Annotated in this window: 204 protein-coding genes and 2 tRNA genes (2 of these 206 cut by a window edge); 102 read left to right on the plus strand and 104 right to left on the minus strand. The window is 48.5% G+C overall.

Annotated features, from left to right (window positions below):
- The 4 genes in view from BM318_RS04330 to BM318_RS04345 are tightly spaced (at most 12 nt apart) and all read right to left on the minus strand, a layout consistent with a single transcriptional unit that may run on beyond the window.
- Positions 1–252 carry the 5' portion of a hypothetical protein gene (locus tag BM318_RS04330; protein ID WP_092980955.1) on the minus strand. Its footprint begins 54 nt before the window's first position, so 252 of the gene's 306 nt are visible here — the first part of the coding sequence; its start codon is at positions 250–252; its stop codon lies off the left edge, out of view.
- 2 nt (positions 253–254) lie between these two features.
- Entirely contained in the window at positions 255–1,229 is a 975-nt protein-coding gene (locus tag BM318_RS04335) for a deoxyhypusine synthase family protein (RefSeq protein WP_092980956.1), read from the minus strand.
- Positions 1,226–2,083 (minus strand): agmatinase, encoded by an 858-nt coding sequence (gene speB / locus BM318_RS04340; RefSeq protein ID WP_092980957.1) that lies wholly within the window; start codon positions 2,081–2,083, stop codon positions 1,226–1,228. Before speB ends, BM318_RS04335 begins: the two co-directional genes overlap by 4 nt.
- A 12-nt stretch (positions 2,084–2,095) precedes the next feature.
- The gene (locus BM318_RS04345; protein ID WP_092980959.1) at positions 2,096–3,490 is read right to left on the minus strand and encodes a type III PLP-dependent enzyme domain-containing protein; all 1,395 of its coding nucleotides are present in this window, start codon (positions 3,488–3,490) and stop codon (positions 2,096–2,098) included.
- 356 nt (positions 3,491–3,846) lie between these two features.
- Between BM318_RS04345 and BM318_RS04350 the strand changes: the two genes are divergently transcribed.
- A complete protein-coding gene (locus tag BM318_RS04350) occupies positions 3,847–4,581 on the plus strand; it encodes a hypothetical protein (protein WP_245759733.1) in 735 nt (244 codons plus the stop codon).
- Positions 4,582–4,817: 236 nt separating this feature from the next.
- Here BM318_RS04350 and moaC read toward each other — a convergent pair whose 3' ends face one another.
- Both moaC and BM318_RS04360 read right to left on the minus strand, forming a co-directional pair.
- On the minus strand, positions 4,818–5,246 hold the full coding sequence (moaC, locus tag BM318_RS04355; protein WP_092980960.1) for a cyclic pyranopterin monophosphate synthase MoaC: 429 nt from the start codon (positions 5,244–5,246) through the stop codon (positions 4,818–4,820).
- 36 nt (positions 5,247–5,282) lie between these two features.
- Positions 5,283–5,726, minus strand: a complete 444-nt coding sequence (locus BM318_RS04360) for a molybdenum cofactor biosynthesis protein MoaE (protein WP_092980961.1) — start codon at positions 5,724–5,726, stop codon at positions 5,283–5,285.
- A gap of 144 nt (positions 5,727–5,870) precedes the next feature.
- Here BM318_RS04360 and BM318_RS04365 point away from each other — a divergent pair.
- A tRNA-Arg gene (locus tag BM318_RS04365) sits at positions 5,871–5,942 on the plus strand.
- 203 nt (positions 5,943–6,145) lie between these two features.
- Here the strand turns inward: BM318_RS04365 and BM318_RS04370 are convergent.
- The gene (locus BM318_RS04370; RefSeq protein ID WP_245759734.1) at positions 6,146–6,517 is read right to left on the minus strand and encodes a DUF4242 domain-containing protein; all 372 of its coding nucleotides are present in this window, start codon (positions 6,515–6,517) and stop codon (positions 6,146–6,148) included.
- 91 nt (positions 6,518–6,608) lie between these two features.
- Entirely contained in the window at positions 6,609–7,706 is a 1,098-nt protein-coding gene (locus tag BM318_RS04375) for a nickel-binding protein (RefSeq protein ID WP_177218255.1), read from the minus strand.
- Between the two features lie 217 nt (positions 7,707–7,923).
- Here BM318_RS04375 and BM318_RS04380 point away from each other — a divergent pair, with 217 nt between their 5' ends.
- Positions 7,924–9,453 (plus strand): prolyl oligopeptidase family serine peptidase, encoded by a 1,530-nt coding sequence (locus tag BM318_RS04380; protein ID WP_092980964.1) that lies wholly within the window; start codon positions 7,924–7,926, stop codon positions 9,451–9,453.
- A 6-nt stretch (positions 9,454–9,459) separates the two neighbouring features.
- Here the strand turns inward: BM318_RS04380 and BM318_RS04385 are convergent, their stop codons facing one another.
- Genes BM318_RS04385 through BM318_RS04395 form a run of 3 tightly spaced genes read right to left on the minus strand, consistent with a single transcriptional unit; the run spans position 9,460 to position 18,444 of the window.
- The gene (locus BM318_RS04385; protein WP_092980965.1) at positions 9,460–10,206 is read right to left on the minus strand and encodes a 4'-phosphopantetheinyl transferase family protein; all 747 of its coding nucleotides are present in this window, start codon (positions 10,204–10,206) and stop codon (positions 9,460–9,462) included.
- Positions 10,194–17,180 carry a non-ribosomal peptide synthetase gene (locus tag BM318_RS04390; RefSeq protein WP_092980966.1) on the minus strand — a complete coding sequence of 2,329 codons (6,987 nt, stop codon included), beginning with the start codon at positions 17,178–17,180 and terminating at the stop codon, positions 10,194–10,196. The genes BM318_RS04385 and BM318_RS04390 overlap by 13 nt, the downstream gene beginning before the upstream one ends.
- A gap of 16 nt (positions 17,181–17,196) precedes the next feature.
- Complete coding sequence (locus tag BM318_RS04395) at positions 17,197–18,444, minus strand: HupE/UreJ family protein (RefSeq protein ID WP_092980968.1); 1,248 nt, start codon at positions 18,442–18,444, stop codon at positions 17,197–17,199.
- Between the two features lie 197 nt (positions 18,445–18,641).
- On the opposite strand from BM318_RS04395, the gene BM318_RS04400 reads away from it, so the two are divergent.
- The 8 genes from BM318_RS04400 to BM318_RS04435 all read left to right on the plus strand — a co-directional run bounded on the left by BM318_RS04400 (position 18,642) and on the right by BM318_RS04435 (position 29,864).
- The gene (locus BM318_RS04400; protein ID WP_177218256.1) at positions 18,642–18,887 is read left to right on the plus strand and encodes an acyl carrier protein; all 246 of its coding nucleotides are present in this window, start codon (positions 18,642–18,644) and stop codon (positions 18,885–18,887) included.
- Positions 18,888–18,895: 8 nt separating this feature from the next.
- Positions 18,896–23,026, plus strand: coding sequence for a non-ribosomal peptide synthetase (locus tag BM318_RS04405; protein WP_092980971.1), 4,131 nt, complete (start codon positions 18,896–18,898; stop codon positions 23,024–23,026).
- On the plus strand, positions 23,019–23,489 hold the full coding sequence (locus BM318_RS04410; RefSeq protein ID WP_092980973.1) for a hypothetical protein: 471 nt from the start codon (positions 23,019–23,021) through the stop codon (positions 23,487–23,489). The genes BM318_RS04405 and BM318_RS04410 overlap by 8 nt, the downstream gene beginning before the upstream one ends.
- 120 nt (positions 23,490–23,609) lie before the next feature.
- Positions 23,610–25,844, plus strand: a complete 2,235-nt coding sequence (locus BM318_RS04415; protein ID WP_092980975.1) for a TonB-dependent receptor — start codon at positions 23,610–23,612, stop codon at positions 25,842–25,844.
- A gap of 180 nt (positions 25,845–26,024) precedes the next feature.
- Positions 26,025–26,507, plus strand: a complete 483-nt coding sequence (locus tag BM318_RS04420; RefSeq protein ID WP_092980976.1) for an RNA polymerase sigma factor — start codon at positions 26,025–26,027, stop codon at positions 26,505–26,507.
- The gene (locus BM318_RS04425) at positions 26,485–27,105 is read left to right on the plus strand and encodes a hypothetical protein (protein ID WP_092980978.1); all 621 of its coding nucleotides are present in this window, start codon (positions 26,485–26,487) and stop codon (positions 27,103–27,105) included. The genes BM318_RS04420 and BM318_RS04425 overlap by 23 nt, the downstream gene beginning before the upstream one ends.
- Positions 27,102–27,338 (plus strand): hypothetical protein, encoded by a 237-nt coding sequence (locus BM318_RS04430; RefSeq protein WP_092980979.1) that lies wholly within the window; start codon positions 27,102–27,104, stop codon positions 27,336–27,338. Before BM318_RS04425 ends, BM318_RS04430 begins: the two co-directional genes overlap by 4 nt.
- Before the next feature lie 162 nt (positions 27,339–27,500).
- Positions 27,501–29,864 carry a TonB-dependent receptor gene (locus BM318_RS04435; protein WP_092980981.1) on the plus strand — a complete coding sequence of 788 codons (2,364 nt, stop codon included), beginning with the start codon at positions 27,501–27,503 and terminating at the stop codon, positions 29,862–29,864.
- A gap of 41 nt (positions 29,865–29,905) precedes the next feature.
- On the opposite strand, the gene BM318_RS04440 is transcribed toward BM318_RS04435, so the two are convergent.
- The 7 genes from BM318_RS04440 to BM318_RS04470 all read right to left on the minus strand — a co-directional run bounded on the left by BM318_RS04440 (position 29,906) and on the right by BM318_RS04470 (position 36,904).
- The gene (locus BM318_RS04440; RefSeq protein WP_218154985.1) at positions 29,906–30,769 is read right to left on the minus strand and encodes a TolB family protein; all 864 of its coding nucleotides are present in this window, start codon (positions 30,767–30,769) and stop codon (positions 29,906–29,908) included.
- A gap of 91 nt (positions 30,770–30,860) precedes the next feature.
- The gene (locus BM318_RS04445; protein WP_092980985.1) at positions 30,861–31,601 is read right to left on the minus strand and encodes a DUF6090 family protein; all 741 of its coding nucleotides are present in this window, start codon (positions 31,599–31,601) and stop codon (positions 30,861–30,863) included.
- Positions 31,602–32,228 carry a RidA family protein gene (locus BM318_RS04450; RefSeq protein WP_092980987.1) on the minus strand — a complete coding sequence of 209 codons (627 nt, stop codon included), beginning with the start codon at positions 32,226–32,228 and terminating at the stop codon, positions 31,602–31,604.
- 37 nt (positions 32,229–32,265) lie between these two features.
- Complete coding sequence (locus BM318_RS04455; RefSeq protein ID WP_092980989.1) at positions 32,266–32,466, minus strand: helix-turn-helix transcriptional regulator; 201 nt, start codon at positions 32,464–32,466, stop codon at positions 32,266–32,268.
- Between the two features lie 12 nt (positions 32,467–32,478).
- Positions 32,479–32,877 carry a hypothetical protein gene (locus BM318_RS04460; protein ID WP_245759735.1) on the minus strand — a complete coding sequence of 133 codons (399 nt, stop codon included), beginning with the start codon at positions 32,875–32,877 and terminating at the stop codon, positions 32,479–32,481.
- Positions 32,878–33,004: 127 nt separating this feature from the next.
- The gene (locus BM318_RS04465) at positions 33,005–33,667 is read right to left on the minus strand and encodes a hypothetical protein (protein ID WP_143099920.1); all 663 of its coding nucleotides are present in this window, start codon (positions 33,665–33,667) and stop codon (positions 33,005–33,007) included.
- 75 nt (positions 33,668–33,742) lie between these two features.
- Complete coding sequence (locus BM318_RS04470; protein WP_092980992.1) at positions 33,743–36,904, minus strand: WD40/YVTN/BNR-like repeat-containing protein; 3,162 nt, start codon at positions 36,902–36,904, stop codon at positions 33,743–33,745.
- A 97-nt stretch (positions 36,905–37,001) separates the two neighbouring features.
- Here BM318_RS04470 and BM318_RS04475 point away from each other — a divergent pair, with 97 nt between their 5' ends.
- Positions 37,002–37,493 carry a GNAT family N-acetyltransferase gene (locus BM318_RS04475; protein ID WP_092980993.1) on the plus strand — a complete coding sequence of 164 codons (492 nt, stop codon included), beginning with the start codon at positions 37,002–37,004 and terminating at the stop codon, positions 37,491–37,493.
- A gap of 17 nt (positions 37,494–37,510) precedes the next feature.
- Here BM318_RS04475 and BM318_RS04480 read toward each other — a convergent pair whose 3' ends face one another.
- Entirely contained in the window at positions 37,511–39,154 is a 1,644-nt protein-coding gene (locus tag BM318_RS04480) for a zinc-binding metallopeptidase family protein (RefSeq protein ID WP_218154987.1), read from the minus strand.
- 28 nt (positions 39,155–39,182) lie between these two features.
- Positions 39,183–41,567 (minus strand): penicillin acylase family protein, encoded by a 2,385-nt coding sequence (locus BM318_RS04485; RefSeq protein ID WP_092980995.1) that lies wholly within the window; start codon positions 41,565–41,567, stop codon positions 39,183–39,185.
- A 150-nt stretch (positions 41,568–41,717) separates the two neighbouring features.
- Here BM318_RS04485 and BM318_RS04490 point away from each other — a divergent pair, with 150 nt between their 5' ends.
- Entirely contained in the window at positions 41,718–43,865 is a 2,148-nt protein-coding gene (locus BM318_RS04490) for a S9 family peptidase (protein WP_092980997.1), read from the plus strand.
- Positions 43,866–43,938: 73 nt separating this feature from the next.
- Here the strand turns inward: BM318_RS04490 and BM318_RS04495 are convergent, their stop codons facing one another.
- Positions 43,939–44,457: a hypothetical protein gene (locus tag BM318_RS04495; protein ID WP_092982067.1), complete on the minus strand. Its 519-nt coding sequence runs from the start codon at positions 44,455–44,457 to the stop codon at positions 43,939–43,941.
- Positions 44,458–44,741: 284 nt separating this feature from the next.
- Positions 44,742–45,251, minus strand: coding sequence for an RrF2 family transcriptional regulator (locus tag BM318_RS04500; RefSeq protein WP_092980999.1), 510 nt, complete (start codon positions 45,249–45,251; stop codon positions 44,742–44,744).
- A 50-nt stretch (positions 45,252–45,301) separates the two neighbouring features.
- Here BM318_RS04500 and BM318_RS04505 point away from each other — a divergent pair, with 50 nt between their 5' ends.
- The 8 genes from BM318_RS04505 (at position 45,302) to BM318_RS04540 (ending at position 52,336) form a co-directional block, all read left to right on the plus strand.
- Positions 45,302–45,808, plus strand: coding sequence for a c-type cytochrome (locus BM318_RS04505; protein ID WP_092981001.1), 507 nt, complete (start codon positions 45,302–45,304; stop codon positions 45,806–45,808).
- A gap of 25 nt (positions 45,809–45,833) precedes the next feature.
- A complete protein-coding gene (locus BM318_RS04510; RefSeq protein ID WP_092981002.1) occupies positions 45,834–46,406 on the plus strand; it encodes a fasciclin domain-containing protein in 573 nt (190 codons plus the stop codon).
- Between the two features lie 88 nt (positions 46,407–46,494).
- Entirely contained in the window at positions 46,495–48,414 is a 1,920-nt protein-coding gene (nosZ, locus tag BM318_RS04515) for a Sec-dependent nitrous-oxide reductase (protein ID WP_394333332.1), read from the plus strand.
- Positions 48,415–48,507: 93 nt separating this feature from the next.
- Entirely contained in the window at positions 48,508–49,149 is a 642-nt protein-coding gene (locus tag BM318_RS04520) for a hypothetical protein (RefSeq protein WP_092981006.1), read from the plus strand.
- An 8-nt stretch (positions 49,150–49,157) separates the two neighbouring features.
- A complete protein-coding gene (locus BM318_RS04525; RefSeq protein WP_092981008.1) occupies positions 49,158–49,601 on the plus strand; it encodes a nitrous oxide reductase accessory protein NosL in 444 nt (147 codons plus the stop codon).
- A gap of 41 nt (positions 49,602–49,642) precedes the next feature.
- A complete protein-coding gene (locus tag BM318_RS04530; RefSeq protein WP_245759736.1) occupies positions 49,643–50,854 on the plus strand; it encodes a nitrous oxide reductase family maturation protein NosD in 1,212 nt (403 codons plus the stop codon).
- Positions 50,851–51,561, plus strand: a complete 711-nt coding sequence (locus BM318_RS04535) for an ABC transporter ATP-binding protein (protein ID WP_092981009.1) — start codon at positions 50,851–50,853, stop codon at positions 51,559–51,561. Before BM318_RS04530 ends, BM318_RS04535 begins: the two co-directional genes overlap by 4 nt.
- Positions 51,554–52,336: an ABC transporter permease gene (locus BM318_RS04540; RefSeq protein ID WP_092981011.1), complete on the plus strand. Its 783-nt coding sequence runs from the start codon at positions 51,554–51,556 to the stop codon at positions 52,334–52,336. The genes BM318_RS04535 and BM318_RS04540 overlap by 8 nt, the downstream gene beginning before the upstream one ends.
- Positions 52,337–52,356: 20 nt before the next feature.
- Here BM318_RS04540 and BM318_RS04545 read toward each other — a convergent pair whose 3' ends face one another.
- Positions 52,357–53,247, minus strand: coding sequence for an FkbM family methyltransferase (locus BM318_RS04545; protein WP_092981012.1), 891 nt, complete (start codon positions 53,245–53,247; stop codon positions 52,357–52,359).
- A 126-nt stretch (positions 53,248–53,373) separates the two neighbouring features.
- On the opposite strand from BM318_RS04545, the gene BM318_RS04550 reads away from it, so the two are divergent.
- The 3 genes from BM318_RS04550 (at position 53,374) to BM318_RS14375 (ending at position 55,641) form a co-directional block, all read left to right on the plus strand.
- Positions 53,374–54,837: an FAD-binding domain-containing protein gene (locus BM318_RS04550; protein ID WP_092981013.1), complete on the plus strand. Its 1,464-nt coding sequence runs from the start codon at positions 53,374–53,376 to the stop codon at positions 54,835–54,837.
- Positions 54,838–54,919: 82 nt separating this feature from the next.
- Positions 54,920–55,483, plus strand: a complete 564-nt coding sequence (locus tag BM318_RS04555; protein WP_092981014.1) for a hypothetical protein — start codon at positions 54,920–54,922, stop codon at positions 55,481–55,483.
- The gene (locus tag BM318_RS14375; RefSeq protein WP_177218257.1) at positions 55,480–55,641 is read left to right on the plus strand and encodes a hypothetical protein; all 162 of its coding nucleotides are present in this window, start codon (positions 55,480–55,482) and stop codon (positions 55,639–55,641) included. The genes BM318_RS04555 and BM318_RS14375 overlap by 4 nt, the downstream gene beginning before the upstream one ends.
- A 154-nt stretch (positions 55,642–55,795) precedes the next feature.
- Here BM318_RS14375 and BM318_RS04560 read toward each other — a convergent pair whose 3' ends face one another.
- The 5 genes from BM318_RS04560 to rseP all read right to left on the minus strand — a co-directional run bounded on the left by BM318_RS04560 (position 55,796) and on the right by rseP (position 59,673).
- Positions 55,796–56,638, minus strand: a complete 843-nt coding sequence (locus tag BM318_RS04560) for a bacteriorhodopsin (protein ID WP_092981016.1) — start codon at positions 56,636–56,638, stop codon at positions 55,796–55,798.
- Positions 56,639–56,708: 70 nt separating this feature from the next.
- A complete protein-coding gene (locus tag BM318_RS14380; protein WP_177218258.1) occupies positions 56,709–56,876 on the minus strand; it encodes a hypothetical protein in 168 nt (55 codons plus the stop codon).
- A 205-nt stretch (positions 56,877–57,081) separates the two neighbouring features.
- Positions 57,082–57,155: transfer RNA gene (locus BM318_RS04565), tRNA-Asn, on the minus strand.
- Between the two features lie 153 nt (positions 57,156–57,308).
- Entirely contained in the window at positions 57,309–58,199 is an 891-nt protein-coding gene (locus BM318_RS04570; RefSeq protein ID WP_092981017.1) for a DUF4382 domain-containing protein, read from the minus strand.
- Between the two features lie 130 nt (positions 58,200–58,329).
- Positions 58,330–59,673, minus strand: coding sequence for an RIP metalloprotease RseP (gene rseP / locus BM318_RS04575; protein ID WP_092981019.1), 1,344 nt, complete (start codon positions 59,671–59,673; stop codon positions 58,330–58,332).
- A gap of 162 nt (positions 59,674–59,835) precedes the next feature.
- Here rseP and BM318_RS04580 point away from each other — a divergent pair, with 162 nt between their 5' ends.
- From BM318_RS04580 to BM318_RS04595, 5 genes are all read left to right on the plus strand, one after another.
- Entirely contained in the window at positions 59,836–60,516 is a 681-nt protein-coding gene (locus BM318_RS04580) for an SCO family protein (protein WP_092981021.1), read from the plus strand.
- A 76-nt stretch (positions 60,517–60,592) separates the two neighbouring features.
- Positions 60,593–60,820 carry a FeoA family protein gene (locus BM318_RS04585; RefSeq protein ID WP_092981023.1) on the plus strand — a complete coding sequence of 76 codons (228 nt, stop codon included), beginning with the start codon at positions 60,593–60,595 and terminating at the stop codon, positions 60,818–60,820.
- Positions 60,820–63,054, plus strand: a complete 2,235-nt coding sequence (feoB, locus tag BM318_RS04590) for a ferrous iron transport protein B (protein WP_092981024.1) — start codon at positions 60,820–60,822, stop codon at positions 63,052–63,054. Before BM318_RS04585 ends, feoB begins: the two co-directional genes overlap by 1 nt.
- Positions 63,054–63,194 (plus strand): FeoB-associated Cys-rich membrane protein, encoded by a 141-nt coding sequence (locus BM318_RS14300; protein ID WP_143099921.1) that lies wholly within the window; start codon positions 63,054–63,056, stop codon positions 63,192–63,194. The genes feoB and BM318_RS14300 overlap by 1 nt, the downstream gene beginning before the upstream one ends.
- A gap of 30 nt (positions 63,195–63,224) precedes the next feature.
- Positions 63,225–63,638: a TonB-dependent receptor plug domain-containing protein gene (locus BM318_RS04595; protein ID WP_177218259.1), complete on the plus strand. Its 414-nt coding sequence runs from the start codon at positions 63,225–63,227 to the stop codon at positions 63,636–63,638.
- Positions 63,639–63,642: 4 nt separating this feature from the next.
- Here BM318_RS04595 and BM318_RS04600 read toward each other — a convergent pair whose 3' ends face one another.
- On the minus strand, positions 63,643–64,068 hold the full coding sequence (locus BM318_RS04600; RefSeq protein WP_092981027.1) for a DUF2141 domain-containing protein: 426 nt from the start codon (positions 64,066–64,068) through the stop codon (positions 63,643–63,645).
- Positions 64,069–64,132: 64 nt separating this feature from the next.
- Positions 64,133–64,558, minus strand: coding sequence for a hypothetical protein (locus tag BM318_RS04605; RefSeq protein ID WP_092981028.1), 426 nt, complete (start codon positions 64,556–64,558; stop codon positions 64,133–64,135).
- Positions 64,559–64,660: 102 nt separating this feature from the next.
- Between BM318_RS04605 and BM318_RS04610 the strand changes: the two genes are divergently transcribed.
- Positions 64,661–65,182 (plus strand): DinB family protein, encoded by a 522-nt coding sequence (locus tag BM318_RS04610; protein WP_092981029.1) that lies wholly within the window; start codon positions 64,661–64,663, stop codon positions 65,180–65,182.
- An 87-nt stretch (positions 65,183–65,269) separates the two neighbouring features.
- On the opposite strand, the gene BM318_RS04615 is transcribed toward BM318_RS04610, so the two are convergent.
- From BM318_RS04615 to BM318_RS04630, 4 genes are read right to left on the minus strand one after another with little or no spacing between them, the layout of a single operon-like run.
- A complete protein-coding gene (locus BM318_RS04615) occupies positions 65,270–66,091 on the minus strand; it encodes a ZIP family metal transporter (RefSeq protein ID WP_092981031.1) in 822 nt (273 codons plus the stop codon).
- Positions 66,091–66,750 (minus strand): metal-dependent transcriptional regulator, encoded by a 660-nt coding sequence (locus BM318_RS04620; protein WP_092981033.1) that lies wholly within the window; start codon positions 66,748–66,750, stop codon positions 66,091–66,093. The genes BM318_RS04615 and BM318_RS04620 overlap by 1 nt, the downstream gene beginning before the upstream one ends.
- A gap of 19 nt (positions 66,751–66,769) precedes the next feature.
- Positions 66,770–67,246, minus strand: a complete 477-nt coding sequence (locus BM318_RS04625; RefSeq protein WP_092981035.1) for a thioredoxin family protein — start codon at positions 67,244–67,246, stop codon at positions 66,770–66,772.
- A gap of 45 nt (positions 67,247–67,291) precedes the next feature.
- A complete protein-coding gene (locus tag BM318_RS04630; protein ID WP_092981037.1) occupies positions 67,292–69,643 on the minus strand; it encodes a TonB-dependent receptor in 2,352 nt (783 codons plus the stop codon).
- Positions 69,644–69,772: 129 nt separating this feature from the next.
- Between BM318_RS04630 and BM318_RS04635 the strand changes: the two genes are divergently transcribed.
- Positions 69,773–70,936, plus strand: coding sequence for a lycopene cyclase family protein (locus BM318_RS04635; protein ID WP_092981039.1), 1,164 nt, complete (start codon positions 69,773–69,775; stop codon positions 70,934–70,936).
- 1 nt (position 70,937) lies between these two features.
- Here BM318_RS04635 and BM318_RS04640 read toward each other — a convergent pair whose 3' ends face one another.
- Complete coding sequence (locus BM318_RS04640; RefSeq protein WP_092981041.1) at positions 70,938–71,915, minus strand: polyprenyl synthetase family protein; 978 nt, start codon at positions 71,913–71,915, stop codon at positions 70,938–70,940.
- A 114-nt stretch (positions 71,916–72,029) separates the two neighbouring features.
- Here BM318_RS04640 and BM318_RS04645 point away from each other — a divergent pair, with 114 nt between their 5' ends.
- The 13 genes from BM318_RS04645 to BM318_RS04700 all read left to right on the plus strand — a co-directional run bounded on the left by BM318_RS04645 (position 72,030) and on the right by BM318_RS04700 (position 85,891).
- On the plus strand, positions 72,030–72,560 hold the full coding sequence (locus BM318_RS04645; protein ID WP_092981043.1) for an RNA polymerase sigma factor: 531 nt from the start codon (positions 72,030–72,032) through the stop codon (positions 72,558–72,560).
- 31 nt (positions 72,561–72,591) lie between these two features.
- Complete coding sequence (locus tag BM318_RS04650; protein WP_092981045.1) at positions 72,592–73,026, plus strand: hypothetical protein; 435 nt, start codon at positions 72,592–72,594, stop codon at positions 73,024–73,026.
- Positions 73,013–73,159: a hypothetical protein gene (locus tag BM318_RS14385; protein WP_177218260.1), complete on the plus strand. Its 147-nt coding sequence runs from the start codon at positions 73,013–73,015 to the stop codon at positions 73,157–73,159. Before BM318_RS04650 ends, BM318_RS14385 begins: the two co-directional genes overlap by 14 nt.
- Before the next feature lie 76 nt (positions 73,160–73,235).
- The gene (locus BM318_RS04655; protein ID WP_092981047.1) at positions 73,236–73,859 is read left to right on the plus strand and encodes a TetR/AcrR family transcriptional regulator; all 624 of its coding nucleotides are present in this window, start codon (positions 73,236–73,238) and stop codon (positions 73,857–73,859) included.
- Positions 73,860–73,862: 3 nt separating this feature from the next.
- Positions 73,863–75,200: a TolC family protein gene (locus BM318_RS04660; RefSeq protein WP_092981049.1), complete on the plus strand. Its 1,338-nt coding sequence runs from the start codon at positions 73,863–73,865 to the stop codon at positions 75,198–75,200.
- A 19-nt stretch (positions 75,201–75,219) separates the two neighbouring features.
- The gene (locus tag BM318_RS04665; RefSeq protein WP_092981050.1) at positions 75,220–76,431 is read left to right on the plus strand and encodes an efflux RND transporter periplasmic adaptor subunit; all 1,212 of its coding nucleotides are present in this window, start codon (positions 75,220–75,222) and stop codon (positions 76,429–76,431) included.
- Positions 76,432–76,434: 3 nt separating this feature from the next.
- Positions 76,435–79,938 (plus strand): efflux RND transporter permease subunit, encoded by a 3,504-nt coding sequence (locus BM318_RS04670; RefSeq protein ID WP_092981052.1) that lies wholly within the window; start codon positions 76,435–76,437, stop codon positions 79,936–79,938.
- 109 nt (positions 79,939–80,047) lie between these two features.
- The gene (gene aspS / locus BM318_RS04675; protein ID WP_092981053.1) at positions 80,048–81,799 is read left to right on the plus strand and encodes an aspartate--tRNA ligase; all 1,752 of its coding nucleotides are present in this window, start codon (positions 80,048–80,050) and stop codon (positions 81,797–81,799) included.
- A 221-nt stretch (positions 81,800–82,020) separates the two neighbouring features.
- On the plus strand, positions 82,021–82,746 hold the full coding sequence (locus BM318_RS04680) for a hypothetical protein (protein ID WP_092981054.1): 726 nt from the start codon (positions 82,021–82,023) through the stop codon (positions 82,744–82,746).
- Positions 82,747–82,856: 110 nt separating this feature from the next.
- A complete protein-coding gene (locus BM318_RS04685; RefSeq protein ID WP_245759737.1) occupies positions 82,857–83,435 on the plus strand; it encodes a MarR family winged helix-turn-helix transcriptional regulator in 579 nt (192 codons plus the stop codon).
- 98 nt (positions 83,436–83,533) lie between these two features.
- Positions 83,534–85,318 carry a chloride channel protein gene (locus BM318_RS04690; RefSeq protein WP_092981057.1) on the plus strand — a complete coding sequence of 595 codons (1,785 nt, stop codon included), beginning with the start codon at positions 83,534–83,536 and terminating at the stop codon, positions 85,316–85,318.
- A gap of 19 nt (positions 85,319–85,337) precedes the next feature.
- Positions 85,338–85,610, plus strand: a complete 273-nt coding sequence (locus BM318_RS04695) for a hypothetical protein (RefSeq protein WP_092981059.1) — start codon at positions 85,338–85,340, stop codon at positions 85,608–85,610.
- 86 nt (positions 85,611–85,696) lie between these two features.
- Positions 85,697–85,891, plus strand: coding sequence for a cold-shock protein (locus tag BM318_RS04700; protein WP_092981060.1), 195 nt, complete (start codon positions 85,697–85,699; stop codon positions 85,889–85,891).
- A 77-nt stretch (positions 85,892–85,968) separates the two neighbouring features.
- On the opposite strand, the gene BM318_RS04705 is transcribed toward BM318_RS04700, so the two are convergent.
- Positions 85,969–86,418 carry a nucleoside deaminase gene (locus BM318_RS04705; protein ID WP_092982069.1) on the minus strand — a complete coding sequence of 150 codons (450 nt, stop codon included), beginning with the start codon at positions 86,416–86,418 and terminating at the stop codon, positions 85,969–85,971.
- Positions 86,419–86,480: 62 nt separating this feature from the next.
- Between BM318_RS04705 and BM318_RS04710 the strand changes: the two genes are divergently transcribed.
- Both BM318_RS04710 and BM318_RS04715 read left to right on the plus strand, forming a co-directional pair.
- Positions 86,481–88,247: a 1-deoxy-D-xylulose-5-phosphate synthase gene (locus tag BM318_RS04710; protein ID WP_092981061.1), complete on the plus strand. Its 1,767-nt coding sequence runs from the start codon at positions 86,481–86,483 to the stop codon at positions 88,245–88,247.
- Positions 88,247–89,368 (plus strand): DUF3078 domain-containing protein, encoded by a 1,122-nt coding sequence (locus BM318_RS04715; protein ID WP_092981062.1) that lies wholly within the window; start codon positions 88,247–88,249, stop codon positions 89,366–89,368. The genes BM318_RS04710 and BM318_RS04715 overlap by 1 nt, the downstream gene beginning before the upstream one ends.
- A gap of 38 nt (positions 89,369–89,406) precedes the next feature.
- Here BM318_RS04715 and dgt read toward each other — a convergent pair whose 3' ends face one another.
- The gene (gene dgt / locus BM318_RS04720; protein WP_092982070.1) at positions 89,407–90,756 is read right to left on the minus strand and encodes a dGTP triphosphohydrolase; all 1,350 of its coding nucleotides are present in this window, start codon (positions 90,754–90,756) and stop codon (positions 89,407–89,409) included.
- Positions 90,757–90,952: 196 nt separating this feature from the next.
- Between dgt and BM318_RS04725 the strand changes: the two genes are divergently transcribed.
- The 3 genes from BM318_RS04725 to BM318_RS04735 all read left to right on the plus strand — a co-directional run bounded on the left by BM318_RS04725 (position 90,953) and on the right by BM318_RS04735 (position 98,265).
- The gene (locus BM318_RS04725; RefSeq protein ID WP_092981064.1) at positions 90,953–93,763 is read left to right on the plus strand and encodes a TonB-dependent receptor; all 2,811 of its coding nucleotides are present in this window, start codon (positions 90,953–90,955) and stop codon (positions 93,761–93,763) included.
- A 53-nt stretch (positions 93,764–93,816) separates the two neighbouring features.
- Entirely contained in the window at positions 93,817–95,835 is a 2,019-nt protein-coding gene (locus BM318_RS04730) for a hypothetical protein (protein WP_092982071.1), read from the plus strand.
- Positions 95,836–96,003: 168 nt separating this feature from the next.
- Entirely contained in the window at positions 96,004–98,265 is a 2,262-nt protein-coding gene (locus BM318_RS04735; RefSeq protein WP_092981065.1) for an inorganic phosphate transporter, read from the plus strand.
- A 62-nt stretch (positions 98,266–98,327) separates the two neighbouring features.
- Here the strand turns inward: BM318_RS04735 and BM318_RS04740 are convergent, their stop codons facing one another.
- Positions 98,328–98,678, minus strand: coding sequence for a toxin-antitoxin system YwqK family antitoxin (locus BM318_RS04740; protein WP_092981067.1), 351 nt, complete (start codon positions 98,676–98,678; stop codon positions 98,328–98,330).
- A gap of 255 nt (positions 98,679–98,933) precedes the next feature.
- Here BM318_RS04740 and BM318_RS04745 point away from each other — a divergent pair, with 255 nt between their 5' ends.
- Both BM318_RS04745 and BM318_RS04750 read left to right on the plus strand, forming a co-directional pair.
- Positions 98,934–99,674 carry a DUF6503 family protein gene (locus tag BM318_RS04745; RefSeq protein WP_245759738.1) on the plus strand — a complete coding sequence of 247 codons (741 nt, stop codon included), beginning with the start codon at positions 98,934–98,936 and terminating at the stop codon, positions 99,672–99,674.
- Positions 99,675–99,785: 111 nt separating this feature from the next.
- Positions 99,786–100,208, plus strand: coding sequence for a hypothetical protein (locus BM318_RS04750; protein WP_092981069.1), 423 nt, complete (start codon positions 99,786–99,788; stop codon positions 100,206–100,208).
- Here the strand turns inward: BM318_RS04750 and nadD are convergent.
- From nadD to BM318_RS04780, 6 genes are all read right to left on the minus strand, one after another.
- On the minus strand, positions 100,205–100,789 hold the full coding sequence (gene nadD / locus BM318_RS04755) for a nicotinate (nicotinamide) nucleotide adenylyltransferase (RefSeq protein ID WP_092981070.1): 585 nt from the start codon (positions 100,787–100,789) through the stop codon (positions 100,205–100,207). The two genes, BM318_RS04750 and nadD, sit on opposite strands and share 4 nt — an antisense overlap.
- Entirely contained in the window at positions 100,789–101,367 is a 579-nt protein-coding gene (gmk, locus tag BM318_RS04760) for a guanylate kinase (RefSeq protein ID WP_092981071.1), read from the minus strand. Before gmk ends, nadD begins: the two co-directional genes overlap by 1 nt.
- A complete protein-coding gene (locus tag BM318_RS04765; protein ID WP_092981073.1) occupies positions 101,367–102,224 on the minus strand; it encodes a YicC/YloC family endoribonuclease in 858 nt (285 codons plus the stop codon). The genes gmk and BM318_RS04765 overlap by 1 nt, the downstream gene beginning before the upstream one ends.
- 31 nt (positions 102,225–102,255) lie before the next feature.
- Positions 102,256–102,990 carry a 3-keto-disaccharide hydrolase gene (locus BM318_RS04770; protein WP_092982073.1) on the minus strand — a complete coding sequence of 245 codons (735 nt, stop codon included), beginning with the start codon at positions 102,988–102,990 and terminating at the stop codon, positions 102,256–102,258.
- Between the two features lie 125 nt (positions 102,991–103,115).
- Positions 103,116–103,874: a 3-keto-disaccharide hydrolase gene (locus BM318_RS04775; protein WP_092981075.1), complete on the minus strand. Its 759-nt coding sequence runs from the start codon at positions 103,872–103,874 to the stop codon at positions 103,116–103,118.
- Positions 103,867–104,925 carry a sugar phosphate isomerase/epimerase family protein gene (locus tag BM318_RS04780; protein WP_092981077.1) on the minus strand — a complete coding sequence of 353 codons (1,059 nt, stop codon included), beginning with the start codon at positions 104,923–104,925 and terminating at the stop codon, positions 103,867–103,869. The genes BM318_RS04775 and BM318_RS04780 overlap by 8 nt, the downstream gene beginning before the upstream one ends.
- A 143-nt stretch (positions 104,926–105,068) precedes the next feature.
- On the opposite strand from BM318_RS04780, the gene BM318_RS04785 reads away from it, so the two are divergent.
- Entirely contained in the window at positions 105,069–105,536 is a 468-nt protein-coding gene (locus BM318_RS04785) for an ASCH domain-containing protein (protein ID WP_092981079.1), read from the plus strand.
- Positions 105,537–105,607: 71 nt separating this feature from the next.
- On the opposite strand, the gene BM318_RS04790 is transcribed toward BM318_RS04785, so the two are convergent.
- The 5 genes from BM318_RS04790 to BM318_RS04810 all read right to left on the minus strand — a co-directional run bounded on the left by BM318_RS04790 (position 105,608) and on the right by BM318_RS04810 (position 110,776).
- Positions 105,608–106,744, minus strand: coding sequence for a Gfo/Idh/MocA family protein (locus BM318_RS04790; protein WP_092981081.1), 1,137 nt, complete (start codon positions 106,742–106,744; stop codon positions 105,608–105,610).
- Between the two features lie 26 nt (positions 106,745–106,770).
- Positions 106,771–108,009 (minus strand): MFS transporter, encoded by a 1,239-nt coding sequence (locus BM318_RS04795; protein ID WP_092981082.1) that lies wholly within the window; start codon positions 108,007–108,009, stop codon positions 106,771–106,773.
- Positions 108,010–108,086: 77 nt separating this feature from the next.
- Positions 108,087–109,316 (minus strand): MFS transporter, encoded by a 1,230-nt coding sequence (locus BM318_RS04800; protein WP_092981084.1) that lies wholly within the window; start codon positions 109,314–109,316, stop codon positions 108,087–108,089.
- A gap of 5 nt (positions 109,317–109,321) precedes the next feature.
- Entirely contained in the window at positions 109,322–109,765 is a 444-nt protein-coding gene (locus BM318_RS04805; protein WP_092981085.1) for a DinB family protein, read from the minus strand.
- Positions 109,766–109,777: 12 nt separating this feature from the next.
- Entirely contained in the window at positions 109,778–110,776 is a 999-nt protein-coding gene (locus BM318_RS04810) for a sugar phosphate isomerase/epimerase family protein (protein WP_092981087.1), read from the minus strand.
- Positions 110,777–110,981: 205 nt separating this feature from the next.
- On the opposite strand from BM318_RS04810, the gene BM318_RS04815 reads away from it, so the two are divergent.
- The 4 genes from BM318_RS04815 (at position 110,982) to BM318_RS14515 (ending at position 113,822) form a co-directional block, all read left to right on the plus strand.
- Positions 110,982–112,691, plus strand: a complete 1,710-nt coding sequence (locus BM318_RS04815; protein ID WP_092981089.1) for a GMC oxidoreductase — start codon at positions 110,982–110,984, stop codon at positions 112,689–112,691.
- On the plus strand, positions 112,691–113,341 hold the full coding sequence (locus tag BM318_RS04820; RefSeq protein ID WP_177218261.1) for a gluconate 2-dehydrogenase subunit 3 family protein: 651 nt from the start codon (positions 112,691–112,693) through the stop codon (positions 113,339–113,341). Before BM318_RS04815 ends, BM318_RS04820 begins: the two co-directional genes overlap by 1 nt.
- Before the next feature lie 175 nt (positions 113,342–113,516).
- Positions 113,517–113,663 (plus strand): hypothetical protein, encoded by a 147-nt coding sequence (locus tag BM318_RS14390; RefSeq protein WP_177218262.1) that lies wholly within the window; start codon positions 113,517–113,519, stop codon positions 113,661–113,663.
- 24 nt (positions 113,664–113,687) lie between these two features.
- Positions 113,688–113,822, plus strand: a complete 135-nt coding sequence (locus BM318_RS14515) for a hypothetical protein (RefSeq protein ID WP_262501543.1) — start codon at positions 113,688–113,690, stop codon at positions 113,820–113,822.
- Positions 113,823–113,904: 82 nt separating this feature from the next.
- Here BM318_RS14515 and BM318_RS04825 read toward each other — a convergent pair whose 3' ends face one another.
- The 4 genes from BM318_RS04825 to BM318_RS14520 all read right to left on the minus strand — a co-directional run bounded on the left by BM318_RS04825 (position 113,905) and on the right by BM318_RS14520 (position 118,675).
- Positions 113,905–116,394, minus strand: a complete 2,490-nt coding sequence (locus BM318_RS04825; protein ID WP_092981093.1) for a ribonucleoside-diphosphate reductase subunit alpha — start codon at positions 116,392–116,394, stop codon at positions 113,905–113,907.
- A 119-nt stretch (positions 116,395–116,513) separates the two neighbouring features.
- Positions 116,514–117,500 carry a ribonucleotide-diphosphate reductase subunit beta gene (locus tag BM318_RS04830; RefSeq protein ID WP_092981095.1) on the minus strand — a complete coding sequence of 329 codons (987 nt, stop codon included), beginning with the start codon at positions 117,498–117,500 and terminating at the stop codon, positions 116,514–116,516.
- A gap of 474 nt (positions 117,501–117,974) precedes the next feature.
- Positions 117,975–118,550, minus strand: coding sequence for a hypothetical protein (locus BM318_RS04835; RefSeq protein WP_092981097.1), 576 nt, complete (start codon positions 118,548–118,550; stop codon positions 117,975–117,977).
- Positions 118,547–118,675 carry a hypothetical protein gene (locus BM318_RS14520; protein WP_262501544.1) on the minus strand — a complete coding sequence of 43 codons (129 nt, stop codon included), beginning with the start codon at positions 118,673–118,675 and terminating at the stop codon, positions 118,547–118,549. Before BM318_RS14520 ends, BM318_RS04835 begins: the two co-directional genes overlap by 4 nt.
- Positions 118,676–119,018: 343 nt before the next feature.
- Here BM318_RS14520 and BM318_RS04845 point away from each other — a divergent pair, with 343 nt between their 5' ends.
- Entirely contained in the window at positions 119,019–119,756 is a 738-nt protein-coding gene (locus BM318_RS04845) for a LytR/AlgR family response regulator transcription factor (protein ID WP_092981099.1), read from the plus strand.
- A gap of 12 nt (positions 119,757–119,768) precedes the next feature.
- Positions 119,769–121,703: a tetratricopeptide repeat-containing sensor histidine kinase gene (locus tag BM318_RS04850; protein WP_245759739.1), complete on the plus strand. Its 1,935-nt coding sequence runs from the start codon at positions 119,769–119,771 to the stop codon at positions 121,701–121,703.
- On the opposite strand, the gene BM318_RS04855 is transcribed toward BM318_RS04850, so the two are convergent.
- Positions 121,693–122,262: a DUF3109 family protein gene (locus tag BM318_RS04855; RefSeq protein WP_092981102.1), complete on the minus strand. Its 570-nt coding sequence runs from the start codon at positions 122,260–122,262 to the stop codon at positions 121,693–121,695. The genes BM318_RS04850 and BM318_RS04855 overlap by 11 nt on opposite strands.
- Before the next feature lie 131 nt (positions 122,263–122,393).
- Between BM318_RS04855 and BM318_RS04860 the strand changes: the two genes are divergently transcribed.
- Positions 122,394–122,600, plus strand: a complete 207-nt coding sequence (locus tag BM318_RS04860) for a hypothetical protein (RefSeq protein ID WP_092981104.1) — start codon at positions 122,394–122,396, stop codon at positions 122,598–122,600.
- Positions 122,601–122,616: 16 nt separating this feature from the next.
- Here the strand turns inward: BM318_RS04860 and BM318_RS04865 are convergent, their stop codons facing one another.
- From BM318_RS04865 to BM318_RS04880, 4 genes are all read right to left on the minus strand, one after another.
- Positions 122,617–124,236 (minus strand): S41 family peptidase, encoded by a 1,620-nt coding sequence (locus BM318_RS04865; RefSeq protein ID WP_092981106.1) that lies wholly within the window; start codon positions 124,234–124,236, stop codon positions 122,617–122,619.
- Positions 124,233–124,685, minus strand: coding sequence for a deoxycytidylate deaminase (locus BM318_RS04870; RefSeq protein ID WP_092981108.1), 453 nt, complete (start codon positions 124,683–124,685; stop codon positions 124,233–124,235). The genes BM318_RS04865 and BM318_RS04870 overlap by 4 nt, the downstream gene beginning before the upstream one ends.
- Positions 124,686–124,778: 93 nt before the next feature.
- A complete protein-coding gene (locus tag BM318_RS04875) occupies positions 124,779–125,366 on the minus strand; it encodes a HupE/UreJ family protein (protein WP_092982074.1) in 588 nt (195 codons plus the stop codon).
- 15 nt (positions 125,367–125,381) lie between these two features.
- Positions 125,382–126,104 (minus strand): TerB family tellurite resistance protein, encoded by a 723-nt coding sequence (locus BM318_RS04880; protein ID WP_092981110.1) that lies wholly within the window; start codon positions 126,102–126,104, stop codon positions 125,382–125,384.
- A 135-nt stretch (positions 126,105–126,239) separates the two neighbouring features.
- On the opposite strand from BM318_RS04880, the gene BM318_RS04885 reads away from it, so the two are divergent.
- The 4 genes from BM318_RS04885 to BM318_RS04900 all read left to right on the plus strand — a co-directional run bounded on the left by BM318_RS04885 (position 126,240) and on the right by BM318_RS04900 (position 129,594).
- The gene (locus BM318_RS04885) at positions 126,240–126,650 is read left to right on the plus strand and encodes a BrxA/BrxB family bacilliredoxin (protein ID WP_092981112.1); all 411 of its coding nucleotides are present in this window, start codon (positions 126,240–126,242) and stop codon (positions 126,648–126,650) included.
- Positions 126,651–126,711: 61 nt separating this feature from the next.
- Positions 126,712–127,449 carry a lysophospholipid acyltransferase family protein gene (locus BM318_RS04890; RefSeq protein WP_092981114.1) on the plus strand — a complete coding sequence of 246 codons (738 nt, stop codon included), beginning with the start codon at positions 126,712–126,714 and terminating at the stop codon, positions 127,447–127,449.
- The gene (locus BM318_RS04895) at positions 127,446–128,105 is read left to right on the plus strand and encodes an HD domain-containing protein (RefSeq protein WP_092981115.1); all 660 of its coding nucleotides are present in this window, start codon (positions 127,446–127,448) and stop codon (positions 128,103–128,105) included. The genes BM318_RS04890 and BM318_RS04895 overlap by 4 nt, the downstream gene beginning before the upstream one ends.
- A gap of 79 nt (positions 128,106–128,184) precedes the next feature.
- Positions 128,185–129,594 (plus strand): Gfo/Idh/MocA family protein, encoded by a 1,410-nt coding sequence (locus BM318_RS04900; RefSeq protein WP_092981117.1) that lies wholly within the window; start codon positions 128,185–128,187, stop codon positions 129,592–129,594.
- Here BM318_RS04900 and BM318_RS04905 read toward each other — a convergent pair.
- The 8 genes from BM318_RS04905 to brnQ all read right to left on the minus strand — a co-directional run bounded on the left by BM318_RS04905 (position 129,567) and on the right by brnQ (position 138,302).
- A complete protein-coding gene (locus tag BM318_RS04905; protein ID WP_092981119.1) occupies positions 129,567–130,895 on the minus strand; it encodes an RNA polymerase sigma factor in 1,329 nt (442 codons plus the stop codon). The two genes, BM318_RS04900 and BM318_RS04905, sit on opposite strands and share 28 nt — an antisense overlap.
- Positions 130,895–131,248 (minus strand): YciI family protein, encoded by a 354-nt coding sequence (locus tag BM318_RS04910; protein WP_092981121.1) that lies wholly within the window; start codon positions 131,246–131,248, stop codon positions 130,895–130,897. Before BM318_RS04910 ends, BM318_RS04905 begins: the two co-directional genes overlap by 1 nt.
- A 74-nt stretch (positions 131,249–131,322) precedes the next feature.
- Entirely contained in the window at positions 131,323–132,393 is a 1,071-nt protein-coding gene (locus BM318_RS04915) for a PA0069 family radical SAM protein (protein WP_092981123.1), read from the minus strand.
- A 46-nt stretch (positions 132,394–132,439) separates the two neighbouring features.
- A complete protein-coding gene (locus BM318_RS04920) occupies positions 132,440–133,870 on the minus strand; it encodes a hypothetical protein (protein WP_245759740.1) in 1,431 nt (476 codons plus the stop codon).
- Between the two features lie 163 nt (positions 133,871–134,033).
- A complete protein-coding gene (locus BM318_RS04925; protein WP_092982076.1) occupies positions 134,034–134,816 on the minus strand; it encodes an enoyl-CoA hydratase/isomerase family protein in 783 nt (260 codons plus the stop codon).
- Positions 134,817–134,923: 107 nt separating this feature from the next.
- Positions 134,924–136,348: a sensor histidine kinase gene (locus BM318_RS04930; protein ID WP_092981125.1), complete on the minus strand. Its 1,425-nt coding sequence runs from the start codon at positions 136,346–136,348 to the stop codon at positions 134,924–134,926.
- 104 nt (positions 136,349–136,452) lie between these two features.
- Positions 136,453–136,992 carry a CopD family protein gene (locus tag BM318_RS04935; RefSeq protein WP_092981126.1) on the minus strand — a complete coding sequence of 180 codons (540 nt, stop codon included), beginning with the start codon at positions 136,990–136,992 and terminating at the stop codon, positions 136,453–136,455.
- An 11-nt stretch (positions 136,993–137,003) separates the two neighbouring features.
- Entirely contained in the window at positions 137,004–138,302 is a 1,299-nt protein-coding gene (gene brnQ / locus BM318_RS04940) for a branched-chain amino acid transport system II carrier protein (protein WP_092982077.1), read from the minus strand.
- 202 nt (positions 138,303–138,504) lie between these two features.
- On the opposite strand from brnQ, the gene BM318_RS04945 reads away from it, so the two are divergent.
- Positions 138,505–138,729: a hypothetical protein gene (locus BM318_RS04945; RefSeq protein ID WP_092981128.1), complete on the plus strand. Its 225-nt coding sequence runs from the start codon at positions 138,505–138,507 to the stop codon at positions 138,727–138,729.
- Here BM318_RS04945 and thiL read toward each other — a convergent pair.
- Positions 138,698–139,765: a thiamine-phosphate kinase gene (thiL, locus tag BM318_RS04950; protein WP_092981129.1), complete on the minus strand. Its 1,068-nt coding sequence runs from the start codon at positions 139,763–139,765 to the stop codon at positions 138,698–138,700. The genes BM318_RS04945 and thiL overlap by 32 nt on opposite strands.
- A gap of 56 nt (positions 139,766–139,821) precedes the next feature.
- On the opposite strand from thiL, the gene BM318_RS04955 reads away from it, so the two are divergent.
- The 12 genes from BM318_RS04955 to BM318_RS05010 all read left to right on the plus strand — a co-directional run bounded on the left by BM318_RS04955 (position 139,822) and on the right by BM318_RS05010 (position 151,019).
- Entirely contained in the window at positions 139,822–141,108 is a 1,287-nt protein-coding gene (locus BM318_RS04955) for a choice-of-anchor B family protein (protein ID WP_092981131.1), read from the plus strand.
- 23 nt (positions 141,109–141,131) lie between these two features.
- A complete protein-coding gene (locus tag BM318_RS04960) occupies positions 141,132–142,505 on the plus strand; it encodes a hypothetical protein (RefSeq protein ID WP_092981134.1) in 1,374 nt (457 codons plus the stop codon).
- A gap of 122 nt (positions 142,506–142,627) precedes the next feature.
- Positions 142,628–142,957: a HesB/IscA family protein gene (locus BM318_RS04965; RefSeq protein WP_092981136.1), complete on the plus strand. Its 330-nt coding sequence runs from the start codon at positions 142,628–142,630 to the stop codon at positions 142,955–142,957.
- Between the two features lie 11 nt (positions 142,958–142,968).
- Complete coding sequence (sufB, locus tag BM318_RS04970) at positions 142,969–144,414, plus strand: Fe-S cluster assembly protein SufB (RefSeq protein ID WP_092981138.1); 1,446 nt, start codon at positions 142,969–142,971, stop codon at positions 144,412–144,414.
- Positions 144,415–144,449: 35 nt separating this feature from the next.
- The gene (locus tag BM318_RS04975) at positions 144,450–145,328 is read left to right on the plus strand and encodes an N-acyl homoserine lactonase family protein (protein ID WP_092981140.1); all 879 of its coding nucleotides are present in this window, start codon (positions 144,450–144,452) and stop codon (positions 145,326–145,328) included.
- 6 nt (positions 145,329–145,334) lie between these two features.
- Positions 145,335–146,087: a Fe-S cluster assembly ATPase SufC gene (sufC, locus tag BM318_RS04980; protein ID WP_092981142.1), complete on the plus strand. Its 753-nt coding sequence runs from the start codon at positions 145,335–145,337 to the stop codon at positions 146,085–146,087.
- A 5-nt stretch (positions 146,088–146,092) separates the two neighbouring features.
- A complete protein-coding gene (sufD, locus tag BM318_RS04985) occupies positions 146,093–147,409 on the plus strand; it encodes a Fe-S cluster assembly protein SufD (protein ID WP_092981144.1) in 1,317 nt (438 codons plus the stop codon).
- A 3-nt stretch (positions 147,410–147,412) separates the two neighbouring features.
- Positions 147,413–148,639, plus strand: coding sequence for an aminotransferase class V-fold PLP-dependent enzyme (locus BM318_RS04990; RefSeq protein WP_092981146.1), 1,227 nt, complete (start codon positions 147,413–147,415; stop codon positions 148,637–148,639).
- Positions 148,640–148,688: 49 nt separating this feature from the next.
- Positions 148,689–149,129, plus strand: coding sequence for a SufE family protein (locus BM318_RS04995; RefSeq protein ID WP_092981148.1), 441 nt, complete (start codon positions 148,689–148,691; stop codon positions 149,127–149,129).
- 34 nt (positions 149,130–149,163) lie between these two features.
- Entirely contained in the window at positions 149,164–149,493 is a 330-nt protein-coding gene (locus BM318_RS05000; protein WP_092981150.1) for a DUF59 domain-containing protein, read from the plus strand.
- 3 nt (positions 149,494–149,496) lie between these two features.
- Positions 149,497–150,012, plus strand: a complete 516-nt coding sequence (locus BM318_RS05005) for a DUF2480 family protein (protein WP_092981151.1) — start codon at positions 149,497–149,499, stop codon at positions 150,010–150,012.
- Positions 150,013–150,092: 80 nt separating this feature from the next.
- Entirely contained in the window at positions 150,093–151,019 is a 927-nt protein-coding gene (locus tag BM318_RS05010; RefSeq protein ID WP_092981153.1) for a DUF3078 domain-containing protein, read from the plus strand.
- A 270-nt stretch (positions 151,020–151,289) separates the two neighbouring features.
- Here BM318_RS05010 and hflX read toward each other — a convergent pair whose 3' ends face one another.
- Positions 151,290–152,513, minus strand: coding sequence for a GTPase HflX (hflX, locus tag BM318_RS05015; protein WP_092981154.1), 1,224 nt, complete (start codon positions 152,511–152,513; stop codon positions 151,290–151,292).
- A gap of 122 nt (positions 152,514–152,635) precedes the next feature.
- Between hflX and BM318_RS05020 the strand changes: the two genes are divergently transcribed.
- A complete protein-coding gene (locus tag BM318_RS05020) occupies positions 152,636–153,574 on the plus strand; it encodes an endonuclease/exonuclease/phosphatase family protein (protein WP_092981155.1) in 939 nt (312 codons plus the stop codon).
- A gap of 9 nt (positions 153,575–153,583) precedes the next feature.
- On the opposite strand, the gene BM318_RS05025 is transcribed toward BM318_RS05020, so the two are convergent.
- From BM318_RS05025 to hemA, 13 genes are all read right to left on the minus strand, one after another.
- The gene (locus BM318_RS05025) at positions 153,584–154,354 is read right to left on the minus strand and encodes a CPBP family intramembrane glutamic endopeptidase (protein ID WP_092981156.1); all 771 of its coding nucleotides are present in this window, start codon (positions 154,352–154,354) and stop codon (positions 153,584–153,586) included.
- 82 nt (positions 154,355–154,436) lie between these two features.
- Positions 154,437–154,916, minus strand: coding sequence for a hypothetical protein (locus BM318_RS05030; RefSeq protein ID WP_092981158.1), 480 nt, complete (start codon positions 154,914–154,916; stop codon positions 154,437–154,439).
- 89 nt (positions 154,917–155,005) lie between these two features.
- Positions 155,006–155,722, minus strand: a complete 717-nt coding sequence (locus BM318_RS05035; protein ID WP_092981160.1) for a 3'-5' exonuclease — start codon at positions 155,720–155,722, stop codon at positions 155,006–155,008.
- Positions 155,723–155,906: 184 nt separating this feature from the next.
- Entirely contained in the window at positions 155,907–156,434 is a 528-nt protein-coding gene (locus tag BM318_RS05040) for a methylated-DNA--[protein]-cysteine S-methyltransferase (RefSeq protein ID WP_092981161.1), read from the minus strand.
- Positions 156,431–157,531 (minus strand): CNNM domain-containing protein, encoded by a 1,101-nt coding sequence (locus tag BM318_RS05045; RefSeq protein WP_092981162.1) that lies wholly within the window; start codon positions 157,529–157,531, stop codon positions 156,431–156,433. Before BM318_RS05045 ends, BM318_RS05040 begins: the two co-directional genes overlap by 4 nt.
- A gap of 55 nt (positions 157,532–157,586) precedes the next feature.
- Complete coding sequence (locus BM318_RS05050) at positions 157,587–158,951, minus strand: serine hydrolase domain-containing protein (RefSeq protein ID WP_092981163.1); 1,365 nt, start codon at positions 158,949–158,951, stop codon at positions 157,587–157,589.
- Positions 158,929–159,918: a porphobilinogen synthase gene (hemB, locus tag BM318_RS05055; RefSeq protein ID WP_092981165.1), complete on the minus strand. Its 990-nt coding sequence runs from the start codon at positions 159,916–159,918 to the stop codon at positions 158,929–158,931. The genes BM318_RS05050 and hemB overlap by 23 nt, the downstream gene beginning before the upstream one ends.
- 17 nt (positions 159,919–159,935) lie before the next feature.
- The gene (locus BM318_RS05060) at positions 159,936–160,730 is read right to left on the minus strand and encodes a PhzF family phenazine biosynthesis protein (RefSeq protein WP_092981167.1); all 795 of its coding nucleotides are present in this window, start codon (positions 160,728–160,730) and stop codon (positions 159,936–159,938) included.
- A 78-nt stretch (positions 160,731–160,808) separates the two neighbouring features.
- A complete protein-coding gene (gene hemF, locus BM318_RS05065) occupies positions 160,809–161,711 on the minus strand; it encodes an oxygen-dependent coproporphyrinogen oxidase (protein ID WP_092982078.1) in 903 nt (300 codons plus the stop codon).
- A 17-nt stretch (positions 161,712–161,728) separates the two neighbouring features.
- Positions 161,729–162,760 (minus strand): uroporphyrinogen decarboxylase, encoded by a 1,032-nt coding sequence (gene hemE / locus BM318_RS05070; RefSeq protein ID WP_092981169.1) that lies wholly within the window; start codon positions 162,758–162,760, stop codon positions 161,729–161,731.
- Positions 162,757–163,446, minus strand: coding sequence for a uroporphyrinogen-III synthase (locus BM318_RS05075; RefSeq protein WP_092981171.1), 690 nt, complete (start codon positions 163,444–163,446; stop codon positions 162,757–162,759). Before BM318_RS05075 ends, hemE begins: the two co-directional genes overlap by 4 nt.
- Entirely contained in the window at positions 163,443–164,414 is a 972-nt protein-coding gene (gene hemC, locus BM318_RS05080; protein WP_092981172.1) for a hydroxymethylbilane synthase, read from the minus strand. The genes BM318_RS05075 and hemC overlap by 4 nt, the downstream gene beginning before the upstream one ends.
- Entirely contained in the window at positions 164,411–165,691 is a 1,281-nt protein-coding gene (gene hemA / locus BM318_RS05085) for a glutamyl-tRNA reductase (protein WP_092981175.1), read from the minus strand. Before hemA ends, hemC begins: the two co-directional genes overlap by 4 nt.
- A gap of 193 nt (positions 165,692–165,884) precedes the next feature.
- On the opposite strand from hemA, the gene BM318_RS05090 reads away from it, so the two are divergent.
- The gene (locus tag BM318_RS05090; protein WP_092981178.1) at positions 165,885–166,793 is read left to right on the plus strand and encodes a helix-turn-helix transcriptional regulator; all 909 of its coding nucleotides are present in this window, start codon (positions 165,885–165,887) and stop codon (positions 166,791–166,793) included.
- A 3-nt stretch (positions 166,794–166,796) separates the two neighbouring features.
- On the opposite strand, the gene BM318_RS05095 is transcribed toward BM318_RS05090, so the two are convergent.
- Both BM318_RS05095 and BM318_RS05100 read right to left on the minus strand, forming a co-directional pair.
- Positions 166,797–167,642 carry an N-acetylmuramoyl-L-alanine amidase-like domain-containing protein gene (locus tag BM318_RS05095; RefSeq protein WP_092981181.1) on the minus strand — a complete coding sequence of 282 codons (846 nt, stop codon included), beginning with the start codon at positions 167,640–167,642 and terminating at the stop codon, positions 166,797–166,799.
- Positions 167,643–167,711: 69 nt separating this feature from the next.
- Positions 167,712–168,767: a mechanosensitive ion channel family protein gene (locus tag BM318_RS05100; RefSeq protein WP_092981183.1), complete on the minus strand. Its 1,056-nt coding sequence runs from the start codon at positions 168,765–168,767 to the stop codon at positions 167,712–167,714.
- A 195-nt stretch (positions 168,768–168,962) separates the two neighbouring features.
- On the opposite strand from BM318_RS05100, the gene hemH reads away from it, so the two are divergent.
- Positions 168,963–169,994, plus strand: coding sequence for a ferrochelatase (gene hemH, locus BM318_RS05105; protein ID WP_092981184.1), 1,032 nt, complete (start codon positions 168,963–168,965; stop codon positions 169,992–169,994).
- 25 nt (positions 169,995–170,019) lie between these two features.
- On the plus strand, positions 170,020–171,408 hold the full coding sequence (locus BM318_RS05110) for an MATE family efflux transporter (protein ID WP_092981186.1): 1,389 nt from the start codon (positions 170,020–170,022) through the stop codon (positions 171,406–171,408).
- Here BM318_RS05110 and BM318_RS05115 read toward each other — a convergent pair.
- From BM318_RS05115 to BM318_RS05125, 3 genes are read right to left on the minus strand one after another with little or no spacing between them, the layout of a single operon-like run.
- Positions 171,389–172,615 (minus strand): FAD-dependent oxidoreductase, encoded by a 1,227-nt coding sequence (locus BM318_RS05115; protein WP_092981187.1) that lies wholly within the window; start codon positions 172,613–172,615, stop codon positions 171,389–171,391. The two genes, BM318_RS05110 and BM318_RS05115, sit on opposite strands and share 20 nt — an antisense overlap.
- Before the next feature lie 3 nt (positions 172,616–172,618).
- Positions 172,619–173,365: a hypothetical protein gene (locus BM318_RS05120; protein WP_092981189.1), complete on the minus strand. Its 747-nt coding sequence runs from the start codon at positions 173,363–173,365 to the stop codon at positions 172,619–172,621.
- 48 nt (positions 173,366–173,413) lie between these two features.
- Positions 173,414–173,986 carry a hypothetical protein gene (locus BM318_RS05125; RefSeq protein WP_092981190.1) on the minus strand — a complete coding sequence of 191 codons (573 nt, stop codon included), beginning with the start codon at positions 173,984–173,986 and terminating at the stop codon, positions 173,414–173,416.
- A gap of 152 nt (positions 173,987–174,138) precedes the next feature.
- Here BM318_RS05125 and BM318_RS05130 point away from each other — a divergent pair, with 152 nt between their 5' ends.
- Positions 174,139–175,857, plus strand: coding sequence for a serine hydrolase domain-containing protein (locus BM318_RS05130; RefSeq protein ID WP_092981192.1), 1,719 nt, complete (start codon positions 174,139–174,141; stop codon positions 175,855–175,857).
- A 4-nt stretch (positions 175,858–175,861) separates the two neighbouring features.
- Here the strand turns inward: BM318_RS05130 and BM318_RS05135 are convergent, their stop codons facing one another.
- Both BM318_RS05135 and BM318_RS05140 read right to left on the minus strand, forming a co-directional pair.
- Positions 175,862–177,130, minus strand: coding sequence for a glycosyltransferase (locus BM318_RS05135; protein ID WP_092981193.1), 1,269 nt, complete (start codon positions 177,128–177,130; stop codon positions 175,862–175,864).
- Between the two features lie 50 nt (positions 177,131–177,180).
- Positions 177,181–178,008 carry a carboxypeptidase-like regulatory domain-containing protein gene (locus BM318_RS05140; protein ID WP_092981195.1) on the minus strand — a complete coding sequence of 276 codons (828 nt, stop codon included), beginning with the start codon at positions 178,006–178,008 and terminating at the stop codon, positions 177,181–177,183.
- 227 nt (positions 178,009–178,235) lie between these two features.
- Between BM318_RS05140 and BM318_RS05145 the strand changes: the two genes are divergently transcribed.
- Together BM318_RS05145 and BM318_RS05150 are read left to right on the plus strand one after the other, a co-directional pair.
- Positions 178,236–178,514: an addiction module antidote protein gene (locus BM318_RS05145; RefSeq protein ID WP_092981197.1), complete on the plus strand. Its 279-nt coding sequence runs from the start codon at positions 178,236–178,238 to the stop codon at positions 178,512–178,514.
- Between the two features lie 165 nt (positions 178,515–178,679).
- Positions 178,680–179,267, plus strand: a complete 588-nt coding sequence (locus BM318_RS05150) for a hypothetical protein (protein WP_245759741.1) — start codon at positions 178,680–178,682, stop codon at positions 179,265–179,267.
- Positions 179,268–179,307: 40 nt separating this feature from the next.
- Here BM318_RS05150 and BM318_RS05155 read toward each other — a convergent pair whose 3' ends face one another.
- Positions 179,308–180,345, minus strand: coding sequence for an acyl-ACP desaturase (locus BM318_RS05155; protein ID WP_245759742.1), 1,038 nt, complete (start codon positions 180,343–180,345; stop codon positions 179,308–179,310).
- A 155-nt stretch (positions 180,346–180,500) separates the two neighbouring features.
- Between BM318_RS05155 and BM318_RS05160 the strand changes: the two genes are divergently transcribed.
- The 3 genes from BM318_RS05160 to BM318_RS05170 all read left to right on the plus strand — a co-directional run bounded on the left by BM318_RS05160 (position 180,501) and on the right by BM318_RS05170 (position 184,242).
- Complete coding sequence (locus BM318_RS05160; protein WP_092981200.1) at positions 180,501–181,421, plus strand: M23 family metallopeptidase; 921 nt, start codon at positions 180,501–180,503, stop codon at positions 181,419–181,421.
- 69 nt (positions 181,422–181,490) lie between these two features.
- Positions 181,491–182,987: a hypothetical protein gene (locus BM318_RS05165; protein ID WP_143099922.1), complete on the plus strand. Its 1,497-nt coding sequence runs from the start codon at positions 181,491–181,493 to the stop codon at positions 182,985–182,987.
- Between the two features lie 28 nt (positions 182,988–183,015).
- Positions 183,016–184,242 (plus strand): hypothetical protein, encoded by a 1,227-nt coding sequence (locus BM318_RS05170; protein ID WP_092981204.1) that lies wholly within the window; start codon positions 183,016–183,018, stop codon positions 184,240–184,242.
- A gap of 11 nt (positions 184,243–184,253) precedes the next feature.
- On the opposite strand, the gene BM318_RS05175 is transcribed toward BM318_RS05170, so the two are convergent.
- On the minus strand, positions 184,254–187,433 hold the full coding sequence (locus tag BM318_RS05175; RefSeq protein WP_092981206.1) for a WD40/YVTN/BNR-like repeat-containing protein: 3,180 nt from the start codon (positions 187,431–187,433) through the stop codon (positions 184,254–184,256).
- Positions 187,434–187,534: 101 nt separating this feature from the next.
- On the minus strand, positions 187,535–187,723 hold the full coding sequence (locus tag BM318_RS05180) for a hypothetical protein (protein ID WP_092981207.1): 189 nt from the start codon (positions 187,721–187,723) through the stop codon (positions 187,535–187,537).
- Between the two features lie 549 nt (positions 187,724–188,272).
- Here BM318_RS05180 and BM318_RS05185 point away from each other — a divergent pair.
- From BM318_RS05185 to BM318_RS05210, 6 genes are read left to right on the plus strand one after another with little or no spacing between them, the layout of a single operon-like run.
- Positions 188,273–190,978, plus strand: a complete 2,706-nt coding sequence (locus BM318_RS05185; protein WP_092981209.1) for a DISARM anti-phage system protein DrmE domain-containing protein — start codon at positions 188,273–188,275, stop codon at positions 190,976–190,978.
- Positions 190,979–190,981: 3 nt separating this feature from the next.
- A complete protein-coding gene (locus tag BM318_RS05190; protein WP_092981210.1) occupies positions 190,982–192,748 on the plus strand; it encodes a nuclease-related domain-containing DEAD/DEAH box helicase in 1,767 nt (588 codons plus the stop codon).
- Between the two features lie 6 nt (positions 192,749–192,754).
- Positions 192,755–196,711: a helicase-related protein gene (locus tag BM318_RS14465; protein ID WP_218154988.1), complete on the plus strand. Its 3,957-nt coding sequence runs from the start codon at positions 192,755–192,757 to the stop codon at positions 196,709–196,711.
- Positions 196,711–198,792: a DUF1998 domain-containing protein gene (gene drmB / locus BM318_RS05200; RefSeq protein ID WP_092981212.1), complete on the plus strand. Its 2,082-nt coding sequence runs from the start codon at positions 196,711–196,713 to the stop codon at positions 198,790–198,792. The genes BM318_RS14465 and drmB overlap by 1 nt, the downstream gene beginning before the upstream one ends.
- Positions 198,793–198,839: 47 nt before the next feature.
- Positions 198,840–200,150, plus strand: a complete 1,311-nt coding sequence (locus tag BM318_RS05205) for an MvaI/BcnI family restriction endonuclease (protein ID WP_143099923.1) — start codon at positions 198,840–198,842, stop codon at positions 200,148–200,150.
- A gap of 5 nt (positions 200,151–200,155) precedes the next feature.
- Positions 200,156–200,593 carry a very short patch repair endonuclease gene (locus BM318_RS05210; RefSeq protein ID WP_092981214.1) on the plus strand — a complete coding sequence of 146 codons (438 nt, stop codon included), beginning with the start codon at positions 200,156–200,158 and terminating at the stop codon, positions 200,591–200,593.
- On the opposite strand, the gene dcm is transcribed toward BM318_RS05210, so the two are convergent.
- The 3 genes from dcm to BM318_RS05225 form a co-directional block, all read right to left on the minus strand.
- A complete protein-coding gene (gene dcm / locus BM318_RS05215; protein ID WP_317040340.1) occupies positions 200,570–201,889 on the minus strand; it encodes a DNA (cytosine-5-)-methyltransferase in 1,320 nt (439 codons plus the stop codon). The two genes, BM318_RS05210 and dcm, sit on opposite strands and share 24 nt — an antisense overlap.
- A 248-nt stretch (positions 201,890–202,137) precedes the next feature.
- Entirely contained in the window at positions 202,138–203,118 is a 981-nt protein-coding gene (locus BM318_RS05220; RefSeq protein WP_218154989.1) for an HIT domain-containing protein, read from the minus strand.
- A gap of 83 nt (positions 203,119–203,201) precedes the next feature.
- Entirely contained in the window at positions 203,202–205,229 is a 2,028-nt protein-coding gene (locus BM318_RS05225; RefSeq protein ID WP_092981215.1) for a helix-turn-helix domain-containing protein, read from the minus strand.
- A gap of 229 nt (positions 205,230–205,458) precedes the next feature.
- On the opposite strand from BM318_RS05225, the gene BM318_RS05230 reads away from it, so the two are divergent.
- Both BM318_RS05230 and BM318_RS05235 read left to right on the plus strand, forming a co-directional pair.
- A complete protein-coding gene (locus BM318_RS05230) occupies positions 205,459–206,031 on the plus strand; it encodes an ankyrin repeat domain-containing protein (RefSeq protein ID WP_092981217.1) in 573 nt (190 codons plus the stop codon).
- 40 nt (positions 206,032–206,071) lie between these two features.
- Positions 206,072–207,187 (plus strand): acyltransferase family protein, encoded by a 1,116-nt coding sequence (locus tag BM318_RS05235; RefSeq protein WP_092981219.1) that lies wholly within the window; start codon positions 206,072–206,074, stop codon positions 207,185–207,187.
- Between the two features lie 33 nt (positions 207,188–207,220).
- Here the strand turns inward: BM318_RS05235 and BM318_RS05240 are convergent, their stop codons facing one another.
- From BM318_RS05240 to BM318_RS05265, 6 genes are all read right to left on the minus strand, one after another.
- A complete protein-coding gene (locus BM318_RS05240) occupies positions 207,221–208,558 on the minus strand; it encodes a Gfo/Idh/MocA family protein (RefSeq protein ID WP_092981221.1) in 1,338 nt (445 codons plus the stop codon).
- A gap of 80 nt (positions 208,559–208,638) precedes the next feature.
- Entirely contained in the window at positions 208,639–209,475 is an 837-nt protein-coding gene (locus BM318_RS05245; protein ID WP_092981223.1) for a 3-keto-disaccharide hydrolase, read from the minus strand.
- A 70-nt stretch (positions 209,476–209,545) separates the two neighbouring features.
- The gene (locus BM318_RS05250; RefSeq protein ID WP_092981225.1) at positions 209,546–210,277 is read right to left on the minus strand and encodes an ion transporter; all 732 of its coding nucleotides are present in this window, start codon (positions 210,275–210,277) and stop codon (positions 209,546–209,548) included.
- A gap of 7 nt (positions 210,278–210,284) precedes the next feature.
- A complete protein-coding gene (locus BM318_RS05255) occupies positions 210,285–211,346 on the minus strand; it encodes a DmpA family aminopeptidase (RefSeq protein ID WP_245759744.1) in 1,062 nt (353 codons plus the stop codon).
- Between the two features lie 96 nt (positions 211,347–211,442).
- Positions 211,443–214,109 carry a DUF4114 domain-containing protein gene (locus BM318_RS05260; protein WP_092981227.1) on the minus strand — a complete coding sequence of 889 codons (2,667 nt, stop codon included), beginning with the start codon at positions 214,107–214,109 and terminating at the stop codon, positions 211,443–211,445.
- A 111-nt stretch (positions 214,110–214,220) separates the two neighbouring features.
- Positions 214,221–215,240, minus strand: coding sequence for an Ig-like domain-containing protein (locus tag BM318_RS05265; RefSeq protein WP_092981228.1), 1,020 nt, complete (start codon positions 215,238–215,240; stop codon positions 214,221–214,223).
- A gap of 172 nt (positions 215,241–215,412) precedes the next feature.
- On the opposite strand from BM318_RS05265, the gene BM318_RS05270 reads away from it, so the two are divergent.
- The gene (locus tag BM318_RS05270) at positions 215,413–218,496 is read left to right on the plus strand and encodes a WD40/YVTN/BNR-like repeat-containing protein (protein ID WP_394333333.1); all 3,084 of its coding nucleotides are present in this window, start codon (positions 215,413–215,415) and stop codon (positions 218,494–218,496) included.
- A 132-nt stretch (positions 218,497–218,628) separates the two neighbouring features.
- Here BM318_RS05270 and BM318_RS05275 read toward each other — a convergent pair whose 3' ends face one another.
- The gene (locus BM318_RS05275; RefSeq protein WP_092982083.1) at positions 218,629–219,921 is read right to left on the minus strand and encodes an aminopeptidase P family protein; all 1,293 of its coding nucleotides are present in this window, start codon (positions 219,919–219,921) and stop codon (positions 218,629–218,631) included.
- A 132-nt stretch (positions 219,922–220,053) separates the two neighbouring features.
- Entirely contained in the window at positions 220,054–220,353 is a 300-nt protein-coding gene (locus BM318_RS05280) for a hypothetical protein (RefSeq protein WP_092981231.1), read from the minus strand.
- A 91-nt stretch (positions 220,354–220,444) separates the two neighbouring features.
- On the opposite strand from BM318_RS05280, the gene BM318_RS05285 reads away from it, so the two are divergent.
- Positions 220,445–223,318, plus strand: a complete 2,874-nt coding sequence (locus BM318_RS05285; protein ID WP_092981232.1) for a VPS10 domain-containing protein — start codon at positions 220,445–220,447, stop codon at positions 223,316–223,318.
- Between the two features lie 55 nt (positions 223,319–223,373).
- Entirely contained in the window at positions 223,374–223,763 is a 390-nt protein-coding gene (locus BM318_RS05290) for a DUF2721 domain-containing protein (protein WP_092981235.1), read from the plus strand.
- Between the two features lie 47 nt (positions 223,764–223,810).
- On the opposite strand, the gene BM318_RS05295 is transcribed toward BM318_RS05290, so the two are convergent.
- Entirely contained in the window at positions 223,811–224,776 is a 966-nt protein-coding gene (locus BM318_RS05295; protein WP_092981237.1) for a succinylglutamate desuccinylase/aspartoacylase family protein, read from the minus strand.
- Between the two features lie 21 nt (positions 224,777–224,797).
- Positions 224,798–225,694, minus strand: coding sequence for a RimK family alpha-L-glutamate ligase (locus tag BM318_RS05300; RefSeq protein WP_245759745.1), 897 nt, complete (start codon positions 225,692–225,694; stop codon positions 224,798–224,800).
- Positions 225,695–225,801: 107 nt separating this feature from the next.
- Here BM318_RS05300 and BM318_RS05305 point away from each other — a divergent pair, with 107 nt between their 5' ends.
- The 5 genes from BM318_RS05305 to BM318_RS05325 form a co-directional block, all read left to right on the plus strand.
- Positions 225,802–226,467, plus strand: coding sequence for a succinate dehydrogenase cytochrome b subunit (locus tag BM318_RS05305; protein ID WP_092981239.1), 666 nt, complete (start codon positions 225,802–225,804; stop codon positions 226,465–226,467).
- A gap of 1 nt (position 226,468) precedes the next feature.
- Positions 226,469–228,472, plus strand: coding sequence for a fumarate reductase/succinate dehydrogenase flavoprotein subunit (locus BM318_RS05310; protein ID WP_092981242.1), 2,004 nt, complete (start codon positions 226,469–226,471; stop codon positions 228,470–228,472).
- Between the two features lie 4 nt (positions 228,473–228,476).
- Positions 228,477–229,223 (plus strand): succinate dehydrogenase/fumarate reductase iron-sulfur subunit, encoded by a 747-nt coding sequence (locus BM318_RS05315; protein ID WP_092981244.1) that lies wholly within the window; start codon positions 228,477–228,479, stop codon positions 229,221–229,223.
- A gap of 215 nt (positions 229,224–229,438) precedes the next feature.
- Positions 229,439–229,984 (plus strand): type 1 glutamine amidotransferase domain-containing protein, encoded by a 546-nt coding sequence (locus BM318_RS05320; RefSeq protein WP_092981246.1) that lies wholly within the window; start codon positions 229,439–229,441, stop codon positions 229,982–229,984.
- A 126-nt stretch (positions 229,985–230,110) separates the two neighbouring features.
- On the plus strand, positions 230,111–230,686 hold the 5' end (the start) of the coding sequence (locus tag BM318_RS05325; protein ID WP_092981248.1) for a methionine aminotransferase. It continues 579 nt past the right edge of the window; the window shows 576 of its 1,155 coding nt (coding positions 1–576); it begins with the start codon at positions 230,111–230,113; its stop codon lies off the right edge, out of view.

Below are 230,686 nucleotides of genomic sequence, written 5' to 3' on the forward strand. Positions count from 1 at the left end.
ATCATCGTCGTAGTCTTCGTAGTCTTCTTCGTCGTAATTGGCCATGGTATGTTCCAGTTTGGCGCTGATCTTGACGAGGTATTTGGTATCCTCAGTCAGGACCTCAACAGCCTCTATCCGTTCCCCCTGCGCGTTGCGAAAGGAAATGATATCGGCATCGTCGTACCCATCCGGATATTCCTCTACCAGAAGACGGAGCACCTCCGGAGTGAGCTTTTTAAAGTCTACTATGACGCGTTTGAGTTGGTCCATAATTACATATCCAAAAGATAGGCAAAAATTAGGGGTGCTACAATGGTTGCATCACTTTCGATGATGAACTTTGGTGTATTGATCCCCAATTTGCCCCAGGTGATTTTTTCGTTAGGTACCGCCCCGGAATAAGAGCCGTAACTGGTGGTACTATCGCTGATCTGGCAGAAATAACTCCAAAAGGGTGTATCGGTTCGCTCGAGATCCTGGTAGAGCATGGGCACCACGCAGATCGGGAAATCCCCGGCTATCCCTCCGCCGATTTGGAAAAATCCAATGCCCTTGGCCGAATTCTCAGTATACCAGTCGGCCAGGAAAGTCATGTATTCGATGCCCGATTTAACGGTCGAGGCCTTTAATTCTCCCTTCAGCACGTAGGATGCAAAAATGTTACCCATGGTACTGTCTTCCCAACCCGGGCAGACCAGGGGAAGGTTGCGCTCCGCAGCCGCATACATCCAGGAATCCTTCAGGTCAATTTCATAATACTCCTCCAGGACCCCGGAAAGCAGCATTTGATACATGTATTCATGGGGAAAATAGCGTTCGCCTTTTTCTTCGGCGGCTTTCCATAGCTCAAAAATATGCTCCTGTAAACGGCGGAAAGCCTCCTCCTCGGGGATACAGGTATCAGTAACCCGGTTCAGGCCCTTTTCCAGCAACTCCCACTCATGTTCCGGCGTAAGGTCCCGGTAGTTCGGGATGCGCTTGTAATGGCTGTGGGCAACCAGGTTCATGATATCTTCCTCCAGGTTGGCCCCGGTACAGGAAATAATATGCACCTTATCCTTACGGATTACCTCGGCAAAAATACGGCCCAACTCCGCGGTACTCATGGCCCCTGCCAGGGAAACCAACATCCTGGCCCCACCGGCCAATTGTTCCTCATATCCCTTTGCGGCGTCCACCAATGCCGCGGCATTGAAATGCAGGTAGTACTTTTCTATAAACTGGGAAATCTGTCCTTTTGTGTTCATTCTTGGGAGAATTTATAACTCAACATTTTATAATACAGTTTGGCCGCCAGAAAGTCAGCAGCCGGATGCGCCTCGTTCGGGCATAATTCCACCAGGTCAAATCCGACGACATTGCGCTCAGCAAAAACCTGTTTTAAAAACTCCAGGGTTTCGTACCACATAAGCCCACCGGGTTCAGGAGTTCCGGTCGCCGGCATGATCGAAGGGTCCAATCCGTCCAGGTCAAAAGTAATGAAGACGTTTTCGGTCATCAGCTCCACCACCTTATCCATCCAGAATTCATCCTCCAGGATTTCGTGGGCAAAAAAGGTCTTCTCGCGATCCATAAAGGACTCCTCCAGAACATCCATGCTGCGGATGCCCACCTGGATCAGGTTTGTGGTTTGGGACGCCTCATGCATGGCACAAGCGTGGTTACAGGCACTTCCCTGATAGGTCGCGCGCAAGTCGGCATGGGCGTCGATTTGTAAAACGGTAAGGTCCTCATATACTTCGTTAAACGCCCGGATTGAGCCAATTGACAAGGAATGCTCCCCTCCGAAAAGGGTGACAAACTTCCCGCGTTTGAGGTATTCCTTGGTTTGCTTGCGCACTACTTCCACCAGGGCTTCCGGACTGCCGTCCTCGGTAATTGCCGGTGCCAGGTAAACGCCTTGCTTGTAGACCTCGGATTCAGTTTCAATGTCATACAGCTCCATATTTTCGGAAGCGTGGAGGAAAGCCTCCGGACCCTTGTCGGCCCCTTTCTTCCAGGTACTGGTTCCGTCATAGGGAACCGGGATCAAAACGATTTTTGCCGTATCGGCCTGAGCGTATTGCTCAGCGATTCCAGCATAGGTTGCATTATTTTTCATTGCGGATTTTATTTATCGGTAACCCAATATTTCCAGATGTTCTTCAGGGCGTTGTTGCTCCCGGAAGACGCTAACTTCCAGACGGCCATCTTCGGTGCGCTGGATAAGCAGGTGTTTTGGCGTGGGGATGAGACAGTGCTGCAGGCCCCCGTATCCGCCGATATTCTCTTGATACGCCCCGGTATGGAAGAAGCCTATGTAAAGGGGTTTGTCCTTTTTAAAGGTAGGCAGGTAAATCGCGTTCATGTCCTGCTGGCTGTTGTAATAATCATCGCTATCGCAGGTAAGCCCGCCCAGCAGAACCCGCTCATAGCGGTCTTCCCAGCGGTTAACCGGCAGCATGATAAAGCGCTTATTGATCGCCCAGGTATCCGGCAGGGTGGTGATGAATGAACTGTCGATCATATTCCACTTTTCCCGATCGTTCTGTTGCTTTTGGTAGAGGACCTTGTAAATGGCTCCGCCGCTTTCCCCTACGGTAAAACTTCCGAATTCCGTAAAGATGTTCGGGACCGGTACGTTGGCCTCTTCACAGGCTAGTTTTATCTGATTTACGATTTCATCGACCATATAGGCGTAATCGTACTCGAAGGCCAGGGAATTTTTCACCGGGAAGCCCCCGCCTATGTTAAGGCTATCGAGGCTAGGGCAAATCTTCTTCAGGCTTACGTAGACCTTCAGACACTTGTTGAGTTCGTTCCAATAGTAGGCGTTGTCCCGAATCCCGGTATTGATAAAGAAGTGGAGCATTTTCAGCGAAACCCCTTTTTGATCCTGGATCTGATCTTTGTAAAAGGAAACGATATTCTTGTAACCTATCCCCAGGCGGGAGGTGTAAAATTCAAACTTGGGCTCCTCTTCTGAGGCAATCCGAATCCCAACCTGCATGGGCTTGTTTACCGCAGCAGTCAGCAATTCCAACTCCTCGTAGTTATCGATAATCGGAATACATCCTTTGTGCCCATTATTGATCAGCCGGGCAATGTTGGAGATGTAGGCATCCCGTTTAAAGCCGTTGCAAATGACATGGGTATGGTCATTGATTTTGCCTTCGCGCTTTAAATGCTCTACGATCTCAATGTCAAAAGCCGAAGACGTCTCAATGTGGATATCGTTCTTGAGGGCTTCGGTAAGCACAAAGTTAAAATGCGAACTCTTGGTGCAGTAACAATAGAAATAGTTACCTCCATAGTTATGGTTCTCGATAGCATCCGCAAACCAGCCTTTGGCCCGTTGGATATTTTCTGAAATCTTCGGGAGGTAATTGAATTTGAGCGGGCTCCCGTACTGGCGGACGAGGTCCATCAGGGGGATGCCGTGAAACTCCAGGCCGTCATTGCCCAGTTCGAACTCCTGGGTTGGAAAGTAATAGGTCTGATCGATCAGATCTCGGTAGGAAACGTTCATAAGGCGTGTGCTGAATGGTTTGAGTCTTCAGCGTTGCCCGGAGCGTTCGCAAAATGTTGTTCGGAAGCTAGCTTTAAATACCGGTCACTTACTCCGTAAGCTGTCGGGAAGTATGACTTCCTGATTCTTTCCGACCCGGCGGTAAAAACAATGTTCATGTGTTCAGCTAGCGCAGGCAAACCGCTTTGCCAACGCGAGTGCAAATGAAATTAAAATTTTTGATAATTAGCGATTTGATGTAAAAAATATTTGAATCATTGAAAATACTTATAAAACCCTGAATTACAAAGTTTTACGAGCTTATTAAAAATCAGAAATATATCGTAATTTAGTAAATACACGATCAAATCCATGTTATGATATTATCAGGAATACTTAAAGTAGGTTTCAAGAGGATTGTAATTGCCTTTTGCGGGGCACTCGCACCGTTTTTTGTTTTGGCGCAACCGGAACCCGGCGTATATCATGCCGAGGAAATCCTCGATAGTGGAACCCGGAATTATCGCCTGATGATCTCGGACAATTATGTGATCCATTCGGTCTTTGAATCCAGCCCTGCCCATTTTTTGGAAACCAAGGGCGGATACTTCCAGGTGGAAGGCGACAGCCTTTTCCTCGACCTGGAGTTCAACTCAAACCTAGAGGCCGATCAAATCCGGGAGCAGCGGTTCCATTTTAGTTATACCGGGGGGAACCTCATATTGAATGGTAACGAAGGCCGGCTGTATCGGCGCATGGCAAAAGTAGAACAGGCCCTGGATGGCGCCTGGTTATTTGCAACAAGAGGCCCTGACGAGGGACAGGACCGCCGTGGGGATGAGAACCCCCGCAAAACCCTGAAGTTCCTGATCGATGGGTACTTTCAGTGGACCGCCTACAATGTGGAGGATATGCGATTCATGGGCTGCGGCGGTGGACGGTATGCCGCCGATCAGGGTGCCTATATCGAAATGATCGAGTATTTCTCCCGGGACGATTCCCGGGTGGGGGCCGAACTTAGTTTTACCTTCGACCGGCAGGGCAACGACTGGCACCATACGGGTAACAACAGCCGTGGGGAACCCATGTATGAGATCTGGGCGATACGTTAAACCGTTTATCTACACTTAATCGCAATCCGTCCCGTTCCTGTAGTTTTTCAGCACATTTCGGGAACTGGCATTTCTTTAATATTCTAGTTTTGGGGTGTAAATGTTACGAATCCCAAATCTTGTATTATGAAAAATTCACTGTTTGTATCGTTCTACCTCAAGACACTTATCTCTGCAATGGTCTTGATTCTCTCTACAGTAACTACAGTTGTGCCTATGAGTATGATCGGAGTTCTCTAATTCCGGTGAATATCGCTTTTACCCCCGCGTTTTTCGAGTAGGCGGATGTTGCGAATCTCAATGCCCTTGTCGATAGGTTTGAGCATGTCGTACAGGTTCAGCGCTACAACGCTGGCCCCGTGCATGGCTTCTACCTCTACCCCGGTTTTGTAGATGGTTTCCACACGCACCTCAACGCGAATTTGTGCATCACTGAGTTCATAGTTGACGCTGGCCGCTTCGATGGGCAGGGGGTGACAATCCGGCAATAGGTCCGGGGTCTTTTTGATCCCCAATAAACCTGCGGCCCGGCTCATTTCAAAGACATCCCCCTTTGGAACGCGATTTTCGCGAATGGCCTGAGCGGTTTCAGCACTCCCAAAGACAACTGTTGCTTCTGCAATCGCAATGCGGTGGGTATTGCTCTTATGTGTGATATCTACCATTATCGTTACGGGTTTGCCGGGCTAAATTTTTGGAAACTAGCGATTCACTTTCCAGGCGTAATCGCCTTCGGAGAATAATTCCTTTCCGAAAACGGGCAGTTCTGCCTTGATGCGTTCCACCAGATAGCGGATTCCATCGAAGGCCTCCTGTCTGTGGGGTGCAGATACGAAGACAAATAAGCAAATTCCCCCTACAGGCACCTCCCCCATACTGTGGTACACGTGCATACAGGTCAACGGGAATTTTTCGAAGGTCGCCTCCCGGATCTCGTGCATCTTTGCATTGGCCATTTCCTCATAGGCCTCGTAGGCAATCCCGGTTACCGTTTTACCTTCAATCTCATCGGCCCGTACCTGTCCGAGGAAAATATCATGGGCCCCGATTTGCGTTTTATGCTGGTGTTTGGCGATGGCCTCAGCGATAAACTCCGGCGCAATGGCCCCGGGTTTAAATATGTTCTTGAATTTGGTCTCCTTCATAATCTTTTATCTTCTCCTGCATGCGCAATTACTACGCTCTTACGTGTGCCACACTCTCCTCTTGCGCCGAGCTTAGCTTTACCTTCGAAGGTAAGCCAATTTTAGAAAACTATTCATAAATTCGCGGGCTGCAAAGCAGCATCCGGCCCCATAGTTCAATGGATAGAATAGAAGTTTCCTAAACTTTAGATCCAGGTTCGATTCCTGGTGGGGCTACTGACAAGCACAAAATACCCCGGCGAGAGCCGGGGTATTTTCGTTTTAGGGGGTGGCGTCGAAAGCTCGCTTTCGTAAGGCAGCCAACGAAACGAAAATCCAGGCTTGCGAATGCAAGCCTGGGTATTTTGTATTTCCAGCACGAGCTACCCCAGGAACACCGAGCACATGCGAGGTATCTCCTGGTGTATAGATACTAACTTTCAATCCTCTGCAGTAGCAGGACTGATCACCGTAGACAATTCACGAATATTATTGATGGGAAAACCTCCCTTTGCGGCGTGCTCTTTGAGCAATTCTTCGTTTTCCGCCTTGTATACGCATATTACTTTGTCATCGGTCACATAGCTATGTAACCATTCAATCCCAGACCCCATCTCAAATAAGACTTCATTGGATTTCTTTGAGATTCCCTGTAATTCCTCAGCAGACAGGTCGCCGGCATTCGGGATAACGCGCTCAATAACATAGGTCTTCAATTCGGCCTGGTCGGCTGTGTTGGTATTTGTTTGGGCCAGGGTAGTATGACCTGCAAGTACAACGAGTAAAAAGCTTAAGAGATAGTGCATTTTCATGACGATAAGTTTTAAAAGTTTATACCTCCAAAACTAGATCGTGGACTGATGAACAACTATCAGGGATAAATCAAAAAATAACAGAGAGGGTTCAGCTGGCCTGATAGGACTTTTGGTAGGTCAGGGGTAAAAGCTCAAATCGCTCCTGAAAGCACTTGGTAAAATACGAAGGGCTCCCAAACCCACTATCGAAGGAAACCTGGGTGATATTGCGATCGGTTCGCAACAGGGATAAGGATTGCTGTAATCGAAACTCTTTGAGTAATTCATTGGGTGAAAGGTCAAAAAGGGAAACACATTTGCGATAGAGCTTGGATTTACTCATACTTGCACGGCCTTCAAAATCCTTGATGCTGAATTTAGGGTTTGCAAAATTATCCTGGAGGATAGTCATTAAAAGCAGCATACTATTCTCTTCTACAGGAGGATGGGAAAGAAAGCTAGTGGAATCATTTAAATCGCTTTGGCCATCGTCCTTGTATAATTCCCTTATGATAGAAGCCATAACAATCTGATTCGGGCCGGCAGTCAGACAGAGGTAATCCGCCAGTTTAATTACGTCCCCAAAGATGCTCTTGTCCTTGTCCACCGGCATCCCCGCATTGATGCCTATACGCATCTCGATTAATTCTCCGGCGATGTGCAGCTGTTTCTGTACCGCCGCGGCACAGGCTATTGCCTGGGTAACCGATACAAATGAAGCGATAAAGCGCTCCCCGACTAATTCCACCTCCCTGCCCTGATTGGCCTTGATCTGCTCACGCATGATCTCGTGATACAGGGATAGCAATTTATGTGCTTTGTTAGCGCCTATTTTCTGCTTAAGTAAGTTAGAATCTTCGGCCTTTGCGACCAGAATAATCCGGAAGGAAGGATCATTGAAGATCTTCAGGTCGGGATCATCAGCATCATAGTACCCTTCCGGGTCTGTGACTCGGCCTAAAAAGGCTTCAACTACATTGCTATTAACCTGAACAATTTCATGGGGAATCAACCCATGGGCCCGATCGTGCATCTCCTTTACCGCCTCCTCATTCGGAGCATCTATCAAACAGAAGGCACTTCCTCTTTCTTCATCGACCCAATAAGTCATGCATCTGCATCCGTATTCGTCCTGAATTAACAAGTCCTCACGGTGGGCTTGAGCCGCATGTTTGGCTTCGATTCCCGGTACGATATGTCGATCCATATAGATTGGCATGCCCCTAATTACGTGATCCTACTGTGTTGAAAATATGACATATAGACCATAATTTATCAAAATTGGATCAGTTTTAAATGTTTCTACAACCTTCGATAGCAACATTCCCGAAGTTTTCTGATGATTGAAAAACGTTGATATTTACCTGATCTGTAACATCCGTTGTTTTTCAGGCTCTTTAAGAGGTGAATTACTATTAGAACTTATGCGTGTATTAATTACCTTACTGCTTTTTGCCGGGGGCACCTGTCTTATTTCGGCCCAAACCTCTTTAGCCGAGATCGACCTGGATTACGGAAATTACACGGTTGGCTTCCAGCACTATACCCTTTCCGACAATACCCGCACATACAACAGGATCTACGATTATTCTAATGAAAAGATAGCCAGACCTATACCGATAAGTCTGTGGTATCCCGCAGAGGCAAATTCAAGCACAATAACGCCATTGAAAGTTCTGGATTACCTTGAAATCCTGAAGGAGGAAGAGGAATGGGAACACCTACCCAATGAACAAATCCTCAATTGGTTCTATTATGCCAACACGCCTCAAAATCAGAAACACCTACCCGAGGTCAGTCAAGCCCACCCAAATGCACCCAAGCTGAATGGTAAATTTCCTGTAGTAGTTTACGCCCCGAGTTTTCAAGCCTCGTCCATCGAAAACTTCGGACTCTGTGAATATCTGGCCAGTCATGGATACGTTGTGATCTCCAGTCCCAGCCGGGGTACGGAAACCCGTTGGTTTATCGATAATTACCCGATGGAAATGGAAACTCAGGCCCGGGACGTCGAATTCCTGATTCGCGAAGCAAAAAAACAGTCCATAGTCGATCCTGATCTCGTCGCTTTGATGGGCTTCAGTTTCGGAGGCTTGTCTAACATTGTAGTGCAGAACAGGAACGACGCTGTAAAAGCAGTGGTGAGCCTGGATGGGACTGAGCGTTATCAGTATGAACTCTTGATGAAATCCCCTTTTACATACCCGGACAAACTCGATGTTCCTTATCTCCACATGGCGCAGAAAGTAATCCCAAAGCAGGTTCTGGAAGCCGATAATATTCCTGAGGCATTAAACACTACGTTTCAGCTTTACGATAGTATCTCCCTTACTCAGGCTTACAAAGTTCGGTTTCATAACCTTACCCATAGCCATTTCAGCACCCTTGGGGTTTTGTTCTCAAATCGGGACCCCAGGCAGGATAAGAGCGATCCGAAGATCATGGAATCCTATAAATTGATGGCAGCTTTCACCCTCAATTTTCTGAATACCCACCTACAACTTAATTCTACCAGCCCAAATGATCAAAGTAATGATCTCGGTGAATTCAGTGATTCTTCAGAGCTTTTGACGGTTGAAAGGAAAACAGGAGGAAAGGATTCTTTTAACTATAAGGACTTCAACGATCTGGCTTCAACCCAAAACTATGAAAACCTGATTCCCCTATACGATTCCCTTAAAGCAGCCCATCCTGAATTGGCACTACCTGAAGGGGTGTTGAATACCCTGGGATTACAATTGGTTTTTAACCCGGAAAAAGGTAGCGCCGGAATTAGTGTTTTTCTATTAGCACTACATCTCTATCCTAACTCGGCCAACCTCTACGACAGCATGGCCGAAGGCTATTTGTTCCTCGGCGAAGAACAAAACGCTAAGGATTCATTTAAGAAATCCCTGGAGCTCAATCCGGAAAACCAAAATGCCATAAAACGATTACAGGAACTCAGAAAGTAAGCAGTATTACTCCAAATTGTAGCACTTTAAATCCTTCCCTGGATGCTCTGTAGCCAGTGAAAAAAGGCCAAATTCCGGGACTTCATACGTTGCAATATGCGTTTCCCGCATCCATTCAGGTGCCACGTCAGGTAGGTGCTCGAGGGTGGGTACCTGCTCCAAAACATTGATTCCCCTTAAGTCTATCGGAGTGGATAGTCCGAACCCCGCTTTTTTGATCAGGGCTTCTTTGCGGGTCCATAACTGGTAGAAACGCGCTGCTGAATCGGATCCTCCCGCCGAGATATAATCCATTTCGGAAGCGCTGTAAACCCGACTTCCAACTTCCTGCACATCGATTTCCGGATTATGCCATTCCACATCAATGCCCAGCTCCTGGTTGCGATCAAAGGCAAGGGCTATCCGATCCCGGCTATGGGATAAACTAAAATTCAATCTGGCCCCTACAGGTAAGTAGGGCTTCCCAAAGTCCCCCCTGGAAAACTCCTGAGAACTGAGTTCATCACCGCCAAAAGCTTTAAGGACCTGGCGAAGGACCGCATGGGCAGCGACATAAGTCTGTCGATCTTTGTCAAACATAAAACGCCCGCCACGCTCGCGTTCCTCCTGAGTTATTAAGGCCTCAAGATGTGGGTATTGCTGTATAATCTCAGAATTAAATACCAGACAACTTCCTTCCAACCCGCTGGCCTGAAGTTTCTCCAAACCGGCCAGGGATAAGCTGTTTACTTCGGGGGTGATTACTGCGAACATGCCGATTCGATGTGTTGGCCCAACAAGGCCACATGGGGCTCCTCAAAAATACTGAAGTGGTTGCCGCTATTGTACACCACCTCGGGTTCCTGCCCAAGCCAGTGCGTCCACCGTTCGATCTTTTCTTCGATCAGATCGGGATGCTCCTCCCGGATCAGGATCAGGGTTGCTTTATTGCGCACGATCTTCCACTGGTATTTCAGAAAAAGGTTGTGCAGGTTTTCCCGAATCTTACGCAATTGCAGGGTTTCGCGCTGGTTGAAGATTTTTAACACCAAGGGTTCCAGGTGCCTTCGGTAGCGATAGATGACTGAAGATTTTATTGTAATCAGGGGGAATCGCTTTAATCGCTTTAAATACTCAACGGAACGTCGGTTGTCGGTGTAGCTGGCTGCAAGGGATGGTGCCAGAGCTGTACTGTCTATGATAATCAGGTTGGGACTTCGGTCCTTTTTCTTTAACTGCTGGGCCATTTCAATAGCAAGGGCACTGTAGCAATAATAGACCAGGTTTACCTCCTCCCCGTCATAAACCTCATTGATTTCCCGGAGATAATCGCTGGCCATCTCCTCAAGGCTCTCATGCTGATCAGTTTCGCCATTAACCCCTTTGGGCTGGAGCAGATAAATAGGTCGGTCCGGGTCCAGATACTTGCTGAGCTCGCGGTAAAACAAGATATGACCTTCGCCCCCGTGAACACAGAACAAAGGAGCTTTCGTCCCAACGGTCCTCAGAGGAACCAGGGAGGTGGGCTCGGCTACCCCTGTGTCTTCTTGATGCACCAGATTGCTCGCCAGGTCTTCAATGGTCGGATGGAATAAAATAGTCGTTGGAGGCAACTTAATGCCGATTTCCTTTTCGATTCGCGCAAAAAGGTGAATCACATCGAGGGAGGTTCCCCCTGCATTGAAGAAATCCTCGCGCACACCGATTTTTTCAGTCCCCAATAACTCGTCCCAAATCTGCTGGAGCGCAGTCTCTTCAGGATTGGAAGGCTGCTTACCAGGACTGCGTTCGTTATATCCGCCGTTATCGCTGCCCACCGCGGTCTTACTTGCCGAGGGAAGTTCAAAATCCACAGGGGAAAGTACTTCGCTAAGGCCGGAAGCAGTTTGCGGAAGTTCCGAAATGAACTCACGAATTAGCACCATGAGGTTTTCACCGAGCCAATTGGGAATCGGAGAATCCTCGGGCTCATGACTGATTAGCGAAATCTGAATTTCCCGCCCGGGAACCACGATCAGATTTAACGGGTAATTCGTGGTAGCTCCGCTTTTGAACTGATCAATCGAAATAGTATTGGAGGCGGGCGTATCCCAGGGATGACTCTCAAAAATCAGCAGGGATTCTACCGCCTGGGACCAGGATTTATTTTCAAAGTACTTTTCAAAGTAGGAATTCGGTGTCTGTTCGTATTCCAGAGCCGCCATATCGCGCTGCTGAATTTCACCAAGCCAGGTCTTGAAGGGTGTATCCTCTGCAATGGAAATTCTTACCGGTAAGACATTGGTAAACATCCCCACGGCTTGCTCCATACCGGGTAATCCATTGGCCCGACCGGAAACCGTGGCCCCGAAACAAGAATCCGAATTGCCGGTAAGGCTCGCCTCGAGGATTGCCCACAAAGCGCGGAAAACCGTATTGGGACTTACCTGTAGTACTTTGGCATGTTCCAGAAATCCTTGGGTTTCCGCTACGGATAATCTGAATTCCCTCTGCTGCGGCGGGCCCAATCGATATCGCGCCGGGTAAACAGCCCGCTCCTTACTAAAATTCCTGAAGTAATCTGTCCAAAACGTATCGCGAGCAATCGCATCGATCGATTCCGAGTGTTTATAGATGGTCTGCAAGGCCGGGATTCCCGGCAGCACTATTGGCTTACCGACCAATAGCTGGTCATAGGAAAGGACGAGCTCAGTTAGTAAATTAGTACTGGACCAGCCATCGAGCAGTATATGGTGAACCGGCCATACGATCCAATGTTCTTCGGGAGCTGTCTGCACGATATGGAGCTGGGTTAGGGGAACTTCCTGAAGGTCAAAAGATCCTGCGATTTCTTCCCATAACTTTTCAAAGTAGCCCTCGAATGAGGTGTTTGTAGGCACTTCATTGCGGGTGATCTTCACAGCGGCCGATTCGTGAATTACCCATGCGGGTTGGCTGAGGCCTTCGAACCGGACACTACTGCGCAATACTTCATGGCGTTGGACCAGACTTTGTAAGGCCTGCGCGAATACATCGGCATTCAGCTTTCCGGTTATCCGGAATCGCATCGGTAGAAGTCCCTCGTCCTCCTTACTCGTCCTGCGGTGGATGAGCAAGGCATGCTGGATTTCAGTAAGGGGGAGGATATTAGAAATACCGGTTGCTGATGAGCCTTTGACTTGTTGTTGGATTTGAACCAGGTCGTTCTGATCTAAGCCAGTCATGGGGAAATCCGAAGGGGTAAAATGCCGCTCCGATACCAGCGAACAGTGTTCTGTTATAGCCTGCAATTCCTGCTCATAGTCCCGGAGTAAGTTGCGAACATCATCCGCGGTGAGCACTGCAGGGTTATAGGAGAGCTTATACACCAGTACGTTACCTTCCATCCAGGAGTTCATCTCGAGATTGTGCTGGCGTTCACTCTGCGGATGCCGTAGATTCTCTACAAATCCTTCAAATACAATTCCATTGGTGTTCTTTCCGGCTTGGACTTCGCCGGTATAATTAAAAACCAGTTGTGGGTGAAACGCCAGTAATTCCTCCTCCATGGTGGATTCCATCCCATACCGGAGCAATCCATATCCCAGGCCTTGATTCGGTATTTTTCGGAGTTGTTCCTTTACATAAGGGAGGCAGTTTTCGGGACTTTGATCCGAATCGGGAAGCTTCAGGGTGATCGGAAAAAAAGAGGTCAACCATCCTACAATGCTGCTGAAATCGGAATGAAACGCTTCCTGTGGCCTACCTGTTCGTTCCAACCAAAGCGATAACCCATTCCGGTGGGTTACTTTTTGGGTGGCCCGCAAGAGGGCCGTTAGTAAGACTTCATCGGTTTTGGTCCCATAGGCGCGATTTACCTCCGACCAGGTATTTTCTGTATCGAATAGAACTATCCGCCCTTCTACTTGTGAAGCTTGTTCCTCAGAATAGGCAGGAGTCTTTTGATCTCCGGGCCAAACAGCCGGATGTCTTTGTTGGCGTTTCCAAAAATCCAAATTTCCCGAAGGCAATGCGCTTGAGAAATGCTCCTTTAATTCCTGCATCCAGGAATAGGGAGTATCTGTTGCTTTGTTTACTGGGGTTCCTTCCTCATGGCTAAGGGCAAGCTCGAAATCTTCCTGCAGTATTTGCCACGAAACCACATCCAAAAGCAAATGATGGGCCACGAGGAATATCCTCGGATTCCCTTGGGGTGGCATAAAATAGAAGGCCTTGAACAGTGGGCCATCCGTTAAATCAAAACCTGCTTGTTCGCGGAGCAGGACCTCCTGAATAAAACGCTGTTGTTCCGATTGCACCGTAGTCTCCATTGCTGCAACTATCACGGAATCTTTTGGGATTTCCCTGGATTGAATGGTCCAGGATGCCTCCGATTTATGAAATCCGCTGGACAGTCCCGGATGCCGTTCCATCAGATAGCGGATCGCCGTATTGAGTTTCCCCGGATCAATATTCCCCAAGCCGTGAACTTCGACCCCCATATTCCAAAAATGAGGGGCTTTTTGATGGGTTTCAAAAAACCACTGTTGGATAGGCAGGAGTTCCCAATTGGCATCGGATTTCTCCTCTATCGAAGTGGCTTCGGCTTTTTCCAGAAACAACGATAATTCCCGGATTGTGGGATAGTTAAAAACCTGGGCGGGGTGTATGGTGAACCCCTGCTTGCGTATGGCTGCAATTAATTGGATACTCTTAATAGAATCCCCCCCAAGGTCAAAATAGTTATCGTCCAAGCCCACGTGAGCAACACCTAAAAGGCGTTTCCAGATGTCCCGAAGTACAGCGGCAGTTCCGTCTACCGGCTCTTCGGATTTTTCAGCTTGAGGGCCGGTATGATCTCGTAAGAGCTGCAGCAAGGCATTCCGGTCGCTTTTGCCATTGGGAAGCGTTGGGATACGCTCCACTTGGACCAATTGGTTCGGGATCATATACCCCGGAAGCGATCCGGCGAGGATTCGTTTAATCTCCCCGAATGAGATGGTTGCCTTAACCGTGTAGGCCGCTCGTAATTTGTTCTCGGATTTATCCCATAAGACATGCGCCTGGTCTATTGCGTCAACAGCCCTCAAACGTTCTTCAATCTCCCCGAGTTCCACCCGAAATCCCCGGATTTTTACTTGTTCATCGGCCCTCCCGAGGTAGTAATAGTTGCCGTCAGCGCCCAATTTGGCAAGGTCCCCGGTTTTATACAACCGAACGGTATATTCTGGATGCAAAGCCACCTCCCGGAATGGATCACTACTGCTTTTCGGCGGCTTCAGATAGCCTGGCGTAAGTCCGGGACCACCGATATAAATCTCCCCGACAGCCCCCTGTGGAACCAGGTTCTGATTTTTGTCCAGGAGAAATATGCGGGCCCCGGCAACCGGTTTCCCAATAGGAACCTGTGTATCAGCAGGACTAACGTTATGAGCGATACACCAAACGGTGGCTTCTGTAGGACCGTATTCGTTATACAAGCCTGTATTGTTGAGCTCCGTAAAATGTTTTTGCACTAATTCCGCAGGGCAGGCTTCCCCGGCAACCACTACTCCCTGCAGCTGGTCAAAAGTGTTGGGGGGACATACTTCCAACAGGACTTTATAAAGCGAGGGCAGCATCAAGGTGTGGCTAATGGAAGCCTCTTGCAGAATCTTACCCAGTTGCAGGGGATCCTGTTCTATGCGCTTGGGAGCGAGAACCAGGGTTCCGCCTGTAGTAAGGGTCCAAAAGATTCCGGCCTTGGAACTGTCAAAGGATATGGAGGAAAGCAATAGGAAAGCCGACGGATTCTCCGGATAAAAATCCAATCGGCCTGCCGTCGAGTCCAGAATATTTCCATGGGTTACCGGCACGCCCTTCGGCTGACCCGTACTCCCGGAGGTGTAGATCATATAGGCATAATCCTCCCGCCCAACAGAAACCAAAGAAGGTGGTGTATTGGTGGCTTGCAGGTCTTCAATAATCAAGGGTTCAATGCCTAAAGCCGCCAGTTTTGGAGCCAAATCGGACTGGGTCACGATCTTTTTGATTTGTGCATCGCCGACCATAAACTGCAGGCGTTCATCGGGATATCCGGGGTCCAGGGGCAAATAAGCGTGGCCCGACAGGAGGATGCCGAGCATCCCGGCAATCATATTGCAGGAATTCTCCATGCAAAGACCAACAATCCCCTGATGCTTTTCGATCTGTAGATGAAAGGCCACTTTTCCCGCCTCCAGAATCAACTCCCTGTACGTCATTTTCTCGTCCCCGAATTGAACGGCGACCTTGTCGGGATGATGCTTGGCGATTTCGAGAATTACCTCGTGAATCCCCTGATAATCGGCAAATGGTAATTTTTGACCTGCGGGCTCCTCAAGAACAGCTTGTATTTCTTTCGGGCTAAGCAGCGGGATTGACCCAATAATAATTTCGGGCGTATCCACCACCTGACTAAGGATCATTACCAGGTGTTTCTGAATGGCATCGATGGCCTCCGGACTGAACTTTGCGGTACTGTATTCGATCAGGGAGCTGATTACGCCCTGGTCTTCCTCGAATCCAAATGTGATATCGAATTTGGAATAGTCCAGGGTATAGTCTTCTGAACAGGTCAGCTCCAAGTCTTCCCCAAAAGGGGGTTCTTCCGGTTTCTCGAAGTACAGGAACATGGAATTGAAAAACGGGTTGTCCTGATAGGCTCGGGTTGGATTGACTTCCTTCACGAGTACTTCGAGGGGGACGTCTTTATGTCCAAGAACCCGGAACCAATCCGCATTCAGGTCCATGATGTACTCCCGGAAGGTTAGGTCTGGCTGAACAGTACTTCGCAAGACCAGGGAATTCAGGAAAAATCCCATTACGCGGTCCAATTCCTTGCTGTTACGCGTTGAGATAGGTGTTCCCACCGCAATGTCTTCCTCCATGGCATATCGGGAAAGCAACAGGTTGTGCACACCTAGAAATAATACAAATGGAGTAATCTTTAAGTCTTTGGCCAGCTGCAGCGCGCGGGTGGAAAGCTCTTGTGATAGGGCAAATTTCTGGTGCTTCCCCGCAAATTGCGTTTCACTCAGGCTGGCTTCGGCATCGCCGAGTTGCAAGCTCGGGATATCCCCGGCCAGAAACTTTTTCCAAAAAGGGATTTGATCCTGGTACTGCTCCCCTTTACCAGCTTGTGCGGCATAGGCAGTAAAACTTGTTGTTCCTGAAGAGGTGGCAGGGGTTTGGCCTGCCCGAAATTCCTTGTAATATGCTGCCAGGTCTTCCTTGAAAATTCGAATGGACCACTCATCGATGATGATATGATGAAAGGCCAGTAACAATTCATAAACCGCGTCCTCAAGGCGCACCAGGGTACAGGAAAATAAGGGTGGCTTATCCAGCGCAAAGCGGTGATTCCCCCGCTCCCGGAACAGCGATTCCCGGCGTTTATCCCGTTCTGACGCATCAAATCCCCGAAGGTCTACACGGGTAAGTGGAAGGTCAACATCCTTGTGCAACACCAATTCCGGAACCCCATCTTTGCCTGGATAACTAGTTCGCAACACATCTTGTTTTTCCAGGATTAGTTCCAGGCTCTTTTCCAGGGCTCCAACATCGAGATTCCCTTTAAACTTCAGAAGGGTTACATAGTTGTAGAACGAAGACCCGGGATACAGGTTTTGGAGGATCCAAAGCCGTTTCTGATCTCGTGTAGGCACAGGTATAGCGGGTGCAATCGCGGCTGGCTTTTCCTTTTTAGCTGTTGCCTGTTGCTGCCGGGATTTCCACCGCTGTAATGCGGAATTTTGCGAGTTCCCTTCCATTCTGTGGCTGATTAACCTAGACCGGTTCTTTTATGCCGAGCCAACGCAGCAGGTCTCCCCCTGCGCGAATGATTTTATCATCGAGGGTTAAGTTAATGTCAAAAGCGCGTTCCACAAGCCAGTAAAGCGAAATTACGATCAGGAAGATAGAAGTATAGACCAGGAAACCGGAATACTTCCCGGATTTCCTGATGAAGTAAAGTATCGGAAAAATCAGGGCAATGATTACAATCTGACCCAATTCCACTCCGATGTTGAAACCGAGTAAGGATAGGGTGAGAAATTCCCCGCGGAAGCCCAGGTCGCCCAATACACTCGCAAATCCAAATCCATGGAACAATCCAAATCCAAAGGCGATAATCCAATCCCGTGATTTGAAAATTGGAGTAATGTTATGCAGCGCAGCCAAACCGATGGAAAACGCAATCACAGATTCTACAAATCGAGGTGGGAGCACCACGATTTCAAGGGCAGCTACACTCAGGGTTATGGTATGTGCTATGGTAAAAAAGGTGACTACCTTAAGTATATACCAGAATGCAGGTTTAAAAGCTTTTACCGGTTCCCATTCCCAGCGCAACCAACCGGTCGGGTTCTCCTTCCGCCTGCGTCGTACTACTGAGGGAAGAATTAAAGCCAGGAGAAACAGGATATGATCCAGGCCAATCCAAATGTGCCAAACCCCCTGTTTGATCATCATCCAAAAGCCATTCCATACACTCGAATCGGCCAGGTCCAGGGTTTGGACATCTCCAGTCTCAGAAAAAGCCAGGGAAAGGTAGGATTCGTTATTGATCAGTCCTGCGCGCCAGTTATATTCGATACCTAACATATTAACGTGACTCGGATCCTTATCTAGAAACACAGAATAGGAAACGTCGATCTTATCGGGATATCCCGCAGAATCGGCCAGCTTAAAATGCAGGTTTACAAACGATCCGATTTGCACGCGCCAAAAGCTGATTTCCCCTGTAAATACGATAGTATAGGGCTTTCCATTGGCACTAAAGGAAGCGTTGGCCAGGATGTAATTCTGTAAGGCTTCCTGATAGGGTCGGACATCGGCTTCTTCCGGGTATTCCGGGAGGTCGTAACCCAGATATTCAATCAGGTCATCGACATGCATTTCAAAACGTCCTTCTATCCCGTCGGTTTCATACATCCTTAAATAGATGAAACTCTTATCCAGGGTATGGGCCTGAGCGCCAAATCCAATCAGGGCGAAAAAGAAAAATGCGAGTAATCGGTTGGGTTTAAGAAACATGTGGTGGCGTACAATTTTTCCTAAATATCCTTAATTTTTTGCGAGTTCATTGGGGTTAAGGCCCTGATTTTCGACCAAATGGGAAAAAATCTGGTTATACCGGCCGGTTGGCTTTTTTACAGGCGTAAGAGTCGCCTTACCTTTATTTCCTGCTAAAAGAGCACCTTTTCCTCAAACCAACCAAGCCCCTATTTTTTGTGAAAAAAGACGAGATCACAACAATACTTATTAAGTATATCAAAAAAGAGTTTACCAGGGATTCCGAAGTAGAAATTGTGGCGGAAACCGACCTTTTCGCAAGTGGAATTCTGGATTCGCTGGGCTTGATGAAGCTAATCCGGTTTATAGAAGCAACCTTTGATAATCCCGTTCCTCTTATTGATATACTGCCGGAAAACTTTAGCAGCGTCCGCAATATCTCGCTATACCTGACCAACGCCTAGCCGAGTTCATGACCAACCCCACACCGACATATTACCCGCTAACCCCGAGTCAGAAACAAATCTGGACCGGGCAGTTGCTCTTTCCCGACTCCCCGCTATACCATGTTCCATATTTGTTCAAGTTCAATGGCGCTATAAATCCAGAGGTCTTACAAAATGCCTTTCAGGAACTGGTTAACTGTACGGATATCCTGCGCATTGTTATTGGCGAAGGGAATGAGGGGCTGGAACAACAGGTACTCCCCACCTATACCTTTGCTCTGGAACGCATTGAAATGGGGAGTGCGGATTTCGAAAAATCGGTCGAAAAATGGGCGCTGGATCGCAGTAACCTTCCCCTTGCGACAAACAAACCGCTTTTTGATGCAGCCATACTGGAAAACCGGGAGTCCGGTTTTGTCCTTTACCTGAACCTGCACCATGTAATCACCGATGCCATTACTGCTTCCCTGCTCTTTGAGCGATTAAGTGGAATTTACGACAACCTAATACAGGGTAAACCAGCCCTCACCGAGCTGGAACTCCCGCAATACAGGGACTGCATCACCCCATTGGTTGCACAAGGGGAATCTCACGCTCAGGATGCAACCATCAGGTATTGGCAGGATAAACAAACGCGTCTACCCGTATTTCCGCAACTCGGAAGTCCTGGAAAACCAGGCCTTGATACCAAAACTACCCGAGTAGCAATTCCTCTTGGAAGCGAGCGATTTAAAAAGATAACTGAACTCCTGGGTCAAAAAGGGTTTGCCACCTTTACCCGGCAGATGTCCCTGACGAATTTTTTTACCAGTGTCCTAACTGCTTACCTGTATCGCGTTAGCGGACAACGAGCGTTTACCATTGGAACCCCGGTGCACAACCGGTATACGCATCAGGAAAAAAAGACCCCGGGTTTGTTTATTGGGGTCTACCCGCTTATCAATAAGATAGATCCAGAGCGCTCCTTTCGGGAGTTGGCTGCAAGTAACTATCAGGAACTGGCCGAGACGCTGGGACATTGTGGCTCGGGGATTGCCTCTACGGCAATAAGTCGGAACATTAATTGTATCGTCAACTACCTCCCAGCGACCTTTACAAATTTCGGCGGGATGCCCGTTGAGACAAAATGGATTCATCCCGGATATAGTGATCCCATGCACTACATCCGCCTCCACCTTACGGAATTCGCTGCAGATGAACCCCTGGAACTTTCAGCTGATCTGAGCTCGGATGTATTTACTGCTGAGCAGATAAACAGCTTTCCTCAGAATTTCCTGGATATCCTGGACGCTTTGGTTGCCCAGCCCGACGAGACCCTCGGTAAAATCTCCCGGGTTAACCCGGAGATGGAGGCCTTGTTTCTCGAAAATTTTGATAAAACAGCGCTGGCACCCGAACCTAAAACCTTCCTGGAACTCTTTCAGGAGCAGGTTCAAAACCAGCCGGAAAATACAGCGTTTACCCTTAATGATTCGGCAGTTTCCTATGCGGAATATCAGCAAAAGGCCAACACATGGGCTGCTGCCCTCAAAGCTTCAGGCTGCCAGCGCGGAGACACGGTAGCCCTTCAATTGGGGCGAACTGAAGACTATATGTTTGCGTTGCTTGCCATCATGCAGCTTGGAGGGATATTTATCCCAATGCCAAGCGACTTACCCGCGGAGCGACGGGATTATATCCTGGTCGATTCGGGATGTAGTTTTATTTTATCCCGAAGCACCTTCACTACTCCGGAGGGAATTCAGGTATTAACCCCTGAGGACTTGAATCGAGCAGAACCTAATGAAACACCGGAATTCAATTCCCTGGGAACCGCAGATCGTGCGTATATCATTTACACCTCCGGTAGTACCGGAAATCCAAAAGGGGTAGCCATACAACACGGGGCCCTCGGAAATTACCTGCAGTGGGCACGGGACCGTTACGCAATCGATGCCCAAACCGTAATGCCGCTGTTTACCTCCTTAGGGTTCGATTTAACGCTGACCTCTACCCTGCTGCCTTTGGTTGCCGGAGGACGGGTTTCCCTGGTCCCTGAACCCGCAATAGGTCCGGACTTGGCGGCCTTGCGAATCTGGTCCATGGAGGACATTACCGCCATCAAACTCACGCCTTCCCACCTCAGACTTGCCGGGGATCGGAATCCTGAATTGCCCAATTTAAAGACGCTGATCGTAGGAGGAGAAAACTTTCAGACTGCCCTGGCCGAACAAGCTACCGCTAATTTTGGGCATGGAGTGGCCATTTATAATGAATACGGGCCAACGGAGGCCACCATTGGGTGTATTGTTCACCGCTATGCGCCTACCCAATCGGCTTCAGTCCCCATCGGGAGCACTATTGCCGGGATGGGTGCTTTTATTTTGGATGAGCATATGCAATTAACTCCTCCAGGGGTCCCCGGTGAAATATACCTCAGCGGGGCAGGCCTCTCCACTGGCTATATCAACCGTGCCGAATTAAATCAGGAGCGCTTTGTTTTCCACCCGGAATCGGGCCAACGCCTCTACCGCACTGGTGATGTAGGCATATGGAATACCGATGGCGTCATGGAATACCACGGCCGGAACGACGAACAGGTTAAGGTTAACGGGCACCGGGTAGAGCTCCAGGAAATAGAGGCCGTCCTCGCCCAGTTCCCTTCGCTTGAAGGCGCCGCAGTGAGTCTGGACACCATAAATAAACCCTTGCAGGAATCGGAGGCGAATTGCCGCGAATGTGGTTTACCCAGCGAATATCCCTCAGCAGATTTTGACGAAAATAATGTTTGTCACCTATGCCGGTCCTTTGCCGATTATCAAAATGAGGTGGCGAGTTATTTCAAAACCGAAGACGATTTATACCAGCAAATTCGCTCGGGCACCAATTCAGACAATAAATATGATTGTCTTTCCCTACTCAGCGGTGGAAAGGACAGTACCTATGTGCTCGCCAAACTCATAGACATGGGCTTTAAGGTCCTGGCCTTTACCCTGGACAACGGGTATATCTCGGAACAGGCCAAAGCCAATATCGACAAAATTGTAACTGCCCTGGGGGTAGACCATGTGTACGGGAGCACCGAACACATGAACGAGATTTTTGTCGATAGCCTGGAGCGACACGCCAATGTTTGCAATGGCTGTTTTAAAACCATTTATACCCTGAGCACCCAGATAGCGCTGGAACATGAAATTCCCTTTATCGTAACGGGACTGTCCCGCGGGCAGTTTTTCGAAACCCGATTGGCCGAAGAAACCTTCATGGATTTCCGGGATTCAGGGAAAAGTATCGACGATATTATCCTGGAGGCACGCAAGCTCTATCACCAGGAGGACGATGCGATTAAACAACTTTTGGAAACGGAGATCTTCAACGACGCCAATAACTTTGAAAAGGTTCAGTTTATCGACTTCTATCGCTATACGGATGTCTCGCTGTCCGAGTTACTTCGTTTCCTTAAAGAAAAGATTGGCTGGGAGCGGCCTACCGATACCGGGCGTTCTACGAATTGCCTTATTAACCAGCTCGGGATCTATGTCCACAAGAAAAAGAAAGGATATAGCAACTATGCCTTCCCCTATAGCTGGGATGTACGACTGGGCCACAAAACGCGGGAGGAAAGCCTGGATGAGATCAATGAAGCCCTGGACGAGGAAGAGATTCGCAAAATGATGGGGGAAATCGGGTATTTCGAAGACCTGGAACCCACCGATCAGCTGGTTGCCTATGTCGCCGGGGATAACCTCCCCAATAGCCAGGAGCTTCGAGCCTACCTTGCTGGTAAATTACCCGCGTATATGATTCCAACTACTTTCAAAAAAGTAGAGGCGTTGCCCCTTACCCCTAATGGAAAAGTGGATAAAAAGGCATTACAGGAGCTCAACCCCTTACAACTGGGTGCTGCAACCAAATACGTAGCCCCCCGAAACGATCTTGAAGAATTGCTTGCCGAACATTGGGGGGAAGTACTACAGCTCGAAAAAGTTGGGATCCATGACAATTTTATTGATCTGGGCGGACATTCCCTTGCGGCGATCCGGATAACCGGTCGTATTAACCGCGAACTTACCCTGGAACTGCCGCTGAGCAAAATATTCGAGCACCCCACCGTGGCCGAATACGGGGTGTATCTCGAAAACAAACTGGAAGAATTGATGGCCCTGGACGATGATTAGGAACGGGAAACATATCAGTGGCTATTCCAGCATCCCTCGCTATTCCAGCGAAAAGAGATTGCTCGCGGTCTTGCTGGCTGCACTTTACCTGCTGCAGCCCATGCAAGGGACCCTGAACGCCTGCTTCCAAAATGTCGTTCAAATCATGGATTCACCAGAGTACATCATGGGACATTATTCTACGGATGCGAACGAGCAAAAAACCCATCGCTCCACAGAACACATTCTGATCAGCAAAAACGATAATAACCTCGCGGCCAAACTCTGGCAAAGCCTCTCCGACACGGATACCGAGGGCCCTTATATGCTTCCGGAACCCAATAAGCAGCAAAAGCACACACCCCTGCACAGGGAATTCTTACTGGCGCGCTGGGTAGCAGAAAAACTTGACTTTTCTAAGACTAGCATAGAAATGCCCCTGGTGATCCTGCCAGTACCTATAGAGCCGCCACAGGCCTCCTGAACTCCTCCCCATTTCTTTCGTACTTCATCCTTAAAAACTTTGGGATTTAAACAAAACCCCTCCAAGCATTACATCCTTTATCAGGAGACCGTAGTGAGGAGGGCTTAAAAAGCTATCGCAATGTTACGATTATTGAATTTTCTAATCCTGTTCCTCCTGGCCACGCCCCTGTGTGCGCATGAGTTGAACGGAACCATAGTAGACGCCAATAAACAGCCTTTGGAAGGAATTGGGGTTTACAACAAAACCAACGGGAGTTATACCTACTCCAACATGTCCGGATATTTTGAGCTGGACGGAATTTCAGTAGGAGATGAAATTTTCTTCTATGGCCTGGGATATGCCAACCAGGAAATGACCATCGCCGAATCCGACCTGGACACCACCATTGAGGTGGTTATGCAGGAAGCAGCCCTTTCCCTGGACCAGGTGGTCCTGGTCTCTAAAGTAGACGCCCTTACCCGACTGGTAGATATCGATATTCAGACCAACCCCATAAAGTCTTCCCAGGAGGTGCTGCGGAAGGTTCCCGGCCTGATTATTGGCCAGCACGCGGGAGGCGGAAAAGCAGAGCAAATCTTCCTGCGCGGATTTGACATTGACCACGGAACTGATGTTGCCATTAACCTGGATGGAATGCCGGTGAACATGGTTTCTCATGCCCATGGACAGGGATATTCCGATATGCACTTCATTATTCCGGAAACGGTGGAGAACATCGATTTTGGGAAGGGACCGTATTACGCCTCAAAAGGAAACTTTACAACGGCCGGTTACATCGGATTAAACACCAAGAAAGTCCTGGACAATAACTTGGTTACCGTAGAAGCGGGACAATTCAACACGCTCCGCGCCCTGGGGATGGTTAAACTGGTTAGCGGAGAGCAATCCAATGCCTACCTGGCCTCGGAAATGTTGGTTACGGATGGATTCTTTGATGCCTCACAGAATTTCAACCGCTACAACCTGATGGGTCGGTACCATTACAACAATAAGGAAGACGAGGAACTTACCCTGTCTATCTCACATTTCCAGAGTAAGTGGGACGCCTCCGGGCAGATTCCACAGCGTGCAGTAGACCAGGGGCTGATTGGCCGCTTTGGCGCTATTGACAGCACCGAAGGGGGAAATACTTCCCGCTCTAACATCTGGGCGAACCACCGCATTCAACTCGATGAGCATAACCGGGTAACCACCAACGCCTTCCTGAGTACCTATGGCTTTGAGCTCTTTTCGAATTTTACCTTCCTCCTGAATAACCCGGTAGATGGGGATCAAATTCGGCAGCACGAACAACGTACGCTGCTGGGTATGGAATCCGTGTACAATCATAGCTTCCACCTGGACGATCACAACGACCAGTTGCAATACGACCTTGGGGTTGGATTCCGTTATGACGATGTCAATGATGTGGAATTATCCCGGACCGCAAACCGAACGGAAACCCTGGAACGTTTGGCGGACGGTGACATCGACGAACTCAACTTTTTCGCCTATACCAATTGGACCTATAAGAAAGGCGACTGGACCTTTATCCCTGGTTTGCGCATGGATTATTTCCGATTTGACTATCGGGACCGACTCCCGGAGAATTACACCAGTCTGAGCGAATCCAAAATGTTCCTGGGTCCAAAGTTTAATATGATTTACGCGGCGAATCCGGATACGCAAATCTTCCTGAAATCCGGGTATGGCTTCCACTCCAACGACACCCGGGTGGTGGTTGCCAATAACGGCCGGCAAATCCTTCCCGGTGCCCTGGGGGCAGACCTGGGAATAATCAGCAAACCCTTTCGCAGAACCGTTTTTAACCTGACGCTCTGGACGCTCTTCCTCGAACAGGAATTCGTTTATGTTGGAGACGAAGCCATTGTGGAGCCCAGCGGGAAAACCCGGAGGATGGGTGTTGAGGCAGGTGTTCGCCAGCAGATAACTGACCAACTATTCTTTAACACGGATATAACCTATACCTATGCCCGAAGTACCGAAGAACCGGATGGAGCGGATTTTATTCCACTTGCCCCGGACCTCACCTGGACAGGTGGATTGAATTATACCAACAATGGTCCTATCTCCGGAAGTATCAATGCCCGGTATATCGCAGATCGCCCGGCCAATGAAGACAACTCCATTGTGGCCGAAGGATATTTTGTCACAGATCTCAATGTACAGTACACCGTCGGTGCCTGGAGTTTTGGGATTATTGTAGAAAACCTCTTCGATACCGAGTGGAACGAAACCCAGTTTGCAACCTTGAGCCGTTTACCGGGAGAGCCTGCAGCAGGGATAGAGGAAATTCACTTTACCCCGGGAAGCCCATTCTTTGCCCGCGGTCGAATCAGTGTGCGGTTTTAATGAGCTAAAAACCGGTAAGCCGGTAACAACAGCTCTACCAATGGCTTAAGCAAGCCGCTGAATCATGCTTATAAACGTTAGGAGTCGTCCCCGGATAGCTCCTGACGTTTTATTTTTTAGCACCTTGTAACAAATCGGCTGAGTGGTGCAACCTACCCCGTGTTATTTACCAGCAGAGCAATGGCCAACCAAGACGAGTTCATAGCCAAAATCCAGGAGCATAAGGGAATGATCAATAAGATCCTCTACCTCTATGCCGATAGTTTGGAAGAACGCAAAGACCTGAGGCAGGAGATACTGGCAGCAGCGTGGAAGTCGTATCCGAAATTTGAAAATCGGGCAAAGTTCTCGACCTGGCTCTATCGCATTGGCCTCAATGTTTCGTTCATGCGCCTTCGTAAAAAAGAGCGAACCAAAAGCTGGGACACAGAACACACCGAATTGTCTACCCCACAATCCGGATCATTGGAAGGCAAGGAATTACTGGCCTATATCATGGGCCTCTTGCAGCCCATCGAAAAATCCATTGTGATGTTGCTCATAGAAGGATATGACCAGCAGGAAATTTCAGAGGTGCTGGGTATTTCTCCTGGGAATACGCGAGTCAAAATTCACCGATTACGCAAAAAACTTGAAGATTATGGAGTTAAAGAAATTGCTTGAAAGCCAGAATTGGTCCGACTCTCAACTGAGCTACGATGACGCCGAACTCATCACTGCCATTCGTGAAAAAACCAAGGCCCCTGTTAAACGCGTTCTCGCCAATGGCAAGCGGTCCTTGTGGTTAAACGGGCTATTCTTTTTGGCTTTTGGCCTGATATACCTGCTTTTGCCCAACGAACTTACCCTGCTGGCCTGTTTGCTGATCTGCGGGTGTTATCTCTTTGTATTTCTATCCGTGCTTTTAGCCTTGCAGGCCAATCCTGAGCCCAGATTAGAAAACAATATTAAGCAAGTGCTAGAGGAAACCCTCGCTTTTGATGAAACCGTGAACCGATTCCAGTGCCGGAATTTCTCGGTTATCCTCACCGTGGCCTATTTAGGTGGAAGCTTCCTGGGACTTGGGGTGCAAGGATGGAATTTCGCCAAATTAATCGAAAAATGGCCCGTGTTGATCATCTTTGGGATTGGTACTGTTGCGGTATACCTGTTTTCCAGGACGCGATTATTTACCAAAGCCAACCGATACTTTACTCCTCATTACCACAACTCGAAAAAGTTCGTTAAGGAACAACTAGAAATATTAAATGCAATCTCATGAAGAAGAAAAACAGTAGAAAAACCTTAATAGGAGTAAGTTTCGGAATTCTTTTGGCCTGGGTGCTCCTAATATCCTGGGCGTTGTACAAGGAAATGGAAACCGACATGATTGTGCTGTTCGTCGTAATGATGCTGTCCACCTCTTTTACGACATTAGCCTCCTCCTATGCTACCGGAAATAAAGCCTGTAGTAGTTCCTATTTTGGCAATATTTTTAAGAAAAAACGGCTGTGACCCCTTCGCAATATCAGAAACGGCTCTCGCAAGAATCTTGAGAGCTCTTGCAGGAAACGTAATAGTCCTTTAGTAACAATACTCCGATTTTTGAATTGTTTAACTTTTTAACCTTTTTGTTAAACAATATCTTTGATTACTAATTGCTACGATCTTCTTGCTATGAAATCACTGTTCGGCTTCTTCTTACCTACTCTGCTGATTATTCTTTGTTCGCATACTGTAAATGCCCAGGTAAACACCGAAATATTCGGGGTAGTCACTGATCCCTCAGGAGAACCTATTATTGGCGCCTCTGTTTATCTTGAAGGAACGGATAAGGGATCCCAGACCGACTTCGATGGGAAGTATACCATTACAGGTATTAGTCCGGGATCATATAACCTGATTGCCAGTTATCTGGGCTACGAAACGCAGACCAAATACAATATTCTCGTTCGCTCGGTGGGTACGCCGGACTTTAATTTTGTCCTGGTGGAATCGGCGCAGCAACTCGATGAAGTGGTCGTTTCGAATGCAAATGTGATAAGCCGTCCCAAGGAGACTCCATTGTCTACCCAATCCCTTTCCGCCGTGGAGATAGCCACCTATCCGGGGAGCAACAACGACGTGGTTCAAGTAGCTCAGACCTTACCAGGAGTGTCACCATCGATTGGTGGATTTCGGAATGATCTGATTATTCGTGGGGGAGCGCCGAACGAAACCGTGTACTACCTGGACGGCATGGAAATTCCCAATATCAATCATTTTGCCACCCAGGGAAGCGCTGGAGGACCAGTAGGGCTAATCAATGTATCTTTTATAGACAACGTAACCCTCTCCACCTCGGCATTTGGTGCGCAATATGACAACCCGCTTTCTGGCGTTTTGCAATTCAGCCAGCGCACCGGAAATAGTCGCGATTTTACCGGAAACTTCCGGGTTAGTGCCAGCGAAGCGGCCCTTACCCTGGAGGGTCCTTTACTCAGAAAAGGAAAGGAAGAATCCGCTACCACTTATTTGGTATCGGTTCGCAGGAGTTACCTGCAATTTTTGTTCGAAGTAATCGGTTTGCCCTTCCGGCCGAACTATTGGGACTACCAATACAAGGTGAACCACACCCTGGATGCCTACAATGACATAAGCCTGATCGGTGTGGGATCTATTGATGATTTTTCTGTGGAAGCGCCTGAAGAATTTGACCCGGAGCAGCAAGCGGCTCTGGAACAAGCTCCCTTTATAGCTCAGCGCACGAATGCCATAGGGATTACCTGGAAGAACCGGTTCAAAAATGGGAACGGGTTTATGGAAACCACCTTGAGCAACAATACCCTGATTAACGATTTTACCCGCTACGAAGATCCTGAAAATGAAGTGGGGATTGTTTTCCGCAACGATGCCCGGGAATCGGAAACAAAACTTCGATATGCCATGACCAACTTTTTTGACGGTTGGAAGTTATCCTCCGGTTTCAATTTCCAATATTCCGACTATGAGAATACTACTATTGACCAAAACCGGCAACTGGCATTTGATACCCAAATCGACTTTTTCAAATACGGGCTCTTTTCAAATATTACTAAGTCATTTATAGACAACAAGCTCGATCTTTCTTTCGGTTTTAGATTGGACGATGACACCTTTACCACGGAAGATAATCTTCTTTCAACGTTCTCCCCCCGATTCTCACTTTCCTATGAATTTCAGAAAGATTGGCGCATAAATGCATCGGTGGGTCGCTATTTCAAACTACCCCCCTATACCATTTTGGGCTTCCGTGATAACGCAGGCGGTTTACTCAATGAAAACAGTCAGTATACCCGTAGCGACCATTTCGTACTGGGATTGCAACACTATTTCGGTCCCTCTTCAACCATTTCCCTCGAAGGCTTTTATAAACGATATGCTGATTATCCTGTTTCCGTGGCCGACCAGGTCTCCCTGGCCAATAAGGGGGCAGATTTTGAAATTTTGGGAAGTGAAGAAATTGAAACTGTCGGCAGGGGTCGCAGTTACGGGGCAGAATTGCAGTTTCAACAGAAGCTCACCAACAACTTTTACGGTATCCTGGCCTACACCTGGTTCTTCAGTGAATTCACAGGGTTTGATACAGAGGAGTTCCTTCCCTCCGTTTGGGACAGCCGCCATTTAATATCTTTCACAGGCGGCTATAAATTCAATCGCAATTGGGAGTTTAGTGCTAGATACCGGTTCGCAGGGCCAACCCCATTTGTCCCGACAGATTTGGAGGCAACACTGGATAGTTATCCGGAAGTTATCCTGGACTATACCCGGTTGGGGGAAGAAAACCTGGACATATTCAGCCAGCTCGATATCCGGATCGACAAGAAGTGGAATTTTGAGAAGCTTGCCCTCAATATATTTTTCGAAGCCCAGAATATCCTTGCCCAAAACATCCCCCAACCAACCGAATATGGCTTAAATCGCGATACCAACGGAAACATCGTCAACCCGCGTAGTCTGGTTCCGATTACCGCAGAGAACAATCAGGTAATCCCAAGTATAGGAATAGTGCTGGATTTTTAAACCAGCCGTAAAACTCCAAAGTGGGTAATTAGTCTGGCCCCTTAGTTTACCGAATAACTCACAAAAGCTACCTGACGACTATCCGGACTCCAGGACGGTACGTTAATGGAACCTTGCCCTCCAAAAAATACAGGAGTCAAATCACGGATTTCCCGAGTCTCCAAATCCATTAAACGGAGTTTTACCTGTTTACCAAATGGATGTGCCTGACCCTGATCCTCCACATATGAAATGTAGACAATCCACTTCCCATCCGGGGATACATGTGGGAACCAATTAGAATACTGATCAAAGGTCATTTGCTCGGGATTAGAGCCATTGGCCTGCATCCTCCAGATTTGCATTTTACCCGTTCGAAAAGAATTGAAGTATACGTATTTTCCATCTGGAGAATACTCAGGACCATCATCCAGACCTTCGGTAGTCGTGAGACGTATCTCTTTTCCACCATTACTATCAATAGCGTAAATATCAAAGTTGTCCCCACGCTTACCGGTATAAATGACTGCAGAGCCATCGGGTTTCCATCCGTGTAAGAAAGAATTAGATTCTTGTGTTATCCGTTGCGGGGTCCCCCCGGTTATAGGCATCTTAAATATTACCGATTGACCGCGCCCCTCTTGTGATGCAGAGTCCTTTACATAATGGCTTATTCCCAGCCATTTCAAATCTGGTGAAATAACGTGATCATTATTATTCCGATCGGCAAAACCGGAATCCAGTACATCTAGTTTATTACTCGTTAGATCGAGTGTGTACAGTTTGCCCTTACTATTGATAATTAAATAATTGTCCGGGTGCCAATTGGGAGCCTCAAAATGTTTGTCAAATGTTGCAATGGTGTCGATATGTCCATCATTGATATGGACCGTCTGAATAAAACTTGTAGTATCCTGTAAAATCATAAAGCCAGGAGAAATATTTCCATAAAGCATTTGTCCAAAAAATAGTTCGGAAAATAAAAGCGCTATCAGCGCCGCAAGTCGAAATATAGGCCTACTCCTCATACTGCTGACAAAGTTCGATGATAGCTTCGATCCGGGTAGCTGCTTCCTCGTAGAATTCCATCAGGAAGCGGTTCACGGTAACCCGCCCAACAAGTTTATTTTCAAAAGAAATTTCACGTAGCAGGGCCTCGTTGGTACCAGGAAAACTGGAATTTCCATAGCGGGCACCCCGCATAGCCGTAAAGTTTCGGCCTATGCTGTTCTCTTCCAAATATTGGAAATACTTTTCTCCCCCATCGACGTAAAAATCGCACCAATCCACCAGATTGGCATAGAAACTCTCCCACTCAATGAGCTTTAGTTTGAGCTCCTCATTGGATAGCGTGGCGAGCTGCCCTGAATTCTTGATGCTGCTCAAGGTGTAGAGGCTGGGATCCCAAACGACCATGCGTTGGGTAAAAGAAATCAGACTGTCTGCATTGATGTCCCCATCCGTATACCCCGGTCCGGTATGCTGCAGTAAGAGCTCCCCGGCTGCTTTAATATCCCTGACGTTTTCGATACTGGCACCTAAATCTGTCAGGTTCTTTTCAAACTCGAGTTTTAAGCTTCGGATGGTGGCCTTTTCATCGTCCCGGGCCTTTCGCTCCTCGTTCCAATTATTGATTTGCAAGGCAATCAGGATCCCGATGACCACGAGTAGAATTTCGCCCAGGGCGTAGAGCAGGTATTTTGAAAATTTGTTCTCCTGCAAAAGGTTCTGGCGGATCCGTCTGAAAAATCGAAGCATCTATTCTACCTCTACTACCAATTCTACTTCTACCGCAATTCCACGGGGCAAGGAGCCCATACCCACAGCGGCCCGGGCGTGCTTACCGCGTTCTCCAAGGACTTCGACCAGGAGATCTGAAAAGCCATTGACCACTTCGGGCTGATTGCCAAAATCCGGGCTGCAATTTACCATCCCCAGCACTTTGACAACCCGTTTTATTCGGGAAAGCTCCCCCAATTCGGCTTTGAGCACGGCCAGTTGATTCAACGCTACAATTCGGGCAGCTTCATAGCCCTCTTCTACCGTTAAGTCCTCACCGACCTTCCCGGTAATGTAGGTGCCATCTGCCTTTCGCGGGCCTTTACCCGCCAGGAATATCAGGTTACCGGTGCGCACGGCATTGACATAGTTGGCTACAGGTGCAGAAATTACAGGAAGTTCCAATCCCAGGGAATCGAGTATGGCTTCCGGAGTTCGGGTATTTGTGGTTTGGGTGGCAGGGAGGGCATCCGAATGTGCTGCCTTGCCTACCTCAGCTTTGGAATCGGCATCGGCTGTGGCCTCTCCGCAAGAGTTCAGGGAAATACAAATCAGGAGGGCGGCAAAAACAACGCCAATGGACGTAAGGTGTTTTTTGGGTGTCATCGGTTGGTAATTTGTACATAAGATACGGTTTACTCACCTACCCTTCCTCGTGATATTCAAATATTTCCTCGATTCTCTTTTCAAAAACCCCTGCCAGGCGGAAGGCCGTGGGCAAACTGGGATCAAATTTACCTTTCTCGATAGCATTGATCGTTTGCCGGCTTACCCCGATGGCATCGGCCAGTTCCCCTTGCGTCAATTTTCGTTCGGCCCGTAAAACACGGATATTATTTTTCATATCCTTTTAGGATTAGCGGTATCGGCGGGTGTTCATAAAAATTGCCAGCATATAGCAAATGCCCATAAACATGACCAGGAAGCTTATCTCCGCATCCCAGGGAATAACATCAGTTACGTCTAACATTGAATAGGCCAAGCCGATCACCAGGGTTAAACCTAATGTTATTGCCATAGATTCGAGCTGAATTTTTCGTTCCAACTCATCGAGGATTTCCAAGAAATTGCGATGTGCTAAAATCATTCCTATCCCGAGTAGGATATTAATGCCCAATGCAAAAACGGTAAGCCCCTTAGTCCCATTCCAGATAAATTCGCTGCCAAATACCACTAAAGCCGTACTTATGGTCCAAACAAAGGTCCAAAGCGCCAGTAGGCGTACGCGTCGTAAACGTTCTGATTTTCGTTCCATAGTTACACTATTCATTGTAAATATTATTTGTCTTTTTGTAAAGTTTACTTGACAAATATAAAACAAAAAATAGAAATGTCAAGTCTTATTTACATTTTATAGGAACTAACAGTGAAGTACAGGCCTATTAAGACCTTGGCATGCTTTCGCCTTCCTTATGGTAAAGGTCGGCCAGCTCGGTCATCAGGTAATCCACGATCCGCTGATCGGAGGCTCCTTTCTGGAAGAGGGCAAAGGAAGCGCGCAATTGTTCGTCCAGGAAAAATTCAAGATCATCTGAGCCATTTATCTGAAACGACTTCCAGGATCGCAATCCTTCCAGCATTTGCCGGTGGGCTTCGTAGCGCCTTTTGGCCAAAAGGAATTCATCCTTTACCCGTTGGTCGTTTTGATTATCTGCTTTGTGGGATTCCACATACCAATGTTGGTAGGCGGCCACAATCTCGCGATCGGCATCCAGGGCCTCCGCGATCAACCGGAAATAAGCGCGGCTGACCAGGCGCGGATACGTTTGCATAAATTCCGGACTTACCTGAGTTGCGCTGATTTGTGATAACCCGGGTAAGGCGTAGTAGGCTTCCTGAAATTCCAGAGTCGTCTCGGAATCGGGAATAGCCCGGGAAGGCGTAGTTCCCCCCAAAGAAAGTTTGGGGGTGTTTTCATCCGTAACATCGGAAAGACGTTGGTTCCAGGCAGCCTGGTAGGGATCTTCTTCCGTTTGCAGGGTAGCACAAGCCTGCAGGCTTAAAAAAAGCAACAGCAAACAACATCCGAAAGCTGGGAATTTCATTTTCAAAGGGGGCATCGTGTTCTGCTCCGAAAAAAGGAAATTTGAACCACTTTACAAAATGCCCCGGACTAAGCGTTACATATTCCCGGGCAAATACAAAACACCGATCCCCGCCTCCTGGAGTTTGCGATTGAATTCCGGAATGTCTTCATGAATTATAGCTCGCGCTGCCGCCTTGTGTTTTGCCCATTCCTGGTTCAATTCAGCGATTCGTGCCCGTGTCCCGTCGTTAACCGCAGGTATGGTCGCATCACTATGGTTGATGGCGGTGATGTACTGGGCTGTAAATCCATTGACATAATTCTCCACATCGTCATAGGCTTTGGCCAAACGCTGTACCATAATCCCATCCCAATCCGCCATTTTCTGCGCAAGGACCTCAGCCTGGGTTGCCAGGTCCTCCTGTTGATTCTGCTTTAAGTGCTGGGTGAGTTTATCGAGTCGTCCGCTTACCTCTTTCAGGGCATTGGTCATCACCGTCATTTCCCGATAATTCTCTTCGGCGGCTTCCATGAAATTCGCGTAGTCTTCGTATTGAGCCGCAGTAGTAGGCAGCATCGGGTTAAAATTGAGCGTGGCCTCGGCTTCTACCTTGTTGTTCCCTGAAATCAGTGCAAGGGAATAGGTACCCGGTATGGCCCGGTGACCTGAAAAGCTACCCTCGATGTACACCTCCGGAGCACCCGGGAGTGGCTCATGCCTCAGGTCCCAAACCAAGCGGTTGAGGCCCGGATTCGCGGGAAGTACTCGTGGCGGTGGCGGAGCTCCCTCGTACTTGGGGGCTACAATTTCATAGGCCGCTTTGTAGGTGCGTACCAGCTTTCCGGAAGCGTCCCGGATTTCAAGTCGCAGTTTGGCCGGATCGGTCCCTTCGGGAATTTCATAATAAATCGGTAAGCCACTGGCCGGGTTCACCCCCATATCCGGATGGGTCCCGTCAGAACCATTTCCATTGAGAGCGCTCCCCCAGTTGGGCATGACCATAGGCTCCGGATGATACAGGGTAAGGGAATTGGCCTTCCCCTTGTACTGCCGCAACAAGCCCAGATCATCAAAAATCCAGAACGAGCGCCCTTGGGTAGCGATGATGATATCCGAAAAACGAAGTTGCAGATCCGTAATGGGGACTACCGGGAGGTTGCCCTTTAAGGCTTCCCATGTATTCCCCGCATTGAAAGATACATACAGCCCAAGCTCGGTCCCTGCAACCAATAAATCCTTGCGAACGGGATCCTCCCGAACTACCCGGGTATACGCCCCCATAGGAATACCCGTATTGATGCGCGTCCAGCTTTGCCCATAATTGGTGCTTTTATACAACATGGGCTCAAAATCATTGAACTTATAGCGCGTAGCCGCGATATAAACGGTCGCAGGATCATGAGGGCTTACCTCAATAGCGTTGACCAGGGACTCGGGCATTCCCTTTGGCGTAATGTCGTTCCAACTGGCGCCGTTGTTCCGGGTAATGTGAACGAGTCCGTCATCACTACCGGTGTATAGGGTTCCGGCCTCATGCTGGGATTCGGCCACGTAGGCAAGGGTACCGTAATTTTCCGCCCCAACGGCCTCGTTGGTGTAAGGTGCACCCCCATTTCCCTGCTTCTCGTCTATGTTGCGGGTGAGGTCCGGACTAACAACTTCCCAGGATTTTCCTTCGTCCCGGGTTCGCAACAAATACTGAGCCCCGTGGTAATAGGTATTGGGTTCGTGCATTGACTTAATGATCGGCGCATTCCAGTTAAAGAGGTACTTCATTTCCCGGGCCGGCAGTCCGAGATACATCCTGGGTTCGATCATTACATTGGTTGCACCTCCCGCGTTTACATTCACAACATTGACGGTTCCCAGGTAGCTTCCCCCCATCACTTTTTGGGGGTCCTTGGGATCAAAAGCAAGAAACGCGCTTTCCCCGCCTGCCGAAGGCGACCAGTGCTGTCGGCCAATACCCCGGGAGCCAATGCCTATACTGGCGATCTTCACCGAACTGTTGTCCTGCTGTCCCCCGTATAGGTTGTATGGGAAGAGGCTATCCACGGCCACGCGGTAAAACTGGGCGGTGGGCATCTTGTCCTGATACGACCAGTGTTGGCCTCCGTCAAAGGTAATCTCTGCGCCTCCATCATCGGAGATCACCATATTCTTTGGGTTATCCGGGTTTATCCAGAGATCGTGATAGTCTCCATGGTGGGTGTCGATTTCCTCCCAGCTTTTTCCCCCGTCTATGGAGCGGTAGGTGGAAGCACTCATCACATAAATTGTGTTTTCATCTACAGGATCGGGTGTGATTTCAATGTAGTACCAGGCCCGCTGGATCAATCGGTGATCCCCGCTTACACGGGTCCAGCTTCCTCCTGCATTCCGGGAAACGAATAACCCGCCAAGCTCTTTGTATGTATCGCTTTCGATGAGGGCATAGACCAATTGCGAATTTGCCGGGCTTACCGCGATGGCCATCTTACCCTTTTCCTTGGGAAGCCCGTTATGGATCAGGGTCCAGGTACTTCCACCATCTGTAGACTTGTAGAGCCCGCTACCTTCTCCCCCACTGACTACCTGCCAGGGAAGTCGCTGGTGCTCCCACATGGCCGCGTACAGGGTAGTAGGGTTATGCACATCCATGGAGAGGTCGCTACACCCGGTCAGGTCGTTGACAAAAAGTACTTGTTCCCAGGTCTCTCCGCCGTCTTCCGAGCGGTAAATGCCACGTTCGCGGGAAGGACCGTGCAAGGCCCCTTGGGCTGCCACCCAGATCTTGTCCGGATTCCGAGGATGAATAATGATCCGGGAAATATGTCGGGTCATTTCCAGGCCCATATGCTTCCAGGTCTTGCCCGCATCAGTAGATTTATAGACCCCATCGCCATAGGAGGTCATAACCCCGCGGGGGGCATGTTCCCCCATACCGACAAAGACAATATCCGGATGACTCTCCGAAACACTGACCGTTCCCACGGAGCCCGTCTTAAAATACCCATCGGAAATATTTTTCCAGTACTGCCCGGCATCGGTGGTTTTCCATAATCCGCCCCCGGTTGTCCCCATGTAGTAGGTAAGCGGATCGCCGACTACCCCGGTGGATCCTGTAGAACGTCCCCCTCGAAAAGGGCCGATATTCCGGAATTTGGCTGGCTTTAAATAATTGTCCAGTTCCTGAGCCAGGGTGGGCAAACTGAAAAGTGTGAGCAGGGATAATAACAGGGTGTGACGAAACCCCGAGTGTAGTCTTCGAAACATAGGTTGGTACTTTCCTCTAAAAGTAAGGAATTAAGGGGATTTTAGGCCGTAAATCTGCGCTGCCGTATCTTTAGCCGACTTCTTTCAAAGCAAGGTAATGATTGCAATTCGCGAAGCTTCCGCTCAGGATTTTACGACCGTAGCCACCCTGGCACATACGATCTGGCGCGAGCATTATACGCCGATTATTGGCGTGGACCAGGTGGCCTATATGCTCAATCGTTACCAGTCCGAAGCTGCCATTGCGGAACAAACAGCCCGGGGCATGCAGTACTTCCTAATGACCTGGGACGCCCAGGCGGTAGGTTATCTGGCCTTTGAAAAACGAGACGAAGAATTGTTCTTGAGTAAAATCTATGTGCTTAGGGACTACCGGGGGAAAGGCATTGGCCGCGCAGGGATGGATTTCCTGGTGGAACAGGCCCGTAAAATGGGATGTACCCGGATAAGCCTGACGGTGAACAAATACAACAGCAATTCCATCAAGGCCTATGAAGCCTATGGATTCCGGAATACCGGAGCCCTGGTTACAGACATTGGCGAAGGTTTCGTCATGGACGATTTCCGTATGGAACTCCCCCTGCAATAGTCGGTTCCCCGGCAGGCTTATTCCTCTCCCTTGGAGCCAGTTGAACCGGCAGCGGTATCCGCCTTCATCTTAAGGGTAGGATATTCCACCCCTAACTGTTCCAAATAGGTCTCATATCTGGTCTCGTCGTAGTAATACTTCTCGAGTTCCGGCCGGAAGGTTTCCATGATGGCCGTATTCCGCTCTATGGGTGGCGGATCGTTCTCCGTGATCATGGGACGATATTCCGTTTCCTTTTGTTGGACATCGGTAAAGTAGGCCTTGGCCTCGTCGACCAATTCCGGTTTCATCAAAAAGTCGAGCATGGTCATAGCCACTACCTTGGCTCCGGCCGTAGCGCCTTTATGGGCGATTGGTGTGGCCATAGTGATGGCATTTGACCAGTGATGACCTTGCAAGCCCGGGATATTGGATGGAAAACGCAGGGTAACGGTAGGTACCGTCCAACTAACATCTCCAATATCGTCAGACCCGCCGCTAACGGGATTGACCACGGGCAGGCCCAACGGAGCCAGTTCAGTAGCCAGGCCTGTGGTGTCCCTTGAATTCACTTCTTTTTGAACGGCTACGGCAAGTTGCTGGTCCTCCTCCGACCAGGTGGGCAAGCCCACGACCTGGATGTTGTCGTACATTTTCTCGGCGATTACCTTGTTGAAGTGACGCGGCCAGGCGGCACCCACTACCTTGGAGGTCAATTCGGTATCGGTCATCAGGGCCGCCCCTTGGGCGATGTTATTGGCATCCGCATACATATCCATAATCCCTTCGTAGGTTACGTCCCTGAGGTAAAACCAGATCGAAGCCTTGGACGGAACCACATTGGGCTGGTCGCCGGCATCCGTAAATATGGAATGGGAACGCTTCAGCGGGTGCAGGTGTTCTCGTTTGTAGTTCCACCCGATGTTCATGAGCTCGGCGGCATCCAGCGCACTGCGTCCGCGCCAGGGCGATCCGGCAGAATGCGCGGCCTCCCCGTCAAAGGAGTATTCCACGGAAATTAAACCTGTCCCGCGGGCCTGTCCATAACTCACTGCCATATTACTGCTTACGTGGGTAAAGATGCACATATCGATGCCTTCAAAATAGCCATCGCGTACATACCAGGCTTTGGCGGCAACCAGCTCCTCGGCAATCCCGGGCCAGATTTTCAGGGTGCCTCCGATATTGGCATCCTTCATCGATTGCTGTACGGCCAGGGCTGCCGTGATGTTTAAAGGGAGTCCGGAATTATGCCCTTCTCCATGTCCGGGGGCCCCTTCGACCATGGGTTTGTGATAGGCTACTCCAGGGTATTGGGAGGCTTTGGGAATGCAGTCTACATCGCTACCCAGAGCAATGACCGGTCCGGGTCCATTAGACCAGCTTGCCATCCAGGCTGTAGGAATCCCGGAAATTCCATATTCAATTTCGAAACCGGCTTCTTCGAGGATACCCGTCAGGTATTTTGAGGATTCCACTTCGTGAAAACCCAGTTCGGCAAAGCTGAAGATTTTATCGACCATGACCTGGGTATTCTTGTGGCGGTTCTGGACTTCTGTCGCCACCGTCTCCTTTTGTTTGCGGATAGCGGAATTGGAATATTTCTTTTGAGCAGTTAGTGACAGGCCGCTCCCAAGGAAAAGCAGGAGCAGGATGCTGGCGATAATGGTTGGATTTTTCAAGGTGTATCGGGTTGATTTAGCTCATAATTTACAAATTCCCGGGAATTAGCAGCTCCTTTTCATAGGCGTATTTCAAGACGGAATCCCGGGAATAAGGCATCGGGAAATACTGGTCCTCGGCCCAGGGCTCAAAGAGGTTGTCGTAAAAGGGGCTTTCGGGATCTCCGGATTGTCCCGGGCTGTTCGTGCCCAGGGTCCGATCCCAGTCGCCCACCGGGACCAGCATCCGAAACGACGCCCCGCTGGTTTGCTGGTAATTATTTCCTGTTGACCCCGGCGTATATCCATTTCCTCCCCTTGGTAGTGGTCCCAGGTCGGTTTTGGTTCTTTCCTCCTGGGAAATCAAACTACTCAGGGGATGTTCCATGAACGTGTGTTTCAGATTTTCCTGACCGTATTGCCAGGAGCCCATATCCGCGCCAAGGCGCTGGGATAAGTCGGCCACCGACCGCTGGAAGCAATCAACGAGGAAAGCGTCTCGGGCAGCAACACTCCCAAATCGCGAACCCGGTTCCCGGATCCATTGTAAAATCCGCTCCAGTTGTATGCTGGAAAGGTAAGGTTTGGCTTTTTCAGGCATGAATGCTTCCCAGGCCGATCTTCTAAGGGTGTTTTCAAAATTGACATAAATGGCTGCAGCCACGGAATTTGGTTCAAGGCGATAATCCCAGGTTTTCAAGACGTCCCGGGCAGCTACCGCCTGGCCTGCTACCTCCAGATCCATTAAATAAGGGGTCAATTCGCGAGCAGGCAAAGAAGTTACATCTACTTGCAAGGCCATCATTTCTTCCATAGAAAATGGACCTTCCCCTTCAAGGACTTCTTCGATACGGTCGCCCCGGAACGGATCACTCCATTCAAAGCCTATGGCATCCCAATGCGTATAGTCTTCCGGAGTCACGTTTTGGTTTGCTGTGGCAATATATCCCGACGCCGGATTCTCGATATGGGGTTTTTGGGGTATGGGCAAATACCCTTCCCATTCAAACCGCCCGTCTCCGGGTACAGGTACCAACCCGGAATAATTCCGGCGGATTGGGGCAATTCCTACCGCTTGCCAGCCGATAACCCCTGAAGTATCTGCCCAGATCATGTTTTCCCCCGGAATATGGCTGTAGGAGCAAGCATCCCTGAATTCCTCCCAGGTTCTCGCCTGATCCATTCTCAGGGAAGCCAGATAGGGCGAACCCCCGGGTTCCATCCAGGCACATCGCACTGCGTAAGCAAGGTTACGCACGGAATCCTGATAAACTACGGGGCCATGCCGGCTGTATTTCAGGGAAACCGGTACCGGGTCCTTCCCCTTAACCGGAATCTCCTCTTCAATAACCTCCATAGCGACCCACTGACCTTGATAAAAATATTCATCCGGAGCCTCCGGATTGGTCTTATAAACCATAAGATCTTCTCCATCGGTACTGTACACAGTAAGTCCCCAGGCGCCGTGTTGGTTATGTCCAATAGATATTCCGGGGATTTCCGGCTCCCCACCCCCAATGACATCCCAGCCCGGTGCAACCAGATGCGCCATGTATCGTAAAGAGGGTACGGCTATCCTCCGGTGCGGGTCATTGGCCATAAAAGGAAGGCCATTAGCCATGCGGGAAGCCTCGACTACCCAGTTATTGCTTCCCAGGGAAAGGCTGTCGGCCAGGGAGGGGCCGTTATAAACCGCCAGGTCAGCTTCCTCAAATTTTACGGATTGCCGGTAGGCATTATAAAGCTCGAGGATATCGGCTTCCAGAGCATCCGAATCAATTTTCCCGTGCAGGGTAAGGTCGGGGCTTTTGGGATGAAACCAGAGCACCTCCCGGACAGCTTCTTCGCCGATCGCAGCCACTGCCCGGCCTATGGCCAGTTCATCTTCGATGTTGCCGAGCAGGCCCTGATGGCGGGAAATCACGACTTCCGGAGTCCAGAGTTCGGGCAGGATACCCAGAACACCGAACTCGAAAGGCAGCAAGTCCGGATGCTCACGAACTTCCTGTATGTATGCATTGACCCCATCCGTATAGGCCGTAATAATTTCATAGCCATTTTCGTGGTAGTAATCGAACTCTTCCCGAAGGTCTCCCCGGTATTTGAAAAGGCGGGTTCCTATATCCCGCTTCAATTCCTTTTCCCCCAAAATTTCGGCTACCGTACCCGTAGCTTGCCGCCTCCAGATCTCGAATTGAAAAAGCCGGTCACGGGCGGCGAGATAACCCTGTGCAAAAAACAGGTCGTGTTCGCTCTGAGCGTAAATATGGTTTAACCCAAAGGAATCCCGTACCACTTCGACGGAACTTTCCAGGCCGGAGACAGCCTTTTCCATAGGTTCAGGGGATTGTTTGCATTGGACAAAAGCCAAGAGGACAAAGGCATGGGCCCCTGCTATGAATAATCGACGGGAGTACTTCCTGGGTGGGTTCATGATTATGGAAATTTAGAAGGAGTGGGAATTTACTTTTAAGGGATTCCCCGTTAAAAGATAGGGAATAGAATTATTCAGTACCTTGGACAGGCTTATTAAAAAACAGGGGGAAATCGTCTCCGCCTGCTAACTGAAATCAAACTACGAACAATGAAAAAACTGCTACTTCCTTCTCTGGTACTAAGCTTTTTGATGGTTTCCTCCTGCAAGCAGGAACCAAAACTTCCCGAGGCTCCGGTAGCCCGAAAAGAAGCTAAGAACATGGAGATTCACGGGGATACCCGAACCGATGACTACTTCTGGATGCGCCTTTCGGATGAACAAAAAACGGCTGAGACCCCGGATGCCCAAACACAGGAAGTCCTGGATTATCTGGAAGCCGAAAACGACTATCTGGCCGAAGTAATGGCGCCGACCAAAGCGTTACAGGATACGATCTATGAGGAAATCGTAGCGCGCTATGCCCAGGACGATCAATCGGTACCCTACACGGTAAATGGCTACAGTTATTACGTTCGCTACGAAGAGGGCGGACAGTACCCGCTTTACTGCCGGAAATCCCTGGAGGAAGGCGCTGAAGAGGAAATCCTTCTAAATGGTCCGGCCATGGCCGAGGGCAAAGCCTATTTTGCCATCGGAGATTGGTCTGTGAGCGAGGATAATCGCCTCTTGGCCTATACCGTAGATACCGTTTCCCGCCGGCAGTATACCGCCTACGTTAAAAATCTGGAGACCGGGGAACTACTCCCAGACCGGATCGACAATATTGGAGGCGTAACCTGGGCCAACGACAATGAAACGTTCTTCTACGCCAAAAAGGATCCCCAGACCTTAAGGACCTTTCAAATTTACAAGCACGAGTTGGGCGAGTCAGCAACCTCAGATGATCTGATTTTTCAGGAGGACGACAATACGTATTCCATCTATGCCTTTAAGAGTAGCTCCCGCGATTACCTGTTTATCGCTTCCTACCACGCCCAGCAAACGGAGTTCCGCTATCTCAGTGCCGACACCCCGGATGGGGATTGGCAAATTTTCCAGCCACGCGTCAAGGATCATTTTTACTCCGTAGACCACATTGGGGATCAATTCATGATCCGAACCAATCACGAGGCGGAAAATTACAAACTCGTTTCCTGTAGTGAAGGTGCCACTACCATGGAAAACTGGGAGGAGGTCATTCCCTACAACCCCGAAGTGTTCTTTGAGCAAATGGTGCATTTTAAAGACTATTCCGTCCTGGAAGAACGCATCGAAGGGCTTTCACAGTTTCACGTGCTGGACCGTTCAGGAGATTCGGAATACTATATCGAATTCGACGATCCTACCTATCGGATTGGATTTAGTGCCAACCCGGAATCCGATACCGATACCTTCCGTTTCAGCTATTCTTCATTTACCACCCCGGGGCGGATCTACGATTACAACCTGAGTACCAAAGAGCGTACTTTGATGAAGGAAGATCCCGTTATGGACCCCTCCTTTGATCCGGAAAATTACGTTTCCGAGCGGATGATGGCTACAGCGGAGGATGGAACGGAGGTTCCCATTTCCCTGGTGTACCGAAAAGGTTTGGAACTGGGTGCAAGTACCCCCTTGTTGCTTTACGCCTACGGATCCTATGGTTCAACAATGGATGCCTCGTTCAGCAACAGCCGCCTGAGCCTGCTGGATCGCGGTTTTGTCTATGCCCTGGCCCATGTACGCGGCGGACAGGAAATGGGGAGGCAATGGTATGAGCAGGGTCGCCTGCTCAACAAGAAAAACACCTTTACGGATTTTATCGACTGCGCCAAACACCTGGTTGCCGAAGGCTATACATCCCCGGATCATTTATATGCCATGGGCGGAAGTGCTGGAGGCCTGCTGATGGGCGCCATTATAAATATGGAGCCGGAACTCTGGAATGGCGTTATTGCCGCAGTTCCCTGGGTAGACGTGGTCACGACCATGCTCGACGAGTCTATCCCCCTAACTACTTTTGAATTTGACGAATGGGGAAATCCCAAGAATAAAGAATACTACGATTACATGCTTTCCTATTCGCCCTACGACAATGTGGAGGCCAAGGAGTATCCGAATATGTTGGTGACCACAGGATTCTGGGATAGCCAGGTACAGTATTGGGAGCCGGCTAAATGGGTGGCAAAGCTTCGGGACCGCAAAACCGACGACAACCTCCTGCTTCTGGAAACCAATATGGACACCGGCCACGGTGGTGCTTCAGGTAGGTTTGAACGTTTTCGAAGAGTAGCCCTGATGTACGCTTTCCTCTTAAAACTGGAGGAAGGAAGCTAAATAACCTAAAGAGCAACAAAAAAAGCCGGCCGCTCAAACGCGCCGGCTTTTTTTATATGCGTTGATTAATCCGCTAGACCAGAACCAAGACTACTGCCAGGGTGAAACCGGCCGCAGCAAAATACAATCCCTTCTTATAAACAGGGGCGCTAAAGCGGAACATAAAGAATGCGGAGAACGAGAAAAACAACAGGGAAATAGCAAAGAAAATCGCCAGCCAGAACAGGGGATTTCCCGAGTGCATCAAGTGGAGTTTATTCATTTTATCGAGCAACCAGGGATACTTCATTTTGGTATAATCGGCCACCCCGGTTTCGCTGTTGTAGCTCCCTTGCTCAAAATAAAGCGTAGCGCCTTCCTGCCGATCTACCTTAAAGTTGCGGATGCGTAATTCCCGCCCCAGGGCTTCTCCTTCCAGTCCTTTCTCCAACTCAACAGTGACCTGTTCCTCCACCTTCATCATGTCGGTATTCCGAAAGGTTAGCACTATTCCGCTAATGGCATAAACCGCCATAATTCCAGCCAGGAAAAACCCGAGATATCGGTGGAAAATTCGGAAGGTTTCACTAAAGTGCTGTTTTCTGGAGGACATGAAAAATATTTTTAGGTTACTACTTAATTTACTGGACAGGGAATTCACTTGTATCCAAGGATTACCCTGTAGGCCGACAAATATAAGCGCTCCTATTTATTTAGACTATTTCTAAACAAAAATAATTTTCTAAACTATTTACCCTGTTAGCTTCCAGCCCAGGGCGAGCCAAAAATCCCTACGGCCAACTCGGCCCAAATCAGGAAAAGTACGATGAGGATGGCCAGGATCAGCAGGGTTCTTTTATTGAGTAACTTTTTAATGAGGATGCCTGTACTAGGAATTCAGAAATTCAATTCTTCTTCGCTGTCCAGATAACCCTGAATATCCCGTATTTTGGTAGATTCAAGGGTTTTTCGAAACTGACTCTTTTGAATTCCTAACAGATCATGCAGCGGACATGGATTATTGAGATCACAGCGCTCATAACCCAGTACACAAGACTCAATATCACCTACTCCGTCTACCGCCGAAACAACTTCAAATAGCGAATGCGTTCTATTATCTTCTTTTAAAAATAAACCCCCGTTACGACCACGAGTAGATGATATTATTCCCCGTCTTGTCAATTCTTGGACAACCTTGGCCAAATACTGTTCAGGGGCCTGAATATGATGCGAAAGATCACGCACTAATACCTTTTTGGATTCGCTAGAGTAGGAGGCAAGATATATCACTGCCTTTAAAGCGTACTTCGCTGAGTTCGAAATCATGAGTTGATCGTAATCTGCATTTAATAAAAAGGCTCTATAAAGATTAAAAGACTTTTTTATCCTTTTTATGATAAATGTCATGATTTTCAAATGTTTGTGAAGGTATTTTTGGAGTCACAAATACTATAATCATGATCAGAAATCAATTGCTTTTTTGCCTCATCTTAGGATGTCTTACCTGCATTAGCTGTGGTGACAAGAAGGAAAAAGATACCCAAGACTTTAAAATAGAACGTAAAGCTACGGAGTCTGCAAAAATTGACACAGCTAAAGAAGAACAAAAACCTTCAGAGCGCATTGATCTCAACACTTTAGGGGTTGGGCCTATTAAATCCGTTTCACTTGATCCGGAAATTGATTCCGACCTCGCCGCAGCGGGTGAAAAGTTATACGGACAACTGTGTATTGCATGTCACAAAGTAGGTAAGCGATTTATTGGTCCCGCACCAAACGGAATCCTGAAGCGTCGATCTCCCGAATGGGTAATGAATATGATTTTAGCTCCTGAAATAATGGTAAAGGAAGACCCCTTGGCCAAAGAGTTGCTACAGGAATTTAATGGATCACCCATGTCCAATCAAGGGCTAACCGAAGACCAGGCACGGGCCATCCTCGAATATTTTCGAACCCTGGAATAGTACGATTAACTAAACCCATCATATTATGAAAACAAGAAATACAGCGGCGCTGATATTGGCACTATCAGGATTCCTGCTTTTATTAAGTTGTAAGTCGGATGCCAAACAAACCGCTTCAGAATCAACAACTGCTACCGGAATTAGCAAGGAAGAGGGACAAGCCTTTGTAGAGGACGATATCTCCGCACCCAACATCCTCAATATCGCCATCCAATCCGAAGATCACACTACACTGGTAGCTGCCGTTCAGGCTGCTGACCTGGAGAATTCATTGGTAAATGCGGGTCCTTTAATGGTGTTTGCACCGACCAATGCCGCCTTTGATGAGCTACCGGCGGGCAGTGTCGAAGATCTATTGAAACCCGAAAACAAGGAGGCCCTTGCAAACATCTTAAAGTACCACGTAACCCCTGGGAACTATGATCGGGAATTCCTAAAGAAGTTTAAGAAGCTAGGCCAAGCCAATGATCAAAACGTCTTGATAGAAGTGCGAGAAGACGAAGTCTATGTAGGAGGGGCCAAAATAGTAGCAAGCATTCCTGCAAGTAATGGAATCATCCACGTGGTCGATAAAGTCATGCTCCCGTCAGAAGAGTAGTAAAAAATCATAGGTCAAAAAGAAATAAATAAACAATTACACGATGAAAACAATACATTTTAACCAAATACGAATAAGCCTGGTTGGGATGGCCTTGATGTTCCTGGGATGTAATCCTCAGGGTAGTGGCGGGTCAGATGGAGCCTTATCCTCCTCTGCTGCTGAAAAGGTTTATATCGCCCCGGGAGAACAGGATGAGTACTATGCTTTTTTATCCGGAGGATATAGTGGGAACTTAACCGTTTACGGTCTCCCATCGGGACGAATGTTTAAAGAAATTCCCGTCTTTTCCCAATTTCCAACTTCTGGATATGGGTATTCAGAAGAGACACAACCCATGTTGAATACCTCTCATGGTTTCGTCCCCTGGGATGATTTACACCACCCTGACATCTCACAGACTAATGGAGAATTAGATGGTCGATGGATTTTTGCCAACGGAAATAACACGCCAAGGATCGCACGAATAAGTCTGAGCACTTTCGAAACTGAAGAAATTATTGAAATCCCCAATAGTGCAGGAAACCATAGCTCGGCGTTTATTACCGAAAATACCGAGTACGTAGTGGCGGGAACCCGCTTTTCTGTCCCTGTTCCTCAGAGAGACATGCCAATTAATGAGTATAAGGGTAACTTTAAAGGTGCCCTGACATTCATAAGTGTGGACCCTGAAGAAGGGCATATGGAAATAGCCTTCCAGGTGATCATGCCAGGATTCAATTATGATCTGGCCCGACCTGGACGCGGCGAATCCCATGGATGGTTCTTCTTTTCTACTTACAATACAGAAGAAGCCAATACGCTCATGGAAGTAAATTCTTCACAGAACGACAAAGACTTCATCGCTGCGATAAACTGGAAAAAAGTTGAGGAATATGTTGCTCAAGGCGGCGGGGAATCTGTTGCCGTGAATTACGCTCACAACCTGTATGATGAAAGTACGCATTCAGCAACTTCCACCATGATCAAGAAAGTAGTTACCGTGGATCCAACCCAAATACCCGGAGCGGTGTATTTGTTACCTACTCCGAAATCGCCCCATGGATGCGATGTTGATCCGTCTGGTAAATACATTATCGGTGCAGGGAAATTATCTGCCGATGTTACTGTGCATTCATTCACTAAAATGACCGAAGCTATTACCAATGAGGACTTTGATGGAGAGGCCTATGGTATTCCTATTCTGAACTTCGATAACGTACTGGCTGGGGTAGTCAAAAGTGGCGGACTGGGGCCCTTGCACACGGAATTTGATAGTCAGGGAAATGCGTATACCACCTTCTTTATCTCCTCAGAGGTCGTTAAGTGGGAATTGGGGAGCTGGGAAGTCGTTGACCGCAAACCTACCTTTTATTCTGTAGGGCATTTGATGATTCCAGGAGGAAATTCACGTAAGCCTTACGGGAAGTATTTGGTTGCGATGAATAAAATTACCAAAGATCGTTATTTACCCACTGGCCCGGAAATGGAACATTCCGCACAGATTTACGATATATCGGGAGAGAAAATGGAATTGCTTTACGATTTCCCAACCCATGGCGAACCACACTATGCCGCGGGATGTTCTGCTGATTTATTACGGGATAAGTCTAAAAAGATATACCGCCTTGACGAAAACAACCATCCATTCGCCATTACATCACCAGCTGAGGCTCGCGTAGAGCGTGACGGTAAGGAGGTTCACATATATATGTCTACGATCCGAAGCCATTTTACCCCCGACAATATTGAGGGAATTAAGGTAGGTGATCGGGTTTATTTCCATGTCACCAATCATGAACAGGACTTCGATGTTCCACACGGAATTGCCATGATCGGGGCAAACACCTCTGAAATCCTGGTAATGCCCGGCCAAACCAAAACCATTGTTTGGGAGGCTAAACAAGTAGGTGTATGGCCATTTTATTGTACCGATTTTTGTTCAGCGCTCCACCAGGAAATGCAGGGTTATATCCGCGTTTCTCCGGCAAATTCTAACGTAGAATTATCCTGGTCTCTAGGGGATTAAAATTCGCCAATCTTTTGTTTTGGGAAACAGGCCGACTGCAAGGCTTGGCCTGTTTCCTTATCAACAACATTTGTTTTCCAAATTCTAAAATTCATGAAAAAGGCTGGTTATCTGATGATGCTAGGTTCGACCCTCTTGCTCGGACTCTACTTCTTGCCCTTATGGAATATCATGCTGGGAGCTCCGCAATATCCCGAACCCCTTGGAATGAATATTCATATTGATGGCATTCGTGGGGTCAATGAGTTCGACATACAAAACATCGATGGCTTGAACCACTATATCGGTATGCGGACGCTTCCGAAAGACGAGGACATGTGGGAGTTTAGCGTCTTTCCAATAATTGTTGGTTTTATGAGCATTCTAGGGATCCTATTTGGATTACTGGGGGCTTATGGTAAACTCACTTTTCATTGGTTCTTTATCTGGTTCGTATTAATGTCTGTTCTGGGAGTTTTGGGTATCTATGATTTCAATGCCTGGATGATCGATTACGGAACCAACCTTGACCCCAAGGCAATCATGAAATTGACAAACCCGGACGGTACCCCGATCAATTATAAACCGCCTCTTTTCGGACATGTTAAAATGTTGAATTTCGATGTAACCTCATTTCCAGCTAAGGGTGCCTGGTTAATGTTTTTGGGGATGTCACTAAACCTTATAGCAGGATTTCTGGGATATCGTTCCGCCAGCAAATCTCCTGTAACAACTCAATTGAACCTGGCCAAATAATTTATACTATGCGACTTCATGGTTTCTATACTTTACTGGCGGGTTTGGGTACCCTACTTCTTTTTTCTTGTAACGCTGGCCCGGAACCCATCAATTACGCCACTGATGCTTGTAAGTTTTGTCGTATGGTCATTATAGACAAGCAACACGGTGCGGAAATTGTGACTGCAAAAGGAAGAATCTACAAGTTCGACGCTGTGGAGTGCATGCTTAATTTCAGTGCAGACATCAAGGATACCACAGGGATAGAATTTCTAGTGAACGAATACATCGTTCCTGGAGTGCTTCGAGATGCGCCTTTGGCTACCTATTTAATAAGCGAGGGTATACCGAGTCCAATGGGCGAAAATCTCACTGCCTTTACTTCTCGTGCCGATGCGGAAAATGCTCGCAGGAAATTTGGAGGACAACTGTATACATGGACAGAAATCCAAGCACATTTTAAACGGTGATCAGAAGACTTCATACTAGACCGTTTCAACTATGCGCCTTAATGGCAATGGTAATGATGGCCCAAAATGTAACTGGGAAAACACTTACCATATGTCAGAATTGCGCTATTAACACCATCGAAGAAGGAATAGCGCTTGCCCAAAGCGGTGACACCTTGCGTGTTGAAAGGGGCACCTATAGGGAATACAATCTATTCGTCGACAAACCCCTAACTATAGTCGGTATTGACACTCCGGTGATCGACGGTCAGAAGAGAGGGGAAATATTCAGAATAACAGCAGATAACGTAAGCATTATTGGCTTAAAAATCATCAATGTTGGTGTTAGCTATACCTCAGATCATGCAGCCATTCGGATCGTAAAAAGCGAAGGTTTTAATGTCTCCAATAATGAATTGGAGCAATTATTCTTTGGGATTTTCCTTGAAAAATCTAGCCGCGGAAGAATAGCCAACAACAGGATATCAGGTGTGGCCAAAGACGAATACAATTCCGGGAACGGCATTCACATTTGGTACTCGAAAAATGTGGATGTACAGGATAATACCGTCGAGGGCGTTAGAGATGGTATCTATCTTGAATTTTCAGATTCCGTGCATATTCGTTCTAATAAAAGCAGAAAAAACTTGAGATATGGACTGCATTTTATGTTTTCCAATCACAATTTTTACGGGGACAACACCTTTGAAAACAATGGTGCCGGAGTTGCAGTAATGTTCTCAAAATTTATAGAAATGCGAGGAAACCATTTCTCGAAAAACTGGGGACCGGCTTCGTACGGCATGCTACTTAAAGAAATCACAGACGCTACTATTAGTGACAACATTTTTGAAGAGAACACCGTGGGAATCAATATTGAAGGCTCAAATCGTATTGTTTACGAAAGGAATCAATTCATTCAAAATGGTTGGGCCATTAAAGTACTCGGCGCTTGCTACTCCAATACCTTCCGCAGCAATAATTTTTTGTACAATTCCTTTGACCTTTCCTACAATAGTCGCATGAACGATAACCTGTTCGAGGGTAATTACTGGAGCAATTACTCTGGCTATGATCTGGACAAAGACGGGATTGGAGACATTCCTCATCGGCCGGTTAAACTCTTTTCGTACGTAGTAAACAGAACCCCGGAGACCTTAATCCTTCTCCGGAGCCTGTTCATGGATATCATTGATTTCTCAGAGCGCGTATCTCCAGTTTTTACGCCGGATAATCTTGCCGATACTAAACCCCTAATGCGTAAAGTAGAATGATCAGAGTTTCAGGTTTGGAAAAGAAATTTGGCAGGCAAACAGTCCTTAACGGGATTGAATTGGATATTGCCGAAGGAGGAATTTACGCCATACTTGGCCCAAATGGATCTGGAAAGACAACGCTGATAAAGTGCATCCTGGGCCTAACCCACCCCAATGAGGGTGAAATATTCATTCACGACAAAGCAGTAAGGGGTAAGTGGAAATATCGCAATGCAATAAACTACCTGCCGCAGATTGCGAACTTTCCTGAAAATCTGCGGGTAAAGGAGTTATTCTCGATGATCAAAGATATACGCCAGAGCCCCGGTCGGGATGAAAGACTTATCGAAATATTCAACCTGGAGCCCTATTTAAATAAAAAGTTGAGTACGCTATCAGGCGGTACGGTACAAAAGGTCAATCTGGTACTTACGTTTATGTTCGACAGTCCTATTGTGATCCTGGACGAACCGACTTCTGGCCTTGATCCCCTCGCAATGCTCAAATTAAAGGAACTGATTCGACAGGAAAGAGCCGCTGGTAAAACACTGATTATTACTACACATATCATGCAATTCGTCGAAGAAGTTTCAGATCGGATCGTTTACTTGCTCGAAGGGAAAATCTATTACTCAGGTTCAGTCCAAGGATTATTGGAAAAAACCCAGCAACAGGACCTGGAGCATGCTATCGCTCACATAACAAAGCAAGAGCTTTATGCTTAAGATACTCAAATACAGTTTTTACGATTTACTCCGAAGTAGGTGGGCGTACGCGTACTTTCTCTTCTATCTTATTTTGGGATTTGTCTTGCTATTTCTCAACGGCGATCTGTCCAAGGCCGTAATTACCCTAATGAATTTAATTATTATCCTCGTTCCCCTGATCTCGACGATTTTTGGGGTCATGTATTTTTATAGTTCCAGAGAATTTACAGAACTACTTTTAGCACAACCCGTAAGGCGAGATGCAATATTCTTAGGGCAGTACCTGGGAATTACAGGGACACTCGCATCAGGTCTGTTATTGGGGTTGGGTATTCCTTTTGTTGCTTACGGGCTTTTTCAAAGCAATGAAATTTATGACTTTATAACGTTAATCGTTTCAGGATTAGCCCTCACATTTATTTTCACAGGTCTGGCTTTCAATATTGCAGTGCGAAACGAAAACCGGATTAGAGGTTTCGGCTATGCCGTGCTACTGTGGCTGTTCATGGCCGTAGTATACGACGGGCTTTTTTTATTGACCCTGATTATTTTTGAGGAGTATCCCCTGGATCATTTTTCGTTATCCGCAACTGTTTTTAATCCCATCGATCTCTCCAGAATTTTGATCCTTCTTAAGCTTGACATTTCGGCTTTGCTGGGCTATACCGGAGCTGTTTTTAAGAACTTTCTCGGAACAAAAAGCGGTATTTTTATTTCATGCCTCGCACTTCTTTCGTGGATTGTTATCCCGCTCTGGACTTTTATGCGTAAATCCCGGAAGAAGGATTTCTAATCCCTTGGATAAGAATAGGGTTAAATGAGAAATTCTGTGACTATAGCAACTTTTTCCGCAGGTATCATAAACACATTACGCACCCCGTTATCGGTCTCGCGGACCAGGGTTTCTATCGGGCTTAGCCCTTTATCCTGATGTGCGTATAATTGATACCCCAGGGGTTTGATAAGCGCTTCAATTTCCGTCTCATTCCGGTTGAATAGCAGTTCGCAGATAATTATCGGACGTTCGGTGCGAATGCGCTCCATGCCCCCGCGAAGTACCATGGGTTCTGCCCCTTCGACGTCTATTTTAACCAGATCCATAGGAGCCTTACCCTCCTGAAAACTGTCGAGCGTTTTGGCTTCAACCCGAATACGTTGAGCATTCAACCCTTCCTTGGTCCCGAGGTTATGCTCTCCGGATAGGTTGGGCAGCCCTGGAAATTTGGGATTGAACACTTCCTGAAAATCAAGGGTGCCGGACTGGTCGGACAAGGCAATGGCATGCACTACCACCTGTTCCTGCAATCCGTTCAGGGCGATATTCTCTTTTAAATAACCCAAAGGTCCCGGGGAAGGTTCAAAGACTTCCACCTGTATATCCGGATTGGCTGCTCCAGCCAAAATCGTATAATAGCCGATATTTCCTCCGATATCCCAGAAGCCCCTGACCTTGCGAATCAAGGGTTCGAAGATGTCGGAATACTCAAAATTTTCAGGGCCCTCCCAGTAAAGTTGCCTGCTGATGTAACTGGTCTGGTTCGTAACGAGTTTAAAACGTACATCCGATCCGAACTTCAACCGGATCTGATGCGAAGGATGTAGCTTTAACCCCTCCGGCCACAGCTTGCCAAAACCCTTGCCCACCGAACGTAAAAGGCTATTGATCGATCTGGTGTATATAAACTTGCGAAACAAGCGCAGCATGGGATATTGGTTTATGTGGAATGTAAATGTATTGAATTCGCGCAGATGGCTCTCGCCTCTTGCTGTTTTGGCGAAACTGCTTCGTATCTTTGAAATTCCACAACCTTTCCGCAAAGCCTATATTCCTTGGCGGGAATCACCATTTTCTGGTTTAAGAGAGACCTGCGTTTGCAGGACAATGAAGCCCTGAGCGCAGCTATTGCCTATGGGAAGCCTTTGCTCCTTGTATACCTGATGGAACCTTCCATCTGGGCCGACCCACATTACGACGAACGCCATCTCCGATTTGTAAAGGAAAGCCTTCGGGATTTACAAGAGGAATTGGGGCCTTACGATCTGCACTTATCGGCAGTGCAAATAGAGGCCCTTCCCTTTTTTGAATCCATCTTTCAGGAATTTCAGGTGGAAAAGGTTTTCAGTACCCGGGAAACGGGTTTGGAAATAACCTTTGCGCGTGACATCGAAATCGCAGATTTCCTGAAGCAATCAGGAGTAGTTTGGGAAGAGTTTCAGGCCAATGGGGTCCTGCGCGGAAAGCAAGACCGAAGCGACTGGCGCAAAAGTTGGTATGCCTACATGAACGCCCCAATAGCAGATCCCAACCTACAGAACGCCACCAGCCTTCCTCTTGAGAAATTACCGGAAATCATCCAGTCGGATATTCTCGATTTAGACACCCCGGAAACCGAATTCCAGCGCGGCGGAACCCAAGAGGGGAGGAAATGGATGGAATCCTTCTTTGATCATCGAATCGCCAATTATGCAGCCTATATTTCAAAGCCGGAATTATCCCGTTCAGGCTGCAGCCGGCTTTCCCCCTATTTTGCCTGGGGAAACCTCTCGATACGGGAAGTCTTCCAACGGGCTAAGGAATTCAAAAAGAGTTCCCGTTACAAACGGGAAGCCAATGCCTTTATGTCCCGATTGCGCTGGCAAAGCCATTTTATCCAGAAATTTGAAATGGAGCCACGAATGGAGTTCGAGGCCATTAACCGGGCGTTCCTCTCGCTGGAACAACCGCTGAATCCAGTCTATATCAAGGCCTGGCAGGAAGGCAAAACCGGTTACCCCCTTGTCGATGCTTCTGTCCGCTGTGTGGTACAAACCGGGTATATCAACTTCCGGATGCGTGCTATGATCACGTCATTCCTCACACACCACCTCTTCCAGCATTTCAAGACCATAGGCCCTTGGCTCGCCCGGCAATTCCTGGATTTTGAGCCGGGCATCCATTACGGGCAGCTACAAATGCAAGCCGGATTTACCGGGACCAATACCGTACGCGTGTACAACCCTACCCGGAATGCCCAAGCCCATGACCCCGATGCCGACTTCATCAAAAAATATGTCCCCGAGCTCCGGAATTTACCTTCACACCTGGCGATTACCCCATGGGAAATTACGCCCCTGGAGGAAGGCTATTACGAATTTCAATACGGACACGACTATCCAAAGCGCATTGTTCTGACCGAAAACACCAGAAAAGAAGCCTTGCAAAAACTCTACGGGACACGAAAGCAAACCCTGGCCAAGGCAGAAAAGCAACGCATCCTAAAGAAACATACGTTGCCTGGTCCGAGGAATGCATAATCTCATATTTACTAGTTAAGGAGCTTGCACAGGCCATTTCTAGCGTAATAAAAAGGGAAGTTCTATTTGCTTATTTTTAAGCATGACCAATCGCCTCAAACAACTTCTCTTTATCGGAGTATTTATTGAACTCCTCCTCTTCGCTATTCTCCTTTTATCCAGCGATACTTTGCCCGACGCTTTTCGCCTTACCGCTCGCTATACCGGGCGAATTTCTTTTGGCTTATACGTAGTCATGTTTTATCACTTCATTAATGAAAAATTCAGTGGCCAGGCCTTAGAGAAAACCTATACATGGGGAATGCTTTTTTGTGTGCTGCACCTCATCCACTTTGGGTTTTTGTCCGCCTCGGTATACAGCAACGAACTCCCGATAATTCCTCATAAACTAATTGGAGGTGCTGTGGCCTATTTAGCAATTGTGAGCTATCCCTTTTACATGAAAAGGATAAAGAGGCTCGGCATTCACCTCGCTTACTTTTACTACGTCGGAATTGTAATGGGCGTGACCTTTTTGGCCAGGATACGAGGGGAATTCGAGGGAGCCCCTGAATCGCCTTTTCACTATTTCGGAATCGCGACTCTAGCGGTACTTTTTATATATAGCTTTAAAGTGTTCCTTAATAAGAATAATCCGGAAAAATGAAGGTAACGAACGAACAACTTATCGTAGGAGCATTAGTTATCCTGGGCATATTTCTTATCTCATTCCTGGTAACCCGTTATACCAAATATGGAGGGGGAAGCAATTACGGCATGGGCGATCCGAAAGAAGATGACGATGATGACATCTGGCTTCCTTAGGCGTAATAATTGAACCACATGACGTAATATGTTGAAAAAAGGGAACTCCTTTTAGGCCCAAGCCCTAGATAGATATTAAAAAAAGCCAGCGCAATGCTGACTTTTTTACACCTCGGTTTCAGGTTTTATCTAAAACGCTTTCTAGCGCTAATGACTAAATAAGTTTTTTGTAATCATATCCTTCATTGCGGCTCAAAATCATGGCCACATTCCCCAGAAGTACGCCGTAAATGACTTTGGAGGATACATCGGCAATGGTATAGGTGATTTGTCGGGCAACTACACCAGTTTCATTGAAGAATCCTCCTTCCAGGCCTAATAAATGCGGCATCAGATAGGCTCCCGGGTACAGAAACCAGGAAACGAGAAACAAGGTCCAGATAGATCCGAGAACTTTCTGAGCTTCTTTAGGTATGCCTTCTTTTCCTTCCTGAATCACTTTACGCATTAGCCAGAGAATATGAAAGAAGAAAACCGTAGAAATCGCTCCCCAAACAAAAAAGGCAGTAGGATTGGAAACCTCGTAAAACTGACCCACATAACCTGTCAGGATCATCAGCGTACCAGAGAACCAGAATTGATTCCGTACCGATTTGAAGTTCGATTTGGTAAGGGATACAACAAAAAGTATCTGGAACAGGAGCATCGGGACATCGATCAACCAGTTCAGGTAGCGATACCCATTGTTGAACAGATCCCCTTTCGTATTCAAGAAATAGCGTCCCGCTTCTGCGTTAAATTGAAATGATGATGTCCAATTGCCCGCTTGTGCAAATAGCAACAAAAATGCGGAGACCATGACTACACCTGAAAGGATGTTAGACATCCTGTATTTGGGCGATACAGTTCGGAGGGTAAGGACAAAATAGAGTAAGCCTGCCAGCATTACTGCATATCCGAGAGTCAATACATGAGATACCATTTGATAGGCCATCTCCGAGTATCCCTCAGTCAACCCAATGAAATTCTCAAAGTTGGCGTTAATCGTTTCGTTCATTGCTGTTTTTTTCTTTTTAAACTAAATCAGACAAGCCAATTTCCTTATCGCATTTGAATAAAACTATACCTCAATTGACAAGTCGGATATTTATCCCTATAGCTATTCCTATAAGTACAAATCCGATCAGCATTAATCCAGGGGAATCATCCAACTCGCCGTAAACAATAGCCAGGACACCCAGAACAGCCAATAATATGGGCAGAACAGCCTTTAGTATGTCCTTTAATTTTTCCATGAGTAGCTTTTTCCTTCTCAAGGTACAAAAAAACAAAAGGTAAAACAGGCAACAACTTGAATAACAGGTAATTGACACAGGGATGAAAAGGTTAGCCGGCCGAACGTCCGACCAAAAGTCAAGTGGCCTGATTTAGCGAAGGGGCCAGCTGGCGCGTTGGCTATAGGTCATAAAAAAAGGCCGGTTAAAAACCGGCCTGTGAATGCTCCCCCTCTTGGGCTCGAACCAAGGACCCTCTGATTAACAGTCAGATGCTCTAACCAACTGAGCTAAGGAGGAAGGTGCTTTTGACAGCCATTTGGCAATCAAAGCGGGTGCAAATATAATTTATTTTTAAATATCCGCAATTGAGAAATGATCATAAAATTAAAAATCGGAACCCCTGTGTTTGCAGGAGCTCCGATCTTATCAGGCAGAATTTCGGTTCCGGAATTATTCAGGCATCAGGACAAAATCCCGGGTAACTTCGCTGCCCTGATCAATTTGTAGTTTAATGGTTTCTGATGCTGAGAATCCATCGGCGGAAGCTTGAATGGTATAGGCCCCTGCTTCGATTCCCATTATTTTATAGCCTCCGGAGTCGTCCGTGAAGGTTGTCGTATAAACTGTATCGGCGGCCATAAGGCTTACTTGGGCTCCTGCAATCGGTGCAGCTTCTTCCATATCATTGGTTACCATACCGCTTACGGATCCGGCATATCCCAGGTTTACCACCCGAATGACTGGCTTAAAAATGAAGCCGTTAATACCTTCCATACGCTGCGTATTGCCGCGAAGCACGAAGGATTTGCTTATGTCCATGTCAAAAAGGACTTCATTGGTTTCTTCCCCGGTAACCTCCAGCGATGGTTTTACGAAGATCTTGACCCCGCTTTGACTTCCACTTGGCACCTTAACATCAAAGGTTCTGCCGTCAGTTAGCGTGAGGGAGGCATCAGTCACATACACCCGGAATAAATCATAAGTTCCAGCCGGAACGGCACTTACTCCCATAGATCGGGTCATGCCATTCGTCAGTTCAGAAATATTGATAACCTCTGAACCTTCAAAAAGTACCTGATACGGGCTCCCTTGATTCTCTTCTGTCGTGGATGAACCTTCAGATTCCGAAGATTCCGCGTCCTCGGTTTTTAAACGAGCTTCAATTTTGGTCACCGTAAACTCAGCCGACTCAATCCAGTTGGTGGGATAAGGGGCATCGGTAAAAAGCACATGAATGCTGCCTTCTTTTACATATTGAAGGTCATTACCGTAATCGGAACAAGAGAAGGGGAGCGCTGCAGCCAACAATAGGCCCAGCAGCACGGATTTGGTCCGTTTCATAGGTCTTAGATTAAGTTCGTTGCGCTTGCACTTGGGGATGCAAACCAGACCTAAAGAAAAGCCAAAGTGCTGAAAACCTGAAATTTATTCGATAAACTACCGAATCGAGAACCGGTAGGAAAACCTCAATTTACCTAAAAAGCCACTTGTAAATATCGTTCCCATTGGCGAATAGCACCAGGGCAATCAAGAGGAAGAAGCCTACCATTTGGGCATATTCCATAAACTTATCGCTGGGTTTACGCCCGGTGATCATCTCATAGAGCAGGAACATGACATGGCCACCGTCTAAGGCCGGAATAGGCAGTAAGTTAAGTACGGCGAGCATGATGGATAGGAAGGCCGTAATGCTCCAGAATCCTTGCCAACTCCAGAAATCCGGGAAAATATCGAAGATTGCCTTGAATCCGCCGACACCCTTATAAGCGCCTGTACTGGGGGTAAAGATCTTCTTCAGCTGCAACCAATATCCGGAAAGCTGGTTGGTAAACTTGTTCATCCCAACACCAAAGCTCTCCCAGAACCCGTATTCCCGGATAACGGTGTCGAAATAGCCAAGCTCTGCAAACCGGTTGTAACTTCCTCCGGGATAAATGCCCAATTTACCTTCGGCATCGATCTCGAGGGGAATGTCCAGGGACTGCCCATCGCGCTGTACAGTTACCGGCACCTTCTTATTCTTAAGCGTATCCAGAATAGGGGCTACCTGGTCAAAAAAGCGGACCGGTGTGCCTCCTATTGCCTGAATTACATCGCCTTTGAGAATATCGGCCCCCTTATTCAGGGAACTGTCAGAGACTTCGCGAACGATAAATGGGAAACGAAGCTCAAAAAGGCTAATGTCTTCCCCCGTACTCAGTTGGCCCAAAAAGTCCTCGGGTAGCGTAACGGTACGCTGCTGCCCGTCGCGCTCCACGGTGATTTGTTCGGCCGTGATCAGGTTTCGACGAAGCTCCTGAAAACTGTCATATGTTTGCCCGTCAATGGCTACCAGGTTATCCCCGGTTTGAATCCCGAGGTCCAATAAGACCGGATTAGTGACTTCATAACCATCCTTTATGCTTTTGGTTGAGATGTAGGCATCCCCAAAGGCATAGGAGGCAAAAATGTAAATAACCAGCGCTACCAGGAAATTCACGGTTACCCCTCCGAGCATTATTATCAAACGTTGCCAGGCCGGCTTGGACCGAAACTCCCAGGGCTGGGGCGGACCCGACATCTGATCCGTGTCCATGCTTTCGTCGATCATCCCTGCAATTTTCACATAACCGCCCAAAGGCAGCCAGCCAATACCATATACCGTATCCCCGATTTTCTTTTTGAAAAGGGAGAAGTTGATATCAAAAAAGAGGTAGAATTTTTCTACACGGGTCTTGAAGGCCTTAGCAGGAATAAAGTGCCCCAATTCGTGCAACACAATTAACAGGGAAAGACTCAGCAGGAACTGAAGGGCTTGGATAAGAATGGGCGACATAAATGGCTCCGGTTTTTAAAACGCACAAAATTACACTTTTACCCCCGGCTATAAAAGCAGTTTTGCAGAATGCTCCGACTTTATGAAAGATTTAGCAGGAGGAATCGTGAGCGTATTTGAGCCGATGCTTTCCCTTGCTTACCTTTGCAAAAAGTGCGATTTATGCGGGCCTTTTTCTCCCGATTCAAATTACTCGGTATTGTGCTGTTGGTGCTCTCGGCCATCATCATAACGTTATTTTACAATGCCCTGAAACCCGAGAAACGCCTTCCGGTTTACCAGCCTGCAGATTTTGACCCTTCCCTAGTAGATCCGGCGGTTAGCCACGTCCGGAACTACCACACCGTAGCCGATTTTTCCCTGATCAACCAAAATGGGGATACCATTACCCAGGCCAATTACGACGATAAAATTTATATCGCCGATTTCTTCTTTACCACCTGCCCGAGTATATGCCCGATCATGACCGAAAACATGGTTTATCTACAGGAGGAATTGGCTGGGGATAAAGATATTTTACTGTTGTCCCATTCGGTTACCCCGGAAATTGATTCCGTTGCACAGCTCAGGCGATATGCCGACGATAAAGGGGTTTTGGACGAAAAGTGGAATTTGGTTACCGGCGATAAAAAGCAGATTTACCGGTTGGCACGTAAATCTTACATGGCGGTGAAGACCGATGGAGATGGTGGACCCTTTGACATGATCCACACCGAAAACTTTATTCTGGTCGATCGCAAAAAGCGCATTCGTGGTACCTATGACGGCACCAAACGCGAAGAGATGGATCGCTTGCTGGAGGATATTGAAATCCTCAAAGCTGCCGAAGACGATTCTCAGTAACAACTAAATGCGGTTCCCCTCGTCTTTTTCCCTTATTTTTGACACTGCTTATAATGAATCTAAATAAGGATTAAGGGTGACCATAGCCGATCTCAAACGTGGCGATAAAGGAATTATTCAGGAATTCGATACCGATATCCTTCCTATAAAATTGTTGGAACTGGGGTGTTTACCCGGGAACGAAGTAGAACTTTTGCAGGTTGCGCCGCTACGAGACCCCTTATACATCAATGTCAGTGGAACCCATATCGCCATTCGAAGGGAAATGGCCGAGAAAATTGAATTGGAACTCCTTTCGAGCTAATGGTTAAGGATATTAAAGTTGCATTGATCGGGAATCCCAATACGGGTAAAACCTCTGTGTTTAACAGGCTTACCGGCCTGAACCAAAAGGTTGGGAATTATCCCGGGATTACTGTCGAAAAGAAACAGGGCATCTGTAAATTATCCCGAGGTGTTAAAGCGCACATAACAGACCTGCCCGGCACCTACAGCCTCAATACTACCTCCCTCGACGAGAGTGTCGCCGTAGAATTACTCCTGAATCGCAATGCTCCAGACCATCCGGATCTGGCCATCGTGGTTACAGACGTCGAAAACCTCAAGCGCAACCTGCTGCTCTACACTCAGATCCGCGATTTGAAGATCCCGGCCCTTTTGGTCATTAATATGGCCGACCGAATGTCCCGTAAAGGGATTAGCCTGGATGTGGAAGCGCTGGAAAAGAAATTGAATACCCGTATTGCATTGGTAAGTACCCGGAAAAATACCGGGATCGATGCCTTGAAAAAGCTGATCGAGAACTACCGCGCGATTCCCGCTTCCCCCTGCGTGGATATTTCGAAAATTGATCCTCCTTATTTTGATCGGCTGGCCAAAGCGTTTCCCAAAGAAGATCAGTACAAACTGTGGGTGGTCATTACCCAGGATGTGAATTTTACCCGGTTGCAAAAAGAGTTGCCGGAAATCGATCCCAGTTTTCGCATCAAGTCCAAAAACGACCTGAAACGCCTGCAGCACAAGGAAACCATCCTGCGCTACCAGTTCATCAATGCAGTGCTGAAAGACACCTACACAGTAGATTGGCTGGCGGCAAAAGGGCTGCGGGGAACCCTGGACCGAATTCTGACGCATAAGGTATACGGCTATCTGATCTTTTTGCTTATCCTGCTGGCCATTTTCCAGGCCATTTATGATTGGAGTGAAGTACCCATGGATTTTATCGATGCGCATTTTGCCCTGGCCAGTGAATGGATCAAGGACAGTTTCCCCCCGGGTATGTTTACGGACCTACTGGCCGAAGGGGTAATTGCCGGTATCGGGGGCATCGTCATCTTTATTCCGCAAATCGCTTTCCTTTTCTTCTTCATTGCCCTGCTTGAGGAATCGGGATATATGAGCCGGGTGGTCTTTCTGATGGATCGCCTGATGCGACCTTTCGGACTCAGTGGAAAAAGTGTAGTTCCGTTAATGTCGGGAACCGCCTGCGCCATCCCGGCGGTCATGGCAACACGGAATATCGAAAGTTGGAAAGAGCGGCTGATCACTATTCTGGTAACCCCTTTTATGACCTGCTCAGCCCGGCTTCCGGTATATCTGATAATAATTTCCCTGGTCATTCCTCAGGGAAGATTTATGGGACTGGGGTATCAGGCGCTAACCCTAATGTCGTTGTACCTAATCGGCGTTTTGGCAGCACTGATTTCCGCAGCGATTCTAAATCGAATCCTCAAGATTCCCACACGTAATTTCTTTGTGGTGGAGATGCCTACCTATAAACTGCCCCTTTGGAAAAATGTCGTATTTACCGTCATCGAGAAGACTAAGAGCTTCGTATTTGGTGCTGGTAAAATTATCCTGGCCATATCCATCGTCCTTTGGTTTTTAGGATCCCATGGGTTCTCAGAGGAATTTTTGAATGCCGATTCCATCGTTACCGAGCGCATTGCCGAGGAGGGTCTTTCGGAAAATAGCAAGGCCTTTATCGCGGACAAGATTCAGGAATATCAAAGCACCCTGCGTGTAGGTTTGCGTAAGTCCGAAGGTACCGTAGCGCTTACCGATGTTCAGGATAGTCTGGATCTGCTTCAACGGGAATTAGAAGTACGGGCCATCAATCAGGAAATAGCCAGCTTCCGCCTGGAACACTCCCTTATTGGTCAAATGGGAAGAGGTATCGAACCCCTGGTCCGACCGCTGGGCTATGACTGGAAGCTCGGAATTGCCCTGATAACCTCCTTTGCCGCGCGGGAAGTTTTTGTAGGAACCCTGGCTACCATCTATAGTGTTGGGAGCGATGAGGAAGAAACGATTAAAAATCGCATGGCGGCGGAAAGACGAGCCGACGATACGCCACTCTTTAATCTGGCTTCGGGTATTTCCCTCTTACTTTTTTACGCCTTCGCCATGCAATGTATGAGTACACTGGCCATCGTTAAAAGGGAGACCAATAGCTGGCGTTGGCCCATGCTGCAATTAGTATTTATGACGGGAATCGCGTATCTTTTTGCTTTGGGCGCCTATCAAATATTGTCCTGATGATCGATTACTGGCAAGAAATTTTAGCATTTGGAATTCTCAGCGGGGCCGTGTATTTCCTGGTTCGGAAATTCATCGCTAAACCCCTGGCAAGTAGTTCCAAATCGGGCTGCGCTGACGACGACTGTGGGTGCCATTAAATATCTTTGAACTCACTTAATTCGATGACGATGAAAAAACTCCTTTTTTTGCTTCTCGGGGTAGTACTCACCCTGCCGGCCGTAGGTTGTGGCAGTTCCAGCAGTGCCAACGGGGGAAACGCCAACCTCCAGGAGACCATGGACGACCGCAATAGTGCTGTAATTCCTTTGATTACGCGAATCCGAAGGCTTCCCGGGATGACGGTCGAAAATGGAGTTCCCGTCTTTATCAAGACCCAGAATACGGCGCAGGCTGGTCAGTCCAACGAACCGCTATATGTCCTGGATGGACAAGTTATTGGAAACAGCTATCGTCGGATTCGCGATGTGGTGAACGCAGTAGATGTAAAGTCCATCAAAACGCTTTCCGGGGCGGAAGCATCATTTTATGGGAGTCAGGGTGCTAATGGCGTAATCCTGATTACTACAAAGCAAGGGGGATAGTCGGTTAGTTCATTTGAATGACCACGCTGGCATCCGTTTGCAGGCGGATTCGGCAATCTTCAAAACTGGGAGGACCAAACGCTTTCATCCGGGAATTGGAAAAGCCCAGGGGTTCTTTGGGGATTCCAACCCAATTCGTATCGAGTTCCTCATTGTCATTCTCATCGTGAAAAACGGCTACTGCATAATCTCCTGGGGGTAATCCTTCCAGAACCAATTCATTACTGCCCGATTTTGCCTTTACGCTATCCCGACGATATACTCCCTGAACCTTAAGAAAATTTTCTTCCTCGGTATATACTGCAACCTGCAGGGTGCCCTGGGAGGAAGCTACCCCGTCTACCCGGATAGATAATCGATGTTGGGAAGACCCTAAAAAAGGAAGTAGAAAAACGATACTTAGAACGAGCCAGTTCAGATTTCGATTCATCGTATGGTTGCCGTGTTTAGAATAAAACAAATTTACGGTTTTGGGCAATACCCTGTGCCCGGATTTATTCATTAGATTGGAGGCTGATTTTCTGCTGTAGTTCTTCATAGAATGCCCGGGTTTCCAGAGAATCCCGAAAATTCAAAAAGAGCTGAAGCGAATCCCCCCAGCTCAGGTGAATTTTGCCCTGGTTCCAATCGTCGACCAGCACATAGGATTTTACGTCGGGCCTCAGGGAATCGCGATAGACCCCCTTTTCCCAATCTCCTGCCGAAAATCCGTGACTGCGGTGCAGGTAGGGGACTTTCTCCTGCCAGCCTAATTCATACACCTCCGTTAGGGGCACATCGAGATAGTAAAAGCCGCTTAGGACTTGCAGTTTACCATCTTCTACTTTTTTCCAATTCCGGGAATGGGCGGCGAAGGCCAGAATACACAGCGCAACACTGAGTAGCAGTATAAAATTCCAGAAGGCATGTCTTTTCTTCATCTCCGATATGAACAACGCAGCAAGAGCCTAAAAAATTATCCTTAACTTGTTAGGCCTCACGAGGAAAATAACAAAGAACGTACCAATTAAAAACAATCGAAGATGAAAAAACTACTTGTAGCCATCCTGAGTCTGGCCGCTTTTAGCGCTAGCGCCCAGGACGACGTGGTTATTCCCGGGATCTCGGGAATGCTGGGTCAGGCACAGGGCAACATTGTAGCCCTGGCCGGAGCTTTTGACGAAGAACAAATGAATTGGAGACCAGCCGAGGGCATTCGCTCCGTAGGAGAAACAATCCTGCACACGGCAGCAGCCAATTATTACATCGCCATGAAATTGGGATATCCACCACCAGAGGGCGTAGACATTATGACCATGGAACAGATTACTGGTAAGGACGCCATTATTGAAACCTTCCAGAAATCCGCCGACTTTGTCCAGGAAAAATTAAAAGGTGTAGATCCGGCATCCTTCGGGGAGGAAGTAGACCTCGGATTTGCACAAATGAATCAACTTTCCTCCTGGTTGATTATTCTGGAACATACCGGGGAACACAAAGGACAACTGATTGCTTATGCCCGTTCTAATGGGGTAGCGCCACCCTGGAGTCAGCCCGCAGAATAATGTGGTATCAACTTCAGTACAAAATAGAAAACCGGCCTTAGTGCCGGTTTTTTTATTCTCCAAGTGGAAGTTCACTGGCTGTATTGCCTACCCCAGACCCACATCCAGGGTCATCATGATAATAAATCCGCCAATAAAACCCATGGTAGCGATATCGGTGTATTTGTCTTGTTGGGTTTCCGGGATCACTTCTTCCACTACAACGAAGATCATGGCCCCTGCCGCAAAGGCGAGGGCATAAGGTAGAATCGGCTGAAAGGTCAGGACCGCCCATGCACCGAGTACCCCGGCGATGGGTTCCACAATAGCAGAAGCCTGTCCATACATAAAACTTTTACGCCGGCTCAGGCCATAGCGCCTCAAGGGTACGGCGACGGCAAATCCCTCTGGAAAGTTTTGCAGCCCGATTCCCAGGGCAAGGGCTACCGCCCCGCCGATTGATGCCCCATCAAAGCCCGCTGCTACCCCTCCGAAGAGTACGCCCACTGCAAGTCCCTCCGGGATATTGTGCAGGGTAATGGCCAGGGTGAGCAAGGTGGTACGGCGCCATCCGGTTTCAATTCCTTCGGCCTCACTCTTATCAAAATTCAAATGCAGGTGGGGCAAAACCTTGTCCAACCCAAAAATGAATAGGGCTCCAAGCAGAAAGCCTACTGCGGCGGGAATAACTTTTTCGAATCCCTCACCCGGGCTCATTTCAATTCCCGGGGCTAACAAGCTCCAGAAGCTGGCGGCAACCATAACACCGCCGGTAAAGCCCAGCATACCGTCCATCAGTGCCCGGCTCGTCCCCTTGACAAAGAAAACCAGACCAGCTCCAAGGGCTGTTAACCCCCAGGTAAATAAGGTGGCATACAGTGCTGCCAATACCGGGTCAATTTGTTGAAAGTAATCGATTATAGCTTCCATCAGTTTTCAATTGGTTTTACATAGAGGTTGGAGGCGATACGCTGCGATACGGAAAAGTTGCGGGTACCGATACGGATCTTCAGGGACTGATCAAATTCCTCCCGCTCCAGTACGGTTATGGAATCTCCGAGCGCAATGCCGTGTTTATCCAGAAACTTCAGGTAGGCTGCCGAGGAATCCACTACCCCAACACACTGCCCGCTCTTACCCGGACCCAGGTTCGCAAGCAATTTCTTGTCCCGGGTTTTGAAGGCGCCGTCTTTATCTGGTATAGGGTCGCCGTGAGGATCGTAATCGGGATAATCCAACAGCGCATCCAGGCGGTCTACCAGCATGTCGCTCTTTATATGCTCCAGTTGCTCTGCAACCTCATGGACCTCGTCCCAGTTAAAATCGAGTTTTTCGACCAGGAAGGTCTCCCACAATCTGTGCTTGCGGATTATCTGAAGCGCCTTGAGCTGCCCCTGCTCGGTAAGTCGAACCCCCTGATACTTTTTATAATTCACCAATTCCTTACCCGCCAGGCGCTTGATCATATCAGTGACTGAGGAAGGTTTGGTCTCCATATGGGTTGCAAGCGTTGTAGTGCTCACCGACCCAGCCCCGGCTTCGCTCAGGTGGTAAATCCCCTTGATATAGTTTTCCTCCGAATGGGTCATGGTCTTCAAAATTACATTTTTAGGGGGTTTTCAGGATATTTTTCATTTGCTCCGGCGAGAGGTATTCGAAATGCCTTGAAGTGATCATAAACTGCTCATCGAGGAGTACAATAGCTGGCAGGGAGAACGGGTAATTCTCCCGGGAAGCGAGCAACAAGGGAATCTCATGGGTTGAATTCCGTTTCTTGCCCAACTGCTTGTTGCTATAGCTAACGCCATCGAAAACAATCGTATCCCTGCTTTCAGCGTTCATCCTAACCGCATAATATTGCTCGGTGAGGGTCTCGACTACCTCAGGATCCCGAAAAGCGGCACGGTCCATCTTTTTACAATAGACGCACCAATCCGCATAAAAGCTGATCATGACTTTCCTGGGTTTGACCGCCAGGGAATCTTCTAATTGCTCAAAGGACAACCAGGTAATCCCTGGTTCTTGGGCACCTACAGGTATGGCGAACAGGATCAAAAAAATACCGATAATGCAGCCCTTCCTCATCGGGTAACCTGTACTTTTTTTAAAGTGCTTAGTAAGCATTTCTTCCTAGTGTAATTTGCCAAACTTAATACCCAGAAAAACTGTTCTGGGTGCATCGGGTCCATATATATAGTCCGAGTCGCGGGTCGGACCAATATCAAAGTCGTCCTGATAACTATTAAACAGATTAGTCACCCCTCCGGTGACGGTAACCATGAAGGAATCGCTGAAATCAAAATGCGTTTCCAATTTAATATTTACATCAAAAAAAGGATCTACTTCATTGAGTTGCAGGAAGCCCGTATCACTGATCACCAGTGGGACAGTCATCTCGCCGGTATAGGTCCCGGTTATGTCGAGGTTAAATTTCTTACTCGGAATCCAGGCCGTATTGACGTAGCCATAAAAATCAGGGACCCGGAGGAACTCATCGATCACGATGTCGGTCTCCCCTGGAGTACCATCGCTTTCAAATAGTATCTGAGGTTCGTCATATTTAGTGCGTTGTAGTGTTCCCCCTAACTGAAATCTCCATTTCGGGTCGGGTGAAACCCCGAACTCAAAGTTCGATCCAAATACTTTTGCTCCTTCCCCATTGCGAACCTCTTCCAGGATAGAGCCATTTTCGAGTACGGCACCAGTACTGACCAGGGTAAATGGATCTCTCAGGGTAGTGTAAAATCCTTCCACCAGAAAGTCCATTTGCAGCAGGTTGACATTTTTTGAAAAATTCAGGGAACCCGTGAAGGCATTGGAATATTCAGTATCCAGATCGTCCGATAGGATTACGAATTGCGGTTCTCCACCCACACTGGAAATATGCAGGTCTTCATTGAAGGCCTGAGGCGCCCGGAATCCACGCGCGTACCCTCCCCGAAGTCGGATATCATCCGTTACCTGGTAAGAAAGGGTTAGCCTGGGGGAAAGCGCCGTTTGACTCAAGTCCACTTCCCTGGAAATTCCCCCGATGGAATAATCCCCGTCTACGCTAACATTGTCGAGTCGGGTCCCGAGTAAGGCAGAAAATGCATCGGTGGGTTTCCATTCGTATTGAAAATACCCCCCGATCGAATTTACGCGTTGGTCTATCAAGCGTTCGTATCCGGGAATCTCATCTTCAGTAGTATTGAAATTGAATTCTGCCCCTGCGGTGAGTACGTCCTCATTTTCAAATCTTTTGGTATACTGCAGCCCATTGACCCAAGCCAGGTCCTTGGTTGTCCCAAAGGCATTATTGGCCAGGAGGCTGTCCTGAGGCGTTCGCGCTCCCCCTAATCCTCCATAATAACTATCGCGGTTTGTGTAGGAAGCCGATGTATACAATTGGAATTTGCGGGTATTGTCCCTGCTGTCCACTTCGTATTCAGCACCCCCTATGAACGTGTCGTGATCCAACTCCTCGGCGATATCGGTAAACTGGGGGGACAAATTTAAACGATCCCCTCCGCGGCGATATTCCCGAATCGCGTTGAGGTTAAGCGATACGCGACTGAGGTCATTGGGCCTGTAAAACGCTTTGGCCCCAACCGTTGTATTCCTCAATTCAACGATCTCCGTAAATCCATCGCCATTCGCGTCGTAGTCTTCCCTGTTGCGGTAGGTCCCATAAAGGGTAATGCCGCTTTTGAGATCATCGGATACGTTGGCTGCATTAAAGGTGATAAACCGGTCCAGTGCTTCCCCGTCGATCAGGGCCAGGTTACTCCCTATTTCCCAGGTATTCAAAACAGGGTCTTTGGTTATGACGTTCACGGTACCGGCAATGGCATTGGATCCATATAGGGCGGAACCGCCACTGCGCACCACTTCTACGCGTTCAATGATATTGGTGGGGATTTGTTCCAGACCGTAAACCCCGAGCAGGGAGGTGAAAATTGGTCGGCTATTGAGGAGAATCTGTGTATAGCCACCGTCAAGTCCATTGAGGCGAACCTGGGTAAATCCGCAGTTTTGACAATTCGTTTCTACCCGTACTCCGGGGGCAAAATTCAGCCCTTCGGCCAACGATAACGATTGGGTGGCCGTTAGCAGCCTTGGTTTTATTGAAGAGACCACCACCGGGGCGCTTCTTCTTTCCACGCGGTTCCGGGTAGCACTAATTACCACTTCATCTAGTCCCAGGGCATCTTCAATTAGCTCAAAATTTACCTCCAGCGGCTTCCCTTCCAGAATCAGGTTTCGCTTTTCATTCCGATACCCCTGGGCGCTTGCAATAAGCAGGGCTTCTCCATTGGGAAGAACCAGTTCAAAGCGACCATTTTCATCGGCACTGGTGGCTACAGATGTCCCCTGCAGGAAGACTGTGGCAAAGGCCAGCGGTTCCCCATCAGCGGTTACCTGCCCGTTAAGCGATGTGGTACCGGTTTGCGCTGTCAGTATCGAAGTCCAGCATAGCAAAAAGAAACACAATTGTTTCATTAGGCGAACAGCATTTTTAGATTATTGCTATTTTATTTTTAGACAAATCTAAATATTTATTCCCTAACTCTAAAATCGGGGGCCTTTTATCCGTTCTGGAATTTGTACTTTTAGACCATCCGACCTACTATGGATTCCTACGATATTGTTATTATCGGCGCTGGTGCCTCCGGATTGCAACTCGCCGTTGCCCTGGGGGAAGACCCCTACTTCCAAAACCACACCATCGCCCTTCTGGAAAAAAACGGTAATAAGTCAAACGACCGAACCTGGTGTTTTTGGGAAAAAGGAGCAGGGGCATTCGACAACTTCACCTATCGCCAATGGGATACGATCCGCCTGGCCGGACCGGGCCTCGATCGTAGTGAGTCGCTGGGGGATTACCGCTATAAAATGATTCGTGCCATCGATTTCTACCGGGCCATGGACACCCGGTTGGAACATTGCACAAACATCCACAGGATTGAGTGCGCTGTAGAAAAAGTCGAGGAATTCGATGCCGAAGTGCGAATAACTACCGATGGTCGAATCCTGCAGGCCAAAAAAGTCTTTACCAGCGTGTTCTTTGATCCTGATTCCGCTGCGATTCTACCCTACGCCGGAGAAGGGCATCGCCACCCACTATTACTTCAGCATTTTCTGGGTTGGGTAATCCGAACTGAGGATGCTGTTTTCGATCCCACCGTACCCACTTTTATGGATTTTGACCTGCCCCAGCTCGGCAATACCCGATTCATGTATGTCCTCCCATTCTCCGAAAACGAAGCCCTGGTTGAGTATACGCTCTTTTCGGCGGAATTACTCAAAAGGGACGCCTACGAGGCGGGGCTCAAGGATTATCTAAAAGAAAAAATGGGGATCGCGGATTACGAAATCCTCGAAGAGGAAACCGGTTGTATACCTATGACGGTATCGGATTTCTCAGCACACAATTCCCCGCGCATTTATCATATCGGGGTTGCCGGGGGATGGGCGAAACCGAGTACCGGTTACACCTTTTACAGGATTTCCCAATGGGTTCCCAGAATTGTAGAGGCCCTCAAGGCTAACAAGCCCCTGCCCACTCCACCAAAAAATCGATTCTGGTATTACGACCGTCTGCTGCTCGATGTGCTGCATCGCGACAACCATATGGGTGCCGAACTCTTTACCGGAATGTTTAAAAAGCTATCGGCAGAACTCATTATGAAATTCCTGGGGGAAGAATCTAACCTGGGGGAAGAATGGCGGGTGATAAATTCCTGCCCCTATGGCCCGTTCATACGAGCCCTCCTCAAGAGTATGGTAAACTGAGTTAGAATTCCCTTTTCAGGAGCCAATTCCCGAATTCACGCAATGCTTCAGCCGCAGGACTGTCCTTTCCGAGGTATTCCAACTGACGAAATGCCTCCTCGGTATAACCGACTATCTGCGCGCGGGTTTGGGTATCGGCCCCGGTTTGCTTAAATAGTTTCTTTACGCGGACAACCTTGGATTCCGGGTTTTTGGGACGGATGGAATACAAGTCGCGAAGCTCCTGCTGCACAGTAGAACTCCCCAACTCCATCGCCTTCAGATACAGAAAGGTCTTTTTGTTCTCAATGATATCCCCTCCTACCTGCTTTCCAAAGGATTTAGGGTCCCCAAAAGCATCCAGGTAATCGTCCTGCAACTGGAAGGCCATCCCCAAATAGATTCCAAAGGCGTAAAGCGCCTGCTGCTCCTCCACAGGTGCCTTTGCGGCCATAGCTCCCAATTGAAGGGCGCACCCTAAAAGCACGGCAGTCTTGTATTCGATCATTTTGAGATAATCGGGGATAGTAGTCCCTTCCTGATTCTCAAAATCCATATCGTACTGCTGTCCTTCACAAACCTGACGGGCCGTTCGGGAAAACAACGCCATCATGGGTTTGAATAGTTCCGGTTCATATGCCTCCAGACACTGATAGGCATAGATCAGCATGGCGTCACCGGAAAGGATTCCGGTATTGAGATCCCATTTTTGATGTACCGTAGGTTTGCTCCTTCTCAAAGGCGCCTGGTCCATAATGTCGTCGTGGATCAGGGAAAAGTTATGGAAGATTTCCACGGCACGGGCGGCGGGTAATGCCTGCTCTAACGGAGCGCCATATAGATCTGCACTCATCAGGGCAAGAATGGGTCTCATGCGCTTTCCACCTAGATTCATGATGTATTCAATGGGCTCGTACAGGCCGTTGGGCTGACCCAGGGCCGGGCTGGCAGCGAGATCTTTTTCAAAAACCTCGCGATAGCGGGCAATCGCTTCTGTCATGGCTCAAAAGTACATCAAAGAGCAGCCTTTCACCAAGACCCGGATGGCGCTATTCAAAAAAAAATGCAATAGAATTTGAGATCTTCGTCTATAGTAGTGTACGACCAACAACCAATGTCCGCCAAAGAAGACAATTATTCAAACCTCAGCAGGTTTTTCCAGGAGGAATACCAGGCCCTTAATGGGTTTGTGCGTTCCCGCATTGGAAATACCACGGAGGAACAGGCAGAAGATGTTGTTCAGGACGTGGCCTTGAGGTTATTCTCCAGATCAGACGATTTGGGTCGTATAAATAATATTGCCGGCTATGTATATCACGCCATTCGCAACCGGATCGTAGACATACGCCGCGGAAAGGACCCGGATGCCAATCCTGAGGAAGAATTTTGGGAACGACTGGCAGATTTAGCCCAACAGGTGCACCCGGAGTATACGGAAGAGTATCCGGATAAATTGATTCGGGAAATGCGAAAGGCTATTGGCGCGTTACGACCGGAATACCGGGATATTATTCTCGCGATAGACTTTGAGGGCTATACCTACAGGGAAATAGCCGCAGAATGGGGGGTTTCCCCGGGGACTTTAATGTCCCGAAGACATAGAGCGCTGCACATTTTAAATCGAAAACTAAGTCGGCAGCATTAAAAAACAAATACAAATTTAAAACTGAATAATCATGGCATACGAAAGACATGTTGAACGAAAGGTGGAAGGGGTAGTTCGATCCGTTTTCAAAGGGATTTTTATAGGTATTCTCATCGTTGCAGTACTATTCCTGGTGGCCTATCTCTTTATGCTTCTCTGGAATTGGCTCATGCCGGACCTCTTTGGACTGGGCACCCTGACCTATTGGAAGGCCTTTGGACTGCTGATCCTCGCCAAAATAGTCTTTGGCTTTGGCGGTGGAGGACACGATAAGAAAGGTGGAAAACACCGAAGCCGGAAAAAGCAATGGAAAGAAAGAGGGGCTCGGTTTTCCCGTTGGAATTGCGATGAAGCGGGTAAAGACAGTTGGGAACACTACGACCGATTCTGGTCGGAAGAAGGCGAAAAAGCCTTTGAGGCCTATGTTGAAAAGATAAAAGCGCAGGAATCCAATGAAGACAATTGAGGAAAGAATTGATCAAATGGGGGCGCTTACCCGGCTCATTCGATGGACGCCCAAAGGCCTGATCCCGGGGAAACCCGGGGAGGTTTCCCATGAAGATGGTAAGGCCCCGACCGGCCAAATTAAAGGGGGGTAATCGGAAAGTTAAAAAAAGATTAAACTTTGGAAACTTTTTTTGTTCTTAAAGTTTCCACCCCTACATTTGGCCCCCTATGAAAGAAGAAATACGCGATACGGCTACCCGGCTTTTCCTGGAACTAGGCTTTAAAAGCGTAACCATGGACGACCTCGCCGATGCCATGGGAATCTCCAAAAAAACAATCTACACGCATTTCGATAACAAGACAGAACTTATCGAGGCGTGCACCGTGGGCCTTTTCTATAAAATATCACAGGGTATCGACCTGATCTGTGAAAGAAGTAATAACCCGATCGAGGAACTCTATGAGATTAAGCGTTTTGTAATGCTTCACCTCAATAACGAAAAAGCCTCCCCCGATTTTCAGCTAAAAAAATATTATCCCCAGATATATACGAAACTCCACCAGTTGCAATACGACCTAATGAAAGATTGTGTGCTGACCAACCTGAACCGGGGTATAGAGATGGGTATTTTCAGGCCCAACCTCGATGCGGGCTTTGTCTCACGGATTTATTTCAGCGGGGTAACCAGTATCAAGGATGAGAACCTGTTTCCAAGGACCAAGTTTCCAGCCGCAAAACTCATGGACAGTTACCTGGAATACCATCTTAGGGGGATTGTAACCCCTGAGGGAAGGAAGATCCTGAATAACATCATCGAGTCAAACAAAGAATTACAATCAAATTACGAATAACTCATGCGAATAAAACTCACCCTTTTGTTGCTGATCGGCGTAGTTGCCCCGGGCCTGGCTCAGGAAACCCCTACCCGCTTTAGCCTGGAGGAAGCCGTGGCCTTTGCCTTGGAAAACAATTACAGCGCAATCAATGCCAACCGCGATCTGGTCGATGCACAAAAGCAGAAATGGGAAACCATTGCCAGCGGTTTGCCTCAGATCACCGGTGACATCAGCTACCAGGATCAGATTAAACAGCCCGTTTCCCTGGTTCCCGGAGAATTTTTTCCCGATGGTGAGCCTGGAACCTTTGTGCCTGTAATTTTCGGGCCACCGCGAACCACCAGTGCAACGGCTACCTTGAGACAGCAAATTTTTGACGGTACCTACATCGTAGGGATCCAGGCTACACAGGCCTTCCTCCGATACAGTCAAAACAACAAGGAAAAGACCGAGCAGGAAGTGCGAAAGGCGGTTACCGAAGCTTATGGCAATGTGCTGCTGGCTCGTGAAAGTGTCGCTATCCTGGAGCGCAACATCGCTGCAGTTGATAAAAACCTTTACGAGACGGAGAAGTTGCTCGAAAACGGTTTGGCAGAGGAGGAAAGTGCTGAACAGTTGCGCATCACTTCCGCAACATTGTACAATAACCTCAGCAGCAGCCAGCGCATGACAAAGATTACGCTGCAGATGCTCAATGTCCTGATGGGGCTGCCCCTGGACCATCCCACCGAACTCACACAGGATCTGGATGTATTGGTACAGGAACAAACCCGGCCTGAACTTCTGGATGCGGAATTCACAATGGAAAACAACGTAGACTTCAAGCTCATTCAAAACCTGAACGAACAGCGGTATTACGAACTCAAACTGGCTAAAAGCCGGGCATTGCCTACGCTAAACGCCTTCATTAATTATGGGCGCACCGGATTCAGCGATCCGTTCAGCTATTTTGACGATGAAACCCAGAGTTTCGAATCCTCGATTCTCGGATTTGACCTGTCCATTCCGATTTTCAGTTCCCTCCGCCGCAGTGCCGGAACCCAACGCGCGAAAATCGCCCTGGAAAAAGCAAAAACCCAATTGCAGGAAACCGAACAACAGATCGAATTGCAGCTCGCCCGTTCGCGAAGTGATTACACATTGGCCATAGAGACCTATCAAACCTTGAAAAGCAACCTCGCCCTGGCCGAACGCATCGAGAACAAAAACCAGGTAAAATATTCGGAAGGAATTGCAACGAGTTTCGAACTCCGACAGGCGCAGACACAATTGTACACCGCGCAACAAGAATTCCTCCAGGCTATGGTCAATGTAATTAACAAAAAGACCGAGCTCGAAAACATAATAAACCCCTAATACCATCAATCACCATCCTATGAAAACATTAAAAAGCTTCGGATTACTCACTTTGCTGCTCGTTATGGCCTGCGGTGATGGTGCCAACGTTTCCGTACAGGATCTGATCGCCGAGGGCGATTTGGAGGCGATCAAAGAACGAAGAAAGCAGCTCGGCGAACAAGAGCGGGAGCTCAACAATTCCCTGAAATTGCTGGATTCTACGATTGCGGTAAAAGAAAACAATGCCAGCCGACCCCTGGTGACCACTCAGGAGGTTCAAACCCAATTATTCCGTCACTACCTGGAACTTCAGGGAGGGGTGCAAACCCGACAGAACATCCTGCTTTTCCCGGAGATGGCAGGAACCCTGGAACGCGTACTGGTCAAGGAAGGCCAGGCGGTTCGCAAAGGGCAGGTTTTGGCCCGAATCGACGATGGTGGCATGGCCAGTGGCCTGGCCCAGCTCCGCACGCAAACCGAACTGGCCAAGACTACTTTTGAACGACAAAAGCGGCTATGGGATCAAAATATCGGTTCGGAGATTCAGTACCTCCAGGCCAAAACACAATACGAATCACTGCAAAGCCAGGTAGCTCAAGCCGAATCCCAGTTGGCCAAGTCCATCATCCGGGCACCCTTCAGCGGTATCGTAGACGAAGTGCTGCAGGACCAGGGAAGTACGGTTAATCCGGCGGCCGGCGTTGCTGTTTTCCGGTTGGTTAACCTCTCCGATATGTATGTAGAGGTCGATGTTCCGGAAACGCATTTGCAAACGGTCCGCCCCGGTAAAGAGGTAATTATTTACCTGCCGGTCCTTGGAGACAGCATCATGAGCCAGGTGCGGCAGACCGGGAATTTCATCAAGCCCGGAAACCGATCTTTCAGCGTTGAAATTCCGGTTCCCAACGAAGATGGTGCAGTGAAACCCAACCTCACCGCCATTGCCAAAATCAACGATTATACCCAGGAAAATGCCATCCTGATTCCACAAAGCGTTGTTTCCGAAAATGCAGCAGGGGAGCAGTATGTGTACACCACTATTTCCGATGGATCAACCCTTGCAGAAGGATCCGAGGATATCGTGGTTGCCAAAAAAACGATCATTGCCCTGGGCAGGACTACGGGCGATAATGTAGAAGTGCTTTCCGGCCTGAATCCAGGAGATAAAATTGTAGTGGAAGGTGCCCGAAGCGTGCGCGACAACCAGGAGGTTAAAGTTCTCGCCAGTAACGGTACAGCTAAAAAATAGAGCATGGAAAGAGCCAAGAAAAACGCCAACAAGGAGTTCAGACTGTCCTCATGGGCCATAGATAACCCATCGGTAATCTATGTGATGATCGGCATCTTCCTGTTCATCGGGATCTCCTCTTACTTCTCGATGCCGCGGGAGGAATTCCCCGAGGCTGTTGAAACCAAGATCTATATCAGTACGGTTTATCCGGGGAACACCGCCGAGGACATGGAGCGGCTCATCACCGATCCGATGGAAGAGCGCCTCAAGAACGTCAGCAATGCCGTTGAGATGACCTCAACTTCCCAGGAGGATTACGCCATGATCGTTGTTGAATTCGACGAGAATATCACGGTTGAAGCCGCCAAACAGAAAGTCAAAGACGAGGTCGATGCCGAAAAGGCCGGGGAAGATTGGCCCGTATTCAACGGGGCCAAGGTCGAACCCAATGTTTTTGACCTGAACCTGGCCGAGTCCTTTCCGATCCTGAACGTCAACCTCAAAGGAGACTATCCGGTTGAAAAACTCAAGGAGTTTGCGGAATATCTGCAGGATGAAATCGAAAACCTTGAGGAAATCAAGCAAGTGGATATCCGCGGGGCCCAGGAAAAAGAAGTCGAGGTAGCCGTCGATATCAATAAAATGATGGCCGCCAAAGTAAACTTTGACAATGTAATCCAGGCTATTGCCAATGGCAACATGACCATGTCGGCGGGGAACCTGATTACCAGTGGCCAGCGGCGTACCATCCGTATTACCGGGGAAATTGAAAATCCGTCAGAGCTCAACGATTTTGTAGTCAAATCCGAAAATGGGACGGTCTACTTAAAAGATATCGCTCAGGTTACCTTTACTGAAGAAGACAAAACCACCTATGCCCGGGAAATGGGTCAGAGCGTGGTGATGCTGGATATCAAAAAGCGCTCGGGTAAAAACGAAGTTCAGGCAACTAGCAAAATCCGGGAAATCGTCGCTGAAGCGCAGGAGAGTTACCTGCCGGAGGACCTGGAAGTAACTTTCGCCAATGACAGTAGCAGCAGTACCCTCAATCAGGTCGACGACCTCGTGAACAACATCATCTTCGGGATAATCCTCGTGGTAACGGTATTGATGTTCTTCCTCGGGTTCCGCAATGCGCTCTTTGTCGGATTTGCGATTCCCATGTCTATGTTCATGTCCTTTATGATTCTGTCTTCCCTGGGATACACCCTGAATACCATGATCCTATTCGGGCTCATTATGGGGCTGGGGATGCTGGTAGATAACGGGGTTGTGGTCGTGGAAAACGTTTATCGACTCATGGAGCAAGAGGGAATGTCCCGGAAAGAAGCTGCCAAAAAAGGTATTGGGGAAATAGCCATCCCTATTATCATCTCCACCGCCACTACGGTAGCTGCTTTTGTCCCTCTGGGGCTTTGGCCGGGAATTATGGGAGAGTTCATGATTTACTTCCCGATTACCCTCTCTGTAGTATTGGGTTCTTCTTTGTTTGTTGCCATCTTCATGAACTCCATGCTGGTATCCCAGTTTATGGAGATCGGGGAGAAAACGCTAACTCGCAAACAACTCATCCGTATTTCGGCGATCCTCGGAGGCTTCGGCCTCTTTATCGTGGTTGTCGGCGGACCTGTACGCGGTTTGGGCACCCTGATGATTGTGGTTGCCGCCATGTTCTGGGCCTATAAGTATTTCCTCAAGCCCTGGGCTACCCGTTTCCAGAAGAACAGCCTGGTACGCCTGGAAAACTGGTATGAAAAACGTCTGAAGGCAGCCCTGCGCGGTCGCAATGTATACTGGTACTTCGGAGGCACCATGCTCCTACTGGTAGCCGCCTTTATGGCATTCGGGGTTTCCGTAGACAGCCAGCGGACCAAGCTCGAGTTCTTCCCGGATAATACGCCCAAGGAAATCTACGTCTATATCGAATACCCGCAAGGAACCGATATCGATAAAACAAACGCCCTGACGCGGGATATCGAAGAGCGGGTATATGCCCTGATCGACGACGAGCGCTACCAGGACTCAGCAGGGGAAAATCTGCTGGTCGACACCGGGGTAAGCCAGGTGGGGAAAGGAGCCGAAAACCCGTTTACCGAGGCGGGTCAGGTTGCCGATATGCCGCACCGCGGAAAGATTACCCTTTCCATGGAAGAATTCAAATACCGAGATGGCCTGGATACCGAGCAGCTTCGACTGCGGATCCAGAATGCCCTGGCAGAAGTGTATCCCGGGGTAACCATTTCTGTTGAGAAAGATGCCGTTGGGCCTCCTGCCGGTTATCCGGTCAATATCGAATTGATAGGCCAGAATTACGATACCCTTATCAATGTGGCCGAACGCATGCGGAACTTCATCAATACCAAGAACATCGAAGGTATGGAAGGCCTCAAGGTGGATGTGAACAAGAGCAGCCCGGGGATGCAGGTTATCGTCGATCGCCAGAAAGCCGGTGAGCTTGGGGTTTCCGTAGGACAGGTGGGCCAGCAATTACGCCGCTCCCTCTTCGGGGATAAGGCCGGGGTTTTCAAAAAAGACGGGGAGGATTATGACATCAATGTCCGTTTCAATGAAGACCTGCGCTACAACACCAGTGCCTTGTTCAACCAGAATATTATTTTCCGGGACCAGGCAACCGGGCAGATCAAGGAAATCCCGATCTCTGCCGTCGCCAGCCGCAAGAACACCTCTTCCTTTAATGCGATCAAGCATATCAATGGACAGCGTGTGGTAACGGTGTATTCCGGGCTTAAACCTGGAGGGAATGCCAATATCATCGTAGACCAGATCAAGAAGGAAATGGAAAGTTTCGAAGACCTGCCTGCCGGAGTTAAGATTGACTATACCGGGGAATTGGAGGAGCAGGCCAAACAACAGGCCTTCCTCATGGGCGCTTTCTTTTCCGGATTGGGACTGATCATGCTGATCCTCGTATTTCAATTCGGGGGTATCTCCAAACCAGCGATCATTATGATGGCCATTTTCCTGAGTTTTATCGGGGTATTTGGCGGCCTTGTTGCCACGGGCTGGCCCTTTGTGATCATGATGACCATGATGGGAATTATTGCCCTGGCCGGAATTGTGGTCAATAACGGGGTGGTCCTGCTAGACTATACCCAAATCCTGATCGACAGGCGCAAGGTAGCCCTCAATATCCCCGACGACGAATTGTTGTCGCTGGAAGATGTTACCAAATCGATTATCAATGGTGGAAAGGCCAGGTTGCGACCTGTAATCCTAACTGCGATCACAACCGTACTTGGTTTGATCCCGCTGGCCACTGGTCTCAATATTAACTTCATTACACTATTCGGCCGATTCGACCCTCAGGTCTACGTCGGAGGGGACAATGTGATTTTCTGGGGGCCTCTGGCCTGGACAGTGATCTTCGGACTTATCGTGGCCACCTTCCTTACCCTGATAATTGTTCCGGTGCTGTTTAACATTACGTACCGCATTAAGCTGGCCATCCGCAAGCGCAGGCCTCAGAGCCAGGAGGAAGCGGTACGCCTCAAACAAGCGGCTTAAGTGGCGTTCGAGATCAATTGATTTTACCGAAATAAAGCCTGGGGGAAGTTTAAACATAAGTTTTAAGCTTCCCCCTTTCTAATGTACCTTTGCCGCAGATTTTACAGCTATGTATCGATCGCACACTTGTGGAGCATTACGAGAGAGCCATATCGGCCAGGAAGTAACCCTGGCAGGTTGGGTACAGAAAACCCGGGATAAAGGATTCGTGGTTTGGGTAGACCTCCGGGACCGCTATGGGATAACCCAGCTGGTCTTTGACCAGGATCGCACTTCCGCCGAACTTTTGGAGCAAGCCCGGGAATTGGGTCGGGAATTTGTGGTTCAGGCCAAAGGCGAAGTAATTGAGCGTGCTTCCCAAAACCCCAACCTACCCACAGGTGCTATTGAACTCCTGGTTCGCGAACTCAAGGTGCTCAACCCTGCGGCCACCCCTCCTTTTACCATTGAGGAGGAGACCGATGGCGGGGAAGAATTGCGCATGAAGTACCGCTATTTGGATATTCGCCGTAACCCGGTAAAAGAAAAATTATTATTCCGGGCAAAAGTTGCCCTGGAGGTTCGCAACTACCTGAGCCAGCAAGGTTTCGTAGAAGTTGAAACGCCCTATCTGATCAAGTCTACGCCGGAAGGTGCCCGCGACTTCGTGGTGCCCAGCCGCATGAATGCCGGGCAGTTTTATGCGCTGCCCCAATCCCCCCAGACATTTAAGCAGCTGCTTATGGTAGGAGGAATGGACAAGTATTTTCAAATCGTAAAATGCTTCCGCGACGAAGACCTGCGCGCCGACCGCCAGCCCGAATTTACCCAGATCGATTGCGAAATGGCCTTTGTGGAACAGGAAGATGTGCTGCAGGCTTTTGAAGGCCTGACCCGTCACCTGATCAAAACTATCCACGGCACCGATCCGGGAGAGTTTCCCAGGATGACTTATGATGAAGCCGTAAAACGCTTTGGGTCCGATAAGCCGGATATCCGTTTTGGAATGGAATTCGGGGAACTCAACGACATCGCGCAGCACAAAGAATTCAATGTCTTTAACAACGCTGAGCTGGTAGTTGGAATTGCTGTCCCTGGAGCAGCATCCTATACCCGAAAGGAAATTGATGCCCTGGTAGATTGGGTAAAGCGACCCCAGGTAGGTGCTGGAGGCATGGTCTATGTAAAATGCAATGAGGACGGGACCTTCAAATCCTCTGTGGATAAGTTCTACGACGCCGATGATTTGGCGAATTGGGCCGAACGCACCGGGGCAAAAGCCGGAGATCTCATCTGTATCCTGTCTGGCCCTACCAACCCAACCCGCAACCAGCTCAATATGCTGCGCATGGAATTAGCCGGACGCCTGGGCCTGAGAAAATCTGACGAATTCGCCCCGCTGTGGGTGGTAGATTTCCCCTTATTGGAATTCGACGAAGAATCCGGTCGCTACCACGCCATGCACCACCCGTTTACCGCCCCGAAACCCGGACAGCTCGAATTGCTGGATTCGGACCCGGGTGCAGTACGCGCCAACGCCTATGATTTGGTGCTTAATGGGAATGAAATCGGGGGAGGCTCCATCCGTATTCACGATAAAGACATGCAAGCCACCATGTTCCGCCATCTTGGATTTACCAAGGAAGAAGCCCGGGAACAATTCGGCTTTTTAATGGATGCTTTCCAATATGGTGCCCCACCTCATGGCGGTATTGCCTTTGGACTGGATCGTCTGGTCGCCATCCTCGGTGGGCAGGAATCCATCAGGGATTACATCGCGTTCCCAAAGAACAACAGTGGCCGTGACGTGATGATCGATGCCCCTGCCCGTCTGGATCAGGATCAACTTAAAGAACTTAACTTAAAGGTTAATCTCGGTTAAAGTTCCTAACCTTACTTTACTCAATCTACTTTCAGGTGCGGTGTTGCTCTGGTAAGTAACAAGAATCCACTTCTTTAAAGCTAAATAGCGCTGAGCAGACAATTTTCCATAAAAATTTGTTTTAGTTAGGATTCCTTACTATAATTGCATTATTATTTGACTATCATCTAGAATATTTTAACCCTATTAATTAGGATTCCTAACTTTATGAAATTTAAATCATGAAAAACTTACATCAAATTTTCCTGGCCCTGGCCCTTTCATTTCTGCAAACTTCCTGTGCCCAGGATAATCCTTACAACAACGAGGATTTTGTCATTGAAACCGTAAAAGTAGTTCACCGCACAGATCTTGAGGTATTGGTTTGGGAAATCAATGTCCGGGGGAATGCTGGAGAAACCGTTCCCTCGCCCGCAGGTCAATTGGATGGCGCTCCTGTTCTGGGCTATGTCTTCCCAACAAGTCTGAGTCCGACAGATGTAGGATTCGGAGCAACAGAAGGTATCGTTGCCCTGGCCCTGACCTCACATCCCGATTTTGACGATACCCCACTCTGGGATGAAAACAGTGATCAGAACTATGGGAACGATGGTATAATTTGGCATCCTCATTGGGTGGTTCTCACAGAAGACAAACGAGTGGCCGGGGGACTTTCGGTAAAGCAGTTTAAAAAAGCAGACCAATCGGTTGTGCTTCCACCCACAAATCCAGGAATGCCCATGTATATGGATTCCCCGGGCTATCCCGTTGCAAGCAAGCGGCATACTATCCAGGTAGTCGTACCCAAATACCGGATGAACAACAAAACCGCCTTTAATTACGACGGCGTTACCGCCTATATGCAGGTTAATACCTCAAACGATCAACTTCCCATGATTGGCGTTTACGCAGTTTTTAGTGTTGCAAGCGGGGATCTTTCGCTTCCCTACGCTGTGAATGAGAAATAAGAAAGTTAAAGATGGGCTACCCGATCCCGGCACATTTAATTAGGATTGCTAACTTAGTCCCGTTCAATGAACGGGACTTTGTTATGAAAAGCAGCGCCTTTAATCCCAACATGCAAGAAGAAGATCTGGCCAGTAAAATCACCTTTGGCCTGGAGCGGATTTCCGAGGTATTCAAAACCTTACTATGGGCAAAAGCCAAAGTCGTTGGGCTGAGTCCCATTCAAATACAGATCGGTTTATTCGTAGCCTATCATCGGGCAGAACTTTGCAATGTGAGCCATTTGGCCAAGGAGTTCAATGTCACCAAGCCTACAATCAGCGATGCTGTCAAGATCTTGAATAAAAAAGGCCTTATTGATAAAGATTATTCTGCCTCAGACCAGAGGAGCTACACGCTCCAATTGACAGATTCCGGCAGAAAATTGGTTCGGGAAGTCGGAGATTTTGCCGATCCATTAAGGGATTTAATTGGCCACAAAGATGAGGCGGAGTTAAGCCGTTTCTTCACGACCCTGAGTGAACTGATCTATAGTCTGAATCGCACAGGCGTATTGACCGTCCAGCGGACTTGTTTCGGATGTAAATTCTATGACAAAGAAAGTGAAGAAGATTATTGCAAACTGCTGCAAAAAAAATTGAGCAATTCGGATATTCGCCTGGATTGCCCGGAATTTGAAAACAGGAACTAATATTCCAGCCAAGCTGCATTGCATTTACATTCTGGTATCCTATTCAAAATTCGCCCGAACGACAATTTTACTTAGCTTTAAGCTAGTTAACCGATCTCATGGCCAAGCCAACCTCCAAAGCCCTAACCAGGTTTCTAAAATGGCGCTATAAACATATCAGCCACAAGACGTTCATTCAATTAATGAGCGCTGTGATCGGGTTGCTTGCCGGGCTTGCCTCGGTTACCCTGAAGAATTCCACTTATTTTATTCAATCCCTGCTCGATCGCGGCGTGCTTTTCCTGAGCAAGGAACTCTATTTTATCCTCCCGGTAGTCGGGCTTACCCTGGTGTACCTCTATGTAAAATATGTGCACAAGGAGAAGCTGGAACACGCGGTTTCTTCCATCCTGTTTTCCCTATCACGTAAAAAAGGAATCATCGCTTCAAAACGCATCCTCACCCCTCTGGTTACCGCCCCGCTTACCGTCGGATTCGGGGGTTCCGTGGGGCTTTTAGGACCTGCCGTTGCCAGTGGTGCCGCAATCAGTTCCAACGTCAGCCGCCTGCTGCATATCGGGGCGCGTGACCGCAACCTGCTCATAGCCTGTGCCTCGGCCGGAGCCATCGCCTCCATATTCCAGGCACCTATTGCTGCCATTATTTTTGCGGTGGAGGTCTTCAGCCTGGACCTGACGATGCTCTCCATGCTTCCCTTGCTCCTGGCCTCCATTTCCGGGGTCCTGACTTCTTACTTTTTCCTTGGGGATGAAACCCTTTTCAATTTTGCCCTGAAGGATACCTTTCAGGTAAAAGATAGTTTGTATTACATCCTCCTGGGGGTGGGAACTGCCTTTGCCTCCGTGTATTTTACGCGGATGTACTTTGGGATCCTCAAACTCTTTAAACCACTCAAAAGTCCCAAATACAGGCTCCTGGTAGGCGGGCTGGCCATCGGCGGAATGCTATACCTGATACCTCCCTTATACGGGGAAGGTTTTGGTTTTATCAATCACTTGCTCGAGGGAGATCACCGGCAGGCGTTGGGCGTTACCCCTTTTGACGCCTACGTCGACAATATCTGGGTAGTCATTGCCTTGCTCTCAGGCATCACGCTTTTCAAGGCCATTGCGATGACGACAACCTTCGCCGCGGGGGGTGCAGGTGGGATTTTTATCCCCACCATGGTCATGGGTAGTGCCCTGGGCAATGTCTTTGCCAAAGTGTTGAATAACCTGGGCCTGGGTATTGAAGTCAGTGAATCGAACTTTACCCTGATCGGGATGGCGGGACTGATCTCCGGGGTTATCCATGCCCCGCTCACCGCTATATTCCTGATTGCAGAGATTACCGGGGGTTATGAGTTGTTTGTGCCCTTGATGATTACGGCGGCCATTTCCTTCCTGATTACTCGGAATACCATGGCCCATACTATATATACCCGAGAACTCGCCCGAATCGGAGCCCTGATCACCCACAATAAAGATCAGGCGGTACTCACCATGATGGATCTGGACGAGGTAATCGAAACCAATTTCAAAGCGGTTACCCCGGAGATGACCTTAGGGGACATGTTGCATCAGAGTGTGGCCAAATCGAGCCGAAACCTATTTCCAGTGATCGACAAGGAAGACCGGCTATTGGGCATTGTGTTGCTGGACGACATACGCGAATTCATGTTCGACATCAATATCTATGACAAAATCCGGGTTGAATCCTTTATGATCCGCCCTCCGGAACAGATATTCTACGGTAGGGATTCGATAAAATCGGTCATGAAAAAATTTCAGGACAGCGGAGCCTGGAACCTCCCTGTAGTCAGGGACGGCCGGTATCACGGCTTTGTTTCTAAATCCAAACTCCTTACGGCCTACCGTCGGAAGTTGATTACCTTTACCCGCTGATTCTAGTTACCTCTCCATAATGAACGCCTCAAAAAAGAAACTTCGCTGGCTGGTCCTATTCCTGGTTATTGGATCCCTGGCTTCTATAGCATATGGCTATCAATTGCTCGATACCGAAAAAGAGCTGGCCCACCGCTTTATCGGTGTCGGGGTAATCGGGCTGTTCCTGGTAGCTATGCCCGTATTCCTATTCTCGGAAAGCAGGGGGAAACAGATGAAAGACTATATGCTTACCGACGAAAATCTGAAGAAGATGCGGGAAAAAGAACGCGATTCTGCTGATAATCAATAATTTTTACCGATTTGTTAGCGTTATTCCAAGAGGGGGGAAGAAATTCCCTACCTTCGCAACTCTTATTTATTTATAATTTTTTTTAAATGACTGGTACAGTTAAATTTTTCAATGAGTCCAAAGGTTATGGATTCATTACCAACGATGACACCGGAAGGGACATCTTCGTTCATGCAACCGCACTCGACGGGTTGCAACTCAATCAAGGAGACAAAGTAGAATATCAGGAAACTGAAGGACGTAAAGGAATGGTTGCGGCCGACGTGCACGTAATCGGTTAAGATATATTTTATTTTGAGTACAGGCGCCGGGTAAATCCCGGCGTTTTCTGTTTATAGCGGCAGCTACTGTTTGCCTGCTAATTCAAGTTCCGTTTGCGTATAAAGAAACGCTTGAGCATCTCCGAGGCCTCTGCCTCCATAACACCAGCGGTGAGCGCTGTCTTCGGATGCAACCTCCCCCCCATAGCAGAGAACCCACGTTGCGGATCCGATGCGGCATAGACAATTCGGGAAAGCTGACTCCAGTACAAGGCTCCGGCGCACATCTGGCAGGGCTCCAGGGTTACGTACAAGGTGCAATCCGTTAAATACTTGCCTCCCAAATAATTTGATGCGGCCGTAATGGCCTGCATTTCTGCATGTGCCGTAACATCCCGAAGCTGCTCGGTAAGGTTGTGGGCCCGGGCAATTATCCGGTCGCGGACCACTACTACCGCCCCTACCGGAACTTCATCTTTTTCGTATGCCGCCTCAGCTTCCTGCAGAGCGCGCTGCATAAAATAACGATCGTCGAGAACCAAATCCATCAGGACAAACATACAATATTCCCTTACCTTTACCGCTGGAATCCGCTTGTCGCCCTGTGCAGATGAAACTTTTAGATCGCATCGAAAATCCCTCGGACCTTCGGAAACTTCCCGCTGAATCGCTCGTGGATCTTTCCCGGGAACTTCGTGAATTCATTATCGATGTGGTGGCAGCCAAGGAGGGGCACCTAGGGGCCAGCCTGGGTGTTGTTGAACTTACCCTGGCCCTGCACTATGTCTTCAATACCCCGGAAGATCGCCTGATCTGGGATGTAGGGCATCAGGCCTATGGCCACAAAATCCTTACCGGCAGACGCAAAGATTTTCATACCAATCGCCAACTGGGTGGAATCAGTGGCTTTCCCAAACGCTCGGAGAGTCCTTACGATGCTTTTGGGACCGGGCACGCTTCCACCTCGATTTCGGCCATTTTAGGAATGGCCCTGGCCGCCCGTTTACAGGGAAAAACAGCACGCCAGCACATTGCCGTGATCGGCGATGCCTCCATTGCCGGAGGAATGGCTTTTGAAGCCCTCAACCACCTTGGGGTGAGTGACACCAATGTCCTGATCATCCTCAATGATAATACCATTGGAATTGATCCCAGCGTAGGAGCCCTGAAAGAATACCTCAGCGGTTCTAAAGATATTGGCAACGGGCAGGGCAATCTGTTCGAAGACCTCAATCTATACTACGAGGGACCTCAGGATGGTCACGATTTACCGGGACTCATCAATACCCTTCAAAAACTCAGCGAACGCAAAGGCCCCAAACTCCTGCATATAACTACGACCAAAGGAAAAGGACTTAGACAAGCCGAAGAGAATCAGGTCGTTTACCATGCCCCTGGAAAGTTCGATAAGCACACAGGCGAATTACTTCCCAAACATGCCGAACCCGGTATGGGCCCAAAATATCAGGATGTGTTCGGGCATACCTTAGTGACGCTGGCAGCATTAAATCCCGACATTGTTGGGATAACCCCGGCCATGCCTACAGGCAGTTCCCTCAAGTACCTGATGGAGGCTTTCCCGGATCGCGCTTTTGACGTGGGGATTGCCGAGCAACATGCAGTGACCCTTGCTGCCGGGCTAGCTGCTGAGGGCCTGATTCCTTACTGCGCCATCTATTCCACTTTTCTGCAACGCGCTTACGACCAGCTTATCCACGACGTGGCCCTGCAGGAATTACGGGTGGTGTTCTGCCTGGATCGGGCAGGACTGGTTGGACGCGATGGTCCAACCCACCATGGGATTTTTGACATCGCCTACCTCCGATGTATCCCCAACATGACCTTGATGGCCCCGATGGACAATCGGGAATTGCGGAATATGCTCTATAGTGTACAGGCCGAAGATTTTGGAACAGTGGCCATCCGCTACCCGCGGGGCGCCAGTCAAAATCCGGATTGGGAACAACCCTTTGAGGCAATCCCGAAAGGACGGGGACGTAAGCTCAAAGCGGGCAACCGCATTGCCGTATTGAGCCTTGGCCCCTGGGGCCAGGACATCGCCAAAATCCTTCCGGATACTAAAGATCCGGATGCCTTTGGGCACTACGACATGCGCTTCGTCAAACCCCTGGATGCAGATTTACTCCGGGAAATTGCTGCCGATTACGAGCAAATCGTTACCCTGGAGGATGGTTGCAAGGCTGGTGGTTTCGGATCCGCCGTTCTGGAATTTCTCAATAGCATCGGCTATAAAGGAAATACTACGATCTTGGGCCTTGAGGACTCCTTCCCACCTCACGGGGCTACCTCGGAATTACGACACTTACAAAACCTCACACCCGATAATATTCAAACGACCTTAAACCAACTAATTTGATGCACAAAACCGGAATCTGGCCGGCTAACAAGCTCCTTTACGCGCTCCTGGGCGTACTACTGCTTAGCCTGAGCAATGTCCGCGCTCAGGATAGTCTGCGAATAGATATAGACAGTCTTCCAATTTCAGAAACAACCATTATCCGGTCTACCCAATATCCGGTCAAGATTATTCCAAGGGGGGTAACGCTGCGTGTGCCGAAGATCAGTTTTAATGAAACCAAACCCTTGCTCAAGCGAATCAAACGCTTCCGAATCCCTTCTTTCTGGGAACGGGAAAACGAACTGGACATCCAGATGAGCGAGGTAGCTTTCGTAAACTGGAACGCGGGGGGTGATAACGCCATCTCGGCCATCGGCAAGCTATACTTTGCCCGGAATTATAAGTTTCGCTACTTCCAATGGGACAACGATCTGGAACTGCGCTTTGGATGGAATGCCCAGGAGGGCAGGCAATGGCGTAAAACCGATGACGCCATCCGGTTCAGCAGTACCATCGGGTACCGCAGGGACACTATTAGCAACTGGTTCTATTCTGTAAAAATGAAGTTTAATACCCAGTTTGCCGATGGTTTCAAATACCCCGACCGCAGCGAACCTATTTCACGTTTTATGGCTCCCGGTTACCTATTCCTGGGTGCGGGTACCTCCTATATCCCGGAAGGGAAAAAATTCAACCTCTACCTTTCCCCTTTTACCTTCAAGGGCACCTTTGTGCTGGATCAGGAACTCGCCAACCGCGGGGCATTCGGGGTCCGCAGGGCCGAAACAGATGCCATGGGGAATATCATAAGTCCAGGGGAAAATCTCTTTGCGGAACTCGGGTTCCTCCTGACCCATAAATGGAACCTGGAGGTAGCCAAAAATATAGCCCTTGAACATAATATTACCCTATATGCAGATTATCTGCGGGTTATCGGAAATGTGGATGTAGACTGGGTACTCAAGTGGAATTTTCAGGTCAATGAATACATCAATGCGACCTTGCTCACCCACCTGATCTACGACGACGATATCCTGTTTGACCGGGTGATTGCCGACGATGGAACCGTCATAAACCCGGGGGCACCCCGCACGCAATTCCGGCAGCAGCTCGGTATCGGGATCAATTACAAGTTTTAAGTCAACAGGCTGGCAAAACACCCGGAATTCAAGGCTCCTTAGAGCTGTTTCCCTAAAATTTTGTTGTGTAAATGCACGGCCGCTCCATCGGACAGGGAGGCAGTAAAACTACAGGCTTGCATGAGGGCCTCATAAAGGGATTCCGGGACTGCCGTATCCATGGGTTCCGGGAGGATTTGCAGGATCAGCCGATCGTAGGCGGTGTTTTTTCCTTCGAGGCGGCGGGTAAGGGCGCCCGTTACTACATCGAGAATATCCGAGAGAATGCGATAGCCCGAAATTTCCTTTTCGACGACTTCTGGCGCCTGGTAGATTCGCTCCACACTTAAGTCCAGAATATCGCGGAGTTGCGCTTTGTAGGCACTGCGGTCCAGGAGGGAATCTGAAAATTTTCCTGCGAGGATGGCTTCTTCCTCTTCCATAAAAATGCGCACTGCATCCTGCACCAGGGAATTGATGGCAATGGCCCTCAGGTAACCCAGGCGATCCCGTTTACCCCCTATGCTGCGATATTTCTCCGAATTGATTTTACCGGAGACTAACTTAATCAGGAATTCCAGGGCGTAATCCTCCGAGATGAGCCCAAGGTTTATACCATCCTCAAAATCGATTATGGAGTAACAGATATCATCGGCAGCTTCCACCAGATAGGTAAGCGGATGACGATGCCAGGCCCGGGCTGCGCCCGAAAAATTACGCTCCAATAACCCCAGTTCCGTGGCCACCGACTCAAAATCACCAGCTTCCGACTGGAAAAATCCAAACTTTTTTGAAGCGATGTGTTTATCGGGTTTATGAGGGAGGGACTGCTTGGGATATTTCATAAAAGCACCCAGGGTAGCATAACTCAGGCGCAGGCCTCCGGGCACCCCTTCGCGGGAAGCGGTAAGTAAGTGATAGCCGTGGGCATTCCCCTCAAAACGTACCAGGTCCTCATATTCCGGAGGTGTTAGTTGCCCTTCGAAACGTCTCCCGGGACCGTGGTCAAAGAAGGAACCGATAGCTTTTTCCCCACTATGTCCGAATGGTGGGTTCCCAATATCGTGGGCCAAAGCAGCCGCAGCCACTATTGCCCCGAAATCATTAAAGGTATACCCATGCGTCTGGGCCAAAGCCGGATATTTTTTAAGGAGTTCTGTCCCGGCCAGCCTCCCCAGGCTGCGCCCAACAACACTGACTTCCAGGCTATGGGTTAAGCGCGTATGGACAAAATCGGTTTTCGATAGCGGAATTACCTGAGTTTTATCCTGCAAGCTCCGGAAATAATGGGAAAAGATGATGCGGTCGTAATCCACTTCAAAACCCAGGCGGGTCGGATCCTGTTCAACCCTGAGTCGCTTGTTCTTATCGCCCTGCCGTCTTAGCGACAGCAGCTGCTCCCATTCCATCATTTTCACTCGAATTTGCCGCAAGATAGCCCTTTTGTAAGGCTTGACCTACCGGATGCTGCCTGCAGTTAACATTGTCTTAATCCCGTAACATTTTTCTAACACAAAGGCAAAGAAGGTTTAAAAGACAGCTAACCCGAACCTTACAACACCTTGCGTTCTTTGCGCCGGTACTAAGTATAGCTAAACTAATTCAATGAGAACCCTAATTTTTGGCTTTATAGCCTTGACGTGTTTATCCCTAAGTGGGCAGAGCACAGGAAGCATTGCGGGGACAATTACAGATCGTGAATATAATGACGATCCCCTGCCCTTTGCAAACATCCTTATTAAAGGAACGACTACAGGAACTACTTCCGATTTTGATGGCCTTTATGAGATTGACGGTCTTGATCCCGGATCATATACTGTTGTCTTTAGTTATTTGGGCTACGAAACTGTTGAAATTCCCGAGGTAGTCGTAGAAGCGGGTAAGGTTACCCAAATTAATGTCCCTATGAGCGCCAGCGAAGGCGTTGCCCTCGACGAGGTTGTGGTTACAACGGTAGCCCGTAAGGACTCAGAAGTTGCCCTGTTGCTCGATCAGAAATCGGCGGTACTAATCCGCGAAAGTATTGGAGCCCAGCAGTTGGGGCGTATTGGTGTTTCCGATGTTGCGACTGCAACAACCAAAATTTCGGGAGTATCCGCCAGTGAAGCTTCTGGTGACATTTACATCCGCGGTTTAGGAGATCGTTACCTGTCGACAACGCTGAATGGTTTACCCGTTCCTTCCGATGATGTAGAGCGAAAGAATATCGATTTGGGACTTTTCCCCACGCGGGTTATCCAGAACGTAAGTGTTGGAAAAACCTATTCTGTTCAAAATACTGCCGATCAGTCGTCCGGTACAGTGAATATCGCTACCCGGGAACTCGTGGGTTCTACAGAACTCGCTGTAGGTGTTCAGGGAGGGGTCAATACTAACGTAGCCGCTGGTGGTGTTTATGACGATTTCCGCACTTCCCCGGCCAGCGCTAATGCGCCTGGTGGCTTTTACGACAATAATGGACGCACCGTACAGCAGTTGGTAACCCAACAGGGTTGGAATACCCGGACTGAAGAAAATCCAATGGATTACCGGGTCAACCTGGTAGCTGGTAAAAAGTTCGCAGATCGCCTTTCCGTATTGTTTACCGGTTCCCAGAGTCGCTCCTACGACTACGGACAGGGTATCTTTTATCAATACCGTTCCAACTTTGTAGACGATACAATTACCGATGCCACCAACTGGAGAAAACGAGAAGTTACCTCCGGGTTACTGGACCTTGTATACTTCGCCAACGAAAACAACAAGATTAAGTCTTCCACCATTTTCCTGAACACCTTCACCGAAGAAATATATGAAGGGGGTCGCAATGGAGAAGGATTCATTTTTGAAGAAACCGACCTTGACGAAGGATTGGCGCAGTTTGTACGCGACCAAAACATTAAGCAGACTCAAATCCTTATCACCCAATTACTGGGATCACATAAGATTACACAGAAAAACACCATTCAATGGGCGCTCGGTTACAACCGGGTGAATGCCGACGAACCTAACCGTATCCGGAATGAGGTAAACTTTGACCCCCAAAACCCTTCTTTCGTACAATTGGGTAGAACTGGTGGTTTTCAGCAGCGAAAGTCCAGCCAGCTTATTGAGGACAACGAATACAATGGATACATCAAAGATATTATTGATATCATCCAGGAGGAAGACAAGTCGTTTCGCGTTGAACTCGGGCTGAATTACCGAAATAAAGAGCGGGACTTCGAGTCTATCTTTGTAGGGGTCGAAGAGCGCACGACGAACGCGATTAATCCACCTTCCATCGACAATCTCGGCTCCATCTTTCAGCAGTCGAATTTTGATTCGGGTGTGTTGGAGTTCAACCTGCTTCAACCCGACTTGTATACGGGTGAATTGGAATCCAAAGCGGCCTTCGCAGACATAAATCTGCGTATCAAAAAGTGGAATTTCAATGCAGGAATGCGCTTCCAGCAAGACAACATCGACGTTGGCTTCGACGTTGGAAACTTCCCAGGAAGGGTTGGTGAGACGAACAAGGAGTACAGCAACCTCTACCCCAGCGCGAACATCCGCTATGCCTTAGACGATAAAAACACGCTTCGCCTTGCGGTGAGCAGTACCATTACCCTTCCCGAATTCAAGGAAATTGCTCCTTTCGAATACGTGAGCCAGGTTGGGCAGGTTACCCGTGGAAATCCGGATCTGGAGGCTTCCCGAAACCTGAACTACGACCTGAAATGGGAATATTTTCCATCTGCAGGAGAAGTTATTTCATTCGCTGCCTTTTACAAGGATATTAGTGACCCGATCAACCGGGTTCAGGATCGTGGATCCGCCGGGGTATTCTCTTACTTCAACTCCGGAGATAAGGCAGAGGTATTTGGACTGGAAGCCGAGGCTAAAGTAGATCTGATCACTCCCCCAGAAAACAGCGAAGGACTTCGCGAAGGTGGTGGCCTTGGTCTGGTATTCAATGCCTCCCGCATGTGGCATAAGCAGGACCTTAAAGAGGTGCGCGATGCCGATGGGAACTTTATCAGAACATTCCAATACAAAGGTTTGACCGAGGAAGGCTTGCAAGGAGCTTCCGATTGGATCTTCAACGCCAGCCTCACCTACACCTACGAAAGCGAAAATCCTTTTACGGCAACCTTAACCGGAAATTATGCCTCCGATAAGATCTTCTCGTTGGGAGCTCCGGAAATCCAGAGTCAGGCCGATACTTTTTACAACGATGCCATTGTTGAAAATGGCTTTGTAGTCCTGGATGCAGTTCTGACCAAGGAACTTGGGGAGCATTGGCGCTTCCGACTGATAGGACGTAACCTTTTAACACCGACAATTGAAAGGACCCAGCTGGTCCGCCCTAGTACCACAAACATCGAGACAAATGAAGTTGTCCGAAGCTATACCTCGGGAGCACAGATCAGCTTGGGTCTCAATTATAGATTTTAACTGGAACCTTGAAAATTAAATTGATTACAAACCATTCATTTAAACCCCTTATTATGAAGACAAACATTCTGAAATTTGCATTTTTTGCTACGTTCTTCGCCTTATTCCTGGCTAGCTGTAGCAATGACGACGACGGGCCCGATCCGGAGCCACAGGCTACCTGTACTGATGGTATCCAGAACGGTGATGAAACTGGTGTTGACTGTGGCGGATCTTGTTCTGCTTGTGTTGAGCCTGAGAACACGGACCTCAACGGAAGCCTCTCTGAAGATCGCACCCTCGATCCTACGCTTACGTATCGCCTGAGGGGTACCTACAGCATCGAGTCTGGGGCAACCCTGACCATTCCTGCTGGAACTACTATCATTGCCGACACCGGCACTGACGTATACTTTGTTGTGCAAAAAGGAGGAGACATTGCTATCAATGGAACTGCAGCTGCTCCTGTCCTTATGACCTCTGCCAGCGAAGCTCCTGGTGACTGGGGTGGACTGGTAATTGCTGGTAACGCTACTACTACTGAAGGTGTAGACGCTATTGCTGAAGTAGGTGGAATCATCTACGGTGGCACGGATGACGCTGACAGCTCAGGTTCTATCTCTTACCTGATCATCAACTACGCCGGTGCCCAGATCAACTCTGAGTCCCAGTACAATGGACTTTCCCTCTACGCTGTAGGATCCGGAACTTCCATCAGCAACGTAGCTATCCTAAACGGAACTGACGACGGTGTTGAATTCTTCGGTGGAACCGTTAGTGCTTCTAACTTCTACCTGGAAAACAACGAAGACGATGCCGTTGACTGGACAGAAGGATGGAATGGAGAGCTGAGCAACACCTATGTGCTGCACACTATTGACGGTTTCTCTACTGCTGTCGAAGCCGACGGAGTTAACGCCAATCCAACCCTGACCAACTTTACTGCCGTATCTACGGAAGGTGGTACTGCTTTGCAATTCAAAAAGGAATCAGGAGCTACCATCACTGGACTTTCCCTGACCGGATACGAGACTTCTGTAGAAATGCGTGACGGAGGTCCTTTGGCTAACGTACAAATCGACGGAATGGCTGCTGATCCTGCTAACACCTACCTGGCTGCGGCTACTGTAGATATCGCCATCTTTGCCTGGGTAGATACTGATGTTTCTGTTGAGTCTCAGGATATCGACGGAGCTATCACTGCAGACATGATGCTGGATGCCAACGTTATCTACAGATTAACCGGTACCCTCAGTGTTGAAAATGGAGCTACCCTTACCATCCCTGCAGGAACCACTATCATTTCTGATACCGGAACTGATAAATATATTGTAGTTCAAAAAGGGTCTATGATCGATGTTCAGGGTACTATGGACGATCCTGTTATCATGACCTCTTCTGATCAGACTCCTGGAGACTGGGGTGGACTGGTAATCGCCGGTAATGCTTCTACCACTGAAGGAATTGACGCTATCGCTGAAGTAGGTGGAATCATCTACGGAGGTACTGACGATGCTGATAACTCCGGATCTATCAACTACCTGGTTATCAACTACGCTGGTGCGCAAATCAACTCAGAGTCTCAGTACAATGGACTTTCCCTCTACGCTGTAGGATCCGGAACTTCTATCACCAATGTTGCCATCCTCAACGGAACGGACGATGGTGTTGAGTTCTTTGGAGGAACTGTTAGTGCTTCTAACTTCTACCTGGAGAACAACGAAGACGACGCTGTTGACTGGACAGAAGGATGGAACGGTACCTTAACTAAAACTTACGTGCTGCATACTATTGACGGATTCTCAACTGCTGTTGAGGCAGATGGTGTAGATGCTGCCGTAGCTGTTCCTACCCTTGCAGACTTTACCGCGGTTTCAACGACCGGAGGTACTGCATTGCAGTTCAAAAAGACTACCGGTGCTGTTATTACCAATATTGTACTCGACGGATACGCTACCAACGTAGAAATGCGTGATGGAGGACCCGTAAGCAATGTTGAAGTAGACGGTACTGCTATGACCACTGTAGACGATGACGTCTTCAACGGCACTGCTGTTGATCCTGCCGACTTCGGCTGGGCAACCGGAAACTAAACACTGACCTGAGGTTCTTAATCGAACCTATGCTATTTAAAGGTTCCGTCTGGTATACAGGCGGAACCTTTTTTTTATATTCGCCCGGGCAGGGGATAAGAGCATTCATAACCTTAGGTTAACACCCAGCGCCTGTAGAAGTGTAACTTTTGTGATTATTTGTGGATTATGGGGGAAAACCTCTATTTCTTTATGATTATCGCCCTGGCTGTTCTGGCCATTACCGATTTGGTCGTCGGGGTAAGTAATGATGCGGTTAATTTCCTGAATTCAGCAATAGGTTCGAAGGCCATTTCCTTCCGGACCATTATGATTGTGGCGAGTATAGGGATTGCCTTTGGGGCCATGTCTTCCAGTGGAATGATGGAGGTTGCCCGAAAAGGGATTTTTAACCCCAGTGAATTCGTTTTCGCCGAGATTATGATCGTCTTTATGGCGGTGATGATAACCGATATTTTGCTCCTGGATTTCTTCAATACCATGGGGCTACCCACCTCTACTACCGTATCCATTGTCTTTGAGCTTCTCGGAGCCTCAGTAGCCATTTCCCTGGTCAAAATATATTCCAGCGGGGGAGGGTTCACGGAATTGGGATCTTATATCAATACGGACAAAGCCACGGAGATTATACTTGGGATTTTACTTTCGGTGGCTATTGCCTTTTCCATAGGCGCCATCGTGCAGTTTTTCTCCAGAGCCTTACTTACTTTCCGATTCGAAAAAAAACCTTCCTGGATGGGCGCCCTGTTTGGAGGGTTTGCCATTACCGGGATCATCTACTTTATCCTGATCAAAGGCCTTAAGGGTACTGAATTCCTGGGGACAATCCTGGATTGGGTAGCCCAGCACACCAATTTATTCCTGCTGGGCAATTTTGCCTTCTGGACCCTGGTTTCCTGGTTTACGATGAAAGTATTTAAATGGAACATTTACCGACTTATAATTATCCTGGGAACCTTTGCATTAGCTATGGCCTTTGCCGGGAACGACCTGGTAAATTTCGTAGGGGTTCCGATTGCAGCCTATCAGTCATTTCTCGATTGGCAAGGAGCCGGAGTCCTGGCCGAAAATTACACCATGGAGAACCTGGCTACAGCAGTGCGTACGCCCACCCTCTTATTGCTGATTTCGGGCCTCATCATGGTTCTTACTTTGTGGTTTTCCTCAAAGGCCAGAAGTGTCGTTAAAACGAGTGTAGACCTGTCGCGACAAGACGAAGGCGAAGAGCGCTTTGAACCGAATTACTTAAGTCGGCGCATTGTAAAGTACAGCATTCAGGCAGCCGACAATGTGGGTAACCTGCTGCCGCGAAGTCTCCAAAAACGCTTGAATAAGCGATTTGAGAAACCTTATGTATATATTCCCAAAAGTCGGGCACAGGATCTTCCTGCTTTTGATATGGTTCGCGCTTCGGTGAACCTCATGGTGGCCAGCGTCCTGATATCCATCGCAACCTCCATGAAATTGCCGCTGTCCACAACCTACGTAACCTTTATGGTAGCCATGGGCTCTTCCCTTGCCGATCGTGCATGGGGACCTGAAAGTGCGGTATATCGAGTAGCCGGGGTACTCAATGTCATTGGAGGATGGTTCTTTACTGCCTTCAGTGCTTTTGTAGCCGCTGCGGCTATTGCCTATCTCATTCATCTTGGAGGAATCTGGGCTATTGGCATTCTGCTGTTAATGGCGATACTTCTTATCGGAAGAAATTACCTGAGTCATAATCGCAAAATCCAGGAAACCAAGCGAGAGGAACGCCTGCAAAAAGCGGAAAGTGGTACTATCCGTGAACTTATTGATGAAAGCTCCGAAAACGTTGCCCTGGCCATGCGGCGTGCCAATAAGATTTATACCTCCTGTATCGATGGTTTGGCCCGTCATGACATCGAGCGCCTGAAGAAGAGTAAAAAAGGTATCGATAAACTTGAAACGGAGATCGAAGAGCTCAAAGGAAATATCTTTTATTTCATTAAAAATCTCGACGATTCAAGTAGCCTGGGCATTACTAACTTTTACATTGCCGTACTCAATTCCCTGGAGGATATAGCCCAGTCTTTGGAATACATCTCAAAGGCAGGATATAAGCATGTGATTAACAATCACAAAAAACTACGCTTCAATCAGATCAAGGATTTGAAGGAAGTTGACATTCGGGTAGAAGAATTGTTGAGCCGGATTCAGAAGATTTTTGAAACAAATGCCTATGCCGAAATAGTGACAATTATTGTCAATAAAGAAGAATATATCAACGAGGTAAACCTGAAAATTGAGAAGCAGGTTACCCGAACCCGTATGGACGAATCCAGCCCAAAAAATACAGCCCTCTATTTTAGCTTACTTTCTGAAACCAAAGATTTGCTGGACGCATTGATGGACTTGCTCGAGCTCTACGACGGCCATGCCAATGCAAAGACCGGCACTACTTTATAAATTACCCCCAACAAAAAAGCCCCTGCTCTCTCAAGCAGGGGCTTTTCCGGGAAAATCTTGCCTCATTCATTCACTACAACGGCTTCTCCCTGATTCCATTTGACTACGCGCGAAATCTTGTTTTGCTCGTAATCTACTTCTTTAAGCCCGTCCGCTTCCCAGAAAAACCATTTCCCGGTGCGAACTCCTTCAATATATTGTCCCATGGCCAGCTTCTTACCTTCATTATCGTACATCTTCCACTCTCCATGTAATTTACCATCCTGATAGAAACCCACTTGCGCAATTTCCCCATTATCATGGTAATAGGTAGCCTTAACCTGTTCACCTACGCGTTCCATTCTTGGTTCCGGTTGCTGGGCGCTTAACATACACGTCAGCAAAAGGGCTCCTAAACTCATTACAATCTTCATAACATTCCTTTTAAAGTGGATTTTCCTTTACATAAACGTAACAAAGATACATTTATTTTACATTTATTACACTTTTAATTTACTTTTAGTTTACATTAAATTTACATTGTTTATGTAAATGCCTGTTTATCTGATATTTATATTGTTAACTTTCTTGCCTCTGGTTAAAGCGTATAGTCATATAAATCCCCGAATATTCGTTAAAGTGCTATCGCCTTTCGCTATCTTGAGGTAGCAACTTCTAAAATTGTGTCCATGAAACTCCTCAGCACCAGATTTCAGATCCCCTTCCTTTGTTTTATCCTGTTTTCGGGACAAGGAGTCTTTGGGCAGCAGCCTAAAATCAGCAGTGACGAATTGCTGAAGCGCTCCATTGCCTATCACGACCCACAGGGGACCTGGGGATCCTACGCCGGCGCCTTTACCGTAGTTTCTACCCGACCGGGCAAAAGCGATCGCACCAGCCGCATTTCGATGAATCAGAAAAACTCCCTTTTCCGGATTGCCATGGAACTAGACGGAGTCCGGACTGCACTTCAAATGCAAGGGGAAAGCTGTAGCCTGGAATATCAGGGGAGTTCTGAATTTTCTGAAGCTATAGCCGAGCAACACAATCTCAACTGCGAGCGGGCGGTTATGTGGCGGGACTACTATTCCTATCTGTACGGGCTCCCGATGAAACTTCAGGATCCGGGCACCGAGATAGATCCCAATGTCAGTTTACGGGAATTTAAGGGGTCCGAATATTTGGTGCTGCGGGTTACATACGAGCCGGAAACGGGGAAAGACACCTGGTATTTCTATTTCGATCCCATTACCTACGCCTTAAGCGTATATCAATTCTACCACGACGAATCCCAAAACGATGGGGAGTATATCTTATTGGAAGGGGAGTCAGAGATCAAGGGAATGCGACTGCCGGAAAAGCGAAGCTGGTATACCAACAAAGATGAAAAATTCCTCGGCGCCGATACCATTACCGACGGCGGCCTTTAAACAGCCGCTATTTGCCTTTGTCCGATGAAAAGGACCCGTTAGTCGAAATAAAAGGGATTCCTGCTTTAAGGCGCCCTTATTGCGTAACTTAAAGACACTTATCGGGGGCATATGGGGCATTTAAAACTACTTCAGGATCATCTGACTACCCTGGATCTCGATTTCGGGACATTCAAACTGTATCGAAATTTGGTGATTGGGGAAGTCCATGAGGGAGTAGTCATCAATGCGGACCATGCCCTGGAGTTGATCTCCTTCAGCATCTCACATTATCCGTCCATGGCTTCCGTAGTATACCTCAGCCACCGCCGGAATTCGTATTCGGTAGACCCGACCATGTACCTGGAAACCGGAAGAGCCTTTCCTGCTCTGGCGGGCTACGGAATTATATACCATAATGAATTGAATCGAAAAGTGGCTTTACTGGAACAAAAGTTCCTCCCCTATCCCAGTAAATTATTTACCTCCCTGGGTGAAGCCATTGAGTGGGCCGGGACCTGCGTGTCCAAAACCCCCGGAATTCCGCAGCCTTAGCGATAAAAATTCATTTCATCCATATACTTCCACACTGCAGCCGGAAGTAAGGGTCGAATATTCTTTCCAGCCTTATGCTGCTTGCGGATAAAGGTGGCCGATATTTCCATGATCGGGGCATCGACCCGGTGAATCCGCGGATGGTCCACCAGATTATCGGGAATTGTCCCGGGACCCAATCTGGGATACACGTACAGCTCATAATACTCCAAAATGGCTTCATAATTCTTCCACTTATGGAAACTTCGAAGATTATCCTCCCCCATGATCAGCGCAAAGGTACGCTCCCCTTCGTGCCGCTCGTGCAGCGCCGTTAAGGTATCGATGGTATAGTTGGGTTGCGGGAGTTTAAATTCGATGTCGGAAACCCCCAACTTCGGATAATCCGCCACGGCTTCGTATACCATCTGGAAGCGGTGATGGTCCTCGAGCAAACTGTCTTTGACTTTGAAAGGGCTGCGTGGGGTAACCACAAACCAAACCTCCTCCAGCTCTGAAAATTCCACCATATGGTTCGCGATGACCAGATGCCCGATATGCAGTGGGTTAAAGGTCCCGAAAAAAAGGCCTGTGCGTTTCATCAGCTCTTATCAGCGATATACGCAGCAACGAGTTCAGTAGCCTCCTTTAAGGCGGTGTCCAGGTCGTAATTCTTAATAATCTTATCGAACTGGGGAGCGGTGGCCAATTCCACAGAGGCCTTGGCAATACGCATATTGATTTTGTCGTCGTCTTCCGTACTGCGCTTCTTTAAACGTATTTTTAATTCGTCCACACTTGGGGGCTTCACAAATACGGCCAGGGTTTGGTCTGGGAATTTCTTCTTGATCCGCAAACCTCCCGCGACATCGATATCGAATATCACGTTCTTCCCTTCGGCCCAGAGTCGCTCGACCTCACTCTTTAAGGTGCCGTAGAAATTGTCCCGGTATACTTCCTCCCATTCCAGGAAATCTCCGTTTTTGATATGCTTCTTAAACTCCGAAACACTCATAAAATAATAATGCTCGCCCTGATGCTCGCGAGGCCTGCGGGGTCGGGATGTTGCCGAAACCGAAAATGCGAGGTTTAACTCGGGCTGGCCGAGCAAGTGCCGGACGATTGTGGTTTTACCACTCCCGGAAGGAGCCGAAAATACTATGAGCTTTCCTCCCTTCATTACAAGACATTGAGCATTTGTTCCTTGATCTTTTCGAGCTCATCCTTCATTTGGACTACGATCCGTTGCATGGAAGCGTCATTGGCCTTAGAGCCGATAGTGTTGATTTCGCGACCGATCTCCTGAGAGATAAAGCCCAGTTTTTTTCCATTGGAATCCTCAGAATCAAGTGACTCCCCAAAATACTCCAGGTGTTTGGCCAAACGGACTTTTTCTTCCGTGATATCGTATTTTTCGAGGTAGTAGATCAATTCCTGTTCAAAGCGATTACTATCCACGGACTCCTTAAGTTCTGCTACCGCCCGCTCCAGGCGTTCCCGTACCGCTTCTATACGCCTGGCGTCCTGCCGTCCCACTTCCTCCAATTGTTCCATTAGGGTTTTAATGCGGTTGCGGAAGTCCTGCTCCAGGGCTCGACCCTCTTCCAGGCGGAAATGCTGTAATTGTTCAATGGCCTGATCCAGTGCGCCTTCAATAGCCTGGAATTCCTCCGGGTCAATTTCTTCCCGTGCCGTCTTCAGGGCATCGGGTAGTCGGAGCGCCATCTCCAGAAATTGCACCTGTTCCCCGTGGGCAAGTTCTGCCAGCTGCTCCATATAGGCACCTACAACGGCCTGGTTGATTTCACTATTCGCGGAAGCTCCGTTAGACTCAACATAGAGCGAGAAGTCTACTTTGCCACGCACCAGGGCTCTTGCGATCCGGTCGCGAAAAGCTAGTTCCTTCTCCCGATAAGCCTGGGGTACGCGCGCATTGACATCCAGGTTTTTACTATTCAGGGATTTGATTTCAACGGTAATCTTCTTTCCCGGTCGCTGGAGTATTTGCTTTCCAAAACCGGTCATGGAATGAATCATAGTAATGCGGATTTAAATCCGGGCAGTAACCCTAAAGTTCCCGTACCCAGATATTGCGATAGCTCACCCGGCTATTGTCCTGGTGGTCCTGCAATCGCAATGGCCCTTTCCCGTGAGCCGGGTTCTTTGGCCAGCCAATATACGGCGTTGTTCCCTTGATTTCGACATGATCCTGAATCAGGACGCCATTGTGAATTACGGTGAGGGTTCCCGACTTGATCTTCTCCCCTGCCTCGTTAAACTCAGGCATGTGATAGATAATGTCGTAGGTATTCCACTCGCCGGAAGGAACGGAGGCCATTGCCAAAGGGATATGCTGCTTGTAAATAGATCCCACCTGACCATTCGTATACGTTGGGTTATCATTGTTGTCCAATACCTGTACCTCATAGAGATTATTCAGGAACACCCCGCTATTGGCCCGATTCTGATTGTCTCGCTGTACGTCGGCCGGGGATTGCCACTCAATGTGAAGCTGGATATCCCCAAACTCTTGTTTGGTCTGGATATCTCCGGTTTTGTCTGCAACGGTCATACTCCCGTCATCGTTCAGGTGCCAAACCACTTCACTGCTGTCACGGGTCATAACCCATTGGTCAAAATTGGTGCCGTCGAAAAGTACAATAGCGTCCGCCGGTGCTCCACCCTGGCTGTAGGGAGAAACTTCCGGTGGCACGGGTTCATAAAGTTCGGTTTCCTCTGGTTTTGTAGGCTCTTCGCCCTGGTATTCCTCGTATACAATGGGCTGCGGGCCATCGGTTGCCATGGCTTCGTCAGCATCAGCATTTCCTGAAGTTGCTTGTTCCCCGCAGGCAGCGAGCAGGAGGAATGCACAGGTAATTGTGCACAGTTGGCGAAAGTCGGATAGTACGGATATCTTGTATTTTCTCATTAGTCCAATGATTTGATTTTAATATTTCGGTAGGACACCACATCGCCGTGGTCCTGCAAGCCAATCTTCCCGGTATGGAAAGCTCCGAAACCTTCCCAATCCGCGAATTTGGATTTGGCCACCATAGCATCCCAGGCTTCGTTACCCAGGGGGAAGCTAACGATTTCCGTCCCATTCAGCACCACCTTTCCCGCCTCATTGGCGTAATCCACGGTGATTTCCACCTGATTCCATTCACCAACCGGCACGGTCACATCCGACGCCGGGGCAACCATATCGTAAAGCGCCCCCGCCTGATGCGTGGTCCCGGCCTTAGCATCGGGATGCTTTTCGTTGTCCAGGACCTGGATTTCCGGGCCCGTTACGTAAGGTTGTCCGTACTGCTCCCCTTCGGCAACCCCCCAGAAAATTCCGCTGTTTCCACCTTCGGAAATGCGCCATTCCAGGGATAGCACAAAATTGGAGAACTCCTGGCGGGTCACGATATTGTAATTCTGACCTTCGATGCGCTCCGTCGGCGGTGTAAAGACCAGGGCACCATCTTCAACAGACCAGGCGTCCGGGATTGCATCGCCATTATAGGCTTTCCAGGCATCCAGAGAACTGCCATCAAAAAGCACTGTCCACTCCGGGTTTTCAGCGATTGGTTCCGCCTCTTCTGAAGCAGCTGCCATTGCCGGTTCCCGGGATTCTTCTTTTCCTTTACAAGCTAGGGCAACTAGCATTAGGGCCAGCAGGCCCAGTGTTGATTTACGCATTATTTCCCAGTATTTTTTTCAACATCTCGGTGTCGATTTCCCCTCCGGCGAAATCGTCAAACGTCTTTTCCGTAGCCTCGATAATGTGGTCCTGGATAAAGATGGCCCCTTCACGGGCTCCCTGTTCCGGGCTCTTAATGCAGCATTCCCATTCCATGACCGCCCAGACGTCGCATCCGTATTGGGTGAGTTTGGAGAAGATGGTTTTGAAGTCGATCTGACCGTCGCCCAGGGAACGGTAGCGTCCGGCGCGGTCCCCCCAATCGTTATACCCACCAAATGCACCCTTTTTCCCCGTCGGGTTAAACTCCGAGTCCTTCACATGGAAGGATTTAATAAACTCGTGGTAATGGTCTATGTAGGTAATATAGTCGAGTTGCTGCAGTACAAAGTGGCTGGGATCATATAGGATATTAACCCGGGGATGGTTTCCGGTAGCCGCCAGGAAGCGCTCAAAAGTATCTCCGTCGTGCAGGTCTTCGCCAGGATGAATCTCATAACAAACATCCACACCTTCCTTATCGAAATGGTCCAGGATAGGCTTCCAGCGTTTGGCGAGCTCTTCAAAACCCATTTCTACCAGTCCCGGGGGACGTTGGGGCCAGGGGTGCCAGGTGTGCCAGAGCAGGGCTCCGGAGAAGGTCGCATGGGCTTTAATCCCAAGCTTCCTGCTGGCAGTACCCGCTTTCTTTACCACGTCCACTGCCCACTCCGTACGGGCCTTTGGATTATTCTTGACCTTATCCGGGGCAAAGTTGTCGAACATCAGGTCGTAAGCCGGGTGAACCGCAACCAGCTGCCCCTGCAGGTGGGTGGAGAGTTCTGTGATCTCAAGCCCATATGACTGCACCTTTCCTTTGAGTTCATCGCAATAATCCTGGCTTTCCGCCGCCTTGTCCAGGTCTATCAGGAAACTTTCCCAGGTAGGGATTTGGATGCCCTTATAGCCGAGATCGGCAGCCCATTGGCACATGCCATCCAGCGTGTTGAAAGGCGCTTTGCTGTCTACAAACTGTGCCAGGAAAACCGCCGGGCCTTTTATAGTCTTCATCGTTGGTTGTTTTTAGGTTTTAGTCCTGGCCGGAGCGAAAAAACGTTCCGGTAATCCGCTTCGGCCTTTATTAGGAATGCCCTATATTTAGGAAGAAGAATTACTCGCTTCCCGGCTTCGGGGGCAGGGTTATAAATATAGACATGAAAAACGCTTCTGCCAAGCGCTTATGGGGCGATTATCTCGACAAGCATTTGGAATACGCCTTTGTGGATGAACCCCGGGTTCGTCATTTTGGAGATAATCCCGAACTCGCGAATACCTGCCTGAAATTGGTGTTGGAAGGAAAGAAAAGAGCAAGTAGCCAATCCCTCCTGGGATTGCAATATCGCGAGGAAGCCTTGCCAAAACTGGGAGACTTTACCGTCCTTACCGATTGGGAAGGAGAAGCCAAGTGCATAATGCGCACTACAGCGGTTAGGCTCAAACCCTTTTTTAGCATTTCCTCTTCCTATGCCAAGATGGAAGGAGAAGGCGATGGATCCCTGGATTACTGGAAAACCCAGCACTGGGACTACTTTACCCGAGAGCTGGAACCTTTTGGCCGTGTCCCGCGCGATAGCATGATCGTGGTATGCGAAGTGTTTGAACGGGTATTTCCAGAATCCTGAGGTGCCAAACAAAACGAGCCTGATGCTGTGAACATCAGGCCCGAATAATACTGTGTTTCCAGGAGGAAGCGCTAATCCATATCCACCCAGATATTCCCGCCTTTATGTGAAGCAACTGTAGCTTCGATATAGTTCATTCCGCGAACTCCATCAGTCATCGTTGGGAATTCGCCTTCGTCGTACTTTTCACCGCGGATTGCTTTGGCAGCACCCTTGTAAATATTCCCCATGGAATCGAAAATTCCTTCTGGGTGTCCGGCGGGTAATTTTGTGCCGTCCAGGGATAACTCGGAATTGTACGCATGCCCGGGCTTATACACCTGCAAGGGTTGGGTATCGCTCAACAGGTATAGGAAATTCGGGTTTTCCTGCTCCCATCTCAGCCCCGCTTTTTCACCATAAATAGCAATGGCCAATCCATTCTCTTCTCCGGTGGCTACCTGGCTGGAACGGATTACCCCTTTAACGTGGTCGTCCATGCGGATCAGCACGGTTCCATCCACATCCATCAGGTTGTCGTCGTACATATAATTGAAATCACACAGCAGGGATTTTACTCGGAGTCCTGTGGTGTATTCCACCATATTGAAAGCGTGGACTCCAATGTCGCCCATACAGGAACTGATCCCCGCTTTTTCCGGATCCAATCGCCAAACCGACTTGCGCTTGGCCTTGTCGTGAATGATCGGGTTGATCCAACCCTGGTAATACCGGGCGTCTACCTTATGGATTCGGCCAAGTACTCCGGAAGCAATCATTTCGCGCATTTGGCGAACCATGGGATATCCGGTGTAGGTATGTGTCAGGGCAAATACCGTACCTGCTTTTTTATGCGCCTCCTCCAGGATTTTGGCCTCCTCATAGGTAGTAGTCATTGGTTTTTCACAGATCACGTGAAAACCGTTATCGAGGAGTTTTTTGGCCATAGGGAAATGCAGGAAATTCGGTGTCTGTACCGAGCAAACCTGAATCCGTTCCGATTCCGGAAGTTTCAGCTCCTCTGCAATCAGGGTGTCAAAATCCGGATATATCCGATCGGTGGGAATGCCCAACTCACGAGCAAAGGCAAGGCTATCTTCGTGATTTGGGTTAAACACAGCTCCGGTTATTTCATATGCATCGAACATATGCGCGGCCACGCGGTGCAGGACTCCGATAAGTGAGTCTCCGCCTCCCCCGAGAATTCCTAATCTGATTTTAGCAGGCATCTTATTTGTAGATAATTAGTGATGAATTAAACAATTTCTTCGGCCCCATGTGCTTGAGGCACGCGTCCTTCCTCCAATTTCTTTCGGAAAAAGAACAGTATTCCAAAGAGTACCGCAACGGTGAGCGGGAAGAACATCATTTTGCCAAGCGTGGCTTTTCCCGCCGCCAATTCCGCGGCTTCCTGTACCACTCCTGAGGCCAGTGCATTTTCCCGGGCACTATCGAGCCAGGAGCCAATGACAGGCTGCCAAATCGCCGTAGACAGCATTCCGGCTCCACCTACCAGTGACATCCCCAGGGCACCGGTCTTAGGCAGGTATTCTGAGGTAAATCCAATCATCGTTGGCCAGAAATAACAAACGCCAAGGGCAAACAAAACAGCCGCAGCATAGATCATTCCCCCTTCGGCGATACTCATACTATAAACGGCTACGGTGGTTATAATAGCCGACATCAGCAGTACCCCTATCGGGTTTAATTTGTGAACCATGAATCCGGCAAAATAGCGACCAACGGCCATGATCCCGGTAACCATTGCCAGGATTAGCATAGGACTTGCCCCCGAATTCCCCAGAATACGCTCTACCCATTGTTGGGGACCAAACTCCGAGATTGCGGTCAGGGTCATACAGATGATTATAAAGATGAACAAGGGTGACGCAAGCGATCGGATATTTAGTCCCGTATCGGTCTCGATATGCTCGCTTTCCGGGAATTGCTCTTTAAAGAAGAGATAACCATAGATTAAAGTCGGGATAAGCATGATCCCGATTTGCAATTGCCAGCCCATGTCAAAATCCGTCATAAACTTGGACACCAGGGCCCCGATTACGATTCCTCCGGGAAACCAAACGTGGAAGCGGTTGAGCATGGCCGTGCGGTTTCGGGTATACATATCGGCAATCATTGGGTTACAGGCCGCTTCTACAGATCCATTGGCAAATCCGATAAAGAAGGTGGAAATGAGTAAGGACCAGAAGCCCCCTGCGAGGATGGTTAATACCAGCCCGAGGATGTGCGAGGCAAAGGCAATCATCATGAGTTTACGTGCGCCGAGGGTGTTGTAGAGTAATCCCCCGATTACCGTTGCAATAGGAAAGCCCAGAAAGGCCATCCCGTTGATATACCCCAATTGGGTATCGGTAAGGTTGAATTGTACGCCGAGTTGGTCCAAAATCCCAGCGCGGATCGCGAAGGTCATTGCGGTGACCACCAGGGAAATACAGGCAGCCAGAAAAAGCTTATTCTTGTTAACTTCTTTCATGGATTATTGCGTTTGGTTTGCTAATTGGATGGTATCGTCAATGGGTTGAAGATATTAAAATAAAAGCTTTGCGCACATCAGTGCTCGTAACTCACGTCTTCGTTTTTGAATAATAAGGCAAATAAGAGCATGACGAGCAATGCGAATCCCGCCGGATAAATCCAGATTTGATCCCACTGGTGGGCGTTCGGACCCAGCGCAAATTCATCGGTCAGTTTTCCGGCCACCCAGAATCCTATGAGCATCCCAACGCCATAGGTGGCCAGGGTAATTAACCCCTGAGCAGCGCTCTTGATTGCAGGGCCGGCCTTGTGGTCGGTATAAATCTGTCCGGAGACAAAAAAGAAATCATAACAAATCCCGTGCAGTGCGATCCCGGTCAGCACCAACCAGACACCTTCACCCGCATCGCCATAAGTAAAGCAGACATAGCGGAGGAACCAGGCGAGCATAGCCACGATGATCGTATTCTTGAAACCGAAACGCTTAAAGAAAAAAGGCAGCAACAACATGAACAGGATTTCGGAGAATTGACCCAATGTCATTTTCCCGGCCGGATTGCTCACCCCTATCTCCCCAATAAATTGCCCGGCATGCTGATAGTAAAAAGCCAGCGGGATACAGATCAAAACGGAAGCGGCGAAAAAGATACCGTAATTGCGATCTTTCAAGAGATTAAGGGCATCCAGCCCCAGCAGGTCCCGTATACTTGTTTTCCCTGAGCCTTTCCCCTGAGGCGGGGTTTTGGGCAGGATAAAACTCAAAAGTCCCAACAGGAAGGAAGCTCCAGCTGCCAGGTAGAAGGTATTGCGCAACGCACCTTGGGCCATGCCCTCGGGGCTGTCCCAACCAAAAATAAAACTGATCGAAAGCCCTGCCAAAATCCAGCCGATTGTCCCAAAGACACGGATAAAAGAAAACTGCTTTGCCGGGTCGGTGAGTTGATAGAAACAGATGGAGTTCGCCAGGGACAAGGTGGGCATATAAAGAATCATATAACCCAGGACGTAAGGGTAGAAAACGGCAAAGGTTTCGGCCCGGGCCAGAAAAACCATCAGCACGCCTCCAACCAGATGCAGCAATCCGAATATTCGTTCGGCATTAAAGTAACGATCTGCGATAAGCCCTATAATAAATGGGGCCACAATAGCTCCCCAGGATTGGGTGGCGTAGGCCAGGGCAGATTCAGCCCCGCTTGCCTCCAAAGCAGCGGGCAGATAAATGCCCATGGTAACAAACCAGCTCCCCCAGATAAAAAACTCCAGGAACATCATGGCCGATAACTGGGTCCAGATCTTACTTTTCATTGTGCTTATCGTTTGTAAAATACATAGTCCAGAACCAGGGGTTCCAGGCCGGCCTCCCTGAATTCTGCAGCCAGTTGAGCCCGGTGATGGGTGGAATGGTTAATGATATGAAAGAGCATATCCTGGAGCGCATTGGTAAAGGTCTCGCCCCGGCTATTCATATAGTCAATCCGTCGGTCGAAATTGTCTGTATTGGTGATTATTTCGAAAGTGCTGCGTTGGTTTTCGTAGTGAATTTCCTCCCAGGCGTCCTGTTTGTGCTCCTGCCATACCGTAAGGTCCGGCGTTTCCTCCAGCATTCTTTTGTTCCAGATGTGGTGGGCATTGAGGATGTGGCTGAAGAGCTGCGGGGACCTGCCGGGCAATTCCCCCGATTCGGTACCCAATTCAATAATCATGCGATTACAATAAAAGTTGTAATCGAAAAGCTGATGAAAAAATGCCTTCATGTACCGGATTAATTAGGAAACGGATGCGGCCGCTGCAAGCAGTAAATCGCGGGTGGCCAGGATTCCGGCTTCTTCCCCTAGTTCACTCCCTTCGTATTCCACTCCGATATATCCGGAATAACCGGCATCCTTAACGATCTGGAGCATTCGCACATAATCGATCTCCGTCTCATTACCCTGGGCGTCAAAATCATGGGATTTGGCGCTTACTGCTTTGGCGAAGGGCATGAGTTCCTCGACCCCTTTATAGATGTCGTACGCTTCAGCGCAACCCGAACTCCAGTCGGATGGGTCGTTGCGTCGGATACAGAAATTTCCAAAATCGGGAAGGGTTCCGCAATTGTCCATCGCCACGCCTTGCATTACCTGAGCAAGGAGGGCTCCATTAGAGGAAAACCCGCCGTGATTCTCAACCAGGACATTGATGTTTTTCTCAGCGGCATAGGTACATAGCCCTTGTAAACCGGCGATAGAGCTTTCAATCCAGGACTCCTCATTGTCATTACCGGAGAGATTAACCCTAACCGCATGACACCCCATCGCAGCAGCTGCATCTACCCATTTTATATGATTGGCGATGGCATTGTTTCGCTCCGTTTCATCAGGGTGGGCAAGCGGGCCTTCCCCATCGATCATAATCAGTACATTGACTAATCCATACTGGGCGGCTTCGGCATTGCTCCGCGCTACAAAATCCTCCATACCAACTTGCTCATTTTCGGCCGCCTCCATTTGGCCCCTATAGAGCTGACTTACATATTCCAGGCCTTTGAAGCCCCATGCGGCCGCTTTCTCGGCAAAGGCATAGGGATCGAGTCCATCTTCCCGGATCATGCGGTGAATTGACCATTGCGCGAGCGATAGTTCAAAAAAGGGCGCAGCACTTGTCATTTCCTCCGGCATTTCTGCATCGGCTTCGGTCTTCTCTTTATTCTTGCAGGCGGCAACTCCCAAAAGTGAGAGGGCCACTCCTGCCCGGGATCCTTGTTGGATGAATTTTCTTCTTTTCATTAAAGTATGGCTAGGATTATACTATCGAAGTAGGAATAAGCCCGAAGGTCTTGCCCATCATCGATTAGCGGATAAATTATTAGGCCTCATTGCCTTATCCGCAAACCAATGCGTAAAAAACTGCTAAACCCTCGGAAATCCGGGGATTTAAATGTAGAAAATATATTTAATATTTAATACATTTAGAGACTAAACAAAAAATTACATGAGTAAATTCTATTACAACCAGGAACAGGCTTCCTATGATGCTATCGTTGTCGGTAGCGGAATCAGTGGTGGCTGGGCCGCCAAGGAGCTTTGTGAGGCGGGTATGAAGACCCTGGTCCTGGAACGGGGAAGAATGGTAAAGCACGGAGAATACCCCACAGCCAATATGGACGACTGGGATTTTCCAAATAACGGAGCGTTAACCCGAGAGCAGGCAGCTCGACAGGAAAAGCAGGCCAGGACAGGATATACTGTTCGGGCGCAACACAATTTCTGGTTTGTGGACGACGTGGACCATCCCTATAACGAAACCAAGCGATTCGACTGGATGCGCGGCTACCATATGGGAGGACGGTCCATTATGTGGGGACGCCATAGTTACCGCTGGAATGAAATGGATTTTACTGCCAACCGCGATGAAGGTATCTCAGTTGATTGGCCGGTACGCTACAAGGACATAGCCCCCTGGTACGACAAGGTTGAGTCCTATATCGGGGTAACCGGCGAAAAGCTTGGCCTGGACGTTCTGCCCGATGGCATCTTCGAGCCCATGATGGAGCTCAATTGCGTTGAGCAACATGTTCGTGAAAAAATAGCAGAGCAATACGAAGATCGCATCATGACCGCAGGACGGGTTGCTCATATCAATAGCGATAAGTCTTTTGAAGGCAGGATGCGTTGCCAATATCGAAACCGCTGTATTCGTGGCTGTCCTTTCGGAGCCTATTTTAGCAGCTTGTCGTCTACCCTTCCGGCCGCCGAACGCACCGGAAACCTAACCGTTCGTCCGGATTCTATTGTACACGAAATCATTTACGATCCGGATACGCAGAAAGCAACGGGGGTTAAGGTTATTGACCGGGAAACCAGCGAAACCTATGAATTTAAGGCCAAGGTGATTTTCCTTTGTGCCTCCGCCGTGGCCTCTACCTCCATCCTCATGCAATCCCGTTCCGATCGCTTTGAAAACGGATTGGGGAACGATTCCGACCAACTGGGGCGAAACATTATGGACCACCACCTCAATGTCGGAGCCTCTGGAAAATTCGATGGGTATGAGGATAAATATTACAAAGGAAGAAAACCGAACGGCATTTACCTGCCACGCTTTCGCAACCTCGGAGGAAATACCGATGTAGATAGCTTTACACGCGGATATGGTTACCAGGGCGGTGCCAGCCGTGGGAACTGGGAAGACGTGATTGCAGAAGTCAGCCACGGTAAAGCCCTTAAGGATGCCATCCTTAAACCCGGAGGCTGGACCTTCGGTATGGGAGGATTTGGAGAGGTACTTCCTTATGAAGACAACCGCATGACCCTGGATTATGACAAAAAAGACCAGTGGGGTCTGCCTACGGTTACCTTTGACGCTGAGTACCGCGACAACGAACTGAATATGCGTAAGGATATCCAGGAACAAGCCGTAGACATGCTGGAAAAAGCCGGATTAAGAGATGTACAGGGCTTTGATAATGACAGCTACCTCGGTTTGGGGATTCACGAAATGGGAACGGCTCGTATGGGTCGCGATCCAAAGACTTCGGTACTGAATGGCAATAACCAGGTTCACGCTTGTAAGAATGTCTATGTAACCGACGGAGCCTTTATGACTTCGGCCTCGTGCGTAAACCCTTCACTGACCTATATGGCCTTTACGGCTCGCGCTGCCAACCATGCAGTAAATGAACTCAAAAACGGAAGAATCTGATGGAAAGAAGAGCAGTATTAAAAAATATGGGATTGGCCATGGGAGCAGCCGTAGCTACTCCTACACTTCTGAGTATTTTACAGAGTTGCCAGGGCGAAACCGGACCCGTTTTTACGCCGGTTTTCTTTAGCCAGGAGGAAGGAGATGTTCTCCTGAAAACGGTGGATATAATTCTCCCTAAAACGGATACCCCTTCCGCCTCTGAACTCCAGGTCCACGCCTTCATCGATAAATATATGGATGAGGTTGTGCCGCTGGAGGAGCAAGAAATGTTGCGTATGGGTATGGGAGCTTTTGTATCCAGTATACTTGAAGCTTCTGGAAAGGAATCTGCTGCGGATATTGAGACCGCAGATATCGAGCCTGTACTGGCTGAAGCCCTTGTTAAACTGGATGAAGAGGAAGAAATGGCCATGAATGAGGCCATGATGGCTTATTTCCAGGCCATGGAAGCCGGCGAGGAAGCTACCCTGGACGATAAAATTGCCTCGCGGGGCTTTGCGCAAAACATGCGTGGCGCCGCAATTTGGGCATATAAATCCAGCGAATACATTGGCGAAGAAGTACTCGCCTATCTTCCGGTTCCCGGGGAGTATGTACCCTGCGGAGACGTCGATGAATTGACAGGTGGTAAGGCCTGGTCCATATAGATATATACTTTAACGACGATTACCTGAAAACCGGGTTGCAACTAAGCTGCAACCCGGTTTTTTCTTTCTGACGCCTGGTGGAATAAGGGTATTTCATCGAAAAAAGAGGCATTTTATCCCAGCGAGGTCAGATTCTTCGTACTTTGGACTGTAGAGAATCCCAAATCTCGCCCTTATGAACCAAATTGAATCCTACATGTACCTGATGGGTACTTACGCTGCTCTTTATGCGCTAGCCTTTATCATTTACCAACGTTTCAAGTCCCGAATTTCAGAAGATTCATCCGCTGATAATGCCTTGGCCAATCAGCAAGGAGAGTAATTTTGTGTTAAAATTCTGACGTCTGTGATCCAAATACGCTACAACAAGCGTATGTACTATAAACACGCGGTTTTGGATCTCTCATTTCTCTTACTTGCAGCCTATGTGCTGCTCTACGTTGCCATGCGTGGCCTTGCAGGCCCGTTATTCAAAGATTAAAGGCGCAAAAAAATACCTCAGCAAAGAGCACCCGGTAGGTCGGGGTTGCTGAGGCATTTTCACGAGAAATAAACACTATTCTTTAAGAGCCACACATCAGGCAATCGTCATCGGGATTTCCCGAAGCGGCTTTGGCCTGGGCAATTAGCGCCTTCATCTCTTCCGGACTCATCGGTGCTACTTCATCCGCTACAGGAGTTGTCTGCACATCCATGGCTTTTGCGCCCTTGGCCTGAACTTCTGCTGCCGGGGTAACCCCAACAGCCTCTGTAGCTTCTGCAACGGCTACTGGCTCCTTCTTCTTGCTATTATCCAGAGTAAACTTGATCGCATCCACAGCAGATTTGGTGCGCAGGTAGTACATTCCTGTCTTCAGCCCGCTCTTCCAGGCATAGAAGTGCATTGAAGTGAGCTTGGCAAAGTTTGCGTTCTCCATAAAGAGGTTGAGCGACTGACTCTGATCGATGAAGTAACCTCGCTGGCGACTCATGTCAATGATGTCTTTCATACTCAATTCCCACACCGTCTGATACAGCTCTTTGATATCCTCCGGAATCCCATCGATATGCTGAATGGATCCATTGGCGCGCATCAATTCCTGTTTCATAGTCTCGTTCCACAGCCCCAGACGCACCAGGTCCTCTAGCAGGTGTTTGTTCACCACGATAAATTCCCCGGAGAGTACGCGACGGGTGTAGATATTTGAGGTATATGGCTCAAAACATTCATTGTTCCCAAGTATCTGAGAAGTAGACGCTGTTGGCATAGGTGCTACTAACAAGGAATTGCGCATGCCGTTCTTCTTAATATTCTTGCGCAGTTTTTCCCAATCCCAGCGACCGCTCAATTCCTCGTCCTTGATTCCCCACATATTGTGTTGGAAGGTACCTTCAGAGATCGGGCTGCCTTTATACGACTGGTAGGACCCCTCTTCTTTCGCGAGTTCCATAGAAGCCGTTGCAGCGGCGTAATACAAGGTTTCGAAGATTTCCTGGTTCAACGTCTTAGCCTCGTCTGAGGTAAAGGGAAGACGCAGCATGATAAATGTATCGGCCAGTCCCTGAACTCCCAATCCAATTGGTCGGTGACGCATGTTGGAATTTTTGGCTTCCGGTACCGGGTAGTAGTTCCGATCGATAACGCGGTTCAGGTTATGGGTTACTCGCTTGGTAACCTTAAAGAGCTCCTTGTGATCGAACTCCCCATTCTTCACAAACATGGGCAGTGCAATAGAAGCCAGGTTACAAACCGCTACCTCATCCTCATCCGTGTATTCCAGGATCTCCGTACAGAGGTTGGAAGAACGGATCGTCCCCAGGTTCTTCTGGTTACTTTTGCGGTTGGCGGCATCCTTATAGAGCATATAAGGTGTTCCCGTTTCAATTTGAGATTCGAGGATTTTCTCCCACAAATCACGCGCTTTGATAGTCTTGCGACCGCGGCCTTCCGCCTCGTATTGGGTATAGAGTGCTTCAAACTCCTCGCCGTGGGTTGTGAATAGATTCGGACACTCGTTAGGACACATCAGGGTCCAGTCGGCATCCGCTTCAACGCGCTTCATAAACAAATCGGAAACCCACATGGCATAGAAAAGGTCGCGGGCGCGCATTTCCTCTTTCCCGTGGTTTTTCTTCAGTTCCAGGAAGTCGAAAATATCGGCATGCCACGGCTCGAGATAAATGGCAAAGCTCCCTTTGCGCTTCCCACCCCCCTGGTCTACATACCGCGCCGTATCGTTGAAAACGCGCAGCATAGGTACCAGTCCATTGGAGGTTCCATTAGTACCTGCAATGTAAGATCCTGTAGCCCGGATATTATGAACAGACAGACCTATTCCTCCCGCAGATTGGGAGATCTTAGCGGTTTGTTTCAGGGTATCATAAATGCCATCGATACTATCGTCCTTCATGGCCAGAAGGAAGCAGGAAGACATCTGTGGTTTCGGGGTACCAGAATTGAAGAGCGTTGGCGTAGCGTGTGTGAAGTACTTTTTAGACATCAACTCGTACGTTTCCTTTACGGAGTCGAGATCATCCAGGTGTATTCCAACCGCCACCCGCATGAGCATGTGCTGAGGTCGCTCAGCAATGTTTCCGTTTATTTTTAGCAGGTAGGACCGCTCCAGGGTTTTGAAACCGAAGTAGTCATACCCAAAATCCCGGTTGTAGATAATCATGGAATCAAGGCTATCGCCATGGGCTTCGATGACCTTAAAGACATCATCGGCAATCAGCGGAGCTTTTTTGCCGGTTCTGGGGTTCACGTATTCGTAAAGATCCCGCATGGTTTCCGTAAAGGACTTCTTGGTATTCTTATGCAGGTTGGAAACTGAGATACGTGCCGCCAACTTGGCGTAATCGGGATGGGTTGTAGTTAAGGTCGCGGCAATTTCAGCTGCCAGATTATCCAATTCCGAAGTGGTTACTCCATCATAAAGACCTTCGATAACCCGCATGGCCACTTTGACCGGATCGACAAGGTCGTTGAGGCCATAACACAATTTACGGACACGCGCCGTAATCTTGTCGAACATTACCGGCTCTTTACGGCCGTCTCTTTTAACTACAAACATTGCTCTTTAAATTATTCTGATATTAGGTTGGTGTTGGTTCTTCCTCATCCGCTGTACCCGGATGTACCCTGGTCCTGCTTTCAACAAACCGGAAGGGAGCGCTCTCTTATTAAATACTCTTAGAAATCGGCGTCGAAGCTGATTTTTTGGGAATCGGCATCCTGCTCTTTGTTCAGGACTCCTGCCTTCTGGTACTCAGAAACACGCTTTTCAAAGAAGTTCGTTTTCCCCTGAAGTGAAATCATATCCATGAAATCAAATGGGTTGGTCGCGTTGTATACCTTTTCGCATTCCAGCTCTACCAACAGGCGGTCAGTTACGAATTCCAGGTATTGCGTCATGAGCTTGGCATTCATTCCGATAAGGCTTACCGGTAAGGATTCCGTGATGAACTCGCGCTCAATATCCAGAGCATCGGTCAGGATCTTGGTGATCTTCTCCTTAGGCACCTTGTTTACCAAATGGTTGTTGTGCAGGTGGACCGCAAAATCGCAGTGCATCCCTTCATCTCTGGAAATCAACTCGTTTGAGAAGGTTAAGCCGGGCATCAGGCCGCGTTTCTTCAACCAGAAAATAGAACAGAACGCTCCGGAAAAGAAAATTCCTTCCACAGCGGCAAAGGCAATAAGCCTTTCGGCAAAGCTCGGGGAATCCACCCAGTTCAGGGCCCAGTCGGCTTTCTTCTTAATGGCGGGGAAGTTTTCTATTGCCTTGAAGAGAACGTTTTTTTCCTTTTCGTCCTTCACGTAAGTGTCGATCAATAGTGAATATGTCTCAGAGTGGATGTTCTCCATCATAATCTGGAAACCGTAAAAAAACTTGGCCTCCGTATACTGACATTCACTCACGAAGTTCTCGGCCAGATTCTCATTAACGATTCCATCAGACGCAGCAAAGAAGGCGAGTATATGCTTCACGAAGTAACGCTCGTCGTCGCTTAGCTTATTGTTCCAGTCGGTTAAATCCTGCTGGAGATCAATTTCTTCTGCCGTCCAAAAACAAGCTTCCTGTTTCTTATACCACTGCCAAATATCGTGGTGTTTAATAGGAAATAGGACAAAACGATCGTCGTTTTCTTTCAAAATGGGTTCTTGGACATCAGACATGGTTCCTCGTGTTATATTAGTGTTAAAGAATTGTGAATTTTTTCCCTGCTCCCGGGACTAACAAAGATTCAAAATTGGAATCGAAATCGAAAGTCGATTTATCCGCAAACCCTTCAAAGTTTTTAACACCAGATGTTGAAATGTGAGCTGGGCAACGATTAATAAAGCCCTTCGGGAAATTGAAAAAATCTGGTTGGAAATGAATGGCAAAAAATAAACCGAACAGTAGCTTTTTGCATACTATTCGGTTCTTGAAAATTTTGTCAAACCGTACGGTCCCCGGCGTTACTAATAAAATGGACTACAATGTGCCGATCCAGGTAGTTCCCCCGAAACCTAAAATCGAACCCGCAGTTGTTACACCGCAGTACTGTAAACCATACGCCTGTACGTAGCTGTTATAACATAACGAACTCCTGCAGGACCGTACTTACGTTTGACATCATTGTTTTTATTCTCTTTTTCAATCTTCACTTAAAAGGACGCCGTCTGTTTCAATGGGATGGCGGTAAAGCTTCCACGCACCCGCATCCGGCTTCCATTGGCGCTTTTAAGCCACATATTCATTTCGCCCACCACTTCCTGAGCTTCTACCCGGGAAATGGATATGCTTCCTGTTTCGGTAAAATACAGGGCGGATCCCTCGCTCAGGACGTCGGCATAGCCAAACACCGTTTCTTGCTTTGAACCCGGAACCCCACTTTCCTTAACTACACTATAGCGATCCGCATTGATCTCCTCCTGATTCTTCTCAAGAGGTATCAGGAAACCGAATCCGTTGCCGGACTTAACCTCGGCATTTATAAAATGAAGTTTGAATACGGGTTGTTCATCTACCCCGCTATGTTGTTGGGCCATTTCGAAATACACCGGCCCCTGGAAAAAATGCTTTTCCCCGTCGAGTTCAGAAATTAGTGAATACTGGCCGCTACCCTGTTGGGTACCCCGAAAACCAGTACCTGGCGTCACATAGGAAATACAAAGGAATATCGCCGCGATAGCCAAAAGGCCTGCCGACAAACGAAATACATTCTTTGAATTAAGGATCATAGGCTTTTATCCAAATTGAGATCAGGGGCTTCTTTGGTTTGGTACTCTGAAGCGGAGGAAACCACGGGATCCGAGATTATTTCATCGGCCTGCGGATCCAGGGTGGGCTGGTGCTTTGCTTCCACAATTACAAAGCATAAAATGGAAAGTACCAAGCCCGAGAAAAAAAAGAAACATCGCTTCATGTCCGGCATTACTTCTAAGTTCTGCAATCCGAAGTACGCAATTGCGAAGAGTTAATCGAAGGCTACATGTACGAATGGGGCCTTTTTCTGTATAATTCGCAATACGCTCTTCGGGCCATTGAAATCGGGTTTTGAAAACAATCCCCAATAAGAATTCCCCTGCTGCCATTAATCATCCGATACCGTCCATCTATACGGCGATAAGAACCGATGGCACATCTTTGATTTTGGGGATAAGACCCTCCCACCATTTTTGATTATTTTCACCAATCAAAGGGGAGTTATGAAATTACGGGCAGTAATAGTAGATGATGAGGAAAAGGCCTTGCAAAGCCTGCAATGGGAATTGACCAACTTTTCCGATGATATCGAAGTAGTTGCCTCCTTTACCGATCCCATGGAGGCCCTCGATTACCTGGCACTTACGCCGCCGGATTGCCTTTTCCTGGATATTGAAATGCCCACCATGGATGGCTTTCAGTTCATCCAAAAAATGCAGAATCCCGATGTTGCCGTTGTCATTACCACAGCCTACAATCAGTATGCCATCAAAGCGTTGAAAAATGAAGCTATTGACTACCTCCTCAAGCCGATAGATTCCGATGACCTGAAGGACACCATTGCCAAAATCCGCAAGCACAATTCCAAGAATCTTACGGCCGAGCGGTTAGAACGCATTCTCACCGAACAACAAGTAGGCGGGCAAAAAAAGCGTATTACCCTGAACACCGATGGGAAATTGCTATTCCTCGAGAATGACGACATTCTCTATGCCGAATCAGATGGAAATTACAGCACAATCTATTTAGCCAATGGCCAGAAGATTGTTTTGACAAAAAAATTGAAAGAGGTGGCACAAATCCTGCCGGAAGACTCTTTTTTCCGGGTCCACAATTCCTACATCATCAATCTCAACATGATCGCGGAATTTATCAAAACCGATGGCTATGTTGTCCTTAAGTCCAACCATAAGATTCCGGTTTCCCGTCAGAAAAAATCGGATTTCCTGGACTTGATTTAATCCCGGGGTAACATGCGCATGATCTGCCTTAAACTTCGATTTTTCCTAATACTATTATCGTTTACAACCGTACTTCACGCTCAGGAACCCCCAAAGGAGTTCAAAGCCTTGGTAGATAGTTTGGTTCAGGCCGGACCAAGGAGCTACAGCCAGATCAATACACCTATGCGACCCTATCGCCGGGACGCGAACCTGATGAAATATTTTGCCGCCGTCTGTGAGGAGAAAAGATACCTCGACGGGCTTTCCTATGCCTACAACCAGGAGGGTACCAGGCTGCGCAATATCTCGCAATATGAGGAAGCCATAGAATTCCATAAAAAAGCATTGGAAGCTGCGAATACGGCCGATAATGTGGAGTTCCGGATTTTCAGCCTCAACATGCTCGGGGTAGTCTATCGGCGTATGGAATCGATCAAAACTGCGCTGGATTACAGTACGGAAGCGTTGGAACTGGCGAACCGGATCGACAATCCTTCTGTAGGGATCAAACGCAGCAAAAATGTAAGCCTGAACAGTATTGGAAACATCTTCAAAACCCTGGAGCAATACGACAAGGCTATCGAACACTTTGGTCTTTCGCTGAAATTAGAAGCCGAACTCGGCAACACCCGGGGGATGGCGGTGAACAATCAAAACCTCGGGGAATGTCTGGAGGCCAAAGGAATGCTGGAGCAGGCTCTGGTTCGCTATCGCAAAGCCCTGGAATACGACATTGAGATCGGATCGATCAGCGGGCAGGCAATCTGCCGATTGAGTATCGGGAGGGTACTTATCAAGCAAGGGAATCCTGAGGCATCTCTGCCACTTTTGGCCGAAGCAGAACAGCAGGCCCGGGGAACAAAAGATCAACAGATCATTTCTGAAATCCTTATAAACCAGGGATGGGCTGCAGTAAAACTCAACAGGCTGGACACGGCAGAAGACCTGCTTTTACAGGGCATTGAAATTGGGGAAGAGCTCAACTTCTTCAGCGATCTTTCCACGGCCTATGCCCTACTTTCAGAAATCGCAGAACGCCGGGGGGATCATAAAGCGAGCCTGGAATATTACAAGACCTCAGAAGACTACTCCCACCGGGTAACCAATGATGTAAATATCCGGTACGTGAACGACGTCCTGCAGCGCTATAACAATGATCAGCAGAATAACCAGATTGAGCTCCTGAATCGGGAGAACGAAATCGTAAAGCTCAAACTGCGCCGGAACAAAACCACGTTGTTGGTCGGCGCCCTTATGCTGGTCATGTTTACCCTGATCCTCTACATCGTTTACCGGCAGTATCAGCTTAAGAGCGAGAAAAAAGTGATGGCCCTGGAGCAAAGTATGCTGCGAAGCCAGATGAATCCGCACTTTTTATTTAACTCGTTGAATTCGATTAAGCTCTACATTATTAATAACGAGCAGAAAAACGCCGTTCACTATCTCAATAAGTTTTCCAAGCTGGTCCGAAAAATCCTGGAGGCCTCCTCGGTTCGGGAAACCTCGCTCGAAGAGGAGTTGGAAACTATTGAACTCTACATGAATATTGAAAATATTCGCTTCAATCACGAGATCGATTTCGAGATTGTGGTAGATCCTGAAGTAAATCCTGCTTCCATACGAATTCCTTCCCTCCTCCTGCAACCCTTTCTGGAAAACGCCCTCTGGCATGGGCTTTCCTCCAAAAAGGGAAACAAAACGCTACGGGTAAATGTGGAAGCTCCGGAGAAAGGATCCATTCTGATTACTATTTGCGATAATGGAATCGGGCGTGAGGCGGCTCAGAAGCTACAGGAAAACAAAGTACTTAAACGCAAATCTGTTGGAATCGCCAACACCAAAGAGCGCCTGGCTAATTTCTCAAAGGACTACCAGAACCGCTTTGATGTGAGCATTAATGACCTGTATGGCGAGACCGGTGAAGCCTCAGGAACCTGTGTCTCCCTAAAGATTCCTACCCTTTAACCCGCGATTTAGCTACTTCCTCCAGCTCCGAATACCAGGCCGCTCCGAATTTCCGGACCAATGCCTCCTTGACAAAGACATAGATCGGTACTTGCAATTGTTGTCCTAGGCTGCAAGCGGCATCACAGATATGCCAGCGGTGGTAGTTTACAGCGGTCAGGGCGGTGTAATGGCGTACACGAACCGGATAGAGATGGCAGGATACCGGCTTTTTCCAGTCAACAGCACCAGCGCGTTGTGCTGCCTCGATCCCGCAAAGTGCCGTCGTGCCATCAAAGACCACATAGGCGCATTCCTTATTGTCGACCAGCGGAGTCTCCCACTCTCCATCTTCTCCCTTTACATAGGTGCCCTGGGCTTCTATGGCCGCGATCCCCTCGGGGCGTAAATAGGGTTTGACCCTGGGAAAGATTTCGTCCAGGATAGCGCGTTCATCTTCTTCTACTGGGGCACCGGAACTCCCGGCGACACAACAGGCTCCTTTACAGGCATTGAGGTCGCAAACAAAGGCCTCATCCAGGATTTCTTCTGAAACTACAGTCTTCCCCAATTCGAACATGAGAACAGGATTTCCGCAAAGATATCGCTTTGCCTGTGGATTGAAAGGATCTGCAAAAAGCTGCTCTGATTTTAGCGAGAACCTCCTACCTTTGCACCGTATCTAGAAGAGGCATTATAAATGCTAGCGAAATGAACAAGATTCTACTTATAGTACTGCTGCTTATTGCCATTGGCCTTATTGCCTTCAATGTTACCATGGTCGATCCTGCAGATATTTTTGGCAAGGATAGTATTGTAGCCATGATCGGGATTCTGGCCTGTTTGTGCGCTATTGTTCTGCTGTTGATCTTCAACAACGCCAAAAGGATCCAGAAAAAACTGGAGGAAGAAGGCTAATTTCTTAACTCCTGAATTAGTCCCTGATGATTGCGGAATCAGCGTCCTGAGAAATCTTTGGTTTGTCGAGGTCCAAAACACGCTGGAGCATATCATCCTCAGGTACAAGAATGCGCGCTTTAAGATCCGGGGAAAATAATTGCTCGGCAATGCCTGCCTTGATATAGGCCTTTAAGCTGTCTTCGTAGTCGTAGAAATTGATGTTGAAATTAAAGGCGGTCAGGAACTGGATTAACTGGTCAAAAAGTATGTCGTCCGTTCGGAATTCCTCCAGGAATCGCTGGGCATCATAGTCGGAATACCTGCTGCGGTCTTCCTCCAGATGTTCAAATACAAAACGCGAGAAATATCCCCTCGAATCCAGGGCTGAAATGGCTTCCTCCTCGTTAGAACCGATAGGAACAAAAACATCGGGAATTATTCCTCCCCCACCGTAAACGACTTTACCTCCGGGAGTGGTGAATTTAAGGGAATCGGCAACCTTGATGCTATCTGCCGTCATTAATTCCCCATTGTGGTAGCGCTGGGTAAAGCGCTCATAATAGTCTTGATTCCCGTTCTGATAATCCTTTTGGATGGATCGGCCGGTAGGGGTATAATACCGGGAAACCGTCAGGCGTACCGCAGAGCCATCTCCCAGATCCATTTCCCGTTGCACCAGGCCCTTTCCGAACGACCGGCGGCCAACGATAATCCCGAGGTCGTTGTCCTGCAAGGCTCCGGCAATAATTTCAGAGGCGGAAGCAGAACGTTCATTGATCAGGACAAAGACCGGTCGGTTCTCAAAATTTCCACGGGAAGTAGCGAAAACGGAATCCGTTTGTCCCTTTTTGTTACGTGTAAAAAGGATGAGTTTATCCTTGGGCAAAAAGGTGTCCGCAATGCGTTCGGCAATGTGCAGGTACCCTCCTGGATTATCCCTCAGGTCCAGCGTGAGTTTCTTAGCCCCCTGGTCCTTTAAAGCATCCAGCGCTTCTCCGAATTCTTCGAAGGTGGAATCTGCGAATCGGTTCATACGGATGTACCCCATATCCGGGGTGAGCATAAACGAAGCATCGATACTGCGCAATGGCACCTTGTCCCGGGTTAAATTCAAGTCAAAAGTGCGGCCTTCTGTTTTGCGATAAATCCGGAGTGCCACCCGGCTCCCCGCCTCTCCCTTAAGTCGGGAAACGATTTCAGAATCCGGCAGATCCCTTCCGTAAAGGGTATCCTTATCGGCCATAAGAATTTTGTCTCCAGGCTCCAGACCGGCCCTCTCGCTTGGGCCTCCGCGAATAATCCGCGTTACGGTAATGGTATCCCTCAGGGTGTAGAAATTTATGCCGATCCCCACAAAATCTCCTTTCATGGTTTCACTGACACGCTGCATTTCTGATCTGGGGATGTAGACCGAATGTGGATCCAGTTTATCGAGGATGTTATTTACCGTAACATCGACAATGCTATCCGTATCGACCTCATCGACATACTCATAGTCGATGTAATCGATAAGCCGGTTGAGCTTGTCCTTTTTGGAATTGGTGCTGAAGAGCCGTTCCGGGGAATCGTTGAAATTCAGTTTTCCCCCTACAAATATTCCCAGCGCTAATGCCAGGGCCACCACTGCCGGTCCTATGTAGTAACTCTTTTTCAAGGCAATTCTCGCTTCAATGTTGGGGCTTCCTCATGCTCGGGTAGATGCAATAACTCCACGCCGGCTCGTTGCAGAAACCGAAGGCCGGAATCGTCCTTGTAGGCGGTGCGGTATACAACACGCCGAATCCCGGACTGGTGGATGAGTTTACTGCATTCCCGACAGGGTGAAAGGGTAATATACAGGGTAGCGCCTTCACAACTTTGCGTGGAGGAGGCTACTTTGGAAATTGCATTGGCTTCTGCGTGAAGTACGTACCATTTGGTGTACCCTTCATCATCTTCGCAAAAGTTCTCAAAACCCGTTGGGGTTCCGTTATACCCATCGGAGATAATCATGCGGTTCTTGACGACAATGGCTCCCACCTGTTTCCGTTTGCAATAGGATAATTTACCCCATTCATAAGCCATTCTTAAGTAGGCCCTATCGTATTTTTCCTGTTTCTTCAAGGCGTGCTTTTAATGCTAACGCGGGAATAACCGCTTTGGTACTAAGATACCGGCTTTTAAAGATGTCGGCAATGGCAGGACGTTAATTTTAAACTAAAGCGGGAAAGCATTAACTGCGAGGACTCCCGATAGCACCAAAATTGCCAGACTTACCAGTGCAATATAGGGTTTACGCGGGAGGCGGAGCTTGTCCAGGAGGAAGTAGGAAAGTAATAACACAACCGCCAGGACCACCAGTTGGGCACCTTCTATCCCCAGGGCAAATCCCAGTAGGGGACTTGTCTTTTCTTCTTCCCCGGACATCAGCATGCTGAAATAGTTGGAAAATCCAAAGCCGTGAATCAAGCCAAATATGGACGTTGCCATCAGGTGCCATTTTAAAGCACGGGAACTGTCCCAATCCTGGCGAAGTATCCACAGGTTGAATCCTGCGGTGAGCAGTATCGTTACGGGAATCAGGAATTCGACCCAGGCCGAATCGACTTCCACCCATCCAAAAGCCGCAAGGGCCAGCGACAAACAATGCGCAATGGTAAAGAGGGTTGCCAACCAAACAACAGGGCGCCATTGCCGATACGTAAATGGTATGGCCAGTGCAATTAAAAATAGGACATGATCGTAACCTGCAGGATCCAGCACGTGTTCGAACCCTAATTTGCCGTAAATAGTAAATGTTTCCATACCCATTCTATAGCCTTAAAGTCCGCGTTCCTTTTGTATGGCCTCATAGGCCTTTTGGACTTCTTTAAACTTTTCCTCGGCCCCTCGTTTTATGGCTTCATCGGCGGTGTTCACCCGATCCGGGTGATACTTCTTCGCCATGGTTCGATAGGCTTTCTTGACTTCTTCGTCCGTGGCGGACCGTTCAATTTCAAGAATGGTATAAGCCGTGTCGGCCGAACGCACAAACATGGCCATGATACTTTCAAAGTCGGTTCTGCTCAATCTGAGGTAGCCTGCAATTTCCTTTAACTTCTCTACTTCTGAAGGGCTGATTGTACCATCGGCCTGTGCGATTCCAAACAAAAAATGAAGGAGTTGCAAGCGTACTTCGTAACGCGTACGCTGGTTGAGGTAGGCACAAATGCGTTGGGCGGAAACTTCCCGTTTCTTGATGACCTCATTAAAGGTGCGGAAAATGGCATTGGCCTTTTCTTTTCCATAGGTCTGGAGGAAGTATTGCCGGACATAATCCAGCTCCTGCTGGCTCACCTGCCCGTCGGCCTTGATAATTATGGAACAAAGGGAGAGTAAATTAAGTTCAAAATCGGCCGGGGAAACCCGGGAACGACCGAATTCCGGCATGGCGGATCCCCCGCCTCTACTCCCGTCGACCAGGCTACCGATCAGGAATCCCACAATGGCTCCCGGAAGCCTGAGAAACATATAACCCAAAATGGCGCCAAACCATTTAATCATCTCCTTGAAAAATTTTTTCAAAGATAGCGGTTTGTAAGGGATAGCCTGCTTTTTCCGACTTATGGAAAACTTCGTTTCAATTCGTACCTTTGCGGATGAATTTTTAGCGGAATATTACCCCAAAATATAAGACATATGTATCCTGCAGAACTTGTACAGCCCATGAGAGACGATCTTTCGACGGCTGGATTTGAAGAATTATTCAGCGCAGAAGCTGTGGCTTCTGCCATCGAAAGTGAAGGAACCGTACTGGTCGTTGTAAACTCGGTCTGTGGTTGTGCCGCAGCCAACGCGCGCCCCGGTGCTAAACTCAGCCTTCAAAACGGAAAGACCCCGGATCGTTTGGTAACAGTATTCGCCGGTGTAGACCGCGAGGCAGTAGATGCGGCCAGAAACCGGATGGTTCCATTCCCTCCTTCCTCCCCGAGTATGGGTCTCTTTAAAGATGGCGAGCTGGTTCACATGATTGAACGCCACCACATCGAAGGTCGCCCAGCGGAGATGATCGCAGAAAACCTGATGCAAGCATATAACGAGTTTTGTTAAAAAACTGTAGCAGCAAATAGAAACCCCGGAGGACTCCCCCGGGGTTTTTTATTTTTGTGCCATGGCAAAACTTCTGGCCTATCCGCTGACCGTTATTTATCTGATTTTTTTCGGACTGACCCTGGTAATTTTCCATCCGATTCAATGGTTCTGTCTGAATGTTCTGGGATATCATGCGCACAAGCGCAGTGTGAGTATCCTCAACCTTTGTCTGATGCGCTGTACGCATCTTCTGGGAACCCGATATTCCATAAGTTACCGGGACAAATTACCCGAAAATGGTCCGTTAATCATTGTGACCAACCACCAGAGCATGTACGATATCCCACCCATTATCTGGCATCTGCGGAAGTTTCACCCAAAGTTTGTCAGCAAAAAGGAGTTGGGCAAGGGAATACCAAGTGTAAGCTATAATTTGCGCCATGGCGGATCGGCCCTGATCGATCGCAAGGACCGGAAGCAAGCCCGCGAAGCCCTTGAAGCCTTGGGGAGGTATATCGAAGAAACGGGGCGAAGTGCTGTAATCTTTCCAGAGGGAACCCGTTCCCGCAATGGGGTCCCAAAACCCTTTAAGACCTATGGCCTGCAGCTACTGATGGAGCAAGCCCCTTCGGCCAGTATCCTACCGATTAGCATCAATAATTCCTGGAAAATGTTTCGCTACGGAAAATTCCCACATGGCCTGGGAGCACATATCCGCTATACCGTCCATCCGGCCATCCCGGTCGCGGAACTCGGGGAAAATGGCCTGGAAACCATTGAAAAAATCATTGTAACCCATATTAAACCCGAAGCGTGAACGACGCAGAACGCATTGAAAAAACAATAGCCTTCGTAAAGGAGGAACTCAAGGGTGCCGAAGGTGGACACGATTGGTTCCACATCGAGCGGGTTTTCCGAAATACCCTGCTAATTGCCCGGGGCGAAAAGGTAGACTTACGTATTGTAAGCCTGGCTGCATTGCTTCACGATATCGCCGATCCTAAATTTCACAATGGGGATGAAAGCATTGGCCCCAATAAGGCCGGCGCCTTCCTGAGCACCTTAGATATACCGAAAAAAGATAGGACACACATCCTGAATATTATTCGATATATGTCGTTCAAGAATAGCCTTTCCGGTAAAAAGGCTCCCTTCGATTCCAGGGAACTCCATGTAGTTCGGGATGCCGACCGTCTGGACGCAATCGGTGCTATTGGAATAGCTCGAGCCTTTAATTATGGCGGACATAAGGGCCGTAAACTCTACGATCCCGAAATCCCCCCGCGACTCAATATGACCAAAGCGGAATACAAGAAATCCCAGGGGCCTACGATCAACCACTTCTATGAAAAGCTGCTCCTTCTCAAGGACAGCATGCACACCCAAACGGCAAAATCACTGGCCGAAGACCGGCATGGTTACATGCTGGCGTTTTTGGAGCGGTTCTACGCCGAGTGGAATGGAAAGGCCTGATGATTGGCCTGCAAAGCCTTTGTTTTGATTATCCTGAGTTTGTATCTTCAGGAATTCATTCACTAAAACCTCTCGGGCAATGCAAAGAAGAAAGTTCCTGAAAAACACGGCGGCTACCTCAGCGGCCTTTACTATAGTTCCCTCATTTGTCCTGGGCAAGCAACACGTGGCGCCCAGCGATACCCTCTATGTAGCCGCATTCGGTGTTGGTGGACGCGGCCAGGGGGTGATGCGTGGCCTGGAGGAAACCGGCAAAGTAAAATTTGTAGCGCTTTGCGACGTGGATCAGCGACGGGCTGCCGATACCCTGAAGCGATATTCCAAAGTGCCCGCTTATAAGGATTTCAGGGATGTCTACGACAACCATTTGAATGAGATTGATGCAATTATGGTGGCTACCCCCGACCATACCCATGCCACGATTGCACTGCCCTTTATGCGCGCTAAAAAGCACGCCTATGTAGAAAAGCCCCTGACGCATAATATTGCTGAGGCACGTATGATGACCCAGGTTGCCCGTGAGCATAATTTGGTGACGCAAATGGGGAATCAGGGAGCCTCCAGTGATGGCAGCCGCGAAGCCCGAGAATGGGTAGATAGCGGGATAATCGGTGAGGTATATAAGGTGGATTGCTGGACCAACCGCCCTGTGTGGCCCCAGGGAATTCCGCTGCCAGAGGGAGCCGATCCTATTCCCAGTGAACTCGATTGGGATTTATGGCTTGGACCCGCAGCAATGCGAGATTACAAGGCATCATACCTTCCCTTCAAATGGCGGGGCTGGTGGGACTTTGGAACCGGAGCCCTCGGCGATATGGGTTGTCACATCATGGAAACACCTTTTAGCGTCCTGGACCTGGGCTATCCCACAGAGGCTGAGGCCAGCTGTACAACCAATTGGGTTGGGGATTTTGTGGAAGCCGATTACAGCGCTTCCTGTCCGTCTTCTTCCATTGTGCGCTTGAAGTTCGAAAGCAAAAACCACGGCAAAGTTGCCCTGAACTGGTACGATGGGGGGATCAAACCCGATCTGCCGGACGAACTCGGAGACGGCGAGCCAATCGGAGATAATGGTGGAGGCTCCATTTTCTATGGAAGCCGGGGAATTCTGATTTGTGATACCTACTCACGAAACGCGCGTTTATTACCTTCCTCTACTATGGAATTGATTAATAAGCCCACGCCCTATTTACCAAGGGTAGAAGGCGATATCAATGGTCACCAGCGCAACTGGGTTGAAGGCTGTCTGAACGGAACTCCAACTTCCTCGGATTTTGAGCGTGCCGGAAAGCTTACTGAAGCCGTACTTATGGGGAACCTGGCCATCCGTGCCTATCAATATAAGGTGCGACCAAGCAACGGCAGAGGTTTCAGCTACCCCGGACGAAAGAAAATCATGTGGGACGGTGAAAATATGAAAGTCACCAACTTTGAGATGGCCAACCAATGGGTACAGGGATCCTATCGGGAGGGCTGGTCTCTTACCTGATTTTTAGCGGCAACAGACTTTCTTCCTTGCGCTTCAAAATGAACCTTTTCCAGGTTGTTCTGACTCAGATCAGCGGCCCTGGCAAAGGCTTCTTCAGCCTTTTCAAATGCCCCCTGATTATGAAATATCCTGGCGCGCAGTGCGTGGAACAGGGCTTTTTCTGCTACCATAGGATGCGCTTTGGCTAGTTCTTCCAGCGCTTTCTGAGCCGATGTAATATTCCCGGATTCTGCCAGGGCAACCAGGCGGTTGAGGGCAACAATCGGACTAAATTGACGTGCCAGGTGAGCGTCGTACAGGAGTAAAATTGATGCCCAGTCTGTCGAAGCATAGTCTTTCGCCCTCGCGTGGAGGTAGGCTATTCCGGCCTCGAGATGATACCTCGAGGAAAAAGGCTGGTCTTGCTGGCAGACTTCCCAATTCGCCTTCCCGTAGGCAATGAGCTCCCCATTATATTTTGAACGGTCCTGATGTTCAAGGTCTACCAATTTTCCATCAGCATCAAAACGGGCATCAAAGCGTGCAGCATGGAAGGCCATGAGGGCAATCAAAGCCGATAAATCGTGGGTCTTAAACGTAGAATTAGTATCGAGAAGGATTGCCAGTCGGAGCGCTTCAAAACATAGATCCTTGCGCAGGCCAGAATCGCCGGATTGCGGTCGGTAACCTTCGGTAAACATCAGATAAATCACTTGATAGACTACTACTGAACGGTTGCGCAAAGCTAGGTTACGGATGGGTTCAAGAACATCCAGTTGTTGGCCTAACGCTTTTTTGGCTCGGGTGTACGCCTTGGCAATAGCTTCCTCCTTCTTTAACAATACCCGGCCTACCTCCCGGTTATTGAATCCGGCTACCAATTTCAAACTGAGCAGTAACTGGTATTCACGGCTGAGTGCAGGGTGGCAACAGGCAAAGATCATCCGCAACTGAGCATCCTGCACCTCTTGCGAATCAAGGTTCACCACCTGTGAATCAACGTTCATTGCCTGCGAATCTGAAGCACCAGAAAGCAGTTCCGTTGCAGCCTGGCTTTCCAGAGGGAAGTCTACCTGCTTTTTTTCTTTGCGCAGCAGGTCTAATAATCGATTCCGTGCAGCGGTATACAGCCACGCCCGTGGATTGTCCGGCAATCCCTGATATCCCCATACCTGCATCGCTTTGATGAAGGTATCCTGTAAAGCGTCTTCAATACTGTCCAGTAATCCAAAACCAAATCGCGCAGCAAGGGAAGCCAGGATTTCTCCATAGGCCTCCCTGAATAAGTGGTCTGCGTGATAATTGGCTTCTTGCTGGGCCATCAGTGGTTATCCATATCCTGAATTTCCCGAATCTCAACAAACGCCCCGTCGTAATCAAAGATGGGACAGCCCTTGGAAATTTCGGTCGCCTCGTGAAAATCTGCAGCGCTAACGATGAGGTAGCCCCCGACTACTTCTGATCCTTCTACAAAAGGACCATCGGTAACTACCGTTCCCCGATCCCGGACCACCTTTCCTTCGGCTCCAAGGGGCTGACCGTCTACAAGATTTCCCTGCTGTTGCAAATTTTCCATCCAGGCGCCCCACAATTCCATGTGTTCCTGGCGCTCTTTCTGGGACATGCGCTCGTAAGCCGCGTCCCCTCCTCTGAATAAATACAAAAAGTTACTCATGTGATAAATGTATTAAGTTATTTACCCTAATGACGTTTGGGCCCGGGACGGATTGGACAATAATTCAAAAAAAATTAAAAAAGACGTAATTGCCCGGTCTTATACTGGGCGTGAAGGCTGGTGTTCAGCTCCGGAAGTTCTCTCCCTTTAAAGAATTTCTGTCGGGAAATACGCGCCATTTGATGTAATTGGCTGGCAACCTCCCCCTCACCTTTCATGCGGCGTCCAAATTGACTGTCGTTCAACTGCCCATCATGACAGGAGCGAATCAGCGATTCTACCCGGGAGGCTCGGTCCGGCATTGCTTTTTGCAACCAGTCCAGAAACAGTGGCCCGATGGCTCCATTGAGACGGACCATGGTAAAACCAAAGCTAAGGGCTCCTGCATCGGCAACTGCCTTGGCTAAATCCATAAGCTCATGACTGTTCAGCCCCGGTATCATGGGGGCCAACATAGCGTTTACGGGAATACCCCGATTGGATAGTTCGGCAATAGTCCTTAGGCGTTTTCGCGTGCTCGCTGTGCGGGGTTCCAGGAGGCTGCGTATCGATTCGTCCAGGGAAGTTACCGAAATATGAACGCTTACCAGGCCTTCGCTATTGAGCTGCTCGAGTAAATCCAAATCGCGGAGTAACAGGGAATTCTTGGTTATTATTCCCACGGGATGCCGATACTTCCAAAAAACTTCCAGACAGGATCGGGTAAGGCCAAAGCGACGTTCTGCGGGCTGGTAGCAGTCTGTATTTCCCGAGAGAACAATGGGAGAGGCTTCCCAGCGCGGGTTCCTCAGATGTTTTTCGAGCAAGGTGGCCGCTGCAGGTTTGTAAAGGATCTTACTCTCAAAATCGAGGCCGGCGCTATACCCCCAATATTCATGGGTATTTCGGGCATAGCAATAGACGCATCCGTGCTCGCATCCCTGGTACGGATTCATACTGTAGGGCATGCGAACATCAGGGCTGGTTACCTTGTTGACTATGGTTTTGGGATGTACCGGGGTATAGGTTGTACGCAGCTTTTCGGCTTCCCCACTACGGTTGAGATACTCCAGGTAATCGTCCCTGGTTTCCTGAATATGACGTTCAAATCTGTTGTGGACCTGTCCTTGGGCTCCTCTCCCTTTAAGCAGCTCTTTTCGGCTCAATTTTTGGTTTTATTCCAAATTTATGGAATATATCCATCGTTTTGAGCTATCCCTGAATTTTAACAGCCACCAATTGCTTCTTGCTTCCCCGCTTTGCGTAAAAGTAAACGGTGTCCGAATCGTCGCAGATCAGCGGTTTGGAGACCATAAGGGGAAGGCGGGCTTCCTCCTGGTCTATAATCTTTTCATAACTCACCTGGCCCTGGCCATCGATGCGAATGAGGAAGACATTGCGATTTCGGCTCAGGCCCTGCTTAAAAATCAGGCGTTCGTTGTTCAGGAGTCGTGGATTGTCTGCAGCGGTGCAGATGAAAAAATACGTATTTCCATCTTTGGAGAAAGAGGTGTACGAAGCGTAGGCCCCATCCCCCTGGGTTACCTCCGTTTTATTGATATTCCGCGCCCAAAGCATCTTTCCGTCTGCATCCAGCTTAATGCTAACGATATCATTGTAGTGAAACCGCTCTTTTTGTACCCTGCCACCACTGGCATTGGATTCCAGACTGCGGGTAACAAAATACTCTTCGGCATTGAATAATAGGGAACCGTCGGCAGTAAACTGAGCATCCTTGAAGACCAGGTTTTTGACCACCTTCTCGTTTTCGGTCCCGAACTTATCCTTCATGAACTGCTCTGAAAATGGATTATGCTGGCGCTTTACGGCTTCAAGGGTACCCGGTTTTATCGCTATAAAATCGATACCATTGTACCGGTTATCCCTGCGATCCGCATAAAATCCGACCAGATAAAGGGAATTGTTCTTCCATAGGGGCTTCATGCCTTCAGAGAACTTTCCGGGTAAGTCATAACTGGCGGTTTGCGTACCTCCTGCGGCAATTTTTACCACCTCATATTGGAATTTACGCTCCTCGGCCTTAAACCGGCGCTTTTTGAAATAGGCCTTTCCAACCAGATAAGCTGCTGAAAAATCAGGAGCCATCTTAAACCCTTCGAAGGCGTAATTCTTGTCTTCGATCTCCCCGGAAAAATCCTGATCAAAAACCGGATTCATGTTATAATCATAAATGATAATCCGATGCTGATTGTCCTTGCGCTTCTTGTAATGAAGGCTCAAAGCAAAGGCCCGCTGGTCCCGATCAAAGAGAATTGTAGTGCTGAATCCCGAGGTAAAATTCCGGTTGAAATAATTCTTCTCAACAGGGTTCTCCACGTATACCGAAGGAACTACCAGGAGGTTCTTCTTTTTGAAATCGTAGGATCCGACCGGACTCTGGTGGACCGTATAAATATAGCTCAGGCGTTCCGGATCATACTCGATAAACAAAAGGTATATTTGACCATTTGCCGTAAATCCGTCGAGAAAGTCGGCGCCCCGAAATTTATAATTGAACTCATCTATTAGTTGAAGTTCACTGTCGTAACGCTCTATGAGATAACCTTTAGGCTTCAGAATAAGTCCGGTATAATAGGCCCTTACCAATATCTTATTGTCAGACTCCCCTTCCTCGAAGGTCATTAGGTTAGAATACCTATACCTATCGTTATATTTTTCGCCAAAGTCATAGGACACTGGGTATTTTTCCGAAGCGATTTTCGTCTTGTCCTGGCTATGGCCAAGTAAAATCCCTCCAAATAGAAACAAGAGTAAGAATCGTAGTTGCATGGTCGAAAACGTTACGTTATCGGCCCGAGAAATCTGGTTTTCTTTTTTCGAGGAAAGCGGTAGTACCTTCAACAAAATCCGCAGTGCCAAAACAATTGCCAAAGCGTTCAATTTCGGCCTTAAATCCCGGGACGGTACTCCTAAAACCCGCATTTATGGCTTTTATTGCATGTTTTTGTGCCGAAGGGGAGTTCCCGGCAATCTTCTCAGCCAGACGTAAACTCAATTCGTCCAGGCCTTCCAATGCAGTAACATGATTGACCAATCCGTATTCGTGCGCCCTTTCAGCATCGATCATACCCCCGCTGAGAATCATCTCCATAGCACGGCCTTTTCCAATGAGTTCTGGCAAACGCTGGGTTCCCCCATATCCCGGGATGACCCCAAGTGAAACCTCCGGTAGTCCCATGCGGGCGTTGTGACTGGCTATTCTGAAATGGCAGGACATGGCGAGTTCCAGCCCACCGCCCAGGGCAAATCCATTGACCGCCGCAATGATGGGTGTGGAGAGATTCTCCGCAAAATCGAATAATTTTTCCTGACCACTTCGAGCCAAATCCTGGGCCTCTTCCGGGCTGTAATCGGCAAATTCCGAAATATCGGCCCCGGCAACAAAGGCTTTCGGACCGCTTCCCCTAAGGATGATTACCCGAATATCCGGATCTTCGTCCAGGGCTTTCAGTGCCTGGTGAAGGGATTCTATCGTTTCTCTGTTTAAGGCATTCAGCTTTTTCTCACGATCTATCCAGATACGACCAATGGCCGAATCGCGCTTAACTTTCAGGTTTTTAAATTTCATTGGATTTGGCATTTGATTCTTGGTGCTTGGTTTTTTGGAATTTGAAGTTTGGTACTTGGTGCTTAGTGTTTGGGATTTGGAATTTGGAATTTGACTAAGCTAGCGTTTTAATCCTGTACCTCAACTTTCTTGCGTTTGAGGCGAACGGTAAATACGGTTCCTTTCCCGGGCTGACTGGTAAATTCAATAGTTCCACCTACTCCTTCGACAATGGTTTTAACCATTCCCAATCCAAGGCCCATCCCGCTGCTTTTGGTGGTGAATTTAGGCTCGAATATTTTGTCGGTATTCGCTTCACTGATCCCAATACCATTGTCCGCCACCATAATTTTGGCCCATCGCTCATCGGCTGTGACCGACACCAGGATGCGGGGATTTTCGACTTCCGGCACGGCCTGAATGGCATTCTTGACCAGGTTGGTCACAACCCGGATCAATTGGGTGCGGTCCATCTCGGCGGTAATATGCTCCTCCTCGGCCAGGAAATGGATATAAGGCTCGTTGAAAATTTCCAATCCAAGCCGGGTAACCTCCACCACATTGAGGTCTTCATTTTGCTGGGCAGGCATCTTCGCAAAATTTGAAAAAGCCGAGGCAATGCTACTGAGGGTATCGATTTGCTCGATCAGGCTTTTTGAAAATTCCGCCATCCGGGTCCGGACCTCAGGATCTTCCGGGTCAAACTTCCGCTCAAAACTTTGGACGCTCAAACGCATTGGGGTAAGCGGATTTTTGATCTCGTGTGCTACTTGTTTGGCCATTTCGCGCCACGCCTGTTCGCGCTCGCTTCGGGCAAGTTTCGCGGCACTTTCTTCCAGCTCATCGATCATACCATTGTAGGCCCCAATCAAATGGGCAATCTCCTCAGTGGGGTCATCCAGGTGAATTTTCTCATTACTCTTCGCCAACCGGGTTTGGGTGAGCTTATCAGAAATGGTCTGCAGGGACCGGGTAATATATTTTGAAATGAAATAGGCCAGGCCAATTGCCGAAAGCAACATAAGGAGGTAAACCGCGCCAAGGCGCAGCAGGAATTCCTGTAATTCTTCTTCGTAAAAGGAGTTCTCCTGAAAATAGCTTAGGTGGAGAATCCCTATGGGCTTGAATCTGGCATCCGTTATAATGCTGTAGGAAGCCTGGTAGGTGTCTCCGGCAGCTTCATTGATTTCCACATAGCGCTTTGAACTTCCCTGCCTGAGCGCGTTAAGTACATGGGTTTCCAGACAAATAGAAACCGAATCGTTATTGAATTTAGGCCGGGAGCTCTTGATGAGTTGCCCCTCCAGATCGTAAATATTGAAATTCGCGTTTTCAATGATCGCAATCCGATAGATCTCATCCTTAAATATCAATCCAAGGTTATCCGTAGTAATCGGGTAGGTGGTTTGCTGAAGGGCAAATTCGATGGCCTGCAGAATTTGCTGCTCTTTACGCTCCAGGCGATCTTCATGATACTCAATGGATTGCTCCCGATATTGATAAACCGTAACCCCAGCGATCAGGATAGAGGCAATGATCACCAGCAAAATCATGGATACAAAAATCCGGGACCTCAAAGACAATTTACGGAGCAAAATTCGCTGGTTTAGTCGGTTAAAGTTAGCAATAATCAGGCCAGGCTGTAAGCGGGCTTTCCTTAATCCTTCCGCAACTTTTTATACAAGCGGATTCCGAGCATTAATAAGACCGCTAACCCGATGAGCCCCAGGAGGCCATAGATCCAATTCAGGCTGTGCCGGACCACCGCGAGGAAGACCATGGCAAAAAGAATGAGCGTCGCGCCTTCGTTCCAAATCCTCATAAAGCCGGAGGTGTAGCTGAACGCTTCCCTTTGAAATTTCAAGAACATGCGGTGCATCAGCAGGTGGTAGCCCCAAAGCACAACCACAAATCCCAATTTTACATGCATCCAGCCTTGTTGTAACCAGCCCGGCATGATGGCCAGCAAGGTAAAGGCAAAAAGGGTGCACAAAATAGCCGAAGGCCAGGTGATGATATACCAAAGTCGGCGCTCCATGAGGCGGAATTGCGTGCCCAGTACCGCTGCCTCCGACTTCCCCTTATCCCGGGATTCGATATGATAGATAAAAAGCCTGGGCATGTAAAAGAGGCCGGCAAACCAGGTAACCACGAAGATCAAATGCAGTGCTTTGATATAAGGGTAATACGCTTCCATGTTTTCCTTTATTAGGCAAATTTACGGTTTCGGGCTACAACCCAAAGCATGGAAAGGGCATAGACCGCTAAGGCCGGTAAAACCCATCCCATACGGAATTCCTGCAGGGGCAAACGTTTAACGATATCGCCAATGCCTGAACCGCCCGAATCCTCGAATAATCCAATACTTTGCAGAAAATCCGGTACACTAAAAATAAGCACGGTCGCTACCACTATTCGAAATACCAGAGGTGGGCTCCAGCCTTTAGGCAGGGCATTCAAGAGGATCAGGACAATGGTGAGCGGATAGATCAGCATCAGGGCTGGCAAGGCAACCTGAATGATTACATCCACGGGAAGCTGTCCCATAATAACCCCCAAAATACACCCAACTACAGCGGTTACACGATAGACTTTTCGTGAATTGCCATAGCGCGAGCTTACGAAGTCTGCCGTGCCCGTGACAATCCCGACCGCGGTGGTAAAACAGGCCAGGCTAATGAGCAGGCTTAGGAATATCCCTCCGTAAGTACCCAGGGCAATCGAACTCATTCCCGAAAGTAAACCGGTTCTGCTGATATCCGTACCGAATTCCCCGGTGACACTTGCCCCCGAAACCATCAAACCCCCATAGAGCAATGCCAGAGCAAGCCCGGCAAAGGCCCCTGCTTTGATGAGAATCCAGAAGCGCTGTCTGCGTTCCAGGTCAGGCGCTTCCAATTTCAATGAGATCAGAATTACCCCACCAACCACAACGGCTCCAATGGCATCAAAGGTTTGGTAGCCTTCCAGAATACCTTCCGTAAAAGGATGGGGCATTAGATTGGTTGTGCTTAAGTCTCCCAGGGGTAACAACAGACTAATAATCAGCGCGAGTAAAACCAGGAGAATGATGGGGGTTAGCCATTGCCCAATCCATTTACTCAAGCGGGAGCGATTGTGGACAAACAGGTATACCAGCGCAAAATAAATCAAGCTGGTTAGCAGGGGAGGTATTTCAATAAACGGAGCCACAGCCATTTCATGCGTAACCGATGCGGTACGGGGAGCAGGCAGGGCAACAGATATGGCGTAGACCAAATAACAGTAAGCCAAGCCAAAGAGCGGATGGGTTTTCAGGGTAAAATCAAACATCCCGCCCTGCAATCGGGCATGGGCCAGAATACCGAGCATGGGGATCAGCACAGCAGAGAGGCAAAACCCAAGACAAACCAGCCACCAAAGCTCACCGGACCGAAATCCCAACATGGGCGGAAGCACCAAATTCCCCGCTCCGAAAAAGAGGGAGAAAAGCGCCATCCCCAGCACCCAAATGGCACGTTTTTTCATAAAAAGTTTGTAAGAAAGCGGTAAGATGTCGAAAAAAAGTAAAATAACTGCGGATATACCCAATAATTCCGCAGCCCGCACGTTGGGACTTTAGACCGTTAAAAGAAAAGTGCCTATTCGTGAAATTCGCCCCTCAAGAAGTGATTCCCAAATCTCCGATCCAAGGGCTCGTCTGGATACCACATAACCTAATCTCTGCGCCATGAAGAAATACTTCTGCACCCTCTTCGGCCACCACTTCTCCGTAACCAAGAAAGTGACCTCTCATATCAAAGAATACAGCTGCGTTCACTGTGGAAAACAAGTAACCACAGATGTTAGTGGAAACCTTTCCCTGTTAACGCCGCAATTAAAGGAAATCAACGAAACGCTGGAGTTTATCAACAGGAAGAAGCTCAATCGTTCTGCCCCCCAGCAGGTTGCCTGAACGAATTCCATCCCCTTGCCGTTAATGGCATACTTTGAGAGGTACGGGTTATAAGCTGTGCCCCCGAAGCCTCGTCTGTCATATGCCCTATTACCGTTAAATTCGGGTTCCCTTTGATCTTTGGATAATCATCAGGGGAAATCGTGAATAAAAGTTCATAGTCTTCGCCCCCGCTTAAAGCCACCGTACTTACTTCCATATTAAATTCTTCAGCAGCTCCTATCATTGTTGGGTCCAGCGGAATTTTTTCCTCGTAGAGCGAACATCCCACCCGGGAAGCCGTGCACAGATGCAGGATTTCAGAGGAAAGTCCATCACTGATATCGATCATTGCAGTGGGTTTTACCCCGAGTTCGGCTAGCAGGCCAACTATATCTTTTCGGGCTTCTGGTTTCAGTTGCCGTTCTACCAAATAACTATACGGTTCCAAATCGGGTTGGTGCTGTGGATTTACCTTGAATACTTCCTGCTCCCGTCGCAAAATTTGCAATCCCAGATAGGCAGCCCCTAAATCCCCGCTAACCACCAATAAGTCATTAGGTCGGGCACCACTCCTTTTTACAGCTTCGATAGCTCCGGCTATTCCAATTGCCGTGATGGAGATCACCAACCCACTGGTAGACGAAGTCGTATCCCCCCCGACCACATCTACCCCGTAGTGCTCCGCCGCATGATAGATTCCGGCATAGAGTTCTTCCAACGCCTCCAACCCAAAGCGATTGGAAACTGCAAGGGACACCGTTAGCTGGGTGGGCTCCATATTCATCGCATAGATATCGCTGAGATTTACCACAACGGCCTTGTAACCGAGGTGTTTTAACGGGGTATACCCCAGATCAAAATGCACCCCTTCGACCAACATGTCGGTGGTAAGGGCTACATCCTCCCCGCCAAAATTCATCAGGGCGGCATCGTCCCCAATGCCTAAAAGGGTGGAAGGCTTTTTGATTTCAAAGGCCTGGGTCAGGTGCTGGATTAGGCCAAATTCACCGAGGCTCTCCAGGGAAGTCTTTTGTGGATCTTTAGATTCAAACATGGCGCAAAAGTACTATCAAATGCCTGTAATCCCTATCTTTACTTTAAAACCTGCTTATGAATTCTTCAAGGTCGCTTTCACAGCTAATATATCTTTTGTTCGTTTTTGCCCTCGCCATTTCTTGCTCGAGTGATGACGGTGCTTCTCCGAATCCAAACCCGAATCCAAATCCCGGAACGGGGAATCCTGGTGGAAATCCACCTCCTGGAGGTGTGGACATCGGTGCTATTCCCTGTGAAAATGGAATGGCGGGTGCTTATCCCTGCTCTGGTTATGATTTGGTATCCAGACTCGACCTTGCAGCCCTTGGCGGGAATCGGGGTAATGATATCTGGGGCTGGGTCGATCCGGATACGGGCATCGAATACGCTATAGTAGGCCTGAATACCGGCACCGTTTTTATTTCCCTGGAAGATCCGGAAGATCCTTTGGTTTTGGGCACCCTTCCCACGGCGACTTCCAACAGTACCTGGCGGGATATTAAGGTCTATTCCAACCACGCCTATATTGTCTCAGAGGCCAACGGGCATGGCATGCAGGTTTTTGACCTTACCCAATTGCGAAACCCGGCAACCGTTCCGGCGACCTTTTCGGCAACTTCGATTTTCAGGGGCTTTGGAAACGCTCATAATATTGTAATAAACGAAGAAACCGGTTTTGCTTATGCCGTAGGGACCGGCCCTGATGCACCTTTTAACGGAGGGGCTACTTTTATCGACCTCAGCGATCCGGGTAATCCTTCTCCAGCTGGAGGATATGGGAACAGTGGCTATACCCACGACGCCCAGGTAGTCACTTACAACGGCCCGGATTCCGACTATACCGGACGTGAAATCTTTATTGGGTCCAATGAGGACCGCGTGGTAATCGTCGATGTTACCGACAAGGATCAACCCCAATTCATTTCACAACTGACCTATCCACAAATCGGGTACACCCACCAGGGATGGTTCACTGAAGACCAACGGTATTTTCTGCTGGGGGATGAGACAGACGAATTAAATTTTGGCGTGCTCTCCCGAACCATAATCTTTGATTTTACGGACCTGGATTCGCCGGTTTTTGATTTTGAATACAGCGGGCCTACTACAGCCATAGACCACAACGGATATGTCCTGGGTAATTCATTTTATCTGGCCAACTATTCTGCCGGGCTGCGGGTTATCGATATCAGTGATATCGGCAACGGCAATATCACAGAAACCGGATTTTTTGATTCCTACCCCCAATCACAAGCGACAAGTTTTGTAGGTGTTTGGAGTGTCTATCCGTATTTGCCCAGCGGTGTTATACTGATCAATGACATCAACAACGGCTTCTTCGTGGTACGCCCTTCATCCTAGCGTTCGATTAAAAAAATTGCATCATGAAAATATTCAAGAAATTGTCTAGAGCGTCTTTGATCCCTTTTGTTTTGGTTTTGTTGCTGGTTTCCTGCAGCGATGATCAGGACGACCTGCCTCAAAACCCCGATCCGGTGGCAGCCAGTGGCACCATCGAATGGACACGTAGTTTCGGGGGAAGTGGAGCAGAAAGCCCGAGATCAATAATTGCCACCATGGATGGTGGCGTGGCTATCCTGGGGTTCACCGAAAGTACAGACGGCGATCTGGCCGGGAAAACTACTGCTGTAAATGATTATTGGCTGCTTAAACTCGATGCTGAGGGCCAAATGCAATGGCAGCGCACCCTGGGCGGCAGTAAGGACGACCGCGGACAGGCCGTGATTCAGACGCGAGATGGAGGCTATGCTGTTAGTGGGTATGCCATGAGCGACGATGGAGATGGTTCGGCAAACAATGGTTTTCACGATAATTGGGTGGTCCGGCTCGACGGTGGCGGAAACATTTTGTGGGAACGCAGTTTCGGATTTTCCGGGCACGATCATAGCTATGACTTGCTGCAAACGGAGGACGACGGCTTCCTTTTTGCGGGCTTTATGGATTTAAGTGCAGCCCGCGTAGACGGCTTTGAAGGGCTCTCTGCGAAAGGAAATGCCAGCAGCCAACACGGAGTCGGTGAATTCTGGTGTACCAAATTATTTGCCGATGGGAGCCTCGACTGGCAATTTTACTTCGGTGGATCAAACAATGATCGGGCGCATGCCCTGGCTCCTGCACGCGATGGAGGATTTGTGCTCGCGGGTTTTTCAGAAAGCGACGATTTCGACATCAGCGCAGCCAGAGGGAGTTACGATTTTTGGGTTATTCGCCTGGCCGAGGACGGTGCCATGGTTTGGGAACGCAGCCTGGGAGGTAGCGGCATTGACATTGCTTCTGACATAACCCCTACCGCTGATGGCGGGTTCCTGGTGGTTGGAAATTCTTTTAGCCCCGATGGGGATCGGACCGAAGCCCTGGGCGAATCAGATATCTGGCTGGTAAAACTCAGCGCTCAGGGGCAGTTGGAATGGGAGCGCAGTTATGGCGGGGAAGTTTTTGACACCGCAGAAGGAATTGCCCCCCTTTCTGATGGCGGTTACCTGATCAGCGGAAATAGTCGAAGTACTACCGGGGGCTTTTCCAATTCCGGAGAAAACGATATGCTCTTCATCAAGATCGATGCCCAGGGCGATGTGCTATGGGAAAGATCCTTTGGGAGCACAGGAATTGACCAGGCTTTTGATGCGGTGGAAGGGGCAGATGGGAGTGTTTATATCGTCGGAGAATTGGCTGCACCAGGCACCCCTGAACTACCCTCCCGGGGAGCAACAGACCTCATTCTGTTAAAGGTCCGATAAACGCTGGGGTTCTGCCATAGAATTCCCCAATGTCCCGATACGTTATAATAATGTTAGGATTTGCCGAAATACCGGCCTCTTGCCGTATATTTGTGAACTATTTAGAATAATTCCATTTTAAAATGATCAAAGTTTCAGAATCCGCCAAGGAAAAAGTCGTCGCTCTGATGCGCGAAGAAGGCTTTGATGCCCAGTCCGATTACGTTCGGGTTGGTGTAAAGAGCGGGGGTTGTAGTGGCCTCTCATACGAATTGAAATTTGACCGTGACCTCGATGAAGCCGATAAGGTCTTTGAGGACAACGCCGTCAGAATCATTGTGGATAAAAAAAGCTTCCTGTATCTGGTAGGCACAACCCTGGAATATTCCGGCGGTCTGAATGGTAAAGGATTTGTTTTTAATAACCCGAACGCACAACGCACATGCGGTTGCGGGGAAAGTTTTTCCCTATAACAAGTTAAGATATGGCCTATACTGAGGAAGAATTAAAAAAGGAGCTGGAAAGCAAAGAATATGCCTACGGCTTTTACACGGACATTGATTCCGAAACCTTCCCCAAAGGTTTAAGTGAGGAGATCGTAATCGCAATCTCCCGCAAAAAGGAGGAACCCCAATGGATGACCGAATGGCGCCTGGAGTCGTTCCGCCTTTGGCAGGAAATGGAGGAGCCGGAGTGGGCAAACGTCAACTACAAGAAACCGGACTTTCAGGATATTTCCTATTACTCCGCTCCGAATAAAAAACCCAAATACGAAAGTCTGGACGAAGTAGACCCTGAGTTGCTCGAGACTTTTGAAAAACTTGGGATATCACTCGAAGAGCAGAAAAAGCTCGCCGGGGTGGCCGTCGACGTGGTAATGGATTCTGTATCTGTAGCCACAACCTTTAAGAAAACACTGGCGGAGAAAGGGATTATTTTCTGTTCCATTTCTGAAGCCATACAGGAACATCCGGAATTGGTTCGCAAGTATATCGGCAGCGTTGTTCCGCAACGGGACAACTTCTACGCGGCATTGAACTCTGCCGTTTTCTCCGATGGATCGTTCTGTTACATTCCGAAAGGTGTTCGTTGTCCAATGGAACTTTCCACCTATTTCCGAATCAATCAGGCGGGAACAGGACAATTTGAGCGAACCCTGGTTATTGCCGATGAGGGCAGTTACGTGAGTTACCTCGAGGGATGTACCGCTCCCTCCCGGGACGAAAACCAATTGCATGCCGCAGTAGTAGAACTGATTGCGCTGGACAATGCCGAAATCAAATACTCTACGGTTCAAAACTGGTTCCCTGGAGATAAGGAAGGTAAAGGCGGGGTCTTCAACTTTGTAACCAAAAGGGGGCTCTGTGAACGCAATGCGAAGATTTCGTGGACGCAGGTGGAAACCGGTTCAGCGGTGACCTGGAAATACCCTTCCTGTGTACTTAAGGGCGACAATTCTATCGGAGAGTTCTACTCGATAGCCGTTACCAATAATTTCCAACAGGCCGATACGGGTACCAAGATGATCCACCTGGGTAACAACACCCGCAGCACGATTATCTCCAAAGGGATTTCGGCCGGGCAATCCCAAAACTCCTACCGCGGATTGGTACAGGTAGGGCGACGAGCCAAGAATGCGCGGAATTTCTCCCAGTGCGATTCCCTGCTAATGGGTAACCGCTGTGGGGCCCATACCTTCCCATATATCGAAGCCGGGAACAGCACGGCTCAAATTGAGCACGAGGCCACGACCAGTAAAATCGGGGAGGATCAGATTTTCTATTGCAACCAGCGCGGGATCGATACCGAAAAAGCCATTGCGCTTATCGTAAACGGTTTCAGCAAGGAAGTACTGAATAAACTTCCTATGGAATTTGCGGTGGAGGCACAGAAATTATTAGAAATCAGCCTGGAAGGATCTGTAGGTTAAGCCCGGATTCCTGAAACGCACCTAGAAACACTGCGATGATCAAAAAAATTACATTCCTGTTATCGGCCCTGACGTTGGTCTTTACCTCTTGCAAGGAGGCTCCAAAAAATGAAGCAGACCAAGCAGCAGCCGAAATGAGCGGTCCGGAGGTAAAACTCTACGCCCTTGATGGGGGAACCGTTCAGGTAAATAACCTTGAGTTTTTTGCCCAGGACAGCGTTTACCGCGGGCAAACGGCTACATTCGCCGATGCCTATTACGTCATTGTCCACCCGGAAGGCACCCTGATGTGGGATGCCGGATTAGCCGAAGCTTTAGTCGGTCTTCCCGAGCCTTACACTTCCCCGGATGGCGCCTTTACCGTAAGCCGGCCCGATTCTATGGTAAACCAGCTAAAGTCAATCGGGATGAGCCCGGAGGATATCGATTTTCTGTCACTCTCCCACACCCATTTTGATCACAGCGGCCATGCAGAAGCCCTGCCGCAAGCGACCTGGCTGGTTCAAACGGCAGAGTTCGACTTCATTCGCAACCCGGAAATGGAGACGACACAACCCGACATGTACAATGCCGTAAATGACATTGAAAAAGTGCAAAAGCTAAACGGGGACTACGATGTTTTCGGAGATGGCTCTGTAGTCATTAAATCGATGCCCGGCCACACCCCGGGGCATTCAGTTCTTTACCTGAACCTTCAGGACCACGGACCCGTTTTACTAAGTGGTGACCTGTATCATTTACAGGCCAACCGGGACAACAAACGCATTCCAAAATTTAATACCGATGTGGAGCAGACGTTGGCGAGTATGGCAGCCTTCGAGGCTTTTGCCGATTCAACCGGCGCTACCGTATACCTGCAACACAGTAAAGACGATTTCAACAAACTGCCCCAGGCACCTGATTTCTTAAAATAAGTACAGATGTTAAAGATTAAAAACCTGCATGCAGGCGTAGAGAGCAAGAAAATCCTCAAGGGGATCAACCTCGAAGTAAAACCCGGAGAGGTACATGCCATCATGGGACCCAATGGTTCCGGAAAAAGTACACTGGCCTCTGTAATCGCCGGTAAAGAAGATTTTGAAGTGACTCGCGGCAGCATCGTCTTCGAGGGGGAGGAACTGGACGAGTTAGCCCCTGAGGAGCGCGCTCACAAAGGGATCTTCCTGTCTTTCCAGTACCCAGTCGAGATTCCCGGGGTATCCGTGACCAATTTCATGAAGACTTCTATCAATGAGACACGGAAGGCTCAGGGTCAGAAAGAAATGCCCGCGAACCAGATGCTCAAACTGATCCGCGAAAAATCACAGCTTTTGGAGATCGATCGCAAATTCCTTTCCCGCTCATTGAACGAAGGTTTTTCAGGGGGAGAGAAAAAGCGGAATGAAATCTTCCAAATGGCCATGCTGGAGCCCAAACTCGCCATTCTGGACGAAACAGATTCCGGGCTGGACATCGATGCACTGCGTGTGGTAGCCAATGGTGTCAATAAGCTCCGCAGCGAATCCAACGCTTTCGTGGTCATTACCCACTACCAGCGTCTTTTGGATTATATCGTACCGGATTTTGTCCATGTAATTCACGATGGTAAGATCGTTAAGTCCGGCACCAAAGAACTCGCTCTCGAACTGGAAGAGAAAGGATACGACTGGATCAAGCAAGAAGCAGTACTGTAGAGACTATGGACCTGAAAGAAAAATTGCTCGCCTCCTTTATGGCGTTTGAAAATCAGCTCGACCTGGAACACCCGGTGCACGACATCCGTTCCGAGGCCATCAAGAATTTTGAGCAACTCGGCTTCCCGCACCGCAAACTCGAGGCCTGGAAGTATACCTCTCTGGCCAGTTTGCAAAAGACGGACTTTACCCTCTTTCCAAAAGAAGACAATAGTCTGGAATACCGGGAGGTGAAGCCATACTTCCTGCACGAAATAGACACCTATAAAATCGTCTTTATCGATGGGATATACAGCTCATACCTTTCGGAAACCACGCACGACGGGGTGGATATCTGCCTGATGAGCGCAGCGCTGACCAAGCCCATGTACAAGCCAATAATCGATGTTTATTTCAACAAGATTGCCAAGGCCGAGGATTCCCTCACCAGCCTGAACACGGCCTTTACCCGGGAAGGTGCCTATATCTATATCCCCAAGAACAAAGCGCCCCGCAAACCTGTGGAAATCCTCCACCTGTCTACGGGAAGCGAAGCTGCGTTAATGCTGCAACCCCGAAACCTGATCATTGCCGAAGACAATGCGGAGTTGCAGGTTATCGAAAGACATCAGAGCCTTTCTTCGAATGCGGTCCTGACCAATGCAGTTACTGAGATTTTTGCAGGCAAAAACGCACAGGTAGATTACTATAAGGTGCAGAACGATCGCGAAGGGGCATCCCTGATAGACAATACCTATATTGATCAAAAAGATAGCAGCCAGGTTAGCGTTCATACCTTCTCTTTCGGGGGGAAACTCACGCGGAACAACCTGAATTTCTTCCAGGATGGTTCTGGAATCAATTCGGTACTGAAAGGGGTAACCATACTCGGTGAAAAACAACATGTGGATCACCACACCCTGGTTCACCACCAGCAACCGCATTGCGAGAGCCACCAGGACTATAAGGGGATTTTTGGACAACAATCCACCGGGGTTTTCAACGGGAAAATCATCGTGGATAAGATTGCGCAGAAAACCAATGCCTTCCAACAGAACAACAATTTGTTGATCAGCGACAAGGCCAATGTAAATACCAAGCCGCAACTGGAAATCTTCGCAGATGATGTGCGCTGTTCGCACGGTTGTACAATTGGTCAGCTCGACCAGGAAGCTTTGTTTTACCTGCGCAGTCGCGGGATCCCTCAGAAGGAAGCCTCAGCCCTGATGATGTACGCCTTTGCCAACAACGTGTTGGAGAGTGTTCGCATCCCGGAACTCAAGGCCCGAATCAACAAATTGATCGCCAAAAAATTAGGAGTAAACGTTGGATTCGCCCTGTAGTCAATGAAGGAAGTGTTGCTGGATATTGAACAAATCCGCAAGGATTTTCCGATTCTACATCGCAAGGTAAACGGGCAACCCCTGGTATACCTGGATAACGCTGCGACTTCTCAAACCCCGCAGCAGGTTATCGATGCGATAACCGATTATTATTCCCGGTATAATGCCAACATACACCGCGGGGTCCATAGTCTGTCCCAGGAAGCGACCGACGCCTATGAACAGGCCCGGCGAAAAATACAGGGGCATTTCAATGCAGCCCATCCTGAAGAAATCATATTTACTTCGGGTACTACCCATGCCATAAACCTGGTAGCCCAGGGATTTACTACATTTTTAAGTCCTGGGGATGAAATCTGGGTTTCTGCCCTGGAACACCATTCCAATATTGTCCCCTGGCAAATGCTTTGCGAACGCAGCGGGGCCAAACTTCGGGTGATTCCTATGAATGAAAATGGGGAACTGGAATTGGACGTTTTCAAAAGCAATGTTGGTCCACAAACCAAACTGGTTTTTGTCAACCACGTCTCCAATGCCCTGGGCACGATAAACCCTATCGAAGCCATTATTGAAACTGCTCACGCTGTTGGCGCTGCTGTACTCGTAGACGGGGCTCAGGCTGCGCCTCATATCGTAGCGGACTTTCAGGCTCTGGATGTAGATTTTTATACCGTTTCCGCCCATAAAATGTGTGGTCCTACAGGGGTCGGCGTGCTTTATGGAAAAAAGGACTGGTTAGAAAAATTACCACCTTACCAGGGAGGGGGAGAAATGATCGCTACGGTGAGCTTCGAAGAAACCACCTATGCCGGGCTTCCCCATAAATTTGAAGCAGGTACGCCAAATATATGTGGTGGGATAGCCTTTGGGGCAGCGCTGGATTACCTGCATGGTATTGGCATGCAGGCTATTCAGGAATACGAGGAGGAATTGCTGCAATACGCCACGGAGAAGTTGCTGGCGATTCCAGGTTTGAAGATTTATGGAGAGGCGCCGGAAAAGACTTCGGTAATTTCATTTAATCTGGAAGGTATCCATCCTTATGATGTAGGAACCCTGCTGGACCAAATGGGCATTGCCGTTCGCACAGGTCACCACTGCGCACAGCCTATTATGGACTTCTACAAAATTCCGGGTACTGTACGTGCGAGTTTTTGCTTTTACAACACCCAGGAGGAAGTAGACCGCCTGACAGCCGGTATCGACAAGGCACGACAAATGCTGAGTTAGGCTGGAGAGCTATTTTTATCCCACTCGATCTTATCGTATTTTTGCGCTAATGGAAAACAGAGGAATTCAGGAAATTCAGGAGGAAATTGTAGACGAGTTTGCACTCTTCGATGATTGGATGCAGCGTTACGAATACATGATCGAATTGGGTAAATCCCTGCCGCAGATCGCCCCGGAATTTAAAACGGATGACCACCTGATCAAAGGGTGTCAGAGTAAGGTTTGGGTTCATGCCCATCTCGACGAGGATAAACTGGTCTTTACTGCCGATAGTGAAGCCATTATTACCAAAGGGATAATCGCTATCCTGATCCGGGCCTTCAGCAACCACAAACCTTCCGAAATCCTGGAAGCAGAAACAGACTTTATCGACGAGATAGGCCTAAAAGAACACCTCTCACCAACCCGTGCCAATGGACTGGTCAGTATGATCAAACAGCTTAAATTGTACGCAGTTGCCTACCAGGCTCAGGCCGAATCAGGGGCGTAAAAAGATCCCAAATCCTTAGAAACGTACAGATAGTATGGAAGCAAATATTGAAATAGACACCCAGGAACTCGGCGAAAAAATCGTTCGTGTCCTGAAAACCATATACGATCCCGAGATCCCTGTAGATATCTACGAATTGGGGCTGATCTATGACGTCCTTGTCAATGAAGACCGGGAAGTCAAGATTTTAATGACCCTGACCTCCCCGAATTGTCCGGTAGCCGAAAGTCTTCCGCTCGAAGTAGAGGAAAAAGTCAAATCCCTGGATATGGTAGCCGACGCCGAGGTCGAAATAACCTTTGATCCTCCCTGGACTCAGGAATTGATGAGTGAAGAAGCCAAACTGGAACTCGGACTGCTGTAAGTCATGTCAGAACAACCAATTGTAAATCGGGTAGCTCAAAGCGCTCTGGTAACGCTGGACCTGGAGGAAATATATCCTAAGGGACCCCGGACCGGAGTGGATATCAGCCAGTGGTTGGAAGAGGGCTTATTGCTGCGGGAAAAAAACTTCCGGGCAGCTTTGGCCGCTGAGGACTGGTCCCGATATACTGATAATTACGTCCATCTCTACTGCAGTACTGAGGCAATCATCCCCGCCTGGGCTTATTTATTGTTAGCAACTTACCTGGGTGCAGTTGCAAAAAAGGTTGTTGTTGGAACCTCTCAGCTGCTGGAAACCGTTGTTTTTCAAGAAGCCATCGCTCAGATTCCCGCAGAATCCTTTCAGGGCAAACCCGTTATAATTAAGGGATGCAGCAAGGTCCCCGTTCCCCCTACCGCCTACCTGATGGCCCTGGAAAAGATTCGTGACCAGGCGCGATCCATTCAATATGGTGAGGCATGTTCCTCCGTTCCCCTCCTTAAAAATCGTCGTGGATAACAGGAAGATTTCCTGTTAATAACGTACAGATTTATCCACATTCTGTAAATTTGATGTTCATAACACTAACACTTACGACTATGAAAAGACTACTTATGGCTTGTCTGCTTATGGCAAGCGTCAGCTTTACCTATGCCCAGAGCGAGGAAGAACTGAAAGCAGCCCTGGCTGAGAAAAAAGATTCCATTTCCGCCATTCAGGGACGTGCCGATGCCATCCAGGCCCAAATCGATGCCCTTCCGGGCTGGAAAATTGGTGCTTTTGGAGTGATCGGAGGGAGCATTTCCAATTTCAACAATTGGTATGCACAGGGAATTCCGAATAACTCCTCAGGAAATATCGGGTTTACGGTAAACGCCTTTGCCAATCTGCAACAGGAAAAATTCTTTTGGAGAAATTCTGGGAATGTCAACCTGAGCTGGGTTAAACTAGACGATCAGGACGACCCCACCGACGAGGATGGTTTCCGGGAAGCGGTTGATGTTTTCAATATTAGTTCCCTTTACGGACGAAAACTGAGCGAAAAGTTTGCGATTTCTGCCCTCGGGGAATACCGAACCACCCTTTTGAATAATTTCAACAATCCTGGCTACCTGGATTTAGGGGTCGGGGGTACCTGGACGCCTGTGGAGAATCTCGTGGTGGTTATTCATCCGTTGAACTACAACTTTGTCTTTGCCGATGATGGGGATATTTTCCAATCTTCCCTGGGTGCAAAGATCGTAGCAGACTATACCCGACAAATCGGGGCCATTGCTTTCAAATCTAACCTGTCGGCATTCTCCAGCTACGAAAGTAGTGATCTGAGCAACTGGACCTGGATCAACTCCTTCAGCTATACGCTTTGGAAAATGATCGGGGTAGGATTTGACTTCGGGTTGCGCAGCAACAAACAAGAAGCGCTTAATTATGCGATCAATACCCTGGAAATTACTGACGCCACCTTCGAAAATGTCGATAATGACCTGCAAACTTACTGGACCCTTGGGTTGAGCTATAAGTTCTAAACTCCGTCGGAGCTCAAATAAATACAATAAAAAAAGCCCTGACGTTTGTCAGGGCTTTTTGTTGGGGCTTGTCATCACATCTGGTTACTTGGTTTGGAATAACCGGGTGAAGTTGGTAAATAAACACTATCACTTAAACACAAGGTAAAGATAGGGGATGAGGCTTAGAACTCCTGAAAATTTGTTGTCAATTTTGCGATAGTTGTGGTTCTTCCGACCAAGCGAAGTATTTTATCGATGAATGCCCGGCAGTGCGAAGACAAAAGGGTACTAGCTCCCCCCACTATAGGCATCCAGATTCTCCGGATACAGGAAATTGTTATAGGGAAAGCGGGTTACGTGGATTTCCCGAACTTCCTGGTAAAGCCGCCTGCGGAACTCCTCCAGATTTTCCTTCTCCAGGGCGGAAATGAACATGGCTTTTCCTCCCATCCGGCGCATCCAGGTCTTCTCCCATTCGGCCAGGGAATAGTGTCGTGAAGTGCGTTCGGTGATGAGATCGTCGTCCTCAATTTCCTCGGGTTTGTATTTATCGATCTTGTTGAAAACCATCATTACCTTCTTATCGGCACTTTCTATCTCGTCCAGGATTTGATTTACTGAATCGATATGATCCTCAAAGCTTTCGTGGCTAATGTCGACAACGTGTAAAAGTAAGTCCGCCTCCCGAACCTCATCGAGGGTACTCTTAAAGCTTTCGACGAGTTGTGTGGGTAGTTTTCGGATAAACCCAACCGTATCGGAGAGGAGAAAAGGTAAGTTCCCAAGGACTACTTTCCGTACGGTGGTGTCCAGGGTGGCAAATAATTTGTCCTCGGCAAAAACTTCACTTTTACTCAGCACGTTCATCAGGGTAGATTTACCGACATTGGTATAGCCCACCAGGGCAACCCGAACCAGGGAACCCCGATTCCCGCGCTGCGTTTCCATTTGCTTGTCGATCTTAACCAGCTTTTTCTTGAGCAAGGATATCCGATCACGAACAATCCGGCGGTCGGTTTCGATCTCCGTTTCCCCGGGACCTCGCATTCCAATTCCCCCACGTTGCCGCTCCAGGTGTGTCCAAAGTCCGGTCAGGCGTGGCAATAAATATTCGTACTGGGCTAGTTCTACCTGGGTGCGGGCATAATGGGTAGTTGCCCGCTGGGCAAAAATGTCGAGGATCAGGCCGGTACGGTCAATAATTTTACAGCGCAATTGTTTTTCGATGTTGCGCTGCTGCACCGGGCTGAGTTCGTCGTCGAAAATAACGGAACCAATCTCATTGGCTTTGACATACTGCTGAACTTCCTCCAGTTTTCCGCTGCCGATAAAGGTTTTGGGGTTAGGCGTTTCAATGCGTTGCACAAAGCGCTTACTAACCTCCCCTCCGGCAGTATAGGTAAGAAATTCTAATTCGTCCAGGTACTCATTTACCTTTTCCTCGGGCTGTTCCCGGGTAATGATACCGATTAAAACGGCCGATTCGTAAGTCCTGGTTTTCTGTTCCAGCATAATTCTAAAGAAAGTATCGAATTTACAGGATTTAGCTAACTTTCGCGTATCCTATTCGCGGAAAACGATGTGCATGAGGCCAGGAGAAGCCCGGTACTGCCAGGCGAAAACACACTGTAAGTATGAAGTATACCATTGGGTTTTATAATTTGGAGAATCTGTTCGACACCCAGGATCATCCGGAATTACTCGACGACGACTTTACCCCGGATGGCTTTAAAAACTGGACCGAGGAGCGCTATCAAAACAAACTCTTTAAACTCGGACGAGCCATAGCCCACCTCGGAGAAGGAAGTGCTACAGATCTTCCCGTTTTGCTCGGAATGGCCGAGGTAGAAAACGAAACGGTTATTGCGGATTTGCTTAAATCCAAACCCCTGCAGGGCAAGGCCATTGATTACATCCATTTTGATTCCCCTGATGAGCGGGGAATAGATACCGCCCTATGTTATCATCCCGAATACTTTTCCCCGGATTCCCAGGAGGCCCTACCCGTACTGATTTACGAAGAGGACGGGCGCAGGGATTATACCCGCGATATCCTGTATGTCAGTGGCCACATGAATGGAGAGCGGGTTCACGTTTTTGTAAACCACTGGCCGTCCCGCCGGGATGGCGACGTCGCTACGGCCCCAAAGCGATTGCAAGCAGCACAAACCCTGCAGGGCTTTATCGAGGGGCTGCGGCAGGAAGAGGAACATCCGAATTGCATTCTGATGGGTGATTTTAATGATGACCCGTTTTCGGATAGCATCGTTTATCTGCAGCAAGCCTTAAACTTGCATAACCCGATGCGCCGGCTGCTGAGCCCGGAACAAGGCTCAGCCAAATACAAGGATCAATGGATGCTTTTTGATCAGATACTTCTTTCCCACACCTTCCTGAATAGTGAATCCGGCACCCATCGCTTTGACGGAGCTGATATCATGAATCCCGAATTCCTTCAGGAATGGAAGGAACCTTTTAAGGGGAAGCCTTTCCGGACCTATGCCGGTCGAAACTACCTAGGCGGCTACTCCGATCATTTCCCCGTTCGGGTAACCCTGAAATATATTCGATAAAAAAGCGACTCAGGCTGCAGGAGGCTTGAGCAATCGCTTCCTACCCATGTAATAGACAACGGCCACCACAAGCGTCAGGTAGAACAGCAGAAGCCAGAATGGACTCATCGTTCCTGTGAACTCAGGTAATAAGTGTAGGTAATTAAAAGCCATATTCGCGCTGGAATGTACCAGAATTGATGTGAAAACACTCTCAGTATAATAATAAACCCAACTAATAAATAGTGAGGCAAGTACAACCCAACCTAAAAACACCAAAAAATCCATATCCAATGGAACACCAGTTCCTATGAGATAGGCAGGAAAATGCCAAAGACCCCAAATGAGACCAACCAGAACACCCGAGTGAAAAACACTGAATTTCTTGAATAATCGGGGTAGCAGGTATCCTCTCCATCCGTATTCCTCCCCGATAGATATTAAACCGATTATTACAATCTGGGGAAGTAGTTGCGTAGTCCTTAAACTAAATTCGGATACCTCAAATTTCAGATCGGTGAGTATTGCCAGCGAGGCAAGTAGCGGAATCCCCAGGAGTGAAACCAGCCCCCATCTTAGAGGAAACTTCTTAAAAGTTTGTTTGATGAATAATTCCTGAAGTCCTGTCCGCCCCTTATAGCGTACTGAAAGGACCAGCCCGGTCAAGGTTGGGGTAAACACCGACATGATGGTAATGCTGGGGTTTTCCGCTTTCCATGCTATAAAGCAAATAAGCGAGGAAAGCGCGATCGTAACCGCCGAGAAGGTCAGGATTTCTTTGGTAGCAGAATAACGATACATATCGGGTACTTTATACCCTTTAATGACGATTCAGCCAAATCTTTGTTACCGCTGCGCCTTAAATGCCGTCAGGTGTTCCGGCTTATTGTTCGAGGAATTGTTTATAGGGCTGCTTTAACCGTTCCGAGATAAAAAGCACTTCATGGGGTTTGTTTCTCACTGCTGTCCCGGCATCGAGGAAGAAAGTGGCATCCGCTACCTTATGTGTGGGTTCCCCGTATAATTCCTTAAATCCGTCCAAGAAAAATTTCTCTTCTTCCGCCTCAGTCAAAATCCATACGATGTCCAGCTGATCATCTGCGAAGATCAGTTCTGCTTTCCTTTTTTTGCCGGCATATTCAAATCCATAACAATCGAGTTGTGATTGCTCTTTTTTGGCGGTTGGCAGCTGTATGGGCTCATTTGATCGGATTATTATAGAGTCGCATTGAGATTCAAGATTTCGTCTGATTTCATCCATGGAATTACCAAATACGAGTACCTCAGGTTTTGATATCTCAACCGATGGCAAGGAAAGTAAAATGAACAGGATTAATGGAGTTACAGATTTAATTAAACTCATAGTCTATATCTAGATTGTTTGCAGTAATTATTAAGATTACTATAAACAAATAAGGACTAAGGAGAATGGAAACTGTTACACCAGAAATATTAAGAAACCCGGGTTACCTGGTTTTCGTCTAGGAGGTCATCGCCGCGTAACCTCAGGAATACCTGGGCAGTGGTCAGGACATCCAACTCGCAGTACTTCTGGATTCGCTCAATATCCCCATCTTCATAATATACCGATCGGATTTGACTTCCATCCAGGTCCTCTTTGGGGGATGGAATCCCCAACACATGGGCCATGAGCCGCAGCGAAGTGTAGTGCCGGAACTCCCCGAATTTCCACAACTCCATAGTATCCAAATGAGGGATTTCCCAGGGCTTTTTACCAAAAAGATTCAATTTTGCAGGCAGGCGCAGGCCATGGATCAGCATTCGACGGGCCAGGTAGGGGAAGTCGAATTCTTTCCCGTTGTGAGCGCAAAGCAAATGCCGGGGACGACCAAAATGATCCTCCAGAAGTTCACTGAATTGAATTAACAGTGATTTCTCTTCTCCGGTAAAACTGCGAAGCCTGAACTGACGTTGGGATCCAGACAGATTAAAAAAGCCAACTGATATGCAAATGATCTTCCCGAATTCGGCCAAAATTCCTGCGCGTTCGTAGTACTCTTCAGCGGAAATATCATCCTTGCGCTGGAAGCGGGTTTTTAATGCATACAACTCCCTGGCCTCCTCGGAAAGCTCATCAAATGTTTGCGCTTGGGGGACGGTTTCTGTATCCAGAAAAAGGATGGAATCCAGCGGTATTTTCTGTAGCATGGGGTAAAAATAAGGGCATTATATGAAAAATAGCTGCAACCGACCGCCGAGTCGGTTTTGGGCCCTAATTAAACCGTTCATCGATTGGCAATTTTCAGATTCCCGGTCTGGAAAACCGATTAAGTGCAACTTTTGCGAGCAGTTCAAAGATTTTTTCAGGACTTACCGACTATCTGGTCGGTCATTAATCGAAGAGTGCAACTTGTCGATGCGGACTTTCATGGTTCAAGAGCCATTTCTTTCGATGAAGTCCTCCGGCATACCCTACCAAAGAGCCGTCAGAGCCGATGATTCGATGGCAGGGAATGGCAATCCATATCGGGTTTTTTCCGTTGGCTGCGGCAACAGCCCGAATGGCCTTGGGATCTCCCAGATCTTTAGACAATTCCAGGTAACTCATGCTTTTCCCAAAAGGAATCTTCTGAAGTCGCTCCCATACACTTTGTTGAAAGGTCGTACCCTGGGGCTGCATGGGAAAGGTAAACTCCTGAAGGCTACCCTCAAAATATCGGTTCAATTCCGCTGCTGCACGCAATAGTAATTCCTTGTTTAAAGGGGAGGGGTCGGTTTCGTAAGTATCCGGAATAGCATCTACGAGCTTAATGCTCGTAATGGCCGTTTGGTTCCCCTGAATACATGCCATGCCCAAAGGAGTCCGGACATACAGGGTGTTGGCTATCAGGGTTGCATTCTCTTGCTCTTGCGTATTCATTCTATGATCCCGGAACGTTTGGCGCGGTCTTCCCATTTCTTTCGGGCCAGCAACTGTAAATCCTCAACGTGATCGCTCTCGTCCATAATCTCGAGGCCCAATAAGGTTTCAATCACATCTTCCATGGATACTAGTCCGCTAACCGAGCCATATTCGTCTACTACCAGGGCAATATGTTCCCGCTTTCGGATCAGGGTGTCAAAAAGCTGTGGGATGGGCGTATCGCGGCGGGTAACCAGCATATCGCGCCTAATTTCAGAAAGGGGTTGTTCCCCATTCTCATCGATGAGTTCTTCCAGGACGTTATCCTTAAGCACATACCCGGTAATGGCATCTTCCCGTTCCGAAAATATGGGAATACGGGAAAAGCGAAGCTTGGGGTTTTCCGTAAAGAACTCGGAGATGGTCTGGGACGCCGGGGCTATTTTCATGACCGCGCGTGGCGTCATCACATCCTTAACTAGAATTTCATCGAATTGCAGCAAGTTGCGGATAACCTTGGATTCGGATTCCTCAAAAACACCTTCCTCCTCGGCAACTTCCGCCATAGCGCTAAAATCCTCCCGGCTTAAAACACTTTCATGCGAACTTTTCCCTACCAGGCGGGTGAACAACTGCAAGAGCCATAATAAACCCGTTACGCGCAATACCCATACCATGGCATTGAGTATCCGGGCCGAGATATTGGCCAGTTGTTTCCAGTTATTCGCCCCAATGGTTTTCGGAATTATCTCAGAAGCTACCAGAATCAGGATGGTCATTATGGTGGAAACCACTCCGACCATGAGATCTTCTGTAAATTCCAAGCCCAGGATGGTCCGGGTTTGCTGCCCGTAAAGCTCCGCATAGGCTGCTTTGGCCTGAACACCAACCAGGATGGCTCCCACGGTGTGCGCCACAGTATTGAGCGTCAGGATAGCGATGAGGGGCTTGTCTACATCTTTCTTAAGCTTCTCCAGAATAAGCGCATACTCCTTGCCTTCTTTCTTTCGGACATTGATAAAAGTCGGGGTGACCGAAAGCAAAACTGCTTCGAGGATGGAACAGAGAAAGGAAAAGAAAATTGAAATGAGTGCGTAGAAGATCAGTAATCCCATGAAACCGTATTCTGCCTCCTAAGATACAATAAATGCAGGGTAATGTTAAGGAGGATTATTGCGCAGCTAACAATGCTTCATAGAACCATTGATGCAACTGGGTACGCACCTTGAGTTCGTAGAGCTGCCGGTGGCTGCGATCGGGATATACCCGGTTAGAGAGGAAGATAAATACCAATTGGTTTTCTGGATCGGCCCAGACGAAAGTACCTGTAAAACCACCATGTCCGAAACTTTTGGCACTGGCAAGTGGAGCCGGATAAGCCGTATTTAATGATTGGGAAGCATTTTCCAATAAAGGCTTATCAAATCCCACTCCCCGGCGATTCTCATTCTCCGGATACTGTACCCGGGCATATTCTTCTACCAGGTTGGCATCGAAGATTTGCTTTCCATTGTAGCGGCCATAATTCGCAAAGCACTGCATAATTACTGCCAAATCATCGGCCGTACTGAACAGGCCGGCATTCGCAGAAACACCTCCCAGAAGCGACGCATTCTCATCATGTACCCATCCACGGGTAAGTGTATTGCGGTAAAGGGTGTCTTGTTCGGTGGGAACAATTCGAGCCCCCGGCTGGCGTAGTTCTGGTAGGAATGAGGTATGGCTTAAGCCCAGTGGCCCATAAACATTTTCAAAAAGGTAGGTGTCAAAATTCAGACCTGTCTGTTGCCTCACTATTTCGGGTATCAGGAGGAAGGCCAGACCGGAGTAGCGGTACGTTTTATCACTGGAAACGGCCGATTTGTTGATCCCGCGGTACATTTTTTTGGGAAAACGCCGGTTTATGAACCGATCTTCATAGGCCTGTAAGGAGAATCGGGTAGATGCGCTGGTTCTGACGAACTTTCTTTTGAGCCCTGGTTTGCGCTTGTGCCTAACATCGCTAAGGAACACGATATAGGGTTTCAATCCCGCCTGATGGGCCAGGATCTCCCTCCAGGTGAGCTCACTTTTGTCGGAACTGCGCCGCCAGGGTTTCCAGGTTTCACTTAATGGATCATCTAGCGCAATTATACCTGCTTCCTGAAGCTTCATCACGGCAGGCAGGCCAGCGGTAATCTTAGTAACGGAAGCCAGGTCATAAAGATCGCCTTTGGCAACGGGAGATAAGCTGTCATAGGTATGAAAACCAAAGGTCTTGTGGTAGATTTTTTCGCCCTTGTAGGCGACCAGCACCTGAGCGCCAGGAAATGCCTCACGCCCTATGGCCAGGGACATTAGAGAATCTACCTTCTGGTATAAATCAAGGGAATCCAGCTTGTATTTTCCAAAACTCCCGTCAGGTAAGACTGCACTTTCAAATGAGGCAGGATTGGTCTCAGGACTCAGGTAATCGGCCTGGCCGAAGCCCTGGAATATACCTAATAGTATGACGAAAATCCGGAAAACCACCCTACCCCAGGTATTTGATGGCATCTCTGGCGAAATAGGAAGCAATCAGGTCGGCGCCTGCACGGCGAATGGCGAGTAATTGTTCCATCATTACCGCATCGTGATCCAACCAGCCCTGGGCAGCGGCAGCTTTGAGCATGGCATATTCCCCGGAAACCTGATATACGGCTACCGGAACTACTACCTCATTTCGAATTTCACGAACAATATCCAAATAACACAAGCCCGGCTTGACCATGACGATATCGGCACCTTCTTCGATATCAGCCCTTACCTCTTTGAGGGCCTCCAACCGATTGGCCGGATCCATCTGGTAAGTCTTTTTATCGGACGGGGCGGAAACATCGGCTACCGGAGCCGAATCCAACGCATCCCGGAAAGGTCCGTAAAAAGCGCTGGCATATTTGGCACTATAACTCATGATACCGGTGTTGGAAAATCCTTGTCGGTCCAGGGATTCCCGTATGGCAGCTACACGTCCATCCATCATGTCACTGGGAGCGACCATATCCGCTCCGGCACGGGCGTGGGACACACTCATTTCGCCCAATACAGCAACCGTTGCGTCATTTACTATCTCACCCCCCTGAACAATGCCATCGTGACCAAAACTGGAATAAGGATCCAGGGCCACGTCGGTCATTACCCATAATTCCGGACAGGCGTCCTTGATGGTGGCCACCGCCCGTTGCATGAGGCCATTCGGATTAACAGCCTCAGTTCCTGCATTATCCTTGAGCCTATCGGAAACCTTGACGAAGAGCAGGACCGATCGCAGCCCCATATTCCATAATTCCCTGGCTTCGGCGGCCAGATAATCCAAACTTGTCCTGTAATAGCCGGGCATCGACGGAATTTCCTCTCTGATCCCTTTGCCTTCGGTTACAAATAAGGGTACAATAAAGTTTGCCGGGGAAAGGTGGGTTTCCCGGGTCATGGAACGTATGGCCTCAGTCCTTCGTAATCTGCGATTTCGCTTTCTCAACTCCATTTCCTGATCGTATTGCGTTAAGGGATATATATTTCTCCCTTCATATATAGGGCCGCTTGCCCTCCGATGCGAACGCGGGGTCCATGATCCTCACAGCGCAACATACCTCTCCGCGCTGAACGCTGTTGGGCCAACAGGGACTTCTTGCCCAACCGCTTGGACCAATAGGGAATAAGTATGGTATGTGCAGAGCCAGTCACGGGATCTTCGTCTATCCCGGATCCGGGAGCAAAAAAACGGGAAACAAAATCTACCTCATTGCCCGGCGCAGAAACAATGATCCCGCGAACTTTATAATCCCTGAGGAGGAAATGCTTGGGATCCAGGGCGTCTATCGTGCGCTGGTCTTTATAAATCAATAGGTAATCCGTTGTCCCCATATAGCATTCAAGGGGTTCCTTACCAATAACTTCACCCAGTCCTTTGGGCATTTTTATGGGATGCGGCTCATCGGATGGAAAATCCAGTACCAGCCAATCTTCTTCACGGTCTACGGTCAGGGTTCCCCGTTCCCGACTGTAAAATACCAGGGAATAATCGTCCTGGTGTTTCGTGGTAAATAAGACATAAGCCGTGGCCAGCGTGGCATGTCCGCAAAGGGCAACTTCAACTGCCGGAGTAAACCAGCGTATTTGATAGCCTGCCTGGTAAGGAACTACAAATGCGGTTTCTGCCAGGTTGTTTTCAGCAGCAATTTGTTGCATCATTTTATCATCTAACCAGGAGTCCAGAACACATACGGCTGCCGGGTTACCGGTGAAGGGAGCCGAAGCAAAGGCATCGACCTGATAAATACTAAGCGTTTGTCCCATTAATTGATCTATTGTTTACGCATGTAAAAATAGTACATCTCCACCTTGAAACAATCAGGTAGCAAAGTCATTAGGGCTTCAGACCCAGCCCCTTGGATTTTTAAGGACCTCCAGCAATTTTTCCTCAGGGGAACCTGCTGCCGGTTGATGGTCATAGGCCCATTGCACCTTAGGGGGAAGGCTCATCAAAATACTTTCAATACGCCCCTGTGTTTTGAGACCAAATAAGGTCCCTTTATCATGAACCAAATTAAACTCTACATATCTCCCGCGGCGTATTTCCTGCCAGGTTCGCTCTGACTCACCATATGCCATATCCTTACGCCGCTGGACTATAGGCAAATAGGCCTCCAGGAATGAATCACCTATTTCAGTAACAAATTCATACCAATCGGTTTCAGAACGCGAATCATCAGGCCGCAACCTGTCGAAAAACAACCCGCCAATCCCCCGGGCTTCTCCCCTGTGGGCATTGTGAAAATAGCTATCGCATTCCGCTTTAAACTTTGGGTACAGTTCACTGCCATGCCGGTCACAGGCCGCCTTACAAATCTGGTGGAAATGCTCGGCGTCCTCCTCAAAAAGATAATATGGGGTTAAGTCCTGCCCTCCCCCGAACCATTGTTGCGCGATGTTCCCTGCCGCATCGTACATTTCAAAATAACGCCAGTTGGCATGCACCGTTGGAACCATAGGATTTACAGGGTGTATTACCAGACTAATCCCACAGGCATAAAAATCGGCCTGGTTTACCCCAAAGTAATTGCGCATACTTTCAGGAAGTGCTCCGTGCACAGCGGAAACATTCACGCCGCCTTTTTCAAAAACGGCCCCAGATTCCAAAACCCGGGTTCTGCCACCTCCACCGCCGGGTCGCTCCCACAAATCTTCCCGGAAAGCCGCTTTACCGTCCTCAGCTTCTAAAGCCGTGGTAATACGGTCCTGAAGGTCGCAGATATAGTCGTAGAAACGTTGTTTTATGGATGTTTCCGTTCCCATTATTCCGAATATTCCTGAACCGCCCGGATAAAGGCCTCTGCATGGGCAACCGGTACATTGGGCAAAATCCCGTGACCCAGGTTGGCGATGTAGCGATCCTTACCAAAACCGCGGATCATTTCATGTACTTTTTCGCGAATCACTGCCGGAGGTGAAAGTAAGCGTGCCGGATCGAAATTTCCTTGCAGGGTAATTAGTCCTCCGGAAAGCTCCCGTGCCTTCTGTGGGTTAAGCGTCCAATCTACCCCAAGGGCAGATGCGCCGCTGCCAGCCATTGTATCGAGTGCAAACCAGCATCCCTTACCAAAAACGATTACCGGAGCTTCCTCTTTCAGGGCAGTGACGATCTCCTGCAGGTATTTCCAGGAAAACTCCTGATAATCTTCCGGACTGAGCATGCCACCCCAGGAATCGAATAGCTGTACGGTGTGTACCCCGGCAGCCACTTTCGCCTTCAGATAAGCAATGGTTGTTTTTGTTATCCGGGATAATAGCTCGTGGGCGACTTCCGGCTGGGAAAAACACAGGGCCTTAGCCTGATCAAAGCTCTTGCTCCCCTGCCCCTGTACACAATAACAAAATATCGTCCAGGGCGATCCGGCAAATCCGATAAGGGGTACTTCGCCTTCCAATTTTTCCAGGGTCATGTCTATGGCATCCATCACATAGCCCAGGCTTTCGTGTACATCTGGGACTATCACGCGATCCAGGTCTCCTGCATTTTTGATCGGATCGGGGAGCCAGGGGCCTACCCCCTGTTTCATCTGCACTTCAATATTCATGGCTTGTGGCACCACCAGGATATCGCTGAAGAGGATTGCCGCATCCATCCCAAACCGGCGAATGGGTTGCACGGTAATCTCCGAGGCCAACTCAGGGGTTTGGCATCGGGTAAAGAAGTCGTACTTCGCTTTGATCTCCATGAACTCTGGCAAATAGCGCCCGGCCTGACGCATCATCCAGACCGGTGGTCGTTCTACCGATTCGCCTGCCAAAGCACGCAGAAATAGATCATTCTTAGGTTTACTCATGAATTTATATGTTCGTTTAACGCCTCGAGGACACTTTCCACAGTGGGTTCCCGGGCTATAATAATACGTTCGGTATATTGCTGTGCGGCCTTAGCCGTAGTAGGGCCTATGCAAATGGCAAGTAGTGCCGAATCTCCATCGGAGTCCTTAGTGTTTTGATTGCCTATTCTGCTGGAATAAAAACTTTCCACACCACTGGGGCTATAAAACAAAACAATGTCAAAATCCTGACCTAATGACCAGCGCTTGAGGTGTGTACGATAGACTACTTCCTCCTGGAATTCAATATTGTGCTCCTTGAGAATCCGGGATAATTCCCCTAGTCTTCGGTTCCCGCAATAATGAATAAAATGACGCTCGGGATATTCGCTAGCCAGAATCTGAGCAAGGTCCGCCGCCTTATCGGCAACAGCCAGAATTCTAACCGAATACTCCCCGAGTAACCCCTGGGTTTTTGATCCAACACAACAAGCCTCTATTGCATGGTCGCGAAGCAGCACATCGCACGCACGCACAGCATTCTGACTTGTAAATATTGGGGTATATCCCGCCGGGATCTTCCCTTCCGCGGGCAGCAATTCTATGGAAATAGCATCGTACTGGTGGAAATCCAAAGACGCTCCCAGCATGTTTTGCTGCTCCACATTCAATTTGCGGGTGGAAAGGACCTTCGGGTTTTCGATCATTGATCCAGGGCGTTTCGCAGGGTTTCCATTATAGCCGCTCCTCCAGCCTCTAGTGTAGTTCGGGCATATTGTTCTCCAAGGATCTTTGCATAGGCCTGCACTTGCTGCGAATATTCTTCGAGCGGACCAACCCCTGTAAGAATATCTTCGGGTATTAAGGAACGTTCCTCTATAGTGCTTACGTCGCGGCCATCTAACGAGAAAACACCTCCCGTAAAGAGTATCTCATTTTTCTTAATTCGGGCCAACGCACCGATAGGCGCAGTACATCCTCCTTCGAGGCCTCGCAAAAAATACCTTTCAATACCTACGCACAACTCGGAAGGTAAATGGTTCAAATTCCTTACCTGTTCAAATACCTGGGGGGCATCTTCCCGAACGGCAACCATTAAGGCACCTTGGGCAGGTGCCGGCAACATCCAGTCCAATACTTCGAGGTGTTCGGGTTTAATCTCGAGACGCTCCAGCCCGGCAGCAGCAAAGATGGCCCCATCCCAGGCCGAGTCTTCCAATTTTTGAAGTCTGGTTTGAACATTCCCCCTGAGATTTTCAATGCGGTCTCCGGGGTACTTCCGCAACCACTGTGCTTTCCGTCGCAGGCTCCCGGTTGCCACCACTCCATGGCGCTGGTTTCCGGGAGTATTCTTTCGCACCAAAACGTCTTCGATTGTCCCTCGCGGTAGAACGGCAGCTTGAATTATTCCCTTGGGTAAGGCAGTGGGAACGTCTTTCAGGGAATGTACCGCCAGATCTATTTGGCCGGCTAAAAGGGCCACATCCAGGGTTTTGGTAAATATCCCGGTTATTCCAAGTTCGTAAAGGGGCTTATCCAGGATAAGGTCGCCGGTAGACTTTACCGGGACCAATTCAGAAGGGTAGCCGTGCTGCTTTAATTCCTCCTGCACTTTTCGCGCTTGCCATAGGGCCAGGGCACTATCCCGGGTCCCGATTTTGAGCAGACGGCTCATGAATTGTCGCTTTCCAGTTGAAAAACTTTGCGGATCCATTCGAGGCTTTCATCCGTATCGCTGCCATCGTCTTTCAGGTGATTGGCAAACTGCCTGGTGATTTTGTGGATGATGCGGTCGGCCACTGCTTCGGCCTGCTCGTGGTGGAAATCGGAGAACTTGCGCGACTGGAAATCTATTTCCTCGTCCCGCAGGTGTTTTAGTTTTTGATTCAGGGCCTTAATGACGGGAGCAAAGCGACGACTTTCCAGCCAGGCGCCGAACTCGGCTTTTACCTCCTCGATAATGGCTTCCGCCTTAGGGATGTCCTTGCGGCGTTCCAAGATGGTCTGGTCTGTAATCTGGGACAGTTGATCCAGGTGAACCCGGGTTACTCCATCGATATCTGAAATGGCTGGATCCACGTTCATTGGGATACTCAAATCCAAAATCCAGCGCTTGCGCACCTCAGCTTGCTCGCTTTCTGCCGTCCCGCCGAATTGTTCGGGGGTCAGGGTCGGGGTTGGAGAACCGGTGGCAACGATGATGACATCGGAACGCCCCACTTCCTCCTGCAAAGCGTCTAAGGGTCGTACCAGCAGATCAAAGCGCCCACCGATAGATTCTGCATTTTGCAAGGTTCGGTTAATGAGGGTAATTCGGGAATGTCCGGTATGTTTTACGAGGTTCTCGCAGGTGTTTCGACCTATTTTTCCCAGGCCAAAAAGCAGGATTCGCTTGTTGCCAATATCCGGGACCCGCGCCATAAGGTATTGGACCGCGGCGAAAGCTACTGATGTAGCCCCACTGGATATCCGTGTTTCGTTTTTAACGCGTTTGCTCGCCTGGATCACGGCATTCAACAGCCGCTCCAAAAATGGATTGGCAATACCCGCCGCCTTGGAGGCGATAAAGGACTTCTTTAGCTGACTAATGATCTCGAAATCTCCAAGAATCTGACTATCCAAACCTGAACCGACGCGAAATAAATGCGCTATGGCTTCGGTATTCTCGTAAACATATCCAATGGATTCAAAAACCTCCTCGGTGCCGTGGCTATGGGTACACAGCAATCGAATCAAGTGCTCCGGGGAAGCTGCAAAACCATGAAGCTCCGTACGGTTGCAGGTGCTGCAAACCAGTAAGCCGTCGATTCCTTCCTCCCGGGCCTGCTCTAATAATTCATCGATAGCCGCCTGGCTCAACGCAAAGCGTCCGCGTGTCTCGGCATCGGCCTTTTCGAAGTTCAGGCCAATAGTAATGAATCGGTGATGTCTGGAAATATGATATTTCTTCATCCCTGTTTGCGCAAACGTTGCAAAAATAGTCGTTCGGACTTGGCAAAAATAACGCTAGCGGTTCTATAAGTACCGAACCAGGTCTAAAATTGGACCCTACATGGCTAAAATGGGGAAAATCCTTAATTTTGGGGTCATCAACTCGATAATTCTTTGAATAATTTAGAACAACTCTAAATAGTTCTCCCTAATTATGTCCACGAAAGAGACGCTTAAAAATGTCGCCAGCGGTTCGCTGCGTATGCTGCCCATCGAAGCTGAAGTTTATTTGCTTAGGGGAGAGAATGAGCAGCAGCAACCCGCCCTGTTGCAGCGTGAAATCGAAACCGGGTACCTGCAGTTCCATTTTGGATTGAAAGGTCGCGCCCGGCTTTTTTACAACAATGACAGCTATATCCTTGATTTGCCGGAAGAACAGTCGCTGATCCTCTACAATCCCCAGCACAACCTCCCGCTGAAAATGGAGCTTTCCCCGGGGGCCCGCGTTTTTAGCCTGGTTATGAGTATTCGCCGATTCCACAGCCTCTTTACCAACGAGGCCGATAGTATCCCATTTCTCAAGGAGGAATACAAGGAGAAGCGTTACTACCAACAGCACCCCATAGGAGCCGCACTTTCCGTGGTACTCAGCCAATTGTGGAACGAACACATGCACCCTTCGGTGCGGGAGTTGTATATCCGGGCCAAGACATACGAACTGCTCTCCCTTTATTTCAACCGCAACGCCGATGCCCAGGCCGAGCAGTGCCCCTTCCTGGTCGACGAAGAGAACCTGGGTAAAATCCGTCGCGCCAAGGAGATCATTATCCAACGGATGGCAGAGCCCCCTACCCTGGCCGAGCTGTCGCAGGAAATAGGACTCCCCTTGAAAAAACTAAAGGAAGGCTTCCGCCAGATCTACGGGGATTCGGTCTACAGCTACCTTTTTGATTACAAAATGGAGAGTGCACGTAAAATGCTGGAAAGTGGAAAATTCAATGTGAATGAGGTAGGTCTCAAAATTGGCTACAGTACGGCGAGCCACTTTATTTCGGCCTTCAAGAAGAAGTACCACACCACACCAAAAAAATACCTGATGGCCCTTGCCCAACAGGGTGCCTGATTCCTATTGCGGACGGGCAACAACAATTCCCACATTACGCCGCACCCCTTTCAGGTAGTCGGCCAGGGGCTCTGAGGTGATCATGACCTGTCCGCTGGTCGAAGCATGGAGTAAATGGATGCGTCCCGTATCCATTCGAATGGCCAGACCGGTATGGGTTACATCCAGGCCATCGATATCGGTAGCCAGGGCTATGATATCCCCATCCCGCATTTTCGCTTCCTGGCTGGCAACATCGTCTCTCGGCAGTATGCAAAGCGGAGCTTTGGAAATCTGCTTTTCTATCTTAACTATCGCATCAAAATGGGCCTCATCGGCCAGGAAAGGGTAGCTCTTACGATGGGTTCCCATGAAATTGATCTCCTTGTAAAGGGTTACCCCACTCAACTCCTCGGTGATATCTTTTACGTAGCCTTTTGCGCTGTTATCCCGGATCCATTCCGTAAAATAATGCAGGCGCGATGCATAACCTTCCCGTTTTCCTTCCCGGTAACGCACCTCTTCCAGGGTACGCAGGTACCGTTTCCAATTCAGGGATTTCTCCTTGCTCAGGTGCCCGAGTACCAGCGCATTTTCCACAAAGGTGGTGCAGTCCATCCCCCTGAAATTTACCACCAGCGGTTCCCGATCTCCCACTTCCAGCGTCTGGGCCACATAAGGCGTGCCGAGCATGGCTTTTCCGGCCGCAATAATTCCCACTCCGGTTTCTTCCCATTCGCCTTCCTCCAGGCTCCCTTTCAGGGAATCAAAGATGGCGAGATCGAGCGGCTGATAAGCCGGGGAATTCTCCTGGGCCAAAAAGCTTGTGGAAACAAATAAGGCGATAACGAAGGCAAATACGGGGCGCATTGGAGTAGGTGTTTTATATAAGTACGTTTTAAAGACCGGTTAAGTTTCCATTCCCGCGTTATCTTATCGTTAGGTTTCCCCCTGGAGCAGTACCCGTGTTCGCGCCAGGCTTTCGGGATACTCCCGCTGGAGGAAATCAATGAGTTTTTCCCGGGTCAATACCCGCAGATCCCAGGCCCGGCCCGCATCGGAAGCACTGACCAGGGCGCGCACTTCTACTCCCGCTGCCGTAACATTGGTAACCTGGACATTGGCTACCTGCCCGTCCCAAAGCTCGGTTTGTTTAACAATCTTGTCGAGCTCCTTCCGGATGGCATCTACCGGAACGGTGTAATCGGTATAGATAAAAACCGTCCCCAGGATATCCGAAGTGGTTTTGGTCCAGTTCTGGAATGGCTTCTCAATGAAATAGGTTGTCGGTACAACCAGTCGCCGCTTATCCCAGATAGCTATGGTAACATAGGTCAGGGTAATTTCTTCAATCCTTCCCCATTCCCCCTCTACTATAACGACGTCGTCCAGGCGGATGGGTTGCGTAATCGCAATCTGGATCCCCGCGAGAATCGTTGCTATAAGTTTCTGGGCGGAAAAGCCGATGATGATCCCGGCTACCCCTGCAGAGGCAAAAACACTGATTCCCACCCGCCGGATACCCTCAAAACTCATCAAGGCAAGGCCCAGGGCCAGGATAATGATGATAAAAATGACAATCCGCTCCAGGATGGTAAACTGGGTGTAGATTTTGCGCGCCTTTAAATTATCGCTATCCCCTACATCGTACTGTGCAATGACTACTTTCTTCACCACGCGCAGGGCACGGATCACCAACCAGGTGAAGGCGAAAATAAACAGGAGGGTCCCCGCTTTTCTGAAATACCAGGCATAGTCTTCCAAGCCGAGGAGGGATCGCAGCGCTTCCATGCGGAGCAGCAGCGAAAAAAGGATCAATATCAGCGGCCGGGCCACCCTTCTGATAGTTCCCTTGGGCAAGAGGTATTTCGGATTCTTCCCCATTGCGCGCAAGGTCCGGTCAACGATGATATACAGGACCACCATCCCCAACAAAGCCAGGCTCAGATAGAGCAAAGCACTTTGGGTCTCGTCCTGAAGTATTTTTTGCAGCATGGCGCAGGGGTAGAATTTTGCTTGAAACTAGGCAAAAATTCACCGAAATCCACAGCCTTTGCGGTCAAATTGAAAATCCCTATCTCCCTATTGACAATTCCGGGGCCAAGGGCTTCCCGGAACTGCCCCAGAAAGCTTATTTTTGTGCGTCTTTAAGACAAGCCTTTAACAACCCGACCCAAAGCTGTTTTGCTTATGAAAGGTGTCCTTCTGGTCAACCTGGGTTCTCCGGACAGCCCAACGCCTAAAGATGTCCGACCCTATCTGGACGAATTCCTTATGGATGAACGCGTGATCGATGCCCCCAAGTGGCTTCGGAATTTGCTCGTCCGGGGAATTATTTTGCAAACCCGGCCCAAGAAGTCTGCCAAGGCTTACGCCAAAATCTGGTGGGATGAGGGTTCGCCCCTGATTGTGCTTTCTGAACGTTTTCGCGATAAGGTCCAGGAAGGGACCAAACTTCCGGTTGCGCTGGGGATGCGCTACGGCTCGGGGAGTATTGAAGAAGGGTTGGAAAGCCTAAAGTCACAAGGCGTTACCGAGGTACTGCTCGTACCGCTCTACCCGCATTACGCCATGAGTTCTTACGAGACCGTAGTGGTCAAAGCCCTGGAGGTAGGCGCTGCAAAATTCCCGGAAATGGAGATTATCACCCTGCCGGCTTTTTACAAGAACCCCGAATATATCAAGGTCTTAAGCGAATCCATTGCCGAAGGTCTGAAGGATTTTGAATACGATCATATCCTGTTTTCCTACCACGGGATTCCGGAACGGCATATTCGCAAATCCGACCCAACGCGATTCCATTGCAAAATCGACGGGCAATGCTGTAAGGTCAATTCGGTAGCCCACAATACCTGCTACCGCCACCAGGTCTACGATACCACGGAGCTGGTCAAAAAAGAACTGAACCTGCCCGAGGATAAGGTAAGTTCCTCCTTCCAAAGTCGTTTGGCCGGGGATCCCTGGCTCAAGCCGTACACCGATTATGAATTCAAACGCCTGGCCGAGGAAGGCAAGAAACGCCTGGCCGTAATCACCCCCGCTTTTGTCAGTGATTGTTTGGAGACCCTGGAGGAGATCGCAATGGAAGGTAAGGAGGAATTCCTGGAAGCCGGCGGTACGGATTACATCCATATTCCCTGCCTGAACGATCGGGAAGATTGGGTAGCCCTAATGGCAAAATGGATCAACACCTGGGCAGAAACGGAAGCCCTTCCGGTATAAGGGATATCCCAGTTAATTCTAAAACATGGCCAACGTACGATCAGATCAACTCGGCTCTGAGCCCATAGGCCGTTTGCTCATCAAGCAGGCGGTTCCCGCGTCTATCGGGATCCTGGTGATGAGCCTGAACATCCTGGTCGATACGATATTTGTAGGGAACTGGATTGGTTCCATCGCTATCGCCGCCATCAATGTGGTGCTTCCCGTCTCCTTTTTTATCGCCGCCCTGGGGATGGCTATCGGGATCGGGGGAAGCAGTATAATTTCCCGGGCACTCGGGGCGGAGAACAAGAACAAAGCCCTGAAGACATTCGGGAACCAGATTACCCTTACCATCCTGATTACGGTGGCCATGGTGGGCCTGGGACTCTACTTTGTGGACTCCCTGATCCCGGCCTTCGGGGGGAAGGGTGAGATCTTTGAACCGGCCAAGATCTACTATACCATTGTCCTCTACGGGGTCCCCTTCCTGGCGCTTTGTATGATGGGAAACACCGTGATCCGGGCAGAAGGCAAGCCCCGTTTTGCCATGATTGCTATGATCATTCCATCCGTCGGAAACCTGGTCCTGGACTACCTCTTTATTTATGTTTTCGATTGGGGGATGCACGGAGCCGCCTGGGCCACCACGGCCGGTTACCTGCTCTGTTTCGGATACATTTTCTGGTTCTTCCTCTCGAAAAATTCGGAACTCAAAATCAGCTGGCCCCACTTTGGGCTCAATGGGGGAATCCTGCGGGAAATCGGATCGCTCGGTTTTGTGACCCTGTCGCGGCAGGCGGTTACCTCGATCACCTACCTGCTGATGAACAACATCCTCTTTGATCTCGGGGGCGAAGCCATGGTCGCCGTCTATGCGATTATCGGACGCATGCTCATGTTTGCCCTCTTCCCGGTCTTTGGGGTAACCCAGGGGTTTTTGCCCATTGCCGGCTTCAACTACGGTGCGGAAAAATATGCCCGGGTTAAGGAATCCATATACACAGCGATCAAATATGCCGCCCTGGTCGCCACCCTGGTATTTGTTGTTTTAATGATATTCCCGGCCGAAATCGCCGGGCTCTTCCTCAGCAGTCGCGAGGGGATGTCGGCCACAGAAATCGAGACCAATACCTTTGTGCTGGAGCACACTCCTGCCGCCATGCGCTGGGTTTTTGCAGCGACGCCAATCATTGCCCTACAACTTATCGGTGCCGCCTACTTCCAGGCTATCGGGAAAGCCATCCCGGCCTTGCTGCTGACCCTGACCCGTCAGGGGTTTTTCTTTATTCCACTAATCCTGACCCTCCCTTACTTTTTCGGGGAAATCGGGGTATGGAGCTCCTTCGCTATAGCCGATGTACTCGCTACTATCGTTACCGGCATTTACTTAAAAAGGGAAATCGACCGGGACCTCAACCGAGTTGCTGCATAAGGGCCAAAGCAGCTGCTTCTCCGGAGGCCATCGCGGCATTCAGGGAACCGTTTACCCGGTAATCCCCGGCCGTAAAAACCCGCTCCAAAATTCGATTGTGGTCGGCATTCCAATGGTATTGCAGGTTTTCAAGATCAGGCAGCGCCTTCTCAATCGGATAATGGCGCACTAAATCAATAGCCTCAATGCCGCAGTGTTGCTGCAGTTCCTCCCGCACCCGCTGTTCCAGGGTTGCGGTATCCAGACCATGGTTTCCAACCACGGTAACCGATAAAAGCCAGGCGCCAGACTTACACTGAGAAAAATTGTAGTACAAGTTATTAACCAGGGCCGATTCGTCAGCGACCAGGCCAATTACCCCGTGGGGAATCGCCTGGGATTTGGTCGTGAAGTAGAGATTGTCGCAGCGCTTCCACTGCACCTGTCCCAGATCCGGTTTGCCATTTTTCGGGTTGAGGGGAATGGTACTTATGATTCCATCGTAGGGCAAGGGATCGCCGTGCGCCAGCACCAGGTGATCCCTGGTGATTTGTTCAACAGATTCCATATACCGGAAGCTGCATTGCTTGGCCTGGGAAGCGAGTTGGAGGGAAATATCCCCGATCCCCATTGCCGGGATGGCGGCCGCTCCTTCACTAAACATCTTAAAGGTAAATTCGAACATGCGGGAGGAAGTCCGGAGTTCCCCCTCCAGGAAAATCCCGGTAAAAAACGGACGGAAAAACTGCCGGATAATTTCATCCGAAAAGCCAAAGTCCTTCAGGTATTGCAGCGTCGTTTTTTCATCAGATTCAAAAATTTCCTCAATGGATTTCTTCTTGAGTTGGGACGACAGTCGAAAGATCTTCCACTTATCAGACCAGGAACCTACCGGTGCTTTCAGCGTAGGCAACAAGCTGCTCAGGTCGCGCAACGGGTCCCCAATCCGGCACGAGTTCCCGTTTTCGAAAATCATTGCCCCGGGCTTAAACCGGCGCAGTTCCAGTTCCGAGTAATCCAGGTGTTTTTGCGCCTGGGGGTAGGCCGTCAGGAGCACCTGAAAGCCGTGATCAAAAGCCGATCCGCCTTCCCGGTCTGTCTTAACCCTTCCTCCTGGACCCGCTGTAGCCTCAATGATTACAGGGTGGTAGCCGTTTTCGGAAAGCGTCTTTGCGGCCACCAATCCACTAATGCCAGCGCCAATAACATAGATCTTTACATCCTCCATAAATTAAATATTGGAATCAAGGATTATTTCCCAGGTACCTTTTTCATTGCATTGCCACACCAGCATGTACTTTCCGGGGTAGGAGCCCGAACACTGCCCCAACTCCAGGATCAGATCGGAGCGCACCGGGACCACGGCAAGCGGTGTTAGCTGGAGTGAATACTGCGGGGATTCCATATACCCGTAGACCGGGATCAGGGCTTTGCGCCCTTTGACCATGGGCCTGTGATTATAGTAGAGTGTTTGTGGCGCGTACAGGGTATTGACCAGCTCACTTACCTTATGGGCATTGCACAATTCCATCCACTTCTCCCGGTACGGATCCAGGACTTCCGCCTTGGGTAAGGTACCCGAAATCGGGACAATGAACTCGAATTCCTTAAGGGGTTTCTCATCTTTCAGATTCCAGATACAGAGCTCTGCAATTTTAGTCCCGGAACTACTGGAATACTCCGCGATTTCATACAAATAATCCTCCACGTGCGGCTGCGCCTGATGCAGGACCATACGCTCTTGCAGCTTCCAGTCTGATTGCTGCCATATAACCCCCAGGGTATAGGCCCCCTGGACATAAGTGCCGTTGAGAAACATGCGGATAGCCGCAGGGAAATACTGTTGTTGGAGCTGGTCCGGGTTCTGGGTATACGCTTCCATCCAGGCGTCGCCCGGGGATTGCTGATCCTGGGCAATAAGACTACTTATGGAAAGAGCAAATAGGGCAAGGGCGAGTGCAAGTCTTATCCGCGGCATAGCAGGGAGTTTAGGCTCCCTTAAGATAATGATTATTGTAAATAGACGCTATTTCCCTTTCCCCATATATCCAGAGTCGGTGTGGGTACAGCTGCCGTGGGCATCCCATGCGGCATATACCACTTTTTGAGCAAGCTGATTGGCTTCGCGAGCGGAATTCAGGGAGCGACGCATGTAATAATGTACATCGCCCAACTGACCGGCAGTGCTGGCTAATTTGGCATTGTTATAGGAGTCCTCGACCAGGTCCCGGACATCAATGGAAAGTTCCGAGGCTTCGGTGGTATAGGAAACCACTGCATCAATCCCGCATACCCGACCGTGATAATGCGCCTCTTCCGCAAACTCAACAGCTTCCATAGCGGCGGCAAGTGCCTGACCTGCCAGAAACTGAACCTTTTTGGAATCGCCCCGGGCCTGACTGAGCCGTGCGGCATAGGCCGCCTGGTCAGCATAGACTTTAAGGGAGTCTGTGAGTTGGACCACCTGATCTTCGAATTGGCGGACATCGGTAATCTCACTCTTGAAAAGGGCACACTCCTGGGCCGTGGCCTGGGTGCTGAAAAATAAAAAGGAAGCAGACAGGGCTACGATAAAGTTGCGAGTAGTTGGGATTCTCATGTCAGGGGAATATTTTAAAGTTACCTTATTAAAACGCCTGTCGTGGGGCAAACCCTAATGGCCTTCGATAAAACGCAGATATACTGGGGGAATTGCCTGAAAATTAAATTAGTAATACTTTGTAGGTGTATTAATCAATAAACTGATCCGTCATGTTCCATTTTCATCGGCAAAATTCACTGCCGCGTACTTCCCGATTTCCAATTCTCCCTTTGCTGTGCTGCTTGCTATTTGCAGGCACCGCTCAGGCACAGGATGCCAACTCCGACCTGGAATCCCGCGTCGATGCCGTTTTCTCGGAGTACGGGAACGAAAAAATCCCGGGAGCTGCGGTAGCGGTTTTACAAGGGGATTCCGTGGTCTTTAGCAAGGGTTACGGGAGCGCTAACCTGGAATATGATATCCCCATTACTCCGGATAAAACCATTTTTCATGTCGCATCCGTATCCAAGCAGTTCACGGTTTATGCGATTATGCTTTTGGAGGCGGAAGGAAAATTGAGCCTCGATGACCCCATCCAAAAGCACATTCCGGAGGTGCCGGATTTCGGCACACCCATAACGCTCCGCCACCTGGCTACGCATACGAGTGGAATGCGTGATCAATGGAGCCTGTTACAACTGGCCGGATGGCGAATGGACGATGTTATTACCGTACCCAATATCCTGAAGCTGGTAAGCCGGCAACAAGACCTCAACTTTGAACCGGGATCGCAATACACCTATTGCAACACCGGCTTTACCCTGCTGGCGGAAACTGTGGCGCGCATTAGCGGGAAAACCTTTGCAGATTTTTGTAAGGACGAAATGTTCCGTCCTTTAAAGATGTATAAAACACAATTCTACGACGATCATGAAAAGGTGGTGCCAAACCGGGCCTATTCCTATTATCAGTCTGGCCTGGCGTATCGCAAGTCTGTGCTGAATTATGCGAATGCAGGCGCTACCAGCCTCTTTACCACAGCCGAGGATTTAATGAAGTGGGCGGCTCATCTGAACAATCCACAAACTGAGCGGGATCAGAAAATAGTTGCCCAAATGAATACCCTGGCCGTGCTCAACGATGGGGAAACTTTTGGTGGGGCTTACGGACAGTTCGTAGGTGAGTACAAAGGCCTGAAGGAAATCCAGCATGGGGGCGCCGACGCGGGTTACCGATCGTATCTGGTGCGTTTTCCCGACCAGGACTTTGCCGTTGCCGTTGCCTCGAATCGGGCGCAGGCGAATCCTGGAGCTTTGGCCTATGGGGTAGTCGATATTTTCCTGGAAGACGTTCTGGAAAGTGAACTGGAAGCCGAAGCGGAAACTACTTCGGAAGAGGTAACTGCCTATGAGCTTTCAGAGGATGAATTAGAAGCCTTTGCCGGATACTACTGGTACGAAGGTGGGCGTACCTATCGCAAGATTTATCGACGTGAGAACCGTCTGGTTTATTCGAGAACCAATGGGCCGGAGAACGAATTGTTGCCCATTAGCAAAAACGAATTCAAAATGTTGGAAGTACCTGGGGACATTGTCGTGGAATTTGGAAAACACAAGGGTAAGGAAGCCCTGATCTTCAAAGATGATACCGGGGAAACGGTCATGGAAGCCTTTGATTATGTGGAAGGTAGCCCGGAAGTGTATCAAGAATATACCGGAAAGTATTATAGTCCGGAGCTCGATGTGTATTACACCCTACTTCTGGACGATGAGCGTTTGATTGCGCGGCATAATCGCCTTCCTGACGTTCCGGTAAACTACACCCGCAAGGACGATGTGAACATCGGATATACCAGCGCGCATTTCGTACGCGACGCAAACGGGAAAGTAAGCGGCATGTTGGTGAGTACCGGACGGGTAACCGACCTGAAATTTGAAAAGCTGGACTAAGAATTCACGGGCTGGTCTCCGGTTTTAAAATCCGCGCTACGATTTCCTGGGAATGGTCTTCCGTAGCCATTTTACTCGCAAGCGCTTCGGCTTTGGTTTTGTAAGTCGGGTCTGTCCAAAGTGATTTTAGCAAGGGGGAAAGCCGGGATTTATTCAACTTGGTAATTCCCGGACCTCGCGGCCCTGCCCCGAGTCTTTCCACCACCCGGTTCCACATAAACTGATCAATGATGTGGGGAATTATTAATGTAGCGCAACCATGTCGTAATCCCTGATGTGTGGTTCCCGAGCCACCGTGATGCACAACCGCATATACTTTGGGCAATATCCAATCGTAAGGAATAGTCCGCACAAAAAGGAAGGCTTCCCGATTGTAGTTTTCAGGGATAACCAATCCCCCACCGGCCGTATTTAAGATGGCAGGTATTCTCAGTTCCTCAAGTGTCGCTAAAATCTGCTTGGTTTTTCCTTCAGCATCGGGATTAACCATGCTTCCGAAAGTAACAAAGAGGATCTTTTTGTGGCGCTCCAAGAATTCCTGCAAGGCTGGCTCCGGCGTCCAGGCAGAACGTTGATTCCGCTCCTGGAATCCAAGCACCTGAACGTGATCGGGCCAGTACCCGGGACGATTAAAAAGACTGGGGGAAACCGAGTAAATCGTCGGCTGTAATTTGAGTGCCGATTTTATCCAACGCGTACTGAGTTTCTTGTAATCGGCTACATGTTTTGCGTCGTACTTAATCGAATAGATTAGCCCCAAATTGGCCAGCTTGTACGACGCCCTATTCCACCACGGTCCCCAATCCTTGTTGAAGGCGATATGGCTTAGCTCCTCAGTTGGATGCAGGATGTAAGGCACGGGGCTGAGCAAGGTGGCCCGCCCTGGATTTTCCTTCCCCCAGACAAAGCCCGAAATGATCTTTGCATGAAATACCAGGCGGTCGGGTTGCACGCGTTGGAGGCATTCGAATTGTCTTTGGGTAAGTTGTTTGCGCAAAGGCGCGAACAGGTGTGCGAGCTTGGCGTAGGATCGAATCTTTTGCCAGGTGGTGCCACTTCCTCCCATAGCAATCCGCCCGATGGGGCTCTCCAGCAATTCCATGAATTCCGGGCCCAGGGTTTCGAATTGGTGCCCGTCGCCTTCCGCCAGTTCCCGGAATTGTTCCGGGAAAAGGCAAATGGTTTCATGCCCGGCAGTCTTAAGCAAATTAGCCACCGCCAGGAACGGCTCCATGTCGCCCCGCGTTCCCAAAGAAGCCAAGAGGATCTTCATGCTAAGGAAGGTACGAAATGTGGCGCCAAAGGCAGGCGGAGGTATCGGACTTAATACGCCCTGCGTCGAAACAGGTTGCCGATTCGGCGGAAAATGCTGGGACGGCCAAAACTGGCTCCTCCGACAACGACCATTTCGCCCATAAAGTCCTCCTCCAATTCAACAAGCATGATCTCGGATGCACTTTGGGATTTGGAAAGCAGTACTGTTTTGGAAACAAATCCGATATATGAGATTTCTAACCACATGTCGTCTGTGCGCAAACGTGGGGATACCCTGAGCACATACTCCCCGTCAAAATTGGTGTGGGCTAATAAATCTGTCCCGACAATGGTAACCCGGGCCCCAGGAAGGGGTTGTTGATCCTGATCCAACACTACTCCCCGGATTTCTGCAGTGGTTATGTCTACACCTACGGCTTGGGCACCTCCAATGACTACGCCTCCCAAGACCCCTTGGAGTTCCTCTGTTTCGGTTACTTCGGCCTGATCGAAGGGGGTTTTGATCTCCGTATCCTCGACATCGCATACCGGTTGAATTTCCGTAGTAACCTTCGGAAGACTTTCCTGCGCCTTTAACGAACCGCTAAACCCCATTACCGCGGTAAAGCCGGCAGCTATGGCGTTTTGACGCCAGCGATTGGCTTCGATCCGGGGCAAGGGGGTATCCAGTTGGGAGGAACGGAATCGACCGCAAAGGCCTTCCCCCTGCTTGTCTTTTTCAGCTTCGTTAATTCGGCGGGCGAGCTCCCGATTGGACATTCCGGTAAAATCGACCACCTCTTTTTTACAAGAAGCGCAAAAAGCTCCCTGTTGGGTCGGCGTCATCTGGTTCCAGTCTTCGGAACAGGGCTCGGCAATCTTTATTTGGTACGACATGGTTGGAATTTTCAGTGAAATAAGGCAACCTTATCGCCTTTGAAAAGCTACAATTAGTGTACGTCTACATTTAGGAGGTAAACTGCTGTTTCCGGCTAGGATCGACAATTGACCCTTCCGGCAGGAGGAAGTTTATTCCCCCATGTGAGTTTATTAAAAAATGGGGTGTATCCTGTAGGATACAGTTCCATTTTGAAAAAAAAGGACACTAGATAAGCGAATTGCATATGGAAGTAAACTTTCCCGGCAGCTCAGAGTTGTTTGCCTTTTACCTGAACCTTGCGCTGCGATCGGATAGCAAAGATGAATTCATTGAAGCCTTGGGTAAATTATCACGCATGAAAGGGATGACGGAGATCTCCGAGAAAACTGGTTTGAGTCGGACAAGTCTTTACAAAGCGCTGAAACCTGGGGCGAATCCTGAATTTCGCACAATAGTGAAGATTTTGACCGCACTCGGGGTAAGATGCATCGTAGAGTCAGACGCAATTCCATTGGACGTCTAAAACCCCTGGCGCAAAACCCCTGCCATTCATCGAAAAACCAACCGGATAATCCGAGGCGAGGGCCTTCTGGCAAAGAATTTGTGCTATTCCGACAAAACCAACACCATGACTTCAGTTGACCGATTTACTTCTCGACAACTATTTGCTTACCCCTGGAAAATAGGATTGACGCTAGTCCTTCTACTCGGATTCTGGTCCGTGCCCGCACAACGACGCGGCTACATTCCAGGCTACATCATAACCGTGCAGGGCGACACGTTGTATGGTCAGGTCAAAGATCGCAGCAATGAGCCCTTCGTGGATATTTATGAACGGATTCGTTTCCGGGAAGAGGGACGTCGAGGTAAGCGCAAATTGAGCGCCGACCAGATCGCCGGTTACGGCATTGGTGATCGACATTACGAATCGGTTTCGCTGCGGGAGGATTCAGAATTCTTTAGGTTTCGCTATTACCTACAACCCGGAGCCCCAAAGGTTTTCCTTCAGTTAGTTCGGCGCGATGGCCCCCTTACCTATTATCGTTGCGAGTTCGAAGACGACGACGATTACCTGGACGCTTTCCCCCTGATCCATCGGGAAGGCAGTTGGGAAATGGTACGCGTTACCCAGGGAATTTTTGGACTCAAGCGGAAACGGCTAGCGGAATATTTCCAGGATTGTCCAGCACTGGTGGAAGCCATAGAATCTAAGGCTTTGACCCATCCGATGGAAGTGTATGAGTTTTATCTGGAGCATTGCGGAATGGCCCGTTAGTTCTGGCTTGCAAGCTTCTTGCAGCGAGTTACGCTAAGCCCTAAAGCCTCCCGTTCGGCGTTACCCAGGCAAATCGGTAGTCGTCCGTTGGGATGGCCATGCGCTCGGAAATGCGTTCCAGGCGTGCCGGGAGTTTCATTAAATAGTCCCGGGCCCGCTCAGCTTCATCCGACAAAGCACGTAAATTATCAATGGCCCAATAGGCATTCAATTTTTTCAGGATCTCGATATAATCCTGAGCCGTGTAAACGCCAAGACGTTGGGCGCAGTTGGAAAAATTTTCAAAGGCCTTTCCAATACTTCCTCCTGATTCCCGCAGAAAATGGGCAGGCATCACAATCTTTTTCTTCATCATGTCGGCAAAGGCAAGCACCATGCCGCTGGGATCGTGCTCGGAGATTACCTTTACGAATTCCCGATACGCCAGGTGGTGTCGCATTTCGTCCCCGGCAATGATTTTACACATTTTCCCCAGCAAGGTATTCCCCTTTTTACTAGCCATTTGCCCTACGCGTTTGTGGGAAATATTGGTAGCCAATTCCTGAAAGGTGGTATAGACAAAATTCTTGTAGGGATCGCGATCGGTTCCGATATCGAAACCATCGCTGATCAGATGCTGGGTGGAAATTTCTACTTCCCGCATGTTCACGCGCCCCGATAGATAGAGGAATTTGTTAAGCACGTCTCCGTGTCGGTTCTCTTCTGCCGTCCAGGCGCGTACCCAACGCGACCAGCTATTGGGGGTGTCCTGCTGGCTGATCCCTTCTACATCCATAAGCCAGGATTCATAGGTGGGCAGGGCTTCCTCAGTTATGGTATCGGCCACCAGGGTTACCCAGAAGTCGTACCCGAGCTCGGCTGAATTCCCCCGAAGTTCTTCCACCGCGTCCAGGAATCCTTCGCTCTGGGAATCCGGTAATAAATCGGTAGGCTGCCAAATATCCTCAATGGGAATCAGGAAATCCTCCATGTAACCCGCCACCTTAGGCTCAATGGCCTCCATAACCTCCAGGCGAATGTTCTTTTCGACTTTTCGTGGCTGTCCTTGCGACTTCATCTGCTCTTGCTGCTTCTCCATGTTGCTTTTTTTCAAAGTTCGGGAATTACCTCCGGCTTAATGCCAAATCCAACATAAAAGTGGGACGCCCAACAGCTCCCGCAAGCCACGGCAAGGAAGGGATATACTGTAACAGCCACCCGTTGTTGTGCTCTTTATTACAAACCCCCGCAAAAATGGAGCGATTTCTATTCCTTTTTATTCACCTGGGCTTGCCGCTCATTATCTTGATGGCCGCATTGCGGATCCGGCCCAAGTCCTGGTTTGCGCTGATCAGCAATACCGCCCTCTACCTCTTAGTATTGACTTTCCTGTATTTCTGGGGGCAATGGCCTTTGGCCTTGAGCCTGACTTATAAATACGTGGTGCTGGCAATAGCACTCGCTGTACTGTGGAAGGGATATCGACGCATTCCCAAAATCAAAGCAACCTGGCCCATCGGTTTTTGGCGGTGGCTACGTGCAGGAATCGCAGCCGTATTGGCCTTGCTTTTTGCCCTTTTAGTAGATCAGCTGATTCAAGGACGAAGTTATCCAGAGGAAGGCACAGCCCTTGTTTTCCCCCTGAAAGATGGTTCTTATTTCATAAGTCTGGGGGGATCTAACCGGACTATTAACAACCATTACGGGACTTCAACCACTGCCCAATGGTATGCACTCGATGTCAATAAGCTGGGAGATTTTGGCATGGCCACTTCCACCTTGTGGGGAACCGCCAATGCCGAGCATTACATTTTCGGGGAACCCGTTTATGCCCCCTGTAGCGGGCGGGTAATTGAGGTGAAATCCGGGGTGCCAGACAATGAAGGCGCCAGCATGGATGTTGGACCGGAGGATGGAATGGGGAACTATGTGGTCCTGAACTGTCAGGGGCTGATCATAACCCTGGTCCACCTGCAAAACAATAGCATTGTGGTGGAAGAAGGCCAATACATCACAGTAGGCGATTTACTGGGCCGCGTAGGGAATTCTGGCTTCTCCCAGGAACCGCACCTCCACTTTCAGGCCGCCCGTATGGCCAAAGACTCCACCATGATTCCCGTACCCATGCGCTTCGGTAAAAAAACGCCAGTGCGGGGGGATGTGATGGGGTACTGATTTCAAGTATTAGATTAGAAATTGTAAGCTTTTTATTACATTACAGCTTAAACCAACCACTTACCTAAAATGAAATTACTTCGACCAGTACTGGTATGCTGCATGCCATTGCTATTCTCCGGCTGTTTTATTGGAAGACTATTCCAGGACACCACTGTCAAGCGATATAGATCGGTTTCTTACCAAGAGATTACGGATACTCGCGTACCCTTAGTTGATATTTCGGTCTTTACAACGCGAATCAAACCTGATAAACCAATTGATAGACGTAAAACTCTTTGGGATTTAGATGGTGAAGGTGAAGCTAAACTTATAGAGGTTCTAAGTCAGCGATATGATTCCAATGAGGTATTTGTTAAATCCTTGGGTAATGAGTTTTTTAAAACAAAGAATAATCTTGTCACCGACTACAGCACACAAAATTTGAGAATTGTCTTGTCTGTAGCCAAAAATCGTCGATACGGTTCGCTTGGAAAAGGATTCTCGTTAGCTGATAGAATTGAATACCTCAAAATTAATATCAGAAGTGATAGCTCTGGAATACATTTCACAAAGTGGAACAAATTTGAAACTGAATATGGAACAGTGAACATTGGTGATGTGACCTTTAACGAATCAATAAGTTTGACCGGGGGATTGGGAGGATCACGGACGAGCAGTAATTCTTTTACAACCGCTTCGGAATCAGACTCGGCTACCAATGGAGTAACTGCCGTCGTTACACCTACGGCAGCGGTTACAGGAGGTAACAGTGTTTCAGAAGTTCAAAAGTTGGGATATAGATTTTTAGCATTAAATGGTAGAATCAACAATGACAGTTTGGTCCTTGAACAAGAAGGTATTCGAGACATTGATCTTGCCGGAAATATTATTCTAGATGTGGAAGTCCGTTTTGACAGTCTCCAAACGGAACCATTCTTTCAGTTAGAGGGGTTTGACAAACCAAATGGGAATGGACAGAAGGTAGGTCGAATTGAAGTGCTTTTACCTAAATACAGATATAATCAGGAAGATATCTTTCCAACATATACGAAAGAAGTTAAAGTACCAATATTATATAAGTATGTATATCGGCATGTAAAGAATACAGGAGGTGCAAAAACGTTCTACGAATGGGATGACGACGTTGTATACTATGACGATGAAGTTCTAACTGTAGATCACCTTCTAATGCGTGAAAAAGACTATCTACCAGAAATATATTTCATTGGGATGAATAATCAGCGGGTTCGCATGGAAACGGACCAGCCGAACACAATTGGCCTATTCTTTAGGAACAGACTTAGCGGCAAAGTAGACAATATTCAGTCATTAGATGTGAAAGAACTCCGAAACTTTATGACTTATTTACAACAAAAGTCTATGACCCAAGTTGGCCAATCTGCTTCAAGTAATCCAATCGTATTTGGAAATTATGAACTTGTTTCACAGGAGCAACGATTTTGGCAAACTGACTCTGAATTTAATCCAGTTACTTGGCAAACAATCCGTGAGAATCGTGACGAATTATATGTCGATTATGCATTTAATTTCGATAATATTACACGATATTTCTTTGCCGAATAATAAACTCTGGCATCATTAAAATCAGGCTATGAAGTTTCTCAGGTTATTCCTCCTGTGCGTCCTTGTTGCATCCTGTTCTTCCGACAGTCCGGAACCAGAACCCGAGGGAAATCCGAATCCACCTAATGAAAACCCGGATAATCCGGATGGTGAAACGCCGCCCGAGCCAGAGGAATTTCTCTATCCCTATGAGGTGACGGTGATAAACTTTGATCGCGGTGCGGAAACCGAACAGCAATTCGATCGGAATGGTGAATTCGTGCAAACGGTGGATATCAATTCCGAATTACAACTCGGCCCGGATGGATTTACGGGGAATTTTTCGCTCTTCCCTCCGGAATACAGTTTTGCCAGAACGCGGACTCCCGGAAGAATTTCTTTTAGAAATACGGCTACGGATGTCAATGAAGTAATCCAGCCGTACTGTTCGTCCGAATCTTTTGACGCCGGTGCCGCATTTTCATCTTCGGCCCAATTTACCGGTCATTTATTCTTTGGTGGCATGGGCAATGCCCGGATAGATGTTTTTTCCCGGCAAGAGAATAGCTGTACTACCTTAGAATTTCCCGAGTATAACCAGTTCTACCGTTTTCGAATAAACGAAAATGTGATGATTGTGGACAACGGGCAGCTCCCTTTTATTTTTCCGGACGGGGAACGACTGCTCTATTTTGTGGACCTGAATACCCTGGAGACTTATGATACCCTGGCAGTTTCCGACGATTTCGATGCCCTGGCGATTAATGGCGATGAACTATATCTCATCTATGTAATAACGAATACTGAGGTGGAATATGAAGTTCGGAACCTGGCTACGCTAGAAATCCTTACTCCTCGAACACCTACTTCCTTTTTTCCGCCGAATGGGCCCTTCCTCAGTGGACAATGGAATCAAGATACCTTTTATTATGATGTGCCCGGAGCGGGTCCCGGTCCCTTTGCCCTGCTGCCCGGGAAATTTGATTTTTCGGACGACACCTTTGAGGTTGCCGATTTAGGTGCACTTTTAACCGCCTTTCAGGACGACTACTTTGAGCAAAATGGAAATATCCCGCTGGGATTCTCTTTTACTACCTCACAATTTGATCCGGTGAGCGAGGATTTGGTACTTGGTTTTCAATTGACAGAAGACCCTTGCGGGTGCCAAAATTTTACAGGAGGAATTCTCTTTACCAATTTCGATGCCGCCGAGTACCTGGCCTACTATATAGACCCGGTTCCCGGTGCAATACTTGTGGATTTTAGCGGTAACTAGAGCGCCTTAACTTATTTCCCGGCCTTGGGAAGCGCGGCAGCTCCTGCTTTTGTTAGCGCGCTGTTGACCCGTGCACCTTCCTTGTCCATAACCTTTTGTAAGTCGGCCAGGTGTTGGTCGAGTTCTGCGGAGAGCTCGCCAAATACCTGATAGGCTCCGGCCGTGGGTTTGGCATCTCCGGTTTCGATACTGCGACGCAGGGAAGCCAGACGGTTATTGAGCTTGATCGGGAAATTGAGCGGATCCTGGTTACTCTGGTTCTTGACCTGGTAAAGTTCCTGCTCAATCGCTGCGATCTTATCGAGGAAGGGTTGGGCGGTTCGCTTGTAGGTGGACGCGCCTAATTGCTCCTTGCTTTCTTCCAGGTGGGCACGCATTTGCCGGATATGGATTACCGCCTCGTTGGCGGTACTTGTTTTTTGTACAATGCGCTGAGACAAATCGAATTGCTCCTGCAAATCCGCTTCAGTGACTCCCTTGAGATTCGGATCCATGTGAATATCGAAGGAATGCGTTTGCGTTTCTCCAGCCGCCTTCATGCGCACCTGATAGGTACCCAGCGGTGCTTTGGGCCCGCGAGTAGGTCGCGCGCTCCAGATGATCATCCCTTCAAAGTCGGTGGCTCCCTGATATCTAAGATCCCAGGTGAAAGTGTTCATTCCTTTAGCCGTTGTAGGCTTGCTCGATCCGCCTTGTCGCCACCAGGGAATGTTTGGGTCTTTTTGGTACTTGGGCTTGCTGCCGGTAAAGGTGTCTACCAGATTGCCTTCCGCATCCAGGATTTCAAAGGTGATAGTGTCCAATTCCTCCTGTAAATAATACTGTACCGAGGCATCGTAAACCCCGCGGATGGCATCTGCAGGTTCCAGCATCACCGCCGCCTTGTTTTCCATCCCAGGGGTGTATTGCCGTAAGGGTTGGATATCGTCTAAAATCCAGAAGCCACGTCCGTGGGAACCGACAACGACATCATTTTCCTTTACCACCAGGTCGCGGATTGGCGTATCGGGTAAATTCCCCTGCAAAGATTGCCAAAGCTCCCCATCGTTCAGGGAGAAATACACCCCGTGTTCGGTCCCGAGGAATAGCAGTCCTGGCCGCTCAGGATCCTCCCTGACGGCCCGAGCAAAATGACCATCTTCGATTCCATTGATGATTTTTGTCCAGGTTTTGCCGTAGTCGTGCGTCTTGAATACATAGGGCTGACGGTCGTCTACCTGATAGCGGTTGGCCGCAAGGAACAAAGTCCCGGGCCTATGCCTGGATTCATCGATAATGCTGATGCGTGAAAACTTCGGCAGGCCTTCCGGGGTAATGTCCTCCCAGGATTGGCCTCCGCTGCGGGTAATGTGGACTTTTCCGTCGTCTGAGCCAGCCCAAATCGTATTAACGTCGTGCCAGGAGGGTGCCAGGGCAAAGACCGTGGCGTAGATCTCAGGACCGTTCATATCCATGGTGATGACTCCTCCTGTTTTGCCCAACGTACTGGGGTCCGCATAGGTCAGGTCCGGGCTGATTTTCTCCCAGGACTGCCCGTCGTCGGTGGTCTTCCAAACATGCTGGGAACAGGTGTACATGATGCGGGAATCCTGCTTGGCAAACATGATTGGGAAGGTCCATTGCCAGCGCTCGGGAAGGGCATCCGCAGGCTCCCCGGAAAAGAATCGCGGGTATACCTGGATGTCACGCACCTGCCCATTGCTGCGATCGTATCGAGTAAGCAAGGCTCCCTGGCTGCCCGCGTAAAAAATATCGGGGTTCTCGGGATGCTGGGTAATCCAACCGCTTTCCCCTCCTCCAACAGCATACCACCAACCGTGGTTGGGACCCCGCGCCTGCATGTGACTCCAGCCCTCGCTGGGCATGGCCAAAGTGGAATTGTCCTGTTGCGCCCCGGCCACGTGATACGGCACATCGCTGGTGGCCATCACATGGTAAAACTGGGAAGTGGGATAGTCCTGCTCTGTCCAGGATTTTCCGCCGTTGATACTCACATTTCCGCCCCCGTCGTTGGAGTTGATCATCCGCTCCGGGTTATTGGGGTCGATCCAGAGGTCGTGATTGTCGCCATGTGGAACCCGGATCGTCACATCAAAGGTCTTCCCCCCATCCGTGGATTTATAGAATCCCGTGTTGAGGCAGTATACCGTTTCCTTTTCCAGCGGATCGGCATAGATGCGTGAATAGTAAAAGGCCCGCTGCCGCAGCTTGCGCTCGTCGTTGGTGCGCTCCCAGGTCTGGCCGGCATCGTCCGAGCGGAATACCCCGCCTTCGTTCGCCTCCACTATAGCCCAAACGCGATTGGAATCCGCAGGAGAAACCGTAACCCCGATCTTTCCGATTGGACCTTCCGGCATCCCGGGCTTGCTAGTCAGGTCGGTCCAGGTATCCCCGCCATCCGTCGATTTCCAGAGCTTGCTGTCACCACCGCCGCCCCACATTTTCCAGGCCTTACGCTGCACCTCCCAGGTGGTCGCGTAAATCACCTCCGGGTTATTGCGATCGATGATCAAATCCACCGCCCCTGCCTTAGGGCTTACATATAATACTTTCTCCCAGTTCTCGCCCCCATCCTTGCTGCGGAATACCCCGCGTTCTTCATTATCACCATAAGGGTGGCCCAGGGCCGCAACATAAACCAAATCGGCGTTAGTCGGGTGGATGCGAATACGCGCTACCGCCTGGGTTTCCTTCAGGCCTAAATGCGTCCAGGTCTCTCCAGCGTCGGTACTTTTATATACCCCATCTCCCTGGGTAATGCTGCCACGCAACTGTACCTCACCCATCCCGATATAGACAATATCCGGATTGGATTCCGCAACTGCTACAGCCCCTACCGATGAGCTAGTTACCTGCCCATCGGTCACTGGCTTCCATTCGTTTCCGCCGTCTATCGATTTCCAGAGCCCGCCTCCGGTAGCCCCGAAATAGTATTCATTCGGCCGCGTCGGACTCCCCGCACATCCTAGGGAACGCCCCCCGCGATTTGGTCCGATATTCCTCCATTCCATGCCTTCATAAAAGGCTGGGGGGATTGGGACGTCGGCGGTGTTTGCGTTTTGGTATGCACTTGCCTGCGTTGCGGTTTCTACTTCAAGCGCCCGGCTCGGCCCTTGAGCTACCCCCGTTTGGAAAATAAACAGCGTGAGAATGCAAGTAAAAATCAGAGAGGGGAGGGTGGTTGGTTTCATGGGTTGGTGTGTTATTAAGTAGTGTTAGATTTTGATCGATATGAATAACTTGATTGATGGAGCAAGAATTTACCGATTGAATATACATAGTGATGATTAACTCATCTAGAGTTCTTAATTTTAAGCAATTCCTTCTTTACCTCTTCCCAGTATTGAGCTTTGTTCGGTTCTGGAGATATCTTGGTATACTCCCGTATTAGTTCACTACATAAATGCAGGGCAAAATTCATCGGATCACTGTAAGCGGCATTTTCTTTTAATAGTTTTTCAGCTTCAAGTTTAGGCGGCATGATTTAAAAATAAGCAATTAACCATCGCAAGGACTGAGAACATAACAGCCTTTCAGATGAACTTATAATCAGTGGCAAAAAAGAATGCCGATGATCTCCCTAAAGTGAATCTTTCCCAATAAAGAATATACACTATTTGCCACCATAATTTTGACTAAGTATATTTTTAGACACTTTTTTATCCCTTGGTGAAGGTTCAAGCAAAATTTCTTTTGGAAAAGTAGACCACTTTGAAGATTATAATAGCCCAAATAAGATTGAGGCAAACCTTAGGCGTCCAAATTCGGGAACACTAGGTTTAATGCTTAGGTATTGAACATACTAGCGTTTGGGGGAAAGACTAATTAAAGATGAAGAGGTCAAAAACAGTAGGTCAGTAGTTATAGTTGATATTAAGGCATTCACAACTAGTATAACCTGTAGTCTGGTAAATCTTTGTAATATTAACCCTACAGACTGTCTCCGCTATTCTGAAATTAATGGTATTTCATTTCATTAGGGCGTTTGCGGATAAAATAAACTGAATACAAAAAAAACCTGCCGTTAAATATGTTCAAAGAAGATTTTATTGACTTCATCAGAAAAGATCTCAATGAACTTAATGGCTTGAAGATTACTATTGAGAATAGGCCATACGAGAATGTGTTGTACAATCTGCTTACACCGTATATCGCCTACAAAAATTCATTGGATGAATTTAATCGGGTTATTGCAATCTATACCCGAAGAGAAAGTAAACAACATAAATTACTGCCTTTTTTCATCGGTCTTTCCAGCTATTACAAAACATTTGAAGAGATAAGGAGTAAATCCCAGACTCCTTCAGAGAAATTAACTTCTCTTGAGATCAAAATGTCCGGTATTAAGAGGCTATTACCTGATAAATTTTCTTATCTGAATAAACTCTGGAAAGTAAAGGGCCTGAGCATTAAACCTGACCGAAATCAGAATATTTGTTTGATTCTCCGGTCGGAAGAAAGAATCCCAAATGAAATTGCCCCTCGTATTCAGGATATTATAGGGCACTTGAAATCAAGTATTGAAGAATATGATGAATTTGTAAGAGTATTGGAAAATGCCCAGGCAGAACTTGACAGCTACATCGCTGAAAACAGAGACATCTTCCGATATTCATCACTTTTGGAAAATTCCAATGGCAATATAGGAATTAATGAAATCCGTGAACTTGGGATGTTTGTTAATACTGTTCCAACAGCAGGCGTATTGCTATTTACGAACAAAACCAAATACCGCGAGCTGCTGAAAGGCACAAAAATTAATGGCAAACAGGTAATGGACCATTTTCCCATTGCAGAAATCATAATTGATACGAATGGTGAAATACAGGTAAATCAAAGTAACGAGGTGGCACATCCTGTAATGTATTTCTGTTCTCTGGATTATTATGCCGGATGGAGTGAAATTATTCAAAGCCTTGATTCCGTTTATGTGAATACCCTGATTATTGATGGATTTAATGAATTGGTCAAATCGAAACGAAACTTCAATGAACTGCGATTCAAAGGCTTTACAGACTCGATCCGGGAGGCGCAGCAAAATAATGTGCTTAAGGATGTTTACTTTTTTGATCAGGACACCCACTTTGAAAACTTCATTAAACTTCAGGATTATAATCTAAATCCATATCCATGGCTTCTGAATCATCTTGAGCGGCGTCTCTTGGACAGTCCTGACTCAGAAAGATCTGCTAATCATACCGTGATTTCCATTCAGGATGATTTCGGCTCAGGGTTTTATAATTTATTCAAGCTTATCTCGATTCAATTAAAGTCCAAAATACGGGAATCACGGGATGATCAGCTTATTTCCGATGTATTAAAGAGTCTGAAAGATGGATATTCGTTTTTAAGCAGAGCTACGAGTTTTTATTCGGAATCACTTAGAAATGACCTGTTGGAATATGTGAAGCGCCTGCAAAGTATATCCGAAATACTGTCATCAGTCTCTTTAAGAAATCAGATCCAAAAGCTTTCTGAATTTATCTCTGAATCCGAATATGAAAACAATAAAATTCAAACTATACGTCGCACGATAATTACAAGGAGTCTGAAAGGTAGAACCTGCCTTTTAAGTAGTAATATAAATTTAATTGATCGCATAGACATTCAAGGGCTTTTGGAAGAAGGCACAGAATGTGTTATAGATTTTAAGGGCATGGATGACGACTTAACAGATATAGAAGCATATGATAATCTATTTGTGCTTCAGTTTTATGGTGAGATTACCCGGTCTATATTCCTACATGACCATTGCGAAAATCAGTTTGTTATTCTCAACAATAAATCAGAATTAGGTTATTACAAGAAATGCTTCCGTTTATTTACACCCCTTATATCAGAATTGTCCGATGCTGAATACAAATTACTACTGCTGAATTTGGAAGACAGGGAATATTTGATTGATGACTCCAAACTGACTTTTAAAATGGAGGATTACATAACACATGAAGATTGGGAAGAAATACCTGAAACAGCAGAGATTGATAATGAAAATTCTGATCAGGAGGAGATTCTGGATCTGTCTTTCCTGATAAAGGATATAATATCAAGAAATGAAACCGATGAGGAATCATCTGATAATAACTCTGAACATAGGGATTATCTTATATTCTATTTTGACGACAGAATTTTACGTGCCCCCCAAGAAAAATATTATCATGTCATTGTTAATCAAGACTCTGATAGCTCAAGGGACCATAAAGTTAAGGCAAAAGATCTTGCAGTTGGTGACCAGATTTTCCTGATTGAGGACTTCAATGATGACTTTGAAGAACTGCTCTCCAGTCTGAAAACGGAATTCCCTGAATTAAACACCTATTTAGAGAAAGCAGATTCATGGAGAATTGATTTGAGGTGGAAATATGAACAGCTTGGAGGCTATTATTCTGAATTACAGTCCTACCTTGACGGGATGGGTATTAGTGTCTCAAATCCCACTGTAGAGAATTGGATTTCTGGAAGTACTATAGAACCGGAGCTTTTGGCGGATCTGTATGATGTGCTTTCAATAAATCCGGATTCAAAATGCCGGTTATTTGACAAGATGGAAGTTCTGGCAGCTACCAAATGGTTATCCAGATTCAGAACCTATTTATATAGGGCTTTGCTTCGATATTCTGTTTATAAGGAGTTCGGAATGAAGGAAAATATCAGAGAATTACAATTAAAAGACCTTGTTGAAAAAATTCATCATAACAATATGGTGGAAATTAAGGAAATCCTAATGATTCAATAAAATATGCCTGTTTTACCAAGTCACAGAATCCAATTCACGAACAGAGCGGAAAAAGAACTATTTGAAAAGGCGAAGAACAGTTCCTACTTCAATACAACAGAAAAGTTTCTTATACATTCTCTCAGATCTCAGCAAACCAGCAATAAACTGGTTGGAGAAGTGGATTTTGTGTATCTGGACAAACAATTCATAATTTTTCTTGAAGCCAAAGGCGGCGAAGTTAAATATGACAGTTCTGAGGATCAATGGTACGTGCTGGGCGGTACAAAAAAAGGAGATCCGTTTGTTCAGGTGACTGATTACCTTTTCTATTTGCGAAATAAGCTTATACCTGAGCATTTTCCCAATAAGAACTTTCAGCACAGACTTGTTTTCGGTTATGGCGTGATGTTTCCTCATGTGACCAGAAAAACTTCCTTTTCTAAAAAATCTGAACAATCAGGAACCTTCAGAAATGAAACTATTGAATATGATCCGAAAGTTATTTATACAAGTGAAGATCATGACCAGAAGGGAGGATTTGAGAACTACATCGAGCATCTGAAAACGTATTGGCTCAATCATGGCAGATATGAGGGAAGAACCTATGGAATAAACACCAAAGAACTACATGAAATTCGCAAATATTTCAGGGCTGATCTGATTTATGAGATTCCAGTAAGTAAGGTCATTAACTCAGAAATCACCAGTATTGAACAATTCACTCATGATCAATTCGGCATACTTGACAGTTTTGATCAAATCGGCAACCGGGGTATGGTCGTTACAGGTGGCCCGGGCACGGGAAAAACTATCCTGGCAAAGGAGCTCTTAGTACGAAAAGCCTCGGAAGGGAAAAGATGCGCCTATTTTTGTTACAATAAGAACCTTGCAGGTGAAGTAGCCAGATATTTTAAAGATCTTGATCCGGATCTGCACATAGAATCTCACAATATTCACCAGTATCTTGTCAGTTGTTTAAAAGACAAGAATTTATTGCCTTCATTCGACCAGAAAGATCCGGCTTTCTGGAGTTCAATATTACCTCAGCATTTTAAGCAATGGTACGGGAGTCTTGGATTGAAGCAGTATGACTTCATCGTCGTTGACGAATCGCAGGATATTTTCAGTGAGGAAGTCTTAGAATCGATTTTCATTAATCTCAAAGGTGGTGTTGAATCAGGTAATTGGACTGTGTTTATTGATTTGAAATATCAAGGGTTCTATGAAGGATTCGATTCTGAGTATTACAGTCTGTTTTTGCAACTCTATCCCTGCAACCTACAAACTCTTATAATGAACTGCCGGAATCATGATGATATTATAGAAAAGGCCAGTATCCACAGCGGATTGGAGAAAATGCCTTGTCGGCGTACAAGTGCTCCGTTCAAGACAAGACTCAAATGGTACAAGAGTCCTGATCATTTCAGTAATCAGTTGAATAATCAAATTAGCGAGTGGTTAAAAAGTGGAATAGCGGCAGAGGAAATAACTATTCTAACAATGGACAAAACTATGCTTAAAGTTGTCCTCAAAGAGCTGAAACAACCAACACATAAGGTGGATGAGCATTATCATTCAAAGGCTGGAAGAATTTCTGTTTCGACCGTGCATTCATATAAAGGGATGGAGAATGATTTTGTACTTGTGGTGGGACCTGACAGGTATGACAGGGCTGAAAAGGAGCTCATGTCCTTAATTTATGTCGCATATTCAAGGGCCAAAATTGGGCTGGTGATATTTATGGATAAAAGGATCGAGCAGCAAATTATCGGAAGTTTAATAGGTTAATCTGATATGAGTAAGACTAATAAAAATATCCGTGATGAAATTAAGTCTTGGGTTGAAAGGGCTTATCTGGGACCATTTCAAATTGATGTTCATGGAAATCCGGACTTGGTTGAAGAATTGAGCACTAAACCCAGGGATCTGTATACAACCGGAATTCTGTACCCACAGGTTTCAGAATTCGATGAACTTTTCCAAGAGACTGAGGAGACTCTTCCAGATTCCGAAGATGCAAGAGATAACACGCAGAGTATTCGCGATTCAACCTCCGTAAATGTCAGGGAAAGTACAAGACAGTCACAATACAGGGGTAAATCCGTTGAAGATGATGATGATAATGAACAGGAGGAGGAGCTTCGCATGACAACTGAGTTCAATCCGTCGTCAATTGCCATTTCAATGCTTGTTAATGAAGATTCAGTAGTCAATGCGGATTTTGCCTGTGGAAAGTATTCCTTGGTAAAAAATGAGACTGGCAATACAGTTTTCAAAAGATCGGATATACGACTCGGACTTGATTTGAGAATTTCTTCATTTTCCATTACAGTCATGAAAGATCCTCCAAATAATTGGGAGCATTCCTCAAATAAAAATCAGCTTGTACTAAACGATGATCATAATTCAATCCGGATAAAAGCAATACTCAGAAAGCAAATTGGTGATTCAAATTCATCATATGTACTCACGTTATCTATTATCAATCCGCTTCAATGCAGTGTTTCCGGGGTGAAGCAAACCAGTAATTGTGTTTTTCAGCCTTCGATTGAGGTACGTACCCAGGAAGGTTTCCTTCCGTTTCCGGATAACTCAGATCTCTCTTCACTTTCTAAAGAGGAAGTGGAACTCAAATTCCTTTACAGGAATTACAAAAATTACGGAATGGGTCACGGATGCGCTGTTGATTGGAATGTTGATAATGGCAAGGTCAGCAAAATATTCTCTTCCATTATTCCAACAGAAACGATCAATGGGGTGGACTTTGAACCTGAGGAACTTTCGGGGGTTTCGGATGTCCTGTTCATGAAAAATCTGACGGATTGTGACCCGGATTTTCAAAGCAAAGCATTAATCGACAGGTTGGAAAAATTTGTGTCTGTTTACGACACATGGATAGACAAGCAACAAGAGATGATTAGTGAGGAAAAACTCAATAGTCATTTTCAAAGCTCGGCCGATAATTTGCTCATACAATGTACTGATCTGAGTCGCCGAATGAAAAAAGGGATAACCCTTCTCCGGGATCCTGATATCCTGAGAGCATTCCTTGATGCGAACAAGGCCATGTTTTACCAGAGAATCATGGGAGACTTCTCGAGTCACAGGCGCCAGAATGGAAGAGTTCAACATAATGGCCCGGAAAAGGATGACCCATTACCTCAGTTTGATCAGATTCCCAAAAATGCCATTTCTGGAATTATCTGGGAAAATGGAGCCTACAAAGAAGATTGGCAGAGTCTGGCTTCATCAAGTAACAGATATCTGGCTAAATGGAGGCCGTTTCAATTGGCATTTATTCTTTCGCAGCTTGAGGGTATAACAGACGATAATTCTTCGGATCGCAATACTGTGGATCTGTTATGGTTTGCCACTGGTGGTGGTAAAACAGAGGCCTATCTCGGACTCATTGCATTTACAATTTTCTATACCCGGATAACATCTGCCTACACCGAATCAGGGGTCACCGTGATGATGAGATATACGCTTCGAATGCTGAACAAACAGCAATTCAGCCGGGCCAATATTCTTGTTTGTGCATGCGAGCTTATCCGGAAACGACATCCGGATCAATATGGAAGTGACCGAATTTCGAATGGATTATGGGTTGGTAAATCATTAAGTCCTAACAAGCACCATGGAAGTACAAATTATCCCGGTAATAATGAGCTCATGGTCAAGTACAAAACACGGATTGAGAATTTAAGCTCATACGGATCAGGCACTTATAGCCCTGCTGTATTCAGTTGTCCTTGTTGCGGCAATAAACTTGTTAAGGAGATTATTACAGATTCAAATGGAGACAGCTCTGTTGTGGGTCGATGGGGATATCACCAAATGATCAACCCGCTTAACCGAAGGCCTTTTGGGAATGACAATCCGTTTCATATGGTGTGCACAAACACCAAATGTTATTTTCATGTTCCTCCAAATTCCTTCCAAGGCAGGCGAAATGATACTTCCGAGTTTATTGAAAATGTTCTCCCTATACACTATGTGGATGAATCGATATATCAGAATAGACCTACCCTTCTTTTCTCAACCGTTGATAAATACGCGCAATTGGCCTGGAAGAACGAGTGCTTCAGACTCTTCAATCTGGATGATCAGTTTGAAAGAATGTCTGACCCTCCCAAGCTGATAATACAGGATGAGCTTCACCTTATCAGTTCATCACTGGGGACCATTTATAGTCTTTTTGAGTTTGCCATTGATGAATTATGCAAATCCGGCGGAATTTCGCCTAAAATAGTTACAGCTACTGCAACGGTGCGGAATGCCATGTATCAATGCATAAAAATCTATGACCGAAAATCGTATCGTCAATTTCCTCCCTCGGGTATTACAATAGATGATGCTTTCTTTTCAAGAAGAAAACAGCAGGATGAAAAGGCCAGGCTCTATGTTGGAATAATGTCCTCCGGATTTACGTCTACAACTGCAAAACTGCGATTGGACAGTGTTATACAGGAAGGTGTAAATACAATTTCTGGTGCGTCCAGTGAAAATCTTGATAATTATTACACTCTCTTGGCTTATTTCAATACAGTTAAAGAGCTTGGCAAATACAGGACTCTCCTAGAAGACGACATCAAAGACTATCGGAAGTTTCTTAGCAACTTCAGACGCACATTTTTCATGGATTACAATCCGGACAGAACGATTGAACTCTCCAGTCAGATGACAGGTGATGATATAAACAGGGGGTTGGAAGCGCTGGAGAAAGTTCGCCTGCATAAAATAGATGAAGAAGACTCTATTGTTTTTTTTCTGAACAGCCTCGGGATCCGCAGCATCAAAGACATGGAATTAACGCGTATGTGGGATGGTTCGTGGAATTGGAAATGGCTGCGGGTGATAAGAGAGAATTGGGAATTCTTAGAAAAAGAATGCGGCCTGTCTCCGGACATGTTTGTTGACCAAAACGTAAATAGCAAAGAGCCTGAACAAAAGGAAAGGATAAAACGGTTATTGGATCATTGCTGCGGTTTTTTTGCAGAAAGAATATCCTCCCTAGTGGATCCGTCAAATACTGAAGACCCTATAAAAATAGCAATGTCCACCAACATGATTTCTGTAGGGGTGGATATTCCCAGACTTAATGTTATGTCAATTTCAGGGCAACCCAAGACCACAGCAGAATATATTCAGGCAAGTTCACGGGTCGGAAGGGAAGTGCCCGGAATCGTATTCACCCTTTACAATCCCGCCAAAAACAGGGACCGGTCACATTATGAAAATTTCAAGGACTACCACCAGGCATATTACAGATATGTGGAGTCAACCAGCGTAACTCCTTTTTCACTGCCCGCACTTGAAAAGGTTACGGACTCAATAGTAATTGCACTTATGAGGGCATTTTATTTTAAACGCGATGATGACGCTTATTTGAGTACGCAGGCTAAGGAAGCTCTTGAGGAAATTTGCAATAAAATGATTGGACGCTTCCTCGAAATTGAAAAGACACTTGGAAACACCAATGAAAGAGCATTAGTCAGTAAAAGAGAATCCATAGAGCGGATATTCAGTGATCTCAAAGAAAGGTGGGAGAATCTGGGACATGTTCGATTTACAACATTTCAGGATATGATGAGGATAAATCAGCTTAGCCCTGATAATATAAGAGACTTGTTATTTGTGGACCTGAAATATAAGAATCATCCGGTCGCCGATGATAAGCTATTCGCGATGACATCCCTGAGGGATGTTGAAACTACCTCCAGGATTAGGATTAAATCATATATAGAATAATGGAACAGGAAATAAGGACATCACAGGCACTGCATACATATGGCCCCGGATCCATAGCAGACTTCCCTGATTTGTCATTAATTGTGCTCTGCCATGACATGCCGCAACCGGGCGGTACCGAAACGGCGGCAGACTGGGGGGAGAATACAGCAGTCAACCAGCTGGAGGATGATCGTCTTGCCATAGCCTTCAATGTTGATTATTTTGTATCACCACCACTTTCAGATTCACCTCGCGCTCGTGTTCAGACAACCCGTTTTCCCACATTACTGCAATGTCCTGATACAGGGGAGTTGTTTGATGTGCGGCAATTGGAGCAGGAAGAAAGAAACTATACGGACTTCAGGAGCCGGGAAAGAAAAACTGTGGATGAAACATTCAAAGGATATAATTCCCCGATTAAAAGAGAACGCAAGCTAATTCCCATCCGTTTTGTAATTGCCACTGAGGATGGTCATCTGGACAACTTCCCGTTTGATTGGTATGTACATGTCAAAGCGAATAAGCTTGAGGAAATTGGCAAAGGTAACCGGCTTTTCCTGAGATCCAGAGGCGGAACGGCTTCATTGAGGGATCTGATTATAGAAAGTAAGTCACCGAGAGACGGAAGTTTAATCGCAAGGGTCAGTCTTGAAAAGATTTTTGATCAGGAAGACACATTTGTTGACCTCAACGACCGCAGAAAAGATTATCTGTCATTTGTCGGCAACAGGATGCCATTGCCGTGGAGGGGCAGAGGAAAACGCACTTCAGATGGTATTAGTGATTTTCAAGAGTCAATAATAGGTGATGTTTCATGGCCAGCATACAGCATCAACAGTTCACAGGAAGAAAAGAATGTGGCTCTCAGCAAATATCCGAGAACGCTCCAGAGAGGTGCTGGAAACCTATATTTTCCGATAGTCTATAAAGGTATAAGTATACCGAAAAGCGGTTACGATCCTATGCTTCCTGAGAGTTTCATTCTTGACATTAAAAGAAATTATGACAACCTTGAAAATGCTGGTTTTCTTGATGACACTGAATCAAAGTTAGACAAGTTTATTTCTCTTTACCGAATTAATATTTATAGAAAGCTTGATCATTCACAATATACTCTCGACGAGGCTGTAAGAATGATAAAAAAGCTTTTCAAATCTGAAAGCGAAAAGACCGGTCAACTGACTACTGAAGAGCTCCGGCTTCAGGAATTCAGATGCTTTCTGAATCCGGCAATCCGGACAAAAAGAAAGGAATGGTATGATTCAGAAATTATCGATGGTTCTCACTATGTAATTCAGAACAGAAAACTAATACATAAAGTTGTACTTCTGAATAAACTCCGGGAGCTTAAGATTTTCAGGGGCTTTACCAGAATAAGGCCTCTTATGTTTGAGGATTTGATCTTTGATTTGTCGCAGGAGAGAAATCTTTCAGGCAGAAGACGCAGAGAGGCCAACAGGATTCAGGATCCCCGATTCAGACGCGAAACCAGAACTCTGCCTGCGACTGAAGTCAGGGGAGAGGGGATATTCATTCAATTTGATGATCAGTTCTTGCAACAATGGGAAAACAGAGAAGAGGTCCGTGAAAGGTTTGAAACTATTTCGGGAAATTTTCAGCATTACAGAAGGACCTTCGACATGGAAGATGACCACCTTCTGACACCCAGATATGTGGCACTTCATACATTTTCACATCTGATAATAAATGAGCTGGCCATTGAGTGCGGGTATGGCAGTTCAGCGCTTTCTGAAATCATTTATTGCAGTTCGCCTGGCTCAGAAATCGCAATGAATGGAATTCTCATTTATACCAGTTCATCGGATTCAGAAGGTACCTTGGGTGGTTTAGTGGAAAAGGGAAATGTCCGGATTCTGAGTGAGATTGCCGAAAATGCCCTTAGCAAGGCTGCCTGGTGCAGCTCGGACCCGCTTTGTATAGAAAATCAGTCCGGTAGAGGCTTTATGGGGGTCAATCTGGCTGCCTGTCATTCCTGCTGTCTGTTACCTGAGACAAGTTGTTGTAACCTAAATAAGTTTCTTGACAGGGGATTGGTTATTGGTACACTGGATAAACCGGATATAGGATTGTTTTCCTGAAACTTGTGATTAAGTATATTCAAGAGTAAAAAATCAAATCTCTTCCGTTGAGAATAAACGAACTAATTAGCATTTTCAGTGAACTGGGCTGTGATGAGTTTTATGCCAAGGAGCTTTCTGAAAACGACAACAGCAAACAACAGATATATCTCGGCGCTAACTTCAGGTCAATAAATCAAATACCAAAAGGACCTATTTATACTGATCAGAACGGGCCAAGAAAATTAGTGACTTTCAAGGCTGATTTGGATTTGTTTTGGCTGAATGAATATATGCAACCTGAGCCTGCCGTAAAGGCAAAGCTAATCTGGTACCCAAAATATCCGGAAGTGAGATTGTCGGGTTTTTTATATGGTTGCAAAGCTGCTCCATCAGAATTTTTTCAAGCCACCAATCGAATCAGTGGCCGGATATTGTTTTTGGGTACAGATTCTGCTACAGGGAGGGTATACTGTTACCTGGGAATACCGGAATCAGAAATTACGAATGAATTCATTAGTGCGGAATGGGCTGATACTACCGGCGTTCTGACCAACCTGTCTCGAAGGAAGAAGGTTGATCCGAAATCCGAACTTCTGAGAAGGCTTCGGGAGATACATCTTTCAGGCCCCATATCTGGCCAAATTTTATCCAGAGGAATGGAAATCAAACCATACAAGGCAAGAAATGCAGGAGGACTTACCCTGGAAGCCATGTTGGGAATACCGCATAACAGTATTTCTGAGGGCGATTTTATGGGATGGGAGGTCAAACATTTCTCAACAACGGATTTCGGTAAAACCAGAGGTCGTCGCATAACCCTATTTACCTCAGAACCGGATTTGGGTCTATATAATGAAAATTTTATTGGATTCATGAAGAAATACGGACGCACCAAAGAAGGTACACCAAGGTATGATTTCACCGGACAGCATGTGGCCAAATTTCGGTCGACATCTACTGGTCTGAGAATACATGTGGAAGGATTTGATTTTGAAAAAAACGAAATCAACGAGGCTGATGGTAGAGTACTATTACAGGACAGTGATAATCATATTGCGGCTGGGTGGTCGTTTTCCCGGTTACTGGATCATTGGGAGCGCAAACATGCCAGTGCTTGTTATGTGCCCGGTATATTCTTTAAAAAAACAAATGAATATGCCTTTGGCAACAACATTATCCTTGGAATTGAAACTTCTTTTCTGCATTTCATTACAGCACTGAACTATGGAATTATTTTTTATGACCCCGGTAACAGAGTAAGCATAAGGGGTGATGAGCATTTTGCCGAGAAACGAAGGAATCAGTTCAGGTTCAGTAGTAGTTTTCTGGGAGGCCTTTATAAGAACATAGAAGAAGTTAATCTTCTTAAATTGTAAGTTCTATGGCCGACGTACATTCAGCGCAAGTGCGTTCCTATAACATGAGCAGAATCCGTTCTATGGACTCAAAGCCCGAAATGATTGTTAGGAGATTTCTACATGGACAAGGTTTTCGTTATAGTCTTCATAAAAAAGGAATGCCTGGAAATCCAGACCTTGTCCTGAGAAAATACAATACCGTTATATTCGTCCATGGATGCTTCTGGCACGGACACAAGGGATGCCCGTACTTTAAACTTCCGGAAACAAGAAAGGACTGGTGGAAGCAAAAATTGAAGTCTAATCAGCTTAGAGACGGGAAAAACAAAAAAGCCCTGACGGCTCAGGGTTGGAATGTTATTACAGTTTGGGAATGTGAATTGAAACCTAGGGTTCTTGAAGAGCGTCTGAACATACTATTGTCAGAATTGACTAAGTCAGGCAGTAAATCTGTGTTCTGAATCTTCTTCAATTGGCTCATTCACCTCAGTATCATTCATATTTTCAGAGTTCAGAAGACTGTTCTTCATATGCTCAATCACCCGACCCGCTACAGCTTCAACCACCGGAACAGCTACTGAATTACCGAACTGACGATACAACTGCGTATCAGATACGCCAGTGTCTTTTATTCTGAACTCTTCAGGAAAACCCATAAGTCTCCTGCATTCTTCAGGGGTAAGTCTCCTTGGATTCATTTTCTTTCCTTGAGAAACAAGTATTTCTGATCCGTCTTTATGATAGCGGGCACTGAGAGTCCTTGTAACGCCATAAGGGTCTGCAAGTCCGAAACCAAATCCGTTACCCTTCTGACGATGCTTTTCAGCATAGGCCTTCAGGTAACCCCACAGCTTATCGGACAGCGTATATTTTTTATCTACCACCGGTGCCAACACATTTGAATCAACAAGCTGGATCGGATCACCGTTTTGCTCTGGAAATGAAAATTTCATGTCCGGATTGTAGGTGTTTCTGTCAAAGCCCACAATAAATATTCGCTCTCTGTGCTGCGGAACATAGTATTTGGCATCAAGAATATCGGCTGAAACTTGATAATTGAGCTTATCCAAGGTATCCATGATTACGGCAAATGTCCTGCCTTTGTCATGGGATCTCAGATTTTTCACATTCTCGAGAATGAAAGCTTTGGGCCTCTTTTCTTTAATAATTCTTGCTATATCAAAAAACAGTGTGCCCTGAGTTTCATCAAGGAATCCGTGGTTTCTGCCCAAGCTATTTTTCTTTGAAACACCTGCAAGGCTGAATGGCTGGCAGGGAAACCCGGCAAGTAGTACATCATGGTCAGGGATATCCTTCTCATCTACCTTGGTGATATCACCGAATGGCAATTCACCATAATTTGCCAAATAAGTTTTCTTGGAGTACTTATCCCATTCCGATGAAAATACGGACTTTCCCCCATGCCCCTGCAAAGCTAGTCTGAAGCCTCCTATACCGGCGAACAGATCTATAAAAGTAAATTCAGGAGATTTGGGATGCTGAAATGGTGGCTCTGGTTTATAATTATGAAGATATATATCAAGAACCGTTTCAATTGATTCCGTACTCAACTCAAGTTCCGGTTCAATTTCTTCTGCAATGTCCATTATAAATTCATAAGCGCCACCCCTGTATAGACCTCGTGCCGGATTGTCAAGATTACTTATGAAATGAGTAAATTCAGCTGATCTCCCGGCATACTTATCCTTCTGAAGGAAAGGATTAATTCTTTCTGCGATCTTTTCAAGTTTCTCCATTCTATTCGAGTTGTTCTGGCAGAGTAATTCGCAAGATATTAAGACAGTGTCTTCGAACAGAAAACTCCTCTACTAAGTTTTCCAGGATTTACTAACACTCAATTGTCAAAAACAAAAATAATCTCAATGCGTGCAATCTGTTAGCAGGACTTCTGATAAAGCAGATGATTATCGCATGTGTCCATATTATCCTAATTTTCTATACTAGTCTAGATTATCATGAACGAGAGGCGAAGTAGCTTTGGGTACTATAATCCGTAATCACCTTTACCTGGAATGATATTTCGTAAGCCTCCTATTGGGTTGTCAACGTCTCCATGCCTTCTAGGAATTAGGTGCATGTAGCAGTGACCAATAGTTTGACCAGCATCTGTCCCTGCATTGAATCCAATGTTAAAACCTGTTATTGAGACATCTTCTCTTTCTAAATTATCCCTTGTTTTGTGAGCAAATTGGTGTAAACTATTTAATTCTGCCTGACTTAGATCAAAGTACGTCTCACAATGTCTTTTCGGTATAATCAGAGTATGACCTTCAGTAACCGGATATTTGTCATTGAGGACCAGGGCCAGTTCATTCTCTTCCACAATTCTGGGTTCGTCAATTTGACAGAATATGCAATCATCTTCTCTCACTTCATATAGGGCGTTAATATTACGAAAGTCTGTATCGTCGGTATCCCTTTTATTTGCGTTGCAGGTATAGCAGAGAGCCTGATAATTATCTATAGAATCGGATCCGCCTAGATTTTTGGGAACTATGTGGTCGACTTCGATTGCCTTTTCCTCAATAGATATTCCACACAGTTCACACCGTCCTCTAGCCCGTCTTAATACTTTGTAGCGCACAGAACCAGGAACGGGTTTCCTATTCTTTCTTCTGTGCGCCCAAATGGCTTTACCTCTTTTGTCAACATACTGGTCTATTTTCTGATCGCATAATTGAACTAACTCCCCTAGTTCATTTTCGCTTAGTAAATCAAAATCAATTAATCTGTAATCGTCTTTCTTCTTTGTGACAATCCCATTTTTTCGAAGAATCCTCCCTACCATATTGTTGGTAATCGCCTGATAGTATTCAATCTGGGATTCGTCATAGGACAGAATGGATTTGGCAATATCCTTTTTGTGGGCTATCCCGCCATTCAAAATCAGGGTTTTAATCATTACAGGTTGGTAAATATGAGACATACTCATATTGGCCTCGATATATTCTTTCAGATGATTCACATGAAATTTATTTACATAAAAAAAATTGAAACCGCTTGAATCAAAATCCCCTACCTCTACCCTCAATTACTTATCCTATCCCCCTACAACAAATTCTTCTCTTCCAGGGTGTTTTTCAGCTTCGCCTGGTTTTCCCAGAACCGGGTGTTGATCTTTTCAATTATGCCGCTATACTCGGGATGCTCCTTCAAGGGATCCAGCAGCGGATCTTTATCCAGGAATAGTAAGACCCAATACTGAATATTGTCCTGGTTGGCAAAGACCTTGAGTTGTTCAATGGCCTCGTCGTATTCGCCTTCGATTACATGTGCTACGGCAAAACACGCCGATTGATAGATGGATTCATCTTTTTCGCAATAGGCAGCATAGGAGGAATATAATTCAGCGGCCTCGGCTTCAAGGCCCATTTGTTCATAGACGAACCCAATCTTACTGTCTTCCGCATGGTAGAAATCCAGGCCGTATTGTTCCCGGGCCTCCACAAAAGGGGCATAGTAGGTATAGGCCTGTTCGTATTCATTATCAAAGAAGTAGAGCTTAGCCACCTCCTGCAAAATATCCAGCCGGGTGGAATCTTTCTGGTATTCCGCTATCAGCAAATCCCGGGTCTGCTTCAGATCCTTATCCTTGGCATAGAGCACAAAGGCGCGGACCAGGGGAGCATAGTAATTGGTGGGATCATATTCGAGCGACTTGTCGACATAGGTTAGGGCCTCATCGGCAAAACCGTTTTGCACAAACGCATTGCTGAGGTGGAGGTAGGCATAACTCTGGGTCGAAGAATCTTTGACCGCGATATCGAGCTGCATCCCCATTAAGGCATACTCCAGGTATTTTGCCGTATTGGGGGTTACCCGGGCGTAATAATCGGCCAGGATTTGCACCACTACGGAGGAATTGGGATTGTATTCCAACGCCTTTTCCAAATGGGGCAGGGCCAGGCGATATTCGCCGGTCTGGGTGTAGTAAAGTGCCTTGGCGATCAGGCTTTGGGCCGACTTGGCATCGTACAACAGGGCCTTGTCGGCATTGTTGTTGATGGCTTCGGTGTATTGCTTTTCTACCAGGAATTCGTCCTTAAAAAAATATGCTATGGCCAGGTTGGCATAAGCCAGGGAAAACTGGGGGTCTTCCTCAAGGGCCTTTTCAAATAGGGGAATCGAGGCATCCAGGCCCTCCGGGGTTCGTTTGTATAATTGATCGTGTGCTTGCAGGTAGTAGTCATACGCTACCAGGTTTTCCGTGGGGATCTTGTTAAGCTGCTCCGCCTCCTGGGGGGTTACCGTCGCTTCCACCGCAGCTGCGATCCTTCGGGCCACTTCGTTCTGCAGGGCAAAGATGTCGGTTATCTCGCGGCTGTACTGCTCAGACCAAACAGGCTGGTCTGTGCTGGCGTCGATCAATTGAATGTTCAGGAGGACGCGATCGCCTACACGCTGTCCGCTGCCTTCCACCAGATAATTCACATTGAGTTCTCCGGCGATCTCCGGGATACTCTGGGCGGAAGTTCGGTACTTTTCCACCGAGGTACGACTGATCACCCTGAAATCTTCAATCTTTTGGAGGTTGTTAAGGGTAGCCTCCATTAGCCCATTAATGAAATACACATTGGTGGCATCACTACTCTCATTCTTAAAGGGCAGGACGGCAATAGATTTTTCGAGAACCACCTCTTTGGAAGCAGGCCACAGGGTATACGCTAAAAAAGAAATGAGCAATAGCCCAATGGCTCCTATTGCTATCTTCTTCCAGGGCAAGCCCGGACGGTTCCTCGGATCTTCGAAATTGTGTTTCCCGGCCTCTCCCGGGGGGTACCCATATTGCTCCCGGAAGCACTTGATAAAGTAGGACGAGCTCCCGAACCCTACCTGGTAAGCCACCTCCGATACGGTTTGCTCCGAATCCCGCAGCAGCTCCATCGCTTCCTGCAGGCGAATCTCCCGTATAAACTGATTGGCTGATAGTCCGGTTTGCTTTTTCACCTTGCGCAGCAGATTCGAACGACTCATATGCAAGGCCGCTGCCAATTCAGAAACCCCGAAATTCTCATTGGAGAGGTTTTCCAGGACCAGGGATTTGGCCTGTTCGATAAATGAAGATGGGTCTGCCATGCCGCTAATTGCTCCTTCGAAAGTAGAAAAAAAATAGACGCCACTACTCGGTTTCCATTCCTCCAAACCAGCGGCTTAAACAGCGGTTTGCGTCATAATTGCTATCCCTGCGCCAATTGTTATACCCGCCTCCCCAAGGCTTATGCATTCGGCAGCATGCCTGATTGGCCTTGCGTCAGCACCCAGCGGATCTTTGTCTCAGTAAAGTTTAATTCTAAAATCAAAGCAAATGAAAACTATGAATCTTACCGTACTAAAGACCCTAAGCATGCTCAGTATAGGGCTGTTATTTTTTACCGCCTGCGGGCAAAACAATAAAACTTCCCAGGCCACAGCAGAAGTGACTGTTCCAAAAATGGACATCCATACTGCCGTGATTTCGGAGAACCTCGAAGTAGTAAAACAACACATAGCTTCAGGTACAGACCTGAACCAAAAGGAACCCTTCGGTGGGTCTACCCCGCTGATCACCGCCGCAACTTTTGGGAAGCAAGAGATGGTCAAGACCCTGATCGAAGCAGGAGCGGATCTCAATATTCAAAACAACGATGGATCTACAGCCTTGCATACCGCAGCCTTCTTTTGCCGGATAGAGATCGTACAGCAACTGATCGATGCCAAAGCGGACAAAGGCGTACGGAACAATTACGGATCAACCGCCCGGGAAACCGTCTTAGGGTCCTTTGGAGATGTCAAACCTATCTACCAAATGTTGCACCAGCAATTGGCGCCCATGGGCTTTGAGCTGGATCTTGAAGAAGTGGAAAAGTCCCGTCCGGTGGTAGCCATGATGTTACAGTAAACCGCAGATGCCACAGTAAACAGCCTTTTAGACCAAAATTATGTTACACGAAAGAAGATACGATATTGACTGGTTGCGGGTGATAGCCATTGGCTTGCTATTGATCTATCACATTGCAATAGTCTTCCAGCCATGGGCCATGCTAATCGGCTTTATTCGGGGTCCTGAAATCATGGAAAGCCTGTGGACCCCGATGACGGCTTTAAATGTCTGGAGGATTCCGCTCTTGTTCTATGTCTCGGGGATGGGGGTATATTTTGCCCTGCGCAAGCGCAACTGGAAGCAACTGTTGGGAGAACGTACCAAGCGTATCCTCTTACCCTTTGTTTTTGGATTCCTGGCGATCACCCCCCTGCACATGTATATTTTTCAGGGCTATTACGGGATGCCGCTGAGCTATTTTCCACACGCCGGGCACCTGTGGTTTCTTGGGAATATTTTCGTGTACGTGATAATTCTCTCGCCACTCTTTTTCTACCTGAAAAACCGGGAGGAAGGATCCTTTAAAAAGGCGCTCTCCGCTTATATGGGCAATCCCCTGGGGCCCTTATCGGTATCGGTGTTCTTTATTTTGGAAGTTTTATTGGTAAAGCCCCAGCTCTTTGAATTATATGCTGAGACCTGGCACGGATTCTTTATGGGGCTGCTGGCCTTCCTCTTTGGTTTCCTGTTTGTTTACAGTGGGAAGGCGATCTGGCAAACGCTCCTAAAATGGCGCTGGTTATACCTGGGGCTGGCCCTTGGGTTATATGCGGTGCGATTCTTTGTCTTTAACCTGCAAATGCCCGGCTATGTATTGGCGATTGAATCGAACTGCTGGATTTTTGGGCTATTCGGGTTCGCCTACAAATACCTGAACAAACCCAGTGCGCTATTGAGTTACCTCAGCACAGCGGCCTATCCGGTCTACATCCTGCACATGTTTGCCCTCTATGCCGGATCCTACCTGATCCTGCCCCTGGAAATTCCCGTATTTCTGAAATTCGTTGGGATTGTAGCGTTTACAGGCGTTGTCTGTTACCTGCTTTACGAATTTGTTATTCGACGCATAGGGTTCCTGCGGCCCCTCTTTGGATTAAAAGGACGGGGGCGTAAGGAAAAGGCACTCAAAGAAAAGGGCAACGCACTAGAAGAAGTTGTAGGGCCAACCCGCTAGTCTGCGATTCCCCAGGAGCTATTCAGCAATTCCCTAAAACTCCCGATACTCCCCGCTCAAATACTGGTTTGCTTCGGCTTCCGCGAATTGCGCCTTTTCGGCATCCCAGTGGAGAGTCTGGCCGGGGAAGCGGCCGGCAATCGTTCCCAGTAAAATGGTTTCGGTAAGGCGGGCGCCGTAATCAAAAGGTGCAGTGGTTTCCCCCTTGCCCAGGCATGCGTCTACAAACTGGTGGTAGTGCTTAGGACCTTCACTGGCGTAGTTGCGGATCGGGGTACCCAGGCCGTACTTTTCAAAATCCATCTCCTGGTAGGCACCATCGACAATGAGCTTGGGTTCAAGCATAAAGTGTGGCAGGTACAAACGTCCTTTTTCGCCCAGGAACATCGCACCCTGGTCGTGGAGTTGTTCGCCTCCCGGGAGCGCTAAGTCTTCATGAGCGGGAGGCATTCCAGGGCCATCGTACCAGACCCATTTCAGGCTGTCGGCCGTATAATCAGTTCCTGGGAATTCATAGGTAACGGTGTTGTTTTCCGGATAGCCAAACCCACTTGGCGGACGGCACTCGGTCATGATGGTTCGCGGTACATCGAGCTCCAGGGCATTATAAGGGGTATCGAAAATATGCACTCCCATATCGCCTAAGGTTCCGCAACCGTAGTTGACGAGTCGGCGCCAGTAACCGGGATGGTAATAGCCATCTTTATAAGGAACCTCGGGGGAAGTTCCCAGCCAAAGGTTCCAGTCGAGGGTTTCTGGCACCGGATCGGAGCCTTCAGGCGCAGGTCCGTTAAGCCCCCATTGCTTCGGACTCCAGGCGCGCACGGTGTGCACCTTCCCGATAATGCCATCACGAATGAGCAGGGTGGCCAGTTTATAATCGTAGAAGGAATGCACTTGAATCCCCATTTGAGTCACCAGCCCTTTCTCATTGGCTACGCGGCGCATTTCGCGGGACTCGCTTACAAAGTGGGTCAAAGGTTTTTGGCAGTAGACAGGTTTATCCAGTTCCATTGCGGCCAGGGCGGCTGGTGCATGGGTATGGTCCGGGGTGGAAACAATTATGGCATCGATCCCGTCGCTCATTTCCGCCAACATTACCCGGTAGTCTTTAAAGGTCTTGGCGCCTGGGTGCAATTTCAAAGCAGCGGCCAGATTGTTGGAGTCTACATCGCAAAGGGCAACCACGTCTACCTGTGGGTGGGAGGAGATGTCGCGCAGGTCTTCATTCCCCATATTTCCAACCCCGATGTGGGCGGTGCGTAGTCGCGCCTGGGGTCCTTTCGCTTCGAGGGCTTTCAGGCCGGAAGGCAGGAGGGAAAGTCCGAGGGCGCCGAGGCCGCTTTTCTTGATAAAGGTTCGCTTATTCATGAGGGTAATTCTTTGTGATTGGATTTTCTGTTGTTGCTGCTTGCAAATTGCAGGCCAAGGCTAATTTGAGCCTGCCGAGGCTAGAGTCTCTTAATTTTAATATTTCGAAACCAGATCGGGCTGGCGTGATCCTGCAGGGCAATGTAGCCCGACTTGAATTTCCCGTAATCCGGGCTGTTTTTCCACTTGTCGTCGTTTTTGCGCTCGTACCAGGCATCGTCCCAGGGCACAAAGGACAAAATCATTTCCCCGTTAAGCCAGTGCTCCACGCGTTCGGGGGTAAAGACGATCTTGGAACTGTTCCACTCGCCTACCGGATGCAGCGTTTTCCCTGGGTCCGGCGGATGCATGGCGTAGTCGGCCCCGGTACTCTGCAAGGGCTTCAACTCTTCGGGTTTGTCGGTATATCCCAGACTCGTATTGTAAGCGGTCAGGTCGTGGATATTCTCGTAATTTTCGTCATCGATCAATTGGTATTCCGGCGCAACCACTGGTGGCCCGTCATAACCTTCCTGCACGTGGTAGAAGATCCCGCTATTTCCACCTGCAGGAATCTTCCACTCCAGATAAAGCTCAAAATTATCGAACTCCTCTGCGGCATACATAATGTCCTTTCCGCCTTCGTAATCCTGCTCCAGGCCGAGCTCGGTCTTAAAGGTGAGCACACTATCTTCAATGACCCATCCGGGAGGCATGGTCTCGGCGTTATAACCGCGCCAACCGTCTAAGGAAGTCCCGTCAAAGAGCACGATCCAGTCGGAATCTTTAGCGTCCGCGTCGGCTGCAACTTCAGTTTCCACATTGGCATCTTCATCGGAAGGTGTCGCTGCTTTGTCTTTGCAGGAGGAAAAAAATAATATAGTGAGGCCAAGGGCCAGGCCAAGGAATTTGGCCGGGGAGATTCCATTTCGTTTCATAGGTGCTGCTTAAGTCAAAAAAGGTACGAAAACCTTGGAACTCTTGAAATGCTTTCGACCGGCTACCCTTTCAGGAGTCTTCACCGGCTTCGATATCCCGGGCTTTGCTCAGCGAAGCGGCAACCAGTCCTGCGGGAACGGTTACGATGCCCACGCCAATGATGAGTACGAAAAAGGTAAAAATCTTACCCCCTGCCGTAATGGGATACACATCGCCATACCCCACAGTAGTCAGGGTAACGATCGACCACCAAAAGCTATGGAAAATAGAGGCGAAGGCCTCGGGCTGGGCTTCGTTTTCAAAGTAATAAATCCCGGCGGAGGTCAGGTATAGAACAATGAAGGTGATGATAAAGAACAGCACGATTTCCTCCCGGACCATGCGCGCCGCCAAAGTAAATCGTTGCAGGGCCCGGTTGTAGCGCACCATCTTGAGCGCGCGGATCAGACGCAGGACCCGGAACGAACGCAGGGCCCGCCAGTCGAGGGCGTTATTAAGGTAAAATGGCAGGATGGCCAGCAGATCAATAATCCCATAAAAACTGAAAATATACTTCCAGGGGTTCGGGGCGGCCATGACCCGTAAAACATATTCCAGGGTAAACACAACTACTGTAAAAATCTCGAAAACATAGAGGGCCTGGGCTACATCTGGATCCAGGTTTGGCAGGGTTTCAATCGCATAAGTGATCAGCGATAACAGAATTAGTGCCTGGATAAAATAGTGGAAGCGGAAGGACCATTTGGAATCCGACTTCTCCAGGAATTGCCACAGTCTTTTACGAGGCGATAGCTGATTCATGCTGCAATCATTTTTTCAAGATTTCCATCACCCGGTCCATCGGCAAGGCCTGAATAGTCCCCCGATGACCGGATACGGTTTCGGCGGCGGTCATGGAATTCCAGATGGCTTCTTCGGTGGCCTCAATGGCCGCCAGGAACAATGCGCTCATATAATCGTTGTGCACCACCGGCATCTCGGAGGTCATTCCCGAAGGCTCGTAAGGCACGCGATTGGTCTCCGCAGTGGAAACTGCTATCACGTAATCCCCGCTGCCATTGCTGGCAATGCCACCCGTGCGTGCCAGGCCCAGCATGCAGCGCTCGGCCAGGCGCTTCAGGTTCCTTGCATCCAGGGGTGCGTCGGTTAGAACCACCATCATGCAGGAGCCATCGGTGTCGTAGCGGAAATTCCCGGGAATACGATCCAGGTCACGGGCCAGGTTCCGGCCATTCAGGGTAAGTACCCCGCCAAAATTGGTTTGTACCAAAACCCCTACGGTATACTGCTCAAATTTTTCAGGCAAAACGCGGGAGGAAGTCCCGATTCCTCCTTTAAAACCAAAGGCGATCGTACCAGTTCCTGCACCCACATTTCCTTCGGCCACGGGGCCTGTTGAGGCGGCGGCGATCGCATCCAACACATCTTGTTTGGATACGATCCGGGCGCGAATATTGTTCAAGTATCCATCATTCGTTTCCCCGACCACGGCATTCACAGAACGCACTTCCTGGTTGCCTTCCTGGGCCAGGGTATAGGAGATTACGGCGTCCATAGCCGTGGCCACGCTCAGGGTATTGGTCAGAACAATGGGCGTTTCCAGATTTCCAAGTTCTTCCACCTGCGTAGATCCGGCCAACTTCCCAAATCCATTCCCCACGTATATCGCCGCAGGCACCTTGGATTGAAACAAGTTGCCGGAATGCGGGAGGATGGCCGTAACCCCGGTGCGAACTTCCTCCCCGGAATTTAAGGTCGTATGCCCGACATGAACCCCGGGCACGTCGGTTATCGCATTCAGTGGGCCGGGGCGCAGCACCCCGAGTTCAATTCCGTAATCGCGAAGGCGTTGTCCCTGAAGTGCCGCCATAGACAAAAAAATTAGGCAGAGTAAGAACGCTTTTTGAATCATTGCGTACTAGTATCTGCCTAATGTACTAAAACTTGCCAGTATGTTGGGAGGATCTTACTTCCGGATCACCTTCCCTTCGTATTGTTGGCCATTGGTAAAATCAAAGGCGCGGTACACATACACCCCGGAAGGTAATCCCGGTACCACCATCTCAAAGATGCGATCGGCCATTCCAGCACGTACTTTTTGCTTCCACACTACCTGTCCGCGCAGGTTGCTCAGGGTCACGTGGAGTTCCTTAGTCGCTTCTGGCAAAATCAGTTTAAAGGACGATTCAAACGGGTTTGGATAGGTCCGTGCCTGCTTGAGTTCGGGTAAGGCCGATGGAGCGCTCAGTGGATTGGAAGCTGTTTCGGCTTCCTGCTCAGTTTCATTAGTTTCCTCCTGGTTTTCAGCTCCAGTAGCTTCGTCAGATGAAGTGTCATTCGAAACACTTTCCGCTTCGGTAGCCGCTTCCGCAGTTTCAGCCTCAGTAGATTCCTCTGAAGTTTCTTCTTCCGTAGATTCCTCAGTAGTATCTTCCGCTGTAGTTTCTTCGCCCACTTCGGTAATCGACTTCGTAGTCAGGGCGAGGCCATTAACGGCAAAGGCAAATTCCTCAGCTTCCTGGTAGTTCCCCTGAACGGAGAATACAATGGAAGTCAGTTGCTCAAAGTTTCGGGGATTCCCGCTTCCGTCCCGGAATTCGCTGAATGCAACTTCCAAACGCCCGGCAGTCGAATCCGGAACTACCTTCAGGCGCAGCCTGTCGTTCCAGTCCTTCATTTCCGTGGTGATCAGGCTAATCTCGATGGGGCGGTCCTGTTGCAGCTCTATGCTCATATAGGCATAGGCGCTTACATCCAGGGATCGGTCTCCAGCCAGTAGGTGGCGGAAAACATTTATAGTCCCTTCCACTTTTCCGGACATTTCCAGTCCGCGCTCAACCAAATAGGTGCTATCTCCAAAGATGGCTTTGAGTTCGGAATTAATGGAATCCTTGTGTTGGGCTATGTTCCAGGCAGGAACTTCGTCGCGGTTGGTGTCCAGGTCAATTCCCCAGGGGCCATCGGCCAGGTACAAATCGTCGGCACTCCCGGTTGCTCCGGTAGTCATGCGCAATCCAATATCGAACAGGTGCCCGGTAGGGATTTCGATCCATTCCACCCGGTTTCCACTCAAAACTTGGGTAAAGGAAACATTCTCAGGGGCAGATAACTCCGTGCGTTTCAAATTTCCATCAATAGTAAGGCTGGATACCCGGCCTGGATTTTCGATTTTCAGGTGCAGTGCCCCATCGCGATAATATCCTTTGCGGACAAAAGCCTCAGGAATTCGGGGAGCCTGGGTTGTAATAACCGGTTTGTCGGCTTCCAGCGTCTGCAGGATATGGCTCACCAGGGTACTCACCTGCCCCATGGAAGATCCCCATACCTGGAAGTTCATATAATCCCCCTGAGGATAGTCACTCAGGTTCCAGGTGCTGAAAAGTTCATAGCCGCTGATTCCTTCGCGTATGGCAAAAGCCAGCGTGTGCTCAGTTCCTTCGGCGCGTTCCATGCGGGTATACACCATGCGGTGTCCCTGCAATTCCAGGGTCCGTACATCGGTCAGCTCTGCATCGTTCAGGCGATCGCAGATATATTTGGTGTGATTGTAAACGCCATCGAGGGTATTGAGGGCCAGGGCCGCAGCAACGCGTTCGTTGCCCTGGTAGTAGTCTACCGAAAATACCTTATCGGCATTGGTGATCTCGAGCAAATCCTCAGGACTGGACACGCGGGCTTCTTCCGTCCCCATCATTCCAGTCTCCGGGAAATAGGTATCCAGATTCCCATTTCGCGCAAAATTTCCATTAAAGCTTTTAGCGGAATACCGCACCTGAAGGTCCTGTTGGTTCAGGGCGCTACCCGTTTGGCGGCGTTTCAGGGTACGTTTGGCAATCTTTTGAGCCAGGCGTCCATGGCTTTCCAACCCGCCATCGTTTCCGGAACTGACATCGTTGCGATCTTCTACCCGAACCAGGTTTTCCGTTTTCAGGGCGGTGTAGGGGGAAGCGGTAATGTAAAACAGGGCATCGTTAAAATCCTGATCACAGCTACCGTAATCGCGTCGAATATCCTCGAATCCGAGGATAATGCGCTCGTTTTCGGAATCGCTCAACAGTACATTGTGGAATTGCAGGGTCGGATCGGACTCCGGGTTGTATTCCGGACGGGAATACACCTGCCAGTGCCCTCCGGTTACCTTGCCGCGCCATCCATTGGCGAACAGCACCCAACCAATAGCGGTGCCGGCAGGGAACCTTCCGATTTTTACCTTATCCCCGGCATATAGCCCTCCTCCACTCCATTTGGCGGAAACGTTGGGGAAAACAATGGTAATGTCTTCGGGTTGCGGGGTGGTCGGAGGCGGTGATCCGGCCTCATAGGTAAAGAACCCCAATACGTTTTTATACCCGGCACCTTCGGCAACGAATGTTACCCAGACCTCAGCCTCTTCGTAAAGGATAATGTCGGTGTCGTAGCCGGAGCTAATGTAGTGTGGGTTGTAATCCGGTACCGGATACCCTTCGGGCAGGGCGTCCGCAACCAGTTTTAATGTGCTTTCTGAAACCACGTCGGGAGTGGTCAGGTAGTCTGGCGTCCCTTCACTGTCGAAGGTCCCCAGGTAGTTGTAGTCTTGTCCATAGCTAATACCGGTGAGCAGCAGCCAGGGTAAGTAAAGTAGCTTTTTAATCATGTTGCAAAATTTGGAATCTGCAACAAATATGCGGTGGCTTTCCTAGCTTATAAGGTAGCTGTCGGTGAATGGCAATTTCCTGTAGATAAAGCCAGGAGGAAGTGCGATAAACTAATTGCGGTTTACCCGGTAAGTTATCCTGCGGTTGGTTATCACGGAAGTTGGAATGGTGAGGGTAACCAGGCCGGTATCGCAAAGCTTGCTGGTGTCGGTAAACTGAATGCTACAAAGCGATGGAATGGCCGAACCGCTGCTATCCATAAATCGACCTACATGGATTTGTGTGGCCAGGGTGGTATTCAAAGGGGAATAGGCCGGGGCTAAGGCAAAGGTGGTAGTGGTCCCATTGGCCGTATAAATGATGTTTCCGGTTAGTTCATCGTATTCAATAGTATATGGGTTATTTCCGCTCAGGAATGCGCCCAGGTTTACCGAATAGGTAGCCGGGGTACCGGTATTCCCGTCGATTACCTGTACCTCTACCCCAAGGTTGTTCGACCCGATATGCCAGATGCGGAAATTACCGGCTGTGGCGATGTCTGCGGTTCCTTCCTGATCCTGGTATTCAAAATCTGCCCGGAAGCTGGTAAAATTGAAAATGTTCCCGGTATTCGGGACAAAGACGTCGATCCCCACACTTCCACCTGCGCCACTGGCAATATGGATTCCACATCCTGTCTGGGCCGCCAGGGGACTTACTGCGGTCGCGTCCGGGCCAATGGTCGCCAGCGCCAGGTTGGGGTCGTCAAAATCAAATCGGGAAACTATCTCATTAGGGGTGCCATCGTCACAAACCTGATATTCAAAACTATCGGTCCCGCTAAACCCCGGATTGGGCACATAGCTGAAACTCCCATCGGAATTCAACGTAAGGGCTCCGTTCGAAGGAAGGGTAACAGGAGTCGGGTTAACCGTTAAACCTGCCGTTCCGTTTGGGTCAGTATCGTTGGAGATTACCCCGTTGGCCGGGACGTTCAGCGTAGTATTTAAACCGGTGGAATAGCTGTCGTCTACCGCGGTTGGTGCTACATTTTGGGCCATAAGGGCCTGGTTCCCCAGAATGAGGAAGAGCAAAAACAGGGTGAAGCGTATCCCGGAAAGGACCACTGCATTAGGCTGTAGGAATGCCATACTACTAAAGTATAGCGAGATCGGAGGCAGGCGAAAACTTTGTTGTCGAACCGCTCTGGGACGTTGTGAACGGCAAATAATTCCGTATTTTCAACAGCTGACTAATTCGAATACGACACTTATGAAAAATCTCGTTCTGCGGGCAGGGTTCCTTCTGCTCCTTCTTGGCCTGATGCCTTATGAGGCCCAATCACAACGCCGCAATCGCGGGGCCAACACCACAACTTTTGACGAAAGCCTGTATTCCTCCCTGGAATATCGGCTGGTAGGCCCGTTTCGAGGCGGACGTTCTGCCGCTGTAACCGGGGTACCCGGACAGCCTAATTTGTTTTACTTCGGGGCTACCGGTGGGGGCGTATGGCGCACCCAGGATGGTGGCCGTACCTGGGCAAATATCTCCGACGGGTACTTCGGGGGAAGTATTGGCGCCGTTGAAGTGGCCCAAAGCGACCCGAATGTTATCTACGTGGGGGGCGGTGAAAAAACCGTCCGCGGGAATGTCTCCAGCGGTTATGGTGTATGGAAGTCCGTGGATGCCGGGAAAACCTGGCAGCAGGCCGGACTGGAAAAAACCCGACACATTCCCCGCCTCAAAGTACACCCGACCAACCACGATGTTGTTTATGCTGCCGTTATGGGCAACATATACAAACCGACTCAGGATCGGGGCATTTACAAGAGCACGGATGGCGGCGCTTCCTGGAAGAAAATTCTTTATGTAAACGATCAGGCCGGGGCGGTAGATCTCACTTTTGACCCCACCAACCCGCGTATTCTCTATGCGAGTACCTGGAGGGTGCAGCGAACCCCTTACAGCTTGAGTTCAGGTGGCGAGGGATCAGCGCTCTGGAAATCAACGGATAGCGGGGAAACCTGGACAGAAATTTCTAAGAATAAGGGCTTTCCGGAAGGAACTCTGGGAATTATCGGAGTAACGGTTTCCCCGGTTAATGCGCAACGCGTTTGGGCCATTGTAGAGAACAAGGACAAGGGTGGATTGTACCGCTCGGAAGATGGCGGAAAAACCTGGTCCCAGGTAAATAGTGAGCGCAAACTGCGCCAACGCGCCTGGTACTATACTCGCGTTTATGCCGACACCCACGACGAAGATGTGGTCTATGTACTGAATGTACGTTACCACAAGTCTACCGATGGGGGTCGCACCTTCAATACGTTTAATGCGCCCCATGGCGACCACCACGATCTGTGGATAGCCCCGGAAGATCCGATGCGAATGATCATCGGGGACGACGGTGGGGCCCAGGTCTCCTATGACGGCGGGGAAAACTGGAGTACCTATTACAACCAACCCACAGCGCAATTTTACCGGGTTACGACGGACAATGCACATCCGTATCGTATTTACGTGGCCCAGCAGGACAACAGCACGGTTCGAATCCGGCACCGTTCGGATGGCTTCGGCATCTCTGAGGACGACTGGGAACCGACTGCCGGAGGGGAATCTGCCCACATTGCCGTAGACCCAGAGAATAACGATATCGTTTACGGAGGAAGCTATGGTGGTTTCCTGACCCGCGTCAACCACGATGCTGGAACCGTTCGCGCCATAAACGTTTGGCCGGATAACCCTATGGGGTACGGGGCCGAAGGGATGAAATACCGCTTCCAGTGGAACTTCCCCATTATTTTCAGCAAGCACGATCCCAAGAAGCTGTACACCTTTTCCCAACATGTCCACATGAGTACAAATGAAGGACAGAGCTGGGAATTGTTAAGCCCGGACCTCACCCGTAACGATCCCGATAAACTGGTTTCCAGTGGCGGACCGATTACCCAGGACAATACCGGGGTGGAATATTACTGTACCATCTTCGCAGCCAATGAGAGTCCGCTTAAGGAAGGACTGCTCTGGGTAGGAAGCGATGACGGCCTGATCCATGTCTCCCGCGATGGCGGTGGCAGCTGGGACAATGTTACCCCTGCCGGCATGCCGGAATGGAGCATGATCAACAGTATTGAGCCTTCTGCTTTTGACGAAGGAACCTGCTACGTGGCCGCTACCCGATACAAGCTGGGCGACTTCCAGCCGTATCTCTACAAAACCACGGATTACGGGCAAACCTGGCAAAAAATAACGAACGGTATTCCTGAGGAGCACTTTACCCGGGTGGTCCGCGAAGACCCGAAACGCAAGGGCTTGCTCTATGCCGGAACGGAAACAGGCATGTACATCAGCTTCGACGACGGGGCTTCCTGGAAACCCTTCCAGCTGAACCTGCCGATCGTACCGATTACGGATCTCGCCATCAAGGACAACAACCTCATCGTGGCTACCCAGGGGCGTTCCGTTTGGATCATCGACGACCTTACCGTTTTGCATCAACTGGAAGCAGGCGATCGCAGTGCCGATGCCATCCTGTATAAGCCAAAAGATTCCTACCGCATGCGAGGCGGGGCACGCAGCACACCTTCCCTGACTGAGGGGCAAAATCACCCGGCAGGAGTCGTAACGCACTTCTTCCTGAAGGATTTTGCCGAAAAGGACAGCGTAAGCCTGACCTACACCACAATTAGTGGAGATACGCTGGCAAATTTCAGCACCTATGCCAAGGAGCGGAATGAAAAGCTCAAGGTGGAGCAAGGTGGAAATACACATGTATGGAATACCCAGGGCAAGAATGCCAAACGCCTCCCGGGTATGATCCTTTGGGGCGCCGGACTCAGAGGTCCGAAAGCAGTTCCCGGGGATTATATGGTACACCTAACCACTGCTTCAGGCACGCAATCCGAGCGCTTCACCATCGTTCCCGACCCCAGAGCAGAAGCCAGCGTAGCCGATATGCAAAAGCAGCATGAGTTCATTACGGATGTCAACAAAACGATTGATCGCGCACACGAATCCATCGAAAAAATCCGGAACGTAAGCGGGCAACTCGACGCCTTTATGAAGCAATACAAGGGGAACGAGGCCACCAAAGAATTGGTGGAAAAAGCCAAGACCATTAAGGACGGTTTCGGGGAAATCGAGAAGGCGCTGTATCAAACGAAGAACCGCAGTGGGCAGGATCCGCTTAATTTCCCGATTAAGTTGACCAATAAGCTGGGACACGTAGCCACGTTAGTGGGCTATGGCGATTTCCCGCCAACGGCTCAGGACATTGCGGTTAAAAATGAACTCACCGCAGCGATCAATAAGGAGTTGGCTGCCTTTGACAAGATGGTAGATGAGGAAATCGCCGCCTTCAACAAGGCTTTCAACGAGTTGAACTTAAACTATTTGTTTATAGAAGATTAGGTCGGGGTATTGACTCTTCGCTAGTCTGTTTTCAAAATAAAACCCTCGCTTATTGCGAGGGTTTTTTCTTTGCATGGCGCGCTAGATCTTCAGAGTTCGCAGAATGCTAATACTGCAGAAATTCAGGAAGAACTAGCTATTCATAATGTCCTCAATTTCCTCCACTTCCAAAGGAATATCGGCCATCAGGTTTACGGGTTCTCCTTTTTCCTGGATAACCACATCGTCTTCCAATCGAATTCCAAAACCTTCATCCGGGATATAGATCCCCGGTTCCACCGTAAAGACCATATTGGCCTTCATCGGGGTTTTCAGCATCCCGTAATCATGGGTATCCAACCCAATGTGGTGGCTGGTTCCATGCATGAAGTATTTTTTATAGGCGGGCCATTCGGGATTTTCGTTCTGGACATCGGCCTTGTCGAGCAGACCCAAACTGAGCAGTTCGGAAGTCATAATTTTACCTACTTCCTGGTGGTATTCCGCCCAAAGCGTTCCGGGTACCAACATCTTGGTGGCCTCCTCCTTGACTTTTAAAACCGATTGGTATACTTCTCGTTGTCGCTTGGAAAATCGCCCGCTCACAGGAATGGTTCGGGTCATATCACTGGAATACAAGGCGTATTCCGCGCCAACATCCATAAGGATTAATTCCCCTTCCCGGCACTGTTGGTTGTTTTCAATGTAGTGCAGGACATTGGCATTATTCCCCGAAGCGATAATGGGCGTGTAGGCAAAGCCGTTGGAACGATTCCGGATAAATTCATGCAGGTATTCGGCTTCGATTTCGTACTCCCAGACCCCGGGCTTCACAAATTCCAGCACCCGTCGAAAACCCTTATTGGTTATGCCGCATGCGGTGCGCATCAGATCCAGTTCTTCCGGTTCTTTTACCCCGCGGATTTCCTGGAGGATGGGATTGCTTTTGGCCACCTTGTGGGCAGGGAAATCTGCCTTGCATTTTTTGATGAATCGCGCCTCCCGGGTTTCGGTTTCCACGGACTGCCGATAGTGCTCGTTGGTATTGAAATAGATGGTTTCGGCTTCGGTCATCAGGTCAAAGAAGACTTTCTCAAAATCCGTGAGCCAATAGACCGTTCGAATGCCGGAAGTGGCAAAAGCCTGGTCTTTATCCAGTTTGGCTCCTTCCCAAATGGCAATATGCTCGTTGGTTTCCCGCACAAACAGCACTTCCCGGTGCTTGGGATCTATGGCATCGGGAAACAACAACAAAATACTTTCCTCCTGATTCACCCCGGAGAGGTAAAAGATATCCCGGGCCTGGGCAAAAGGCAAGGTACTATCTGCACTTACCGGGTAAATATCGTTGGAGTTGAAAACCGCCAGGCTCTTGGGAGCCATACGTGCCATGAACTTGCTGCGGTTCTTAGTGAAGAGGGTGTTGGGTATCGGGTGATATTTCATGTATGGTGATTCCTGGTTTGACTCTTTATTGGAAAGGCTGCTTGCTAATTGCAGTTCCTTCCCAAAAGTAAGGAAACCCACAAAAAAAAGGAGCCCCGAAAGGCTCCTCCAAGTATGCAGGTTGGTTAGTTACTATTTAGAGATGGCTTTTTTCACAGCCCCGATGATTGCCATCAGGACTCCACCACCAACACCACCCCCGGCCACACTGCCGAGAATAGAACTTAAATCCATGCTGGTGGAAGCTTCCGCTGCTTCAGCGCCACTCATTCCAAGCATTCCTAATAGTGTTCCGCCCAGGCCGCCTCCGAGAATTCCAACGATAGAATTCCCTACGGTGCCAAGCGAAAGATTTTTCAATATCTTTCCAGCTACATTGCCGCCTACGGCGCCGGAAATCAATTGAATAATTAAAGGGAGATACTCTTCCATAATTCAGTTTGATTAATTAATTGGGCAATAAATTAACAAAATCTTAAAGGTCTGTGCAATTTTAATCTGAATATTTTACCAATATCACAATATGAAGCCATCGCTACTACCAACCCGACTTCCCAAATTTTCCTTACTCCTTCTCCTTATTTTCGGCTGCTTCAATGGCTTTAGCCAAACCCCGGCTACTTCGCCCGAAGCACAATTACAAGCTTTACAAGATCGCGCCAGCAGCGCCCAAAATTCCCTGCTGACCAACCTGAAACTCGAAAACATTGGCCCGAGCATTATGAGCGGCCGTGTCGTACAACTGGCGGTCAATCCCGACAACCCCATAGAATTTTATGTAGCCTATGCTTCAGGAGGCCTCTGGCATACCGCCAACAATGGCACGAGTTTTACCCCCGTAATGGACACTTCCCCCACCCAGAACCTGGGGGCCATAGCGGTGGATTGGAATAGTGGTACTATCTGGGCCGGAACCGGGGAAAACAATTCTTCCCGTTCTTCCTATGCCGGTATCGGGATGTACAAATCCACGGACAAAGGAGCAACCTGGGAATATATGGGCCTGCCCGATTCCCACCATATTGGACGTATCAGTATCCACCCGGAGCGACCCGATGAGGTCTTGGTTGGCGTGCTCGGACATTTATATTCCCCCAACGCTGAGCGCGGGGTGTATCGCACCACCGACGGCGGGCAGACCTGGGAAAAGACCCTGTTTATTAATGAGGACACCGGAATCATAGACCTGGTTGTAGCGCCTGAGTCTCCGGATATTGTTTACGCCGCATCCTGGCAGCGGGACCGCAAGGCCTGGAACTTCGAAGGAAGTGGGGAGGGCTCCGGGATTTACAAAAGTCAGGATGGGGGAAAAACCTGGAACCTCGTCAGTGAATCCGGTTCCGGATTTCCCACAGGTAATGGCGTGGGTCGCATCGGATTAGCCATCTATGATCGCAACACGGTTTACGCCGTCCACGACAATCAATTCCGGCGCGACAAGGCTACAGAAGAACAATCCACACGCTTGCAAAAGGAAGACTTTAAAAACATGAGCGCCGATACCTTCCTGAAATTGGACAACGGGGACCTCAACGCCTTTTTGGAGGCCAATAGGTTTCCCCGGGAGTACCGGGCGAAATCCGTTAAAGCCATGGTGCGCGAGCGCGAAGCCAAACCTGCCGACCTCGCCATTTATCTGGAAGACGCCAACTCCCTGCTCTTTGATACCCCCGTTGTAGGGGCCGAAGTTTACAAGACCATCGATGGGGGGAAAACCTGGAATAAGACCCACGACGACTTTATCGAGGATCTATACTATAGTTATGGGTACTATTTTGGCCAGATACGCGTAGCGGCCTACGATCCCGACCAAATTTACATCGCGGGAGTTCCCCAATTGCGTTCCACGGACGGGGGGAAAACATTTGAATCCATAGGTGGCCCCAGCGTACACGCCGACCACCACGCCCTCTGGATCAACCCCAACCAACCCGGGCACCTGATCAACGGGAACGATGGTGGGGTAAATATCACCTATGATTACGGGGAGTCCTGGATCAAAAATAACAGTCCTACGGTAGGGCAATTCTATGCCATTACCGTAGACAACGCCAAGCCGTACAATGTCTATGGCGGCCTTCAAGATAACGGGGTCTGGAAGGGAGCGCATACCTCCCGGGAGTCGGATCGCTGGCATGCCGAAGGGGAATATCCCTGGAAGCGCATTATGGGAGGCGACGGGATGCAGGTACAGGTAGATCCCCGCAATAATGACATTGTGTATACCGGGTTTCAATTTGGAAATTACTTTCGCCTGAACCTGGGAACCGGAGACCGCAAGCGCATTCAGCCAAGCCACAAATTAGGAGAATCGCCGCTGCGTTTTAACTGGCAAACCCCCATTTTACTTTCTGCCCATAATCCGGATATCTTGTATTTGGCAAGTAACCGCCTGCACCGATCCATGAATCAGGGCGACGACTTTACCGCTATCTCCGGGGATTTAACCCGGGGCGGCCGCAAGGGCAATGTACCCTATGGCACCCTGGCCACGATCTCCGAATCGCCATTTGCCTTTGGGTTGTTGTATACCGGAAGTGATGATGGTTATGTACATGTGAGCAAGGACGGCGGAGGCAGCTGGACCCGTATTTCGGATTCCTTCCCAGGAGAACTCTGGGTGAGTCGGGTGGCCGCTTCCAAACACAAGAAGGAGCGGGTCTACGTATCCCTCAATGGCTATCGCGCCGATGATTTTACCCCCTATGTCTATGTAAGCGAGGATTACGGAAAAACCTGGAAGTCTATTGCCGCGGGAATCCCGGATTCCCCGGTCAACGTAATCCTGGAAGACCCTAAAAACGAAAACCTGCTCTATGTGGGTACGGACAACGGACTTTACGCATCCCTGGATCGGGGTGCAAGTTGGGAGCTTATGGAGAACGGCATGCCCGTAGTTGCTGTACATGATTTGGTGGTGCAGGAGGAAGCAGGACACCTGTTGGTTGGTACGCACGGTCGGAGTATTTATAAAGCCGACGTGGCTCCGCTGCAAAGCATGACCCCGACAGATATGGAATCGGATCTCGTGCTTTTTGAAATGCCGGAAATGCGCCACAGCAGCCGGTGGGGCAACCGTTTCTATACCTACGCAGAACCCAATACGCCAGGCCTGGATATTTCGTTTTTCGCCGGAAAGGCCGGGAAAGTAAAGGCGCAGGTAAAATCACCGGATGGGGTGGTCGTGAGCGAAGTGGAAACCGAAGCCGTGGAAGGTCTGAACATCCTGTCCTACGACCTGGCCTTCAGTAAGGAGGGCAAGGCCAACTACCTGTCTAAAAACAAAACCGAACTTAAGGAGGCCGATAACGGCAAGACCTACCTGCCCGAAGGTACGTATACGGTAATCCTGGAGATGGGTCGGGCCGAGCAGCAAGGAGAATTCACATTGAAATAATAAGTTCATAGGCGGCCCTGCCGGCGACCTTGATTTACACTAGAAACCAGAACCCATGGAACTAACCTTGAGTATCCCCGCCTTATTATTTCCGGCCATCTCCCTGAGCATGCTGGCCTACAACGCGCGATACCTGGCAATCGCGGCCCTTATCCGGCAGCTTTCCAAAGAATTCGTGGATACACACGCAGCTCCTCTGGAACGGCAGATTCGGTCCTTGCGCAAACGACTGAGTATCATTAAGGGAATGCAGGGCAGCTCCATCCTGAGTTTCCTGTTGGCTGCCATAAGTATGTTCCTGATCTATGTGGAACTTCGATTCTGGGCCAATGCCATATTTGGATTGAGCCTGATCCTGCTCATGGTATCCCTGGTATTGTCGCTTTGGGAAGTGCAATTGTCTACCCGGGCCCTGGAAATCCAATTACGGGATATGGAAAAGTAAGCTAGTCGGCTTCCCGCACGCTCACCTTCCTTTCAAATGATTTAAGACTAGCCCGGGCTTCCGATATGGAAGAGGGCATCCCCCTGGTTCACGACGGCCTGATGATTGATACAGATAATATAACCGTCATAGGGGGCCTTTAACTGCTTCTTACGTTTGGCAAAGGTATCGGTTACAATCCCGAGGGGTTCCCCCTGGGTTACCTGTGCGCCGTTCAGGACTTCCGGAACAAACATCCCTGCCATTGGCGCCCGCAACCACCGGCGTTTCTCTAAATGTACCGATTGGTACTGTTCTGCAAAAATAGCGGGCAGGGCTGTGATCATTTCCAGGTGACGCATGAGCTGCATGATCCCCTGGATCCCCTCCCGAATGGCCTGTTCATCAAAGCGACCACTTTCCCCGGCTTCATAAACGATACTCGTTTTTCCAAGTTGTTCGGCCGCCTGCCGGAAAGAACCTTTAATCAGTTTGGAAGCAAAAAAAACCGGAGCCTGAAAAACCGCTGCCAATTCTTTTCCTTTCTCGTCTCCGGGAGTATAGCGAGCCTGGGGATAATTGGCGCGCTGGGCACCTCCTGTATGTAAATCAACCGCCAGATCCATAGCACTCATCACCTCATTGCGATACAACCAGGCCATGCGCCTGGCCAGAGACCCCTTGGCGCTTCCCGGAAAACTGCGGTTCACATCCTTGCCGTCGGGGAGGTCCCGCGAAAAATGGATGAACCCGTAAATATTCATCACGGGAACGGCCATTACACAGCCCTTTTCGACCTGGAAAAGCCCTTTTTCCAGCATGCGCCGCACCACCTCGATCCCGTTAATTTCGTCTCCGTGAAGACCTGCCTGAACCAACAAGCAGGGACCCGGCTCCTTGCCGTTAAAGACATAGACGGGAATATCGATGAGGGTCCCGGTGGGCAAGCGGCCTACCTGCAGGTTTACCCGTTTTTGCGTTCCCGGAGGAATCGCGGTTCCAGCAATGTTTAATTCCTGTTTTGGTGTATCCAAACGTCGTTTTGTTTTATTGCATTATTTTTTCCGGCTTCCATTGTATTCGGCATATTTTACAATTGCCGCGGCCACATTGATCCCAGTGGCACTTTCGATTCCCTGTAGTCCGGGAGAGGCGTTGACCTCGAGTAGCCGGGGTCCTGCATTACTCCGGATAATGTCTACTCCGGCGACCCCCAGCCCGAGATAGCGCACAGCTTCCAGGGCCATTCGTTCTTCTTTCGGGGTCAGCAAAACCGTTTCGGCGCTTCCCCCGCGGTGCACATTGGCCCGAAATTCGCCAAAGGTCCCCGTCCGCTTCATAGCGGCAACAATATCATTCCCCACCACGATAATTCGCAGGTCTTCCCCTTCTGCCTCCCGAATGTATTCCTGTACCAGGATGGGTTGGTCCATTTTATAAAAGGTGTCGATAACGGAGCGGGCGGATTGTTCCGACTCGGCCAGGATTACCCCCAACCCCTGGGTGCCTTGTTGTAATTTGATGACCACGGGCGGGCCTCCTAATTGTTGAAGTTGAAAGGGGATACTTTCCGGGTCTATGGAAAACAGGGTTTTGGGAACCGGCACGCCTTTGCGCGCCATGATTTGCAGCGTCCGCGCCTTGTTGCGGGCACGGGTAATGCCCATGGAGCGCGCCGTACTGAAACATCCACTGAGCTCAAATTGCTTCACGATGGCTGCCCCGTGACGGGTAAGTTTTGCCCCGATCCGCGGAATGATCACCTGGAATTCGCGGCTGATGTCTTCCTCCTGATAGAAAATCCGGGGCCTGCCTTCACCCAGGGAAACCGTGCACCGGCTGTAATCGATCTGCTCTACAAAATGCCCCCGTTTCTCGGCTTCCTCCGCAATCCTGCGGGTAGAATAAACCGACAGGCTAACCGATAATATGGCGATATTCAAACTGGGCACTTCAGGGAGTTCAATCCCCCTAATATCGGTGAAAAATACCCAATCGCCTAAAGTTTGTTAATCCGTCGTTTGTGAAGTATTTTTGTAGGGCTTAATCCAACCCTTTTATGAGTGGAATTGTAAATTCTTCGATAGCCCGGAAAGTTGTAATGGCTTTGTCCGGTCTTTTTTTGGTGTTTTTCCTGGGTCAGCACGCCACGATTAACCTTAGCTCGGTAATCAGCCCGGAAACGTTTAACAGCTGGTCGCACTTCATGGGATATAACCCGGTAGTGCAGTATATCCTGCAACCCATCCTGATTGCAGGAGTGATCGTGCACTTTGTGATGGGGATAGTCCTTGAGCTGCAAAACCGCAAAGCGCGCAATGTGCGCTACGCCCAGTATAAAGGAGGCGCCAATGCGCCCTGGGTTAGTCGCAACATGATCCTTACCGGCCTGGTCGTGCTCGCCTTTTTAGGGCTGCATTTCTACGATTTCTGGGTGCCTGAAATGGCATACAAGTACATTGAGGCCAACCCTGAAGATCCGACGCGCTACCACCACGAACTGGTTGAAAAATTTCTTTCTCCTGCCCGGGTGGGGATCTACGTAGTATCCTTTGTGTTGCTCGCCCTGCACCTCTGGCACGGATTCGCTTCCTCCTTTCAAAGTATGGGAGTGAACAACAAATACAGCCCGGCCATCAGGAATTTCACGCGGCTCTATGCCATTGTGGTGCCGCTGATCTTCATCTTTATCGCCTTATACCATCACTTTAACCATACGCATTAATATGGGAAGTCTAGACTCCAAAGTCCCTGCAGGCCCGTTGGCCGACAAGTGGACCAAACATAAGAACGACATTAATCTGGTAAACCCCGCCAACAAGCGGAATATCGATATCATTGTGGTGGGAACCGGACTGGCAGGTGGCTCTGCAGCGGCAACGCTGGCGGAACTGGGTTACAATGTCAAGACCTTCTGCTACCAGGATTCCCCCCGGCGCGCACACAGTATTGCAGCCCAGGGAGGAATCAACGCAGCAAAGAATTACCAGGGCGACGGGGACAGTCCGTACCGACTCTTTTACGACACCATCAAAGGAGGGGATTACCGTTCCAGGGAAGCCAACGTATACCGATTGGCCGAGGAATCCGTAAATATTATTGACCAGTGTGTGGCCCAGGGCGTACCCTTCGCACGGGAATACGGCGGCCTGCTCGACAACCGCTCTTTCGGAGGGGTATTGGTAAGTCGAACCTTTTATGCCAAAGGACAGACCGGCCAGCAATTGCTGCTCGGCGCCTACGCCGCTATGAACCGCCAGATCAACCGCGGGAAAATCAAAGCGCACAACCGGCATGAAATGCTGGACCTGGTGATTGTCGATGGGAAAGCGCGCGGAATCATTGCGCGTAACCTGGTGACTGGGGCCATTGAAAGACACAGCGCCCATGCCGTGGTGCTGGCTTCAGGGGGATACGGAAACGTATTTTACCTGAGTACCAACGCCATGGGAAGTAATGTGACCGCTGCCTGGCGTGCACACCGTCGCGGGGCCTATTTTGCCAACCCTTGCTTTACACAAATCCACCCGACCTGTATCCCGGTATCCGGGGACCATCAGTCCAAACTGACCCTGATGTCGGAATCCCTGCGGAACGACGGACGAATCTGGGTGCCCAAACGCAAGGAAGATGCCGAAGCCATCCGCGAAGGGAAACTCAAACCCACCCAACTGAAAGAAGAAGACCGGGATTACTACCTCGAGCGTCGTTATCCGGCATTCGGAAACCTCGTGCCTCGGGATGTAGCTTCGCGCGCCGCTAAAGAGCGCTGCGACGCCGGCTTTGGGGTGAATAAGACCGGGGAGGCTGTTTACCTGGATTTCTCTGCAGCCATCGAGCGCTATGGGAAGGAAAAAGCGTTGACTTCCGGGATCGAGAATCCCGATAAGGAGACCATCACCCGACTGGGAGAAGAAGTGGTTGCTGCCAAATACGGAAACCTCTTCCAGATGTACGAGAAAATTGTGGATGAGAACCCGTACAAGACCCCGATGATGATCTATCCTGCCGTGCACTATACCATGGGCGGGCTTTGGGTAGATTACAACCTGCAGACTACTATTCCGGGATGCTACGCAGCCGGGGAAGCCAATTTCAGCGACCACGGGGCCAACCGACTGGGGGCTTCCGCCCTGATGCAAGGCCTGGCCGACGGATACTTTGTACTGCCCTACACCATTGGAGATTACCTTTCCGACGATATCCGAACCGGTCCGATCTCCACAGATTCCAAGGAATTTGAGGAGGCCGAAAATACTGTTCGCGAGCGGATGCAAAGCCTGCTGGATACCAAAGGGACCAAGTCTGTGGACTACTTCCACAAGAAATTGGGTAAAATCATGTGGAACAAATGCGGGATGTCCCGTAACGAAAAAGAACTCAAGGAAGCCATCGCAGAAATCTCCGCGTTGCGCGAGGAGTTCTACAAGGAAGTCTCCATCCCCGGAGGCATGGATGAGATGAACCAGGAGCTGGAGAAAGCCGGCCGCGTTGCCGACTTCCTGGAGCTCGGGGAACTCTTTGCTAAAGATGCCCTGCAGCGCAACGAAAGTTGTGGGGGCCACTTCCGCGAAGAATACCAGACCCCGGAAGGCGAGGCCCTGCGGGACGACAAGAATTTCCGCTACGTAAGTGCTTGGGAATACAAGGGGGAACCCAAGGATGCCGTCCTGCACAAGGAGGAACTGGAATTCGAAAATATTGAACTGAAAACGAGAAGTTATAAATAGAGCTATGAAACTGTTACTCAAAATCTGGCGTCAGAAGAATAACGACTCCAAAGGGAAGTTGGTGGAATATCCCATCAGCGGTATCGAGGGGGACATGTCCTTCCTGGAAATGCTGGATGTTTTGAATCAGGAATTGATTGAAAAAGGAGAGGAACCTGTGGTCTTTGACCACGACTGCCGCGAGGGGATCTGCGGATCCTGTTCCCTGCAGATCAACGGAGAACCGCATGGGCCGGATCGGCTGATCACGACCTGCCAGTTACACATGCGCAAATTCAACGATGGCGACACCATTGTTATTGAGCCATTCCGTGCCACTGCCTTTCCGGTAATCAAGGATCTGATGATCGACCGCTCTGCCTTTGATCGAATTCAACAGGCGGGTGGATATATTTCGGTAAACACTTCAGGGAATACTGTAGATGCCAACGCCATCCCGGTAGAGAAAGACAAGGCCGACGCTTCCTTCAATGCAGCTACCTGCATCGGATGCGGCGCCTGTGTGGCCGCTTGTAAGAACGCCAGCGCCATGCTCTTTACCTCAGCAAAGGTGAGCCAGTTTGCCCTGTTGCCGCAAGGTCAGGTAGAAGCTGCCGAGCGGGTACAAAACATGGTACGCCAAATGGATTTGGAAGGCTTTGGAAACTGTACCAACACCGGAGCCTGTGAGGTGGAATGCCCGAAAGGAATTTCCCTGGAAAACATCGCCCGGATGAACCGGGAATACCTCACGGCTTCGGCCAGAGGATAAAAACAGCAGAGCGGGTAAATTTAGCACAGCGCAGTTTACCTTATCGCAATAGTTATAAAACCCGACCGTACTGGTCGGGTTTTTTTCTCTCCTTCTAAATGTTAAAGGATCTTAACGAAAACCCCAGGGATTTTAGTAGCTCCTTAACGGACTTTTCGATCGTAATTACTTATATTATAGATAGTTGAATTAATAATTAAAAGTAGAAAGATATAATGAAGAGGATAGCAATTTTAGCTACAAATGGATTTGAAGAAAGTGAATTAACCAGCCCAAAAGAAGCCATGGAAAATGCGGGCTTCAAAGTAGATATAGTAAGTACCCAATCCGGAAGCATCCGGGGATGGTCCAATGGAAACTGGTCCGAGAATTATTCGGTAGACAAAACCTTGGAAGAGGTAAATTCCAAAGATTATAATGCCCTGATGTTACCAGGAGGAGTCATAAACCCAGACCAACTACGAACCAATGATAATGCCTTACTATTTATCCGGGACTTCTTCGCAGAGAAGAAGCCAGTGGCAGCCATATGCCACGCACCACAGTTGCTGATCAGTGCCGACGTGGTCAAGGGACGCAAGTTAACGTCCTATAAGTCTATTAAAGACGACTTAGTGAACGCCGGAGCACTCTGGGAAGACAAATCAGTAGTGGTAGATGAAGGCCTAGTAACCAGCCGTAACCCGAATGACCTACCGGATTTCAACGCCAAATTAGTCGAAGAAATCCGCGAAGGAAAACATGAAGACCAGCACGTATAATTTTACTTTGACTGATGATAGGGATCTCCCAGATCCCGCTAAAACCTCGGCTCGATGCCGGGGTTTTTATATTTTTACAGGAAACACAATCGGCTTCCTATAAGCTGAAATTTTCGAATACACCAGGTGAAACACTCCCTCCCCTTCAACTCCAAACTGCCCGAGCTCGAAACTTCGATCTTCGATACCATGAGCCGTATGGCCCATGAGGAAAAAGCGATAAACCTGAGCCAGGGATTTCCGGACTTCGGAGCCGATCCCGAGTTGCTGGCCTGTCTGCAGGATGCTTTGCAGGGAGGATACAACCAGTATGCGCCCCTGGCGGGGATTTATTCCCTGCGGGAAGCTATTGCCGGCAAAACGGAAAAGCTCCATGGGGTGGACTACGATCCGGCTACCGAAATCACCATTACCAACGGAGCTACACAGGCCCTCTATACGGCACTGGCCTGTGCGGTGCAGCCGGGAGATGAAGTAATCGTCCTCAAACCGGCCTATGACGCGTATGAACCAGCAATTAAGGCCCAAGGGGGCATACCGGTATTACTGCAGTTGCAGGGGCCGGAATATCGGATCGATTGGGAGGCGCTCAAGGCCGCTGTCGGTCCCCGCACGCGGATGCTTATGATCAATACGCCGCACAATCCCAGCGGAACCTTGCTTACCGAGGCCGATATGAAGCAACTTGAAGAGCTGCTGGCA

The sequence above is a fragment of the Robiginitalea myxolifaciens genome (assembly GCF_900115205.1).
GTDB classification, from domain to species: Bacteria; Bacteroidota; Bacteroidia; order Flavobacteriales; family Flavobacteriaceae; genus Robiginitalea; species Robiginitalea myxolifaciens.

Coding starts and splice junctions, on each gene's coding strand:
- BM318_RS04685 (WP_245759737.1), top strand. CDS start 82,857: ATGCAAGAAGAAGATCTGGCCAGTAAAATCACCTTTGGCCTGGAGCGG.
- BM318_RS04925 (WP_092982076.1), bottom strand. CDS start 134,816: ATGAAATTTAAAAACCTGAAAGTTAAGCGCGATTCGGCCATTGGTCGT.
- BM318_RS04655 (WP_092981047.1), top strand. CDS start 73,236: ATGAAAGAAGAAATACGCGATACGGCTACCCGGCTTTTCCTGGAACTA.
- moaC (WP_092980960.1), bottom strand. CDS start 5,246: ATGGTAGATATCACACATAAGAGCAATACCCACCGCATTGCGATTGCA.
- BM318_RS04810 (WP_092981087.1), bottom strand. CDS start 110,776: ATGAAAAGAAGAAAATTCATCCAACAAGGATCCCGGGCAGGAGTGGCC.
- BM318_RS04775 (WP_092981075.1), bottom strand. CDS start 103,874: ATGCGTAAATCAACACTGGGCCTGCTGGCCCTAATGCTAGTTGCCCTA.
- BM318_RS04935 (WP_092981126.1), bottom strand. CDS start 136,992: ATGGAAGCGTATTACCCTTATATCAAAGCACTGCATTTGATCTTCGTG.
- BM318_RS04395 (WP_092980968.1), bottom strand. CDS start 18,444: ATGTTTCTTAAACCCAACCGATTACTCGCATTTTTCTTTTTCGCCCTG.
- BM318_RS04580 (WP_092981021.1), top strand. CDS start 59,836: ATGCGGGCCTTTTTCTCCCGATTCAAATTACTCGGTATTGTGCTGTTG.
- gmk (WP_092981071.1), bottom strand. CDS start 101,367: ATGAAGGGAGGAAAGCTCATAGTATTTTCGGCTCCTTCCGGGAGTGGT.
- BM318_RS04695 (WP_092981059.1), top strand. CDS start 85,338: ATGAACGCCTCAAAAAAGAAACTTCGCTGGCTGGTCCTATTCCTGGTT.
- BM318_RS04405 (WP_092980971.1), top strand. CDS start 18,896: ATGACCAACCCCACACCGACATATTACCCGCTAACCCCGAGTCAGAAA.
- BM318_RS05110 (WP_092981186.1), top strand. CDS start 170,020: ATGGCCAACGTACGATCAGATCAACTCGGCTCTGAGCCCATAGGCCGT.
- BM318_RS05005 (WP_092981151.1), top strand. CDS start 149,497: ATGTCAGAACAACCAATTGTAAATCGGGTAGCTCAAAGCGCTCTGGTA.
- BM318_RS04745 (WP_245759738.1), top strand. CDS start 98,934: ATGAAACTCCTCAGCACCAGATTTCAGATCCCCTTCCTTTGTTTTATC.
- BM318_RS05305 (WP_092981239.1), top strand. CDS start 225,802: ATGAGTGGAATTGTAAATTCTTCGATAGCCCGGAAAGTTGTAATGGCT.
- BM318_RS05135 (WP_092981193.1), bottom strand. CDS start 177,130: ATGAAGATCCTCTTGGCTTCTTTGGGAACGCGGGGCGACATGGAGCCG.
- BM318_RS05250 (WP_092981225.1), bottom strand. CDS start 210,277: ATGAATCAGCTATCGCCTCGTAAAAGACTGTGGCAATTCCTGGAGAAG.
- hemB (WP_092981165.1), bottom strand. CDS start 159,918: ATGGAGTTGAGAAAGCGAAATCGCAGATTACGAAGGACTGAGGCCATA.
- BM318_RS04845 (WP_092981099.1), top strand. CDS start 119,019: ATGAAATTACGGGCAGTAATAGTAGATGATGAGGAAAAGGCCTTGCAA.
- nosZ (WP_394333332.1), top strand. CDS start 46,495: ATGGCCTTGATGTTCCTGGGATGTAATCCTCAGGGTAGTGGCGGGTCA.
- BM318_RS04945 (WP_092981128.1), top strand. CDS start 138,505: ATGAAGAAATACTTCTGCACCCTCTTCGGCCACCACTTCTCCGTAACC.
- drmB (WP_092981212.1), top strand. CDS start 196,711: ATGGAACAGGAAATAAGGACATCACAGGCACTGCATACATATGGCCCC.
- BM318_RS05140 (WP_092981195.1), bottom strand. CDS start 178,008: ATGTCGTACCAAATAAAGATTGCCGAGCCCTGTTCCGAAGACTGGAAC.
- BM318_RS04820 (WP_177218261.1), top strand. CDS start 112,691: ATGGAAAGAAGAGCAGTATTAAAAAATATGGGATTGGCCATGGGAGCA.
- BM318_RS04640 (WP_092981041.1), bottom strand. CDS start 71,915: ATGACAGAAGCGATTGCCCGCTATCGCGAGGTTTTTGAAAAAGATCTC.
- BM318_RS05050 (WP_092981163.1), bottom strand. CDS start 158,951: ATGCCATCAAATACCTGGGGTAGGGTGGTTTTCCGGATTTTCGTCATA.
- BM318_RS04505 (WP_092981001.1), top strand. CDS start 45,302: ATGATCAGAAATCAATTGCTTTTTTGCCTCATCTTAGGATGTCTTACC.
- BM318_RS05225 (WP_092981215.1), bottom strand. CDS start 205,229: ATGGCAGACCCATCTTCATTTATCGAACAGGCCAAATCCCTGGTCCTG.
- BM318_RS04570 (WP_092981017.1), bottom strand. CDS start 58,199: ATGAAACGGACCAAATCCGTGCTGCTGGGCCTATTGTTGGCTGCAGCG.
- BM318_RS04600 (WP_092981027.1), bottom strand. CDS start 64,068: ATGAATCGAAATCTGAACTGGCTCGTTCTAAGTATCGTTTTTCTACTT.
- BM318_RS05180 (WP_092981207.1), bottom strand. CDS start 187,723: ATGCCGCCTAAACTTGAAGCTGAAAAACTATTAAAAGAAAATGCCGCT.
- BM318_RS04905 (WP_092981119.1), bottom strand. CDS start 130,895: ATGGCCCAGCAAGAAGCCAATTATCACGCAGACCACTTATTCAGGGAG.
- BM318_RS05270 (WP_394333333.1), top strand. CDS start 215,413: ATGCCTTATGAGGCCCAATCACAACGCCGCAATCGCGGGGCCAACACC.
- BM318_RS04635 (WP_092981039.1), top strand. CDS start 69,773: ATGGATTCCTACGATATTGTTATTATCGGCGCTGGTGCCTCCGGATTG.
- BM318_RS05120 (WP_092981189.1), bottom strand. CDS start 173,365: ATGCCGCGGATAAGACTTGCACTCGCCCTTGCCCTATTTGCTCTTTCC.
- BM318_RS04825 (WP_092981093.1), bottom strand. CDS start 116,394: ATGTTTGTAGTTAAAAGAGACGGCCGTAAAGAGCCGGTAATGTTCGAC.
- BM318_RS04525 (WP_092981008.1), top strand. CDS start 49,158: ATGCGACTTCATGGTTTCTATACTTTACTGGCGGGTTTGGGTACCCTA.
- BM318_RS05020 (WP_092981155.1), top strand. CDS start 152,636: ATGAAGTATACCATTGGGTTTTATAATTTGGAGAATCTGTTCGACACC.
- BM318_RS05160 (WP_092981200.1), top strand. CDS start 180,501: ATGGAGCGATTTCTATTCCTTTTTATTCACCTGGGCTTGCCGCTCATT.
- feoB (WP_092981024.1), top strand. CDS start 60,820: ATGGTTAAGGATATTAAAGTTGCATTGATCGGGAATCCCAATACGGGT.
- BM318_RS04995 (WP_092981148.1), top strand. CDS start 148,689: ATGGAAAACAGAGGAATTCAGGAAATTCAGGAGGAAATTGTAGACGAG.
- BM318_RS05170 (WP_092981204.1), top strand. CDS start 183,016: ATGAAGTTTCTCAGGTTATTCCTCCTGTGCGTCCTTGTTGCATCCTGT.
- BM318_RS04350 (WP_245759733.1), top strand. CDS start 3,847: ATGATATTATCAGGAATACTTAAAGTAGGTTTCAAGAGGATTGTAATT.
- BM318_RS05290 (WP_092981235.1), top strand. CDS start 223,374: ATGGAACTAACCTTGAGTATCCCCGCCTTATTATTTCCGGCCATCTCC.
- BM318_RS04465 (WP_143099920.1), bottom strand. CDS start 33,667: ATGAAATTCCCAGCTTTCGGATGTTGTTTGCTGTTGCTTTTTTTAAGC.
- BM318_RS04740 (WP_092981067.1), bottom strand. CDS start 98,678: ATGAAGATTGTAATGAGTTTAGGAGCCCTTTTGCTGACGTGTATGTTA.
- BM318_RS04930 (WP_092981125.1), bottom strand. CDS start 136,348: ATGATTTTGCTGGTGATCATTGCCTCTATCCTGATCGCTGGGGTTACG.
- BM318_RS14385 (WP_177218260.1), top strand. CDS start 73,013: ATGAAGACAATTGAGGAAAGAATTGATCAAATGGGGGCGCTTACCCGG.
- aspS (WP_092981053.1), top strand. CDS start 80,048: ATGTATCGATCGCACACTTGTGGAGCATTACGAGAGAGCCATATCGGC.
- BM318_RS04650 (WP_092981045.1), top strand. CDS start 72,592: ATGGCATACGAAAGACATGTTGAACGAAAGGTGGAAGGGGTAGTTCGA.
- BM318_RS04765 (WP_092981073.1), bottom strand. CDS start 102,224: ATGATTCATTCCATGACCGGTTTTGGAAAGCAAATACTCCAGCGACCG.
- BM318_RS04860 (WP_092981104.1), top strand. CDS start 122,394: ATGAACAAGATTCTACTTATAGTACTGCTGCTTATTGCCATTGGCCTT.
- BM318_RS04880 (WP_092981110.1), bottom strand. CDS start 126,104: ATGATTAAATGGTTTGGCGCCATTTTGGGTTATATGTTTCTCAGGCTT.
- BM318_RS04965 (WP_092981136.1), top strand. CDS start 142,628: ATGATCAAAGTTTCAGAATCCGCCAAGGAAAAAGTCGTCGCTCTGATG.
- BM318_RS04780 (WP_092981077.1), bottom strand. CDS start 104,925: ATGAAGACTATAAAAGGCCCGGCGGTTTTCCTGGCACAGTTTGTAGAC.
- rseP (WP_092981019.1), bottom strand. CDS start 59,673: ATGTCGCCCATTCTTATCCAAGCCCTTCAGTTCCTGCTGAGTCTTTCC.
- BM318_RS14465 (WP_218154988.1), top strand. CDS start 192,755: ATGAGTAAGACTAATAAAAATATCCGTGATGAAATTAAGTCTTGGGTT.
- brnQ (WP_092982077.1), bottom strand. CDS start 138,302: ATGAAAAAACGTGCCATTTGGGTGCTGGGGATGGCGCTTTTCTCCCTC.
- BM318_RS04910 (WP_092981121.1), bottom strand. CDS start 131,248: ATGAGTAACTTTTTGTATTTATTCAGAGGAGGGGACGCGGCTTACGAG.
- BM318_RS04620 (WP_092981033.1), bottom strand. CDS start 66,750: ATGACCCATTCGGAGGAAAACTATATCAAGGGGATTTACCACCTGAGC.
- BM318_RS04410 (WP_092980973.1), top strand. CDS start 23,019: ATGATTAGGAACGGGAAACATATCAGTGGCTATTCCAGCATCCCTCGC.
- BM318_RS04625 (WP_092981035.1), bottom strand. CDS start 67,246: ATGAGGAAGGGCTGCATTATCGGTATTTTTTTGATCCTGTTCGCCATA.
- BM318_RS04495 (WP_092982067.1), bottom strand. CDS start 44,457: ATGTCCTCCAGAAAACAGCACTTTAGTGAAACCTTCCGAATTTTCCAC.
- BM318_RS04520 (WP_092981006.1), top strand. CDS start 48,508: ATGAAAAAGGCTGGTTATCTGATGATGCTAGGTTCGACCCTCTTGCTC.
- BM318_RS04450 (WP_092980987.1), bottom strand. CDS start 32,228: ATGACACCCAAAAAACACCTTACGTCCATTGGCGTTGTTTTTGCCGCC.
- BM318_RS05130 (WP_092981192.1), top strand. CDS start 174,139: ATGTTCCATTTTCATCGGCAAAATTCACTGCCGCGTACTTCCCGATTT.
- BM318_RS05275 (WP_092982083.1), bottom strand. CDS start 219,921: ATGAAATATCACCCGATACCCAACACCCTCTTCACTAAGAACCGCAGC.
- BM318_RS05095 (WP_092981181.1), bottom strand. CDS start 167,642: ATGCGCCCCGTATTTGCCTTCGTTATCGCCTTATTTGTTTCCACAAGC.
- BM318_RS05255 (WP_245759744.1), bottom strand. CDS start 211,346: ATGGCGGCACTTCAGGGACAACGCCTTCGCGATTACGGAATTGAACTC.
- BM318_RS04460 (WP_245759735.1), bottom strand. CDS start 32,877: ATGGAACGAAAATCAGAACGTTTACGACGCGTACGCCTACTGGCGCTT.
- BM318_RS05245 (WP_092981223.1), bottom strand. CDS start 209,475: ATGAAACGAAATGGAATCTCCCCGGCCAAATTCCTTGGCCTGGCCCTT.
- BM318_RS14300 (WP_143099921.1), top strand. CDS start 63,054: ATGATCGATTACTGGCAAGAAATTTTAGCATTTGGAATTCTCAGCGGG.
- hemE (WP_092981169.1), bottom strand. CDS start 162,760: ATGAGTAAACCTAAGAATGATCTATTTCTGCGTGCTTTGGCAGGCGAA.
- sufC (WP_092981142.1), top strand. CDS start 145,335: ATGTTAAAGATTAAAAACCTGCATGCAGGCGTAGAGAGCAAGAAAATC.
- sufB (WP_092981138.1), top strand. CDS start 142,969: ATGGCCTATACTGAGGAAGAATTAAAAAAGGAGCTGGAAAGCAAAGAA.
- BM318_RS04605 (WP_092981028.1), bottom strand. CDS start 64,558: ATGAAGAAAAGACATGCCTTCTGGAATTTTATACTGCTACTCAGTGTT.
- hemA (WP_092981175.1), bottom strand. CDS start 165,691: ATGAAGAAATATCATATTTCCAGACATCACCGATTCATTACTATTGGC.
- BM318_RS14375 (WP_177218257.1), top strand. CDS start 55,480: ATGAAGGTAACGAACGAACAACTTATCGTAGGAGCATTAGTTATCCTG.
- thiL (WP_092981129.1), bottom strand. CDS start 139,765: ATGTTTGAATCTAAAGATCCACAAAAGACTTCCCTGGAGAGCCTCGGT.
- nadD (WP_092981070.1), bottom strand. CDS start 100,789: ATGAAACGCACAGGCCTTTTTTTCGGGACCTTTAACCCACTGCATATC.
- BM318_RS04425 (WP_092980978.1), top strand. CDS start 26,485: ATGGAGTTAAAGAAATTGCTTGAAAGCCAGAATTGGTCCGACTCTCAA.
- BM318_RS05260 (WP_092981227.1), bottom strand. CDS start 214,109: ATGATTAAAAAGCTACTTTACTTACCCTGGCTGCTGCTCACCGGTATT.
- BM318_RS04415 (WP_092980975.1), top strand. CDS start 23,610: ATGTTACGATTATTGAATTTTCTAATCCTGTTCCTCCTGGCCACGCCC.
- BM318_RS04645 (WP_092981043.1), top strand. CDS start 72,030: ATGTCCGCCAAAGAAGACAATTATTCAAACCTCAGCAGGTTTTTCCAG.
- BM318_RS04390 (WP_092980966.1), bottom strand. CDS start 17,180: ATGGAAGGGAACTCGCAAAATTCCGCATTACAGCGGTGGAAATCCCGG.
- BM318_RS04705 (WP_092982069.1), bottom strand. CDS start 86,418: ATGGATTTGGTTCTCGACGATCGTTATTTTATGCAGCGCGCTCTGCAG.
- BM318_RS05165 (WP_143099922.1), top strand. CDS start 181,491: ATGAAATTACTTCGACCAGTACTGGTATGCTGCATGCCATTGCTATTC.
- BM318_RS04855 (WP_092981102.1), bottom strand. CDS start 122,262: ATGTTCGAATTGGGGAAGACTGTAGTTTCAGAAGAAATCCTGGATGAG.
- BM318_RS05090 (WP_092981178.1), top strand. CDS start 165,885: ATGTCCACGAAAGAGACGCTTAAAAATGTCGCCAGCGGTTCGCTGCGT.
- BM318_RS04735 (WP_092981065.1), top strand. CDS start 96,004: ATGGGGGAAAACCTCTATTTCTTTATGATTATCGCCCTGGCTGTTCTG.
- BM318_RS05310 (WP_092981242.1), top strand. CDS start 226,469: ATGGGAAGTCTAGACTCCAAAGTCCCTGCAGGCCCGTTGGCCGACAAG.
- BM318_RS04975 (WP_092981140.1), top strand. CDS start 144,450: ATGATCAAAAAAATTACATTCCTGTTATCGGCCCTGACGTTGGTCTTT.
- BM318_RS04875 (WP_092982074.1), bottom strand. CDS start 125,366: ATGGAAACATTTACTATTTACGGCAAATTAGGGTTCGAACACGTGCTG.
- BM318_RS05285 (WP_092981232.1), top strand. CDS start 220,445: ATGAAGCCATCGCTACTACCAACCCGACTTCCCAAATTTTCCTTACTC.
- BM318_RS04455 (WP_092980989.1), bottom strand. CDS start 32,466: ATGAAAAATAATATCCGTGTTTTACGGGCCGAACGAAAATTGACGCAA.
- BM318_RS04790 (WP_092981081.1), bottom strand. CDS start 106,744: ATGCCTGCTAAAATCAGATTAGGAATTCTCGGGGGAGGCGGAGACTCA.
- BM318_RS04990 (WP_092981146.1), top strand. CDS start 147,413: ATGAAGGAAGTGTTGCTGGATATTGAACAAATCCGCAAGGATTTTCCG.
- BM318_RS04785 (WP_092981079.1), top strand. CDS start 105,069: ATGAAAAACGCTTCTGCCAAGCGCTTATGGGGCGATTATCTCGACAAG.
- BM318_RS04535 (WP_092981009.1), top strand. CDS start 50,851: ATGATCAGAGTTTCAGGTTTGGAAAAGAAATTTGGCAGGCAAACAGTC.
- BM318_RS05010 (WP_092981153.1), top strand. CDS start 150,093: ATGAAAAGACTACTTATGGCTTGTCTGCTTATGGCAAGCGTCAGCTTT.
- BM318_RS04435 (WP_092980981.1), top strand. CDS start 27,501: ATGAAATCACTGTTCGGCTTCTTCTTACCTACTCTGCTGATTATTCTT.
- speB (WP_092980957.1), bottom strand. CDS start 2,083: ATGAAAAATAATGCAACCTATGCTGGAATCGCTGAGCAATACGCTCAG.
- BM318_RS04360 (WP_092980961.1), bottom strand. CDS start 5,726: ATGAAGGAGACCAAATTCAAGAACATATTTAAACCCGGGGCCATTGCG.
- BM318_RS05060 (WP_092981167.1), bottom strand. CDS start 160,730: ATGGGACAAACGCTTAGTATTTATCAGGTCGATGCCTTTGCTTCGGCT.
- BM318_RS05210 (WP_092981214.1), top strand. CDS start 200,156: ATGGCCGACGTACATTCAGCGCAAGTGCGTTCCTATAACATGAGCAGA.
- BM318_RS04440 (WP_218154985.1), bottom strand. CDS start 30,769: ATGATTTTACAGGATACTACAAGTTTTATTCAGACGGTCCATATCAAT.
- BM318_RS04960 (WP_092981134.1), top strand. CDS start 141,132: ATGAAAATATTCAAGAAATTGTCTAGAGCGTCTTTGATCCCTTTTGTT.
- BM318_RS04375 (WP_177218255.1), bottom strand. CDS start 7,706: ATGGATCGACATATCGTACCGGGAATCGAAGCCAAACATGCGGCTCAA.
- BM318_RS04920 (WP_245759740.1), bottom strand. CDS start 133,870: ATGACCTTCGAGGAAGGGGAGTCTGACAATAAGATATTGGTAAGGGCC.
- BM318_RS04545 (WP_092981012.1), bottom strand. CDS start 53,247: ATGCTGCGCTTGTTTCGCAAGTTTATATACACCAGATCGATCAATAGC.
- BM318_RS04890 (WP_092981114.1), top strand. CDS start 126,712: ATGGCAAAACTTCTGGCCTATCCGCTGACCGTTATTTATCTGATTTTT.
- BM318_RS04490 (WP_092980997.1), top strand. CDS start 41,718: ATGAAAAAACTGCTACTTCCTTCTCTGGTACTAAGCTTTTTGATGGTT.
- hemC (WP_092981172.1), bottom strand. CDS start 164,414: ATGAGCCGTCTGCTCAAAATCGGGACCCGGGATAGTGCCCTGGCCCTA.
- BM318_RS04370 (WP_245759734.1), bottom strand. CDS start 6,517: ATGAAAATGCACTATCTCTTAAGCTTTTTACTCGTTGTACTTGCAGGT.
- BM318_RS05320 (WP_092981246.1), top strand. CDS start 229,439: ATGAAGAGGATAGCAATTTTAGCTACAAATGGATTTGAAGAAAGTGAA.
- BM318_RS04665 (WP_092981050.1), top strand. CDS start 75,220: ATGAAAACATTAAAAAGCTTCGGATTACTCACTTTGCTGCTCGTTATG.
- BM318_RS04700 (WP_092981060.1), top strand. CDS start 85,697: ATGACTGGTACAGTTAAATTTTTCAATGAGTCCAAAGGTTATGGATTC.
- BM318_RS04555 (WP_092981014.1), top strand. CDS start 54,920: ATGACCAATCGCCTCAAACAACTTCTCTTTATCGGAGTATTTATTGAA.
- BM318_RS04445 (WP_092980985.1), bottom strand. CDS start 31,601: ATGCTTCGATTTTTCAGACGGATCCGCCAGAACCTTTTGCAGGAGAAC.
- BM318_RS04420 (WP_092980976.1), top strand. CDS start 26,025: ATGGCCAACCAAGACGAGTTCATAGCCAAAATCCAGGAGCATAAGGGA.
- BM318_RS04770 (WP_092982073.1), bottom strand. CDS start 102,990: ATGGCAACCGATGGCCCGCAGCCCATTGTATACGAGGAATACCAGGGC.
- BM318_RS05145 (WP_092981197.1), top strand. CDS start 178,236: ATGGAAGTAAACTTTCCCGGCAGCTCAGAGTTGTTTGCCTTTTACCTG.
- BM318_RS04595 (WP_177218259.1), top strand. CDS start 63,225: ATGAAAAAACTCCTTTTTTTGCTTCTCGGGGTAGTACTCACCCTGCCG.
- BM318_RS04560 (WP_092981016.1), bottom strand. CDS start 56,638: ATGAACGAAACGATTAACGCCAACTTTGAGAATTTCATTGGGTTGACT.
- sufD (WP_092981144.1), top strand. CDS start 146,093: ATGGACCTGAAAGAAAAATTGCTCGCCTCCTTTATGGCGTTTGAAAAT.
- BM318_RS04835 (WP_092981097.1), bottom strand. CDS start 118,550: ATGATCCTTAATTCAAAGAATGTATTTCGTTTGTCGGCAGGCCTTTTG.
- BM318_RS04510 (WP_092981002.1), top strand. CDS start 45,834: ATGAAAACAAGAAATACAGCGGCGCTGATATTGGCACTATCAGGATTC.
- BM318_RS14390 (WP_177218262.1), top strand. CDS start 113,517: ATGAACCAAATTGAATCCTACATGTACCTGATGGGTACTTACGCTGCT.
- BM318_RS05045 (WP_092981162.1), bottom strand. CDS start 157,531: ATGGGATTACTGATCTTCTACGCACTCATTTCAATTTTCTTTTCCTTT.
- BM318_RS04900 (WP_092981117.1), top strand. CDS start 128,185: ATGCAAAGAAGAAAGTTCCTGAAAAACACGGCGGCTACCTCAGCGGCC.
- BM318_RS05265 (WP_092981228.1), bottom strand. CDS start 215,240: ATGGCATTCCTACAGCCTAATGCAGTGGTCCTTTCCGGGATACGCTTC.
- BM318_RS05155 (WP_245759742.1), bottom strand. CDS start 180,345: ATGGAGAAGCAGCAAGAGCAGATGAAGTCGCAAGGACAGCCACGAAAA.
- BM318_RS04380 (WP_092980964.1), top strand. CDS start 7,924: ATGCGTGTATTAATTACCTTACTGCTTTTTGCCGGGGGCACCTGTCTT.
- BM318_RS04830 (WP_092981095.1), bottom strand. CDS start 117,500: ATGTCTGATGTCCAAGAACCCATTTTGAAAGAAAACGACGATCGTTTT.
- BM318_RS05230 (WP_092981217.1), top strand. CDS start 205,459: ATGAAAACTATGAATCTTACCGTACTAAAGACCCTAAGCATGCTCAGT.
- BM318_RS04630 (WP_092981037.1), bottom strand. CDS start 69,643: ATGAAACAATTGTGTTTCTTTTTGCTATGCTGGACTTCGATACTGACA.
- dcm (WP_317040340.1), bottom strand. CDS start 201,889: ATGGAGAAACTTGAAAAGATCGCAGAAAGAATTAATCCTTTCCTTCAG.
- BM318_RS05175 (WP_092981206.1), bottom strand. CDS start 187,433: ATGAAACCAACCACCCTCCCCTCTCTGATTTTTACTTGCATTCTCACG.
- BM318_RS05190 (WP_092981210.1), top strand. CDS start 190,982: ATGCCTGTTTTACCAAGTCACAGAATCCAATTCACGAACAGAGCGGAA.
- BM318_RS05040 (WP_092981161.1), bottom strand. CDS start 156,434: ATGAATACGCAAGAGCAAGAGAATGCAACCCTGATAGCCAACACCCTG.
- BM318_RS04385 (WP_092980965.1), bottom strand. CDS start 10,206: ATGTTCGCAGTAATCACCCCCGAAGTAAACAGCTTATCCCTGGCCGGT.
- BM318_RS04715 (WP_092981062.1), top strand. CDS start 88,247: ATGCACAAAACCGGAATCTGGCCGGCTAACAAGCTCCTTTACGCGCTC.
- BM318_RS04850 (WP_245759739.1), top strand. CDS start 119,769: ATGCGCATGATCTGCCTTAAACTTCGATTTTTCCTAATACTATTATCG.
- BM318_RS04470 (WP_092980992.1), bottom strand. CDS start 36,904: ATGTTTCGAAGACTACACTCGGGGTTTCGTCACACCCTGTTATTATCC.
- BM318_RS04660 (WP_092981049.1), top strand. CDS start 73,863: ATGCGAATAAAACTCACCCTTTTGTTGCTGATCGGCGTAGTTGCCCCG.
- BM318_RS04530 (WP_245759736.1), top strand. CDS start 49,643: ATGGCAATGGTAATGATGGCCCAAAATGTAACTGGGAAAACACTTACC.
- hflX (WP_092981154.1), bottom strand. CDS start 152,513: ATGCTGGAACAGAAAACCAGGACTTACGAATCGGCCGTTTTAATCGGT.
- hemH (WP_092981184.1), top strand. CDS start 168,963: ATGAAAGGTGTCCTTCTGGTCAACCTGGGTTCTCCGGACAGCCCAACG.
- BM318_RS05000 (WP_092981150.1), top strand. CDS start 149,164: ATGGAAGCAAATATTGAAATAGACACCCAGGAACTCGGCGAAAAAATC.
- BM318_RS04815 (WP_092981089.1), top strand. CDS start 110,982: ATGAGTAAATTCTATTACAACCAGGAACAGGCTTCCTATGATGCTATC.
- BM318_RS05125 (WP_092981190.1), bottom strand. CDS start 173,986: ATGAGAATCCCAACTACTCGCAACTTTATCGTAGCCCTGTCTGCTTCC.
- BM318_RS04615 (WP_092981031.1), bottom strand. CDS start 66,091: ATGGAAGCTATAATCGATTACTTTCAACAAATTGACCCGGTATTGGCA.
- BM318_RS05030 (WP_092981158.1), bottom strand. CDS start 154,916: ATGAGTTTAATTAAATCTGTAACTCCATTAATCCTGTTCATTTTACTT.
- BM318_RS05185 (WP_092981209.1), top strand. CDS start 188,273: ATGTTCAAAGAAGATTTTATTGACTTCATCAGAAAAGATCTCAATGAA.
- BM318_RS05315 (WP_092981244.1), top strand. CDS start 228,477: ATGAAACTGTTACTCAAAATCTGGCGTCAGAAGAATAACGACTCCAAA.
- BM318_RS05240 (WP_092981221.1), bottom strand. CDS start 208,558: ATGAATAAGCGAACCTTTATCAAGAAAAGCGGCCTCGGCGCCCTCGGA.
- BM318_RS04795 (WP_092981082.1), bottom strand. CDS start 108,009: ATGAAAGAAGTTAACAAGAATAAGCTTTTTCTGGCTGCCTGTATTTCC.
- BM318_RS04500 (WP_092980999.1), bottom strand. CDS start 45,251: ATGACATTTATCATAAAAAGGATAAAAAAGTCTTTTAATCTTTATAGA.
- BM318_RS04335 (WP_092980956.1), bottom strand. CDS start 1,229: ATGAACACAAAAGGACAGATTTCCCAGTTTATAGAAAAGTACTACCTG.
- BM318_RS04670 (WP_092981052.1), top strand. CDS start 76,435: ATGGAAAGAGCCAAGAAAAACGCCAACAAGGAGTTCAGACTGTCCTCA.
- BM318_RS14380 (WP_177218258.1), bottom strand. CDS start 56,876: ATGGAAAAATTAAAGGACATACTAAAGGCTGTTCTGCCCATATTATTG.
- BM318_RS04430 (WP_092980979.1), top strand. CDS start 27,102: ATGAAGAAGAAAAACAGTAGAAAAACCTTAATAGGAGTAAGTTTCGGA.
- BM318_RS04485 (WP_092980995.1), bottom strand. CDS start 41,567: ATGAACCCACCCAGGAAGTACTCCCGTCGATTATTCATAGCAGGGGCC.
- BM318_RS04955 (WP_092981131.1), top strand. CDS start 139,822: ATGAATTCTTCAAGGTCGCTTTCACAGCTAATATATCTTTTGTTCGTT.
- BM318_RS04610 (WP_092981029.1), top strand. CDS start 64,661: ATGAAAAAACTACTTGTAGCCATCCTGAGTCTGGCCGCTTTTAGCGCT.
- BM318_RS05115 (WP_092981187.1), bottom strand. CDS start 172,615: ATGGAGGATGTAAAGATCTATGTTATTGGCGCTGGCATTAGTGGATTG.
- BM318_RS04680 (WP_092981054.1), top strand. CDS start 82,021: ATGAAAAACTTACATCAAATTTTCCTGGCCCTGGCCCTTTCATTTCTG.
- BM318_RS05235 (WP_092981219.1), top strand. CDS start 206,072: ATGTTACACGAAAGAAGATACGATATTGACTGGTTGCGGGTGATAGCC.
- BM318_RS05100 (WP_092981183.1), bottom strand. CDS start 168,767: ATGCTGCAAAAAATACTTCAGGACGAGACCCAAAGTGCTTTGCTCTAT.
- BM318_RS05075 (WP_092981171.1), bottom strand. CDS start 163,446: ATGATCGAAAACCCGAAGGTCCTTTCCACCCGCAAATTGAATGTGGAG.
- BM318_RS04800 (WP_092981084.1), bottom strand. CDS start 109,316: ATGAAAAGTAAGATCTGGACCCAGTTATCGGCCATGATGTTCCTGGAG.
- BM318_RS04750 (WP_092981069.1), top strand. CDS start 99,786: ATGGGGCATTTAAAACTACTTCAGGATCATCTGACTACCCTGGATCTC.
- BM318_RS04730 (WP_092982071.1), top strand. CDS start 93,817: ATGAAGACAAACATTCTGAAATTTGCATTTTTTGCTACGTTCTTCGCC.
- BM318_RS04345 (WP_092980959.1), bottom strand. CDS start 3,490: ATGAACGTTTCCTACCGAGATCTGATCGATCAGACCTATTACTTTCCA.
- BM318_RS04710 (WP_092981061.1), top strand. CDS start 86,481: ATGAAACTTTTAGATCGCATCGAAAATCCCTCGGACCTTCGGAAACTT.
- BM318_RS04475 (WP_092980993.1), top strand. CDS start 37,002: ATGATTGCAATTCGCGAAGCTTCCGCTCAGGATTTTACGACCGTAGCC.
- BM318_RS04540 (WP_092981011.1), top strand. CDS start 51,554: ATGCTTAAGATACTCAAATACAGTTTTTACGATTTACTCCGAAGTAGG.
- BM318_RS05280 (WP_092981231.1), bottom strand. CDS start 220,353: ATGGAAGAGTATCTCCCTTTAATTATTCAATTGATTTCCGGCGCCGTA.
- BM318_RS04690 (WP_092981057.1), top strand. CDS start 83,534: ATGGCCAAGCCAACCTCCAAAGCCCTAACCAGGTTTCTAAAATGGCGC.
- BM318_RS05035 (WP_092981160.1), bottom strand. CDS start 155,722: ATGCTACAGAAAATACCGCTGGATTCCATCCTTTTTCTGGATACAGAA.
- BM318_RS04725 (WP_092981064.1), top strand. CDS start 90,953: ATGAGAACCCTAATTTTTGGCTTTATAGCCTTGACGTGTTTATCCCTA.
- BM318_RS05025 (WP_092981156.1), bottom strand. CDS start 154,354: ATGTATCGTTATTCTGCTACCAAAGAAATCCTGACCTTCTCGGCGGTT.
- BM318_RS04805 (WP_092981085.1), bottom strand. CDS start 109,765: ATGAAGGCATTTTTTCATCAGCTTTTCGATTACAACTTTTATTGTAAT.
- dgt (WP_092982070.1), bottom strand. CDS start 90,756: ATGGAATGGGAGCAGCTGCTGTCGCTAAGACGGCAGGGCGATAAGAAC.
- BM318_RS04885 (WP_092981112.1), top strand. CDS start 126,240: ATGTATCCTGCAGAACTTGTACAGCCCATGAGAGACGATCTTTCGACG.